This is a genomic window from Aliivibrio sp. 1S128, from assembly GCF_001691065.1.
Lineage (GTDB): Bacteria > Pseudomonadota > Gammaproteobacteria > Enterobacterales > Vibrionaceae > Aliivibrio.
On record NZ_MAJV01000091.1, the window covers coordinates 57672 to 221106 of the forward strand.

Annotated in this window: 151 protein-coding genes, 2 tRNA genes and 1 pseudogene (1 of these 154 running past the window's edge); 98 read left to right on the forward strand and 56 right to left on the reverse strand. The window is 39.1% G+C overall.

The features are described 5' to 3' along the window. Positions 1-626: the beginning of an insulinase family protein gene (locus A6E03_RS10485; protein WP_065600829.1), read on the reverse strand. Its footprint begins 2152 nt before the window's first position; the window shows 626 of its 2778 coding nt (coding positions 1-626); it begins with the start codon at positions 624-626; its stop codon lies off the left edge, out of view. A gap of 167 nt (positions 627-793) precedes the next feature. Here A6E03_RS10485 and sixA point away from each other — a divergent pair, with 167 nt between their 5' ends. Further along, positions 794-1264 (forward strand): phosphohistidine phosphatase SixA, encoded by a 471-nt coding sequence (gene sixA / locus A6E03_RS10490; RefSeq protein ID WP_065593757.1) that lies wholly within the window; start codon positions 794-796, stop codon positions 1262-1264. A gap of 76 nt (positions 1265-1340) precedes the next feature. On the opposite strand, the gene smrB is transcribed toward sixA, so the two are convergent. After that, positions 1341-1874 (reverse strand): endonuclease SmrB, encoded by a 534-nt coding sequence (gene smrB / locus A6E03_RS10495; protein WP_065593756.1) that lies wholly within the window; start codon positions 1872-1874, stop codon positions 1341-1343. A gap of 52 nt (positions 1875-1926) precedes the next feature. Here smrB and prmB point away from each other — a divergent pair, with 52 nt between their 5' ends. Both prmB and aroC read left to right on the forward strand, forming a co-directional pair. Continuing rightward, positions 1927-2859 (forward strand): 50S ribosomal protein L3 N(5)-glutamine methyltransferase, encoded by a 933-nt coding sequence (gene prmB / locus A6E03_RS10500; RefSeq protein WP_065593755.1) that lies wholly within the window; start codon positions 1927-1929, stop codon positions 2857-2859. A 568-nt stretch (positions 2860-3427) separates the two neighbouring features. Next, positions 3428-4513 (forward strand): chorismate synthase, encoded by a 1086-nt coding sequence (aroC, locus tag A6E03_RS10505; RefSeq protein ID WP_065593754.1) that lies wholly within the window; start codon positions 3428-3430, stop codon positions 4511-4513. A 184-nt stretch (positions 4514-4697) separates the two neighbouring features. Here the strand turns inward: aroC and A6E03_RS10510 are convergent, their stop codons facing one another. Next, positions 4698-5336 (reverse strand): trimeric intracellular cation channel family protein, encoded by a 639-nt coding sequence (locus A6E03_RS10510; protein ID WP_065593753.1) that lies wholly within the window; start codon positions 5334-5336, stop codon positions 4698-4700. A 268-nt stretch (positions 5337-5604) separates the two neighbouring features. On the opposite strand from A6E03_RS10510, the gene A6E03_RS10515 reads away from it, so the two are divergent. Together A6E03_RS10515 and A6E03_RS10520 are read left to right on the forward strand one after the other, a co-directional pair. Beyond that, positions 5605-6135: an elongation factor P hydroxylase gene (locus A6E03_RS10515; protein WP_065593752.1), complete on the forward strand. Its 531-nt coding sequence runs from the start codon at positions 5605-5607 to the stop codon at positions 6133-6135. A gap of 7 nt (positions 6136-6142) precedes the next feature. Next, the gene (locus A6E03_RS10520; RefSeq protein ID WP_065593751.1) at positions 6143-6403 is read left to right on the forward strand and encodes a YfcL family protein; all 261 of its coding nucleotides are present in this window, start codon (positions 6143-6145) and stop codon (positions 6401-6403) included. Positions 6404-6485: 82 nt separating this feature from the next. Here the strand turns inward: A6E03_RS10520 and A6E03_RS10525 are convergent, their stop codons facing one another. Further along, a complete protein-coding gene (locus A6E03_RS10525) occupies positions 6486-6911 on the reverse strand; it encodes an HIT domain-containing protein (RefSeq protein ID WP_065593750.1) in 426 nt (141 codons plus the stop codon). A gap of 78 nt (positions 6912-6989) precedes the next feature. Here A6E03_RS10525 and lpxM point away from each other — a divergent pair, with 78 nt between their 5' ends. Continuing rightward, positions 6990-7931: a lauroyl-Kdo(2)-lipid IV(A) myristoyltransferase gene (lpxM, locus tag A6E03_RS10530; RefSeq protein ID WP_065593749.1), complete on the forward strand. Its 942-nt coding sequence runs from the start codon at positions 6990-6992 to the stop codon at positions 7929-7931. Positions 7932-8170: 239 nt separating this feature from the next. After that, positions 8171-9607 (forward strand): H(+)/Cl(-) exchange transporter ClcA, encoded by a 1437-nt coding sequence (gene clcA / locus A6E03_RS10535; protein ID WP_065593748.1) that lies wholly within the window; start codon positions 8171-8173, stop codon positions 9605-9607. Positions 9608-9648: 41 nt separating this feature from the next. Here the strand turns inward: clcA and rlmA are convergent, their stop codons facing one another. Next, a complete protein-coding gene (gene rlmA / locus A6E03_RS10540) occupies positions 9649-10461 on the reverse strand; it encodes a 23S rRNA (guanine(745)-N(1))-methyltransferase (protein ID WP_065600830.1) in 813 nt (270 codons plus the stop codon). A gap of 498 nt (positions 10462-10959) precedes the next feature. On the opposite strand from rlmA, the gene A6E03_RS10545 reads away from it, so the two are divergent. Next, positions 10960-12021, forward strand: coding sequence for a porin (locus A6E03_RS10545; protein WP_065593746.1), 1062 nt, complete (start codon positions 10960-10962; stop codon positions 12019-12021). A 201-nt stretch (positions 12022-12222) separates the two neighbouring features. Here A6E03_RS10545 and A6E03_RS10550 read toward each other — a convergent pair whose 3' ends face one another. Both A6E03_RS10550 and A6E03_RS10555 read right to left on the reverse strand, forming a co-directional pair. Beyond that, positions 12223-12723, reverse strand: coding sequence for a YfbU family protein (locus tag A6E03_RS10550; RefSeq protein WP_065593745.1), 501 nt, complete (start codon positions 12721-12723; stop codon positions 12223-12225). Between the two features lie 103 nt (positions 12724-12826). After that, positions 12827-14581, reverse strand: coding sequence for a formate--tetrahydrofolate ligase (locus A6E03_RS10555; protein ID WP_065600831.1), 1755 nt, complete (start codon positions 14579-14581; stop codon positions 12827-12829). Between the two features lie 554 nt (positions 14582-15135). Between A6E03_RS10555 and A6E03_RS10560 the strand changes: the two are divergent. The 3 genes and pseudogenes from A6E03_RS10560 to A6E03_RS10570 all read left to right on the forward strand — a co-directional run. Next, positions 15136-15732: pseudogene (locus A6E03_RS10560) on the forward strand (response regulator); the annotation flags it as partial. A gap of 41 nt (positions 15733-15773) precedes the next feature. Beyond that, a complete protein-coding gene (gene ybaK, locus A6E03_RS10565; RefSeq protein ID WP_065593743.1) occupies positions 15774-16244 on the forward strand; it encodes a Cys-tRNA(Pro) deacylase in 471 nt (156 codons plus the stop codon). Positions 16245-16285: 41 nt separating this feature from the next. Next, positions 16286-17170, forward strand: coding sequence for a patatin-like phospholipase family protein (locus tag A6E03_RS10570; protein WP_065593742.1), 885 nt, complete (start codon positions 16286-16288; stop codon positions 17168-17170). Positions 17171-17262: 92 nt separating this feature from the next. On the opposite strand, the gene A6E03_RS10575 is transcribed toward A6E03_RS10570, so the two are convergent. Both A6E03_RS10575 and A6E03_RS10585 read right to left on the reverse strand, forming a co-directional pair. Then, entirely contained in the window at positions 17263-18459 is a 1197-nt protein-coding gene (locus tag A6E03_RS10575) for a DEAD/DEAH box helicase (RefSeq protein ID WP_065593741.1), read from the reverse strand. Between the two features lie 737 nt (positions 18460-19196). Further along, positions 19197-21290, reverse strand: coding sequence for a methyl-accepting chemotaxis protein (locus A6E03_RS10585; protein WP_065600833.1), 2094 nt, complete (start codon positions 21288-21290; stop codon positions 19197-19199). 234 nt (positions 21291-21524) lie between these two features. On the opposite strand from A6E03_RS10585, the gene A6E03_RS10590 reads away from it, so the two are divergent. Continuing rightward, positions 21525-21953 carry a hypothetical protein gene (locus tag A6E03_RS10590; RefSeq protein ID WP_065593739.1) on the forward strand — a complete coding sequence of 143 codons (429 nt, stop codon included), beginning with the start codon at positions 21525-21527 and terminating at the stop codon, positions 21951-21953. A 122-nt stretch (positions 21954-22075) separates the two neighbouring features. On the opposite strand, the gene purB is transcribed toward A6E03_RS10590, so the two are convergent. The 4 genes from purB to norR all read right to left on the reverse strand — a co-directional run bounded on the left by purB (position 22076) and on the right by norR (position 26927). Further along, on the reverse strand, positions 22076-23446 hold the full coding sequence (gene purB, locus A6E03_RS10595) for an adenylosuccinate lyase (RefSeq protein WP_065593738.1): 1371 nt from the start codon (positions 23444-23446) through the stop codon (positions 22076-22078). 70 nt (positions 23447-23516) lie between these two features. Then, positions 23517-24134, reverse strand: a complete 618-nt coding sequence (hflD, locus tag A6E03_RS10600; protein ID WP_065593737.1) for a high frequency lysogenization protein HflD — start codon at positions 24132-24134, stop codon at positions 23517-23519. Between the two features lie 12 nt (positions 24135-24146). Beyond that, on the reverse strand, positions 24147-25271 hold the full coding sequence (gene mnmA, locus A6E03_RS10605; protein ID WP_065593736.1) for a tRNA 2-thiouridine(34) synthase MnmA: 1125 nt from the start codon (positions 25269-25271) through the stop codon (positions 24147-24149). Between the two features lie 117 nt (positions 25272-25388). Then, positions 25389-26927, reverse strand: coding sequence for a nitric oxide reductase transcriptional regulator NorR (gene norR / locus A6E03_RS10610; RefSeq protein ID WP_065593735.1), 1539 nt, complete (start codon positions 26925-26927; stop codon positions 25389-25391). A gap of 186 nt (positions 26928-27113) precedes the next feature. Here norR and norV point away from each other — a divergent pair, with 186 nt between their 5' ends. The 5 genes from norV (at position 27114) to A6E03_RS10635 (ending at position 31247) form a co-directional block, all read left to right on the forward strand. After that, on the forward strand, positions 27114-28604 hold the full coding sequence (norV, locus tag A6E03_RS10615) for an anaerobic nitric oxide reductase flavorubredoxin (RefSeq protein ID WP_065593734.1): 1491 nt from the start codon (positions 27114-27116) through the stop codon (positions 28602-28604). An 11-nt stretch (positions 28605-28615) separates the two neighbouring features. Then, positions 28616-29761, forward strand: a complete 1146-nt coding sequence (gene norW, locus A6E03_RS10620; RefSeq protein ID WP_065600834.1) for an NADH:flavorubredoxin reductase NorW — start codon at positions 28616-28618, stop codon at positions 29759-29761. A 12-nt stretch (positions 29762-29773) separates the two neighbouring features. After that, positions 29774-30547: a ferredoxin--NADP reductase gene (locus A6E03_RS10625; protein WP_065600835.1), complete on the forward strand. Its 774-nt coding sequence runs from the start codon at positions 29774-29776 to the stop codon at positions 30545-30547. A gap of 27 nt (positions 30548-30574) precedes the next feature. Beyond that, positions 30575-30913, forward strand: coding sequence for a DUF1971 domain-containing protein (locus A6E03_RS10630; RefSeq protein ID WP_065600836.1), 339 nt, complete (start codon positions 30575-30577; stop codon positions 30911-30913). A 61-nt stretch (positions 30914-30974) separates the two neighbouring features. Then, positions 30975-31247 carry a hypothetical protein gene (locus A6E03_RS10635; protein ID WP_065593730.1) on the forward strand — a complete coding sequence of 91 codons (273 nt, stop codon included), beginning with the start codon at positions 30975-30977 and terminating at the stop codon, positions 31245-31247. 92 nt (positions 31248-31339) lie between these two features. Here A6E03_RS10635 and A6E03_RS20070 read toward each other — a convergent pair whose 3' ends face one another. Continuing rightward, positions 31340-31513, reverse strand: a complete 174-nt coding sequence (locus tag A6E03_RS20070) for a hypothetical protein (RefSeq protein WP_141676999.1) — start codon at positions 31511-31513, stop codon at positions 31340-31342. A 100-nt stretch (positions 31514-31613) separates the two neighbouring features. Next, on the reverse strand, positions 31614-32234 hold the full coding sequence (locus A6E03_RS10640; protein WP_065593729.1) for a pseudouridine synthase: 621 nt from the start codon (positions 32232-32234) through the stop codon (positions 31614-31616). Between the two features lie 170 nt (positions 32235-32404). Between A6E03_RS10640 and A6E03_RS10645 the strand changes: the two genes are divergently transcribed. After that, positions 32405-34633 carry an NADP-dependent isocitrate dehydrogenase gene (locus A6E03_RS10645; protein ID WP_065593728.1) on the forward strand — a complete coding sequence of 743 codons (2229 nt, stop codon included), beginning with the start codon at positions 32405-32407 and terminating at the stop codon, positions 34631-34633. 112 nt (positions 34634-34745) lie between these two features. On the opposite strand, the gene A6E03_RS10650 is transcribed toward A6E03_RS10645, so the two are convergent. The 4 genes from A6E03_RS10650 to folD form a co-directional block, all read right to left on the reverse strand. Then, positions 34746-36263 (reverse strand): SpoVR family protein, encoded by a 1518-nt coding sequence (locus A6E03_RS10650; protein ID WP_065593727.1) that lies wholly within the window; start codon positions 36261-36263, stop codon positions 34746-34748. Positions 36264-36271: 8 nt separating this feature from the next. Further along, complete coding sequence (locus A6E03_RS10655) at positions 36272-37540, reverse strand: YeaH/YhbH family protein (RefSeq protein WP_065600837.1); 1269 nt, start codon at positions 37538-37540, stop codon at positions 36272-36274. A 77-nt stretch (positions 37541-37617) separates the two neighbouring features. Further along, positions 37618-39552, reverse strand: coding sequence for a PrkA family serine protein kinase (locus A6E03_RS10660; protein ID WP_065593725.1), 1935 nt, complete (start codon positions 39550-39552; stop codon positions 37618-37620). A 188-nt stretch (positions 39553-39740) separates the two neighbouring features. Further along, the gene (gene folD, locus A6E03_RS10665) at positions 39741-40598 is read right to left on the reverse strand and encodes a bifunctional methylenetetrahydrofolate dehydrogenase/methenyltetrahydrofolate cyclohydrolase FolD (RefSeq protein WP_065593724.1); all 858 of its coding nucleotides are present in this window, start codon (positions 40596-40598) and stop codon (positions 39741-39743) included. A gap of 264 nt (positions 40599-40862) precedes the next feature. Here folD and A6E03_RS10670 point away from each other — a divergent pair. After that, a tRNA-Arg gene (locus A6E03_RS10670) sits at positions 40863-40939 on the forward strand. A gap of 110 nt (positions 40940-41049) precedes the next feature. After that, entirely contained in the window at positions 41050-42507 is a 1458-nt protein-coding gene (locus A6E03_RS10675) for a protein adenylyltransferase SelO (RefSeq protein ID WP_065600838.1), read from the forward strand. Between the two features lie 52 nt (positions 42508-42559). Here the strand turns inward: A6E03_RS10675 and A6E03_RS10680 are convergent, their stop codons facing one another. Together A6E03_RS10680 and cspD are read right to left on the reverse strand one after the other, a co-directional pair. Further along, entirely contained in the window at positions 42560-43096 is a 537-nt protein-coding gene (locus A6E03_RS10680; RefSeq protein ID WP_065593722.1) for a DUF4136 domain-containing protein, read from the reverse strand. A 116-nt stretch (positions 43097-43212) separates the two neighbouring features. Further along, on the reverse strand, positions 43213-43434 hold the full coding sequence (cspD, locus tag A6E03_RS10685) for a cold shock domain-containing protein CspD (protein WP_065593721.1): 222 nt from the start codon (positions 43432-43434) through the stop codon (positions 43213-43215). Positions 43435-43828: 394 nt separating this feature from the next. Between cspD and clpS the strand changes: the two genes are divergently transcribed. Further along, a complete protein-coding gene (gene clpS, locus A6E03_RS10690) occupies positions 43829-44149 on the forward strand; it encodes an ATP-dependent Clp protease adapter ClpS (RefSeq protein WP_065593720.1) in 321 nt (106 codons plus the stop codon). Positions 44150-44191: 42 nt separating this feature from the next. Next, a complete protein-coding gene (gene clpA, locus A6E03_RS10695) occupies positions 44192-46444 on the forward strand; it encodes an ATP-dependent Clp protease ATP-binding subunit ClpA (protein WP_065593719.1) in 2253 nt (750 codons plus the stop codon). 90 nt (positions 46445-46534) lie between these two features. On the opposite strand, the gene infA is transcribed toward clpA, so the two are convergent. From infA to aat, 3 genes are all read right to left on the reverse strand, one after another. After that, positions 46535-46753 (reverse strand): translation initiation factor IF-1, encoded by a 219-nt coding sequence (infA, locus tag A6E03_RS10700; protein WP_005420180.1) that lies wholly within the window; start codon positions 46751-46753, stop codon positions 46535-46537. A gap of 89 nt (positions 46754-46842) precedes the next feature. Beyond that, positions 46843-47535 carry an arginyltransferase gene (locus A6E03_RS10705; RefSeq protein ID WP_065593718.1) on the reverse strand — a complete coding sequence of 231 codons (693 nt, stop codon included), beginning with the start codon at positions 47533-47535 and terminating at the stop codon, positions 46843-46845. A 2-nt stretch (positions 47536-47537) separates the two neighbouring features. Further along, the gene (gene aat, locus A6E03_RS10710; RefSeq protein WP_065600839.1) at positions 47538-48251 is read right to left on the reverse strand and encodes a leucyl/phenylalanyl-tRNA--protein transferase; all 714 of its coding nucleotides are present in this window, start codon (positions 48249-48251) and stop codon (positions 47538-47540) included. A gap of 199 nt (positions 48252-48450) precedes the next feature. On the opposite strand from aat, the gene aroA reads away from it, so the two are divergent. From aroA to pyrF, 7 genes are all read left to right on the forward strand, one after another. Beyond that, entirely contained in the window at positions 48451-49731 is a 1281-nt protein-coding gene (gene aroA, locus A6E03_RS10715; RefSeq protein WP_065600840.1) for a 3-phosphoshikimate 1-carboxyvinyltransferase, read from the forward strand. Between the two features lie 155 nt (positions 49732-49886). Continuing rightward, positions 49887-50561, forward strand: coding sequence for a (d)CMP kinase (gene cmk / locus A6E03_RS10720; RefSeq protein WP_065593715.1), 675 nt, complete (start codon positions 49887-49889; stop codon positions 50559-50561). A 96-nt stretch (positions 50562-50657) separates the two neighbouring features. Beyond that, positions 50658-52331 (forward strand): 30S ribosomal protein S1, encoded by a 1674-nt coding sequence (gene rpsA / locus A6E03_RS10725; protein ID WP_065593714.1) that lies wholly within the window; start codon positions 50658-50660, stop codon positions 52329-52331. A gap of 57 nt (positions 52332-52388) precedes the next feature. After that, positions 52389-52670 carry an integration host factor subunit beta gene (ihfB, locus tag A6E03_RS10730; RefSeq protein ID WP_065593713.1) on the forward strand — a complete coding sequence of 94 codons (282 nt, stop codon included), beginning with the start codon at positions 52389-52391 and terminating at the stop codon, positions 52668-52670. 135 nt (positions 52671-52805) lie between these two features. Next, positions 52806-53090 (forward strand): LapA family protein, encoded by a 285-nt coding sequence (locus A6E03_RS10735; RefSeq protein ID WP_065593712.1) that lies wholly within the window; start codon positions 52806-52808, stop codon positions 53088-53090. Between the two features lie 7 nt (positions 53091-53097). After that, positions 53098-54267 carry a lipopolysaccharide assembly protein LapB gene (gene lapB, locus A6E03_RS10740; protein WP_065600841.1) on the forward strand — a complete coding sequence of 390 codons (1170 nt, stop codon included), beginning with the start codon at positions 53098-53100 and terminating at the stop codon, positions 54265-54267. 59 nt (positions 54268-54326) lie between these two features. Then, the gene (gene pyrF / locus A6E03_RS10745; RefSeq protein ID WP_065593710.1) at positions 54327-55031 is read left to right on the forward strand and encodes an orotidine-5'-phosphate decarboxylase; all 705 of its coding nucleotides are present in this window, start codon (positions 54327-54329) and stop codon (positions 55029-55031) included. A gap of 276 nt (positions 55032-55307) precedes the next feature. On the opposite strand, the gene metG is transcribed toward pyrF, so the two are convergent. Continuing rightward, positions 55308-57368 (reverse strand): methionine--tRNA ligase, encoded by a 2061-nt coding sequence (gene metG / locus A6E03_RS10750; RefSeq protein ID WP_065600842.1) that lies wholly within the window; start codon positions 57366-57368, stop codon positions 55308-55310. Between the two features lie 132 nt (positions 57369-57500). Here metG and apbC point away from each other — a divergent pair, with 132 nt between their 5' ends. From apbC to A6E03_RS10765, 3 genes are all read left to right on the forward strand, one after another. Then, positions 57501-58568 (forward strand): iron-sulfur cluster carrier protein ApbC, encoded by a 1068-nt coding sequence (apbC, locus tag A6E03_RS10755; protein ID WP_065593708.1) that lies wholly within the window; start codon positions 57501-57503, stop codon positions 58566-58568. Between the two features lie 104 nt (positions 58569-58672). Further along, complete coding sequence (udk, locus tag A6E03_RS10760) at positions 58673-59320, forward strand: uridine kinase (RefSeq protein ID WP_065593707.1); 648 nt, start codon at positions 58673-58675, stop codon at positions 59318-59320. A 175-nt stretch (positions 59321-59495) separates the two neighbouring features. Next, on the forward strand, positions 59496-61631 hold the full coding sequence (locus A6E03_RS10765; protein ID WP_065600843.1) for an AsmA family protein: 2136 nt from the start codon (positions 59496-59498) through the stop codon (positions 61629-61631). Positions 61632-61714: 83 nt separating this feature from the next. Here the strand turns inward: A6E03_RS10765 and cobO are convergent, their stop codons facing one another. The 3 genes from cobO to rne all read right to left on the reverse strand — a co-directional run bounded on the left by cobO (position 61715) and on the right by rne (position 67231). After that, on the reverse strand, positions 61715-62320 hold the full coding sequence (cobO, locus tag A6E03_RS10770; RefSeq protein WP_065593705.1) for a cob(I)yrinic acid a,c-diamide adenosyltransferase: 606 nt from the start codon (positions 62318-62320) through the stop codon (positions 61715-61717). A gap of 126 nt (positions 62321-62446) precedes the next feature. Beyond that, the gene (locus A6E03_RS10775; protein ID WP_065600882.1) at positions 62447-63994 is read right to left on the reverse strand and encodes a SulP family inorganic anion transporter; all 1548 of its coding nucleotides are present in this window, start codon (positions 63992-63994) and stop codon (positions 62447-62449) included. Between the two features lie 174 nt (positions 63995-64168). Further along, complete coding sequence (gene rne, locus A6E03_RS10780) at positions 64169-67231, reverse strand: ribonuclease E (protein ID WP_065600844.1); 3063 nt, start codon at positions 67229-67231, stop codon at positions 64169-64171. A 233-nt stretch (positions 67232-67464) separates the two neighbouring features. Between rne and A6E03_RS10785 the strand changes: the two genes are divergently transcribed. Together A6E03_RS10785 and rluC are read left to right on the forward strand one after the other, a co-directional pair. Then, positions 67465-67665, forward strand: a complete 201-nt coding sequence (locus A6E03_RS10785; RefSeq protein ID WP_065593702.1) for a hypothetical protein — start codon at positions 67465-67467, stop codon at positions 67663-67665. Positions 67666-67674: 9 nt separating this feature from the next. After that, entirely contained in the window at positions 67675-68622 is a 948-nt protein-coding gene (gene rluC / locus A6E03_RS10790) for a 23S rRNA pseudouridine(955/2504/2580) synthase RluC (RefSeq protein ID WP_065593701.1), read from the forward strand. A gap of 67 nt (positions 68623-68689) precedes the next feature. Here rluC and A6E03_RS10795 read toward each other — a convergent pair whose 3' ends face one another. Beyond that, positions 68690-69271 (reverse strand): nucleoside triphosphate pyrophosphatase, encoded by a 582-nt coding sequence (locus A6E03_RS10795; RefSeq protein ID WP_065593700.1) that lies wholly within the window; start codon positions 69269-69271, stop codon positions 68690-68692. Positions 69272-69404: 133 nt separating this feature from the next. Here A6E03_RS10795 and yceD point away from each other — a divergent pair, with 133 nt between their 5' ends. From yceD to ptsG, 14 genes are all read left to right on the forward strand, one after another. Beyond that, complete coding sequence (gene yceD, locus A6E03_RS10800) at positions 69405-69926, forward strand: 23S rRNA accumulation protein YceD (protein ID WP_065593699.1); 522 nt, start codon at positions 69405-69407, stop codon at positions 69924-69926. A 16-nt stretch (positions 69927-69942) separates the two neighbouring features. After that, complete coding sequence (gene rpmF, locus A6E03_RS10805) at positions 69943-70113, forward strand: 50S ribosomal protein L32 (protein ID WP_060991458.1); 171 nt, start codon at positions 69943-69945, stop codon at positions 70111-70113. A 10-nt stretch (positions 70114-70123) separates the two neighbouring features. Next, positions 70124-71149: a phosphate acyltransferase PlsX gene (gene plsX, locus A6E03_RS10810; protein WP_065593698.1), complete on the forward strand. Its 1026-nt coding sequence runs from the start codon at positions 70124-70126 to the stop codon at positions 71147-71149. Between the two features lie 5 nt (positions 71150-71154). After that, complete coding sequence (locus tag A6E03_RS10815; protein ID WP_065600845.1) at positions 71155-72108, forward strand: beta-ketoacyl-ACP synthase III; 954 nt, start codon at positions 71155-71157, stop codon at positions 72106-72108. 63 nt (positions 72109-72171) lie between these two features. Beyond that, a complete protein-coding gene (fabD, locus tag A6E03_RS10820; RefSeq protein ID WP_065593696.1) occupies positions 72172-73095 on the forward strand; it encodes an ACP S-malonyltransferase in 924 nt (307 codons plus the stop codon). 19 nt (positions 73096-73114) lie between these two features. After that, positions 73115-73849 (forward strand): 3-oxoacyl-ACP reductase FabG, encoded by a 735-nt coding sequence (gene fabG / locus A6E03_RS10825; protein ID WP_065594239.1) that lies wholly within the window; start codon positions 73115-73117, stop codon positions 73847-73849. Between the two features lie 168 nt (positions 73850-74017). Beyond that, complete coding sequence (gene acpP / locus A6E03_RS10830) at positions 74018-74251, forward strand: acyl carrier protein (RefSeq protein ID WP_017022099.1); 234 nt, start codon at positions 74018-74020, stop codon at positions 74249-74251. A 92-nt stretch (positions 74252-74343) separates the two neighbouring features. After that, on the forward strand, positions 74344-75585 hold the full coding sequence (gene fabF, locus A6E03_RS10835; protein WP_065600846.1) for a beta-ketoacyl-ACP synthase II: 1242 nt from the start codon (positions 74344-74346) through the stop codon (positions 75583-75585). 98 nt (positions 75586-75683) lie between these two features. After that, on the forward strand, positions 75684-76490 hold the full coding sequence (gene pabC / locus A6E03_RS10840; RefSeq protein WP_065600847.1) for an aminodeoxychorismate lyase: 807 nt from the start codon (positions 75684-75686) through the stop codon (positions 76488-76490). After that, positions 76484-77494 carry an endolytic transglycosylase MltG gene (gene mltG, locus A6E03_RS10845; RefSeq protein ID WP_065600848.1) on the forward strand — a complete coding sequence of 337 codons (1011 nt, stop codon included), beginning with the start codon at positions 76484-76486 and terminating at the stop codon, positions 77492-77494. Before pabC ends, mltG begins: the two co-directional genes overlap by 7 nt. 1 nt (position 77495) lies before the next feature. Further along, a complete protein-coding gene (gene tmk / locus A6E03_RS10850; RefSeq protein WP_065593693.1) occupies positions 77496-78128 on the forward strand; it encodes a dTMP kinase in 633 nt (210 codons plus the stop codon). Continuing rightward, positions 78118-79089: a DNA polymerase III subunit delta' gene (gene holB, locus A6E03_RS10855; protein WP_065600849.1), complete on the forward strand. Its 972-nt coding sequence runs from the start codon at positions 78118-78120 to the stop codon at positions 79087-79089. Before tmk ends, holB begins: the two co-directional genes overlap by 11 nt. Before the next feature lies 1 nt (position 79090). Continuing rightward, positions 79091-79861 carry a TatD family hydrolase gene (locus A6E03_RS10860; RefSeq protein WP_065593691.1) on the forward strand — a complete coding sequence of 257 codons (771 nt, stop codon included), beginning with the start codon at positions 79091-79093 and terminating at the stop codon, positions 79859-79861. Positions 79862-80312: 451 nt separating this feature from the next. Further along, a complete protein-coding gene (gene ptsG, locus A6E03_RS10865) occupies positions 80313-81743 on the forward strand; it encodes a PTS glucose transporter subunit IIBC (RefSeq protein ID WP_065600850.1) in 1431 nt (476 codons plus the stop codon). A gap of 76 nt (positions 81744-81819) precedes the next feature. Here the strand turns inward: ptsG and A6E03_RS10870 are convergent, their stop codons facing one another. The 4 genes from A6E03_RS10870 to A6E03_RS10880 form a co-directional block, all read right to left on the reverse strand. Continuing rightward, positions 81820-82464 (reverse strand): glutathione S-transferase, encoded by a 645-nt coding sequence (locus A6E03_RS10870; protein WP_065600851.1) that lies wholly within the window; start codon positions 82462-82464, stop codon positions 81820-81822. Positions 82465-82559: 95 nt separating this feature from the next. Beyond that, positions 82560-82655 (reverse strand): MetS family NSS transporter small subunit, encoded by a 96-nt coding sequence (locus A6E03_RS20075; RefSeq protein ID WP_099047736.1) that lies wholly within the window; start codon positions 82653-82655, stop codon positions 82560-82562. 1 nt (position 82656) lies between these two features. After that, positions 82657-84123 carry a sodium-dependent transporter gene (locus A6E03_RS10875; RefSeq protein ID WP_065593688.1) on the reverse strand — a complete coding sequence of 489 codons (1467 nt, stop codon included), beginning with the start codon at positions 84121-84123 and terminating at the stop codon, positions 82657-82659. 356 nt (positions 84124-84479) lie between these two features. Next, entirely contained in the window at positions 84480-85061 is a 582-nt protein-coding gene (locus tag A6E03_RS10880) for an outer membrane beta-barrel protein (RefSeq protein WP_065593687.1), read from the reverse strand. Between the two features lie 159 nt (positions 85062-85220). Here A6E03_RS10880 and A6E03_RS20080 point away from each other — a divergent pair, with 159 nt between their 5' ends. Beyond that, complete coding sequence (locus tag A6E03_RS20080; protein WP_141677001.1) at positions 85221-85310, forward strand: YnhF family membrane protein; 90 nt, start codon at positions 85221-85223, stop codon at positions 85308-85310. A gap of 57 nt (positions 85311-85367) precedes the next feature. Here A6E03_RS20080 and A6E03_RS10885 read toward each other — a convergent pair whose 3' ends face one another. Then, a complete protein-coding gene (locus A6E03_RS10885) occupies positions 85368-86138 on the reverse strand; it encodes a phosphoribosylglycinamide formyltransferase (protein ID WP_065593686.1) in 771 nt (256 codons plus the stop codon). 358 nt (positions 86139-86496) lie between these two features. On the opposite strand from A6E03_RS10885, the gene tyrS reads away from it, so the two are divergent. Continuing rightward, positions 86497-87777: a tyrosine--tRNA ligase gene (gene tyrS, locus A6E03_RS10890; protein ID WP_065593685.1), complete on the forward strand. Its 1281-nt coding sequence runs from the start codon at positions 86497-86499 to the stop codon at positions 87775-87777. A 151-nt stretch (positions 87778-87928) separates the two neighbouring features. On the opposite strand, the gene A6E03_RS10895 is transcribed toward tyrS, so the two are convergent. Together A6E03_RS10895 and dcuC are read right to left on the reverse strand one after the other, a co-directional pair. Continuing rightward, a complete protein-coding gene (locus tag A6E03_RS10895; protein WP_065600852.1) occupies positions 87929-90340 on the reverse strand; it encodes a YgiQ family radical SAM protein in 2412 nt (803 codons plus the stop codon). 343 nt (positions 90341-90683) lie between these two features. Next, a complete protein-coding gene (dcuC, locus tag A6E03_RS10900) occupies positions 90684-92051 on the reverse strand; it encodes an anaerobic C4-dicarboxylate transporter DcuC (RefSeq protein ID WP_065593683.1) in 1368 nt (455 codons plus the stop codon). A gap of 324 nt (positions 92052-92375) precedes the next feature. On the opposite strand from dcuC, the gene A6E03_RS10905 reads away from it, so the two are divergent. Both A6E03_RS10905 and A6E03_RS10910 read left to right on the forward strand, forming a co-directional pair. Continuing rightward, positions 92376-93083 (forward strand): hypothetical protein, encoded by a 708-nt coding sequence (locus A6E03_RS10905; RefSeq protein WP_065593682.1) that lies wholly within the window; start codon positions 92376-92378, stop codon positions 93081-93083. Positions 93084-93151: 68 nt separating this feature from the next. Next, positions 93152-93346, forward strand: a complete 195-nt coding sequence (locus A6E03_RS10910; RefSeq protein ID WP_060991439.1) for a DUF4250 domain-containing protein — start codon at positions 93152-93154, stop codon at positions 93344-93346. Between the two features lie 36 nt (positions 93347-93382). Here A6E03_RS10910 and A6E03_RS10915 read toward each other — a convergent pair whose 3' ends face one another. Beyond that, positions 93383-94294, reverse strand: coding sequence for a LysR substrate-binding domain-containing protein (locus tag A6E03_RS10915; protein ID WP_065593681.1), 912 nt, complete (start codon positions 94292-94294; stop codon positions 93383-93385). Between the two features lie 221 nt (positions 94295-94515). On the opposite strand from A6E03_RS10915, the gene metE reads away from it, so the two are divergent. Then, positions 94516-96840, forward strand: a complete 2325-nt coding sequence (metE, locus tag A6E03_RS10920; protein ID WP_065594238.1) for a 5-methyltetrahydropteroyltriglutamate--homocysteine S-methyltransferase — start codon at positions 94516-94518, stop codon at positions 96838-96840. A gap of 86 nt (positions 96841-96926) precedes the next feature. On the opposite strand, the gene A6E03_RS10925 is transcribed toward metE, so the two are convergent. Beyond that, entirely contained in the window at positions 96927-97085 is a 159-nt protein-coding gene (locus A6E03_RS10925) for a YqaE/Pmp3 family membrane protein (protein ID WP_065600853.1), read from the reverse strand. 352 nt (positions 97086-97437) lie between these two features. Here A6E03_RS10925 and A6E03_RS10930 point away from each other — a divergent pair, with 352 nt between their 5' ends. Further along, entirely contained in the window at positions 97438-98235 is a 798-nt protein-coding gene (locus A6E03_RS10930; RefSeq protein WP_065600854.1) for an alpha/beta fold hydrolase, read from the forward strand. A gap of 69 nt (positions 98236-98304) precedes the next feature. Here A6E03_RS10930 and purU read toward each other — a convergent pair whose 3' ends face one another. Next, complete coding sequence (purU, locus tag A6E03_RS10935; RefSeq protein WP_065593678.1) at positions 98305-99138, reverse strand: formyltetrahydrofolate deformylase; 834 nt, start codon at positions 99136-99138, stop codon at positions 98305-98307. 251 nt (positions 99139-99389) lie between these two features. Between purU and A6E03_RS10940 the strand changes: the two genes are divergently transcribed. The 7 genes from A6E03_RS10940 (at position 99390) to rnd (ending at position 107011) form a co-directional block, all read left to right on the forward strand. Continuing rightward, positions 99390-101351 (forward strand): ATP-dependent DNA helicase, encoded by a 1962-nt coding sequence (locus tag A6E03_RS10940; RefSeq protein WP_065593677.1) that lies wholly within the window; start codon positions 99390-99392, stop codon positions 101349-101351. Positions 101352-101358: 7 nt separating this feature from the next. After that, positions 101359-102060: a tRNA (adenosine(37)-N6)-threonylcarbamoyltransferase complex dimerization subunit type 1 TsaB gene (tsaB, locus tag A6E03_RS10945; protein ID WP_065593676.1), complete on the forward strand. Its 702-nt coding sequence runs from the start codon at positions 101359-101361 to the stop codon at positions 102058-102060. A 58-nt stretch (positions 102061-102118) separates the two neighbouring features. Beyond that, positions 102119-102433, forward strand: coding sequence for a chromosome partitioning protein ParA (locus A6E03_RS10950; RefSeq protein ID WP_065593675.1), 315 nt, complete (start codon positions 102119-102121; stop codon positions 102431-102433). Positions 102434-102459: 26 nt separating this feature from the next. Continuing rightward, positions 102460-103008, forward strand: a complete 549-nt coding sequence (locus A6E03_RS10955; RefSeq protein ID WP_065593674.1) for a Slp family lipoprotein — start codon at positions 102460-102462, stop codon at positions 103006-103008. A 6-nt stretch (positions 103009-103014) separates the two neighbouring features. Beyond that, positions 103015-103884, forward strand: coding sequence for an alpha/beta fold hydrolase (locus A6E03_RS10960; RefSeq protein ID WP_065600855.1), 870 nt, complete (start codon positions 103015-103017; stop codon positions 103882-103884). Between the two features lie 182 nt (positions 103885-104066). Beyond that, positions 104067-105749 carry a long-chain-fatty-acid--CoA ligase FadD gene (gene fadD, locus A6E03_RS10965; RefSeq protein WP_065600856.1) on the forward strand — a complete coding sequence of 561 codons (1683 nt, stop codon included), beginning with the start codon at positions 104067-104069 and terminating at the stop codon, positions 105747-105749. 140 nt (positions 105750-105889) lie between these two features. After that, on the forward strand, positions 105890-107011 hold the full coding sequence (gene rnd / locus A6E03_RS10970) for a ribonuclease D (protein ID WP_065593671.1): 1122 nt from the start codon (positions 105890-105892) through the stop codon (positions 107009-107011). A gap of 76 nt (positions 107012-107087) precedes the next feature. Here rnd and minE read toward each other — a convergent pair whose 3' ends face one another. Genes minE through minC form a run of 3 tightly spaced genes read right to left on the reverse strand, consistent with a single transcriptional unit; the run spans position 107088 to position 108853 of the window. Continuing rightward, on the reverse strand, positions 107088-107348 hold the full coding sequence (minE, locus tag A6E03_RS10975; RefSeq protein WP_060991419.1) for a cell division topological specificity factor MinE: 261 nt from the start codon (positions 107346-107348) through the stop codon (positions 107088-107090). Between the two features lie 2 nt (positions 107349-107350). Next, positions 107351-108163: a septum site-determining protein MinD gene (gene minD / locus A6E03_RS10980; protein WP_065593670.1), complete on the reverse strand. Its 813-nt coding sequence runs from the start codon at positions 108161-108163 to the stop codon at positions 107351-107353. A gap of 24 nt (positions 108164-108187) precedes the next feature. Then, positions 108188-108853, reverse strand: a complete 666-nt coding sequence (minC, locus tag A6E03_RS10985) for a septum site-determining protein MinC (RefSeq protein WP_065600857.1) — start codon at positions 108851-108853, stop codon at positions 108188-108190. 183 nt (positions 108854-109036) lie between these two features. On the opposite strand from minC, the gene A6E03_RS10990 reads away from it, so the two are divergent. Together A6E03_RS10990 and A6E03_RS10995 are read left to right on the forward strand one after the other, a co-directional pair. Further along, positions 109037-109324: a YcgL domain-containing protein gene (locus tag A6E03_RS10990; protein ID WP_065593668.1), complete on the forward strand. Its 288-nt coding sequence runs from the start codon at positions 109037-109039 to the stop codon at positions 109322-109324. 2 nt (positions 109325-109326) lie between these two features. Next, the gene (locus A6E03_RS10995; RefSeq protein WP_065600883.1) at positions 109327-110301 is read left to right on the forward strand and encodes a lytic transglycosylase domain-containing protein; all 975 of its coding nucleotides are present in this window, start codon (positions 109327-109329) and stop codon (positions 110299-110301) included. Between the two features lie 128 nt (positions 110302-110429). Here A6E03_RS10995 and mnmC read toward each other — a convergent pair whose 3' ends face one another. Beyond that, entirely contained in the window at positions 110430-112472 is a 2043-nt protein-coding gene (gene mnmC, locus A6E03_RS11000) for a bifunctional tRNA (5-methylaminomethyl-2-thiouridine)(34)-methyltransferase MnmD/FAD-dependent 5-carboxymethylaminomethyl-2-thiouridine(34) oxidoreductase MnmC (RefSeq protein WP_065600858.1), read from the reverse strand. A gap of 120 nt (positions 112473-112592) precedes the next feature. On the opposite strand from mnmC, the gene fabB reads away from it, so the two are divergent. The 10 genes from fabB to purF all read left to right on the forward strand — a co-directional run bounded on the left by fabB (position 112593) and on the right by purF (position 125604). Continuing rightward, positions 112593-113804, forward strand: coding sequence for a beta-ketoacyl-ACP synthase I (gene fabB / locus A6E03_RS11005; RefSeq protein WP_065593666.1), 1212 nt, complete (start codon positions 112593-112595; stop codon positions 113802-113804). Between the two features lie 145 nt (positions 113805-113949). Then, complete coding sequence (locus A6E03_RS11010) at positions 113950-115080, forward strand: 4-phosphoerythronate dehydrogenase (RefSeq protein ID WP_065593665.1); 1131 nt, start codon at positions 113950-113952, stop codon at positions 115078-115080. Next, positions 115080-116093, forward strand: coding sequence for an aspartate-semialdehyde dehydrogenase (locus A6E03_RS11015; RefSeq protein WP_065593664.1), 1014 nt, complete (start codon positions 115080-115082; stop codon positions 116091-116093). Before A6E03_RS11010 ends, A6E03_RS11015 begins: the two co-directional genes overlap by 1 nt. A 205-nt stretch (positions 116094-116298) precedes the next feature. Continuing rightward, positions 116299-119607 carry a FimV/HubP family polar landmark protein gene (locus tag A6E03_RS11020; protein WP_065600859.1) on the forward strand — a complete coding sequence of 1103 codons (3309 nt, stop codon included), beginning with the start codon at positions 116299-116301 and terminating at the stop codon, positions 119605-119607. An 88-nt stretch (positions 119608-119695) separates the two neighbouring features. Then, positions 119696-120484, forward strand: a complete 789-nt coding sequence (truA, locus tag A6E03_RS11025; protein WP_065593662.1) for a tRNA pseudouridine(38-40) synthase TruA — start codon at positions 119696-119698, stop codon at positions 120482-120484. A 178-nt stretch (positions 120485-120662) separates the two neighbouring features. Beyond that, positions 120663-121547 carry an acetyl-CoA carboxylase, carboxyltransferase subunit beta gene (accD, locus tag A6E03_RS11030; protein ID WP_065593661.1) on the forward strand — a complete coding sequence of 295 codons (885 nt, stop codon included), beginning with the start codon at positions 120663-120665 and terminating at the stop codon, positions 121545-121547. 101 nt (positions 121548-121648) lie between these two features. After that, positions 121649-122932 (forward strand): bifunctional tetrahydrofolate synthase/dihydrofolate synthase, encoded by a 1284-nt coding sequence (gene folC / locus A6E03_RS11035; protein WP_065600860.1) that lies wholly within the window; start codon positions 121649-121651, stop codon positions 122930-122932. A 9-nt stretch (positions 122933-122941) separates the two neighbouring features. Continuing rightward, positions 122942-123502 carry an SPOR domain-containing protein gene (locus tag A6E03_RS11040; RefSeq protein WP_065593659.1) on the forward strand — a complete coding sequence of 187 codons (561 nt, stop codon included), beginning with the start codon at positions 122942-122944 and terminating at the stop codon, positions 123500-123502. A gap of 61 nt (positions 123503-123563) precedes the next feature. Then, positions 123564-124055, forward strand: coding sequence for a CvpA family protein (locus A6E03_RS11045; RefSeq protein WP_065593658.1), 492 nt, complete (start codon positions 123564-123566; stop codon positions 124053-124055). 34 nt (positions 124056-124089) lie between these two features. Then, complete coding sequence (purF, locus tag A6E03_RS11050) at positions 124090-125604, forward strand: amidophosphoribosyltransferase (RefSeq protein WP_065593657.1); 1515 nt, start codon at positions 124090-124092, stop codon at positions 125602-125604. Positions 125605-125681: 77 nt separating this feature from the next. Here purF and A6E03_RS11055 read toward each other — a convergent pair whose 3' ends face one another. Next, complete coding sequence (locus A6E03_RS11055) at positions 125682-126557, reverse strand: LysR family transcriptional regulator (RefSeq protein ID WP_065593656.1); 876 nt, start codon at positions 126555-126557, stop codon at positions 125682-125684. A gap of 254 nt (positions 126558-126811) precedes the next feature. Between A6E03_RS11055 and A6E03_RS11060 the strand changes: the two genes are divergently transcribed. The 6 genes from A6E03_RS11060 (at position 126812) to recR (ending at position 132404) form a co-directional block, all read left to right on the forward strand. Beyond that, the gene (locus A6E03_RS11060; protein ID WP_065593655.1) at positions 126812-127912 is read left to right on the forward strand and encodes a response regulator; all 1101 of its coding nucleotides are present in this window, start codon (positions 126812-126814) and stop codon (positions 127910-127912) included. Between the two features lie 61 nt (positions 127913-127973). Next, positions 127974-128339, forward strand: coding sequence for a YbaN family protein (locus tag A6E03_RS11065; protein WP_065593654.1), 366 nt, complete (start codon positions 127974-127976; stop codon positions 128337-128339). Positions 128340-128468: 129 nt separating this feature from the next. Continuing rightward, positions 128469-129014 (forward strand): adenine phosphoribosyltransferase, encoded by a 546-nt coding sequence (apt, locus tag A6E03_RS11070; protein ID WP_065593653.1) that lies wholly within the window; start codon positions 128469-128471, stop codon positions 129012-129014. A gap of 103 nt (positions 129015-129117) precedes the next feature. Then, positions 129118-131253, forward strand: coding sequence for a DNA polymerase III subunit gamma/tau (dnaX, locus tag A6E03_RS11075; RefSeq protein WP_065600861.1), 2136 nt, complete (start codon positions 129118-129120; stop codon positions 131251-131253). Between the two features lie 109 nt (positions 131254-131362). Continuing rightward, positions 131363-131698, forward strand: coding sequence for a YbaB/EbfC family nucleoid-associated protein (locus A6E03_RS11080; protein ID WP_060991399.1), 336 nt, complete (start codon positions 131363-131365; stop codon positions 131696-131698). A 103-nt stretch (positions 131699-131801) separates the two neighbouring features. Further along, positions 131802-132404 carry a recombination mediator RecR gene (gene recR / locus A6E03_RS11085; protein WP_065593651.1) on the forward strand — a complete coding sequence of 201 codons (603 nt, stop codon included), beginning with the start codon at positions 131802-131804 and terminating at the stop codon, positions 132402-132404. On the opposite strand, the gene rrtA is transcribed toward recR, so the two are convergent. Then, positions 132376-132939 (reverse strand): rhombosortase, encoded by a 564-nt coding sequence (gene rrtA, locus A6E03_RS11090; RefSeq protein ID WP_065600862.1) that lies wholly within the window; start codon positions 132937-132939, stop codon positions 132376-132378. The genes recR and rrtA overlap by 29 nt on opposite strands. Before the next feature lie 14 nt (positions 132940-132953). On the opposite strand from rrtA, the gene A6E03_RS11095 reads away from it, so the two are divergent. Continuing rightward, positions 132954-133580, forward strand: coding sequence for a tRNA-uridine aminocarboxypropyltransferase (locus A6E03_RS11095; protein WP_065600863.1), 627 nt, complete (start codon positions 132954-132956; stop codon positions 133578-133580). A gap of 23 nt (positions 133581-133603) precedes the next feature. Here A6E03_RS11095 and A6E03_RS11100 read toward each other — a convergent pair whose 3' ends face one another. Further along, the gene (locus tag A6E03_RS11100) at positions 133604-134950 is read right to left on the reverse strand and encodes an anti-phage deoxyguanosine triphosphatase (RefSeq protein WP_065600864.1); all 1347 of its coding nucleotides are present in this window, start codon (positions 134948-134950) and stop codon (positions 133604-133606) included. A 171-nt stretch (positions 134951-135121) separates the two neighbouring features. Between A6E03_RS11100 and A6E03_RS11105 the strand changes: the two genes are divergently transcribed. Both A6E03_RS11105 and A6E03_RS11110 read left to right on the forward strand, forming a co-directional pair. Continuing rightward, positions 135122-136519: a coniferyl aldehyde dehydrogenase gene (locus tag A6E03_RS11105; protein ID WP_065600865.1), complete on the forward strand. Its 1398-nt coding sequence runs from the start codon at positions 135122-135124 to the stop codon at positions 136517-136519. A 103-nt stretch (positions 136520-136622) separates the two neighbouring features. Then, complete coding sequence (locus tag A6E03_RS11110) at positions 136623-137507, forward strand: DMT family transporter (protein WP_065600866.1); 885 nt, start codon at positions 136623-136625, stop codon at positions 137505-137507. 100 nt (positions 137508-137607) lie between these two features. On the opposite strand, the gene A6E03_RS11115 is transcribed toward A6E03_RS11110, so the two are convergent. Continuing rightward, positions 137608-138756, reverse strand: coding sequence for an iron-containing alcohol dehydrogenase (locus tag A6E03_RS11115; RefSeq protein ID WP_065600867.1), 1149 nt, complete (start codon positions 138754-138756; stop codon positions 137608-137610). Positions 138757-138951: 195 nt separating this feature from the next. On the opposite strand from A6E03_RS11115, the gene A6E03_RS11120 reads away from it, so the two are divergent. Together A6E03_RS11120 and A6E03_RS11125 are read left to right on the forward strand one after the other, a co-directional pair. Next, entirely contained in the window at positions 138952-139836 is an 885-nt protein-coding gene (locus tag A6E03_RS11120; RefSeq protein WP_065593645.1) for an AraC family transcriptional regulator, read from the forward strand. 25 nt (positions 139837-139861) lie between these two features. Then, positions 139862-140398 carry a dihydrofolate reductase family protein gene (locus A6E03_RS11125; RefSeq protein WP_065600868.1) on the forward strand — a complete coding sequence of 179 codons (537 nt, stop codon included), beginning with the start codon at positions 139862-139864 and terminating at the stop codon, positions 140396-140398. Positions 140399-140486: 88 nt separating this feature from the next. On the opposite strand, the gene A6E03_RS11130 is transcribed toward A6E03_RS11125, so the two are convergent. Both A6E03_RS11130 and A6E03_RS20265 read right to left on the reverse strand, forming a co-directional pair. After that, positions 140487-141701, reverse strand: coding sequence for a pyridoxal phosphate-dependent aminotransferase (locus A6E03_RS11130; RefSeq protein ID WP_065593643.1), 1215 nt, complete (start codon positions 141699-141701; stop codon positions 140487-140489). A gap of 196 nt (positions 141702-141897) precedes the next feature. Next, complete coding sequence (locus tag A6E03_RS20265; protein WP_176703470.1) at positions 141898-142035, reverse strand: hypothetical protein; 138 nt, start codon at positions 142033-142035, stop codon at positions 141898-141900. Between A6E03_RS20265 and A6E03_RS11135 the strand changes: the two genes are divergently transcribed. The 7 genes from A6E03_RS11135 to A6E03_RS11165 all read left to right on the forward strand — a co-directional run bounded on the left by A6E03_RS11135 (position 142028) and on the right by A6E03_RS11165 (position 150099). Continuing rightward, positions 142028-143350, forward strand: coding sequence for an isochorismate synthase MenF (locus tag A6E03_RS11135; protein WP_065600869.1), 1323 nt, complete (start codon positions 142028-142030; stop codon positions 143348-143350). The two genes, A6E03_RS20265 and A6E03_RS11135, sit on opposite strands and share 8 nt — an antisense overlap. Continuing rightward, positions 143347-145080 carry a 2-succinyl-5-enolpyruvyl-6-hydroxy-3-cyclohexene-1-carboxylic-acid synthase gene (gene menD / locus A6E03_RS11140; RefSeq protein ID WP_065600870.1) on the forward strand — a complete coding sequence of 578 codons (1734 nt, stop codon included), beginning with the start codon at positions 143347-143349 and terminating at the stop codon, positions 145078-145080. Before A6E03_RS11135 ends, menD begins: the two co-directional genes overlap by 4 nt. Continuing rightward, entirely contained in the window at positions 145064-145858 is a 795-nt protein-coding gene (gene menH, locus A6E03_RS11145) for a 2-succinyl-6-hydroxy-2,4-cyclohexadiene-1-carboxylate synthase (RefSeq protein ID WP_065600871.1), read from the forward strand. Before menD ends, menH begins: the two co-directional genes overlap by 17 nt. A 5-nt stretch (positions 145859-145863) precedes the next feature. After that, entirely contained in the window at positions 145864-146730 is an 867-nt protein-coding gene (menB, locus tag A6E03_RS11150; RefSeq protein ID WP_065593639.1) for a 1,4-dihydroxy-2-naphthoyl-CoA synthase, read from the forward strand. Positions 146731-146807: 77 nt separating this feature from the next. Then, the gene (gene menC, locus A6E03_RS11155) at positions 146808-147782 is read left to right on the forward strand and encodes an o-succinylbenzoate synthase (protein ID WP_065593638.1); all 975 of its coding nucleotides are present in this window, start codon (positions 146808-146810) and stop codon (positions 147780-147782) included. After that, positions 147770-149170, forward strand: coding sequence for an o-succinylbenzoate--CoA ligase (gene menE / locus A6E03_RS11160; RefSeq protein WP_065600872.1), 1401 nt, complete (start codon positions 147770-147772; stop codon positions 149168-149170). Before menC ends, menE begins: the two co-directional genes overlap by 13 nt. A 122-nt stretch (positions 149171-149292) precedes the next feature. Next, the gene (locus tag A6E03_RS11165) at positions 149293-150099 is read left to right on the forward strand and encodes a crotonase/enoyl-CoA hydratase family protein (protein ID WP_065600873.1); all 807 of its coding nucleotides are present in this window, start codon (positions 149293-149295) and stop codon (positions 150097-150099) included. Between the two features lie 40 nt (positions 150100-150139). On the opposite strand, the gene A6E03_RS11170 is transcribed toward A6E03_RS11165, so the two are convergent. Further along, on the reverse strand, positions 150140-152008 hold the full coding sequence (locus tag A6E03_RS11170; RefSeq protein ID WP_065600874.1) for an MFS transporter: 1869 nt from the start codon (positions 152006-152008) through the stop codon (positions 150140-150142). A gap of 23 nt (positions 152009-152031) precedes the next feature. Further along, positions 152032-152631 carry a TetR/AcrR family transcriptional regulator gene (locus A6E03_RS11175; RefSeq protein ID WP_065593634.1) on the reverse strand — a complete coding sequence of 200 codons (600 nt, stop codon included), beginning with the start codon at positions 152629-152631 and terminating at the stop codon, positions 152032-152034. A gap of 225 nt (positions 152632-152856) precedes the next feature. Here A6E03_RS11175 and A6E03_RS11180 point away from each other — a divergent pair, with 225 nt between their 5' ends. Both A6E03_RS11180 and A6E03_RS11185 read left to right on the forward strand, forming a co-directional pair. Then, positions 152857-153750, forward strand: a complete 894-nt coding sequence (locus A6E03_RS11180; RefSeq protein WP_065593633.1) for a Tim44 domain-containing protein — start codon at positions 152857-152859, stop codon at positions 153748-153750. Between the two features lie 148 nt (positions 153751-153898). Continuing rightward, a complete protein-coding gene (locus A6E03_RS11185) occupies positions 153899-154129 on the forward strand; it encodes a TIGR02647 family protein (protein ID WP_065593632.1) in 231 nt (76 codons plus the stop codon). Positions 154130-154148: 19 nt separating this feature from the next. On the opposite strand, the gene A6E03_RS11190 is transcribed toward A6E03_RS11185, so the two are convergent. Continuing rightward, complete coding sequence (locus tag A6E03_RS11190) at positions 154149-154400, reverse strand: YkgJ family cysteine cluster protein (protein WP_045102448.1); 252 nt, start codon at positions 154398-154400, stop codon at positions 154149-154151. Between the two features lie 160 nt (positions 154401-154560). Here A6E03_RS11190 and A6E03_RS11195 point away from each other — a divergent pair, with 160 nt between their 5' ends. The 3 genes from A6E03_RS11195 (at position 154561) to A6E03_RS11205 (ending at position 156420) form a co-directional block, all read left to right on the forward strand. After that, positions 154561-155001, forward strand: coding sequence for a YcgN family cysteine cluster protein (locus tag A6E03_RS11195; RefSeq protein WP_065600875.1), 441 nt, complete (start codon positions 154561-154563; stop codon positions 154999-155001). Further along, a complete protein-coding gene (locus A6E03_RS11200; RefSeq protein WP_065593624.1) occupies positions 155001-155300 on the forward strand; it encodes a hypothetical protein in 300 nt (99 codons plus the stop codon). Before A6E03_RS11195 ends, A6E03_RS11200 begins: the two co-directional genes overlap by 1 nt. A gap of 280 nt (positions 155301-155580) precedes the next feature. Further along, entirely contained in the window at positions 155581-156420 is an 840-nt protein-coding gene (locus tag A6E03_RS11205) for an isopenicillin N synthase family oxygenase (RefSeq protein WP_065600876.1), read from the forward strand. 72 nt (positions 156421-156492) lie between these two features. Here the strand turns inward: A6E03_RS11205 and A6E03_RS11210 are convergent, their stop codons facing one another. Then, positions 156493-157368 carry a mechanosensitive ion channel family protein gene (locus tag A6E03_RS11210; protein WP_065600877.1) on the reverse strand — a complete coding sequence of 292 codons (876 nt, stop codon included), beginning with the start codon at positions 157366-157368 and terminating at the stop codon, positions 156493-156495. Position 157369: 1 nt separating this feature from the next. After that, positions 157370-159724 (reverse strand): AAA family ATPase, encoded by a 2355-nt coding sequence (locus A6E03_RS11215; RefSeq protein ID WP_065600878.1) that lies wholly within the window; start codon positions 159722-159724, stop codon positions 157370-157372. A gap of 313 nt (positions 159725-160037) precedes the next feature. Here A6E03_RS11215 and A6E03_RS11220 point away from each other — a divergent pair, with 313 nt between their 5' ends. Both A6E03_RS11220 and mtnN read left to right on the forward strand, forming a co-directional pair. Further along, positions 160038-160529: a GNAT family N-acetyltransferase gene (locus A6E03_RS11220; protein ID WP_065600879.1), complete on the forward strand. Its 492-nt coding sequence runs from the start codon at positions 160038-160040 to the stop codon at positions 160527-160529. Positions 160530-160618: 89 nt separating this feature from the next. Continuing rightward, positions 160619-161434 (forward strand): 5'-methylthioadenosine/S-adenosylhomocysteine nucleosidase, encoded by an 816-nt coding sequence (mtnN, locus tag A6E03_RS11225; protein WP_065600880.1) that lies wholly within the window; start codon positions 160619-160621, stop codon positions 161432-161434. 47 nt (positions 161435-161481) lie between these two features. Here mtnN and A6E03_RS11230 read toward each other — a convergent pair. Both A6E03_RS11230 and A6E03_RS11235 read right to left on the reverse strand, forming a co-directional pair. Then, positions 161482-161572 (reverse strand) — tRNA-Ser (locus A6E03_RS11230). Between the two features lie 122 nt (positions 161573-161694). Then, positions 161695-162402, reverse strand: a complete 708-nt coding sequence (locus A6E03_RS11235; protein ID WP_065600881.1) for a carbonic anhydrase — start codon at positions 162400-162402, stop codon at positions 161695-161697. Between the last annotated feature and the right edge of the window lie 1033 nt (positions 162403-163435).

Sequence of the window (163435 nt, forward strand, 5' to 3'; positions counted from 1 at the left end):
CAAAGAGGGCGATTACCAAGAACAACAGCCGTCATTAAATCGGCTGAATAATGTTGTTGATAAAACGCGAGCATCTCATCTCGGATAGAAGAATGTTCTGTATCTGCAAGTGTATCAAGGCTGCCAACCGAAAATTTTGAAAAAGGATGGGCTTGATTGACGGTTTCTTTATGAACTTGATAAATTCGACGAACATCGTCTTTCAGTTTTAATTTATATTCTGAATCTACCGCTTTTCTTTCTTTATCTACGGCTTCTTCATTAAATAGAGAAGCGTAAAAAAATTGTCCAAATCGGTCTAAACCTTCCTCAAAAGCATGGTGAGAAATTTCAAAAAAGAAAGTGGTATTTTCGGTTCCAGTCCATGCGTTATTTGAACCGCCTTGTTGATTAATAAAAGAGTGAAATTCACCGATTTTTGGGTATTTTTCAGTACCAAGAAACAACATGTGTTCTAAGAAATGAGCAAGTCCTGGTCGATGTTCAGGATCATCAAAATGACCAACATTTACCGAAAGAGCAGCAGAAGAGCGAGGCGCTGCATCATCTTGAATAAGTAATATTGGCAGCTTGTTATCGAGTTCAATGAATCGATATTTTTTTTTATCATTTGGGCTGATATGCACAGGGTGCTCCTGTTTGAAGGCATAGAGGGGTGGTGTTTTCACCCTTATTTTTATATTTATTTTTTTAATTATGGCGCTGAACCCACAGAGTAGCAAACTCTCTCTTTCCTCTTTTTGGTTTTGCTTGCTACTATTGTGAGGTTAGTAATGATTTTGAGAATGAATAAATGAAAGTATTCATAATGCGTCACGGTGAAGCAGAAGCGTATGCCGCTTCTGATGAAGAACGTAATTTAACCCCACATGGTGAGAGTCAATCAGCAAAAATTGCTCAATGGTTGATGGCGGCGCATGGTGTTACGTTTGATTATGTTTTGGTGAGTCCCTATATTCGAGCTCAACAAACGTGGAATACAATCAAACCGATTTTGAATGTAGCAGATGCTAAGGTTGAGATTTCTGATGAAATAACCCCTTATGGTGATTCGGATGACGTTATCGAATATGTAAAGGCATTAGGCAGCGTAAAAGAGGTTGAGAATATTCTCATTGTTTCACACCTTCCGTTGGTTGGGTATTTAACGGCTGATTTTGTTCCGGGTATTATGCCTCCGATGTTTCCTACTTCAGCTATTTCTTGTGTTGAATTCTCTCATACTACAGGGAAAAGTAACTTTTTGTGGTTGCAGCAACCATAGGTAAAGCGATTGGAAAAGTAATACTCAATAAAAAAGATCCCCAAGTTTTGTGTACTTGTCGGGATCTTTTTTGTTTTTATCGATCGGGGATAGAAAGTAGAACTAAAATGGCTCCAGCACCACCAAACTCTAAAGGCGCTTGATGAAAAGCCATCACATCTGGATGTTGAGCTAACCAAAGAGGCACTTTCTTTTTAAGAATATGCTTTCCGATGCCATGCATTATACTGGCACAAGAGACGTTCTCTTTTAGGCAATAGGCGATCATGGAACCTAATTCTCGCTTTGCCTCATCTTGCTTCATACCATGCATATCTAAAAAGACATCAGGCACATATACACCACGTCTGAGACGTTTTACTTCATATTTTGATACGCCATCACGGGCATAACGAACAGGGCCTTCTTCATCTAAAAGAGGGACAAATTCGTCAGAAAAGAAAAACTCTTCATTTTTCCCTTCTTTTAATGATTTTCTTTGCTTTTGTTGTTCGCTAAAGTTCTTACTCGGTTGATGGATTATGGTATCCTGTTGCAACTTTTTAGAGCCTTGTACTGCTTCACGGAACAGCGAAAGTTCGTCATCTGATAGGTGGTCGTTTTTGCTCATTTTTAAATTCCAATAATTAACAGCAGTATTATAACTTGTTTTGGGGGCAATTTTGGATAAGATTTTTGTAGAAGAGGCCGTTTCTGAGCTTCATACGTTACAGGATATGTTGCGTTGGACGGTAAGTCGTTTTAATGCTGCGGGCCTTTTTTATGGTCACGGTACTGATAATGCATGGGATGAAGCTGTTCAATTAGTTCTTCCTACTCTTTATTTACCGATTGATGTTCCTGCACACGTACGTGAATCACGTTTAACATCAACAGAACGTTTACGTATTGTTGAGCGTGTGGTTCGTCGTATTAACGAACGTATACCAACCGCTTATTTAACAAATAAAGCATGGTTTTGTGGTCTTGAATTCTTTGTTGATGAACGCGTACTTGTCCCTCGTTCACCAATTGCGGAATTGATTGAAACACAGTTCGAACCGTGGTTAAAAGAAGAACCAACTCGCATTATGGATCTTTGTACGGGCAGTGGTTGTATCGCTATCGCGTGTGCACATGCATTCCCAAATGCAGAAGTTGATGCGATTGATATCTCGACTGACGCGTTGATGGTTGCAGAGCAGAATGTTCAAGATCACGGCATGGAGCAACAAGTGTTCCCTATGCGTTCAGATCTTTTACGTGATATTCCTAAAGATCAGTACAATTTCATTGTGTCTAACCCACCGTATGTGGATGAAGAAGACATGAACAGTTTACCAGAAGAGTTTGAGCACGAACCTGCATTAGGTTTAGCTGCTGGATCTGATGGCTTGAAATTGGTTCGTCGTATTCTTGCAAATGCGCCTGATTACTTAACAGATGAAGGCTTCTTGATCTGTGAAGTTGGGAACTCTATGGTTCATATGATGGAACAATACCCAGAAATTCCATTTACTTGGATTGAGTTTGCTGAAGGTGGACATGGTGTATTCATGTTAACTAAACAACAGCTTCTTGATTGTGCTGAAGAGTTTTCTCTTTACCGAGATTAATGATTAAGCGTTATCGAATAATAATGAGCCTGATAGTGATATCGGGCTTTTTTGTGCCTATATCTTAATATTCTTTTGTTTGTGACATGGCAAAATCTAATCTTTCACGCAACTTAGCTTGCTTTTTTTCACTGCTGTCTTGATTAAACATTCTTTTTATTAAATGAAATAATTTCACAAAATGGCTCCCTTTTTATTTGCTATAAACAAAGCAGGATTAGTGCCAACTTAACTGAGCCTTCCCCTTACTGATAGATTTATCGTGAGCGATACTAAATAAGTGGGAATATAATGATTTAAATTTTCCCCCTCAATATTTTTTAATCGGTCTCATTATTCGATTTATTGTTTTTAGTGTAATCCTTCACATTATTTATATTGTAAAGGTCACATATTGCCGCTTTTTATTATATGGAAGAAAAAGAGGTTAGCTGTAATCGAGAAAGAGTACAGATAAACACAGACTAGGGGTTTACTCTTAAAGCGATTCAAGACAATATGGATTTATTAAGAATTGATTATTAGTCTTGTTGTATATGACTAATCAACAACATTTACAGAGGAAGTAATGGCTGGAAACTCTATTGGACAACATTTTCGAGTAACAACGTTTGGTGAAAGTCATGGCTTAGCATTAGGCTGCATTGTTGATGGCTGTCCTCCTGGTTTGGAATTAACGGAAGCTGATCTGCAGATTGATTTAGATCGCCGTAAACCAGGGACATCAAAATATACGACTCAGCGCCGTGAAGCCGATGAAGTTAAAATTTTATCTGGGGTATTTGAAGGTAAAACAACAGGCACATCAATTGGCTTGTTGATTGAAAATACCGATCAACGCTCTAAAGACTATTCTGAAATTAAAGATAAGTTCCGTCCGGGACATGCAGACTATACCTACCATCAAAAGTATGGACAACGTGATTACCGTGGCGGTGGCCGTTCATCTGCTCGTGAAACCGCAATGCGTGTTGCGGCGGGTGCCGTGGCTAAAAAATACCTACAACAAGAATTTGGTATTGAGATCCGTGCTTATTTATCACAAATGGGGGACGTGTCGATTGATTCTGTGGATTGGAATGAAATCGAGAACAATGCCTTTTTCTGTCCAGATGCAAGCAAAGTTGATGCTTTTGATGAGCTTATCCGTAAGTTGAAAAAAGAAGGTGATTCAATTGGTGCGAAAATCACAGTGGTTGCTCAAGGTGTTCCTGTTGGTTTAGGTGAACCTGTATTTGATCGTTTAGATGCTGATATTGCTCATGCCCTAATGGGGATTAATGCCGTTAAAGGTGTTGAGATTGGTGATGGTTTCGAGGTTGTTCAACAACGTGGCTCTGAACATCGGGATCCATTAACGCCTGAAGGTTTTAGTTCTAATCATGCTGGTGGTGTTTTAGGTGGAATATCATCAGGGCAAGATATTATTGCTCATATTGCATTGAAACCAACATCAAGCATTACGGTTCCGGGTGAAACAATTACACGTAGCGGTGAAAAAACAGAATTAATTACGAAAGGTCGTCATGATCCATGTGTAGGTATTCGTGCCGTTCCTATTGCTGAGGCAATGCTTGCGATTGTTGTCATGGATCATTTAGTTCGTCATCGTGGACAGAACTTCGGTGTACAAACGGAAACGCCTAAGATTTAGTGGTAGGAGATAGGGACTAGTTTTTAGGGACGAGTTAAGAGCGGAAGAATCTTCCTCTACTATTAATAGACATAAATAAAAAGAGCCAGATTGAAGTTACATTCGATCTGGCTCTTTCTGTTTGTATTTGATGTTTAGCTCTTCCTAGCCCCTAAGATCTCGTCCCTAGTTCCTTTAACGTTCATCACTTCTTAATACTTTCTGGCTGATCTTCGGTAATATCCAAATGAAATACCGGTAAACACCAACCAAATTTCACGGCTGCCATACGAGCAGAAAAACCAATAACAATGGTGATTACGGTGGTTATTAACTCATCAACACCAAGGTGTAATAAACCTATGTATAACACAGCAGATAGGAGTGAAATTGACGCGTATAATTCTTTATGTAATACCATCGGCATTTGACGGCAGAAAAGATCACGCAATAAACCACCAAATACGCCAGTGACAATGGCAGAAACAACACAGATCAGCGGGTGAAGTCCCATATCTAATGCGACTTGAGAGCCGATAATACTAAATACAATTAAGCCGATAGCATCTAAAAAAACAAAGAATCGATGGTTTTTTGCAACCCATGGGCCAATCCATGTCGTCAACACACCAGCAATACAGGTAATGACAAGGAATTGTGGGTTTTTCACCCAACCAATAGGGTAATGACCTAATAAAATATCACGTACCGTACCGCCGCCAATAGCCGTTGCACTCGCTACTAGCATCACACCAAACCAATCCATTTTTTTCTTACCAGCAGCTAATGCGCCTGTCATTGCTTCTGCTGTGATCCCTATAATATAAAGAATTGTTAATAACATTTTCTAATACCGTTTCATGTCATGTTGGCGAAATAATAAGGCAAGGATTTTATGGGATTAAACCTATAATGACGAATGAAAAAAACTATTCCGATGTTTTTCGGATTAGATTTACTTATGTGATTTATCCAAGTGCTCTAGCGTGATTAAGTGAATTTACAGATAAAGGATAATTTTGAAACAGAAGATAAAAATAATTTATCTAGATAGGTCTTTATTGGTGCTTAAGGTAGAATAGGCCCCTCTTTATTATTGCTAAGCTTGTCGTATGTCTCATCAATACCAAGATTTAATGTCTATTTTCAACGCTACTTTTCAAGGTTCTTTTAATACACAACTTGTATTGGGTGGCGATGAACCTATTTATTTACCTGCCGATAGCGAATTTGATTATCATCGCATTATCTTTGCTCGTGGTTTTTATCAATCAGGAATGCATGAAATTGCACATTGGTGTGTCGCTGGACCAGAACGTCGATTATTAGAAGATTTTGGTTATTGGTATGAACCTGACGGTCGAACAGAGCAAGTTCAATCTGAGTTTGAAAAAGTTGAAATCCGCCCACAAGCGTATGAATGGATTTTATCATTAAGTGCAGGACTAAAATTTAATGTGAGTTGTGATAACTTAAATGGCGATTTTGAACCAGATCGTTTAGCATTCATGACTAAAGTACATAATGAGGTGATGGGAATTCTAGATACGGGGCTACCATTACGAGTTGAGATGCTCTCTACTGCATTACGTAATTTTTATCAGATTACACCATTAACTAAAGAACAATTTATTGTCCAATAGGAAAAAAATGATCATTGAATTTGAAGAAAAAATGCTTGAACTTATTGATGCTCGTATTGAAACAGCATCAGATGATGAGTTATTTGCGGGTGGTTACTTACGTGGGCATATTTCATTGTCAGTAGCTAAATGTGAAGAGCAAAGCATCAATGATGTTGAAGTATTGAAAGTACATATCAATGACAGTTTAGATGCGGCTAAGTCTGAATTATCTCCAGCAGACCGAATTGTTGTTGCTGATCTATGGGATGAGTTGCAAAACGCATAGTATTGATGATCATCAAAACTGCAAAAGGCAGGCCCATTGAGGTCTGCCTTTTTTATATAATATTTAAATATAGTGATGGAGGTTAGCGCTTAAAGCCTGATAGTGCGTCTAATTTATCTCGAAGTAAATAAACTAAAGAGGTTTGCTCTGATTGTTCTCTAATGACACCATTGGTATTTCCCCATACAGGCCCTGGCCATGCAATATCATGAGTAAAGCGAGCGATATGGTGAATATGTAATTGAGGGACTAAATTCCCTAATGCCCCAATATTAATTTTATCCGGTGTAAACGTATCTTCTAATAATTGAGCAACCGCACTTGATTCTTTAATAAACTGATGTTGTTGCTCTGCGTTCATGTGATGGATTTCTTTTAGATCTTCTAGACGAGGAACTAAAATTAACCAAGGCCCTATGTCTTCTTTAATTAATAAAACCTGGCATAAAGGTAGATTACCTAAAACAATGCAATCTTGTTGTAAACGTGAGTGTAATTGAAAAGCCATTATCATTTCCTTGGTTTCTATCAGCAATGCTTTGTTATATCATAATCAGCTTATAATGAAGAATAAGTGAATCTATTCATGAGTAAAAAAGTCGATAAAAACGTTTATAACCCAACTTTTCAATGGGCATTTCTACACCCAAGATATTGGCCTACGTGGTTAGGGATAGCTTTTGCTATTATTTTAGCGTTTGTTCCTTTTCGATTACGCGATAAGCTCGCGGCAAAAATTGTTAAATTAGTTCTTAAAAAACCAAGTGGCGGCATTAAACGAGCTAAGTTAAATATAGCCACTTGCTTTCCTGAAAAATCAGAGCAAGAACAACGGGAATTACTTGAAAAAACCTACATTACAGGTGCCCAGGTGATGCTTGGTTTTTCTGAGTTGATTGTTAGAAGTCGTAAACATAATGAAAATCGTGGTATTTTTGTTGGGGGAGAGAATCTTTTTCCATTACTTGAACAAAAAGAAAACATCATTATTTTAGCACCACATGCATGGGCTATTGATTTCCCTGCGATCTTATTAGCTTCTCGTGGCTATCATGTAACAACCATGATGAAACCACAAAAGAACCCAATCACTGATTGGTTGATGCACGTTCAACGTATGCAATATGGCGGTAAAATATACGCTCGAAGTGCAGGGATTAAGCCGTTAATCAAAGCGATTAGAGAAGGGTACTTAGCTTACTATTTACCAGATGAAGATCATGGACCTCAGAACAGTGTTTTTGTCCCGTTTTTTGCAACTCAGAAAGCGACTCTTAAAGGGTTTGGTAAGTTAGCTCGTTTGTCTAAGGCAAAAGTAGTTCCAATGTTACCGTCGTATAATGCGGAAACAGGGCAGTTTGAGATCATTACATTACCGGCCATTGCTGATTTTCCTTCTGGTGATGAAGAGCAGGATGCAAGAGCGATGAATATTGCGATTGAACAATTAGTAACAGAGCGTCCTGAGCAATATATGTGGGTTTTAAACTTATTACGTTCTCGTCCAGATGGTAGCCGTCTTTATTAAGTAAGCTTTGCCTTATCTATTCTTGATTAAGCCCATTGCATTAAATAAATGCAGTGGGCTTTTTTTATTCTAAGTTTAAATTATTTCTTTGATTTATATCAAAGGTCGATCTTGGTCATTTAATCAATCTAAGTTTTTACAAATGGTTAGGGTCTATTCAATTACGGAGCGTATAATTATTTGTGAGTTCCATCCGATTAATACTGATAATGCTCTTTAGTGCTAAGTTGATTTGATAAATGCCAAAATCGCCAAATTTTCGCTTCTTTCAAGGTGGGATGCTTAAGCATCGTACTACTCCTAAGTTTTTAACAACACAAACTGATTACTATGCATTGCTTTTTTTATCAGCGTTAGTTGGTGGCATTGCTGGTTCTGTCGTTGCATTATTTGAAGCATCAATTCGTTTAATTTCAGAACAACGATTACACTTCATACATACCTTCCCTTATTCTGAATATTTAGCGCCCGTAGCTGCCGTTCTTGCAGGTGCAGCAATGGCTGCCGCAGGGTTTTGGCTTACTTTTAGGTTTGCACCAGAAACCGCGGGTAGTGGTATTCCTCATATTGAAGGAGCATTAGACGGGACGCATGTTATTCGTTGGGCTAGAGTGTTACCGGTTAAGTTTATTGCAGGTACGTTAACCATTGGCTCAGGTATGGTACTTGGCCGCGAAGGACCATCAATTCAAATTGGTGGGGCTGTGGGGCAAATGATTGCAAGTAAAGGTAAGCGATTTAGTCATTCTTCTCATATATTAACAGCGGCAGGGGCTGCCGCTGGTTTGGCTGCGGCATTTAATGCACCGTTAGCGGGGATCCTTTTTGTCGTTGAAGAGATGCGCCCTCAATTTCGTTATAATATTACCTCTATTAAGTGTGTAACGTTAGCGACTGCTGTTGCAACTATTGTTATGCGATCTCTTCATGGTCAAGAAGCATTTCTTACGATACCAAGTTTTGATGTTCCACCCCTTCGTTCTCTACTTCTGTTTGCTATTTTAGGCATTTTATTTGGAATTATTGGTGTTAATTTCAATAAATGGATCTTAAAAGGGACAAGTAAAGTAAAGGCGTATCACCAAAATAAATTGGCTCGCATTGTGTTAATGGGGGCTGCGTTTGGCGGTACATTCGCCTTATTGCATTTGTACATACCAAATTTATCTGGCAGCGGCATGGAAATCATCACTGAGATGTTTTATAGCCCTATGGCATGGATGGTAATGGTTGGCTTCTTTGCACTACGAATTATAGTTACGGTAGCGTGTTTCTCGTCAGGAGCTCCCGGTGGGATCTTTGCGCCTATGCTAGCGTTAGGAACATTACTTGGTTTGTCTTTTGGTGTTGTGATGGCGGCATGGTTCCCTGAATGGGTTTCAGATCCAGGTGTTTATGCTATTGCGGGTATGGGGGCCTTATTTGCTGCGACAGTGAGAGCTCCAGTGACTGGCGTTATTCTTGTGGTAGAGATGACGAATAATTACCAACTAATATTACCTTTACTCGTCACAACGTTAGGTGCCACTTTTATTGCTCAAGCACTTGGTGGTCAGCCTTTGTACTCTGCACTATTGAAACAGTCTTTACTTAAAGATAAAGAATTGAGAGCAGAAGACAGTGGGTTACAAAAAGTTGATCAAGCTGTTGCTAACGCAAATACTGAAAACAAATAAACCATCTGAATCAACATTATTCAGATGGCCTTATTGTGGCGTTATATTTTCTTATAAACTCTGATCATGAAATCAGCTTTGCAATCAAAAAGGGCTTTCTCTTTTAGCTCTGATTTGTACTCTGCTGTTGCTTTCCAAGCAAAAGGCGTCATATCTAATAAATGTAACGCCTCAAGTCCGTTCAACTGCATATTGTAAGTTAATTTTTTCTCTTCAATAAGTTCAAAGCCAGTTATTTCTTCTGATGCTTCATCGTGTAAGCGAACATCGCCATAAACACCTTCACGTAGTTGGTATAAATGGTGGCTTGCTGGTGTGACTGTAAATAAATGCCCAGAATGTTTAATCGTACGACTCAGTTCTTCGGCTTTACATGGCGCATAAATTCTAACTATGCCATTTAAACTTTGATCTGAAAAAGGTAAACGGTGGCTAGAAGCAACACTGAATTGGCAATTGAGATAACGTTTAGCTGCGTACTTAATCGCTACTTTTGAAATGTCTAATCCAAAGACGGCTGTATTTTTATCGTTCAACTGCTCAGCAATCTTTGAGGTGTAATAACCTTCACCACAGCCTATATCTAACAGGCTTGAATTGTCCTCAGTGATATAACTTTCACATAAGTCAGCAACTTGTTGTTGCATTGGTTGGTAATGGCCTGCTTCAAGAAATGCACGTCTTGCTTGCATCATTTCTTTATTATCGCCCGGATTTTTAGAACGCTTATGATGAACTGGCATCAAGTTTACATAACCTTCTTTTGCGTTATCAAACTGATGGTTGTTTTCACAACGGTATTGGTTGTTGGCAAAGAACAATTCGTGTTGGCATAAAGGGCATTGATACGACATAACCAGACCTGAAATTAGATGAGGGAAGCAGTGTACTTCTTCATTTCTAGAATAAAAAGACCCTCTAATAAAAAATCTATCCGTCTATTAATTTTTCATCTCGAAATAAATAATGTGACACCCTTCAAATTTAGCCTCTAATAGAACATAACAAGACCTTTTTTGTTATCAAGCGATAGTGATCAATATCACTTTTATTGTTAATAATAGTCTAGAAAAATGTGATCTAACATGTTTCTATATGTGAAAAGGTAAATTTTAATATTGATATTTACATCTTAACCTTTTGAAAATTATGTATTTATATTTTTTTATAAAGGCTGTTTTTGAACTTGGTCAAACTATGAATACGCTTTATTTTTCAAAGCGAATTAATAGGGCATGATTTGTCTCAACGGATTCAGATAAACATGTATGGATTACAAGTATTCTTGAGTTTGGCGTCTAAACAGTAGAACAGCTAAACCAAAATAAGTTCAAAAATATAGGGCGTATAACATGAAAAAGACACTTTTAGCACTAGCAGTACCAGCACTTCTAATGGCCGGTTCAGCATCTGCAGCAACAGTACATACAGCAGAAGATGGTTCGACAATCGATGTATACAGCCGTTTAGGTTTTAATATTACAGACCGTGCTGGTATGGGTGAAGATGGCGATGCGGTAGGTAATTTCGATGCACGTATTGGTTTAGGTGGCTCTCAAGTCGTTAACGATAAAGTATCAGTTATTGGTTGGGCTGAGTATTCAGTAGGTGCAGCTGAACAACGTGGTACAGATAATAGCTTTACTCCTCGTTATGTATGGGCAGGTATCGATGGTTCTGAATACGGTAAAGTAACCTTTGGTCGTGTTGCTTCAGGCATCATTATGCTTTCTGATGTAGGTGATGTATTTGCGGCATCTGATGTTCTTATTGGTCGTCAACTTGAGCTTATTGATAATTCAGCAGCACAAACTTTCCGTCAAGATGGCACTGTTCAATATCAAAACAGCTTTGGTTCGTTTGATATGTCGGTTGCGTATATTTTAGGTAACTCAGATTCAGATCAAGATGGTTCTTATAATGCGGTAGGTCGTTATACCTTTGATATGGGTGATGCGGGTCAGTTAATTCCTATTGTTGCATATCAAGCAAACAGTACGGGTGAAAATGCGACTAATCCAGATGCAGATTACACTTTCTGGGGTGCAGGTCTTCAATATAAGTTAAATGCATTAACACTTGGAGCTATGTATAACCAAGATGAAATTGAAGGTGTTTATGCAGGTAAATCAACGGATAAGAGCTACGAATTAACAGCGGTATATAACATTAATGATGATTGGACAGCTCGTGCTGGTTACCGTGCTCTAGAAAACAGCGGTGGCGATGAAAGTGAATATAAAGATACAACATTAGAACTTCAGTATCACTTAACGGCTCGTTCTTCTATCTACACAAGTTATGTAATGCGTAATGGCGAAAATGGAAACGCAGCATTACCTAGCAACAATGTGATGAGCTGGAACGATGCAGAAGAAGATTACTACCACTTAGGTCTTCGTTATGAATTCTAATCTGACCAACAATGTTGATATTACTGTTAATCTATAAGGGTGGATTCTTAGTTAATTATCAATCAGGTTAGAAAACTAAAATCCTCACTGATCTGTCAGTGAGGATTTTTTCTATTTAATCATAATGAAAAAACATTGAATTGTAGGTATAAAAAATCCCCGCAAGTGCGAGGATTCAAATGATTATTTATGCCGTTTGGATTATGCGTTAAAAATTTGCGCCATTTCCGTTGAGCATAGGTGGTATTGACGTGGGCAGTTACGCCATGTTGTCAGCATACGACGGTATTTGTCCATCATAGGCATTTGGCTATTAAAGTGGTGGTCTGCTTTATCAAATTGAAGATATAAACCTTCAGAGCTTGTTAAGAAGCGAACGTAATGTACTTGTTGTGCTTCAGTTGCAATATCAAAACCTAAAAATTGAAGACGACGCGCATCTACTTTAGCTTGGCACTCAGGTATAAGCATGTTGTAAGATTCTTGCATTGCATGGTACATCTCCATGAAGTCGATAATTTCACGACATTCAGTTTCTGTAATGCTACCAAAATCTTTATCTAATTCACGAATTTGCAGTTCATAGCCACGTTCAACGATTAGTTGTTGGCGTTTGTATTTCTCTGCATTTTCAGGATCCATTTGCGACATTAAGTAGTACTGGTTTGAAAGGATTAGGCGTTGAGCATTAGTCATATCCATTAGGATAACCTCAAAATTATTATTTAAATTTATATAAAAAGTTGAAGCTAGATTAACAGTAAATGTAACACATAGAACATGATCTACATTAAGTAATGTGATCTTAGCTTAATCCTGTGATGTTACCCTCATTATCAATGTCTAAATTCATGAATGCGGGTTTTTCTGGTAAGCCTGGCATCGTCATAACATTGCCACATAAAGCGTAAATAAAGCCTGCCCCTGCGCATAATTTAAGTTCACGAATGGGTACAACAAAATCAGACGGTGCACCTTTAATATTGCCATCAGTAGAAATTGAGGCTGGCGTTTTAGCCATGCATACTGATAAGTTTTTATAGCCTAATTGCTCGAATTTTTCTAATTGTCGTTGTGCCTTTTTTGATAATTCAATGCATTCTGCACCATAACCTTCGATAGCGACTGCATTTAATTTATCAAATAGACTCATTTCAGACGTATATAAAGGTGTAAATTTTGTGGTTTTTTGACAGGCTAAGACCACTTTTTTAGCTAGGTCGATTGCACCTTTACCACCTTTAACAAACGCTTCGCTGATGGCGACATTAACATTTACATGGCTTGATAATGTTGAGACCCAATCTCTTAAGAAATCTAACTCTTCTTGAGTATCTTCAGGGAATCGATTTATAGCAACGACAACAGGTAAGCCATATTTAGCACAGTTAGCAATATGCCATTGTAAATTAGTTAATCCTGCATTTAATGCATCTTGATTTGGTACAAATAACTCTTTTGGTAACGCTTGCCCTGGTGATAATGGGAATAAGCCAGAGTTGGCTTTAATACCACGCAATGTCGCAACTAGGACGGCACAGTCTGGTGCTTTTTTAGAGACTGCTGCTTTTATATTACACGCTTTTTCTAACCCCATATCTGAACCAAATCCACCTTCAGTCACGGTGTAATCAGTCAGTTTTAAGGCAATATTATCAGCGATAATAGAAGAGTTACCGTGAGCGATGTTAGCAAAAGGACCTGAGTGAACAAAAGTCGGAACACCTTCTAATGTCTGCATTAAGGTTGGATTAATCGCAAACTTCATGGTGACCGTCATTGCGCCAGCCACTTGTAGATCTTCGGTTGTTACTGGTTCACCATCAAGATTATATGCGACAACAATGCGACCTATGCGTTGACGTAAATCTTGAAGATCGCTCGCCAAAGCCAGTATTGCCATTAATTCCGAAGCGGCAGTAATATCAAAACCGTCTTCACGTTCATAACCATTAATGGTTTTATCGTCTTCATTTTTACCAATCGTCACCATACGCAGTGCTCGATCGTTATGATCCATTACTCGCTTCCAAACCACTTGTGTTGGATCAATTCGTAATGCTGGGAGGTCATTTTTTTTAGCGAAGACTTCATAGCCTAGGCGTTGCTCATGGTAAATTCGAGCATCAATAGCTGCAGAGGCTAAGTTGTGAGCGGCAGTAATCGCATGAATGTCACCAGTTAGGTGCAAGTTTAACTCTTCCATTGGAGCTACTTGGCTATAACCACCACCCGCGGCACCGCCTTTTACTCCAAATACGGGGCCCATTGAAGGCTGACGAATACAAGCGCTGACCGATTCCCCTAATTTAGCTAAGCCTTGAGCAAGGCCAATGGTTGTTACCGTTTTTCCTTCACCAAGAGGGGTTGGAGTGATTGCGGTAACCAAAATCAGTTTTCCACTTGGTTTATCTTCAAGGTGTTTTAAGGCATCAATATTGACTTTCGCTTTATAGCGACCTTGTGGCGTAATGTCATCATCATGCAGGCCTAAGTTGGACGCAATCGTTTTCATTCTTATAAGTGTCGCAGTTTGGCAGATATCAATATCGCTTTTCATAATAACGGGAACCTTTAGGAAAGAGTTAAAACATCAGAAAAGAAGCGTTTGCTTTATACCACATAAATAGGTCTATATTGAATCAATTCCCCTAATTTACTATGGAATTGATGAAAATATTTATAAGGTGTGATCAAGAGTATGAACAAGGTTTAAGAATAGGTTAATGGCTTGTGATGGTTTTTATTTGTGGGCTTTATAAGAAAAATGAGGAATTTATGTCTTGGCGTGATTTAAGTTTTCGACGTCGATTGTTAGCAGTGATGACCATCTCTGGGATCGTAAAATTTCTCCTTTTATCTATCTGTGCGTTTTTATATGTTAAGTGCTGGGAGTCGCAAGACTGTGGGGATAAAGCATTAGGGATTGCTCGGTTTCTTGCTCAATCGCCAATAGTCATGGAAGCAGTAGAGAAAAACTCCCCACGTTTGATTAAAGATAAAATAGAACGATTACGCTCTTCCATTGGCGCCGCGTTTATCGTTGTGGGAAACAAAGAGGGCATTCGTATTACAGATCCCATCAAAGATCGCATTGTTATTGTAGAAGATGACATCGGAATTTCGGCGAGTAAAGAAGAGGCAATGATCTTATTTGATGTATTAAATCCTGATTTAGTGTTGTTAGATATTTATCTTCCTGATGGCAATGGCCTTGATATATTACGACAATTACGTCAAAAAGAATCATCACCCGATGTGATCTTAATTACGGCAGACAGAAATGTGAATACGCTGCAAGAAGCGATGCGTGGTGGTGTGATAGATTATTTATTGAAGCCTGTGATTTTTAGTCGATTAGAAGAATCAATAAATAAATACTTAAGTCAAAAACAACAATTTACAAATTGAGTTGATATTGATCAATCCATGGTAGATGCTATGTTGAATTCCACTAGCTCAGCAACCATATCAAGGTTACCGAAAGGCATTGATGGCGTAACTCTTGAAAAGGTGCGTCAGTTATTTGTTAATAAAAATCAGTTAACGGCGGATCAAGCAGGTGAGTTAATTGGCGCAAGTCGAACCACCGCTCGTCGTTATTTAGAATCTCTTATCAGCTCTGGAGAATTGAGTGCAGACTTGTCTTATGGCAGTGTTGGACGACCAGAGCGCACCTATTTTAAAACGCAGAATAGTATTAAAGTATAAAGCAGTTAAATGATAGGTTTGTTTTTAAAGGTAACACATTAATGACACCAGCAACGAAACTATTAAAAAAAGCAAAAATAGAACATCAGGTGCTTGAGTACCATCATGATCCGAAAGCGCAAGCGTATGGGTTAGAAGCGGCAGAAAAATTAGGTTTACCTCATGAAGAGGTATTTAAAACGTTAGTCGTTCAAGTTGATGAAAAAGAATTGGTCGTCGGGATTATTCCTGTCGCGGCTCATTTGAGTATGAAATTAATTGCTAAAGCTGCGGGTGGTAAAAAAGCCAAGATGGCGGATCCTACACTAGTACAAAAAACAACAGGGTATGTGATGGGCGGAGTTAGCCCTATAGGGCAAAAGAAACGCTTAAAAACGGTGATTGATATTAGTGCTGAATTGCATCAAACCATGTATGTCAGTGGTGGTAAAAGAGGTCTAGATATAGGTCTTGCCCCCAAAGAGTTACAACAAGTGTTAAACGCTCAATTTATGGATATTAAAGCGGAATAATATTTAGGACGTATGGATATTATTTGGCAGGGAGAGGGATTGTGAGTAAAAAGACAGTATCATTGGTTTTAGGCAGTGGTGGAGCAAGAGGGCTTGCTCATATTGGTGTCATTCGTTGGTTAGAAGAACATGATTTTGAGATTGTCTCTGTATCCAGTTGTTCAATTGGTACTGTTATTGGTGGGGTGTATGCGGCAGGAAAGCTAGATGAATTTGAAGCTTGGATGCGAACGGTAACTAAACTCGACATTGTCTCTTTAATGGATTTTAACTGGGGTAAAGGTGGATTAATTAAAGGTGAGAAAGTCATGAATCGTTTAGGACATATTCTAGGTGATTTAAACATTGAAGATCTTGCTATCCCTTACACTGCTGTCGCTGCTGATATCAGTAATGAGAAAGAAGTTTGGTTACAAAAAGGTCCCTTATTACAAGCGATACGAGCGTCTATTTCATTACCCTTATATTTAATGCCCATTGAATTGAATGGAAAAACATTAATTGATGGTGGAGTACTAAACCCAGTGCCTATTGCCCCAACTTTTGGAGACCATTCAGATATTACTTTAGCGGTAAATCTTGCGGGTGAACTTACTTATAAGCTCGATGGTTTTAACGAAGTTCAAACTTATATTTCAGATGATGAATCAGAAGAAGAAATGCCTTTTCATCGAAAAGTCAGTGATTATTTTGGTTCTTTAACCGCAAAAACATCAAGAATTGATTTAGGTATGTACGACATTGCAAATCAAGCATTTGATGCGATGCAGAGTACCATTGCAAGACAAAAGCTCGCAGCTTATCCGCCGGATATTACGGTTGAAATAGCAAGAGATGCGTGTGGAACCTTTGAGTTTGAACGTACTGCTGAGATGATCGACTTAGGGTACGAAAGAGCAGAGAAAGCATTAAAACATCTGTTATAAATCTTCTTAATCAACAGATAGATATAAAAACGCCCATACTTTTCACTTCTCTTTCTAGTAAAAGTATGGGCGTTTTTTAACGAAAGCTGTGGTTAGAACTTTGGTGCTGGCTTTCTTTCTGGCTTAAAGTTCAAAATTGAAATTGGCACGTCTTTCTTTGGTTCAAATCCTAGGATTTCTTTACGCACAATTAAGTGTCCAAGACGTTTTTCAATCATGCACAAGTTTTTAAAATCATCTCGAGAAACAAATGAGATCGCTTCACCTTTAGCTCCAGCACGACCAGTACGACCAATACGGTGAACATAATCGTCAGCAGGGAAAGGTAAATCGTAGTTTATAACACGGGTTAGATCATCAATATCAATACCACGAGCAGCAATGCCAGTGGCAACTAAATATTTTAGTTTGCCTTCTTTAAAGTCATTCAGTACCTTGGCGCGAGCGTCTTGGCTGCGACCACTGTGGAATGCTTCTGCTGTAATACCACGTTTTTCTAATTGGCCTACTAATTTAGCTGCACCGTGTTTAGTCTCAATAAAGATAAGCGCTTGGTCCCATTCATTATCTGTAATTAAGTGACTAAGCAGTGCCGATTTTTTATCTTTATCTACCGTAATTAACCATTGATCAATTTGTGGTGCAGATGTCGTTTTTGGTGAAATCGAAATCTCAATCGGATTATTTACCGCCGTTTTCGCTAAGAAACGAACTTGATCAGACAAGGTTGCTGAGAACAGCATGTTTTGACGATCTAATGGTAAACGCTCGATGATTTTATTGATGTCTTCAATGAAACCCATGTCTAGCATTCTATCTGCTTCATCTAAGACTAGGATTTCAATTTCATCAAAATGAATAGCACGTTGAGTGTACATATCCAAAAGACGACCAGGTGTAGCAACCAGAACATCAACGCCTTCGATTAGACGTTCTTTTTGGTTCTTGTAATCAACACCACCATACATAGCAAGAGAGCTGATATCGATATACTTGCTGTATTGTTGAATGTTTTCTTCAACTTGGATCGCTAATTCGCGAGTGGGTGTCAAAATAAGTGCGCGGATACGTTTTGCTCGCACTTTAGTTGGGTTTTCGCTGAGTATTTCTAAAATTGGTAATACAAAGCTGGCGGTTTTACCAGTACCAGTTTGCGCAGCAGCAATTAAGTTTTTTCCGGTAAGCGCAACGGGAATCGCTTTTTGTTGAATTGGCGTAGGCGCTTGGTAACCCAATTCGTCGATGGCTTTTAAAATTGGATCGCTTAACCCAAGTTTGGAAAATGGCATGTGAAATCTCAGATATATGAATAGAAGGGGATTGTAGCATGAAAAAAAGAAATGGCAGCAGGGGAAAAACACCAACGCCATTTCAGCATCGGTGTATGTTTATAACCGTTTGTTAATTGGTGTGTATTTATAGTGACTATGATTTTATTGCCATCCTAGGGCGTATCACCTTGTTGATGAAGGTAAGTACCATTGGGAGCAGGACAACGACAACGGCGATAACGGTGAAGGAAAAGGTGATGGACGTACCCATAAGAAACTCAGTTCACCATCACTGATCATCAAAGCTCTACGTAAGTTCTCTGGTTCTGTCGCATCTTGGTGCTCAATAAATAGCAATTCTTACCATTATCACCCGTTTTGACGAACTCCTTTATCTATTTTGAGATCCCCGATGTCCCTGAATTTCGCCAACAAACAGTTTCCTTCCGCCACTATTCTAATGGCGGTCCGTTGGTATTGAGCTATGGCAAATACTTCGCAAAGGTCAGATGAAAAATGCTGGAGATATGCCGATTTGGGAGCAATTTTACTCCCTAGCGGTCTAACACCTATCTGGGGATAGGTGTTTCTACATTCTAATTCCAAGATGTGACAGAACCACATAATGGGTATTTAGAACATAAAGTTTTTTTTGTTCATAAAGTTCATGGCAATATTCATAAGTCAAAAAAAAGCCATGCAATAAGATATTGCATGGCTTGAGGTTATTAGATGTTATGTCACTTCACTTTGGATTATTGAGTTTTAAATTCACTCAACTTTTTAGTTAATGAATGACTCTCTTGGGTAAGTGCCTCTGTGTCTTTTAATGAAATATGCATATCTGCAAGAACATCATTAGCCGCTTCATTTATGCTGGTTACGTTGCGATTAATCTCTTCTGAAACCGAGCTTTGTTCTTCTGCCGCAGAAGCGATTTGATTATTCATATCATTGGCAACCAAAATAGCAGAACTGATCTCTTTCAGGTTTTCTTGTGCAATTTCAGTCTCTTCTTTGGTTGATAATGCTTGTTTCTGGCTATTATCCATTACCGTCACAATACTTTGAGTATTTTGTTGCAGTATTACAAGCATGTTATTTATTTCTTGAGTTGAGCTTTGTGTTCGGCTTGCTAGGTTACGAACTTCATCGGCAACAACTGCAAAACCACGTCCTTGCTCACCAGCACGAGCCGCTTCAATTGCCGCGTTTAATGCTAATAAATTTGTTTGTTCTGCAATGCCACCAATTTCAGTCAGAATTTTTTGAATGTCATTACTTGATGCCGCTAGGTTCACCACTTGTTCTTGAGCTTCATTAATGAATTGCGCCAATTCTTCAACAGAAGCCGCCGCATTGTTCATTATTTTTTGACCTTCTTCACTGCTTACTTGAATTTGACTTGCAGCAGTTGCTGCTTGTAATGCAGAAGATGCAACCTCTTGAGCTGTTGCACTCATTTCATTAATAGCCGTCGCTAATTGAGTGACTTCATTTACTTGATTTTGTAGTTTAATTTGTGATTTCTCAGTTTCAGCCATGGTATTCATTGATGATTGAGAGACTAATTCTGCGGTATCTTTTGCATTATGAAGCGTATTTTGTACCTTTTCGATAAAGGTATTGAACCAGAAAGCCAGTTGACCAATTTCATCTTTAGAGGTGACTTCAATACGTTGAGTTAAGTCACCATCGCCTTGAGCGATATTTTCAAAACGAGACGTTAGATTGGTTAAAGAGGCGCCAATCTGTTTTGCTAAAATAAAGATAATAACAATCCCGATAATTGACGATATTAAGCCACTCAACAAGCCATTAGAAAGTGCGTTATCACTTAGCTGAGAGCTTAATGAATTAAAATCAGTAATTTCTTTTTGTAATGTTTCTGCGGGAATAGATACCATGACAATCCAAGGCTTTGAACCTGTATTAATGGTTGCGATAGCTGTTTTGAATCGACCAATGTCTTTTAAGAATGGCTTGTTTGTTTTTACTTCTTGTTGGATTTGAGTCCAGTTTTGAGCAAAATCATCGTTTACTTTTTGGCCGACGACACTTTCATCTTGACTGAAAGATAATAAGGTCCCGTTCCATGACGCGATAGAAACAACAGCATTAGGAACGCCAATGGCTTGAGCGGCTTGCTGGCTAATTTGTTGGAAGCTTTTGATTGACCAGTCATAGCCAAGAGAACCAATAATTTCTTTATTTGCTACTAATGGCAAACTAATCGTAGTAATCAGTTCTTGGTTACCTCTTACATTGTAATAGTAAGGTTCCATTACAAAGCTTTTACCAGACTCGAACGGTGCTAAGTGCCATTCATCAATACGTTCCCCATTATTGTTTAGAGCAGTATTACTGAAGCTGGCCATGCCTAACGCTTCAAAACTAGAGTCTGTTGGTGAAAAGAATGGAGATAAAATACCGTCTTTATTTAATGCTTTTTGAGTAAGCTCAGAATCATCTTTAATGAATTGGCCTTGTTCCCATACCATGTAGCCAGCAAACACACTTTCATTTTGAATTTTCAATGAAGACGTGAATTGTTCAATAAGAAGACTGGAATTTGCTTTATGTTGGTTTGATAGTTCTAATAATGATTTTAGTTGTTTTAAATTACTAATAACCGGAGAGAAAAGTCCGTTTAGCTCTGCACTTTGCTGGTTGGCAATAGACAATAGTTTGTAATCAATGTTATCGGCAAGCTGGTCTGATACATGTTGAGTTATCTCATCATTTACATTGTTATAAGAGATAGTGGTAAACAACATGGCCGTACTTAATGTAATAAATATGGCAAGGCCTGCACTAACTGCTATACGTGTTTTTATAGATTTAAACATAATGTCTCTGATTTGATGAACGTAATTTTATAGAATTACTTATCGACTGAAGTCAGCTAATCCTTAATTAAATATGGATATTAATCGTATTATTTAATCGCCTTGTTCACATTGGCTTCACAAGCGATGATTTATACTTGTACATTCATACTTAGATACATGCTAACTCTCTTATTTTATTAGTTTTCTGTTAGTCTGTTTTGGTGATATTTATAATTTTATAGTGAGAAAAAAATGAACAAAAAACTATTTGTGCCTTTGCTATTTACTGTTGCTTTGGTTGGTTGTGATGATGCAAGTGAAGCGATTGATAAAGCACAAGATGCGGCCAATAAAGCAGTAGATATGGCTCAATCGAAATTAGAATCAGTAGATCTGAGTGTGTTGAATATTGAACAATTTGGTGATGCCGCGGATTCGGCTTCTGAATTTGCAGAATCAATTGATGAAGCACTTAATGCTGATTATAGTAATCCTGAAGCTTTAGTTGAAATCAAAGAGCACATCTCTAATGCGTATAGTTGCTTAGTTGAAGCCTCATCTGAATCTACGGCAGACAAACTTTTAGATAAAGTATTATCAAGTATTTCAAATGAAGAAGCGCAATCTTTGATTGAGAAAGGCGTAGAACGTGCACAAGAAATGCAAGAGTGCGTAATGTAATTCTATCTATTTAATGAGTAGTAAATTACGCATAAAAAAGCCCTGTAATCTCACTGTTTATAAGTGTGATACAGGGCTTTTTAGTGCTTGTTAATCTATCTGGTTAACAATAACCGTGAAGATTACAGCTTGTCAGTTAACTCGATAGCTTGACCGATGTAGTTTGCTGGCGTCATCTCTTTTAGACGAACTTTCTCATCTGCAGGGATGTCTAAACCGTCGATGAATGCACGCATGCCTTCGCCGTCGATACGCTTACCACGAGTCAGTTCTTTTAGTTTCTCGTATGGCTTCTCGATACCGTAACGACGCATAACAGTTTGTACTGGTTCTGCAAGAACTTCCCAGTTTTTATCTAGTTCAGCTTCAAGTGCTGCACGGTTGATCTCTAATTTGCTAATGCCTTTTAGAGTCGACGTGTATGCAATGATAGCGTAGCCACAACCAACACCTAGGTTACGAAGAACCGTTGAGTCAGTTAGGTCACGCTGCCAGCGAGATACAGGCAGTTTTTGAGATAGGTGATTAAAGATTGCGTTAGCAAGACCTAGGTTACCTTCTGAGTTTTCAAAATCGATTGGGTTAACTTTATGCGGCATCGTTGAAGAGCCGATTTCACCCGCAATCGTTTTTTGTTTGAAGTGACCAAGAGCAATGTAGCCCCAAACGTCACGGTCAAAATCAAGAAGGATAGTATTGAAACGTGCAATCGCATCAAATAGTTCTGCAATGTAATCATGCGGTTCGATTTGAGTTGTGTACGGGTTCCAGTTAACGCCTAGAGATTCAGTGATGAACTCTTCGCTAAATGCATGCCAATCAACCTCAGGGTAAGCAGAAAGGTGAGCGTTATAGTTACCAACAGCACCATTGATTTTTGCTAGGATTTCAACGTTTTCGATTTGCTTGTATTGACGTTCCATACGGTACGCAACGTTCGCCATTTCTTTACCCATTGTTGATGGAGAAGCTGGTTGACCGTGTGTACGAGAAAGAAGAGGAATGTCACGGTATTCGTTCGCTAATGCTTTGATTGCATCGATAACGTTACGGATTTCAGGAAGAACGATAGTGTCACGTGCTTCTTTAAGCATAAGAGCGTGAGACGTATTGTTGATGTCTTCTGAAGTACAAGCAAAGTGAATAAATTCATTGATAGCGTGAAGCTCAGGAACATCAGCAACTTTTTCTTTTAAGAAGTATTCAACTGCTTTTACGTCGTGGTTTGTAGTGCGCTCAATGTCTTTGATGCGCATAGCGTCTTCTTCGCTGAAGTTTGCAGCGATGTTATCTAAGAATTGATTCGCTTCTGCGCTTAATGTAGCCACTTCCGCAATCGATTGCGTAGCTGCTAATTTTTGAAGCCAACGAACTTCAACAACAGTGCGGTACTTCAGTAAGCCGTACTCACTAAAGATGCTGCGTAAAGAAATTGTTTTACTTCCGTAGCGACCGTCTACAGGTGAAACAGCAGTTAATGCTGACAATTCCATGTGAATCTCCTAGATATGTGTAAAGGTTAAAGGATAAAGCCTACCTGTAAATCAAGTAGGCTTTAATTTTTTAAATTCGAGCTAAAATAATTTTTGCTTGCTCTACCATTTTCTTACGGCCAAAAATTAAGTGACGACGTTTGCCACCAGTTTGACGCCATAATACAGCAGAGCGAATACCTGAAAGCAACAAAGAACGCACTTTATGTTGTGTCATTGATTGCTGTAAGATTGCAGGTGTGCCAGTGACTTGAATGCGAGGTCCCATAGGACTGATTACATCTAAATAAATACTGGCAATGTTACTAAGCATTTGTTCGTCATGAATGTCAAAATGTTCAAGTTGGCGTTCAATCGTACTGATACGTTCACCAAGCTTACTCATGCCATCGCGATGGCCAGCAAGCTTGCGTTCTAACGCCATTAAACTGATTAAGTAACGAGTTAATTCACTGCCTGCCGGCGTGTTATCAAAATCTCGAACTAGACATTCTAAACCAATGCGCAAATTGGCTTCGCTGCCATAGACTGCAACGGTATTATTTGGATTGGTTTCTAAAATAGATTGAATCGCAGTATCAAACGCAGCTTGATCACAGTGTCCATCTTTCGCCATTTTTTGTACTAAGCTTGCCGCTTGGCAAATGCCAGCAAATGCAATGGTTCTGTCAAATAAAGTGTTAGCCACGCTTGTTTACTCCTAAATACGCTCTTCGATAATACCGCCACCTAGGCAAATTTCACCTAAATAGAATACTGCTGATTGACCAGGGGTCACTGCAATTTGTGCTTCATCAAAGATCACTTTAATGTTTTCATCATCGATAGGGATGATAGTACAAGGGATATCGGTTTGACGGTAACGTGTTTTTACTGTGCAACTCAATGGTGCTTTGATCGCAGTGCGATCAACCCAATCAAGTTGAGATGCTAATAAGCCTTGAGATTTCAGTAATGGGTGATCATGACCTTGAACAGCAATTAACACATTACGTTTTAAATCTTTCTCGCCAACAAACCATGGGTCTTCGTTACCGCCGCCGCCTTTAGAACCGCCGATATGTAACCCTTTACGTTGGCCTAGAGTGTGGTACATCAAGCCTTGATGCTGACCAATTACTTTGCCTTCAGGGGTTTCGATATTACCTGGTTGTGCTGGTAAATATTTGCCTAGGAATTCAGTGAATTTACGCTCACCGATAAAGCAAATACCAGTAGAATCTTTTTTCTTTGCTGTGATCAAATCTTGCTCTTCAGCAATGCGGCGTACTTCAGGTTTTTCTAAATCGCCAACAGGGAATAAGCTACGAGATACTTGATCCGAGCTTAATGTGTATAGGAAGTAGCTTTGATCTTTGTTTGAATCTAAACCACGAAGCATTTGAGGCTTAGCGCCATTTGCAATTTCTTCTGCCGTTGGGAATGTACGACGAACGTAATGGCCCATAGCGATGAAATCGGCATCTAGAACTTCATCTGCAAATTCTAAGAATGCTTTAAATTTGATTTCTTTATTACAAAGAATATCTGGATTTGGCGTACGGCCAGCTTTGTATTCCTCTAGGAAATACTCAAAAACGTTGTCCCAGTATTCAGCAGCAAAGTTAATGGTGTGAAGGTGAATACCTAATTTGTCACACACGGCTTGTGCATCGGCTAAATCTTCGGCAGCGGTACAATATTCCTCGTTGTCATCTTCTTCCCAGTTTTTCATGAAAAGACCTTCAACTTGGTATCCTTGTTGCTGAAGTAGATAGGCTGATACTGAAGAATCCACACCACCGGACATACCGACGATGACTTTCTTTTGGCTGTTGTCTGACATTCTTTAACACCACTAATAAAACTTGAAGCAGATTCTAACAGAAAGAATATGCGTGGGACAGATCCGAGAACAAAATCACATAATTATATCTGTGAAATTAAGGTTATTTATGTTGATTTAGCCTTTCAGATTTAAGCGTTTCGCTAAACGATGTAAATTTCCTGTATCAAGCTGCAAAGCTCTGGCGGTTGCTGCCCAGTTTTGTTGGTTTTCGTGATAGGTTTTTTTTATTAACATTGTTTGAAATTCATCAGTTGCAGAGCGTAAGTTTTTTGCATTCACCTTACTGATTGCATCTTCTTGTTGAGTTGGATTATTTTCAATTTGAGTGTCTTTTTTTATCGAAAAATGCAACGGATTTAGTGTTAAATCAGAGTCATTACTTTGGGCTCTAGAAAGAACAGCAGCTCGGCTAATTACATGTTCTAGCTCTCGAATATTTCCCGGCCATGAGTAACTATTTAATAAGGCGATAGCTTCTGGAGTGATACGAATGCTTGATGCATTTAATTTAATGCGGTTTTTTTCTGCAAAATAGCCCACAAGAAGCGTGATGTCATTTTCTCTGTCGCGCAGTGGAGGGACAAAAATAGGAAACACACTAAGACGGTGATATAAGTCTGCTCTAAAATCCCCCGTTTTTACTTCATCACTTAATATTTTATTGGTTGCTGCAATAATACGAGTATTCACTTTGATATGATTGTCGCTACCAATCCGCTGAATATCTCCATATTGTAACACGCGCAGTAATTTGGCTTGAAGAGCCAGAGACAGTTCGCCAATTTCATCTAAAAATAAGGTGCCATTATCAGCAGATTCAAACTTCCCCTTTCGATTACTGATAGCCCCAGTAAATGCGCCTTTTACGTGACCAAAGAGTTCACTTTCAGCAACAGATTCAGGCAAAGCCGCACAGTTTAAGTACACCAAAACGTGTTCTGAACGTGTAGATCTATGATGTAAAGCACTGGCAACGAGCTCTTTACCTACGCCCGTTTCACCGGTAATTAATACTGACAGTTCTGTATTAGCAACCGCATTAATGTTGGTTTGAAGTTCTTGTATAGCGGAAGATTCACCAATCATTTCAACCGTATTATTTTGTGAATTTTCAAATGATGAGGTTGTTAAGGTATGACTTGATTGGCTTTCCAGTTTTTCCATCAATAATGCAGTATTTAAGCTCGTTGCGGCGAGTGCACTAATTATCCGCAGTTCTTTATTGGTGAATTTGTCAAATTGTTCAGGATCAAACGCATCAATAGTGACGGCTCCGATTAAGCGTTCATTCACAATCAAAGGTAAGCCAATGCAAGAGTGCACGTGCAATTCACTTTTTATATTAGCAATGAGTCCATCATAAGGGTCAGGCAGATCGCTATTAGAAGGAAACCGAACTATATCCCCAGCTCTGGCAATGGCTTCTAGGCGAGGATGTTGTGAAATAGCAAAGCGACGGCCAATAACATCACTATCAAGACCATTTGTCGCTAAAGGAGAAAAGTATTGGTTTTTAAACAACAATAATGCAGAGGCATCACATTGCAATGCGTTTCTGATGGTTGATAACAAGCGTTCAAAACGGTCTTTATTTGATAGCCCAGAGGTTAAATCTAACGCAATTTGAACCCATTCTTCTTTGATGCTATTCATCGTTACCTCACATTACATTTACTGTTAATTTGACGATTGTACTGTCATTTTAACAAATGTAAATAATTGTCATTATGACACTTATTGTTTGTTGGTTATTTATTTTCTTTAAAAATCAACGACATGAAAGTTGGCACACTCAATGCAATATGTGTTGTAACGCTAATGATTAAATGAGAAAAAACAATGACTATTCATATTAAAAACAATGTTAACTGGGTTGGCCAACGTGATTGGGAAGTATCAGACTTCCATGGTACTGAATTTAAAATGACCAAAGGCACAAGCTATAACAGTTATCTTATTCAAGAAGAGAAAACGGTATTGATTGATACGGTTGATCATCGTTTTAGTCATCAATTTATTCAAAATTTGGAAATGGAAATTGACCTAGCGAGTATTGATTACATTGTGATTAATCACGCAGAAGAAGATCATGCCGGTGCGCTTGCAGCATTAATGGAGAAAATTCCAGGTACCCCAATTTATTGTACTGAAAACGCAATTGATTCAATTGTAGGTCATCATCACCATCCTGAATGGAATTTTAATCCAATTAAAACGGGTGACGCATTAGATATTGGTAATGGCAAACAATTGGTGTTTGTTGAAGCACCAATGTTGCATTGGCCAGACAGTATGATGACGTACTTAACAGGTGATGCAATTTTGTTTAGTAATGATGCATTTGGTCAGCACTATTGTGATGAACGCTTATTTAATGACGAAGTTGATCAAACTGAATTGATGGATCAATGTTTGCGTTATTACGCCAATATCCTTACGCCATTCAGTGCGTTAGTGACAGCAAAAATTAAAGAAGTATTAAGCTTTAATTTACCCGTAGACATGATTGCAACTTCTCATGGTTGTGTATGGAGAGACAATCCAACTCAAATCATTCATCAATATTTAGAGTGGGCTGACAACTACCAAGAAGATCGAATTACTATTTTTTATGATTCTATGTCAAACAACACTCGAATGATGGCGGATGCGATTGCTCAGGGTATTCACGATGTGGACCCAGCAGTGGCGGTAAAAGTATTTAATGTCTCTCGCCAAGATAAAAATGACATTTTAACCAGTGTGTTCCGCTCAAAAGGGATCCTTGTTGGCTCATCAACCATGAATAATGTGATGATGCCTAAAATTGCAGGCATGTTAGAAGAGATCACGGGTCTTCGATTCAGCGCAAAAAAGGCAGGGGCTTTTGGTAGCTACGGTTGGAATGGCGGTGCGGTAGACAGAATACATTCTCGTTTAACCGATGCTGGTTTTGAAACTGCGGTAGGCTTAAAAGCAAAATGGCGTCCAGATGGTAAAGCGATGCAATTGTGCCGCGAACACGGTCAATTTCTTGCTAAACAATGGGCATTAAAGCCATTAACCACTACGTTCAATACCATTAATGTCGAAAAAAAAGCAGAAGAGAAAAAAGAAGTAATAGCGATTGATCTTTCTACTGAATCCTCAGTAGAAAAAGAGGTGGCGTTAAGCTCTACAAATGACGTTAAACAATGCATGTTATGTACCGTGTGTAATTGGGTATATAACCCTGAAATAGGTGAGCCAAACCAAGGCGTAGAACCTAATACTGTATGGGCTGATGTACCTGACTATTTCTTATGTCCTGAATGTAATTTAGGCAAAGATGTTTTTGTTGAAGTTAAGTAAGGAGTTAAATAATGAGTTTACCAATCGTTATTATTGGCAGTGGTTTTGCTTCTTATCAGTTAATTAAAACAATTCGTCGAACGAACAGTGATTGCGTTATTCATGTCTTTACTAACGATGCAGGTGATGACTATAACAAGCCAGATTTAAGCCATGTGTTTTCAAAAAAACAGAACCTTGAAGATGTAATTACGTTATCCGCAGGGAACTTTGCGGAGCAATATAATGTGGTTTTACATTCGTATACCTTGGTGGAATCGATTGATCCAGAGAATCAAACAGTCACTGCAAATGGCGAAATATTGTTATATGAGAAATTAGTGTTAGCGACTGGCTCACAAACATTTATACCGCCTTTTCATGGGGATGGATGTGAAGATATTCTTACTTTGAATAGCTTAAGAGAATTTGAAGTTATTCAACAGAAAGTATTGGATGCACAGAAATTGCTTGTTGTTGGTGGTGGTTTAATAGGTACAGAGCTCGCAATGGATTTAGCTAGTGCTGGAAAGTCGGTAATACTGGTTGAGCCAAATACACATTTACTTGCCAATATGATCCCTGATTTTATTTCATTACCGCTTGAGAATACATGCAGAGAGGAAGGCGTTACGGTGAATTTATCTGATTGCGTACAATCGGTAAATAAACAAGATGATGGGTATAGAGTTACAACAACTAATGGTCAATCCTATCAAGTTGATTGTGTGATATCTGCGGCAGGGCTGAAGGCAAATACACGGTTAGCGACAAAAGCAGATATCGCGGTTAATCGTGGGATTATCGTTGACTCTACATTGCAAACATCCGCTAGAAATGTCTATGCATTAGGTGATTGTGCTGAAATTGAAGGTAAGGTTATGGCCTATCTTCAACCGATATTATTGAGTGCCAATGCGTTAGCTAAAACGTTATTGGGAATCGATACAGCATTAACCTTGCCTAATATGATGGTGAAGGTAAAAACACCCGCTTACCCAATTCAACTCGCGGGTAATACATCAGCCAATATACATCGTTGGTCTATTGATCTTGATGTACAAGGGATATGTGCTAAAGCTTATGATGTAGATAATAATCTGACAGGATTTGTTGTGACTAAAGATCATATGAAGAAAGCATTTCCTTTATTTAGAGAGATACATAATACGAATTAGTAGAGGTGGACAATGACAGACATTCCTCATGGCTTAATTAAAGGCGTTGTGCTTAGTCGTTATGATTGGACTGACCATTTATTTAGTTTATTTGTGGAAGCGCCAATTGAAACGTATCAGGCTGGGCAATTTACCAAATTAGCATTACCTGATGGGAATGGTGGTTGGGTGAGAAGGGCGTATTCGATTGTGAATAACCCAAAACAGGCTGAAGGGCATCAACAAATGGAATTTCTGATCATCGCTGATGACAATGGAGAATTATCTCCCCGGCTTCAATCGCTTAATTCTGGAGATGAAATTTTTGTTGGAAAAGAGGCTGCTGGCTTCATGACAATGAATGAAGTTCCAAAAAGTGTGGATGATTTATGGCTATTATCGACAGGAACCGCTATCGGGCCATTTATTTCAATACTAGAAACCCCGTTATTAGACATACGGTTTAAGAATATCGTGCTAGTTCATGCTGTGAGAACAGAGTCTGAATTAATTTATCAAGAACGTATTCAATTATTACTTAATCGATATGAGAAGAGGTTCCATTATGTCCCAATTATTTCTAGAGAACATGTCACCGGAACTTTATGTGGACGAATCCCGTCTTTATTACTCAATGGAGAGATCGAAAATTACGCTAAATGTCAGCTTAATAAAGCAGATAGTTTCTTATATCTCTGCGGTAATCCCAGCATGGTTAAAGACACCGCAAGCACATTGAATGAACTAGGGTTTGAAAAGCATCTTCGTAAGAAAGCAGGGCAGTTTAGCTCTGAGAATTATTGGTAATCACACATAGAAGTATTACATTTTTATTTGGAGAGTCATTTACGTATTCCCGCAAATTGGACGATTCAACGCTCAACGCCATTTTTTACTAAAGACAATGTCCCTGAGGCGTTGTTAACTCACCACAATACGGCTGCTGAAGTGTTTGGCCAACTATGTGTGATGGAAGGTGTTGTTACTTATTATGGTTTTGCCGATTCAGAGGCGACAGAGCCCGAGCTCAAAGTGGTTATTAATGCAGGGCAATTTGCCACGAGTCCTCCCCAGTACTGGCACCGTATTGAATTGAGCGATGATGCTCAATTCAACATTAATTTCTGGTCTGATCAAGACAAAAGCGGCAAGAAAATGTTTAACACGAAATAATTATGAACACTCTTTTTTTCATTTATGGCATAGTAGGCGAAATTATTGAGTGAGAAGTAAAATGACAGACCAACAAGACGATTTCATGACGGAAGAAACACTGATTGAAACCGTAAAAAATCAAATTGAAGATGGCAGCCCAGTTGCAGTAAAAGAGACACTAATGCGCTTGGTAATGACGGGTAACCCACGTGAAGATGCGATTGAAATGATGGCTTGCGCGTTGGCAATTGAAGTCGTTGATGTGATGAAGAATGGCGCTGAATTTAATCAAAAGCGTTATAAAGAAAATCTAGAATCATTACCAGACATGAGTTTCATGGGTGATGAATAATAGTAATAACGATTGTTTTTAATCGGTATTAAAGATAAATAAAAAGGGCTAATAGTATTGATACTATTAGCCCTTTTCCATATTGAGTACGTTTAATTTGCGCAGCCAATTTCACCAGTCAACATGCAGTTTTGTTGCTGTTTTTCTTGATTGTCATAGTGCTCATTAGTGAGTTCGGTAGAGTTAATGTCTTCTCTATCTGCTGGAGCACAAGCACTTAAAAATAATACGCTAGCAATCCCTGCTACCTTGATGATTATGTTCATTTTTATTCCTTTATTCTTATAGTGTTTTCTTAATGTTAAGTTAAAAAACCTCAAACGGGTAGTTGTTTTTAACTTATTTTTTACATTTGTAATTGTTGTTCTAAAGTGAGACTTCCTTCCATTCGCCATGAGGGACATCTTGAATAGTCCAATCGCCCATTGAGTAACGGATTAAACGCAAAGTTGGAAATCCAATATGAGCGGTCATACGGCGAACTTGTCGATTACGACCTTCAATAATAGTGAGAGCAATCCATGTTGTTGGAATGGCAGCTCGGAATCTGACAGGAGGGTTACGCTCCCATAAGTCAGGTTCTTCCAGAATTTCTACTTTCGCTGGTAAAGTCATGCCATCTTTCAGCTCAACACCTTGACGAAGCTTTTCTAAGTCTTCTTCTGTCGGTGCGCCTTCCACTTGTACCCAGTATGTTTTTGGTGATTTTGATTCAGGCTGAGTTAAACGGGCTTGCAATACACCATCATTGGTTAAAATTAATAAGCCTTCACTGTCACGGTCAAGACGACCTGCCGCATAAACGTCTTTAACTGTAATAAAATCTGCGAGCGTCTGGCGATGCTGATCATCGGTAAATTGACTCAATACATCAAAAGGTTTATTAAAGATAAGGACTTTACGATCTTCTGGTGCAGGGCGTGGCTTTTGTGTGGTTTTTTTCTTAAATGCCGGTTTTTTCCAATTTGGAGAACGCTTGAATGTCATGTTAACTACCTTGCAAAATTGTAAAGCTTTTGTGGTGTTTAGTTTTAAAGTTCGCCGCTTTTCGCTATAGTACGCGCGTGAAACTAAAGACTAATAAAAATAAAGTCGGTAAATTACAAAGCCTATTATACGTTTTGTTATTGGTTTTGTAGATTAAATAGGGAAATTAAATGACAACGCAAAAATCTAAGATTATCTATACCATCACTGATGAAGCGCCAGCATTGGCGACGCATTCACTTCTTCCAATTATTCAAGCATTTGCAGCATCATCTAACATTGATGTTGATACTCGCGATATCTCACTTGCGGGTCGTGTCATTGCAAATTTTTCTGAATACTTAACAGAAGACCAACGTATTAGTGATGCATTGGTAGAGCTTGGCGAACTCGCTAAAACGCCTGAAGCAAACATCATTAAACTTCCGAACATCAGTGCGTCAATTCCTCAGCTTCATGCGGTAATTAAAGAGCTTCAAGCAAAAGGCTATGCTCTACCTAATTACCCGGAAGAAGCAAAAACGGACGAAGAGAAAGCCGTTAAAGCGGTTTACGATAAAATCAAAGGTTCAGCAGTTAACCCTGTCCTTCGCGAAGGTAACTCTGATCGTCGTGCGCCGGGTGCAGTTAAGCAATACGCGCGTAATAATCCACACTCAATGGGGGCGTGGGCGAAGGATTCAAAATCACACGTTGCGAGCATGAGTGAAGGTGACTTTTACGCCAGCGAAAAATCAGTGACGATTGATGGTGCAACAAACGTTAATATTGAATTTGTTGCAACTAATGGCGATGTAACAGTACTGAAAGAAGGACTGGCACTGAAAGACAAAGAAATTATTGATGGTTCTTGTCTAAGCAAAAAAGCGTTGGTTGAATTCTTTGACGCTGAAATCAAAAAAGCAAAAGAAGAAGACGTGTTGCTTTCTTTACACATGAAAGCAACCATGATGAAAGTATCAGATCCTGTTATTTTTGGTCATGCCGTTAAAGTGTTCTATAAAGAAGTATTTGAAAAACACGCAGCAACTTTTGAAAAGCTAGGTGTCGATGCTAATAATGGCGTAGGTGATGTTTATACTAAAATAGTATCATTGCCAGACGCTGAAAAAGCGGCGATTGAAGCGGATCTTGCAGCGGTTTACGAATATCAACCAGAGCTTGCAATGGTCGATTCAGACCGTGGTATCACGAATCTTCATGTACCAAGTGATGTGATCATTGATGCGTCTATGCCTGCTGCATTACGTACCTCTGGTCGTATGTGGGGACCAGATGGTCAACTAAAAGATACAAAAGCGATGATCCCAGATCGTTGTTATGCAGGTGTGTACCAATCGGTGATTGAGTTCTGTAAAGTGAATGGCGCATTTGACCCAACCACAATGGGCTCAGTGCCTAACGTAGGCCTAATGGCTCAAAAAGCAGAAGAATATGGTTCTCATGATAAGACGTTTATTCTTCCTGAAGCCGGCACCGTACGAGTGATTGATGGCGCAGGAACTGCGCTAATTGAGCACGCAGTGGGTGAAGGCGATATCTGGCGTATGTGTCAGGCAAAAGACGCACCAATCCAAGATTGGGTTAAATTGGCCGTAAACCGTGCTCGTGCAACAGGCACTCCGGCTATTTTCTGGCTTGATAGTAATCGTCAACATGATGCTGAACTGATTAAGAAAGTGAATACCTACCTTGCTGATCATGATACGTCAGGTCTTGATATTCAAATTTTATCGCCAGTAGAAGCGACTGAATATACGTTAGCGCGCATTATCAAAGGTGAAGATACTATCTCTGTAACGGGTAATGTATTACGTGATTACCTAACGGATTTATTCCCAATTCTAGAGCTAGGTACATCAGCGAAGATGTTGTCTATTGTGCCTCTTATGAATGGTGGTGGTTTGTTTGAAACTGGAGCGGGTGGTTCTGCACCAAAACACGTTCAACAATTTGAAAAAGAAAACCATTTACGTTGGGATTCTTTAGGTGAGTTCTTAGCTTTAGCGGCATCGTTTGAACACTTAAGTGTAACGACGGGCAATGCAAAAGCACAAATACTTGCTGATACACTTGATGCAGCAACGTCTAAGTTCCTTGAAACCAACAAATCACCATCACGTCGTGTTGGTGAGTTAGATAACCGTGGTAGCCACTTCTATCTAGCAATGTACTGGGCACAAGAACTTGCGGCACAAACGAAAGATGCTGAACTTCAAGCTTACTTTGGTTCATTGGCTGAAACATTAACATCGAATGAAGAAAAAATTGTGGATGAGTTAAATGCGGCACAAGGTGCTGCAGGTAATGTTGGTGGTTATTTCCAACCCGTTGCTGAACTTGCTGCAAAAGAGATGCGTCCAAGTGCTACATTAAATGCAGCGCTAGCATCTATTTAATATTCAACAACTTTTTTATATAAAAAGCAGTTTAAATATATAAAAAGTGGTTAAAATGAAAAGCCTTGAGGTAGTGATACTTCAAGGCTTTTTTTTATCATTAAGATAACTATTAAATACTCGTATTGTAGTAATTACGTTTTGGGCAGGAAGAAATAATTTCTGCTCGGTTAAATGAAATGACCTCTTCAAGCACTACATCAAATCCCCATAAACGGTGTAAATGCTTCATTACCTCTGTATGGCTCTTATCAAGTGGGATCCTATTATGTGGTATATGTCTTAGGGTTAAAGAACGATCGCCCCTCACATCCACATTCCACACTTGAATATTAGGCTCTAAATTACTTAAATTATATTGAGCTGCTAACTTTTCTCTTATTTCTCGATAGCCTGTTTCATCGTGAATCGCATTGACCTCAATGTGTTTGTTTTTATCATTGTCTAGAATTGAAAATAATTTAAATTCACGGATAAGTTTTGGCGATAAATACTGACTAATGAAGCTTTCATCTTTGAAGTTATGCATTGCAAAATGAGCAGCATCAAGCCAATCCGTTCCGGCTAAATCAGGAAACCATTCTCTGTCTTCATCTGTTGGTTCTTCACAGATCCGACGGATATCTTGGAACATAGCAAACCCTAGGGCGTAAGGATTAATCCCACTAAAGTAAGGGCTATTGTAAGCAGGTTGTGCAACTACGTTAGTATGGCTATGTAGGAACTCTAATATGAATTTTTCTGAGACTAAGCCATCATCATAAAGATGATTCAAAATAGTGTAATGCCAGAAGGTGGCCCATCCTTCATTCATGACTTGAGTTTGTTTTTGAGGATAAAAATACTGGCTGATTTTTCTTATAATCCTAACTACTTCTCGTTGCCATGATTCAAGTAATGGGGCGTGCTTCTCAATGAAATAGAGAATGTTTTCTTGTGGCTCGGAAGGGAAGCGTATTTTTTCTTCGCTGCTTTCTTCTTTTGATTTTGGTACGGTTCGCCATAGATCATTTACTTGCGATTGAAGATACGCTTCTCTGTCTTCTTGGCGAATTTTTTCTTCTGCGATAGAAATTTTCTCAGGACGCTTATAGCGATCAACGCCATAGTTCATAAGAGCATGGCAAGAATCGAGAATTTTTTCTACCTCATCTGCCCCATATTTTTCTTCACATTGGGTTAAGTATTGTTGAGCAAATAATAGATAATCAACAATAGAACTGGCGTCTGTCCATGTTTGGAAAAGATAGTTGCCTTTAAAAAAAGAATTATGTCCATAACACGCATGAGCCATTACTAAGGCTTGCATTGTGATGGTGTTCTCTTCCATTAGATAGGCAATACACGGCGATGAATTAATAACAATCTCATACGCTAAGCCCATTTGACCGTGTTTATAATTTTGCTCTGTCTGGATAAATTTTTTACCAAAAGACCAATGATGATAGTTTATAGGCATACCTACGCTAGAGTAGGCATCCATCATTTGCTCAGCCGTGATTATTTCAATCTGATTAGGATAAGTATCAAGGCGATAGTGTTGCGCGACCTTTTTTATTTCCACATGATATTGTTCTAATATTTGAAAGGTCCAATCTGGCCCATCAGGTAGCATTGCTTTCCTTTTCATAGTGCCTCCTAAGCCAATTGTTTTTGAAATAACTCTCTGAAAATAGGATAAATATCTTCAACCGAACGAATGTTTTTTATCGCAAAATTATCAAATCCTTGAGTGAGTTTTTCATATTCTGTCCACAAGGTTTGATGGTGGCGTTTGGTTATTTCAATGTAAGAGTAATACTGACAATAAGGGAGAATCGATGCGGTAAGCAACTCTTTACATTTTGGTGAATCATCTGCCCAATTATCCCCATCAGACGCTTGTGCGGCATAGATATTCCATTCATTTACAGGGAATCGCTCAGCAATCACTTCTTTCATTAGCCTTAATGCACTGGATACCATCGTTCCCCCAGTTTCTTGGGAGTAGAAAAAATCGTGTTCATTAACTTCTTTCGCTTGAGTATGATGACGTATAAAGACCACTTCGACATTTTCATAGGTACGAGTAAGGAAAAGATAAAGCAGAACATAAAAACGTTTTGCGATGTCTTTCGTTGCTTGATCCATTGATCCTGAAACGTCCATTAAACAGAACATGACCGCCTGACTTGATGGGATAGGGGTTCGTTCATAATTTTTATAACGTAAATCAAAAGAATCAATATAGGGTACGTGTTTAATCTTTTCTCGTAATGTGTCGATTTCTTCTTTCATTTTTCGTACTGAGAGAGGTTGAGCAGGTTCGCTGTTTTTAATTTCTTCTAACTCTATTTCTAATTCAGCAAGCAGGCGTTTTTTACCTGCTGTCATAGCGGTTCTACGAGCAAGGGATTGTTGTAGTGAACGTACAATATCAATGTTAGAAGGAATGCCAGCAGTTTGGAACCCTGCGCGATGGGTTTCCCATTCAGTGATCTTTTGAACCTGATTTTTTTCTAAATTAGGCAGTTCAAGTTCTTCAAATAGAATATCTAAATATTCATCTTTTGAGATTTGAAAGCTAAATTCATCTTCGCCTTCACCGTCGGGACTCGCATCGCCATCTCCAGAACCCCCACCATTTCCTCCTTGTGGGCGTTCAATCTTATCTCCTCTTATGAATTGATCATTACCAGGAAGCACTCGTTCACGAATCCCTCCTTGGCCTTGATGAAAAACAGGTTCGGAAATATCTCCCTTAGGTATAGAGATACTTTCACCGTCGTCAATATTAGTGACAGAGCGTTGGTTAACGGCATCAGATACAGCTCGTTTAATCTGATCTTGATGACGGCGAATAAAGCGCTGTCTGTTAACGGTACTTTTCTTTTTCCCGTTTAATCTTCTATCAATAAATTGAGCCATCATTTACCCCTTATTTTGCTAGGGACAGCTCATTGAATAATGAGCTGCAACATAATCTTGAAAATAAAAGCATTTTATTATGAAGATTTACGAACTCGCAGATACCATTCTGCCAGCAGGCGAACTTGTTTTTTGGTGTACCCTTTTTCCATCATACGAGCGACAAAATCATCGTGTTTTTTCTGATCATCTGTTGATGTTTTTCCATTAAAAGAAATGACTGGCAGAAGGTCTTCGGTATTGGAGAACATTTTCTTCTCAATAACGACGCGTAGTTTTTCATAACTAGTCCACATTGGATTTTGGCCGTTATTATTGGCTTTAGCTCGAAGAACAAAGTTTACAATTTCGTTTCTAAAGTCTTTTGGATTGCTAATACCAGCCGTTTTTTCAATTTTTTCTAGTTCATCGTTAAGTGCAGAACGATCAAATAATTGGCCTGTATCTGGATCTCTATATTCTTGATCTTGAATCCAGAAGTCAGCATAAATAACATAACGGTCAAAAATGTTTTGACCATACTCAGAATAAGATTCTAGGTAGGCGGTTTGAATTTCTTTACCAATAAATTCTACGTATTTAGGTACCAAGAAACCTTTAACAAACTCGGTGTATTTATCGGCAACATCTTGGGCAAATTGTTCGCGCTCAATTTGTTGTTCAATGACATAGAAAAGGTGCACAGGGTTCGCAGCCACTTCTGTTTGGTCAAAGTTAAATACACGCGAAAGGATCTTAAAGGCAAATCGAGTTGATAAGCCTGACATTCCTTCATCAACCCCCGCGAAGTCTTTATATTCTTGATAGCTTTTTGCTTTTGGATCCGTATCTTTTAATGTTTCACCGTCATAAACACGCATTTTAGAAAAAAGAGATGAATTTTCAGGATCTTTAAGGCGAGACAGTATTGAAAACTGAGCCAAAATATCTAACGTGCTTGGAGAGCAAGGTGCGTGAGACAGTTCACTGTGCTCAAGTAGTTTTTGGTAAATTTTTACTTCTTCAGAAACACGTAAACAATAAGGAACTTTTACAATATAAACCCTATCTAAAAAGGCCTCATTATTTTTGTTATTTCTAAAGGTTTGCCATTCAGATTCATTAGAGTGAGCTAAAATCATTCCATCAAAAGGCAGAGCTGATAGACCTTCAGTACCATTAAAGTTACCTTCTTGAGTCGCAGTAAGAAGAGGGTGGAGAACTTTAATGGGTGCTTTAAACATTTCCACAAATTCCATTAAGCCTTGGTTCGCTTTACATAGGGATCCTGAATAGCTGTAGGCATCAGGGTCATCTTGTGCAAAATGTTCTAATTGACGAATATCAACCTTACCTACAAGAGTTGAGATATCTTGATTGTTTTCATCACCAGGTTCTGTTTTTGCTATACCGACTTGGTCAAGAATTGATGGATGTACTTTTATGACTTTAAATTGCGTAATGTCACCACCAAACTCATGCAATCTTTTTGCTGCCCAAGGAGACATTATGGATCTAAGGTTACGAGATTCAATACCATACTCTTTTCTTAAGAGCTCTCCGTCTTCTGCAATATCAAACAAACAGAAAGGATGGTCGTTAACAGGGCTTCGTACTCCATTCGCACTTAATATGTAAATAGGCATTTTTTGCATTAAGCTTTTTAATTTTTCGGCAAGTGATGATTTACCTCCGCCTACAGGACCTAGTAAATAAAGGATTTGTTTGCGTTCTTCAAGTCCTTGAGCTGCGTGTTTTAAGTAAGATACGATTTGCTCAATAGGTTCTTCCATACCATAAAAGTCTTTGAAGGTTTCATAGCGAGAGATCACTCTATTAGAAAAAATACGACTAAGCAGTGGATCAAGTGCAGTATCTATTACTTCTGGTTCACCAATTGCGATTAGAAGCCTTTCTGCTGCATTGGCATAAGCACTTTTGTCGTTACTACATAATGACAAGAAATCTTGCAGTGATAATTCTTCATCTTTTGCTGCTTCATAACGGGCTTGATAGTGGTCAAAAATACTCATATCCATTTCCTCTTGTCATCCATAGTTCTAAATCGTTCTTATCTAAGGTTAGTAACTAAACCCTTATTTTGTCCAAGAAAAAGCTGAAAATAGAATGAAAATTAATTGAGAAATGTGGCAGCGCGCAGGTATAAAAAAGGCGGAGCTTAAAAAAGTCCGCCTATTGATATTTTTGTTATTCGTTTGAATTATTTGCGGTGGTACTGTTCGCAAGCAAGTAATGTATTTTCGATTAGGCTTGCGACAGTCATAGGGCCGACACCACCAGGAACAGGCGTGATATAACTTGCTTTTGTTTTCGCTACATCGTATTCAACATCACCAATGAGCTTGCCGTTGTCTAATCGATTAATACCTACATCGACCACAACAGCCCCTTCTTTTATCCATTCGCCAGGAATGAAATTTGGTTTGCCTACAGCAACAACAACAAGATCTGCTTGGCGGATATGATGCTCAAGATCTTTTGTGAATCGATGACACGTTGTTGTTGTACAGCCAGCAAGAAGTAGTTCAAGCGTCATAGGTCGACCTACGATGTTTGATGCCCCAACAACGACAGCGTGCATACCACGAACTTCAATATTATAACGATCAAGAAGTGTGATAATGCCTTTGGGTGTGCATGAACGTAGTTTAGGAATACGTTGAGATAATCGACCTACGTTATATGGGTGAAAACCATCGACATCTTTTTCTGGGTCAATACGTTCTAGAATCTTGGTGCTATCCATACCTGCAGGAAGAGGAAGTTGAACCAAGATACCATCAATGTCAGAGTCTTGATTTAAGGTATCAATAATAGACAATAATTCTGCTTCGGTTGTCGTTGTTGGTAAATCGTAAGATTTTGAAATAAAACCAACTTCTTCGCAGGCACGACGTTTGCTACCAACATAAACTTGAGATGCAGGATCTTGTCCAACAAGTACTACTGCTAAGCCTGGAGCACGAAGTCCGGCTTCAACTCGAGCTTTAACGCGAGCGCCTACTTCTGAGCGAACAGTTTGAGAAATTAGTTTTCCATCGATAATTTGAGCGGTCATGGTCTTCCTTTAGCGGTCTAATACTGATTGACCTGTGCATTGTCGCAGAAACGCTAAGTAATTACCATAATGCAAACGTTTGCTTTTTTAGTGTTTAATATACTTATAATCGATATTGATATTTCTTTATGTTTAAAAAGTAGGTTTTATGCGCACTTTAGATCAAACAACGCACGATCTGCCTTTTTTTTCAGCATTCAGTAAGATAATGATAAGAAAAGGATTGATCTAGTTTCGTATATTCGTATAATCCTACCCCATAGAGCGCCCTTAGCTCAGCTGGATAGAGCACCTCCCTTCTAAGGAGGTGGTCGAAGGTTCGAATCCTTCAGGGCGTACCAAATTTGAAAAAGCCGCATTAACCTTATGGTTAGCGCGGCTTTTTTCATTTCTGTCATATCATTTATCAATATGCTAGCGTTACTCCATTGCTTGTTAATGGAATACACAAATGTCTTTTTGGAACGCTTTTTCGATTACTACTCGTTATGCTGAATTACCTCGTAGTCTTTTTACTCATGTAAATCCTAGTCCGTTAGATAATACACGTTGGGTTATGTGGAATAGTGAGCTAGCGGAGCAATTTGGTCTGCCTCTGATCCCTGAGAATGCACCTGAATTGTTGTCTGCATTTTCAGGTGATAATATTCCTTCTGTTTTTTCTCCTTTAGCAATGAAATATGCAGGGCACCAATTTGGTAGTTACAATCCAGATCTCGGAGATGGACGAGGACTTTTACTGGGTGAACTTGCTGATAAATCAGGAGTCAGTTTCGATCTTCATCTCAAAGGAGCGGGTCGAACTCCGTATTCACGAACTGGAGATGGTCGTGCTGTGCTGCGTTCAACTATCAGGGAATATTTGTGCAGTGAAGCGATGGAAGGGCTCAATATACCAACCACACGAGCTTTAGGTATGATGACGAGTGATACTGCTGTTTTTCGAGAAGGGTATGAAACGGGAGCGCTACTTATTAGAGCAACTGAAACTCATATTCGATTTGGGCATTTTGAACATTTGTTTTATTCGAACTTACTTATAGAACAAAAATTGTTAGCTGATAAGGTGATTGAATGGCATTTTCCAGATTGTGCGCATTCTGCTAAGCCTTACGCAGCTATGTTTAGTGAGATTGTTGATCGTACTGCCTATATGATTGCACAGTGGCAAGCGGTTGGTTTTGCTCATGGTGTTATGAATACGGATAACATGTCGATCATAGGGCAAACGTTTGATTATGGCCCGTTTGGTTTCCTTGATGATTATGAGCCTGGCTATATTTGTAATCATTCTGATTATCAAGGGCGCTATGCATTCAATCAGCAACCTAGAATCGGTTTATGGAATCTGTCAGCTCTAGCGCATTCCCTTTCTCCCCTCATTGATACTTCAGATTTAGAATCTTCTTTGGCTCAATATGAAACACAACTTCATGGCTATTTTAGCCAATTGATGAGAGATAAATTAGGGCTTTATTCTAAACAAGAAGGGGACAGTCGATTATTTGAATCTATGTTTGAACTGCTGTCGCAAAATGCGGTTGATTACACTCGATTTATGCGTTCACTTTCTTATCTGGATAATAAAGATAAACAAACTGTTGTCGATCTATTTGTTGATCGAGAAGCGGCGATATTATGGTTGGATTTGTATTTAACGCGTTGTGAGTTAGAAGACAATGGATCTGAATTTCGTTGTGAACGGATGAGAAGGGTTAACCCTAAATATATTCTCCGTAATTATTTGGCTCAACAAGCGATTGATAAAGCGCAAGAAGGCGACTTTAGTGAGGTAGAAGTACTGTCGACATTACTGAAAAGTCCGTTTGATGAGCATTTAGAGTTTGAACAATATGCTCAACTACCTCCTGAATGGGGTAAAAAAATGGAGATTAGTTGTTCTTCATAAAAGTAATAAAGCAGCCGATTTGGCTGCTTTATTAGGTTCATATTTTAGGTGTTTATTTTTTTAGGTTATGTAGCATAAACTCAGTCAATTCGTCTAAAGACATTTTATTATCAGAGTTGGTATAACCTTGTGCTAACACTGACCATTGTTGGTATGGTTCGTTTGGTAAAAAGATAGCGATGAAAATACTGGCCTTTTTTGAGTCGTCATTATTAACTCCAATTGGTTGGATCCCGGTTAATAGTCCCGTTTTATCGAGGATATCTTCATCTTGAATGTTTTCCTCTAATCCTAAACCATAGCCTACATAGAAATCAGCATCAGTCCCGTTATCAACAAATTGAAATCCTCTCTTTTCTAATGAAGATTTTAATGATTGAGAGAATCGTTCTTCTGTATCCCTATTGTTTAATTCTTTATTTAAATAATTAGCGCTGATAGTTGGGTGCCAAGAGAACGTACTCTTCCCTTGGAGCGTATTATTAATGTTACCAGTCGTAACTAAGTTTACCGTGCTTTTTTCTTGGTAGGTTTCGGACACGCAGCCCGATAGAGTAAATAATAGAATAAGTGAGATAATATATTTCAAATTAGCTACCTAGATAAATGAATGGAAGTGTTTAGAGCGTTTCTTAATCGATAGGTTCAAAAAAGGTGAGTGTAAATACTCACCTTTAATCTTATTTAGCAATAAGAGCTAAACTATTATTTTACAGCTTCACCTTCGAGTGGTTTTATTTCACTTGCATGAAATCCTTTTGGACCTTCATGGATTTCATAGGTGACAGCTTGTCCTGCCTTTAGTGTGCGGTAGCCATCCATCTCTATTGTGGAATAGTGAGCAAAAATATCCCCATCTTCTCCTTCTGGACAAATGAAGCCAAACCCTTTGGCGTTATTGAACCATTTAACTGTACCTGTTGCCATGCTATACATCCCTCTGCATTTTAATTACCTAGCATAATATCTATCGATTAAGAATGTGCTTAATTGATAACCACTACTAAGTACACTCTATTAAATCTCAAGAGGGAGTCAAGTACAATTTGTTTACCTTTGTAACATTTGTGTTTAATATCATATTTGAGCTTAACATTAATATCAATAATATCAAATTGATAAATAAAGTGGAGATAAGGAAAAAAAGCCCCTATCCTTTACTTTATATCGGCGTTTTTCTACTCAATTTAAATAAAATTAAGTGATAAAGACGTTAAAATAGCATCTTTTGTTTGCTGTCGTTCCCCGTCTAGATTAGGCTGAATAGTAGGGAGATACATTGAAGTATCAGATAATGTTATTTAACTAATTAGTTGCAGACATGAGTAAATTATATGAATGGATTTCTCCTGATTCAGATGTCTTGGAGCAAGAGAAAACAGAATTAAGACCACCATCAATGTATAAGGTGGTTTTAAATAATGATGATTACACTCCAATGGAGTTTGTTGTCGAAGTTTTAGATAAATTTTTTTCCATGGACTTGGAAAAAGCGACACAATTAATGCTAACAGTGCATTATGAAGGGAAAGCAGTTTGTGGGGTTTTTACTGCTGAAGTTGCTGAAACTAAAGTTGCGCAAGTTAATGCCTATTCGCGTGATAATGAGCACCCACTACTGTGTACAATGGAACAAGCGTAAGTTTGTTCGTTACACCATATTTTGGTGTTTTGGGAGGTTCCTATGCTAAATAAAGAATTAGAAGCGAGTTTAAATAGTGCGTTTGTTCGTGCACGAGAAAAGCGTCATGAATTTATGACAGTAGAGCATCTATTGTTTGCTCTCTTAGATAATCCATCCGCTAATGAAGCTCTTTTAGCTTGCCATGCTGATTTAGGTACTTTGGCAACTGAAATTGATGAATTCATTACACAAACCACACCGCTTATCCCTGCTGACGATGAAAGTCGTGAAACACAGCCAACATTAAGCTTTCAACGTGTCCTTCAACGTGCTGTTTTTCATGTTCAATCATCAGGACGTAATGAAGTCACAGGCGCTAATGTACTTGTTGCTATTTTTAGTGAGCAAGAATCACATGCTGCATACCTCCTTAAAAAGAATGACATTAGTCGATTAGATATTGTTAACTTTATTTCACATGGTGCGCCTGAGCACCGTAATGAAAACACTGAACAGAATAATGTTGAAGCTGCGGTTGAAGCTAATTCAGAAGATAAGCTAGAAAGCTTTGCTATCAACTTAAATCAAGTCGCTAAAAATGGTGGAATTGACCCATTAATTGGGCGTGATGAAGAGCTTGAACGTACGGTTCAAGTATTGTGCCGTCGACGCAAAAATAATCCGTTATTAGTGGGTGAGGCTGGAGTAGGTAAAACGGCGATTGCTGAAGGCCTTGCGTGGCGAATTGTTGAAGGTCAAGTTCCTGATGTTATTAAAGATTGTATTATTTACTCTTTAGACATTGGTTCATTACTTGCTGGAACCAAGTATCGTGGTGATTTTGAGAAGCGATTTAAAGCTATCTTAAAACAACTTGAAAAAGAAGAGCATGCGATTTTATTTATTGATGAAATCCACACAATTATTGGTGCAGGTGCCGCTTCTGGTGGGCAGGTTGATGCCGCTAATTTAATTAAACCTCTATTAAGTAGTGGTAAATTGCGTTGCATTGGCTCAACGACTTATCAAGAACACAGTACCATTTTTGAAAAAGAACGCGCCTTAGCTCGTCGTTTCCAAAAAATTGATGTTTTAGAACCATCAATTGATGACACAACTAAAATATTAATTGGTTTAAAAAGTAAGTACGAAGAGCATCATGATGTTCGATATACAAATAAAGCACTTCGTGCTGCGGTAGAGTTATCTGCAAAATACATTAACGAACGTCATTTACCAGATAAAGCGATCGATGTTATTGATGAAGCAGGGGCTCGCTGTCGCTTAACTCCTGTAAGCCGACGTAAAAAGACAATCAATGTCGCTGATATTGAAGCGATGGTTGCAAAAATGGCTCGTATCCCTGAGAAGTCAGTTTCTTCTAGCGATAAAGATGTATTGAAGAAATTAGACTCGAAACTAAAAATGTTGGTATTTGGTCAAGATCATAGTATCGATGCGCTATGTGAAGCTATCAAACTTAGCCGAGCAGGACTAGGTGCTGATAATAAACCCGTAGGTTCTTTCTTGTTTGCTGGCCCAACAGGCGTGGGTAAAACAGAAGTAACGGTTCAATTAGCTAAAGCTCTTGGTATTGAACTTCTTCGTTTTGATATGTCTGAATACGGTGAGCAACATACGGTTAGCCGATTGATTGGTGCACCTCCTGGCTATGTTGGTTATGAGCAAGGTGGATTATTAACAGACGCTGTAATTAAGCATCCTCATTCTGTTGTCTTGCTTGATGAGCTTGAAAAAGCACACCCTGATGTCTTTAATTTGCTTCTTCAAGTTATGGATAACGGGACATTAACAGATAACAATGGTCGTAAAGCTGATTTCCGTAATGTTATCTTCGTTATGACGACGAATGCTGGCGTTCATGAAACGGTGAAAAAATCGATTGGTTTAATTCAGCAAGATCATACAACCGATGCAATGGCTGCAATTAAGAAAGTCTTTACACCGGAGTTCAGAAACCGTTTAGATAATATCATTTGGTTTGAACATCTTAGCAAAGAGGTTATTTCACTTGTTGTTGAGAAATTCATTGTTGAATTGCAAGTACAATTGGATGCTCGCGGAGTATCAATGGAAGTCTCTCAAGAAGTAAAAGAATGGCTTGCTGATAAAGGGTATGACAAATCGATGGGTGCACGACCTATGGCTCGTGTTATTCAAGAGAATCTTAAGAAACCAATGGCAAATGAATTGTTATTTGGAGAACTAGTTGATGGCGGTACTGTTCGCGTTAAATTAACGAAAGGCGAATTGGTATTTGAATTTAGTAGTGAAACAGAAGCAGTGCATTAAATAGTACATAATAAAAAACCCAGTCAATGACTGGGTTTTTTTTTATTATTTTTTAAGCAAATTAAAATTTAACGTGCTAAAAATGACAAATTAACGAGCACGGAAGACGATACGGCCTTTAGATAAATCGTAAGGAGTCATTTCAACTGTTACTTTGTCACCAGTAAGAATACGGATGTAGTTTTTACGCATTTTACCTGAGATATGAGCAGTAACAACGTGACCGTTTTCTAATTCTACGCGAAACATAGTGTTTGGTAGTGTATCTAGAACGGTGCCTTGCAGCTCAATTGCGTCTTCTTTTGCCATTGAATCCTCTTTATATAGATAGCTTTGGCTGATCTTTAAGCGGCCAATAATGCCCTTAAAAATGATGTATGTAAAGTTTGGTGGGCATTTTAACCCTGCCAGACCATATTTACTAGCTTTTGGTTAGGTTTATATCGATCTTTATATTTCATGGCTGGGCAATCGTCTATTTGATAACCAGGGTAAAGCCAGTTTTTTTGCAATTGTTTACATAATTTTAGTTGAATTAGAATAGAAACGGTTCCTAGAGATAACAAATGCTCTGGTTCAAAGAAGGTATACATAGCACTAACAGAATCCATCAATATATCGGTGACTGCGATGGCAATTAACACGTTATTTTCATAAATATGAAGGAAGTGACTAGGCAACCATTCAGCCTGAGAAAATTCAAAAAACTGATCTTCTTTCGCTGGATACATACTTCCTGAACGATGACGAGCAGTGATATATCGTTCGTATAGTTCAAACCACTCTTCATCCATCTCTGTTTTTATTTCCCAAGTAAAAGAAGACAGTTTATTTAAGATCCGTTTCTGGCTTTTACTCGGGGTAAACTCGTTTGCATTAATCCTTAGGGGTTGGCAAGCATTACAATTTTCACACATTGGTTTATAAACGGTCCCACCGCTGCGTCTAAAGCCAAGGCGTATTAATGCTTGATAACCACGAGGAGTATGAAGCTCTTGATCCATCGCTACACCAAGGCGTTCCTTTTGTTCAGGTAAATAGCTACAAGGGCCTTCTGGGGTTAAACCAACTTGAAGAGAAAATTGACTCATAATTAGAAATTATTCCCTATTATTTGTGCGTGATAGCAATGTGGATTGACAGTATGGCTAGCGAACTGATTTAATTTTATTTTAAAATCAGATCGTTTCATTTCGATAGCGCCTAAACTTTCAAGGTGGGGGTTCATCATTTGGCAATCAATCAATTGGCCATCAGAAGTCACAAAATGCTCACAAAATTGCCATAATGCTATTTTAGATGCATTTGTTTTTAATGAGAACATAGACTCACCACAAAAAACTTGACCGATTTGAAGGCCGTATAACCCACCAACAAGCGCATTATCAGACCATACTTCGACCGAATGACAATGACCTAACTTTGCGAGCTGTTTATAAGCTTGGATCATTTCAGGCATAATCCACGTTTCATCAGCCCCTCGTGTGGAGGCGCATAATTCAATAACCTGCTCCGTTGATTTATTGATGGTGATTTTATAATTTGATTTACGGAAGAACTTTCGTAAGCTCTTTGATGGTAAGAATTGAGTAGGTAAAAAAACACCTCTAATACTTGGACTCCACCATAAAATAGGGTCACCAGCACTATACCAAGGAAAAATTCCTTGTTGATAAGCGTTTAATAATCTAACAGGGGTTAAATCTCCTCCCATCGCTAATAAACCATCAGGATCAGATAACGCACTGTCAATATTAGGAAAGTGGCTTGTTTCATTTGAATCAAGTTGTGGTAAATAAATAGTCATAAGTAAAAGAAATAAGGTTTCGTTATTTTTAGGTACAAAGAGGTAACATTGCCTCTGGTACAACGCTTTGGTTTTCGTTACTCTGAAAGTATGAAGAATAACAAAAAATAACAATGAAAGCTGAAACAGCTATGCAATAACTGAGTTAAATAGCAGGCATAGCATTATTATTTATTTGTATAGGAATTTTTACATAAACATGGAAAGCTTAACTCTTCAACCAATTTCAAAAATTGACGGTCAAATTAACCTACCTGGCTCAAAAAGCGTTTCTAACCGTGCGTTGTTATTAGCTGCGTTAGCGTCTGGAAAAACAACACTAACCAATTTACTTGATAGTGATGATATCCGCCATATGCTTAATGCGTTAAAAGCATTAGGCGTTGAATATACGTTATCTACAGATAAAACCGTCTGTGAAGTAACTGGTCTAGGTCGTGCTTTTGAACCCAAAGAAACGCTGGAATTATTTCTTGGGAATGCTGGCACCGCGATGCGACCATTAGCTGCAGCATTGTGTTTAGGTAAAGGTGAATTTGTTCTTACTGGTGAGCCTCGTATGAAAGAACGTCCAATTGGGCATCTTGTTACGGCATTAAAAGCCGCAGGTGCCGACGTTAATTATTTAGAGAATGACAATTACCCACCATTAAAGATAAAGGGAACGGGCCTTAAAGGAGGAACTGTTGAGATTGATGGTTCTATTTCAAGCCAGTTTTTAACGGCCTTTTTAATGGCTGCACCGCTATCAACACAAGAGACGACGATTAATATTGTTGGTGATTTGGTTTCAAAGCCTTATATCGATATTACGTTAGACATTATGTCTACGTTTGGTGTTGAGATTGAAAATCAAAATTATCAGACTTTTGTTGTACCTGCGAACCAAACTTATATTGCTCCAGGTGAATTCCTTGTTGAAGGCGACGCTTCTTCAGCGTCTTATTTTCTTGCCGCTGCCGCAATTAAAGGTGGTGAAGTGAAGGTTACGGGGATCGGTAAAAAGAGTATACAAGGAGATGTTCAATTTGCTGACGCATTAGCTGCAATGGGGGCAGATATTGAATGGGGTGATGACTACGTTATTGCCAGAAAAGGAAACTTAAAAGCGGTAGATATGGATTTTAATCATATTCCTGATGCAGCAATGACGATTGCTACAGCCGCACTTTTTGCAGAAGGAACGACTTCCATTCGTAATGTGTATAATTGGCGTGTAAAAGAAACGGATCGTTTAACGGCAATGGCGACTGAATTAAGAAAAGTGGGGGCAGAAGTAGAAGAGGGTGAGGATTATATTACGATTACTCCTCCTAAACAGTTACAACATGCTGAAATCGATACTTATGATGATCACCGTATGGCGATGTGTTTTTCGTTAGTCGCTCTTAGTGATACACCGGTAACGATTAATGACCCAGGTTGCACGTCTAAAACATTCCCTAATTATTTTAAAAAATTGAAAGAACTTAGCGTGTAATTTATTGTATTTAAGTCATTACTTTTAAGTAGATGTAAGCCCTGTGTAAAAAATACAGGGCTTTTTTAGTTTTTAAGAAACTAGAGTATATAAATAATCTGACTTGGGTATAATGCGGCGGTAGAAACCAATCATAATAATTAATGGAGAACTCCATGACTATTCATTCACCAGTTGTTACTGTTGATGGTCCAAGTGGAGCAGGTAAAGGCACTTTGTGCATGTTACTTGCCGAAAAGCTAGGTTATAATTTATTAGATTCTGGTGCGATTTATCGCGTATTAGCACTGGCTGCAATTCACCATGGTGTTGATTTAGATTCAGAAGAAGGACTTGTTCCTCTTGCGGCTAATCTAGACGTTCAATTTAAAGCTGAAGGTGACTTGGTTAAAGTCATCTTAGAAGGCGAAGACGTATCTTCGGAACTTCGTAAAGAAGAAACGGGTATGGCAGCATCAAAAGTAGCAGCGTTGCCTCAAGTGCGTGAAGCGTTATTGCGTCGCCAGAGAGCGTTTGCTACAGCCCCTGGACTTGTTGCTGATGGTCGAGATATGGGCACTGTTGTATTTATAGGTGCAGAAGTTAAGATATTTTTAGATGCAAGTGCCGAAGAACGTGCGAATCGCCGTATGAAGCAGTTGCAACAGAAGGGGTTAAATGTTAGATTTGACCGTCTTTTAAGCGAAATCCAAGAGCGTGATGATCGTGACCGCAATCGAGCTGTTGCTCCATTACGTCCTGCGGAAGACGCTTTGGTACTAGATTCAACGTCAATGAATATTGATGAAGTAGTTGCTCAGGCTCTTACTTTTATTGAATCTAAGCTATAATTGAAACTTAGTTAGTTGCAAGGATGATAACTAACCTTACTATCAACCCCATGCGGTAGGATACCCATGGACGTTTAATAATTGAAGATCAAATTAATGACTGAATCTTTTGCTCAACTCTTTGAAGAGTTTTTATCTGAAACTGAATTCCAACAAGGCAGCATCGTTAAAGGTGTTGTTGTTGCTATCGAGAACGGTTTCGTTCTTGTTGACGCAGGCCTTAAATCTGAAGCAGCAATCCCAGCTGAACAATTCAAGAACGCTGCTGGCGAACTTGAAGTTGAAGTTGGTTCTGAAGTAGACGTTGCTCTTGACGCTGTTGAAGATGGTTTCGGTGAAACTCAACTTTCTCGTGAGAAAGCGAAGCGTCACGAAGCTTGGATTCAACTTGAAAAAGCATACGAAGATGCTGAAACAGTTATGGGTGTTATTAACGGTAAAGTTAAAGGCGGCTTCACAGTTGAACTTAACGGTATCCGTGCATTCCTACCTGGTTCTCTTGTTGATGTGCGTCCAGTACGTGACACTCTGCACCTTGAAGGCAAAGAGCTAGAGTTCAAAGTAATCAAACTTGACCAAAAACGTAACAACGTTGTTGTTTCACGTCGTGCTGTTATCGAATCTGAAAACAGTGTTGAACGTGACGAGTTACTTGCTTCTCTACAAGAAGGCATGGAAGTTAAAGGTATCGTTAAGAACCTTACTGACTACGGTGCATTCGTTGATCTAGGTGGCGTTGACGGTCTACTACACATCACAGATATGGCTTGGAAGCGTGTTAAGCACCCATCTGAGATCGTAAATGTTGGTGACGAGATCAATGTTAAAGTTCTTAAGTTCGATCGTGAGCGCACTCGTGTTTCTCTAGGTCTTAAGCAACTTGGCGAAGATCCATGGGTAGCTATCGCTAAGCGTTACCCAGAAGGTCACAAACTTTCTGGTCGTGTTACCAACCTAACTGATTACGGCTGCTTCGTTGAAATCGAAGAAGGCGTTGAAGGTCTAGTACACGTTTCTGAAATGGATTGGACTAACAAGAACATCCACCCTTCTAAAGTTGTCAATGTAGGCGACGAAGTTGAGGTTATGGTTCTTGAGATTGACGAAGAACGTCGTCGTATCTCTCTAGGTCTGAAACAATGTAAAGCTAATCCTTGGCAGACATTTGCTGAAGCGCAAGCTAAAGGCGACCACGTTACTGGTAAGATCAAATCTATCACTGACTTTGGTATCTTCATCGGTCTTGACGGCGGCATCGACGGTCTAGTTCACCTATCTGACATTTCTTGGAATGCTACAGGTGAAGACGCGGTACGTGAGTACAAGAAAGGCGACGAAATCTCTGCTGTTGTTCTAGCTGTTGATGCTGAGCGTGAGCGTATTTCTCTAGGTGTTAAACAAATGGAAGAAGACCCATTTAACAACTACCTAGCAGACAACAAGAAAGGTACTCTAGTAAACGGTACTGTTTCAGCTGTTGACGCTAAAGGCGCTACAATTACTCTTGCAGATAGCGTAGAAGGTTACATCCGTACTTCTGAGCTTTCTCGTGACCGTATTGAAGATGCATCTCTAATCCTAAGCGTTGGCGATAGCGTTGAAGCGAAGTTCACTGGTGTAGACCGTAAGAACCGCGTAGTTAACCTATCTATCAAAGCTAAAGATGAAGCTGATGAGCAAGAAGCAATGGCAACACTGAATACTAAACCAGAAGATGGTGGTTTCGGTAGCGCAATGGCTGACGCTTTCAAAGCAGCTAAAGGCGAATAAGTAAATTTAAAGGGAGCGTAATGCTCCCTTTTCTTTCGATAACGTAGGAGGTCATTTATGACAAAATCTGAACTGATTGAACAACTGTGTAGTAAAAAGCCTCAACTTTCTGCTAAGCAGGTTGAAGATACAGTCAAGGAAATCCTTGAGCAGATGGCAACAACGCTAGAAGGCGGTGATCGTATAGAGATTCGTGGTTTTGGTAGTTTTTCTCTACACTATCGAGAGCCTCGTTTAGGTCGAAATCCGAAAACTGGTGATAAAGTTGAATTAGACGGTAAGTTTGTTCCTCATTTTAAACCAGGTAAAGAACTGCGTGAACGTGTGAATTTCAACTAATGTGAATTAGTATATAAAAGCGGCATACTTTTAAGTATGCCGTTTTTTTATGTTCATTTTCAGTGCATTTAGGTGTATCTTTAGAGCTGTAAAATAAGATCTTGGTAGATATTCATTTAACGGGAGGGAAGACCAGTGAAAATTATAATTGCAGTTTTACTAATTGCACTATTTCTGATTTCACTTGCTGTTGGCGCACAGAATCAGATTGTGGTTAATTTTAATTATTTATTAGCTCAAGGTGATTTCCAATTATCAACCTTACTTGGTATTTTCTTTGCTACGGGCTTTGGTTTGGGTTGGTTGATTTGTGGCAGTATGTATCTAAAAGCCAGTATGATGCAACGTCGTTTACGTAAACGTCTTGAAAAGAAAACCATCGAATTGGATAAATTACGCTTAGACTCAACAAAAGGGTAATGACTTAATGTTAGAGCTGCTATTCCTATTATTACCTATTGCTGCCGGATATGGCTGGTATATGGGTAACAGGAGTGCGAGACAACAACGTCAAAGAGATACAAATCACCTGTCACGCCAGTATGTGACGGGGTTAAATCTATTGCTTTCTGATCAGTCAGATAAAGCAGTAGATCACTTCATTGAACTACTTCAAGTTGATAGCGATACCATAGATACTCATTTAGCCTTAGGTAATCTTTTTAGAAGCCGAGGTGAGGTTGATCGTGCTATTAAAATTCATCAAAACCTCATTGCTCGTCCAAACCTAACGTTAGATCAGCGTAATATTGCTCTGCAGCAACTGGCGAAAGACTACATGGTTGCTGGTATTCTTGATCGAGCAGAAAAGATTTTTGAACAGCTTGTTGATGAACCCGATCACAGAGAGGCAGCATTACTGCAGCTTGTTGCAATTCATCAACAAACCCGTGAATGGGAACAAGCAATTAACTTTGCAAATAGCTTAGTTAAAATGGGAAAAAAGAAATTAAAGCCAGATATTGCCCATTATTATTGTGAATTGGCAATGCAAGAACTAGCAGATAGCCATATTAATAAAGCTAAGCAAAACCTGAAGAAAGCCTTATCTATTGATAATCAATGTGTCCGCGCCTCTATTATGATGGCAAAATTATTAATGGAAGAAGATAACTTCAAAGCCGCCGTTAGCCAATTAGAATCCGTTTTAGATCAAGATATTGAATTTATCAGCGAGGCATTGCCTTTACTTGCTGAATGTTATGAAAAGCTGGATCGAGAAGGTGCATTATTACATTTCTTGAAAGAAGCGATTTCAAAAGGAGCAGGTGCAAGTGCTGAGTTAATGTTATCAAATTTAATAGCGAAGCATGAAGGGACCGCATTAGCTCAAGGTTATATGACTAAACAACTGCTTAAAAATCCAACTATGAAAGGCTTTTATCGCTTAATGGGGTATCACGTGGATGAAGCTGAAGATGGCAGGGCAAAAGCCAGCCTATCAAGCTTACAACACCTGGTAGGAGAGCAGTTGAAAATGAAACCAAACTATCGATGCAGTAAATGTGGTTTTTCTGCGCATCGTTTATTTTGGCAATGTCCTTCTTGTAAAGGTTGGGGTGTTATTAAGCCGATTAGGGGCTTAGACGGTGAATAATTAAGAGGCGCATGAGTGCCTCTTTTTTTGATTAAAATAAATATAAATAAGGATAGAAAATGAAAGACCAAAAGGTAATCGTTGCGTTGGACTATGATAATCAATCAGATGCATTAGCATTTGTTGATAAAATTGATCCTAGTTCATGCCGATTAAAAGTGGGTAAAGAGATGTTTACTCTATTTGGCCCTGAGTTTGTAAAGGAACTTCATAAGCGTGGTTTTTCTGTTTTTCTAGATTTAAAATTTCATGATATTCCTAATACCTGTTCAAAAGCGGTAAGAGCGGCTGCTGAAATGGGAGTATGGATGGTCAATGTTCATGCGAGTGGTGGTGAACGTATGATGACAGCATCACGTGAAATCTTAGAACCGTATGGTAAAGATCGTCCATTACTTATTGGTGTTACTGTTTTAACTAGTATGGAGCAGCAAGATTTAGCGGGTATTGGATTAGATATTTCACCACAAGAACAAGTTAGACGTCTTGCGGCGTTGACTAAGAATAGTGGGTTAGATGGTGTTGTGTGTTCAGCTCAAGAAGCATCAATGCTAAAAGCTGACCTAGGCAAAGAGTTTACGTTAGTGACTCCTGGTATTCGTCCTGCAGGCTCTGCGGTGGGTGATCAAAAGCGTATTATGACGCCAGTAGATGCTATTACTTCAGGTTCTGATTATTTAGTGATTGGTCGTCCAATTACGCAAGCAGAAAATCCATCAGAAGTATTAAGCGAAATTAATCTTTCTTTAGCGTCAGTTTTATAAGTTTGTAATTTGATAGGTGAAAGATCCTAAATTTGTAATCACCGATAAATAGATAAAAAAATAGAGACCATTTGGTCTCTATTTTTGTTTGTAAGTTATACCAATCACAGTAAGTAAGTGGTCAGAAATAGCGCAGGAAAAATGATTGAGAACAAGGCGAAATGTTTCGATAAGTAGTTATTCTACAATCAAAAATTTCAACGCAGTTATCGAGCAGTTTAACTAGCTAGGATGAGCAGTTATTTACTACGATTGGTATTATCTTTTAAAAAAGAATTACATTACACGCATACCAGGTTGAGCACCTTCGTGTGGTTCAAGAATCCAAAGATCTTTACCACCAGGGCCTGCAGCTAGTATCATGCCTTCAGACATACCAAACTTCATCTTACGAGGTTTAAGGTTAGCAACCATAACAGTTAGCTTGCCCTCTAGTTCTTCAGGTTTGTATGCTGATTTAATTCCAGAGAATACTTGACGAGTTTCACCGCCAATGTCTAGCTGGAATTTAAGTAGTTTATTTGCCTTTGGAACTTCTTCACAAGAGATAATACGTGCAATACGCATATCAACAGCTTCGAACGCATCGAATTCAATCTCATCTGCGATTGGTTCTTTGTCTAGTTCAGTTTGGCTTGCTTTTTCTTTGTCCGCTTCTGCTTTTTCTTTTGCTGCCATTTCAACTGCAGCATCTTCTTTTGATTCTTCAACCATTGCTTCTACTTTCTTAGGATCAATACGGTTGAACAATGCTTTAAACTTCGTAATCTCATGAGATGTTAATGGTTGTGCAACGCCTTCCCATGTTAATGTTTCGTTTAAGAATGCTTCAGTACGTCCAGCAAGTTCTGGCATTACAGGTTTCAAGTAAGCCATTAGTACGCGGAATAAGTTAATACCGACAGAAGCGACTTCTTGTAACTCTTGTTCTTTGCCTTCTTCTTTCGCAAGAACCCAAGGTGCTTTTTCGTCAATGTATTGGTTTGCTTTATCAGCAAGCGCAGTAATTTCACGAATAGCGCGGCTAAACTCACGAGTTTCGTATAATTCAGCGATACGGTCTGCAGCAGCAACGAATTCGTTGTAAAGCTCTGGAGCCACAAAGTTATCAGCAAGTTTGCCATCAAAACGTTTAGTAATGAAACCAGCGTTACGAGAAGCTAGGTTAACAATCTTATTTACGACATCAGAGTTTACACGTTGAGTGAAATCTTCAAGATTTAAATCAAGATCATCAATACGGCTATTTAGTTTTGCTGCGTAGTAGTAACGTAAGCATTCTGGGTCTAAGTGATTTAAGTAAGTACCGGCTTTAATGAATGTGCCTTTCGACTTAGACATTTTCGCACCATTTACTGTCACGTAACCATGAACAAATACATTGTTTGGTTTACGGAAACCAGAACCTTCTAGCATTGCAGGCCAGAAAAGACTGTGGAAATAAACAATGTCTTTGCCTATGAAGTGGTAAAGCTCTGTTGTGCTGTCTTTTTTCCAATATTCATCAAAATCTAGGCCTTCTTTTTTGCTACATAGATTCTTGAAAGAAGCCATGTAACCAACAGGAGCGTCTAGCCAAACATAGAAGAATTTATTGGTTTCACCAGGGATCTCAAAACCAAAATAAGGCGCATCACGAGAGATGTCCCACTGTTGCAAACCAGATTCAAACCATTCTTGCATTTTGTTTGCTGTTTCAGTCTGAAGAGAGCCAGAACGAGTCCACTCTTTTAACATGCTTTCAAACTGAGGTAAGTCAAAGAAGAAATGCTCAGAATCTTTCATTACTGGAGTTGCACCAGAAACGGCTGATTTAGGGTTGATAAGATCTGTTGGGCTGTACGTTTCGCCACAGTTATCACAGTTGTCGCCGTATTGCTCTTCAGCTTTACATTTTGGACATGTGCCCTTTACGAAACGGTCAGGTAAGAACATTTCTTTTTCGGGGTCAAATAATTGAGAAATAGTACGGCTAGTAATAAAACCATTCTTTTTCAGTTCAAGATAAATGTTAGATGCTAATTCACGGTTCTCATCGCTATGAGTGCTGTGATAATTATCAAAGCTAATATCGAAGCCCGCAAAATCTTTTTGATGTTCTTCGCTAACAGCTGCGATCATTTCTTCAGGAGTGATACCCATCTGTTGAGATTTAAGCATTATCGGTGTGCCGTGAGCGTCATCTGCACAAATAAAGTTAATGTCGTTGCCGCGTAAGCGTTGGTAACGAACCCAGATATCCGCTTGGATATGCTCAAGCATATGGCCTAAGTGGATTGAACCGTTTGCATACGGTAGAGCACATGTAACCAGAATTTTTCTCGGATCTGTAGCCATATCTTCTCTTTCGCTTAATGTGATGGGTGAAAATTTTAAGAGATAAATAGTACCTGAAGCGAGCTTGAATGCATAGAGGATCAAGGGGGCAATTAGTGATAGGATGAGTAAAAATAACTGAGGAGTAGCAAGATGGCATTTACAACGATGGCAGAGATAAAAAATTGGCTCAATGATTTTTCCCATTCACAACTTTGTGAGCGTTGGGCGGAGATCCCTAATGTAGTCTCTATTGCTGCAACAGGTGTGATTACCGTGACATTGCCTTTTGTTTCTCACTCAGTGAAATCCAGTTTACTTTCTTGGGTTGATGAGCAAAAAGAACAATTGAATCTCTCATCTTTAGAGTTCTCTGTGATATCTAAAATAGCAACATTAAAAACAGACAAACAAGCGGTAAAAGGCGTTAAAAATATTATTGCTGTTAGCTCTGGTAAGGGAGGGGTTGGCAAATCAACCACTGCAGTTAATTTGGCCTTAGCTTTAGATCATTTAGGCGCAAGAGTGGGGATATTAGATGCGGATATCTACGGCCCATCCGTTCCATTAATGCTAGGCGTTGAAGATAAAAAGCCAAATATTATTGATAATAATCGAATGATGCCAGTAGAAGCTCACGGTTTACACAGTAATTCAATTGGTTATCTGGTTGATAAATCAGAAGCTGCTGTATGGCGAGGTCCAATGGCATCTAAAGCATTATCCCAGTTAATTAATGAAACGTTATGGCCAGATCTGGATTATTTGATTATTGATATGCCACCAGGTACTGGTGATATTCAACTTACTTTATCACAGCAAATTCCAACAACAGGGGCTCTGATTGTAACAACACCGCAAGACTTAGCATTAACGGATGCTATAAAAGGGGTGAATATGTTTAGTAAAGTAGATATTCCAGTTGTTGGTGTGGTAGAAAATATGAGTGTTCATATTTGTTCTAATTGTGGCCATGAAGAGGCCATCTTTGGTACTGGCGGTGCAGAGTTAATGGCGCAACGTTATTCAATTCCTCTATTAGGACAGCTTCCTTTACATATTGATATTCGTCGTGAGACTGATTCGGGCACCCCAAGCGTTGCGTCTGATGCCTCTAGTGCACACAGCCAACTCTATATTGAATTAGCGGAGCAGGTTTCAAGTCGTTTATATTGGCAGGGAGAGGTGGTTGCTGACCAAATAATGTTCAAGTCATTGTAGCTTCACACTTATGTGTAATTTTCGGTGGAAAGTATGGTGAGTAATCCTTATAATCAGGCGGTTTTATTTTAATAACCGTATCTCGCACACTTTAGGTATCTTTTATGTCAGAGAACAGTAATCATCACTGTATTATCGTAGGTATTGCAGGGGCATCAGCTTCAGGTAAGAGTTTGATCGCTTCGACTATTTATAATGAACTACGAGCAAAAGTTGGCGACCACCAAATTGGTGTAATAACTGAAGACAGTTACTACAAGGACCAAAGCCACCTGACCATGGAAGAAAGAGTCAAAACGAATTATGACCACCCAAATGCACTTGATCACCAATTATTGAGTGAGCATCTTGAGCAATTAATGCGTGGTGAAGCGGTTAACATTCCGACTTACAGTTATACGGAACACACACGTACAGCAGACGTTGAAGTAATGACGCCAAAGAAAGTAATTATTCTTGAAGGTATTTTATTATTAACGGATCCACGCTTACGTAATTTAATGCACGCAAGTGTGTTCATGGATACGCCTTTAGATATTTGTTTATTACGTCGTGCTAAGCGTGATGTAGAAGAACGCGGTCGTTCAATGGAATCGGTATTTGAACAATATCAGAAGACTGTTCGTCCAATGTTCATGCAATTTATTGATCCATCTAAACAACATGCCGATATTATCGTTCCTCGTGGCGGTAAAAACCGTATCGCAATTGATGTATTAAAAGCACATATATCGCGTTTATTAAAAGCATAATCAGATGATATAAAATAAAAAGGCCAACATTTATGTTGGCTTTTTTTTTGTCTGATTTCTGTAATTTATCATTATTTAGGTATATAACTATAGGTAACCCTATGTTTATTAGGCCTAAGTGATGGCATAATTAACACTATCTTTACGATTTCAATACATTAGATGGATTTTTGCCGTGAAAAAAATTGCCCTACTAATTAGCATACCGCTTATCGCTATCATTGCCGCATTATTGATGTTGGTATTACTTGTTAACCCTAACGATTTTAAACCTTTGATAAAAGAGCAAGTTGAGGCTCAAACGGGTCGTCAATTAACCATTGATGGCGATATTGAATGGCGATTTTTCCCATCCATTGGTTTCTCTATTGGAAAGACAGCACTAAGCAATCCTGAAGGTTTTGCGACTCCAAATTTAGTTAAGTTTGATAATGCAATTTTGGATCTTAATGTGCGTCCATTGTTTCACCACGAAATAAACATAGGGTTAGTTACTTTAGATGGAGCTTCCTTTACGTTACATACCTTAAGAGACGGTTCGACTAACCTTGATAATTTAACGCCTAAAAAAACGCAGGTTGGAACCGAAGCGCCAGTATCAGAAGATACAAATGTGGCAACTAATGCTAGTGAGGTTTCTCAGCCAAGCACAAATATAAATGATTGGAAAATAACATTAGAGGGCATCGCTTTAACGAATGCAAAAGTGCTTATTCAAGATGATAGAGCAGGGTCAAAGACAAAGCTCAATGATATCAATTTATCATTGTCTCAATTTAGTCCGGGAGAATGGGCACACTTAACGTTTGATCTTAAAGGCGATTTAGGTCAACAGAAAATATCTCTTGCTGGTAAAACCGATTTAAATATTGCAACTACGCTAGATACAGCATCGTTAAAGCAAACTGAATTTACAGCATCGTATTCAGATGCCACGAATACATTTGATAATATTACGTTCACTATTGATCAATTTTATTTTGATGAATGGGCCAATATTCAGCTAATAGCAAAAGGCAAAGCGAACGATTTACTGGTTAATTCAGAATCATCTTTTGCTGTTAACGTCCCTAAATCATTAGATCTTATTCGTATTAAGTCGTTTAAAAGTACCAATAATGTAAAAGGTAAAGGGTTACCAAATGAAGATGTTACCGCCGTTATTGGTTTTGATAGTTCATTTGATGTAAACAAATCTTTTTTAAAGGTAGAGAAACTTACCTTATCTGCTGTCGATACTGACGTTACTGGTAAGGTCAGTGTTGAGCTAAGAGATATCCCTAAAGTACGCTTTTCTTTACGTAGTCCGAATATTGATGTTGATGCACTATTAGCGACATTACCAAAAAGTGATACGCAAGTTACAGATGAGAAAGCGAAAACAAACTCATCAAGTAGCACATCAACACCAGTTAAAGAAGTTGAACCTGACTTAAGTGCGTTAAAAACATTGGATGTCGCGGGTACGATTATCATTGATAAGTTTAAAGCGAATAATGCAAAAATGCAGAATGTTGAATCTGTATTTTCAATTAATCGAGGTGTATTAAAGCTAAGTAAATTTCATTCGAATTTATACGGCGGGGCTATAGATATGACCGCTAGCTTAGATGCCCGTAAAGCAACCCCAAGCTATACAGCTAACAACGTTATTAAGGGCGTTCAAATTGCGCCATTATTAATCGATGTAATGGGAGAAAGTTTAGTTGAAGGAACTGGGAGTATTAATCTTAATATTTCTGGGAAAAGTTTAAAACCAACGGAATTAAAACAAAACTTAAAAGGGAAGGCATCGATTAACTTTGCTGACGGAGCCGTTAATGGGGTAAACATCCCATTACTGATACGTACGACTTATGCTCAAATTAAAGGCGAAAAAATAAAAGGCAGTGAAGAAGCTGAAAAGACAGATTTTAGTGCGTTATCTGCAGACTTTTATTTATCTAAAGGGAATGCGACAACGAAGAATATTAAGATGGTCTCTCCACTGCTAAGGATCCATGGTGAAGGCTCTGCACATTACATCAATGAAACAACGAATATGTTAATTAAAACATCAATCGTTGGTTCATTAAAAGGGCAGGGCGGTAAAGACATCAATGATCTTAAAGACGTCACTATTCCGATCCGTATCACGGGCTCTTGGGCTAAACCAAAATACAAACTTGAACTTGATGATGTGATGCAGCAGAAAGCGAAAAAAGAAATTGACCGCGGTATTGAGAAATTAGAAGAAAAATACGGCGACAAAATTAAAGATGAAAAAATAAAAGATGCTGCAAATAAATTGTTAAAAGGACTATTTAATTAATAGAACTTAACAATCATGGAATAGAAAATGGCCTGTAATCTTAATGATATAGGCCATTTTTATATTATTGGAATTAATCTTATTTACCAATCGATGCCTTTCAGCGCTTTTACTCCAGAATCAAACGCATGCTTAACGCTACGAACTTCAGAAACGGTATCAGCCATTTCGATTAATTCACGGTGTGCTGCTCGACCAGTGATGACGACCGATTGCATTTTTGGTCGATTTTCTAATGCTGTTTTTAATTCATCTAATTCTATATAGCCGTAAGTGACCATGTAAGTCATCTCATCCAATAAAACTAAGTCAACCGACTCATCAGATAGACTTTTTTTACATTCCTGCCACACTCGTTGTGCTGCTTCTGTATCTGTTGTTTTATCCTGCGTATTCCAAGTGAAGCCAGTTTTCATTACATGAAAAGGAACGCCGTGACCTTCTAATAGATTTCTTTCACCACAATCCCATGTCCCTTTAATAAATTGAGCTACGACACAATTTAATCCATGGCCGACAGCTCTCGCTACTGTCCCAAAACCTGAGGTTGTTTTTCCCTTTCCATTACCAGTAACAACAATTAATAAGCCTTTTTCTATTTGTGCTTTTTCTACACGCTTATCTACGTTCTCTTTGATTTTTGATTGACGTTGTTTATAGCGCTCGTCTTTCTGATCTAGATCAGCCATTTTTTATTCCATTAAATAAGAAGGGGAAGTAGTTAGTATTTTTGTAGGGTGTTAGATACAAAAATCCCGATAGGAGAACCATATCGGGATTTTTATTATCAATCAATTATAAAAGTGAAAGAGCAACTATTGGCTAACCACTTTATAGATTGGATCTTCTTGCACGTTAATCTCTACCAGGCTACCAGCCTTATTTAGAAGTGCATGACAATCTTGGCTTAAGTGGCGAAGATGTACCTTTTTGCCTGCTTTAGAGTAGCGTTCAGCGATAGTATCAACCGCTTCAATGGCCGAGTGATCCACCACTCGTGATGCAGCAAAGTCAATCACGATGTCTTTTGGATCACTTTCAACATCAAATAACTCTAAGAAATTAGCAGCAGAACCAAAGAAGATTGGGCCGTTAATTTCATAAACCTTAGAACCTTCGTCATTCACTGTATTTGTCGAGTAAATGTGTTTCGCGTGTTGCCATGCAAACATTAGCGCAGAAGCGACAACACCAACACCAACAGCAACAGCAAGGTCAGTCAGTACAGTAACAACGGTTACTAACACAATAACAAAGAAGTCTTGTTTTGGTACGCGACGAGCCAGTTTGAATGTAGCCCATTCAAATGTACCAATAACAACCATGAACATAACACCAACTAATGCTGCTAATGGGATCATTTCAATTAAACCAGAAGCGAAAAGGATGAAACCAAGTAGGGCAAGTGCGGCTGTAATACCTGATAAACGACCACGACCACCTGAGTTTACGTTGATCATTGATTGACCAATCATAGCACAACCACCCATCGCACCAAATACAGAACAAGTTACGTTTGCCACGCCTTGACCAACACATTCACGGTTAGATTGGCCACGAGTCCCCGTCATTTCATCAATGACAGTTAGGGTTAATAATGACTCGATTAGACCGATTGCCGCTAAAATTAATGCATACGGGAAGATGATGTATAACGTTTCTAAAGAAAGAGGAACGTTAGGTACAGAGAAAGTAGGCAGTGAACCAGCAAGTGTTGCCGCTTCGTCTCCGCTCATCGTACGTAAGAAATCAACAACAGTACGTGTGTCTAAATCTAATCCTTGAACTAAACCTGTGACTACAATGATAGCAACTAAAGACGAAGGAATAGCCGTTGTTAGTTTTGGTAAAAAGTGAATGATAGCCATTGTTAGTGCAACAAGACCAAGCATTAACATCATTTCAGGACCTTGAAGCCAATCCAAGTTGCCTAAAGCGTCAGGTGCTTTAAATTGACCAAGTTGAGCAAGGAAAATAACAATAGCTAGACCGTTTACAAAACCGATCATCACAGGATGCGGAACGATACGAATAAATTTACCTAGTTTAAATAAACCAGCAGTAATTTGCAGAAGACCGGCGAGTAAAATTGCTGCAAAAAGGTATTGAACGCCGTGCATTGCGACTAAGCTGACCATTACAACGGCCATGGCACCGGTTGCACCAGAAATCATTCCAGGGCGACCACCAATTATTGATGTAATTAAACCAACAATAAATGCAGCATAAAGGCCAACCATAGGGTCAACACCAGCAACAAAGGCAAAGGCTACGGCTTCAGGAACAAGAGCTAACGCAACGGTAAGCCCTGAAAGAACATCATTCTTTACTGAATGATTAGAAAATTTTGGGAATTCAAACATGTTTTTTAGGTATCTTCTTGGTTGTTTTTCAGGCATGTGTGGCGCGAATCGTACAGAAAAGCGTGATGAAGTTCAATGTTTATTCAGGATATCAATATAAAAAAAGCAAGTTACGTCGAAACGTAACTTGCTTAATTACAATGGTTTTATTATTCAAAGGCGAAGCCTAAGAAATTATAAACCTGCTGTTTTTGCCATTGCAGCACTTGCGTGCCCGGTTGCTGTTAAGCTACCGGCTTGTTTAGGCACGAAGCGTTCAGTTCTGAATGCAGCAGCGGTTACAGTGATTTCTTTAATCTCTGTAGGGCCAGTTGCTTTTGTCATACCTGAAGATGCTTGACCTTTATATTGTGGTTTAGCAGTAACAATTTCAGTTTTAGGTTGAGCTTCTACTGTTGCTTGAACAGTAGGTACCTGTTCAATCACAGGTTCGACTTCAACAATAACTGGTGCTACTTCTTCAGCAACAATGGGTGCAACTTCAACAAGAGCTACTTTATCTTCAACAATAACGTCTACTGTTTCAATCGCAACTGGTGCATCTACTTTAGTTGGTTTTTCTGTTATTGCTGTAGGAGCTTCAGCAGCAGGAGCTTCGATAATCGTTTCTGTCACAATTGCTTTTTCAACAATCGGAGTTGCAACGTAAGGAAGTAATACTTTACCCATCGCCATTTCAGGGAAAGCAACACCACCAACGAGATTTTTCACTACGTTAGCTTGATTTGCTTTGTCTTGTGCGTTTTGAGTATCGTTATCAACAAATTTCTCTTGTTGTTGTTTAGCCAGTTTTTGCTTCAAGATGTGAGCATAATCAGGATAAACTTTGCCCATCGCCATTTCAGGAGAGGCTACACCAGAGAATAAACGAGCAGGGTTTACAGGGCGACGATCACGACGGCGACGACGTTGACCGCTTGCACGTAAATGGCGAGGAGAACGACGATTACGACGCTGTCCTTCTTTACGCTCTGTATTTACTTCTGTATTCGTTTCTTTTGCTACTTCAGGTTGTGGTGCTGGAGTTTCAATTTCAGGAGTTACAACTTCAGGAGTTACAACCACTTTGCTTTCAACTTCAGCAGCTTGACCCGTACGGATTTTCTTCTGCAGTTGACGACGTTGACGACGTTGTTTAACTTGAACCGTTTTTTCACGTTTTTCAGCTGGTTGCTCTGATACTTGAACTGGAGCTTGTTGAGCTTCAGCAGCCAGTTGAATACCTTGCTCTGCAATTTCTTTACGAACTTTAGGCTGTCTAGTTGGCTTGTTATCAGCTGCTTTTACTGGTTTAGTAGCGGCAACTTCAACATCTTCAACTTTCTTATCACGACGGTTTTCGTTGTTATTGCGGTTATCATTACCGTTACGACGATTATTACGATTGTTACGATTATTTTCGTTACGACGACGATCGTTGTTACGGTTTTGATTATGACGTTGTACTGGTTTTTCTTCTTTCTCTTCTTTTTTCTCAGTTTCAGCTGGTGCTGCTTCTGGTGCAGAGAAGAAATTAGCAATAGTAGAGAAGATGCGGCTAATTAAACCCGGCTTATCTTCTGTTGTTACTGCTGTTTTTGTCTCTGTTGTTTTAGCTTCTGGAGCTTTAGCCATTGGAGCTGCTTGAGTTGGTGCACTGAAACCTTGAAGAGCCGGCTCTTCACGTTTCTTCGGTGCAGAATACATTGCAGGCGTTTCTTTGGCTTCAGCTTCACGTAATGCTTCTAAATTCTTAGGAAGAAGATAAGACAGCATTTCTTGTTCTTCACCTTCACGGATACGGACCACTTCAAAGTGTGGTGTTTCCATGTCAGAGTTAGGAACAATAATAACGCGAACATTATGGAATTTTTCAATGTGTTGAACTGAGCGGCGTTTCTCATTCAATAAATAAGAAGCGATAGCGACAGGGACAACAGCAAGAACTTGAGTTGTATTGTCTTTTAAAGACTCTTCTTCGATTAAACGAAGTACTGAAAGTGCTAGAGATTCATTATCACGAACCACACCAGTACCCGTACAACGAGGACAGATATGGTGACTTGCTTCTGCTAAAGACGGGCTTAAGCGTTGGCGAGACATTTCTAATAAACCAAAGCGAGAAATACGACCGATTTGAACACGAGCACGATCCATACGAACCGCTTCACGCATACGGTTTTCTACTTCACGTTGATGACGAACTGGCGTCATATCAATGAAATCGATAACCACTAAACCACCTAAATCACGTAGACGTAATTGACGAGCAATTTCATCGGCTGCTTCTAGGTTAGTATTTAATGCAGTTTCTTCGATATCGCCGCCTTTAGTAGCACGAGCAGAGTTGATATCAATAGAAGTAAGCGCTTCAGTTGGGTCGATTACGATTGAACCACCAGAAGGTAAGCGCACTTCACGTTCAAAAGCCGATTCAATTTGGCTTTCAATTTGGTAGTGGCTAAATAGTGGGACTTCGCCTTCATACAATTTAACGCGAGATAAGAAATCAGGACGAATAAGTTGAATGTGTTGACGAGCACGATCGAAAATCGTAGGGCTATCAATTAAGATTTCACCAATATCACGGCGTAAGTAATCACGAATTGCGCGAACAATCACATTACTTTCTTGGTGAATTAGGAAAGGTGCTTGATTTGATTCAGAGGCGTGTTTAACCGCTTCCCAATGATTTAGGAGTACGTTTAGATCCCATTCAAGCTCTTCTGCTGATTTACCAACACCAGCAGTACGAACAATCAGACCCATACCTTGAGGTAGTTCTAATGTGCTTAATGCTGCTTTTAATTGAGTTCGCTCGTCACCTTCGATACGACGAGAAATACCGCCAGCACGAGGGTTATTAGGCATAAGAACAAGGTAGCTACCAGCCAGAGATATGAACGTTGTTAAAGCCGCGCCTTTGTTACCACGCTCTTCTTTCTCAACTTGAACAATAACTTCTTGGCCTTCTTTCAATACGTCCTTGATATTTGGACGTCCTTGATAAGTGTAACCTTGTGGGAAATATTCTTTAGCGATTTCCTTAAGGGGAAGGAAACCGTGGCGATCAGCGCCGTAATCAACGAAAGCTGCTTCCAAGCTTGGTTCGATACGGGTGATTTTACCTTTATAAATATTAGCTTTCTTAGATTCGTGACCTGGGCTTTCGATATCTAGATCAAAAAGGCGCTGGCCATCAACTAATGCGACGCGCAACTCTTCCTTCTGGGTTGCGTTAATCAACATTCTTTTCATTAGGGAATACTCATTACAAATTGTCGAGCTTGTCTATCATAATCCATTTTAAATGGTGCCAGATCCCAAGGCTGATTACATGTGCAGCCTCACGGCTGGAACTCAGGGATGCTCTAGGGCACAATCCACATCAACACTATCGATAAAATAGTGCTGATCCGCAATTATTCGCGGTCGTTAAAACATAAAAAATGGTTTAGGCATAACAAGCAAAAAAACTCAAAGCAGTATAGATGTCTTACGCCAATTGCTGCATCACCGCATTCGAGCAGTATATTTTTAGTTCTTTTGGTGCTTTTATGCTCACCAAGGTGAAGAAATGGCCATCTGGGCCGATTTCAGATGCTAACTATAACAGTCAGATCAAGCCTCAGCAATCTTCATTATTTGAAACTGAGCTAAAAAAGGTTCATCAATTAGAATTAAGACAGTAGAATAAGGAAATGAATGAAGATAAACCTAAAGTGCAATTCGTTGAGATCGATGACGACTTTGCAGGGCAACGAATCGATAATTTTCTTCTTGCCCGCTTAAAAAATGTTCCAAAAAGTATGATTTACCGAATAGTGCGTAAAGGCGAAGTTCGTGTAAATAAAAAACGTATTAAACCAGAATACAAACTTCAAGAAGGGGATTTAGTCAGAATTCCTCCCGTGAAGCTTCCTGAGTCAACGGCTCCAGAATTACCTAGTGTTAAATTATCTAGAGTCTCTGAACTTGAAAGTTGTATTATTTATGAAGATGATCACCTTCTGATTCTAAATAAGCCTTCAGGTACTGCTGTTCATGGCGGGAGTGGTTTGAAGTTTGGTGCTATTGAAGCATTACGAGCTTTACGACCTGATGCTCGTTTTTTAGAGTTGGTGCACAGAATTGACAGAGATACGTCAGGAATTCTTTTAATCGCTAAAAAACGTTCTGCATTACGCAGACTGCAAGAACAATTTAGAAATAAAACGGTTCAGAAATACTATTTTGCTTTAGTTATGGGCCAATGGAAGAGTACGTGCAAAGTTGTGAATGTTCCTTTACTTAAAAATGAAGTGAACAGCATTGTTCGTGTTAACCCTAACGGTAAACCGTCAGAAACGCGTTTTAAAATTTTAGAAAAGTTTGAGCAGGCAACATTAATTCAAGCAAGTCCAATTACGGGACGTACTCACCAAATACGTGTACATGCACAACATGCAGGTCACCCAATAGGTTGGGATGACCGTTATGGTGACAGACGATTTGATGCGTATTCAGGCCAATTTGGTTTAGATCGACTTTTCTTGCATGCGGCAAATATTAAATTTACGCATCCAAGCACTGAAGAGTTAATGGATATTAGTGCTCCAATGGAAACTAGATTAGAACGTGTCTTGAAAGGATTACGAGCTAAAAACTAATTTTATTTTTTGTTATTTTCTAGCGATAAGTATTATTTCATACTTATCGCTTTTTTGTGATTGCGATTCAGAGTACTGAAAAAGATTGACGATCTAACATATCAATTAAAGAGATTAGTGGAAGGCCAATAAGAGCGTTTGGATCTTTTCCTTCTAATCTATCAAATAATGCAATGCCTAACCCTTCACATTTAAAACTACCAGCACAATACAATGGCATCTCTTTATCAACATAGTTTTCAATTTGTTGTGAGGTCAATTGACGAAAATGAACATGAAATTCTTCACAAAGAGTTTCTGCTGTCATTGTGGTCGTATTGAGTAGTGATAAGCCTGTGTAAAAAGTGATGATTTGACCACTGGCTTTTTGAAGTTGGATAATTGCTTTTTCTCGTGTCAGTGGCTTACCAATAATCTGTCCGTTAATTACGCAAACCTGATCGGATCCTATGATCAAATGGTTGGGATCCTGGACATGACAAGATCGTGCTTTTTGTTCCGCTAATCGAGTGACTAACGCAGTAGGTGATTCATTTTCTTGTGGGGTTTCGTCGCAGTTGGGTGAAATTGCATCAAAAGGAACTTGGATCTTCTCTAAGATCGTTCGGCGAAAAGGCGATGTTGAAGCTAGAATCAGTTTTGGTTGCATAATGGGTTCTTCTTCTTTAATTTTTCGTTTATTATTAGCAACTCTGCTGAAATAGCAACTGGGAAGAAAAAAAGCATAATTTTTGCCATTTTTCTTTGACTCGAAGGCTTTAGAAAGATAAGATGCGCGCCCTATGCAAAAGGTAAAATTACCACGAACAGTTGATGCAATCCAAAACGCTCAACGAAGATTAGACTACGATGGAATCATCCAATCTGATATTTTAAAGCGTTTGGCTGAATCTACTGTAGATGTGAAAAGTGATGCTGAAGTCACGATGTCGTTTAAAGTTGACGAACAACGATTAGCCGTTATCTCTGGTAAAGCTAACGTCGATGTATTGTTGGAATGTCAACGCTGTAATGAAAATTTTGAACATCACCTAAATGTATCATTTAAGTGTACGCCTTTTTTAAGCGAAGAGAAGGCAGCTCTAGTTCCTGAGGAATATGAGTTTGTAGATTTAAATGAAGTAGGTGAAGTTGATCTCGTTGAGTTGGTAACTGATGAGTTCATTCTAGCGTTGCCGCAAGTCGCTATGCATGACATTAAAGATTGTCAGGTCAAATCTAACAATTTGGTATTTGGTGAAATTCCTGAAGAGGAAGAGAAACCGAATCCGTTTGATGTTTTAAAATCTTTAAAACAACAGTAATTGAGGAGTAGGGTCCATGGCCGTACAAAAGAGCAAGAAATCACGTTCAATGCGTGGCATGCGTCGTTCACACGATGCACTAACTACAAGTGCATTATCTGTAGACGCAACTAGTGGCGAAACTCACCTTCGTCACAACGTTACAGCTGACGGTTACTACCGTGGCCGCAAGGTAATCAACAAGTAAGGTTGACGCTTTGCAGCAGCTAACCATTGCAATTGATGCGATGGGTGGGGACTTCGGTCCCCAAGTTACAGTGCCTGCCATCGTGCAGGCATTGTCGCAATTCCCAGAGCTAAAAATTATTGTTGTTGGAGATCGTCATGCGATTTCTACACAGCTAACACATCTAAATTATATCCCCAATCAACGATTCTCTATTGCTCATAGCGACAGCGTTATAGGCAATAACACAGTACCTTCAAAAGCATTACGACACAGTCGTGGTAGCTCAATGAGAATGGCCATTGATTTAGTTGCTAGTAAAGAAGCTGACGCGTGTATTAGCGCAGGCAATACTGGTGCATTAATGGGACTCTCCCGTTTTACATTAAAACTTCTTCCGGGTGTTGAACGCCCTGCATTAATTAGTCCTTTACCTACTAAAAACAATCAACGTACTTGGATGCTTGATCTTGGCGCGAATGTATCATGCGATGCTGAAACCTTATTCCAATTTGCAGTAATGGGCTCTGAATTAGCTGAGCAGTCATTAGGGCGTAAAGCCAAAGTGGCATTGTTGAATATTGGCGAAGAAGAAATTAAAGGCAACGATCAAATAAAACGATGCGCAGAAATGCTACACCAGTGCAAAGATATTGAGTTTATCGGTTATATTGAAGGTGATAAACTTTATCAAGGCAATGCTGATGTAGTAGTGTGTGATGGTTTTGTTGGTAATGTATGCTTAAAAACCAGTGAAGGTGTTGCACATTTATTTTTAGATCAACTAAAATCACATCTGGTTACATCAAAATTCAAACAAATTTTAGCGAAATGGCTCTTCGGTGATGTCATTTCTAGCTTAAAAGAGCTGAACCCCGACCAGTATAATGGCGCAAGTCTGATAGGATTGCGTGGCATTGTTGTTAAGAGTCATGGAAGTGCAGATATATTTGCCTTTAACAATGCCATCAAGGAAGCGGTTCATGAGGTCAAGCGACAAATACCTAACCGTATTAGTGATCGCTTGGAGGCAGTTTTACTCGAGAGGCATTATTAGTCTTCATGTATAGCAAAATTTTAGGTACTGGTAGCTATTTACCAGCACAAATTCGCTCAAATGCGGATTTAGAAAAAATGGTCGATACTAGTGATGAGTGGATCTTAGCTCGTACAGGTATTAGTGAACGCCGCATTGCTGGTGAAAATGAGTCTGTGGCCACTATGGGTCACCTTGCTTCCGTTAATGCAATTGAAATGGCTGGTATAGATAAGAATGATATTGATCTGATTATCTTAGCAACAAGTACGCAAACGTACTCGTTTCCATCAGCTGCATGTGAAGTTCAAGGGTTATTAGGTATACAAGGGTGTCCTGCGTTTGATTTATCAGCGGCTTGTTCAGGTTTTGTTTATGCATTGAGTGTTGCCGATCAACACATCAAAACAGGCATGGCAAAAAATGTATTGGTTATTGGTTCTGATGCCATTTCTCATACTTGTGATCCTACTGATCGTTCTACTGTTATTTTATTTGGTGATGGAGCTGGCGCAGTAGTTATTGGCCAAAGCGAAGAGCCTGGGATTATCTCGACTCACTTGCATGCTGATGGCAAATTTGGTGAATTACTTTCTTTACCTGTTCCTTCGCGTAAAAACGAAGAAGCAGATAAATGGTTGTACATGGCGGGTAATGAAGTCTTTAAAGTTGCCGTGACTCAGTTATCGAATTTGGTGAAAGAAACACTTCATAAAAACCAAATGGATAAGTCAGAGCTAGATTGGCTAGTCCCACATCAAGCGAATTTACGAATTATTAAAGCAACGGCAAAAAAACTGTCGATGTCGATGGATCAAGTTGTTGTGACTCTAGATCGTCACGGTAATACTTCAGCTGCTACAGTGCCTACAGCATTGGATGAAGCGGTACGTGATGGTCGAATTCAACGTGGCCAAACCTTATTGCTTGAAGCATTTGGTGGTGGTTTTACATGGGGTTCGGCACTCGTTAAGTTTTAGTTAGAAATAGGCCATTTCTTTGGCCTAGTTTCTTTATGCGCTTATTTAAAGGAAATAATGTACATGAGCAATTTTGCTATCGTTTTCCCAGGTCAGGGCTCTCAAGCCGTTGGCATGCTTGCTGAATTAGGTGAGAAACACGACGTTATAACGCAAACTTTTGCAGAAGCATCAGAAGCGCTAGGTTATGACTTATGGTCACTGGTTCAAAATGGTCCGGCGGAAGATTTAAACCAAACGTTTCGTACTCAGCCAGCATTATTAGCAACCTCAGTTGCATTATGGCGTGTATGGCAAGAGCAAGGTTTAGCACAACCAACCGTTTTAGCTGGACACAGCCTTGGTGAGTACTCAGCGCTTGTATGTGCAGGTGTTATTGACTTTAAAGAAGCAATTAAATTGGTTGAGCTACGTGGCCAATTAATGCAAGAAGCAGTTCCAGCTGGTGTTGGTGCTATGTTCGCTATTATCGGTTTAGATAATGATTCTATCGCTAAAGCGTGTGAAGCAGCAGCACAAGGCGAAGTTGTTTCTCCTGTAAACTTCAATTCTCCAGGCCAAGTTGTTATCGCTGGTAATAAAGATGCGGTTGAGCGTGCTGGTGTATTATGTAAAGAAGCGGGTGCAAAACGTGCGCTTCCTTTACCAGTATCGGTTCCATCTCATTGTGCATTAATGAAACCTGCGGCTGATAAATTAGCGATTGCGTTAGAAAGCATTGAATTTTCAGCACCCGCATTGCCTGTTATTAATAACGTTGATGTTATTGCTGAAACTGATCCTGCAAAAATTAAAGACGCACTTGTTCGTCAATTATACTGCCCAGTACGTTGGACTGAAGTTGTTGAAATGATGGCTGAACAAGGTGTTGAAACATTATATGAAGTTGGTCCAGGTAAGGTTCTTACTGGTTTAACTAAACGAATCGTTAAATCACTTAGCGCAGCAGCGGTAAATGATGCTGCTTCTCTTGAAGCTGCTAAGTAATTAAAGGGAATAGTAAATGATGAATTTAGAAGGCAAAATTGCCTTAGTTACTGGCGCTAGCCGTGGTATTGGTCGTGCGATTGCTGAGCAATTAGTGTCTCGCGGTGCAACCGTTATTGGTACCGCAACTTCTGAAAATGGTGCGGCGGCAATTGGTGAATATTTAGGTGAGAACGGTAAAGGTCTTGCATTAAATGTAACTGATGCAGAATCTATTGCAGCGGTACTTAAAACTATTAATGATGAGTTTGGTGCGATTGATATTTTAGTTAATAACGCAGGTATTACTCGTGATAACTTACTTATGCGCATGAAAGATGATGAATGGATGGATATCTTAGATACTAACCTAACGTCTATTTTCCGTTTATCTAAAGCGGTTCTTCGTGGCATGATGAAAAAACGTAATGGCCGTATTATTAACGTAGGTTCTGTTGTTGGTACAATGGGCAATGCGGGTCAAACAAACTATGCAGCAGCAAAAGCTGGTGTCATTGGTTTTACTAAATCAATGGCACGTGAAGTCGCTTCTCGTGGTATTACCGTGAATACTGTTGCTCCAGGTTTTATCGAAACTGATATGACAAAAGCCTTGAATGATGAGCAACGAGCTGCAACACTATCATCTGTACCTGCGGGTCGTTTAGGTGACCCTAAAGAAATCGCTGCTGCGGTTGTCTTTTTAGCGTCTCCAGAAGCCGCTTATATCACGGGCGAAACTTTGCACGTGAATGGCGGCATGTACATGGTTTAATTTAGAAAGTTGGCTTGAGAGTGACTTAAGTCAATTTTGGGTTAAAATTGCACTAAAAATCACGAATTTCGTGGTTTGACCAGCAATCTTGGCCTTGCAACTTTCTTATTAATGAATAAAATACAGCAAGTATCGCAAATCAGCGAAATCTGTAATTAGGAAAATAAAATGAGCAATCTTGAAGAACGCGTAAAGAAAATCATCATTGAGCAACTAGGTGTTGATGAAGCTGAAGTTAAAAACGAATCATCATTTGTTGACGACCTAGGCGCAGATTCACTAGATACAGTTGAACTAGTTATGGCTCTAGAAGAAGAGTTTGACACTGAGATTCCAGATGAAGAAGCTGAGAAAATCACTACTGTTCAAGCTGCTATCGACTACGTAACTAGCGCACAGTAAGAAATACCCTCCAGGCGGTCACTCTTGACCGCCTGAGTTTTTTTATACGCTACAATCCCTATCTAATTCAATTAATTCCGGAGAAATATATCGTGTCCAAACGTCGTGTAGTAGTTACAGGCATGGGTATGCTAACACCGGTGGGTAACACTGTTGAAGCAGCCTGGAAAGCGCTGTTAGCAGGCCAAAGTGGTATCGTTAATATCGAGCACTTTGATACCACTGAGTTTACGACTCGTTTTGCAGGTCTCGTTAAAGACTTTAATGCTGAAGAGTACATGTCTAAGAAAGACGCTCGTAAAATGGATTTATTCATCCAATACGGTGTGGCTGCTGGCATTCAGGCATTAGATGACTCGGGTTTTAAAGTTACTGAAGAAAATGCACACCGCATTGGTGCTGCTATTGGTTCAGGTATTGGTGGTCTTGGTTTAATTGAAGCCGGTCACAAAGCCTTTACTGCAAAAGGTCCTCGTAAGATCAGTCCGTTTTTCGTGCCTTCAACTATCGTAAATATGATTTCTGGTCATATGTCGATCATGCGCGGTCTACGTGGTCCTAATATCGCAATTTCAACAGCTTGTACGACAGGTCTTCATAATATTGGTCATGCTGCACGTATGATCGCTTATGGTGATGCTGACGCAATGCTAGCGGGTGGTGCTGAAAAAGCATCAACAGAGCTAGGTATGGGCGGTTTCGGTGCAGCTAAAGCACTGTCTACAAATAATGAGAATCCACAAGCGGCTTCACGCCCATGGGATAAGAACCGTGATGGTTTTGTTCTCGGTGATGGCGCAGGCATGATGGTTCTTGAAGAATATGAACACGCCAAAGCGCGTGGTGCTAAAATCTACGCTGAATTAGTGGGTTTTGGTATGAGCGGCGATGCTTACCATATGACTTCTCCTACTCCAGATGGTTCTGGTGGTGCGTTAGCGATGGAAGCAGCAATGCGTGATGCAAATGTAACGGGTGAACAAATCGGTTATGTTAACGCGCATGGTACATCAACACCTGCGGGTGATGTTGCTGAAATTAAAGGCATCAAACGTGCTTTAGGTGAAGAAGGCTCTAAGAAAGTATTAGTGTCATCAACAAAATCAATGACAGGTCACCTATTGGGTGCTGCGGGTTCTGTTGAAGCGATTATTACGGTTATGTCTTTGATTGATCAAATAGCGCCACCAACGATTAATCTTGATGATCCTGAAGAAGGTTTAGAAATCGATCTTGTTCCGCATACTGCTCGTAAAGTTGAGATGGAATACGCTATTTGTAATTCATTTGGCTTTGGTGGTACAAACGGTACATTAATCTTTAAGAAAATGTAATAACTTGTTTGTGAGGCTTAATTAGTTTCACTCAGTTAGTTATACTAGAAAGCGGCTTGATATTATATCAAGCCGCTTTTTTCTGTTTGGAGTACGGTATGTATTGGGTTAACGGGGTAGTTACGGATTCATTACCACTCACTGATCGTAGTATTCAATATGGTGATGGTTCTTTTACGACCATGAAAGTTGAGCGGGGAGAAGTGCGGTTATGGGACTTGCACTTAGCTCGTTTGAAAGATGCGTCAAAACGGTTAGACATTGAGATTGAAGATTGGCACCTTCTTGAAGCGCAAATTGAATCTTGCGCTCATGAGCTTAAGAATGGTGGTATTAAGATACTGATCAGTCGAGGTAGTGGTGGACGAGGTTATTCTCCTGAGGGCTGCCATGATACACAAATTATCGTGTCGACATTTTCTTATCCAACGTATTATCAGAGTTGGAAAGAAGGCGGTATTAGTTTGATGCTTTGCGAAACCCAGTTAGGACTGTCACCATTACTTGCAGGTATGAAGCATACAAATAGATTAGAACAAGTTTTGATTAAGAAAGAAATCGCAAAAACAACGTATCTTGATGGCGTGGTTCTTGATCTTAATAGCAAAGTTATAGAGACTTCAATAGGCAATATTTTTTGGGTGGAGAATGATAATATTTACACCCCTAATTTATCAAACTCTGGTGTTGAAGGTGTGATGAAAGCACACATTAATGCATTGGCAAATTCACATGGACTCACGTTGATCGAAACATCAATTAATGTAGATGAACTATGTATGGCCGATGAAGTTTTTATTAGTAATTCATTATTTGAAATAGTGCCAATTAACGCAATTGGCAATACGACTTTTGACAGTCATAAGTTGTCACATTGGTTTCAGGAGAAATTGTACTCGTGCTAAAGAAATTTTTATTCCTTATTTTAATTATCATCATTGGATCTGTAGGTTTCGGATTTTGGAGCTATCAGCAAGCAATTAAATTTACAGAGCAACCAGTTTTATTAGAAAAAGCCCAACTAATTGAAGTGAAACCAGGGACAAGCTACCGTAAGTTGATTCGTGAATTTGAAGAGAATAAATGGGTATCGAATACTAAATGGGCTCGTTTTACTCATAAAATATCACCAGAATTGACTGAAATTAAAGCGGGTACCTATTGGGTTGAACCTAATCAATCTTTAGCGGCGGTATTAACTCAATTAAAAACAGGTAAAGAGCATCAATTTTCAATTACCTTTGTTGAAGGTAGCCGTTTTTCTGAGTGGCAACAACAATTAGAAAAAGCACCTTATCTAAAGCATGAATTAAGTGAACTTTCTGAAAACGAAATTGCAAAAAAACTAGGAATTGATCGCTCAAACTTAGAAGGGTTATTCTTAGCTGAAACGTACCACTATACGGCAGGAATGAGCGACTTTGATATATTGGAACGCTCTCATGATGCCTTAGTGTCAGTATTAGACGCAGAGTGGGAAACTAAATCAGCAAACTTACCTTTAAAATCATCTTATGAAGCGTTGATCTTAGCCTCTATTATTGAAAAAGAAACCGCGATTGATTCGGAAAGAGAGCGTGTTTCTTCGGTGTTTGTTAATCGTCTAAAACGCGGTATGCGTTTACAAACAGACCCTACTGTAATTTATGGTATGGGTGATAATTACGATGGCAATATTCGTAAAAAAGACTTACGTACACCAACTGCTTATAATACGTACACAATAAATGGATTGCCGCCAACACCGATAGCAATGGCGGGACCTGCATCGATAAAAGCAGCTCTTCATCCAGAAACGAGTCGCTATCTTTATTTTGTTGCAGATGGTACTGGCGGTCATAAATTCACTAAATCACTAGTTGAGCATAACAAAGCAGTTAGAGCTTACCTAAGAACCTTAAGAAATTAATATGTCTAAATTTATTGTAATTGAAGGCCTAGAAGGCGCAGGTAAAAGCACGGCAATTAAAAATGTATTAGCGACTCTCGCTAAACATGGCATTGATAATCCTGTGACGACAAGGGAGCCTGGCGGGACGCCATTAGCTGAAAAAATGCGTGAGTTAGTTAAACAAGGTCATCCTGATGAACCATTAACGGATATGGCCGAGTTATTACTATTGTATGCAGCACGAGCTCAGTTAGTTGGTAATGTGATTAAGCCAGCATTAGCGAGAGGTGAGTGGGTTGTTGGTGATCGACATGACCTCTCTTCACAAGCCTATCAAGGTGGTGGACGTGGTTTTGATCGTGATTTAATGGCAACAATGCGAAATACCGTTCTTGGTGATTTCAAACCAGACTTCACTATCTATATGGACATTGATCCTAAATTAGGCCTTCAACGCGCATCAGCTCGTGGAGAGTTGGATCGAATTGAGCAGATGAAACTGGATTTTTTTGAACGCAGTCGTGAACGTTACTTAGAGTTCGCCAATAGTGATGAGACGATTATAACTATTGATGCAGGCCAAGATCTAGAGACAGTAACTCAATCCATTGTTAACGCATTAGAAACGTGGTTAGTGGCTAATGGTAACTAAACTGTATCCTTGGCAGAAAAATGTTTGGCAACAATGGCAACAATTGATTGTTAACGATAGGCTGCCACACGCCATTCTATGTGCAATGCCCGATGGAACGGGGCGAGATGCTCTGGTTCAATATTTGTCTAATACCTTATTATGTTTAACACAAGGCATTGAGCCTTGTGGTTTTTGTCATAGCTGTGATTTAGTTGAATCAGGTAATCATCCTGATTTACACTGGATTCGACCTGAAATTGAAGGGAAATCTATTTCAGTTGACCAGATCAGACAATGCAACTCATGGGCATTAGAGTCATCACAGTTCAATGCTAAGCGTATGATCGTGATTGAACCTGCCGAAAAAATGACAGAATCGGCGGCTAATGCGCTATTAAAGACATTAGAAGCGCCACCTAAAAACTGTCAGTTTGTATTATTGGCAGAGTCTCCACATCATTTACTACCCACTATTCGAAGCCGTTGCCAAGTCTGGTATCAACCAGAAATTAGTGGTGAAGTGATAGAGCAATGGTTAGGTGAGACAGAAAAGCTAAAAGTTAGTAAGCAATCTATTACTTTGAATGGGTACTTACCGTTAGCGGTCAAAAGTTTTTATCAAGATAAAAAACAATCGGCTCATCAATTATTATTATCTTCTTTTGATAACTGTGTTAAGTCTTCTTTTTGTTATACATCAGATGTGGTTAAAAGTTTGATTAAGCTAGAAGACGAAGGCTTGTGTTGGTTAAGCTATTTATTGTCGGATATCCACAAGCGACAATTAGGAATAATGACCACATGGGTGCATTGCGATGAAAAAGAGACTATTGAACGATTAGCAGTCAGTATCTCTGTTGATACCGTTTATAAGCAATATTTGAGCTTAAATACCTTACGACAGCAAATCAATGTCCATTCAGGATTAAATAAAGAATTACTATTAACTCAATGGCTATTTGAGTTTATTGGAGAATAATGTGCTAATTGATTCACACTGCCATTTAGACAAGTTAAATTACAATGACTTGCATACAAATGTTGCGGATGTACTTAAAAAGGCAAAGTTACGTGGGGTAGAGCAGTTTTTGACTGTTGGCGTTACGCTTGATGCTTTTCCAAATATGATGGATCTTATTAAAGATCACCCAGAGGTTCATGCTTCTTGTGGTATTCATCCATTAGATGTTGATTCGGATTTTGATTTGTCTATTTTTCGTCAATATGCTGCACATGAACGTGTTATTGCGATTGGTGAAACTGGATTAGATTATTTTTATCAACCAGAAAGCGCACCCCGTCAACGTGAATTATTTGAGCAACAAGTGGCCGTTGCCGTTGACTATAATAAGCCACTTATTATACATACACGACAAGCTCGAGAAGATACTTTAGCGATTCTAAAAAATGGTCAAGCAGCTAAATGTGGTGGTGTTATCCATTGCTTTACTGAGGATTGGGAGTTTGCAGAAGCTGCAATAGATCTGGGTTTTTACATTTCTATCTCAGGAATTGTAACGTTTAATAAAGCTGCTGAATTGAAAGATGTCGTTCGTCGTTTACCATTAGAGCGCCTTTTAATAGAAACGGATTCTCCTTATTTAGCCCCTGTTCCTTTTCGAGGCAAAGAAAATCAACCTGCTTATGTGAGAGAAGTTGCTGAGTATATAGGTTTATTAAAAGGAAAATCGTTTGATGAAGTGGCTAAAATTACGACAGATAATTTCAAAAATCTTTTTTTGAACAAATAATTTTAGTTAGATTGAAAATTAAACAAAAAGAGAGGTTTTAGCCTCTCTTTTTTTTATTAATTGATTTTAAGCATGTTTATACTTGAATGTTAAGCGGCAAACGATTGCATTTGTGGTTTATTTGACCTATCTATTTTTGTTGCTAAAAATAACATTTCATCCTTTTGTTTTAATTAAGAATTTCTTTTAAAATCAATCCCTTACTTGTGACTTGTGTTTTTCTTACCACTTTTTCTACGCCTTGCTTTTGTGATCGCTGCAGGGTTTTAAAACATTAAATGAAAACATGCTAGAAAGTGTTTTTACATAGGTCTATATTTAGCGACAGTTTGATTAGATACATAATTACTTACAAAGTTACTGATTACACTAAGGCAAGGGGGATATTGCCGTAATGAGTCAGTAAGTATTGACTGTGTCCAATTGTATTTATAAATATTAGGAGCAAAACATGTTTAAACACCTTTTTGCCAATCTACAGAAAGTTGGTAAGGCACTTATGTTGCCTGTATCAGTACTTCCTGTAGCTGGTATTCTTTTAGGAGTTGGCGCAGCCAACTTTAGTTTCCTTCCAGAAGTTGTTTCTCATTTAATGGAACAAGCTGGTGGTTCAGTATTCGGTCAAATGGCTCTGCTATTTGCTGTAGGTACTGCACTTGGTTTTACAAACAATGATGGTGTTGCTGGTCTAGCAGCGGTTGTTGGTTACGGCATCATGGTTGCTACACTTAAAGTGATGGCAACAGTAATGGGTGTTGATGGTATCGAGACTGGTGTTCTTGGTGGTATCCTTGCTGGTGGTGTTGCTGGTTGGGCTTTCAACAAGTTCTACCGTATTCAACTTCCAGAATACTTAGGCTTCTTCGCTGGTAAGCGTGCAGTGCCAATCGTTACTGGTTTTGTATCTATCGCTCTAGGTTTAGTTCTTTCTGTAATTTGGCCTCCAATCGGTGGCGCAATTGCGGCATTCTCTGATTGGGCTGCAAACCAAAACCCAGTAATGGCATTTGGTATTTACGGTGTTGTTGAACGTTCTCTTATTCCTTTTGGTCTTCACCATATCTGGAACGTACCATTCTTCTACGAAGCGGGTTCTTGTGTGAACAGCGCTGGTGAGCAAGTAAATGGTATTATGACTTGTTTCCTTACTGCTGATGACGCATCTCGCGCTGCAGGTAATGGTTTCGGTCAACTTGCTGGTGGTTACTTATTCAAAATGTTCGGTCTTCCTGCTGCTGCAATCGCCATTGCACATTCAGCAAAACCTGAAAACCGCGCTAAAGTAATGGGTATCATGGCATCTGCTGCGTTAACTTCATTCCTTACTGGTATCACAGAACCGATTGAATTCGCATTCCTATTTGTTGCTCCAGTTCTTTATGCTATCCACGCAGTACTTGCTGGTGTTGCATACATGCTAACTAACGCATTAGGTATTGTTCACGGTCACACATTCTCGAATGGTTTCATTGACTTTGTAGTTCAATCTCCACGTGCAGAGAACCTGCTTCTTCTTGTTGGTCTTGGTATTGTTTATGCGGTTGTTTACTACATCGTATTCCGCTTTGTAATTAAAGCGATGAACCTTAAGACTCCAGGTCGTGAAGATGAAGACGATAATGCAGGTCCGGTTGTAACTGGTTCTGAATTAGCGGGTGAACTAGTTGCTGCATTTGGTGGTAAAGAGAACATCACAAACCTTGATGCTTGTATTACTCGCCTACGTGTTTCTGTAGCAAGTGTTGAAGCGGTTAATCAAGACAAACTGAAACAACTTGGCGCTGCTGGTGTTGTTGTTGCAGGTTCTGGTGTTCAAGCTATCTTCGGTACTAAGTCTGATAACTTGAAAACAGATATGAATGAGTGGATTACTCATAACTAATTATCGATTATATCGATGAAAAAAAGGAGACTTTCGAGTCTCCTTTTTTGTTTTCTAGAGTTGGGTAATAGATCTGTTAATTGGTTATATTGGTATTATTTTCAGGAAACGAAACTTCTTGATTCGATTCTAGCCAGGTAGGGTATTTCTTCATAATTGAAAGGAATAGTTCTGAATCAATGAAATTTGTAAGCCAATCACGTACGCGTTGATATTTACTTTGGTTAAACCAATGAATGTCCACAAACGCAAACTGGCGAATAAAAGGAAGAATGGCTAAATCAGCAAAACTGAATTCATCACTAAATAGCCTATTTGAATTAATTAACTGTTGTTCTAATTTCTCTAAAAATATCTCACCTTGCTCACGGTAGTAAATTTCTGAATGTTCAGGGTAGCGATCAGCGTATTTGTATTTATCTAACCATCCTTTAAATGCGTCATCATTTTCTTTTATTAATAAATGCATGGAACTCGTTGCTGAACTTAACAGTTGAGAGCCTTCTAAAGCCCATTTCATGATATCTAAGCTTTCATCTATAACATGTCCATCTTTTTCAATTAAGACAGGGACAGTGCCTTTAGGGGACGCCTGTAGCATTGCTTCGGGTTTATGTTTCAATATAATTTCACGAAGTTGTACCGATTTATTTGAAAGAACAAGACTAAGGCGTGCTCGCATAGCATAAGGGCATCGACGAAATGAGTAGAGAATGGTCATTTTTACCTTCTAAATTAATTTAAAATGTAACGGCGAAAAACAAAAAGCAGATCCGAAGATCTGCTTTAAGACTAACATTTTCTAGAAAGTAGTTTCTAGTTACTGTTCATTGCTTTACGGATACAGAAGGCTGCGCCTCCCCAAGTGATCCCTAAGCCAAGAACCATCATAATGATTGCACCAGTTGTCATATTAAGCCTCCTTGCTTGATTTATTAATTACGATACCAACCACTAACATCGCGGCAATAAGACCCCAACCAAGTAGCAGTAAATCAGATTGAGCGTATCCGCCGTAGCCATCAGTTAAGGTGTTAACAATATTTGTACCCAATATAACGACTAGGAATACCGGACTTACGAAACGTAAGCAGATTTCAAACCATTTGCCGACAGTAAATTCAGATATCTTATTTACGTGTGAGCGAATGTCTGCAAGTTTCACTAACCAACCCATGATAAACAGTTCAATTAGACAGCTAGCAAGTAGAGCAATGTTATTAATGAAGTAGTCCACTAAATCAAGCAGCAATAGACCGCCATTGGTTGCGAACGCCATTGAAACCACTAAACCAACACTACAAACAACAGACGCTGCTTTTTTACGTGACCAATTTAACTTATCAATGAAGGCTGAGGTTACCGCTTCAATAATTGAAATGTGAGAACTTAATCCCGCAACAACTAAAGCAAAGAAAAATAAAGGGCCAAGAATATAAGGGGCTGGTAGTAAGTTAATTGCCGCCGGAATAGTAACAAAAGCAAGGCCAACACCAGCGCTCACGACTTCAGTTAATGGCTTACTTTGTTCATGTGCCATGTTACCTAAGATAGAAAAGATAAGAATACCAGCGATAATTGAGAAACCACAGTTAATCAGTACCGTCATAAAGGCATTATTATTTATGTCTGATTTTTCAGGCAGGTAGCTTGAGTAAGCTAGCATGATTGCGAAACCCACACTTAACGTAAAGAAGATTTGCCCATAAGCAGCAGACCATACTTTTGGATCTGTGATTTTGCTAAAATCTGGTTGGAATAGGTAGTTAAGGCCGTCTAATGCGCCAGGTAAGAAAATCATTCGACCAATAAGAGCGATAACCATGATGAATAGTAAAGGCATCATTATTTTACTTGCACGTTCGATACCACGTTTCACGCCACCAAAAATAGCGGCAAAAGTAATAGCCCAAGCAATAACCATTGGAATTGCGATATGCCATTGAATACTACCTAGTTTTGTTGGTGAGTTGTCACCCAACTTTAGATATTCGCTAAAGAAATACGCGTTAGTATCCTGGCCCCAACTTTGAGAAAAAGACATACTGAAGTAAGAGATAGCCCAACCAATAACGGCAACGTAATAGACTGCAATCACTGCGGCGATTAATACTTGAAACCAACCAAGCCATTCGTATTTTTGATTTAGTTTCGCAAATGTTCGTGGCGCAGAGCCTCTGAACTTATGACCCATGCCAAATTCCATGATCATAAATGGAATACCAGCAGTTAACATTGCGAAAAGATAAGGAATGAAAAAGGCACCGCCACCATTTTCATACGCCATGTATGGAAAGCGCCATATATTACCTAGACCGATAGCAGATCCTACTGCTGCAAGAATAAATCCCGCACGAGATCCCCATTGTTCACGCTTCATAAAATACTCCTTTAAAAAACTTTTCCCTGAGAATTGAAGTTTGTTTAGTATCATTCTCTATTTAAATTGAAATTAATTTGCTCAAACTAGAGGTATTAGCTAAGCATTACAGCCAGATTACCTATTTATAACTGTTAAGGCAATATTACAAAAAAGGTAGTTAAATGTAGCGTTGTTAGGGTTTTATTCTGTTTTTTTGTTTTAACTAGGGGGGAGGTATTGATAGGATTGGCTTATTAGGTGGATAGCTTTGTTGGAATAAGGTTAATTAAATGATTGTGTTTTTTATAAATAATTCCAATTGATGAGAAAATAAACACTTCAATTGGAATTATTTGAATATAAAAGAAGGGGAGTTAAAAGCTAAAGCGTAATCCAAGATTGGCTTGAACTTGATTTACCCAACTACTTTCATAGCGGATAACACAACGATTTTGCGTTGGATTCGACACACAAGAACTATCTATATCACTATCAACAGCGGTTCCTAGCCAACGAGCTTCAAACTGTAAGGCTAAGTTATCGGTAAAGTGATATTGAAGACCAGTAAAAGCACCTGCTGAAAAATTGATATTTTCATCACTCCAGTCTACGTCGGTATAGGTTGCACCAATACTTAGACCAAAGAAAGAACTAAGACGTGTCGTTAGTGGGTAATCTAGAGCACTTTGAAAGTGCAAATAATCAAAGCGAGACTTGTTACCCAATGTTTTCACTTCACTACTTTGAGTACTGTAAAATAAACCAATGCGACCAGCATCAAAATCTGTTTCTAGGGCAATAGATAATGCGCTGTTGTTTTTTATTTTAAAAGTATCTCCATTTTGGTCTTCAACTTCACCACCAGCGGCAATGCCTATAACTGGGGTTATATGAAATTGAGCAAGAGCTGGGAATGAGGCTGTTGCTATTAGGGCGAGTAGTGCTATCCGTTTCATCTGAACTCCTAATTTTTGTGGTGTTATTTTGTACTCACGTAAACATATTATGTAGACATTGTGATGTTAATACCAACTTGATAGGTTAGTTAACCTGATAACTTGAAGACACTTCAAATTACTGTTAAATTTTTGTTAATGATAAAACAAGGAGTCGTTATGGATAGTGATTTTAAGTTTGCGTTAATCACAACAATCGTTGTGTTTTCAGGACTGGCTTTTTTCGGAGTTTTAGTTCTAATGGCATGAAATCAGGATGATAGATATGAAAAGAGCAATCAAATTATTTTGATTGCTCTTTTTTGTTTAGGCTTGTGCTTTAGTGGGTAGATAACTTTCCCATGCATCTGAATATAGAGATTGAGATAAGCTTCTTAGCTTATTCATTCGTGCATTTTCAAACTGAGTTGATTCTCGATTATCAACTAAAGCTAAACGTTCAATACTTTGAATTTCTTCATAAAGTTTATGTTCAGCGCCATTTTTAACCATCGCGATGTCTTTCAAGTGCAGTTGTATTTCGGCAACTAACTTTGTTTTTGGTAATTCAACCAATAATTTAATATCTCGATAGCCTGATTTTGCTGGCTGAGCGAAACGGTTGGTAACGCTAAGTACCGTCGTTTCTCTATTTATAGATTCGTAAGCAGTAATTAAATCAGGAATAGAATCGGCAACAACGGTTGCTCTTGCTATATCTGTTAATTTATTTACTTGACCATTGAGTTCTTGCTCAATTTTCAATAATGCACGTTCTGAGCTTTTTACACCCGCAAATTGAGGTTGAGCATTTGAAATTAATGCGGTCTCTTTGCAGATATTTTCTAATTCTCTTTGAGCCTGGTGGGCTTTGGAGTTCAAAATGTCAAAATCATCATAAGGCTGGTGTGAGAAGTGGTTCCAACTTTGAATTGAAAGTAGGCCATTTAGACTATGAAGGACATGTTGGTGATCGATTTCTGATTGGTTTGCTTCTTGATAATCAGGTTCAATAAACTCAATTAATGAGGAAGCTTGTGCTTGAGGTCGTCCAAAAACAAGGACCATTAAGACGGCGGCACGGGCAAACTTTTTCATTCTTTTTCCTTAGCAAGATAGAAAGAAATAGCAACTAAGTAGACTGTATCTTAGCAACACCTACTACATAAATATGGGCACACTTAGCAGATTCAAGAGGTGAAAATTATCATTGTTTTGGTTTGAGTTAAGCATCACATAATTACAATTCTTGACGTTAAGTTAAGGTCAATTTTTGAACTTTTTCTCTTTGAAATTGAAAGCAATTGTAACAAGAAAAATTTTAATTAAATGAAGAGATGAAATAGATAATAGTTCACAGTGCCTTTTTACTCACAAAGCCTGTTATTTAGCGGGTAAATGTGTAAAATCGAATCTTCTTTTTTATACCGAAATTTAGAGTACAAGTAGGTTATCTATGACAGCAACAAATGAATTATTGCAGGATTTAAAAGCTCGTGGGCTTATTGCACAGTGCACAGCAGACGAAGAATTAGCTGAGCACCTTTCAACTGACTGTCGTACTCTCTATTGCGGTTTCGATCCGACAGCAGACAGCCTACACATTGGTAGCCTTGTACCTCTATTGGTACTTAAGCGTTTTCAACAAGCGGGTCACAAGCCATTAGCGCTTGTTGGTGGAGCAACGGGCCTGATTGGTGATCCAAGCTTTAAAGCCGCTGAGCGTCAATTAAATACATCTGATGTTGTTGGTGATTGGGTTAATAAAATCCGCACTCAAGTTTCTGCTTTTGTTGAGTTTACAGAAGAGAAAAATGGCGCAGAAGTTGTGAACAACTTAGATTGGATTGGTGAAATCAATGTCATCGAATTCATGCGTGATATCGGTAAACATTTCAGCGTAAATGCGATGATCCAAAAAGAATCAGTAAAACAGCGTATCGACCGTGAAGGTTCTGGTATTTCATTTACTGAATTCAGCTACATGCTACTTCAATCGTATGACTTTGCTGCGCTAAATAAAGCAAAAGAATGTACGCTTCAAATCGGTGGTTCTGATCAGTGGGGCAATATCACTGGCGGTATCGATCTGACTCGTCGTATGAATCGTAATAAAGTATTTGGCCTAACGTTACCGTTAGTAACTAAATCTGATGGTACTAAATTTGGTAAAACTGAATCAGGTACGATTTGGTTAGACCCAAGCAAAACATCTCCATACGCATTCTACCAATTCTGGTTGGGCACTGCGGATGCGGACGTATATGACTTCCTACGTTTCTTCACTTTCTTATCTGTTGATGAGATTGCTGCAATTGAAGAGAGCGATAAGAGTGTTCAAGGTCGTCCTGCTGGCCAAGGTATTCTTGCTAAAGAAGTGACTCGCTTAGTTCATGGTGAAGAGGGCTTAGCGTCTTCTGAGCGTATTACTGACGCATTGTTCTCTGGTGATTTAGCTTCTCTAACAGAAACTGACTTAGCACAATTAGCACAAGATGGTCTACCAACGACTGAGCTTGACGCTTCTGAGCAAACTATCGTAGAAGTACTTACTCAATCTGAATTAGCAAAATCAAACAAGATGGCGCGTGAATTTATTGGTAATGGTGCAGTTTCAGTGAATGGCGAAAAAATCGCTGATGCTGAAGTGATTCTGAAAAAAGAAGACGCATTATTTGGTAAATACAGTGTAATTAAACGTGGTAAAAAACTGTTTAACTTATACATCTGGAAATAATATTCGCTTCTGTTGATGAGGGATTTGTCTCTCATTAATGGGGTATAAATTATTTATTGTTCAGATAATAAAAAAGCGAACCTTACGGTTCGCTTTTTTTATGCTTGTTAATTTTTCTATTTAAGAAAACGTCTTTAATTAAGAAAAGTCATTAACGATGTTTTGGTTTATTACGTTTTGGTGCTGAACCGCTTGGTTTATTACCCGCCGGTTTATTTGCGCCAGGCTTTCCATTATTGCTTGGTTTGCCAGTACCGTTGCCACTTGGTTTATTATTCGAATAACCATTACGAACGCCATTCTTCTGTCCGCTTGATGCCGGTTTATCTGCCCCCGTATTTCCGGTAGGCTTTCCACCATTACCACTACGGCTTTGACCTTGAGAGTTAGGCTTTCCGTTGCGATTATTTTTATTTTGACCGTCACGGTTATTACTCGTGCGTGGATCTCCGTCAAACTGTGCTTGTGTGTGCTTAGTTGCAAAGCGTTTAGCACCGTGACGACCGGTTTGGCGGCGTTCAGCCGGTGTTTGTGCATCAATGTCATGCTCAGGTACTAAACAGTGTGGTTTATCACCAATAAGGTGTTTTTTGCCCATATCTGTTAGTGCTTCACGGATCATTTTCCAGTTTTTAGGATCGTGATAACGCAATAAGCCTTTATGCAAGCGACGTTGGCGATCACCTTTCGCAACGGTCACATCTTCACGCTTTTTATATTTCACGCGTTTCAGTGGGTTTGTTTCTGAGTAATACATTGAGGTTGCATTACACATTGGAGATGGGTAGAAGTTCTGAACCTGATCACACTCAAGGTTGTTCTTCTTCAGCCACATCGCTAAGTTCAGCATATCTTCATCTTCTGTGCCCGGATGAGCAGAGATAAAGTAAGGGATAAGGTATTGTTTTTTACCAGCTTCTTGGCTGTACTTTTCAAACATAGATTTGAAGCGATCGTACGTTCCCATACCCGGCTTCATCATTAAATCTAATGGGCTTTTTTCGGTATGCTCAGGTGCAATCTTCAAATAGCCGCCAACGTGGTGGGTGACTAACTCACGTACGTATTCTGGAGACTCAATTGCTAAATCGTAACGAACACCAGAAGCAATTAATACTTTCTTCACGCCTTTTACTTTGCGCGCTTCACGGTACAAATCAATCGTATGTACGTGATCGGTATTTAACTTGTCACAGATCTTAGGGAAGACACAAGAAGGTCGACGACAGGTTGCTTCCGCTTTAGGAATAGAACAGCCTAAGCGATACATGTTTGCTGTTGGGCCACCAAGATCTGAGATTGTGCCAGTAAAACCAGGAACTTTGTCACGAATTTCTTCTAATTCATTAAGAATTGATTTTTTAGAACGGTTTTGAATAATACGACCTTCGTGTTCTGTAATACTACAGAATGAACAACCACCAAAACAACCACGCATAATGTTGACTGATGTTTTAATCATTTCATACGCAGGGATTTTTGCTTTTCCATACATAGGGTGTGGTACGCGTGCGTAAGGCAGGTCAAACACAAAATCCATCTCTTCTGTTGTGAGAGGGATTGGTGCTTGATTTACCCATAGCTCACGATCACCGTGACGTTGAATTAATGCACGACCAGAATAAGGGTTGGTTTCTAAATGCATAATACGGCTAGCGTGAGCATAAAGAATACGGTCGCTATTTAGTTTTTCAAACGGTGGAATGCGAATTGCTGTTGTTTTTGAATCATGACGAGAAGCCGTTACTGTAATAACTTGCGGTTGTTCTTCTTTTGCTTCTGTTTTATTCGTTTCGCACTGTTCTTCTGTTGCGTATGGATTGATAGGCACAAAAGCAGCTTTACCTGGTTTCTCAATACGAGAAGAATCAATGATTTTAAAGCCTTCTGGTTCAGCGGGTAGATTTACCGCCGTACCACGAATATTGGTCATTGTTTTAACATCTTCGCCACTAGCAAGGCGATGAGCCACCTCAACTAAAGCACGTTCAGCATTACCAAACAGAAGAATATCACCTTTGGCATCAAACAATACTGAGCGACGAACTTTATCAGACCAGTAATCGTAATGAGCTAAACGGCGTAGACTTGCTTCAATGCCACCTAAAACAATAGGCGTATCTTTAAACGCTTCACGACAGCGTTGAGAATATACCAGTACTGCACGGTCAGGACGCTTACCACCCTCATTATTTGGGGTATAAGCATCATCATGACGAAGTTTTCTATCTGAGGTATAACGGTTGATCATTGAATCCATGTTACCCGCAGTGATACCAAAGAATAAATTTGGTTGACCAAGAGCCATGAACTCGTCTTTGTTGTCCCATTTTGGTTGAGCAATGATACCAACGCGGAAGCCTTGTGCTTCTAGCAAACGTCCGATGATCGCCATACCAAAACTTGGGTGATCCACGTACGCATCCCCAGTTACAATGATAATGTCGCAGCTATCCCAACCAAGTTGGTCCATTTCTTTACGAGAAGTAGGAAAGAAAGGGGCTGTTCCATAGCATTCTGCCCAGAATTTCGGGTATTCGTTTATTGGAGTTACGTTGTGCATTAGTTCACCTCAGAATTTGGAGGCCGAATTATACCGATTTGAGAGAAGATTAACCAGAAAAGAAAGGCCCTACTCTGAGTAGGATAAATAATGACTGTTTTAGGTTATAAAAATAGGCGATATAAATAAGCAATTGAGGTGGCAGAAAGGAAGAGTAAAAAAATTATGGTTGTTTGCTTAATCATTATAAAACTAGGCCTGTTTATTTAATATTTATTGATTCGATAAATATATATTTTTATTAACAAGATTAAGTGAGCAGATTGTAAATTCTTTGCAAGTAACTTGCCTATTTAAATAAAAACGCCAACGGTTTATGCCGTTGGCGTTTGCATACTAGTAATTAGGAATACATTGGAACTAATACCATCGTCCCCACAATTACTGTGATTAGGCCACAGATAACAGGAACAGACGTACGTTTAACAACTTCAAATGGACTGATTTTAGCCATACCAGATGTCGCAACGATAACACCAGATACTGGAGAAATTGTACGACCAAGGTTAGATGCTTGAAGCATTGGAATGATTAAGAATGCAGGGCTTAAACCCATTTTTTCAGCAAGTTGCGGAGCAAGCTCAACAAATGCATAGAAAGGCGCATTACCAGAACCTGTTGCAATCGCTGCGGCTACTGTTAGACCTGTAAGAAGAAGCATTAAGGCAACACCACCAGCCCCCGCTTTATCAGCTAGGTGTAAAAGGTTATCTATTGCACCAACAGACATTAGACCTTGTGCGAATACACCAGCAGCAACCAATAGCATGACTACGCCTTTAAACGCATCAGCCATACCTTCGTAGCACGATTCTAAATCTTCCAGTGTTGCTCTGCCGTCTAGTTTATTAGTAATAAAGTTAATTACCGCACCAATGAAGATTGAAGCAACAACGATAGTATAGATATCTAAAGATAAGCCGGGGATAGTTTCGCCATTAAAGACAAAAACGCCGACGATTGGTAAGAAAGGTAAAATCGCATAGTAAGAAGGTGCGTTAACTTCCATTGCTGAAATATCAACTTTTTCCATTGGCGTATTTTCTTTCTTATCTAGATATTTATTCCAGAAGAAAGCGGCAGCAGCCATAACAATGATTGCACAGATAGAAACAGGTAATACCGTTTCAACAGCAAAACTGTGTAGAGGCATACCCGATTTTTCAGCGGCAACAATAACGTCACCAGAAGTAGGCGAAAGAATGATGGCTGCTGGAGATGCACAAACGGCAACTGCTGCAGGACGAGAGATGCCCATCGCTGTCATCATTGGGAAAAGGGTAGCCATTAGCAGCACACCTAGGCCAGTAGCAGAGCTAACAGCAAGTGACATTAAACAAGCTACGATATAAGCCGCTACAAGTAAAACGTAAGGTGATTTAATAAATGCTAGTGGTTTAGAAAATTGTTTAACAACCACATTGTTTGCGCCAATGTGAGTCATGTAAGAAGCAAAACCACAAAGTAGCATGATTTGCATCCCTAAGCCGCCCCCACGATATTGCAGCATGTATTTCACGTATTCTAGTGCATCTGTTAATAAGTTACCTGTTGCAGAAACTTTTGCAGGTAAAACAGTGTGACCTAATAAGCCAGCAATAATAAGTAGTGCTAAACCAGCAGTTAGTAGTACACCAGCTGCCTTGTATCCTTTTACGATAAAGTAACCAACCAAAACGGTGATTACCAAACCAATCATTAACTCCAACATGGAATTTTCCCCTATAAGATTTCAAAATACAAAAATTGTGTAACTTACATACATATTCTTACACATTTCGTAATAGAAACTTACCTAATTTTTACCTGTAGCACATCTGTTACTTAACCTCATTATGATCTAAAACAAATAAAAATTAATTCTGTTAATAAGATGATAACCAGCTGTTGCTCTTGTTGCGGGAAAAGGATAATAGGTTGAAAGGTGTCATATGTTTTTTTGAGACACTGAGAGGTGTTGATTGCTTTTTAACCGCCACTAGACGAAGTGAAAATTGAGTTTATACTAGCGTAATTCTAATTAGGTGGCGTAGCTATGTTTTTTCAAACCTTACAATATATTCTTATCCCAGCGCTGTTAGGTGCTCAAATATTATTAACCATCATTTTACACAAAGGGGATATTTGCCCTGGGCAACGAGGACGCATTCATAAATGGCTGCCAGTATTAATCCTTGGGTGGTGTGTCATTGCTGGGATAGGTATGACTTATGCGTCTATCTTTGCCATTAATTTTATTCCTGCTATTGCGATGGCCGGTTTTTATTTTAGCGTTAAAACAGGTAAGACTCGTGATAAAGGGCCATTAATAGTGATGGCGCTGGCAAATGGTTTTGCTGCGGCAAGTTTTGTTAATTTGGCTCTAGGGTCAGGTTCATTTACGCAGTTGTTTTTTGCTATCACAGCCCCGTTTTTATTTGGATCTCTGCTGACTCACCTTCTTTTAACATTGGCACGAACTCGTTTACAAGCATTCCATAAACTATTGCCAATCAGTGGTGTAGTGAGTGGGATAGTTATGGCTGTTATTTTGTTATGCCAAACATTAAGTATTCATGAAATATTTTTAGATAAGATGGCGGTTAAACTCGGCATTGCACTTGGTCTGATGTTACTCAGTATTGGTTTGTGGAGTTTCCACTTATTCAAACAACAAGCGGTGAAGTGGCAAATGCTAGCCGTAGCAAGCGTAGTTATGGCTATTTCTGGTTATTATCAATTTCAGTTGTTTTTTGTGATGTAGGGCACGCATTGCTTTCAAAAACTGATCTAATCTAAGTATGTCTCTTACAGCAACATGGAGGGTGAAGATTGGATTTAAGTAATGCTCACGGACTAGAAAGTGGAATTCTACTCGGCATCATTAATGAAAAATTGCGATTGGAATGTCACAGCCTAGAAGAATTGTCCAGCGTGTATGAGCTTGATACACAAGGAGTTCAAGACAAGCTCAGTGGCTTGGGTTATCAATATGACCCATTAACGAATCAATTTAAGAATACGTAATTTTTAACCAATATTTAAATAGTTACATACCTCGATTTAAGTCATTTTAATACCATCTAAATGACTCTGGCTCTGCTGTTTCGCAGTAGAGAAAAATGCTTGTAAATATTTTTTATCATGTTCGCTGTCTCTAACGGCAGCGAACAATCTTCGCCACAACCCTTTCCCTAATGGTTTACTCTCAATTAACCCTTGTCTTGAAAATTCACTGATTGCCCAATTAGGTAGTGCTGCCACACCTAAACCAGCCGACACCATTTGTATCAACATTAATGTATTTTCTGCTTGTTTCCACTTAGCAGGTTCAATGTTATTGGGTGATAGAAAGTGTTTTACGATATCTAATCGCTGTTTTTGTACGGGATAGGTTAGCATGGTTTGATCGCGCAAATCTTTTGGTTCAATATATTCTTTACCTGCAAGAGGATGGTTAGTCGCCATGACCAATCTCATTTCAAAATCAAATAATGGTTCATAATGTACCTCTCCACGAGGTTGAATATCTGATGTGATAACCAGGTCTAAATCACCATTGACCAAAGCAGGTAAAGGCTCAAAACCAAAACCAGATGAAAAATCCAATTCAACTTCTGGCCAACTCACTTGATACTCTTTAATTGCAGGCATTAGCCACTGAAAACATGAGTGACATTCAATCGCCATATGTAGCCTGCCGTGTAAATCTTCTTTCAAACTTGCAATGTCATATTCTGCTCGAGTCATTTTCGGTAAAACATCATCAGCCAGTTTTAATAAGATCTCACCTTCAGAGGTGAATTTTACTGGACGAGTTTTACGTAAAAAAACATGACTACCAAGACGGGTTTCAAAATCTTTTAACTGATGAGAGAGGGCTGATTGAGTAAGATGAAGCGCATTCGCTGTTGCTGTTAATGAGCCTGTATCACGCAGTGTGACTAAGGTTTTTAGGTGTTTTAATTCAATCATTATTATTCCTCAAGTTCCGTTTGAGTAAGTTTAATTACCTTCACAGTAAAGAGATTAAACCATAAAGTAAACATCTAGACGGCTAAATAATGTTAATTATTTTGATTGTAAATCTAACCGTATTGAAAAAAATTCATAATCAAAGTGAATATTTATCCGTTGTAGGACAAAAGAAAACGCGTCATTGTTTAGCCATCCAAACGTCTAAGGGAATTAGTGCAATGACAACAGAATTGAATAAAAAAACAGTAACTCACATTTTAGGTTACCCACGAGTAGGTGCTCAACGAGAGTTGAAATTTGCACAAGAAAAATACTGGCGTGGCGAGATTGAACAAAAAGAATTATTGGCAGTAGGCGGTGAGCTTCGTCAACGTCACTGGAAAGACCAATCTGCATCAGGGTTAGATTTTGTTACTGCGGGTGATTTCGCTTGGTACGATCATGTATTAACAACAAGCCTTCTTTTGGGCCATATACCTGCTCGTCATAATAAAGGCTTTCCTGATTTAGATACTTTATTTAGAGTTGGCCGTGGTCAATCACAAAACAGTTGTGGTTGTGGTGAAGCGGCATCAGATATGACGAAGTGGTTTAATACCAATTATCACTATATCGTTCCTGAATTTTCTAAAGACGATAAATTTACGGTCAGTTGGTCACAGTTGTTTGATGAAATTGCAGAAGCACAAAAGCAAGGTCACACTGTTAAACCAGTACTTCTTGGTCCATTAAGTTATTTGTGGTTGGGTAAGGAAGTGAATGATGATGAAGTGGAGCAAGGGTTTGATCGTTTAGCGTTACTTCCTCGCTTATTAACTGCTTATCAGGCTATTTTCTCAAAACTCTCAGCATTAGGAGTGGAGTGGGTACAAATTGATGAACCAATACTCGCGCTTGAATTACCAAAAGCATGGGCAGATTCATTCAAACTTGCTTACCAAGTGATTCAAAGTGATGTGAAATTACTATTAACGACGTATTTTGATGGCGTAGAGCATCATTTAGATAAGATCATTGAGTTAGCGGTAAATGGTTTACACATTGATATCTCTGCTGATCCTAAACAACTAGAAACAGTCGTGAATGCATTGCCAAAAGAATGGGTGCTGTCTGTTGGTGCAGTAAATGGTCGTAACGTCTGGCGTGCAGATTTAGAGCGTTTGCATGAAAAATTACAGCCAGTGAAAGCAAAACTAGGTGACAAATTATGGATTGCAAGTTCATGTTCGTTATTGCATAGCCCTGTAGATTTAGAGCAAGAAACGGAATTATCACAAGAAACAACTCAATGGTTTGCCTTTGCAAAACAAAAGCTAAAAGAAGTGACTTTGTTGGGGGACGCTCTAGATGGTAATCAAAACGCAATCTTAGCCTGTCATCAATACAGTCAACCACTGCGTGAGCGTGAGACGGCAGAGCACATTAATAAGCCAACGGTACAGCAACGTTTAGAGGCGATCACTCCGGCATTAGCAGAGCGAGCAGAAGGGTATTCAATTCGTGCGCAGCACCAAGCTGAAAAATTAGGTTTACCATTACTGCCAACAACAACGATTGGTTCATTCCCGCAAACGACTGATATTCGTCAGCAACGTAGTGCGTATCGTGCAGGTAAATTGAACGAACAAGATTATGTTGCAGCAATGAAAGGTCATATTGCCGATGCTGTTGAGCGTCAAGAGCGTTTAGATTTGGATGTGTTGGTGCATGGTGAAGCAGAGCGTAATGACATGGTTGAATACTTTGCGGAGAATCTAAATGGCTTCCAAGCAACACGATTTGGTTGGGTTCAAAGCTATGGCTCTCGCTGTGTTAAGCCGGCTATCGTGGTGGCAGATATTGAGCGTGAAGCTCCAATTACAGTCAATTGGACTCAATATGCACAGTCTCTAACAACCAAACAAATGAAAGGCATGCTAACAGGCCCTGTAACTATTCTTGGTTGGACGTTCCCACGTGAAGACATTACTCGTAAAGAAATTGCACAACAATTAGCATTGGTATTGCGTGATGAGGTCTCTGATCTGCAGCAAGCAGGCATTAATATTATTCAAATTGATGAGCCAGCGATTCGCGAAGGATTGCCGATTAAAAAGAGCGATCAGAAAGCGTATTTAGAGTGGGCAGTAGAAGCGTTTAAGATCTCAGCGGCAAGTGCGAAATCAGAAACTCAAATTCATACTCACATGTGTTACAGCGAGTTTAATGAGATTATAGAATCAGTAGCGGCGCTTGATGCAGATGTCATTACTATTGAAACCTCTCGTTCAAATATGGAATTGCTTAAAGCGTTTGAAGATTTCAATTATCCAAACGAAATTGGTCCTGGTGTTTATGACATTCACTCACCAAATATTCCAAGTGAAGAGTGGATTATTGATTTAATTGAAACCGCAGCAGCAAAAGTGCCAGTTGAGCGTTTATGGGTGAACCCAGATTGTGGCTTGAAAACACGTAATTGGAAAGAAACGGAAGCCGCATTAGAAAACATGGTAAAGGCAGCGAAAGCATTACGTAAAAAATTACAGGTAAATGCCGCTTAAGTTGATCTTGTATTAGTGTTCATTCACGCTAAACGAATAAAGCGAAACCTTTTCATTTAAGGGTTTCGCTTTTTTATTTATTAGAATTAACGAGTTGTGATCCAAAGTGCATGGATCATGCCTGGGAACCAGAAGAGAATAGTAAGAACGATATTTATTAAGAAATCTTTCCCTGCACCTTTTGCGAAAAAAACACCAATAGGGGGGAGTAAAACACAAAGAATAATGAGAACGAGTTTGTTCATAAGTGGGTCCTTTTACTTGTTAATAAAATGTAGATATTTATCTATTATGAATCGGAATATTTATATATCAACAAGCTATTTGTTTTTTGACAAAAAGTATCTTAAATCAGACGATATAAAAAATAGAGACTGCGTTTGATCGCAAATTTATATTAATCATGTCTAGTTTAGAAATGAACGTGGGTTTTATGGTGTAGAGTAATTACTCTTACTATCATCTATTCAATCAATGATTTAGTCACATTTTGTTACTGCATGTCAGGTTTCTGTCCGACTACTTCTTTGTGAGTATTCATTGGTGATGTAGGATGGTATAGTCTGAATCAATGTCTTTTCTAATTAAGTAGAGTGAATGTCTAATTCTTTGTTATTTCATAGAACCTATGAACATGAATCAAGCGCCAAATGGGTTGTGTTTGTTCATGGTGCAGGGGGAAGTTCAACAACCTGGTTTAAACAGATCGCCGCTTTTAGAAAGAACTTTAACGTCTTACTTATTGATTTACGTGGGCATGGTCGTTCAAACCATTTCTCTCAGATTAAAGAGTTCATTAATAAGCAATACTCTTTTAAAGTCGTAAGCCAAGATATTATTGATGTACTTGATCACTTAAATATCAAATCAGCCCACTTCGTTGGAATGTCACTTGGTACGATCATCATTCGCAACTTAGCTGAATTGGCTCAAGATAGAGTAAGCTCTATGGTCTTGGCTGGCGCGATTACTCGTTTTAATTTTCGTTCTCAGTTTTTAATTAAAATGGGTGACATGACGAAAAACATCATGCCTTACATGTGGCTGTATAAATTGTTTTCTTATGTCGTAATGCCACAAAAAAGTCAGAAAGAATCACGTCATATTTTCACAAGAGAAGCAAAAAAATTATGCCAGAAAGAGTTTAAACGTTGGTTTAAATTGGCGGCTGATGTGAACCCATTGATGCGATATTTTAAAGATAAAGAATTAGCGATCCCAACATTGTATGTGATGGGAGCAAATGACTATTTATTTATGAAGCCAGTAGAAGAAATGGTCGCAGTACATAAATACAGTCAATTGTTACAGATCCCAGAATGCGGGCATGTGTGTAATATTGATAGGCCAAAAGAGTTTAATAAATACGCGATTGATTTTATTTCGGCTCAATAGAATAATCAGAATTGAATATAAAAACGGCGATCATCATGATCGCCGTTTTTGTTTCTTTTTTCTGTAAAATTAAAGGATCACGGTTTTGTTACCATAGACAAAAACATGGTCATTTAATACTTTCGTTAATGCTTTACTTAGTACCGATTTCTCTACATCACGACCAGCCATTGCCATGTCTTCAGCGCTGAAGTTATGATCAATAGGGATAACATCTTGTTTTATGATCGGACCTTCGTCTAAATTATTGGTTACAAAGTGCGCAGTTGCGCCTATGATCTTTACACCGCGATCATAGGCTTGCTGATAAGGTTTTGCTCCAATGAATGCAGGCAAGAAGCTGTGGTGGATGTTGATGATTCTTTTTGGAAATTGCTCGACAAATTCAGGCGTCAGTACTCTCATATATTTTGCTAATACAATATATTCCGGTTCATATGAATGAATAATGTTAAGCATCTTGTCTTCATGTTCACCACGCGATAAGCCTTGGTGACAAACATGATGAAATGGAATATCGAACTTTTCTATTAATCCACCTAGTGTGTCATGGTTACCAATGACTGCTGCAATCTCAATATTCATCGCACCTGAGTAGGCTTTAATTAGAATATCACCAATACAGTGCGCTTCTTTAGTGACGAGAATAACGACTTTCTTTTTTGGTTCTAATACTAATTTTCGTTGGCTGCCTTCTGGCAACGCTTGGTCTATATCAAGTAAGAATGTTTCGTCATTAAAGATCCCTTCAAGTTCAGTTCTCATGAAAAACTGGCCAGTCACGTTATCAACGTATTCATTATTATGAATAATATTCAGTTGATGTTTGTAACAAATGTTCGTTATTTTGGCGATTAGCCCACGAGAATCAGGGCAATCCGTTAGTAATATTTTCTTTTCCATTTTATCTCTCGTGTTTACAAAGTATGTTAAAAAATGTGGTCTACTTATGGTTGTACCGAGAAAAGAAGAGTACGTAAAGTATTTTTCGTGCTGTAAAATCAAAAATATAAATAACTTAGCGTTTGAATTTAAAGCTTAAGTTTAATTCGGCGGCATAATAAAAATTTAGGAAGAAACTTAACGTTTAGTTTCTTCTTAAATCTTGGCATAATCCCATCTTATTTTAATAATTACGATGAATGTAGGTTGATATGATTGCCAAGATTTTTTCTTCTTCAGGCGCGTTAGGTAAAGCTATTCCTGGTTTCCAACCTCGTCAACCTCAACTCGATATGGCTCATGCAGTTCATGACGCGATTAAAAACAGCACTCAACTTGTTGTTGAGGCAGGTACGGGTACAGGTAAAACTTTTGCTTATCTTGTTCCAGCCCTGATTAGTGGTAAAAAAACCATTATTAGTACTGGTTCAAAAAACTTACAAGAGCAGCTTTTTCATCGTGATTTACCTTTAATGACATCCTCGCTTGGTTTTTATGGGCAAGTTGCTTTGTTAAAAGGGCGTTCCAATTACCTTTGTCCTGAGCGTTTAAATCAACAACTAATTGAAAGCCATACTCCTCAGGCTAACCCAGAATTATTGACGCAATTAGTTAAGGTTCGTTCTTGGTCATCAGAAACTAAAACGGGTGATCTTGGTGACTGCACAGCGATCGCGGAAGACAGTCCAATTATTCCTTCAATAACGTCTACTAATGACAATTGTTTAGGTAAAGATTGCCCAAGTTTTGATGAATGTTTTGTGGTTAAAGCGCGTAAAAAAGCGATGGATGCAGATATCGTAGTTGTTAACCACCATCTATTTCTGGCTGATTTAGCGATTAAAGAAACGGGCTTTGGTGAGTTAATTCCTGAGGCTGATATTTTCATTTTCGATGAAGCACATCAATTGCCTGATATTGCGAGCCAATATTTTGGTCAGAACCTTTCTAGTCGTCAATTGACGGAGTTAGCCAAAGATATTGAAATTGGTTATCGCACGGAAGCTAAAGATATGCGTCAACTACAAAAAGTAGCGGAACGTTTGGCTGGTGCCGCGATGGATCTTCGCATTATTTTAGGTGATACCAGTTTTCGTGGTAATTGGCGTGAAGCAATTAAATCACAAGCAGTTCAACGTGAAATCGTACGAATTAATGATGCGTTTGAATTAGCTCATGATGTATTGAAGTTAGCATTAGGTCGCAGCCAGTTATTAGACGCTGCTTTTGACCGTTGTGCATTATTAAAAAATCGTTTAGAACGAGTATGTGATACGACAATTAGTGGCTACTCATATTGGTATGAATGTACTCCTCGTCATTTTAGTTTGAACATTACGCCATTATCAGTGGCTGATAAATTTAAAGAACATTTGGCTGATAAAAAGGGCGCTTGGATATTTACGTCAGCGACCTTAGCTGTAAATGATGATTTTTCACATTTTACCCAACGTTTAGGGTTATCTCCTAAGAAACAGTTTACGTTACCCAGTCCATTTGATTATCAAACTCAAGCGTTATTGTGTGTGCCTAGATTTTTGCCTGAACCAAACAGTTACGGAATTGCAGATAAGCTCGTTGAATTACTACAACCTGTAATTAAACAGAATAATGGGCGTTGTTTTTTCTTGTGTACGTCACATCAAATGATGCGTGATTTGGCAGAGAAATTTAGAGAAACACTTGATTTACCTATTTTGGTACAAGGAGAAACCACAAAACAACAATTGTTGTCTGAGTTTATGGAATTAGGTAATGCATTATTAGTTGCAACCGGCGCTTTTTGGGAAGGTATCGATGTTAGAGGTGATACGCTAAGCTGTGTTATCATTGATAAACTTCCTTTTACCGCACCTGATGATCCGCTGTTAAAGGCGCGTATAGAAGATTGCCAGCTGAATGGTGGTGATGCTTTTTCACAAGTGCAAATTCCGGATGCTGTGATTACCTTAAAACAAGGTGTCGGTCGACTTATCCGAGATACAAAAGATAAAGGGGTATTGGTGATTTGTGATAATCGTTTGGTAACAAGACCTTATGGTTCGATATTTTTACAAAGTTTACCACCAATACCACGAACACGAGATTTACGTAATGTGTCTGAATTTTTAGCGAAAACCAATCAGACCAATGAAAATGAATCAGAAAAACAAGAAGCAATTTTAGAAGATTGAGGCATTAATGAGCGTAAAAATTTTAGCGGTAGATACCGCCACTGAAAACTGTTCTGTTACATTGATTGTTGATGGAAAAGTCTATTCTCGACGTGCAGTGGCACCGCGTGAGCATACTATTAAAGTACTTCCTTTTGTTGATGAAGTATTAAAAGAAGCCGGTGTGCGCTTACAAGAGTTAGATGCATTAGCATTTGGTCAAGGCCCAGGTAGCTTTACAGGGGTTCGTATCGGTATTGGTATCGTTCAAGGTTTGGCGTTTGGTGCCGATTTACCTATGATAGGTATTTCCACATTAGAAGCAATGGCACAAGCGGGTTACCGAGTACATGGTGCAACACAAGTCGTAGCCGCGATTGATGCACGTATGAGTGAAGTATACTTTGGTATGTACCAACGTAATGATGATGGTACTTGGGCTTATAATGTCGCTGAAACGGTGTCTGCTCCTGAAGGGCTTGCAACGTATTTACCTGAACAGTCCGGTGAATGGTTAACGGTCGGAACGGGTTGGGATGCTTACACTGAGGCATTGGCTGAATTACCACTAATTCGTAAAGCATCGGATGTGCTTTATCCTGATGCAGAAGATATGGCGTTACTTGCACAGCAAAAGTTTGAACAAGGCTTGGCACTGCCAGCAGAAGAATCTGCACCTGTTTACGTTCGTGATACCGTGACATGGAAAAAACTTCCAGGTCGTGAATAATAGATAAAATGAATGGGGATATTGTTCCCCATTTTTTAATGAATAAAGAAAGGTCACTATGGTCTCAATTCATGGGCTACCACCGGCATTAGTACCGAATAAAAAGGTAAAAAAGCAGCAAGCCGTTGGAAATAAAAATCAGGTTAATAAAGCCAGTGGCAGTAAAGCCATGGTTGCTCAACCATCCAAAGTGACGACTGCGATAACCAATCAAGTAAAGCAGCTTAATGCATCTGAATACGTTAATTCTCGTATTCATTATGATTTACCAGAAGGTGGAAATCGTAAAGCGATGGAAGAGTACATGGACATTATGTTGCAAAAACGCAAAGAGGAACTTGCACAGCTCGTTGGTGTCGATCTGTATATCTAAAAATTAAATTTAAATTAAGGATATTTATGAAATCTTCATTATTATTTCTTTGTGTTTTATTTCTTGCTGGTTGCAGCTCCCTTCCTAAAGAATTAGCTTCGTCTCAGACTACTACGCTAATTGAATATGATGCTTTTGTTACTGCAGCCAAAAAGGATGAAACTGCCGAAGTTCGCTTAGGTGGTGTTATTGCTCGCATTGATAACCTAAAAGACACAACTCGCATTGAAATTGTTAATCTCCCTATTTCTTCATCGGGTAAACCGGACCTCTCTCAAAAGCCAAATGGGCGTTTTGTTGTCTATCTCAATGGTTTTGTCGATCCTGTTACTTATTCTGTCGGTCGATTAGTGACGGTGTTAGGTCTGTCAACGGGTATTGAGGAGGCAAATGTTGGAGAGTTTCTGTATCCATTTCCTGTGATAAAAGCCTCAGCCTTGCACTTATGGCAAATTCAAGAGTATGTGATTAGTAATGACATAAACATGAGTTACATGCCTTGTACTGGTGCTCGTTGTCTTCACCAACGCAGTATTGAAAGCCGACGTGGTAAAGTCGTACAAGAAGTGAAATAAGCTAAGATGCCTTTATTTCAAGAATCTACGTTTACGCTCCACCATGGCACGATTGCTGTGATGGAGATTAAACCAAACGACATTGAGCAAACATTAGTGCTTCTACATGGTTGGCAAGATAATGCAGCGACGTTTAAAACTACAATGGAAGCGTATGCAAAACACCACCCTCACCACCACTTAATTGCTGTTGATTGGTTTGGGCATGGGTTATCAGATCATAAAGGAAATGATAACTTTTATCATTTTTTTGATTATGTTGACGATCTTCATCAAATCATATTGCACATTAAATTAGAAAAAGTGGTTTTAATCGGACACTCTTTAGGGGCTTTAATTGCCAGCGCTTACTGTGCAGTTTTTCCTGAAAAAGTATCTGCATTGATGATGATTGAAGCATTAGGTCCATTGAGTGAAGAAGAGGATGAGATTACCAATAGGCTTCGTCAAGGGATTTTAAGTCGTCAGCGCTATCGTAATAAGCCTCAACGGACATTAAAAGATAGCCAGTCGGCAGTTGAATTACGTTCTAAAGTGAATCAACTTCCTGAGTCTTTGATTGAGCCGATGGTACTTCGTTCGCTCGTATCAAAAGATAATCATGTGCAATGGACTACGGATGCTAAAGTAAAATGCGACTCCTTGTATCGAATGAGTGAGAACCATGCTTTATCATTACTTTCTAAAATAGAATGCCCTGTAATCGCAGTTATCGGTAATGATGGTTATGATCATTTAAAGCAAAAATCTCATCGTTATGGTTATATTTCAGGTTTTCAATGTTATCAAGTTGATGGTGGTCATCATTGTCATTTAGAGCAGCCAGAGAAAATTAGTACTTACATCGGCGTTCTTGTTAACAGAATTTACACATAACTGCTTCACATATTTAAAAAAAGACCTTGTTTGTGGTCAAATAACGAACGAATAGATAATAGGTAATAAAATTAGTTGACTATACTTGTAGAGTAAATAGTCTACTCGTTAAAAGTGATAACGATCACTGTTTTGATTATTGCTAACAGAGTAATAAATCGTATATAGAATAGGAGAAAAGCGTGGATAAAGTTTGGCTTTCACGTTACCCAGAAGACGTACCAGCAGAAATTAACCCAGATCAATACAGCTCATTAGTTGATATGTTTGAGCAATCGGTTCATAAATATGCCGATCAACCTGCATTTATTAACATGGGTTCAGTCATGACATTTCGTAAGTTAGAAGAGCGCAGTCGTGCTTTTGCTGCTTACTTGCAAAATGAACTGAAACTGAAAAAAGGCGACCGAGTTGCTTTAATGATGCCAAACCTACTGCAATACCCAATTGCATTATTTGGTGTGCTGCGTGCAGGTATGGTAGCGGTAAATGTTAACCCACTTTATACTCCGCGTGAGTTAGAGCATCAATTAACAGACTCAGGTGCTGCGGCAATTGTTATTGTGTCGAACTTCGCTAGTACGCTAGAAGAGATTGTAGATAATACGCCAGTAAAACATGTAATTTTAACTAACTTAGGTGAACAACTTCCTCGTGCAAAAGGCACAATTGTTAACTTCGTTGTTAAGTACGTGAAAAAAATGGTGCCAAAATACGACCTGCCTGATGCAACATCAATGCGTAATGCATTACGTAGAGGTCGTAGAATGCAGTACATCAAGCCATTTATTGATAGTCAAGACTTAGCCTTCCTTCAATATACCGGCGGTACTACAGGCGTAGCAAAAGGCGCAATGCTGACTCATCGTAATATGATTGCTAACGTAATGCAGGCGAAAGGCGCTTATGGTCCAGTTTTAACTGAAGGCCGTGAGCTGATTGTTACCGCATTACCGCTTTATCATGTATTTGCGTTAACCGTAAACTGCTTATTGTTTATAGAAATGGGCGGAAGAAATTTATTAATCACGAACCCTCGTGATATTCCTGGTTTTATTAAAGAGCTACAGAAATACCCATTTACGGCTATTACTGGTGTAAATACGTTATTTAATGCACTCGTGAATAACGAAGATTTCCATGAATTAGATTTCAGCAATCTTCGCTTATCTGTGGGTGGTGGTATGGCTGTGCAGCGTGTAGTTGCCGAAAAATGGCAACAGCACACGGGTTGTTATTTATTAGAAGGCTACGGTTTAACAGAGTGCTCACCACTGGTTGCTGCCTATCCCCATAATCTAACGTCATACAATGGTTCTATTGGCTTACCGGTTCCATCAACTGAAGTTCGAATGGTTGATGATGAAGGAAATGTCGTCGCAAATGATCAAGTGGGAGAACTTCAAGTTCGTGGCCCTCAAGTCATGAAAGGCTACTGGAATCGTTCTGAAGCAACAAAAGATATGATCACAGAAGATGGTTGGGTAAGCACCGGCGACATCGTTAAATTTGATGATGAAGGCTTCCTACATATCGTCGATCGTAAAAAAGACATGATTCTGGTATCAGGCTTTAACGTATACCCAAATGAGATTGAAGATGTTGTTGCTCTGCACGGTAAAGTGTTAGAAGTTGCTGCAGTCGGTAAACCACACCCAACGTCTGGTGAAGTGGTTCGAATTTGTGTCGTTAAGCGCGATCCAAGCCTTACTAAAGATGAGCTTATCGCTCACTGCCGTAAACATCTAACAGGGTATAAAATCCCACGCATTGTTGAGTTCAGAGATGATCTTCCAAAAACAAACGTAGGTAAAATTTTACGTCGTGAGCTGCGTGATGAATATAAAGCAGAAGAAAACGCGTAATTTGGTTACAATGTAAAAACACGATAAATGCCAGCTTAATCGCTGGCATTATTTTTATAATAAGTAAAAATAATAGAGACAAGATAGCTTAGTTTTTCGAGGTTAAGCTATCTTGCCTTATCAGTTATTAAGGAAGAATAGTGGAATTTGAAATAGTGACGCACAGCCAGCGTTTAGCTGAGATCTGTCAGCAAGCAAGTCATAAACCTTTTCTAATGTTAGATACTGAGTTTGTACGTACGAGAACCTTGTATGCACGCTTAGGCCTGATCCAAATGTTTGATGGTGAAACGTTAGCACTGGTTGACCCTGTTGAGATAGATGACTTAACACCACTTTGGGACATACTGAAGGATGAAAGCGTAACTAAAGTGCTTCATGCTTGTGGTGAAGATTTAGAAGTATTTCAACATTACGCGGGCTGTATGCCAACACCAATGATTGATACTCAAATCATGGCCGCATTTTTAGGTTACGGCCTATCAACGGGTTTTGCGAAATTAGTATCAGATTATTTAGGGGTAGACCTTGATAAAGGAGAATCTCGAACTGATTGGATGGCTCGTCCTTTGTCGGATAAACAACTTAATTATGCAGCAGCAGACGTACATTACTTGTTGCCGTTATTTGAAAAGCTACAAGCAGAATTAGCTCAGACAGAGTGGACTGACGCAGCATACCAAGAGTCGACTCTTGCGGTAAGAAAACGTGAAAAGCAACCTGATGCAGAGCAAGCGTATCGAGATATAAAGAATGCGTGGCAACTGAATCCTAAGCAATTAGCAATCTTAAAAATGGCAGCTAAATGGCGTTTAGAAGAAGCAAGAAAGCGTGACTTAGCTGTAAACTTCGTGGTTCAAGAATTAAACCTATGGAAATTAGCCCGTTTTGGACTTCGCAGTAAAGAGCAAATGCTAAAAGAAGAGTTCGATTCAAGAGAAGTACAACGTCATGGTGGGAAGTTACTACGTTTTACTTATTTAGCTGATGATCTTTCTGCTGATGAGTATCCAGAAGTGATTACACGCCTAATGGATTACCCTGGTTACAAACAAATATTTAAGTTGTTAAAAGATGAAGTGAAAGAGGCTTCAGAAGAATCGGGTCTAATGCCTGAGTTTTTAGCGTCTAAAAAACAATTAAATCAGTTGTTATCTTGGAAATGGAAAAAAGGGTGTGCACCAGAATGCAGACCAGACGTTGTTCAAGGCTGGCGTGGTAAATTATTAGAAGATCGTTTTATGTCAGTTCTCGATAAATAGAACGAGTATCTGTTTTGATCAAAAAAGGGTGACTACGATAGTCACCCTTTTTTATATGAGATATCAATCATGGAGATTAATGGTCATCTTCTGGTAGAGTCACATTCAGTTCTAGTACTGATAAGTCTTCTTCTTTTTGTTCAAGAGACACTGTCACCATATCAGGACTTACGTTTACATATTTACTGATCACTTTAAGAATATCTTCTTTTAGCTGTGGTAAATATGATGGAGCAGGTCCGCCATTACGACGTTCTGCAACGATGATCTGTAGCCTTTCCTTCGCTATGTTAGCAGTGGCTTTTTTTTGTGGTCTGAAAAACTCTAGCAGTGCCATGCTTAACCTCCAAATAGTCGTTTAAAGATACCTTTCTTCTCTTCTTCTAAGAAGCGGAACGAAACTTCCTTGCCTAACAGACGGTCAACTGCATCTTGGTATGCAGAGCCTGCGTTTGATTCTTCGTCAAAAATTACTGGTACACCTTTGTTTGATGCATTCAATACTGATTGGCTTTCTGGAATAACACCCAATAGAGGGATATTTAGAATCTCTTCAACATCACCCACACTTAACATTTCGCCCTGATTTACACGTATTGGGCAATAGCGAGTTAATAATAGGTGTTGTTTTACTGGCTCTAAAGCTTCTTCTGAACGGTGAGATTTAGAGTCTAAAATACCTAATATACGGTCAGAATCTCGAACTGAAGATACTTCGGGATTGGTTGTGATAATCGCTTCATCCGCAAAATATAATGCCATTAATGCGCCAGCTTCAATACCCGCTGGAGAATCACAAATAATGAAATCAAAATTCATTGCGATAAGTTCGTCAAGAACACGACGTACACCTTCTTTCGTTAGTGCATCTTTATCACGAGTTTGAGAAGCGGGAAGGATAAATAAATTACCTACACGCTTATCTTTAATAAGAGCTTGGTTTAATGTTGCTTCGCCATTGATTACGTTTACAAAATCATAAACAACGCGGCGTTCACAACCCATGATTAAATCAAGGTTACGTAAACCAATATCAAAATCGATTACAGCGGTTTTATTGCCAGCCAGCGCAAGACCGGATGCAATAGCAGAACTAGAAGTAGTTTTACCTACGCCGCCCTTGCCTGAAGTCACAACGACAATACGTGCCATTTTTATTATTCCTTTTATGTTGTGCTATAACGTGAGGGTATCGATCTGAATACGGTCGTCAACCATAGTGATCATGACATTTTGATGCCAATACTCTTTGTCAATTTGGTCGCTTAACCAATAATTACCCGCAATGGAAATTAGTTCAGCTTGTAAGTTTTTACAGAAGACTTTTGCTTCCGTTTGTCCACTTGCACCAGCAATTGCTCTGCCACGCAAGGTTCCATGTATATGTATACTACCATCAGCAATAACTTCAGCCCCAGGACTGACATGGTTTAAAACCACAAGATCTGCATCTTTTGCATATACTTGTTGCCCTGAACGAATTGGTGTTTTAATTACCATCGTTGGTCGCATACTGGCTTTTTGTGTTACCTGCTGGGGCGTAAAAGAAGTCATTACAGCAAAACCAGCGGCTGTTGCTTGAGCCTGTTTTTTTTTGTCTTTGCAGCCTGTGATCCCTACAGGGATCATTCCAGTGCGCTCGACACCAGATTTCAGTTCAACAAAGTTAATTTCATTTGATACATTTTCAATATTGACGACAACCGGAGCAGAAGCAAAAAATGAAGGGGCTTGAGCCACTTTTTCTTCCAGCATACTGAGTGCTTTTTCGATGTCATCATTAGGTAAATGTAATACTGAAAGGGTGAAATTACTGCCCTTTAAATCGGCTGTTTTTGTCATGCTATACTGTATCTTGATAAATTTAATACCACAAATCTGATACCATGTTATAGTCAGTTTGACCGCACAGCAAGTTATCTTATTGTCTTAAGTCTACTTTTTAGCAAGGCTCTCATCAAATAGACATTGATTGAATGTGTTAAGTTGAGAGTAAGTTCAATCCTTTCAAAAATAGGTTATAAAATGTTCTGTTCAATTTATAAAAGTACCAAAAAGCAAGGTGCTTATCTTTATATTGAGAAAAAAGATGACTTTTCTCCAGTACCTAAAGAATTAATGGGTATGTTCGGTACTCCAACTATGGTTATGGTGGTAAATTTAGCTGGTAGGACATTAGCTTCTGTTGATGTCGAAAAAGTTAAAGCTTCAATAAAACAAGAAGGTTTCTTTTTACAACTTCCACCACCGCCAGAAAATTTACTTGAAAAATATAAACAAGATAAAGCGGCACGAAAAAAAGAGAGTCAATGATAATGAAGAAAAAATTACTGCTAGGGATAGTCAGTTTGCTCATGGCAACATCAGCTACAGCAAATACTCCGGAAGGGGAGTTTCAGGATTATATTGTAGAATTAAAAAATGAAGCGAGAGAGTTAGGAATTTCAGAACCAATTCTTGAGCGTGCATTTAAAGATATTGCATTCAAAGAAAAAGCGGTCAAGTCAGATCGAAACCAACCAGAAAAAAAATTAACGCTAGATGAGTACATTCCACGAGCTGTGCCGAAATGGAAAATCAAACAAGCGAACGATTTATATCAAAAACACCATGAAGAATTAGAACGTATTGGAAAAGAATACGGTGTTCAGCCTCGTTTTATTGTTGCGTTATGGGGCGTTGAAAGTAACTTCGGTAAGTTGACTGGTGGTTATAATGTGATCGAAGCATTGACGACGTTAGCTTATGACGGCCGTCGTGAAGAATTCTTCAAAAAACAAACCATGGCAGCATTAACTATTTTAGAGCAAGGGCATATCATGCCTGAAAATATGAAAGGTTCTTGGGCTGGAGCGATGGGCCAATGTCAGTTTATGCCAACCTCGTTTTTAGCTTATGCGGTTGATGGTAATGACGATGGACGTAAAGATATTTGGACGACTGAGGCTGATGTATTTGCTTCTGCTGCTAACTACTTAAAACAGGTTGGTTGGGATGATACTTATACCTGGGGTCGTCAAGTTCAGCTTCCTGAATCATTGGATGCAGAGAGCCTAAAAGGACTATCTGAAGAAAAAGGTAAGACATTAGCACAGTGGCAAGAACTTGGTGTTCGTCGCCTGACTGGTAAAGCGTTACCTGATGTAGATATCGAAGCATGGTTAGTGCAACCAGATGATAAAGATGGTCGTGCGTATCTTGTTTACAATAACTACCAAGTATTAATGGACTGGAACCGTTCGCATTACTTTGCATTAGCGGTGAGTCATTTAGCTGATTCTATTAAGTAACAGAGCAGGGTTCAGATCGCTTCGCTCAAAGGATTCAGGGGAGTTTGTTGTGAGTTTATCGCTTACAAAGAACCCCTGAAACCTGAAAAGGAGCTGGCGACCGACCTAGTCCCTGCTCTTACTTTCTCTTAAATATCCAACGGCTTTCCTTTCAACAACCTTCTCACCCACAATCTTCCTGGGTGCAATCCTTCAAGTACTGAATTTGGTAGCGGAATTGGATCGCCCATGATCTGTGATGCTAAGGTTTCTGCCAATAGTGGCGCAGAGCTTAATCCCCTTGAACCTAATGTCAGCATACAGAATAGGCCTTTATAGACAGGAATGTCTTTAGCTTCACGTAACCAGTGGCGTTTTTTATAGATATATTTGTACTCTTCTTGCATATCCTCAAAACGAACCACATTGCCAAGAAATGGCAGATGATCACGACTGGCGCAGCGAATACCGACACGAGCGTGATTGTCAGACGTATTAGCCTCTTTCACCCAAGCTTCATTAGGAATACATTTCTGTAATCGTTCACCATTTTCAATTTGATCTGATTTTTTAAACGCTAAATCTAAATCACGACGATCGTAACTTGCGCCAATGCAATGGCTTTGATTTTTGCTGTTTTCAGGCGTTAAATAACCGTCATAACACAACACTGTGTTTAGTTTTTTTAGTGATGCCGTAGTAGGGATGTGACTCACTTGGCCTCGAACCGGTGTGGCTGGAATATCTTTTGTCTGTTCGAAATCAGTAAATTTATGGCCATTAGCAACCACAACTGCTTGATGTCGATTTATTTTCTCACCAAGAATAACGGTCCATTGCTTATCGTCAGTTTGAATTAATTGCGTCACTTCAGCATTATTATGCAGCGTAAACAGTGGGTTTTCTGATAAATGAGTAAAGAGCCCACGAGTTAACTGTTTTGGACATAACCAGCCCCCAAGAGGGTAATGAACGCTCTCCATATTGATGGGTAGGCCAACGTGGTGGTTTGTTTCTTCTTTGCTAAATGCGGTGACGAGTTCATTGGGAAACTGAGCAGTTAGCATTTTATTTAATTTATTTTCTGATTTTTCATCCCATTTAAGTTGGGTTACGCCGCACCAATCGTGATCAAATTCCACGTCTTTGGCTGCTTGGTCGATGAATTGACGAGCAAAAATAAAGCCGGGAGCAAAGAATCGTGATAATGAATTAAACTTCTCATTAAGTAATGGATATACAGCCCCTTGCTGATTGCCAGAAGCCCCTTGTGCTGCTTTATTATCTTTACAATAAACGGTTACATTCACACCACGGCGAAGTAATGTTGTCGCCAATGCTGCACTCGCAACACCGCCGCCTACAATGGCCACATCTGTGATATTTTCTGGTGTCGAGCGGGCATACCAAACTGCGTGATTCGCCTTGGTTTTGCGCTCCGCTAATGTACCTGCAATCATGTCTCTTTTATGAGCAAATCCTTTGACTTTTTTCATATCAAAGCCTGCTTCAATCAAGCCTCGACGAACAAAACCCGCGGCAGTGAAAGTAGCACAAGTACAGCCTTCTTTAGCAAGGCTTGCCATATTATTAAAAAGATTTTGATTCCACATCTCAGGGTTTTTACTTGGTGCAAAACCATCTAAAAACCAAGCGTCGATGACACCAGAATCACCCATCCAAATTTGTGGCATACAGTCTTTGATGTCACCAAACCAAAGATCGAGTGTTATCAGGCCATCTTCTAATACTAATCGATGACAATCTGGAACGGCAGCAGGATAATGTTCTTGCAGTTGCTCGGCTAGCTCGGCTAATTCAGGCCATGATTGGTGAGCCTTAATGAGATCGGCTTTAGTGACGGGAAACTTTTCAAAACTGACAAAATGAAGTTCTTTAAGTGCAGCGTCTGGATTTTGTTCTCTAAATGTTTTAAACCATTGCCACACGGCAAGGAAATTTAACCCAGTACCAAATCCCGTTTCACCAATCACAAAGCGACGTTGGTCATATTCTTGCCATCTTTGAGGTAGATGATTTTGCTGTAAGAAGACGTATCGTGTCTCTTCTAATCCATTATCATTAGAAAAATAGACATCATCAAAGTCATTTGAGACGGGGGTTCCAGACTCATTCCAATCAAGGATTGCATTAGTGATGCTGTTTTGTGGTAAAATGTAATTTCGTGACATAAATTAGTACCATTAAAGATAATCTACGTCGGATTTTAACGACTTATAGGAAAGCTGACCACTTTGTTGTGCTATCTTCGCTATTATCTACCAAGATTTATGACTTATTAGGAAAGAATCATGAAAAGAGCCGTAATTACAGGCATGGGCATTGTATCAAGTATCGGTAACAATGCAGAAGAAGTATTAGAGTCTCTGAAAGCTGGTAAATCAGGCATTAACTTCTCTGAGCAGTTCGCTGAAAAGGGTCTGCGCAGTAATGTTTGGGGCGATTTGAAAATGAACCCGGCTGACCACATCGATCGCAAAAAAATGCGTTTCATGGGTGATGCGGCTGCATTTGCTTACATCTCAATGGAGCAAGCAGTAGCAGATTCTGGCTTAACAGAAGATCAAGTTTCAAATGACCGTACAGGTATTGTTGCAGGTTCTGGTGGTGCATCATCACTTAACCAAGTTAATGCAGTGGATATCTTGCGTGAAAAAGGCGTTAAGCGTGTTGGTCCATACATGGTTCCACGTACAATGGCGTCAACGGTTTCTGCATGTCTTGCAACGCCGTTTAAAATTCGTGGTGTTAACTACTCAATGAGTTCTGCATGTGCAACTTCTGCACACTGTATTGGTCACGCGGTAGAGCTTATTCAACTAGGCAAACAAGACGTAATGTTTGCTGGTGGTGGTGAAGAGCTAGATTGGTCATTAACGATGATGTTTGATGCAATGGGCGCACTATCATCAAAATACAATGACACACCAGAAAAAGCATCTCGTACTTACGATGCAGACCGTGACGGTTTCGTTATCTCTGGTGGCGGCGGTATGGTTGTTATCGAAGAACTTGAACATGCACTTGCTCGTGGCGCTAAAATTTACGGTGAAATCGTAGGTTACGGTGCAACATCTGATGGCTACGACATGGTAGCACCATCAGGCGAAGGCGCAGTTCGTTGTATGAAAATGGCAATGCAAAACGTAGACAGCGTAGATTACGTGAACACTCACGGTACATCTACTCCTGTTGGTGATGCAAAAGAGTTAGGCGCTATCCAAGAAGTATTTGGAGCGAACAGCCCAGCAATTTCTGCAACTAAAGCAATGACTGGTCACGCACTAGGTGCGGCTGGCGTTCATGAAGCTATTTACTCAACATTAATGCTAGAGCACGGTTTTATCGCGCCAAGCATCAATATTGAAACCTTAGATCCAGCAGCTGAAGGTCTTGATATCGTTACTGAAAAACGAGATCAAAAACTAACAACAGTTATGTCTAACAGTTTTGGCTTTGGTGGCACAAATGCGACGCTAGTAATTAAGAAATACGAAGCGTAATATTTGCGTAAAGCATAAGTAATAAAAACCCAGTTAATTCAATTGACTGGGTTTTTTTATATCTATTTTTTATGACGATACTGATGTTGCTTAATAGATCGCAGTGATACACTGAATTTACAAACCTAAAAGACAGATATTAAAAATGAAAATATTGATTGATGAAAATATGCCTTATGCGATTGAATTATTCAGTGAATTAGGTGAGGTCATTGCAAAATCGGGTAGGACCTTAACCGCAGATGATTTAATTGATGTTGATGCGTTAATGATCCGCTCCGTTACTAAAGTAAATGCTGAACTAATATCTAAAGCAAATAAATTAAAATTTGTTGGTACAGCAACCGCAGGCATGGATCATGTTGACCAAGTATTACTCAAGAAAAGAGGAATATTTTTTACTGCTGCGCCTGGTTGTAACAAAGTTGGCGTTGCGGAGTATGTATTAAGCTGCATTATGGTATTAGCCCAACAACATGGTTTTTCTATCTTTGATAAAACGTTTGGGATTGTAGGAGCAGGACAGGTTGGTTCTTATCTTGCTAAATGTTTAGATGCATTAAATATTTCTTACTTGCTAAATGATCCTATTAAAGAGCAAGAAGGTGATACGCGTTCATTTGTACCTTTAGGTGAATTATTAGAAAAATCAGACGTTATTACACTTCATACGCCAATCACCCGAGATGGTGAATTTCCAACTTATCACCTAATTGATCAACATAGATTATCAACGTTGCGTGATGACCAAATATTAATTAATGCAGCACGAGGCCCAGTGGTCGATAACCACGAATTAAAGCAGCGTTTATTGAAACAAGATAACTTTAAAGCAGTATTAGATGTTTTTGAGTTTGAACCGCAAGTTGATATGGATTTATTGCCATTACTCTCTTTTGCAACGCCGCACATTGCAGGTTATGGTTTAGAAGGCAAAGCACGTGGAACGACGATGATTTTTAACTCTTATAGTGAGTTTTTAAATCGCAAAGAACGAGCCGATCCACAGAGTTTACTGCCTATTGCGCCAATTCCTAATGTGACACTAAATCAGCAATGGGATCATTCAACACTGCACAATTTGATTCAGTTAGTCTATGATGTGCGAAAAGATGATGCCGTATTTAGAAAAGAGATCTCAACCGTCGGTGCATTTGATAAAATGCGTAAAGATTATTGGGATAGAAGAGAATACAGTGCTATCACGATCACCGGTGATAAATACAGTGGTCTTATCCCGTTAAAACAACTTGGATTTACAATCGAGGAAGTCTAATGACTCAAGAATTTGATGTTGCCATTCTAGGCGCAACTGGTGCCGTTGGCGAAGCAATGATAGATGTATTACAAGAACGTAAGTTTCCTGTGCGTAATTTATACCTTTTAGCTTCTGAACGCAGTGAAGGCAAAACAGTTCGTTTTAATGGTAAAACATTAACCGTTGAAAACGTAGAAGAGTTCGATTGGGGCCAAGTGCAAATCGGTCTATTTTCGGCAGGCAGTGAACTTTCAGCTAAGTGGGCTCCAATTGCAGCGGAAACTGGTGTTGTTGTTATCGATAACACATCCCATTTCCGTTACGATCAAGATATTCCTTTAGTTATCCCTGAAGTAAACCCAGAAGCTTTAGCTGATTTCCGTAACCGTAATATTATCGCGAACCCTAACTGTTCAACGATTCAAATGTTAGTGGCGTTAAAACCAATTCATGATGCAGTAGGGATTGATCGTATCAACGTATCAACGTACCAATCAGTATCTGGTTCAGGTAAAGCGGGTGTTGATGAACTTGCTGGTCAAACAGCGCGACTATTAAATGGTTTACCAGCAGAAAATAAAGCATACGATAAGCAAATTGCATTTAACTGTTTGCCGCACATTGATGAGTTCATGGATAACGGCTACACCAAAGAAGAAATGAAAATGGTGTGGGAAACGCAAAAAATATTTGCAGATGAAAGCATCACAGTAAATGCAACGTGTGTGCGTGTTCCTGTTTTTTACGGCCATGCTGAATCTGTTCATGTTGAAACTCGTGCACCGATTGATGCAGCAGAAGCAACTCGTTTACTTGAAGAAACTGATGGAATTGAAGTCTTCCACGGTAATGATTACCCAACTCAAGTAAGTGATGCTACAGGTAAAGACCACGTAATGGTTGCACGTATCCGTGAAGATATTAGCCATTCTATGGGACTTAATATGTGGGTTGTTGCAGATAACGTACGTAAAGGCGCGGCAACAAACGCCGTTCAAATTGCAGAAATATTAATTCGCGATTATTACTAATCAGACTTATTGATTTTGTGATTAAGAGTTATGTATTTATTAAAATAATTAATATATAACCTCTGAAATTTAAAGCCTTAGTGAAAACTAAGGCTTTTTTCTTCCATAAACCACACAGTTTTTGCTTAAGAGCTACAGTTTTCTTATTATTATCCGATATAGTGATACAGATTTTAATTTTTCATTTTATTAAGAGGCATCTCTAGTGTCTGACGTATCCAACAAATTGTTAAAAACGCTAACTCCTTTAGCCTTATTCGTCGCATCACAATGTTCTGTTGCCAATGCAGCAGGTACAATTCAAATCGTAGGCCCAGAAGGAAAGGATCAAACCGTCAGTTCACAGGTTGTGGCACAATCACAACCAGCGAGAACCGTAACTACAGCCGTCGTTCAAGAAAGAAAGGTCTCACCAGCAAAGATTTATGGACCAACCAAGGAAAATGAAACCTTATGGTCTATTGCAAGTGACATTAACCCATCAAATACCACATCGGTACAACAAACCTTATTGGCTATTTATCGTTTAAATCCACACGCTTTTGAAAATAACAATATTCATGGATTAGAGCCAAATAGCCGTTTACGGTTACCAACGTTAGAACAAGTCCGTCGTGAAAATACAGATGATGCGAAACAACTGCTTTTAGCGCATAAAAAGAAACTCGCTACTCAAAGCACATCCACATCAAAAGCAGTAGAAAAAACACCAGTTCAGGTAAAAAAAGAAACGCCTACGTCACTAAATAAAGTAAAACCAGACATAGTTGAAGCGAAATCAGAAAAAGCGTTAAGCAAAGCGGCAACCCCAACTGACGTTGGAGCATTAAAATCTGAACTAGAAACAACAGAGCAAGAGTTCTCTGCATTACAAGAGAATAACCATCAACTACGAGTTCGATTAGCTGAAGTTCAAAATGAAGTCGATAATTTAAAAAATTCGTTAGGGGATGAAGACCGAATTCGAAATGAAGTCGAAAAATTCATTAATGAACAAAAACAACTTGCGGCTGCTGAGAAAAAAACAGAACCAAGTGCAATGGATAATCTTGCATCTAGCCCAGGTCTAATTGCATTACTTGCTTTAATTCCAGGCGCCTTAATTGCGGGCCTAATTGGTTTCTTCTTATTCCGTCGTAAGAAAGAAGAAGACGAAAGTAGTGCAGAAAACACCAACACTGAACAACCTTCAGCATTAATCATGCCGGATGATCATTTCAATTTAGACGATGATATCCCTGAAATTAGTTTAGATGACGATGATGATATTCTAGCGGATCTGAACGACGATGAATTCTTATTTGGTAATGATGATTCTGATTTAAATGATGACTTATTTGCTGAGTTTGAGACTGAAAATAAAGAATTAGATGATGAGGACCCATTTGCTTTATTAGATGGGGAAGACAATGATGATTTAAATTCAATGTTATCAGATAAAGAACTAGATGACTTAGATGCTATTGATATGTCTTCAAGTGCACTTACTGTTGATTCAGAAGAGAAAGCTCTGGGTCTTGAAGAGATGGAAAAAGCACTGAATGATTTTGACAGTGATTTATTCTCAACTAGCGATTTAGAAGAAGAAGATGACGATTTTGATTTATCACTTATTGATGATTCAGAATTATCAGCGTTAGATAAACCAGCGCCAGAACTAGATGACAATGAAGATCTTGAAGGTGGTGAACTCGATCAATCAATGTTAGATGATCTATTCTCATCAATGGACATGGAAGATGACTCAGAGCTAGACCAAGGTTGGGATCTTGATGAAAAAGAAGAAACCAAACTGGCTCCAGAATCAGCGTCAAAATCAGTAGAAGATGAGTTAGACTTTGATACGTTGTTATCAGGAATAGAAGATAATAAAGATGTTGAAGAATCTGATAAAGAAGAAAGCATTGATTTAGATGTCGATGAAGACAACGTCACGTTATTAGATGAATTACTTGATGAGTCAGACGATGAAGATAGTTTTGATTTAGACATTAAAGATGATAGTACCGCTCTATTAGATGACCTACTGGATGATGATGCCGAGATAGACTTAGATATTGATGATGATAGTACGGCATTACTTGATGAACTACTTAGCGATGATGAAGAGCTGATTGAAGATGATGACGATATTGAAATTGATGAAGATAGCACTGCGCTTTTAGACGAGTTTTTATTAGATAAAGACGAAGATGATACTCCTGAACTGGATGAAGACAGTACAGTACTTCTAGATGAATTGCTTGGTGATGATTTTGAAGAGGAAGAGAAGACTCTGGGAAAGAGTGGCGATGATACTGAAGTAGAAGGTGTTGCAGTATCAGATCTACTTTCAGAAGACACCCCTCGTGATGAAGATTGGTTAGTTGAAGCAGATGACGATGAAGATGATGATATTCCATTGTTTGAATCTGAATCTGAATCTGAATCTGAAGCTAAAGATGAACCGGCAACAGAAGAAGACGATTCGTTATTCGATATTGATGAACTTCTAGATTCAGAAATAGCGCAAGAAGAAACCTCTCCTGAGCTTGATGAATTAGAACTATTAGAAGCAACAAGCCTTGAAACACCTGAGCAAATAGACGTTCAAGATGCAGATGAAAATGAAGCATTAGAGGAAGCCGTTGTTGAAGCCGAAGGATCTGAAGTTAAAGATGAACCAACAACAGAAGAAGACGATTCGTTATTCGATATTGATGAACTTTTAAATTCAGAAACAGAGGAAGAAAAAGACCCTCTTGAGCATACTAAAGATGATGAGAATGACTTTTTATTAGATGATTTCTTAGAGGACAGTGCTGTAGATTTCTCGAAAGAGAATACTGAGGATGATCTTCAATCTGATGAAACTGAAGATAATAATTTTGATGGATTATCTATTGAAGATGCTTTAGCAGCATTGGAAGATGATTCAGAAGTTGCAAACGAGATTGCTACAGAAACATCATTGGATGAAGATAGTTTAACGAAATTAGATGTTGATGAAACCTCTACACCAGACCCTGTTGATTTTCAATCTCGGGTATCTGATGAAGAAAAAGAAGCCTTAACTTATCTTGATAGTTCAGGTTTAGATCTTGATAGCATGTTAGATGATGGTGGTAGTGATTGGAGTGGATTCAATTTAGATAATGCGACAAACACCGAGTCAGAATTAGAAGATGAAGATTGGTCAGAGCAGCCAAGTGTTGAGAGTGATCCTCATGGTGCCGACCGTTTTTTAAGCATTGAAGCGCTGATTGCTGAAAGCGAAAATGGTGATAAGTCGGAGTTTGAAGAAGAGGAATTCAACCTTGATGTCGGTTTAAATGAATTCCCTGATATGCTAAATAACCGAGAACTTCATGATGTTGATGTTAATAATGATGTTCAAAGTAAACTTGATTTAGCGAGAGCATATATTGAAATGTCAGATAAAAAAGGCGCTCTAGAGTTATTAAAAGACGTTTTACATTGTGATGACGTTGCTCTAAGGGCTGAAGCTGAGAAGTTAATGAAACAAATTGATTAGTTCTTTTGAATAATCTCAAAAAGGCGGTGGCAGTGTGCCCCGCCTTTTTTATATAATGACGTATAACTGAATAAAAAGAATTGAAATCATGCGAATAGCTTTATGTATTGAATACGATGGTGCCAGTTACCACGGCTGGCAATCACAAAAAGACGTAACAAGTGTTCAAGAAGAATTAGAAAAAGCCTTAATGATCGTCGCTAATGAACCGATTGAAGTGATGTGTGCAGGCCGAACAGATGCTGGTGTACATGGTACGGGTCAAGTCGTTCATTTTGATACAAATAGCACCCGTAAATTACCCGTATGGATGGTTGGGGTAAACGCAAATTTACCAAAAAACATCGCGGTTCGTTGGGTGAAAGAGGTAAATGAAGATTTTCACGCTCGCTTTACCGCTACAGCACGACGCTACCGTTATATCATTTTTAATAATCGTCAGCGTCCTGCTATCTTTAGTCATGGAGTAAGTCATTACCATGAAGCCCTTGATGCTGATTTAATGCATGAAGCCGGACAGTATTTATTAGGCGAAAATGATTTTACTTCATTTCGAGCTGTTCGCTGTCAGTCTCGTACTCCTTGGCGTAATCTAATCCACTTGAAAGTAACTCGTCATGGGGATTTTATCGTGATTGATATTAAAGCCAATGCCTTTGTTCATCATATGGTGCGTAATATTACTGGTAGCTTAATTGAAGTTGGCAGAGGTAAGCAAAAGCCAGAGTGGATACAATGGTTATTAGAAGCAAAAGATCGTAAATTAGCGGGAGCAACAGCTAAAGCTGAAGGTTTATATCTTATTGATGTTGATTACCCTAAAGAATGGGATTTACCTAGAGTACCGTTAGGACCTTTGTTTTTACCAGATAATTGATCAAATTAATGATAAAGATTACAACTTAAAATAGCCTAAAAAACAGACGTGGATTCAACCTTGAAAATAGGTACAACCAGTTTTTTATCTACACTGGCTATTATTTATGGTTTAATCTATTTAATTGATTTTATTTCTCTTGCGATGGTGCGGGAGATCACTAATAGAAAGGTCGTCCATGAGTTGGCTTGAAAAGATTTTTAATACAAGCAATATTGTTAGTTCACGTAAAGCATCGATCCCTGAAGGGGTTTGGACGAAATGTACGTCATGTGAACAAGTACTTTATTCTGCAGAGCTAGAACGTAATCTAGAAGTGTGTCCAAAATGTGACCACCATATGCGAATGAAAGCACGCAAGCGTCTTGAAACATTTCTAGATGCAGAAGGCCGTGTGGAAATTGGTCAAGAACTAGAGCCAAAAGATCTTTTAAAATTTAAAGATTCAAAGCGTTATAAAGATCGTATTTCAGCAGCTCAGAAATCAAGTAATGAAACTGATGCACTTATCGTAATGAAAGGGACTTTGTTAGAGTTGCCTGTCGTTGCTTGTGCGTTTGAATTCTCATTCATGGGTGGTTCAATGGGTTCTGTTGTTGGTGCTCGCTTTGTGAAAGCGGTTGATGCAGCAATTGAAAACAACTGTCCTCTTGTGTGTTTCTCTGCAAGTGGTGGCGCACGTATGCAAGAGGCGCTTATGTCTCTAATGCAAATGGCAAAAACAAGTGCAGCACTAGCGCGTTTATCTCGTAAAGGCCTACCATTTTTCTCAGTATTAACTGACCCTACTATGGGCGGTGTATCTGCAAGTTTAGCAATGCTAGGTGATATTAATATTGGCGAACCAAAAGCATTGATCGGTTTTGCTGGTCGTCGTGTTATTGAACAAACAGTACGTGAAGACTTACCTGAAGGTTTCCAGCGTAGTGAGTTCTTACTTGAGCATGGTGCAATCGATATGATTGTTGACCGTCGTGAAATGCGTCAACGTATTGGTGGGTTAATGGCGAAAATGACTAACCAAGCATCTCCATTAGTTGTTCCCGTTGACGGTTCAAAGTAAAAATCAAATTAAATGCGAACAAGGTTGCGAGTTCTTACTTTAAAACAGCAACCTAAGTCATATATACTGTCACTATATTCCGTCAGTGAAGTAGTTGAATTATGACACCATTTGATTCTCCGAAAGCCACATCTGATTTATCGGTGTGGCTTCGTTATTTAGAAAGCATTCATACAAGTGCAATAGATTTAGGCCTTGAACGCGTTCAGCGTGTAGCACAACGAGCTAAATTAATTAAACCAGCACCAACCGTTATCACGGTTGCAGGGACTAACGGCAAGGGGTCTACTTGTGCGTTAATGGAATCCATTTTAATTAATGCTGGTTATCGTGTTGGCGTTTATAGCTCTCCTCATCTTATTCGTTACAACGAACGTATCCGTATCAATGGTAACGATTTATCTGATTCTCTTATCACTCAATCTTTTGCAGCAATTGAAGCGTGGCGCAAAGAAACGTCGTTAAGCCTTTTCGAATTTGGAACACTTTCTGCTTTATGGGCATTTAAAGCACATCAAGTTGATGTTGTACTCTTAGAAGTGGGTCTTGGTGGGCGTTTAGATGCGACAAATGTAGTCGATCATGATGTTTCTATCATTACGAGCCTCGCGGTTGACCATGTTGATTGGTTAGGTGACGATATCGAAGTGATTGGTTTTGAGAAAGCTGGGATTTATCGCTCTGAAAAACCAGCGATTTGTGGTCAACCGAATCCACCATCAAGTGTTGCTGCTCATGCTGACGATATTAAGGCTGATCTATACCAAGTTGGTTATCAATTTGATTATCAAGTAAATGCAGATAATCAAACATGGTCTTGGAAAAGCGGGGCTTTTGATTTAGATAATTTGCCACTACCAAATTTACCATTAGCAAATGCTGCAACGGCGATAATGGCGTTAGGTACATCAGGATTGGAGTTAACGGATGTTAATATTGTTGCTGGGTTAAAGTCAGCAAGTTTGCCTGGACGAATGCAGCGTTTAACACGTAATAGTGGAGAGAGTGACGCAACAATTATTCTTGATGTAGCGCATAATCCTCATTCAGCTAACTATCTTGTACAACAAGTAAGACAGCGTTTCCCAAATAAGAAAATTCATGCAGTAGTTGGTATGTTGCATGATAAAGATATTAAATCTACCTTAGCTGAGTTCACGGGATGTGTGGATGTTTGGTATCCTGCGTCACTTTCTGGCCCAAGAGCGGCAAACGCTTGTGAATTAACGGCAGTAATAGAGGCAGAAGCAATAGAGTATTCATCTCCTGTAGAGGCGTTTAAAGTCGCATTGATGCAGGCAAAGAATGACGATTTAATTTTAGTCTTCGGATCTTTTCATACGGTTGGTGAAGTATGGGATTATTGGAAACAAGAACAAGCATAAGGATCATAAGTGTCTAGTCCATTTCAACGACGTTTAGTCGGAACCATTATATTAGTCGCTATTGGGGTGATTGTATTACCCGATTTATTTGATGGTAAGAAAAAACATTATCAAGAAGAGTTTGCGAGCATTCCAATCAAACCTGAGTTATCGAAAGATGTTGAGCAATTTGAGATCCAAGAACCAATAGACTTTGATGCTGAGCTTCCAGAAGAGCCGGTAGAGGTGACTATTGAGTCATCAGAAACGGAACCAAAAAAAGAAATACTTTCGATTGTTGAGAAAAAACAGCCAGAGAAAGTAGAAAAAATAGATTACGCAAAGAGTGCTTGGATTATCCAACTTGGCGTATTTAGAAATGCAGATAACGCGATGAATTTAGCTCTTAAACTACGTAAGCAAGGCTTTCAAGCTCATACTTTTCCTAAAGAACCTAAAAAAGGGGATTTAGTTAGGGTGGCGGTAGGCCCAGATGTTTCTAAATCGGATCTTGAAAAACAGTTACCGAAATTAAAAGAAATAACTGGCTTAAATGGTCAATTGCTTAAATTTTCACCATTAAACCCATAAGAAAACGTTTGCGTCGCGGATTTTTCTGTTAAAATGCGCAGCAACAGAGAAAAGATAAATTATGATTTGGATCGATTTTGTCATTTTAGGTGTTATTAGCCTATCAGCTTTAATCAGTTTGGTTAGAGGTTTTGTTAAAGAAGCGTTGTCGTTAGTGATTTGGTTTGGCGCCTTTTTTGTTGCCAGTAACTTTTATCCTAAGTTGGCCGCTTATTTCACAAATATACATGATGAAATGATAAGAAATGGCAGTGCTATTGCTGCCTTGTTTGTAGCAACTCTTGTTGTTGGTGCGGTTGTGAACTATGTCGTTGCACAATTAGTACAGAAAACGGGGTTGTCAGGAACAGATAGGGTATTGGGTATTGTCTTTGGGGGATTGAGAGGCGTGCTAATTATCGCAGCAGTTCTTTTCTTTATTGATGCCTTTACCTCATTATCGGATTCTGAGTGGTGGAAGCAATCTCAATTAATACCGCAATTTTCGGTAGTGGTTGAATGGTTCTTTGATTACTTAAAGGATACATCAAGTTTTCTTCCTGGCGCTAACTAGCGCCAGTTTTTTAGCAAATTAAGGACTCTAGGACATGTGCGGTATTGTTGGAATCGTAGGCGTAACACCTGTAAACCAGTCGATCTATGACGCTTTGACTGTGTTACAACATCGTGGCCAAGACGCTGCTGGTATTATTACCGTAGAAAGCAATCGTTTCCGTCTAAGGAAGGCGAATGGCTTGGTTAAGGATGTATTTGAAACAAAACATATGCAACGCCTACAAGGTAATGTAGGTATTGGTCATGTTCGTTACCCAACTGCGGGTAGTTCAAGTGCTTCTGAAGCTCAACCTTTCTATGTGAATTCACCTTTCGGGATCACATTAGCGCACAATGGTAACCTAACCAATGCGAATGAAATCCGTGAGACCTTATTTAAACAAGAGCGTCGTCATGTTAATACAACTTCTGATTCTGAAGTCCTATTAAACATCTTTGCTCACCATCTTGATGCAACAACTCATTATCCTCTTACTGCTGACGATATTTTTAAAACGGTAGCTAACGTACATGAGCAAATCAGGGGTGCATACGCAGTTGCCGCTATGATCATTGGTCATGGTATGGTTGCTTTTCGTGATCCAAACGGTATTCGTCCTTTATGCCTAGGTAAACGTGAAGTTGAAGGACATACTGAATACATGGTTGCTTCTGAATCCGTTGCTTTGGACGCGGTAGGATTTGATTTTGTGCGTGATGTCGCACCTGGTGAGGCAATTTACGCACCATTTGAAGGGGGTCTATACACACAACAGTGTGCACATGATCCAAAACTGAATCCATGTATTTTTGAATTTGTTTATTTTGCTCGTCCAGATTCATTTATTGATAAGATCTCTGTTTACAGTGCTCGTGTTGAAATGGGTAAACGTTTAGGTGAAAAAATCAAACGTGAATGGGATCATCTGGACATTGATGTAGTATTGCCAATTCCTGAAACATCATGTGATATTGCACTTGAGATTGCTCAGATCATTAATAAACCGTATCGCCAAGGTTTCGTGAAAAACCGTTATGTTGGTCGTACCTTTATTATGCCAGGTCAACAAGAGCGTAAGAAATCAGTACGCCGAAAATTGAATGCAATTCGTTCTGAATTTAAAGATAAAAATGTTCTGTTAGTTGATGATTCAATTGTTCGAGGAACAACCTCAGAGCAGATCATTGAAATGGCTCGCGACTCAGGCGCAAAAAACGTTTACATGGTATCTGCTGCACCTGAAATTCGCTTCCCAAATGTATATGGCATTGATATGCCAAGCGCAAATGAGCTGATTGCTCATGGTCGTGAAGTTGACGAGATTTGTAAGGCTATCGGTGCAGATGCCCTGATTTTCCAAGACTTACCCGATTTAGTTGATGCGGTAGGATGTGGAAATCGTGAAATTGAACGTTTTGAAACATCAGTATTTAATGCTCATTATGTTACTGGTGATGTTGACCAAAATTACCTTGAATACCTAGAAGGGTTACGCGGTGATGACGCGAAACAAGAAAGCGAAGCTCAAGATGTTGCAAGCTTAGATATTTATAACGAAGGCGTGTAACTATCAGCGAATAATAATGAAAAAGCCTGTGAGAAATCACAGGCTTTTTTTGTTTTACTGTGTCATCAAAAAATGTATTAATCAGAAATGTAATTACTTACAAAATCAATAAAAAGGCGTACTTTCTCAGGCTGATGATTCTTATAGTTGTAAACCATATAAATGTCTCTAGGGTTTGCAGACCAGTTTTTAAGAACACGAACCAATGAACCATCTTCAATATATCGGCTAATCATAATATCCGGCATGAGAGTTATTCCCAAACCATCAGAGCAAGCCATTCGGATTACATTCAATTCACTGGCTTCAAATCGACCAGCATCTGTAATTGTAACCGATTCGCCTTCACTATTAGTTAAACGCCAGCGCATCAAAGGGTGTCCTTTTAATAAGCTGTGAGTGTGTAACTCTTGTGCGTGTGTTGGCTCTGAGTTTTTTTCTAGATAGCTAGGGCTGGCGACTAATATATCTTCTAAGGATCCAATCTGACGAGCAATAAGAGAGGAGTCTCGTTGCTTTCCAACTCTGAAAATAATATCCCAATCGGTAGGATCTAATTGTTCAGGTTGATTGCTCATCATTAAATTGATGCTAATATTAGGGTAGAGCAACATGAACTTATTCAAAATAGGCTGGATCATGCGTTTGGTTAGATTAGATGGTGCGGATATTTTTAACTTACCAGCAGCACCACGGCACTCTTCACCTAAACATTCGCTCGTATTTACTAAAGTAGCTAAAATAGGGGCGCATTCATCATAAAACTTTTGCCCAGCTTCAGTTAAGGATAACTTTCGAGCGTGGCGATTGAGTAAACGAATATCTAAGGAATCTTCTAAGGCTTGAATACGACGAGTAATTGTCGCAACAGGTATAAGTGTTTTTCTTGAGGCGGCAGTATAGCTGCCATTATCAACCACCTGTCGAAACAGATTTAAATCATCTAACTTCATTATATTAAGATACTCTCTGTTTTTTTCGAACGCCGAATTGTAACTAAAACCCTAAAGTAGGTGTTGTTATAAGTCAACTAAAGTGAAATTTTATAAATAAAAGTCCGGATTTTCCTCTAACGTAACAGTTATTAACAATCTTATCTAAAAATATTTGTACTCAGCGAAATATCGAACTAAATTAATTTAGTGAGATAATTAAAATATGAAAGGAAATTTCATTATTTGCTAAAAAACGTGCAGAAGGTGGTCGTATGTCGGTAGAGCAATGTCAAAAAAAAAGGGATGTAATTAAAGCGCCAGTGGAAGACCTATTATTTAATAAAGACATCCTAATTGTTGATGATGACCCCATTTTTCGCTCTATGATTAAAGCAGTTTTAGAGACTTACTCTTGTAACGTGAAAGAAGCGGGTAATGGTTTAGAGGGCTTACAAATACTGAAGCATTCATTGCCAGATGTGTTGCTGTGCGATCTGTCTATGCCAATATTGAATGGTATCGAGTTTGTTGAAGAGGCTGTGTTGGAATACCCAATGTTACCTATTATCGTCATATCGGGTAGTGGGGATATGCGAGATGTCGCTAAAGTTTTACGATTGGGAGCGAAAGATTTTCTAGTTAAGCCCATTAATGATATTTCCATTCTTATTAAATCATTAATATCCGCTCTTAAGTTGAGCGAAGAAAGCACCCTTAGAATGCAAGACTTTTCAAGTCAGTGGTTTAGAACGTCTGATTTAGATAAAAGTTGTAATGATGAATTACATTGGCATCTAGAGCACTTACAGAATGAACCAAATATTGGTAGGGAGTTATTGTTCGAACTTTTACCAGAAAGTGATGCTCAGCATGGTCATTGGAAATTGGGTTATCGACTTTTGCAATCAACAGATGGAATGCCTTTAGTTTTTGATTATGAATGGTTATTGGATGGTCGTTTATTTTTCTATCTTGTTGATTCTGATTCAGGTGGAGATAATGGAGTTATTTCTTGTTTATTAATTAGAGCATTTTTTAATGACTTTATTAGAGAACAAAATATCTCTTTAGATACTATTCCCAAGATGGTTACATCAATAGAAAAGGGGATGGAAACGATGGACCATTCTCAGCCGATGTCGGCGATTTTTGGTTATATTGATTTTTCAGAGCAAGCTCTATTTATACTCTCTGCTGGCCTTAATGCAGTATGGGAAAATAAAAATGAGCGTCATGTTCTTCATGCTGATGGTCAGTTAACAGTGAATGCAGCTAAAAACCAAGTACATCGCTTTCCTATCTCTGATCATAATAGTTTGTCACTAAATAACTTAGGCTGTAGCAGTTTTAAATTAGAACTGAATGCATTCTAGATTGATTCTTTGACTAAGAAAGGATCATAATAAAGCCCCTTATCTACATAGAGATGTTAATTTGCATTTTACTCGCAGAGTGCTTTGGTTTGTTCTTGGGGCCACTGCGCTTATTCTTGGTTTTGTTGGGATATTTTTGCCTTTACTACCAACAACACCTTTTTTACTGCTAGCGAGTGTGTGCTTTATGCGAGTCTCTCCGCGTATTCATACTTGGCTTATTACTCACCCTAAATTAGGCCCTTCAATTGTTGAATGGCAGGAACGTAAAACAATAAAAACATCGATAAAAAAGAAAGCGTATATCATGATAATTTTGAGTTTTGCATTCTCAATAATCCTTGCGCCTCTTTTATGGATAAAAGTAATGCTTTTTTTATTTTCTCTTGCACTTCTTTATTGGTTTTCTACTATTCCTACGTCGTAATTATTCCTTAGTTTTGGTTTGATCAACAGCTCATATCAGTTGGTATAGCTTGCTCATAGCCAAGAAAGTGAATAACATAAGTCGGCTAATTTATTTTAATGCCAAATTTAGGCAAAGTAGGTCATAACCATGTCGACAGAAACAGTAGAACTGATTAAAAACAGCATTAAATCAATCCCTGATTATCCAAAAGCAGGCATCGTTTTTCGTGATGTAACTAGCTTAATGGAAGACCCAAAAGCATACCAAGCGACTATTCAACTACTTGTTGAAAAATACAAACAAGGTGGATTCACTAAAATCGTTGGTACAGAAGCTCGTGGTTTCTTATTTGGTGCGCCGTTGGCATTAGAATTAGGTGTTGGTTTTATTCCAGTTCGCAAGCCTGGTAAATTACCTCGTCCAACGATAGCTCAAACGTATGACCTTGAATACGGTACAGATACGTTAGAAATTCATACTGATGCGATTGTTGCTGGCGATAAAGTTCTTGTTGTTGATGACCTGTTGGCGACTGGTGGCACTATAGAAGCGACAGTAAAACTTATCCGTCAACTTGGTGGTGAAGTAGAGCAAGCGGCTTTTGTTATCAACCTACCAGAAATTGGTGGTCAAACACGTTTAGAGGGCCTAGGGCTAAACGTATACAGCATCTGTGAGTTTGCTGGTCACTAATTCTTCATATACACAATAAATTGAGTGAGATCTCTCTATCAAGGGAGATCTCATTTTTTTGCTGTGCTACGATTTAGATCTATTTTATTTTGGGCTGTATTCTATGAGCTATCAAGTTCTGGCACGTAAGTGGCGTCCGCATCATTTTAAAGATGTTGTAGGGCAACCTCATGTGCTTACTGCGTTGGAAAACGCGCTTGACCATAATCGACTTCATCACGCTTATCTATTTAGTGGAACTCGTGGCGTAGGTAAAACTACCATCGCACGTTTGTTTGCTAAAGGCTTAAACTGCGAAGAAGGGATCACCTCAACACCTTGTGGTGTGTGTTCTACTTGTAAAGAAATTGACGAAGGGCGTTTTGTTGATTTACTTGAAATCGATGCTGCTTCTAGAACCAAAGTAGAAGATACTCGTGAGCTACTGGATAACGTTCAATATAAGCCTGCGCGTGGCCGCTTTAAGGTTTATCTGATCGATGAAGTTCATATGCTGTCGCGTCACAGTTTCAATGCATTATTAAAAACACTGGAAGAGCCGCCAGAATACGTCAAATTTTTATTAGCAACGACCGATCCACAGAAATTACCTGTGACGATTTTATCTCGTTGTTTACAGTTTCATCTAAAGCACATCAATGTTGACCAAATTCACGAACAGCTTGATTTTGTTTTAGACCAAGAAGAAGTGACTAAAGATGCGAGAGCATTAGGGCTTATCGCTCATGCTGCTGATGGCAGTATGCGTGATGCATTGAGTTTAACAGACCAAGCAATAGCACTTGGTAATGGCTCAGTGACGACAGATATCGTTTCTGCGATGTTGGGCACCTTAGATACTGATCAAGCCGTTCGGATCTTAGAAGCCATTAGCACGAAAAATATGCAGACATTAATGAGCTGTGTAAATGATCTTGCTGACATGGGTATTGCGTGGGATGGTTTAGCCAAAGAAATAGCGAATCAATTACATAAATTAGCGATGTATCAAGCATTGCCTGCAACGTTAGACAAATCTCAACCAGATGCTGAACGTATAGAGCTATTGAGTAGCCAATTATCGCCTCAAGAAGTTCAATTGTTTTATCAAATTGCATTACAAAGCCGTAAAGACTTGCCATTAGCGCCAAGTGAAAAAACGGGTGTTGAAATGATGCTATTAAGAATGGTCGCTTTTCGTCCTGTGCACGCTCAGGTATTAGAGACACAATCTATAGTTGTTCCTGCATTAGAACCACAAACGGCCGTACAGGCTGCGCCAGTGCAAGCTAGGCCATCACAAATGGCCCCAACGGTTCAAGCAACAGAAAGAACTCAAGAGCCAATGGCTCGTTCAAGCGTGACTCCGGCTCCACAGGCTCAGCAACAAAATTATGTTCCGGCACAAAATGTACCGCCAGTGCAACCAGAACAACCACCAAGATATGATGCACCACCAATGGGTGAGGCACAGCAATCTATGCAACAGCAACCGTATTCTGTGCCTCCACAGCCACAAGAGCCAGTAGCGGCACCAACAAATAGTTTGCTTGGCGTTCGTAATCAGTTACGTAGTGCCAAAAACAATTTAACAAATACAACGAATGGTACTAGCCCAAAAAAGGCTAGTGCGGCATCCGATAAGAAAAAAACGAGTTCAGTGCTTGAACGTATTGCTGAAAAGCAACATTTAGCTCCTCGTGCTCAGGTGTCGCAAATTGGAAACTCAGCAACACAAGAGAAAAAACCAGAAGAACCATATCGTTGGAAATCGACTCAACCAGAAGCCAAAAGAGTGGTTAGTGATATTACACCAACTAAGCTTAAGCAAGCGTTAGAGCATGAAAAATCACCAGAGATGATGCAACAATTAGTCAATGAATCATCGTTACAAGATCCGTGGTCAGGTTTAGTCATGTCTTTAACGTTACCAAAACTGGTTCAACAATTGTTACTGAATTCTGCTTTTGTCGAGCAGGATGACCAAGTATCATTGCATTTGAGAGCAGAGCAAGCTCACTTAGACAGAGATAAAGCCAACGAGCTTATCACTCAAGAATTAAGTAAAGCGCTAAATAAAAATGTAACAGTATCTATCGATATTAGTTCTGAAGGCGTAAGTCCTTTAGAGTTACGTGAGCAAATGTATCAAGCGAAGTTGCAGGCTGCATATCAGAGTTTGCAGCAAGATCCGCACGTAAATTTCTTTATGCAGAGATTTGGTGCAGAAATAGACCAAGAAAGTGTTAGACCAATATAAAACAATGGTTTGTTTATATCTCAAGTAAAATATTCAATGTGGGTTGAAATTGGTATTTTTTACCCCCATTTTCTTAATATTAAAGAAGTAAACTTAAGAGAGAATAATTATGTTCGGTGGAAAAGGCGGCATGGGCAACTTAATGAAGCAAGCCCAGCAAATGCAAGATCGCATGCAAAAAGTACAAGAAGAAATCGCAAATACGGAAGTTACAGGTGAATCAGGTGCTGGTCTTGTTAAAGTGACCATCACTGGCTCTCACAGTGTTCGCCGTGTTGAGATTGATCCAAGCTTAATGGAAGAAGACGAAAAAGAAATGCTAGAAGATTTGATCGCAGCTGCGTTCAATGATGCATCTCGTCGTATTGAAGAAACACAAAAAGAAAAAATGGCTGGTGTAACAGGCGGAATGCAAATGCCACCTGGCTTTAAAATGCCATTCTAATTTATCTTAAATGATAAAAATCAAGACAGATTATTCGTATTCATCTTGGTAAAATTAGGCGGCTAAGTGGCTGCCTTTTTCTTTTCTGGAATATAAAAAAACTATGCGTACAAGTGGTTTATTAGAACAATTAATGGAATCGTTACGATGCCTTCCTGGTGTTGGTCCAAAGTCAGCTCAACGCATGGCATTTCACCTTTTACAGCGTAACCGTCAGGGTGGAATGCGATTAGCTGATTCGCTTTCGCGCGCGATGTCTGAAATAGGCCATTGCTCTGAATGTCGAACATTTACAGAGGAAGAGACGTGTGCAATTTGTCTTAACCCTAAACGTCAAATGAACGGTGAATTGTGTATCGTTGAAAGCCCTGCAGACATCGTTGCGGTTGAAGCAACGGGACAATTTTCGGGACGTTATTTTGTATTAATGGGGCACTTATCTCCATTAGATGGCATTGGCCCAAGTGACATCGGATTGGACTTACTTGACTATCGTTTAGGGCGTGGGGACATTAAAGAAGTGATTCTTGCTACAAACCCAACCGTCGAAGGTGAAGCAACCGCACACTATATTGCTGAAATATGTCAAGAACATACCGTATCTGCAAGTCGAATTGCTCACGGTGTACCGATGGGAGGAGAGTTAGAGTTAGTCGATGGCACAACGCTATCTCACTCTATTTTGGGTCGCCAGAAACTTTACTAAGCGTTATTAAGCGTGTAGCTAATTGGAGTGTTCCACCACTGAATGCTCCAATAAGATGGGCCTCTGTTGCGACTTTTGCATTGATAAGAGAAATGGTTGAGGCACTCGCTCCAAAGTATTGTTCCCAGCAAATCTTAGCGGTCACACCAATTAATAATAACCAGCCGGTATTGCGTTTTTGCTTTATGTCTTCAATAGCAGCCCAAACAAATAAGCCATGTAACACACCGGATAATCCAACATAGGATTGTATTGGGGACAGGAATAAAAGTCCCCCAGTCATTAAGCTTATAAAAAACAATAGACCCCATAGTTTTTTGGGATTTAATATATCCTTAAAGATAAAACAAAATACGGTTAGAGCGGCAGCATTCATTACTAAGTGAGGGAGGTTAGTGTGGGTAAAATTACCTGTGATTAATCGCCAGATCTCGCCTTGTAAAATTAAGCGTCTATCCCAAACAAAAAAATCTGATACCGGAGTTAGTTGTGCGAGACCAAGCACGACTAAAATGGGAAAGAGTAATTTCAACAAAACAAAGGTTCCTTGTGATTCGATTTTGTCTTCAATGCCTAAAAACAAAAAAAGCCTGTATCTGTGAGTGGATAAAGCCAATCTCAACAGAGGTTGAACTCATCATACTACAGCATCCAACAGAAGCTAAGCGACCATTAGGAACGGCTAAAATTTTATCGTTAAGTTTAACGAATTGCCGTACTTTTATTGGTGAAAACTTTACCGAACATACGGAGCTAAACCAATTATTAACGGATAATAACTATCAACACCAAGTTCTATTCTTAGATGGAACTAGCCAGGCAATTTCATCGTCGTTAAATCATATTGAAAAAAAACAGCGTGTGATTTTATTAGATGGTACATGGAAAAAAGCGTATAAAATGTGGCAGCTTTCAACCAATCTACATACGCTGCCTAAAGTGCATCTTGATACCGAATTATCTGGTAACTATCGAGTTCGTAAAGCACCAAAAGACAATGCCTTATCAACAGCAGAAGCGGGTTATCATGTTTTAAGCCAATTAGATGCAGACGTAATTAACGTTATTGATACGGATAAGTTTGGTTCGATATTAACGGCATTTGATAACATGATTGAGTTTCATATTAGCCAAATGCCTGAAGGGGTATATCAAAAGAACTACCGTTCAGAGTAGTCCTTTCATTATTCGGTATTCGATCAAATAGGAACAAATAGTTGATTATATAAACGCTGAGCATAGCCATCGGTCATGCCTGCGATATAATCTGCAATCACTCGGTGGGCGTTTCCACCAGAAGCCATTATCTCTTGCCATTCACGTTTATCATTTTCTGGTAGCAAGCGTTCGGGATCTGAATTTAGGGCATCAAATATTTCCATTACAATTTGTTGTCCTTTGTATTCAATGCGCTGCATTTCAGAGTTATGAATGACGTATTTACCGACAAACTTTTTAAGTACCTCTAGAGCATACGTCATTGGCGGGCTTAAATAGGCATTCCAGCGGAGTAATTCCGATTCAAATGCTGGTTCTTCTTCAAAAGTCGTTTGTTTAATCGTTATTGAAGTAAGTAGAGCATTCACAATGCTACCAATACCATCTTTACGCTTGTATTGAAGGCCTGAAAATAACTTGTCACTGATGGTTTCGATGTTGGCTTCAAACCATTCGTCACCACATTCTGCAAGTTTACTTGCGACAGACTCTTGCCACTGATTTCTTGTGACAATTCCCATCACAATCGCATCTTCTAAATCATGAACGCCATAAGCTATATCGTCAGCCAGTTCCATAATAGAGCAATCAATAGATTTAAAGCGTGTTTTTCTATGACTCACGTCATCTTCTTTTTGGAATCGAAGTGTCGATAGTAGTGTTTTATCGTGATCGGATAATGGCGCTAAAATCCAATTAAGAATTTGCTCGTCATCACGATAGATCCCTTTAGGTGGGTGCCATTCAATCGATTTTAGATGACGCAGATTAGTGACATCTTCAGGACGGTGCTTAGAATGCACTTGGTCAAGAAATGCAGGGTATTTTAGTACACCCAATAAGGTTCTTCTTGCTAGGTTCATTCCAAAATGTTCAGTGTAAGGTTCTAACTTACTTAATATGCGTAAAGTCTGCCCGTTACCTTCAAAGCCACCATGGTTACGCATCATATAGTTAAGCGCAATTTCACCGCCATGACCAAAAGGAGGATGACCGATATCATGAGCTAAACAAATACTCTCCATTAAGCTTGTTGAGGTTAATAGATTGCGGAATTCTGGTTGTCTTAGTTTGAGTTGTGCTACTACTCCAGTACCAATTTGTGATACTTCTAAAGAGTGCGTTAAGCGAGTGCGGTAAAAGTCATTTACGCTGCCAGGTCCATGAACTTGAGTTTTTGCTTGCAGGCGACGAAAAGCAGCAGAGTGGAGAATACGAGCACGGTCTCGTTGAAAAACGCTGCGCTGATCATTACGACGTAACTTTTGTTCATTACTGATGCGATCTTCCCAATGTTGGGATAGAGTAATATCGATTGTTTTATTCATTATTATTGTTCTCGAAGTTATTGCTACACCTCTATCATTACAGGCTTGTCACAAAAAGATCAACGACTTATTTGAAAAATAGAGCCAGAACACATTGTGAAATTATCATTATTTAGTTCATTAAAATGGGTTGCTATAATGAAGTTCACTTTGTTATATGGAATATAGAGCATGAGCAGTGTCGTTAATTTATCGTATGAATTTGAACAGCTTCAACAGGCATATCAAGCGTCGCCATACCCTTCAAAAGAAGAGCGACTCTCTTTACTTAATGAACTGAAAGTGTCGTTATTATCAGAAAAGAAAAACACGGTTGAAGCCTTAGAAAAAGATTATGGCTATCGCAGTCAGTTTGACTCAACGATTTGTGATTTAATGCCATCAATACAACACATTAACTACACCATTAAACGCTTATCTAAATGGCTTAAACCTCAAAAACGTCATGCAGGCTTATTGCTCTCACCCTCTAAATTACATATTAAATATCAGCCTCTTGGGGTTGTTGGGGTCATTGTGCCGTGGAATTTCCCAATTTACTTGAGTGTCGCTCCGATAGTCACTGCCATTGCCGCGGGTAATCGTGTGATGGTAAAGCTAAGTGAATACACTCCAGAGACCAATCAAGTACTTCGCCGTGTATTTACCTCAATTTCTGAGCATATTTGTGTTGTAGAGGGTGAAGGTGAGGTGGCAGCTGCGTTTTCTCAGCTTCCTTTTAATCATCTTTTATTTACGGGATCTACTCAGGTTGGCAAATTAGTAGCCAGTGCAGCAGCTAAAAATCTTACCCCCGTAACGCTTGAGTTGGGAGGGAAGTCCCCAGTTATTGTTGCTGAAGATGCGGACCTAACCTCAGCGGTTGATGCCATTATGCTAGGGAAATCAATGAATGCAGGGCAAATATGTGTCGCGCCCGATTATGTGTTTGTTCCAAAGGATAAGGTTGATAAATTTATTTCACTTTATTCACGCCGTTTTTTACACGCTTTTCCCGAGAAAAAGGGACATCGAGAATACAGCCATATCATCAATCAAGCTCAATATGACCGTTTAGCTCGCTATCTAGAAGATGCAGAAGGTAAAGGGGCAAAAATTACGTCAATTGGTGAGCCAGAAAAAGTTCAAGGACGATCATTCTTACCGCATATTGTGACCAATGTGAGTGATGAGATGTTGATAATGCAAGAAGAAATTTTTGGTCCTATCTTGCCTATTATCGCTTACCAACATATTGAAGAAGCCATCAGTTATATTCAAAATCGTCCTCGTCCTTTAGCGCTTTATATTATGTCGTTAGATAAAGCGATGATTCAAAATATTTGCCAAAATACTCACAGTGGTGGAGTGGCTATCAATGATACGACCATGCATGTTGCTGCCGATGATGCGCCTTTTGGTGGTATTGGGGATTCCGGAATGGGGAGCTACCACGGTATTGAAGGCTTTAAAACCTTCTCTCATGCAAAAACAATCCTTACTACACCTAAGTGGTTGCCAAGGGCTAGATTGTTATTAAAACATAAGAAATTGATGCTGAAATTACTAAGTCGACAGTTTATGAAGTAATAGTTCTAATTTAGACGCTATTGGTACGGCTTAACAGTTGGCAAATGAGGGGAACAGTCGTATGATCTGTTTCCCTTTTTTAATGTGAATGATGACCCTTTTTATGTCTCAGCATCAACCAGTCCAAGGCGCTTCTTGGATGTTAACCGCAGGCCTTGCCTTTGCGATTGTTAACAGTATTGCTCAATACGTCAGTATGAATTTTGGCCTTCCTTCAACGATGGTGGCTTTAGTTCAATATGGGATTGCGTTGATCGTCATCTTGCCTTATTTACGCACATTAGGGCTGCGTAATTCACTTCGAACTCAACATTTTGGAATGCATGCGTTGCGTGTATTTTTGTCGGTAATTGGCATCCAACTTTGGCTATGGGCTCTCGCTTATCCTGTGCCAATCTGGCAGGGGATAGCATTGCTAATGACGTCTCCTTTATTTGCAACCATAGGGTCGGGTTTATTCTTAAAAGAGAAGGTGGGTGCCGCTCGTTGGTGTGCCACGTTAGCGGGGTTTGTGGGTGCAATGATCATTCTCGAACCATGGGCTGATACGTTTACATGGGCAACATTATTGCCAGTAGGAGCTGCTTTCTTTTGGGCGTGTTATTCGTTAATGGTTAAGAAAATGTCGGCAAATGACTCACCATCAACCATGGTGGTTTATCTTCTGGTTCTTATTACTCCTTTTAATATTTTACTCGCATTACCTGATTGGCATACACCAACAGGAATGAACGTATGGCTATTATTGTTTGGTGCTGGTGTAATGACCGCGTTAGCTCAATGGGCTATTGTAAAAGCATATGCAGTCGCTGATGCGTCATTTGTGCAACCGTTTGATCATGCTAAATTACCATTGAATGTATTAGCGGGTTGGATGGTATTTGGGTGGGCACCTCCGGGACGCTTATGGTTAGGTGCTGCAATTATTATTGCTTCTGTTGCTTTTATTACGCAGTGGGAACGCAAGAAAAAAACGATTATTAAATAGCGTGACTCTATATTAATAACGAGAAAAGCCGATTCAATTAACATTAATGTTAGATTGAATCGGCTTTTTTATTTAGTCGTATTCTTAAATTAGGTTAAGTTTACTTCACTGCATCTTCAAGAATTTGACGAGATACTTCAAGAGTGATCGCTTGGCTTTCACCTAGGGCAACCATTCCATGAGCTTCTAGTTGTTTGATGATCGCATCAATTGCCGATTCTTTATCGTCACCATGTTCAGTCAATTCTGTTGGTGAGTTTAGGCTATGGTAGAACGTTTCGATCTCAATGATAGTGCGCTCTGCTAAATCATCAGAAGCGTCTAAGCCAAATACGTTTTTACCCATTTGCTCTAGTTTCGCACGTTTTGCTTCGATTTGATTACGAAGTAAAGACGGTTGAATGATAGACAAAGAACGAGCATGGTCTACATGGTAAAGAGCGGTAAGCTCATGACCAATCATATGAGTCGCCCAATCATGAGGAACACCAGTACCAATTAAGCCGTTTAGTGCTTGGTTCGCTGTCCACATTAGATTTGAACGCCATTCATTGTTGTCACGGTTTTCGTATTGCTCACCAAGAACTAATAGATTACGAAGTAGAGTTTCAGCGTAGCCATCTTGAACCATTGCACCAACAGGCATAGTTAGGTACTGCTCACAGGTATGAACCCAAGCATCAACTAAACCATTTGTTAGTTGGCGCTCTGGTAGTGTTTTCATTGAATCAGGATCAAGCACTGCGAATTTTGGTTGTACTGCTGCCGCCATGAAAGGCAGTTTCGTTTGTGTTGATTTTTGAGTAATAACCGCGCCTGAGTTCGATTCAGATCCTGTCGCAGGTAGCGTTAAAATAGCACCTAAAGCAACCGCTTCTGTCACCGTGTGCTTACCAATTAAGATATCCCAACCGTTACCATCGTATTTTGTTGCAGCAGCAACGTATTTTGAACCATCAATAACTGAACCGCCACCTACTGCAAGAATATAATCAACGTTCTCAGCTTTAGCGATAGCTACGGCTTTATCTAAGGTTTCAACTGTTGGGTTTGGCTCAACACCTGAAAACTCAATCCAAGAATGGTTAGCCAATGCTGTAACCACTTGGTCATAAACACCGTTGTTCTTGATAGAACCACCGCCATAAATGACTAATACTTTTTGATCTTGTGGAATAGATGTAGCGATTGCTGCGATTTGACCTTGGCCAAAATGAATTTGTGTCGGGTTAACATAAGAGAATTTCATTGCTGTACCTCATTGGTTCCAAAAGGTGAATATTCTGTTTGCGACAGAATTTATTATTTCAATAAGTGCATATTAGTACTCAATTGTGGCTTTAGAAAGGCAGATTACTGTATTTTTATTGCCTATTTCTACAATTTTCGGTATTTTAAAAAAATAAAATGATAGATGTGATCTTGATTAGATAAAGGAACAGCGATGAAATCCCTTGGTGAATTAATGCAAAGCTATGCCGATCGATACGGTTTTAATGATCTGGAGGGTATCAGAGAAACCGCGATCCCTGGCGTGTGGTTTTATCGCAGTAGCAAAGGAAACCAACGTCAGCCATTTGTTTATCAATCAGGCATTATTGTCATGGGTAAAGGACACAAACACATTCATATTGGTAATCAGCCGGTACATTATGGGCCTGATGATTATCTGGTTGTCGGTGTGCCAATGCCACTAGAATGTGAAGCCTTTCCTGAAGATGATAGTCCATTACTTGGTTTAACGATCAATGTTGATTCAACGTTACTTCATCGTCTAGTTAATGAGCTTGAAGCTGCTAATTTTCAAGCGCCAACAAAATCAAATCAAGATGGCTTTGGCCTCACATCAGTTAAAATGGCTGATGACATGCTTGAAAGTTGTAAGCGCTTGATGTTGGCATTACATAGTGATCTCGATACGAAATTATTAGGTGAGTCTTTATTAAATGAAATTGTCTATCGAGTACTGACTGGAACAGAAGGGCAGGTATTATTTAACTTAGCGCATCATGATGGTCAATATGCGAGAGTCGCGAAGGCCATGAATAAAATGCATCAATCTTATGCCGATGGTTTAACGGTTCAACATTTAGCTGAAGAAGCGAACATGAGTATTTCTGCGTTTCATTCGGCATTCAGAAAAGTGACACTAGAATCGCCATTGCAGTATTTGAAAAAAGTACGGTTAAATAAAGCAAAAGAGCTGATTCAGTTAGAAGGACGAAGAGTGAATGATGCAGCTCACTCTGTAGGTTATACCAGTACGTCACAATTTAGCCGAGAGTTTAAGCGCCACTTTAATATGACGCCAAAAGGGTGTGTCGCTTAGTTTAAATAGAATAGATAATTCAAATATGTCAAATGTCGTATTTATAGCAACAAGCCTAGACGGATATATCGCGGATAAAAATGGGGGTATAGATTGGTTACATGCGATCCCTAATCCAGAAGGTAATGACATGGGTGATGCTAAACATGTAGCTAGTATTGATGCGTTAGTGATGGGGCGTAATACGTTAGATATAGTATTGAGCTTTGGTATCGATTGGCCTTACTCAAAACCTGTTTTTGTATTGAGCAATACGATGACTTCAGTACCTGATGGCTATGAAGATAAAATCTTTTTAGTAAAAGGCCCATTGAAAGAAGTATTAGATCAAATCCATGCAAAAGGATTTATGAATTTGTATATTGATGGTGGTGTAACCATTCAGAATTTCTTAAAAGAAGATCTGATTGATGAGATGATTATTACCACGATTCCAGTACTTTTAGGTGGAGGATCGTCACTGTTTGGTGATTTAGATACATCAATAGACTTTCAATGCATAAAAAGTGAGATATTTTTGGATTCAATTGTTCAAAATCAATTTGTACGTCAGCGTTCATAGTGTTCACTGTTTTTTGAATATAAAAAAGCCTGCAAATTAAGCAGGCTCTATTTTTCATTTTATATTCGCGAGATTGATATTAGATCAATTACTGCTTATAAGTATGTAAGAAGCGCTCTAGACGACCAATTGCCGTTTCTAAATCGTCAACACGAGGCAGTGTTACGATGCGGAAGTGATCGGGTTTTGGCCAGTTAAAGCCAGTGCCTTGAACTAACAGCACTTTTTCTTTGATTAAGAAATCTAGAACAAACTTCTGATCATCTTTAATCTTGTACATCTTAGGATCAAGTTTAGGGAATAAGTACATTGCCCCCTTTGGTTTGACACAACTTACGCCTGGGATTTGAGTAATTAAGTCATACGCTTTGTCACGTTGCTCTAATAAACGACCACCCGGAAGCAAAAGCTCATTGATGCTTTGATAGCCACCTAGTGCCGTCTGAATTGCGTGTTGCATTGGTACGTTTGCACACAAACGCATAGAGGCAAGCATATCCAAACCAGCGATATAACCTTGAGCATGATCTTTAGGTCCATTTAAGAACATCCAACCACCACGGAAGCCACACACGCGGTAAGCTTTAGATAAACCGTTAAATGTCACGGTTAATATATCAGGCGCCAGTGTTGCTAATGTCGTATGAACGGCACCGTCATATAGTACTTTATCGTAAATCTCATCAGCAAAAATAATCAGATTATTTTGACGCGCAATCTCGACCACTTGTAATAAGAAGTCACGACTGTACACCGCACCCGTTGGGTTATTCGGGTTAATTAACACGATACCTTTTGTGTTTGGTGTGATCTTTTTCTTAATGTCGTCTAAATCTGGATACCAGTCAGAGCTTTCGTCACACATATAATGAACAGCTTTACCGCCAGAAAGAGCGACAGATGCGGTCCATAGTGGGTAATCAGGTGCAGGCACCAACATCTCATCGCCATTATTTAATAGCGCTTGCATTGCCATTACGATTAATTCAGAAGCGCCGTTACCGATGTATACATCTTCCACATCTAAATCTAATAGACCACGACGTTGATAATGTTGTACAACCGCTTTACGTGCAGAATAAATACCTTTTGAATCACAATAACCTTGTGATGTTGGTAGGTTTTTTATGACATCAACAAGGATTTCATCAGGGGCGTCAAAACCAAATGAGGCCGGGTTCCCAATGTTTAGTTTAAGAATTTTCTGGCCTTCTTCTTCCATTCTTTTAGCATGTTTAAGAACAGGACCGCGAATGTCGTAGCATACACTGCTAAGTTTTGATGACATTGCAACATTTTGCATGGTTTAACCTTGTTGATATAAAAAACGATATAAGTCCAAATTACACTATTTTTAATGGACTTAGAAACAATTTTTAGAAAAAAAGAGTGTAAAAATGGCTCCTACAATATTTATGTCTGAAAGATGAGGCTTATTTAGATTGATTTAGCCTTCATAAAGCGACACATTTTGATATCAGTTTTATTTTTTAGACATACTATTGATGTGAATTATTTTTTATTTGCTGCACTTTTGCTAGAATCACCACATCTAACAAGGAAATAGCAAGCAATTCGGCTTGTGTATCACGGTGCCATGATGGCTGAAAACGATCAGGAGAGGTTAATTTGTCCACTTTTCAAGATGCCATTGAATCGATTCGTCATCAAATAGCACAAGCAGTATCATCTCAGACCATTTGTATTCACTTAGATTGGTCGGTAGGCGATCAGCTTATTGATTGGCTTGAAGCACAGCCTATATATCCTAAGTTTTATTGGCAATCTCGTGATGGTGAAGAAGAAGTCGCGGTATTAGGTCAAGTAAAAACGTTCTCTGACCCAAAGGTTGCTCAACAAATATTAGCGCCTCAACAGCGAGTTTGGGGTGGGAGATCGTTTGATGGACGCACTGAACGCAATCGTCGTTGTATGCAATCATTCTTCTTTTTGCCACAAGTTGAAATCTCTCGTTTAGCATCATCATGGCAGATCATGGTGAATTTATCCGAAGATAACTCACGCCTTTTGTTAACGTTGAATAAATTAGTTGAAAATTTTGCCTCTTTATCTGAGTTACATTGTCGGGTAACACAGCGTATTAATACGCCAGAAAAAGGGGATTGGACTAATATGGTTAATAAGGCACTTACGGCCATTTCAAACAAACAATTTGAGAAAGTAGTATTAGCACGAAAAACCACCTTAACATTGGATCAAAATTTATCTTCTTCACAATTTTTAAAAGCAAGTCGCAAAGCCAATAGCCATAGTTTTCATTTTATGATGGCGCTGGATAGTGAACATTGTTTTATTGGTTCTACACCTGAGCGTTTATATGAACGTAATGGCTACGCATTAAAAACAGAAGCTCTTGCTGGAACGATCGGTCGTGGCCATGACGAAGAAGAAGATAATCAATTAGCATCATGGTTAATTTCAGATAAGAAAAACCAGTATGAAAATCGACTTGTGGTAGATGACATAGTTAATCGATTATCTAAGTTCAGCTTATCTATGAATGTCGCTGAAACGTCTGAGCTAGTGAAACTTCGTAAAGTTCAACATTTAAAACGTCCAATCTCTGCTGAAATCAATAATGATTGCAGTGATTCACAATTGCTTGATAATTTGCAACCTACAGCGGCTATTGCAGGATTACCTCGAATGTCTGCATTGGATTTTATCATTGATAATGAACCTTTTGCCCGTGGGTGGTACAGCGGTGCTGTTGGTTTTTTAAGTCAGCAACGTAGTGAGTTTTGTGTTGCGATTAGAAGCGCATTAGTGATGGGTAATAAATTGCATTTATTTGCGGGAGCGGGCATTGTTCCTGGTTCAGAGCCAAGCTGTGAATGGGAAGAGCTAGACAGAAAAACATCTACGTTATGTTCTTTATTAGAATCTGATATTTCTATAAATTCAGATATCACGGAGTCGCAAGTCGCATGATGCAACCAGAGCAGCAAATAATGCTAAATCAAGTTTGGGCTGAATTGATTATTGAGGAGTTAGTTAGAAATGGAGTGAAGCATGTTTGTATTGCTCCAGGTTCTCGTTCAACCCCGTTAACTCTTGCTGCTTCAGAGCACGCACATTTATCTCTTCATACTCATTTTGATGAACGCGGATTGGGTTTTTTAGCGTTGGGTATTGCGAAAGCGTCAAATGAAGCGGTTGCTGTTATTGTTACTTCAGGGACGGCGGTTGCGAATTTATTGCCTTCAGTAGCAGAGTCCGGCCTGACTAAAGAAAAATTGGTATTGCTAACGGCAGATCGACCTGTTGAATTGATAAATGCTGGTGCTAATCAAGCGATTAATCAGCAAAATATATTTTCATCTCACGTTTGCCATTCATTACAATTACCATCGCCAAGTATTAATGTGCCAGCTCAATGGTTATTAAGTCGTTTAGATCAAGCGTGTTTTGCTCAACAACAACAGGGCGGATCCATTCATATCAACTGTCCTTTTCCTGAACCTTTCTATGGTAAAAAAGAGAAACCCCTTTTAATTGATTACCTTGCTCCGATCCAAGCGTGGAAGGCTGCATTTTCTCCTTATATTGAACAACCTACGTATTCTTTAAATGTGACAGTATCTCCTCAATGGATGAAAGTGGCACAAAAGAAAGGATTGGTTATTATCGGTAAGGTGACGTTAGAAGAAGCTCAATCTGCAGTTAAATTAGCGAAAGAGTTAGGATGGCCAGTACTTGCTGACCCGCAATCTGGGTATTATTCGCCATGGGCACATTATGATTTATGGCTGCAAAATGTCGCCTGTAATGAGATCCTTGCCGACGTTGAATGTGTATTACAGTTTGGGGCTCGTTTAGTCTCTAAACGTTTATCTTCATGGTTAGATAAATATCAACAAGACTTTTACTTGATCGACCCGCACGTCGAATTGTTGGATGACAGCTATCATTCCCATGTTCGTTATCGTGCAGATATCATGAAATGGTGTCAGGTTCATGCTCAGAGCTTAGAAGGGCGAGATTGTTTCTTTGATCATACTCCATCACTTGAGTGGAGTGAATCACTTAAAGTGGCTTCACAAAATGCATTAGCGTTAGCGCGCTCAATGGCATGCCATAGTGAAACCTTATCAGAGTTAAGTTTTGCGCTAACCATAGGTCAAAAAACGGAAGCGTGCGATTGGTTTATTGGCAATAGTTTGATTGTTCGTTTACTTGATATGGTTGGAGAGCTCAATCTACAGCATACGTATACTAACCGCGGAGCATCAGGCATTGATGGGTTAGTAGCTACCGCAGTAGGTGTTCAATTAGCAAATCAACAGCCGTTACTCGCTTTAGTTGGTGATACTTCTTTGCTTTATGATTTAAATTCATTAGCCTTGTTGAAGCAAGCAACAGCACCCGTAGTACTTATTGTTTTGAATAATGATGGTGGTGGTATTTTTGATTTATTGCCAGTCGATGAGAAGAAAAGAGATGACTTCTATCGTATGCCACATCAGTTAGAATTTAGCCACGCGGCAGCGATGTTTGGTTTGAACTACCATAAGCCCGAAACGTTGACTTGTGCTATGTCTATGATAAATGATGGCCTTAAAGAAGGACTTCATTTAGTTGAAATCAATACGCCATCGGGTCAAGCTGGCGAAGAGTTAACTCGTTTATTCCAAATGATCCAGCATGCGACTTTATTCTAAATTACGTGTACTCAAAGAGAATACGGCGCAACCTTGTGTCGTATTTTTACATGGATTATTAGGTTCAATTCAAGATTGGGATAAAATAGCGTCTGTTATTGCTCAATCTCATTCTGTGTTATTGATTGATTTACCCGGGCATGGGCAAAGTCAATCGACAGTATTAGATGAATCTATGGGCTTTGATCAAACATGTCAGCTTATTGTTGATGTGTTACAGGCAACCCCATATAAATCATTTATTTTTGTTGGTTATTCCTTAGGTGGTCGACTGGCAATGTATTTAAGTTCGGTTTTTCCATTACCATCATCAATCAATATTTATGGTTTATGTATTGAAGGTGGGAATTTTGGTTTGGTTTCAGAGAAAGAAAAACAATTACGCTTGCAAAATGACATTGTCTGGGCTGAACGATTTGAGCAACAACCCATTGCTGATGTTTTAAACACTTGGTATAAACAAAAGGTATTTTCTTCACTAAACACTGAGCAAAGACAAGTATTAGTGAGGAAAAGAAGTGATAATCTGGGTCATTCTATTGGAATGATGTTGAGAGCAACATCACTGGCCAAGCAACCGTATTTGCTTGATGCTTTACATCGTAGCACCATTCCGATGCTCTATATTTGCGGCGAAGCAGATAACAAATTTCAACACTTGGCTGAGCAAAGTCAATTAACGTATCAAATCATTGCTCAGGCAGGTCATAACGCTCATGTGGAACAGCCAGAACGCTTTACACATGTACTTAATACATTCTTACAACAATGGAAATAAAACCCATGGCAAGAACTGTTGGCATTTCAGAACAAGAACTTTACGCTCCAGTAAATTGGACAGACTGTACGGCTCAATACGAAGATATTCAATATCACAAATCGGCTGATGGCATCGCGAAAATTACTATCGCACGTCCACAAGTACGTAACGCTTTCCGTCCTGGTACGGTTAAAGAGATGATGGATGCATTAGCCGATGCTCGTTATGACGAGAAAGTTGGCGTAATTATCCTAACCGGTTTAGGCGAAGACGCGTTCTGTTCAGGTGGTGATCAGAAGATCCGTGGCGATTACGGCGGTTACCGTGACGACAGCGGCACACACCACTTAAACGTATTGGATTTCCAACGTCAAATTCGTACGTGTCCAAAACCAGTTATCGCTGCTGTTGCAGGCTATGCGGTTGGTGGTGGTCACGTTCTTCACATGATGTGTGATTTAACGATTGCAGCTGAAAATGCGCAATTTGGTCAAACAGGCCCTAAAGTGGGTTCTTTTGATGGCGGTTGGGGTGCTTCTTACATGGCTCGTATCGTTGGTCAGAAAAAAGCGCGTGAAATTTGGTTCCTTTGTCGTTTCTACGATGCACAAGAAGCATTGGACATGGGCCTAGTAAACACGGTTGTCCCTGTTGCTGATTTAGAAAAAGAAACGGTTCGCTGGTGTCGTGAGACGCTACAACATAGCCCAATGGCATTACGTTGTCTAAAAGCAGCGTTAAATGCGGATTGTGATGGTCAAGCGGGCCTTCAAGAATTAGCAGGTAATGCAACAATGATGTTCTACATGACTGAAGAAGGTCAAGAAGGTCGTAATGCATTCAATGAGAAACGTCGTCCTGATTTCGATAAATTCCCTCGTAATCCGTAAACGATACGATCACTTATCTTCATAAGTTTGAGAGGCTCACTGGAGTCTCTTTTTTCTTTTATTGGTTGGAGTAAAAAATGAAAACAGCCAAGATATATCAGTACCAGCTCCCTATGGACAGTGGAGTTATTCTTCGAGAGCAACGTCTTCAACAACGAGATGGATTGGTTATTGAATTAAGTGATGGAACACGTTTAGGTAAAGGTGAAATTGCGCCTTTACCTGAATTTAATCAAGAAACATTAGAGCAAGCACGTGAAGATTTACTTGCATTAACTCAAGCATGGTTAAACGGTGAAGAGTTAGATCTTGATGCAAATTGCCCATCGGTAGCGTTTGGTTTTAGTATGGCTTTGTTAGAACTTGAAGGCGGTTTGCCGCAAGAAGGTAATTACCAAGCGGCGCCTTTGTGTTCTGGTGACCCTGATGATTTAGTGGTTAAGCTGAATGAAATGAGTGGCAAAAAAATCGCCAAGATCAAAGTCGGTATGTATGAAGCGATTCGTGATGGAATGGTTGCGAACATGTTCTTAGAATTGATCCCTGATCTTTCTCTGCGCCTTGATGCAAACCGTGGCTGGACACCAAAGAAAGCAGAGCAATTTGCAAACTATGTGAATCCGCAATTTCGATCTCGTATTGAGTTCTTAGAAGAGCCTTGTCACACACCAGAACAAAGCCTTGAATTTACTAAAGCTACCGGTATTGCCATTGCTTGGGATGAAACAGTACGTGATGACGGCTTTGAAGTAACAGCACAAGAAGGTGTAAAAGCCATCGTAATCAAGCCTACTATGGTTGGTTCTGTCACTAAATGTATTGAACTTATCGAGCAAACTCATCTATTGGGAATGCAAGCGGTGATCAGTTCAAGCATTGAATCAAGCCTAGCATTAACACAGCTTGCCCGACTTGCTGCTTGGAAAACACCTAATACGATCCCAGGATTAGATACGATCGATCTGTTTAAGGCACAATTAGATACGGCATGGCCTAATTGTACATTACCAATGATGACATTATCTGAGCTTAACGTTGTATGGGAAAACTGATCACACCACTCTTCACTACATGGCCTTGGATTAAATGGGGTGAAGAGCGTGAATTGGAAATAGCACTTCGTGATGGCAATAACGTATGGACATGGTCTGAAGTATTAACACAGATTAACCGTTATGCTAATGGCTTATTACTGCAAGGTGTAAAACGTGATGATGTCGTTGTCGGCATTGGTAAAAACAGCATCGAACTGATTTGGCTTCAATTAGCCACTCTTCGTATTGGTGCGCATTTTTCAGTGATTAACCCGAAAACACCGACAACCCAATTACACCAACTTGTCACTAATATTGCAGCGAAACATATTTGGTTTGGTGAAGGGCAAGAAACCATCTCTGGTACTTGGCATCATTTACAGTTAATTAATGCCGAATACGGGGTTATTGCAACCATGTGGCAGCCAACGCGATTGGCTACGTTGACTTTTACTTCTGGTTCAACTGGTCTGCCAAAAACGGTCGCGCACAGTGCAAGTAATCACTTACATTCCGCGGCAGGCTTATTAAGTTGGATGGCGTTTGATAGTTCTGATTCTTGGTTACTATCGTTGCCATTATTCCATATATCAGGCTTAGCGATTGTATGGCGTTGGTTACTTTCTGGTGCAACATTAGTGATGCCAACGGAAGAAGGCCTGTTGAGTGATTTATCTGGGGTTACTCATGCCTCATTAGTTCCAACTCAATTGCAGCGTATACTTGCGAGTGGTAATGCATCTAGCCTTGCACTAAAGCGCGTTTTACTTGGTGGTTCTGTTATTCCTACTAAACTAACGGATGAAGCTAAAGAAAATGGCATTGAATGTTGGTTAGGTTATGGCATGACAGAAATGTCTTCCACAGTGACGGCAAAGTTGGCCGATGGCCTATCTGGAGTAGGGCATGTACTTCCTTATCGTGAATTGCGCATTGAAAAAGGGGAAGTTCTAGTTCGAGGCGAAAGTTTAGCTTTAGGTTATTATCGCTCATCTGGAGTCATGAGTATGACCAATGACGATGGGTGGTATTTTAGTGGTGATCTTGGCCATGTAGAAGGGGCTGAACTTTATATTCAAGGCAGAGCTGATAATATGTTTATTTCTGGTGGTGAAAATATTCATCCAGAAAAAATAGAGCAAGCTTTGTTAACTCATCCTGATATTGAACACGTTATTGTGATTGATATTGCCGATGAAGAATTTGGTCAGCGACCTGTTGCGGTAGTTAATAGTACTAAGAGCATTGATTTTTCAACGTTCCTTGATTTTCTGAAAGGTAAGCTAAGCTCATTTGAACATCCTGTTCGGTATGAAAAGATGCCTGAATATTTACTTGGCACGGGTATTAAGATCTCGCGTCAGAAGGTGAAAGAGTGGGTTCATTCCTCATCTCTAAGTAAATAAACAGCCTATTTTTAATTAAAAGCAGTAATTACGGTTACTGCTTTTTTTTGCTTTTTAATTCATATAGCCCGCTTTTTTTTAACTATACTGCTTACAAGGATAGCTAGAGTTAAAGGATTACTATGAATTACCACCACATTAAAATCGAACAAAAAGACACTATAATGATTGTTCGTTTACATCGACCTGAAAAATTAAATGCAATAAATTACCCTATGTTTGATGAGCTGATCCACATTAGCCATCGTATAAAAAACGATCGAACCATTAGGGCGGTTATTCTAACGGGAAGTGGTGATAATTTTAGTTCAGGGCTTGATTTTAATTCCATAGTGAAACAAAAATCTCATGCAATTAAGCTGCTTTTTAAATTTTGGCCTGGTAATGCGAATAAAGCACAACAAGTGAGTGCTAATTGGCGCACGCTTTCGGTTCCTGTTATTGCTGCTATTGAAGGGTACTGTTGGGGAGCAGGATTACAAATTGTGCTTGGCGCTGATTTTCGTATTGCATCACCTAGCGCGAACTTATCCATTATGGAGTCGAAAATGGGCTTAACCTCAGATATGGCGGGTTCGCTAACGCTTAGAGAAATTATGCCGAAAGACAAGGCAATGAAAATTAGTATGTGTGCGAGCCAATTAGACGCATCAACAGCGTTAGACTATGGATTAATTACTGAGATACAGGCTCAGCCATTAGAGGCCGCTATTCAGTTAGCTCAACAAATATCCCACACTTCGCCAGATGCCATTGCAGCCACTAAACACATTTATAATCGTTATTGGAATGCACCAAAATGGAAACTATTAGCTTACGAAAGTTACAGTCAAATCCGCATTCTAGTTGGTAAGAATTTTAGACAGGCTCAATATGCGTTAAAGAAAAAAACGCTACCGATGTTTAAAAATAGGCAGCGTTTTTGGTAGATTCACTTTATTGGGCGGTGTATTTGAGTCGATCTGATCATTATTTTTTTTCACCGCGTAATTGAGCTACTTTTTCTCGCATTAGTTTTGATGTCGCTTCTTGTGGTAGTACGGGCTCTCCTGCGACCACCTCGATCTTTGACCAGCAGCGACGTGGTCGTTTTAATATTGCTTTCCCACCATGTCGACTAAACAAACTCCCCCATAAACCACGCAGTGCCATTGGGAATACTGGAACTGACGAACGTTTCAAAATGATATCTATTCCACGCAAGAATGGACCCATCTCACCGTCTGAAGTTAATACGCCTTCTGGGAAAATTAATACAATTTCACCATTAGCTAAGGCTTCTTCAACATCAAAAAAAGCACGTCGGATAGAGCTGCTTTTAGTGGCAGTAATCGGGATGACTTTGGTTATGCGGAAAAAATATTTTACTAAGGGCAATTCAGCGTATTCTTCTTCCATGACAAATCGAATAGGACGAGGGCAAGCACCACTGAGGATAAATGCATCCATATAAGTGATGTGGTTACAGACTAATAAAGCGCCGCCTTCTTCAGGTAAGTTCTGCAACCCTTGGTGTTTCACTCGATATAAAGAATGTGTTAATGCCCATAATAAAAAACGAATGACAAAAACAGGCACTTTACAAAACAAGAAGAGAGCGACAACAGCATTTAACCCAGCGAGCAAGATAAAAAATTGTGGAATCGAAAGGTTTAAAATAGACAAACACACAATACCAAGAATTGCGCTAGCAACCATGAATAACGCATTATAGATATTATTAGCAGCAATGATTTGTGAGCGATGTTTCGGTTCCGGACGTTTTTGAATCAACGTGTATAAGGGAACAATGAACAAGCCGCCAGATACCCCTAAAAAGAATAAATTAATAAAAACAGCTAATAAATCAGGGTGTAATAGAATGGTGGCGAAGCCAGTAACATCAACCGGTGATGCTGGTGTATATAACGCAAGGTTTAAGCCGAAGATAGTAATGCCTAAGCAGCCTAAAGGAATAATCCCAAGCTCGACTCTGTGTTTTGATAATACATCGCATCCAAGTGATCCTATTGCAATACCAATCGAAAACAAAGCCAATAAGACGGTTACCGTAATGGCGTTATCATTGAGATGTAAATGTGTAAAGTTAGGGAATTGAGTTAGGTAGCTTGCACCAAGAAACCAAAACCAGCTGATCCCCATAATAGAAAGAAAAACGGCAGGGTCTTTTTGGGCGATACGGAAGGTTTGCTTTGTTTGTTTAATCGGTTGCCATTTAAAACGTAAATCGGGTGCAACGGCTTCTGCGTAAGGGATCGAGCGACTAGCTATATAACCTAATACGGCAAATACAACGACGGTGCCTGCTGCAATGTATTCTGAGTGTTCTTGTGAGGTAATAAACCCAGCGGCAATAGTACCGAATAAAATAGCGAGAAAAGTCCCCGTTTCAACTAAAGCATTACCAGAAACGAGTTCTTCATCTTTTAATTGTTGAGGTAAAAGGGCGTATTTAACAGGGCCAAAAAAAGCCGATTGTGTTCCCATTAAAAATAATAGAATCAGTAATAAAGTGTAATCTTTAAGAATAAAAGCGAGTGCACCAAACAACATAATTATGATTTCAGCGATCTTTACTTTTCTAATGAATGCCGATTTTTCATATTTATCAGCAAGGATCCCAGCTGGCGCAGAAAAAAGAAAGAAGGGGAGAATAAAGAGACCAGCAGCAAGGTTAATAAATAAATTAGAAGAAATGGGTAAACTATCTACACTTGCAAAAGCAACAAATAAGAGCAACGTATTCTTATAGATATTGTCGTTAAATGCACCTAAAGATTGGGTCAAGAAGTAAGGTAAAAATCGACGTTGAGTTAAGAGCTTGGCTTGCTTCGCCATGAAAAATCCCTTTAATTACAAAGCTAATGTTGCTTCCATTGGTTGATATAGTTCAATAGTAGATTATCAATCAGCAGATGACCATCAATAGGTGTCGATGAAAACAGTAAATCGTCTAAACTTAATAGCGTAATTCCGTGAACACTGGCCCAAATAACACGGCTACTCTGTTCTATTTCACTTTGGGCCTTAGTTGGATTAATGGCTTGAATGATCTCTTCAAGCACCTTCATTATTTGGCTAATACGGTTTTCTTGCCAATCAGGTAAGGCTTCACCATTCATGTTATGTTGAAACACTAAGCGCCAGCGATTGGGGTGTTGCTGGGCAAAGTCATAATAACAATAGGCAATGGCTTTTAATGCTTCTTCAGGCCTTGCATTATTTTCCAATCCTTGATCAACCTGCAACATAATTTCATCTAAAGTTTGAGCAATAGCACGCAGTAGCAATAAGTTATAGCTACCAAAAATATTAACTAACGTACTCGGTACGTAACCAATGCTTTTTGCTAGTTTTCTTAAGCTAAGTTCGTGGTGACTATGATCACCAAGAAATACCTTTACATTCTCTAAGGCCATGTGGCGTATTTCATGATGGGTATGGTCGTTTCTGCGAGCCATGTAAACCTAATTTAGATAATTGTGAACAATGTTCTTAATTTTAAATATATCTGTGCATTCTTCAAGTAAGAGTTTTATCAATTAGGGCGCAAAGCACAATGTTGAGAATAAAATAGAGGGTTTTTTAACACTCTGAAACATACTCATGTATTTTAATGCTCCCAATATGAAGCGAGGCAGGCTATTATCAGGTCAAATTATTTTAATATAGTAAAGGAACAGACAATGAAACGTCTTTTATCTATTGCTGCCCTAATGTTTGTTTTTGTTCTTTCTGCACCTCATGCAGAAGCAAAGAAATTTGGTGGTGGTAAATCATTTGGCAAGAGCTTTAAAACAGCGCCTGCGCCAAAACAAAAACAACAAAATACAAATACGATTGGCAAACAAGATACAGCTAAAGGCGCATCAAGCAAAAAAGGCTTAATGGGCGGATTACTTGGTGGTCTTCTTGTTGGTGGTCTTTTAGCATCAGTTTTTGGTGGCGGCGGCTTTGAAGGTATTCAGTTCATGGATATCATCATCATGGCAGGTGTTGCATTTGTTCTGTTCAAACTTTTCCGTATGTTTATGGCATCGAAAGCGGGCAGTATCAATCAGAGGCAAGGGACCGCATATGCTGGTCCGCAAACTTCTAATAACGAGCAACCAAGTTTCCGTGATAACCAGCAGTACTTCCAAGGTGAGCAAGCACAAACACAACCTACAGGTGGTTTTGGTGCTCCAGCTGCTGATGAGGTTCCGCACAATTACCCACCAGGTTTTGATCTGCAAGGCTTCATCAATGGTTCTCGCGAGCATTACCGTATTTTACAGGGTGCATGGAACCATAACCAACTTGAAACGATTCAAGAATACGTATCAATCAGTCTATACAATGACTTGGTTCAAGAACGTGCAAATCTTGAAGGAGATCAGCACACAGATGTAATGTTTGTTGATGCAGAAGTTGTTCGTGCTGATCATAATGCAAGCAGCGCACAATTAAGCCTACAGTTCTCTGGTCGCTACCGTGACTCAGTGGAAGGTGCTGAAGAAGAAATTACAGACATCTGGCATTTAGAACGTGACCTTACACAGCCTAATGCACCATGGTTGATTATTGGTATTCAAGCTTAATTGTTTAAATACTTAATAAGTTGATTAAAAAATATCCTCATAGAGAGTAATCCTATGGGGATTTTTTATAGGTGTGATCTAGCTCTGTTTTAATCTGCTAAAGACAGTCTATGCTGAATCCAGTTAACAAAATAAGAGAGATAAAATTATGCCATTTAATAAAGATGTTATCGAAGAAATGAACCTTCTCAAGCAATTTCCACTAGAAAGCACTCAAGCGGGTTTAAAAGTTCATTCAGACGCAGCACCCGAAGCAATCGAAGCAATGAAGCGTCTTTTCAGTAAAGGATTGGTTTCACAAGAAGACGGTGGTTATTTAACAAGCCACGGTGCTGAGATTTCAGAGCAAGTACAAAACGTAGTTCGCGTATTATCGTAATATCCATCTAATGTAAATATTATAACGTCATTGACTCTAGTTCAGTGATGGTTTGAATTGCTTGTTCTGGTGTTGACCCACATACATCAGGACAGGCTTTAAATTGATGACACACCTTTGGGCGTTCAGCCTTACCAAATAGCTTACACAGATTCTCATCGTTCAATTGAACACAGCGTACACCTGCAGGTTTTCCATCAGGCATTCCCGGAATAAATGAAGTAATACTTGGTGCTATGCAGCACGCACCGCAATATAATCTACATTCCATACATCATCTCATTGCATCAATTAAAGGATGCGCAAAATAGCACTCTTCCCCTTTCAGGTCAAAGTAACTCAGGATTATCTCTTTACTGAACAGTAAACCACTTGCACTTTTATCTCAAGATGGGTATAAAACCGCCTCTTCCCATAACGAGTGTAAAGCAATGACTGAGCAATTTTGGCAACAAAAAAAATTAGAAGAAATGACAGAGCAAGAGTGGGAATCTCTTTGTGACGGCTGTGGGAAGTGCTGTTTACACAAATTAATGGATGAAGATACCGATGAAGTTTACTACACCAACGTCGCGTGTAGTTGGTTGAACAGTAAAACGTGTTCATGTAAAGACTATCCTAAACGTTTTACTTCTGGTGAAAACTGTTTAAAACTGAGCCGTGAAAACATCGCCGAATTTAACTGGTTACCAGTAACTTGTGCATACCGTTTATTGGCAGAAGGCAAAGATATCCCGGTATGGCACCCATTGATCACCGGCTCTAAATCAGCAATGCACGCCGCTGGCGAAAGCGTAAGAAACAAGGTTGTTTACGCGATTGATGTGAAGAACTGGGAAGACCATATTACGAACCATCCTCATAGAAGTTAATGACCAATAAACCAAAAACACAAAAGCCTGATCGTAAAACCGCGATGCTAAATATCATCGAATTAGTGAAAGCGGATTTTCCATTTGATGCGCCTGAAGCTCAGATATGCGGTGATACGTGCGTTGGTTGTCCACGTAAGTTGATTGAATTGGTGGAGGGTGAATTACTGTATTGGGAGTCTTACGTTCAACGTGGCGAAACGCCCAATTTTTCAGAGATAGCAAGCTTTGCCAAGCTGTGTAAAAATGTTCGCCGTGGTTTAGTTAGAAATGGAATATTAGAGCCACTACCAAGGTAGTTTCGTCCCATCAAAATTTAAATATTGCCCGCTATTGTTAATCGATAGATGGGCAATTATTTCCGTTAACCCTTTCTTTTTTTAATCATAACTTAAGCTTTTTACGACTGAATTTTCCTTGGTGTTGTCACACGGAATACTTGTGTTTCTTGCTGTGAACAAATTGTTATCTGTTTTTAGACATTAACGCTTGAGGCTCTCTGTGCATCTTAATACAATTTACTTGCTCATTATAAGAAACATATTATAAAACCAGTCAGCCAACGATAAGATAATAATTATGAAATTAGAAGCAATTGATTACACTGCTGAGAATGCAGCAGAGCTGTTTGTTAAATCACTGCGTGAAACAGGGTTTGGCGTATTAAAAAATCACCCAATTCAACAAGAGCTTGTACAAAGCATTTATGACAATTGGTATGAATTCTTTAACAGCGAAGAAAAAGAGAACTTCCAGTTTAATGTAGAAACGCAAGATGGATTTTTCCCTTCGTCGGTATCAGAAGTCGCAAAAGGGCACACTAAAAAAGACATTAAAGAGTACTACCATTTTTACCCAACAGGTCAATGTCCTGCTCAATTGAAAGCGCAAATACAAGAGTACTACGATAACGCGAATGTACTTGCTGCTGAGCTATTGTCTTGGGTTGAAGCGCATTCACCAGAAGACGTATCGGCATTGTACTCTCAATCACTGTCTAGCATGGTAGAGCAAAGTGATAAGACATTACTTCGTATTCTTCATTACCCACCGTTAGAAGGTGATGAGGAGCTTGGTGCTATCCGTGCTGGTGCACATGAAGACATTAACTTATTAACCGTGCTCCCAGCAGCTAATGAGCCGGGTTTGCAAGTTAAGACTAAAGAAGGTGATTGGTTAGATGTGCCTTGTGATTTTGGAAACTTAATCATTAACATTGGAGACATGCTACAAGAAGCATCTGGTGGTTATTACCCATCAACAACGCATCGAGTGATTAACCCTGAAGGCTCGGATAAAACGAAATCTCGTATCTCATTGCCTTTGTTTTTACATCCAAAACCAGAAGTTGTGTTATCTGAGCGTCACACAGCAAACAGCTATCTAATGGAACGTTTGCGTGAGTTAGGGGTGATTTAGTCATTCGCTTATAGGAAGCAAATAGGTAGAGACAGGTTCTCTACCTATTTTTTTGAGTAAGACAAAGGCGTATTATTTACTTTGAATTGAAATCGTTGGTGGATATATCGATTCTTTTCTAAATTCTTGCATTACTCGTAAGGTAATATCTGTTTCAAATAACTTCTCAAGTTTAATATCAACAACATACGCTTTACAGGTTAATTGAATCGATAAATAATTATCTGTAATCGTTTGTTTTACTAATACCACTACCGGTTTAGGTAAATGGATATAGCGACTTGAAGATGCGGCTTCTTGAATGATATCTCGCGCTTTATTGATGTCTTGATCCATGCCGATATAGAAAGGGATCACGACCTGCATATCAAGCCCACCATAGTTACCACTTACAACGACTTCATTTAGAAATTTATTGTTCGGTATAGTAATAATATCATCATTAAGAGTTTGCATTCGGACAGATCGTAAACCAATGGTGATGATATCGCCATAATGCCCTTCAAATGTGACTCGGTCTCCGACTTGGAATGGTCGGTCGATCATGACGGTTAACCCTGCGATAAAAGAGGCGGTAAGATCTTTTAATGCAAAACCGACGGAAACTGCAATCGTACCGCCAATCAATGCAAGCACACGTTCATCAACTCGAAAGCTGAGCATGAATATGGCAACAGCCGTTGACATGTAAATGAAAAATTGAAAGAAGGATTGTAGCTTTTGCATCAACATTCGGCGTTGTGCAAACTGACTACTTACGCCATCGACAATAGATTGAATAAATCGTAAGAAAAGCCATGCGCCTAAAATAATAAAAAAGGAGAAAACAACACCACTCCAACGGATTAGGCTAGTAAATTGTTGTAAGTTATCGATAGATTGAGGATCTTCTGCAAATGCAGAGCTCCCTGAAAACAGAGATAAACAAAGTATTAATAAACGGATCATATTATTTTACCAATAAATGTTGACGGTGAAGAGCGTTAGTAATATGACGATACCAATGGTCTGATATACGTGCTTTTTCATCATTCCACTCAATATAACCACGACTTTGGAAGTAGCGTAATGTACTGATTACTTCAGCAATGCTGAGTCGACTACAATCACAAAGATCGACAGGTGAAGCCACTTCAAGCTGTACGATCGAGCGTAATACAGCAAGCATAGGCTTTGGCATCGTTTCTAGATCATCAGATTGAGGAGCCTTAAATAAACGAACTAATACCGTATCGGTTTCTTTATCTTTGTATAAAGAAAGTCTAAAGAAGCGTAAGGCAACAGTAGGGTTACCATCAGAATAGTCCCACAAAATACGATAGAATCCATTTTTAGCGCGTTCTTCATCAGTTAAGGTATCTTCATCCCACTGTCTTGGTAGGATCAATCCATCAAATGAAATTGAGCTATTACCATTATTTTCAATGATACGAGAATCCAAGAGGTGACCAATTTGTTTTTCATTCCACTTAGGCATAAAAGTAACAAGATCGAATAGTAGTCGTTCCCCACGGGCACGATCTATAAAACGCCAACTTGATTTATCAATAGACAATACGACACGATGGCTTTTTCTCGCACGTCTAAGTAAATTTGTTAATTTCATTAAATCGACTAATCCATTCACTTTTGGTTTGACTAAGCGTTGCGTATTATCAAAAGCAATCAGGTAGCATTCATTACTGTTTCTTAGATGTTGTAGGATATCTCTCTCTGTTGCATCTTCCTCTAATCCTAATAATGTTGAAAACTCAGGCAATAGCGCACTGTAGCCACCATAAGGGCAGTTGATATAGAGTGGGATTACGTTTTTTGCTTTGCTTAAAATACGGTTTAACACGGTTGTTGTACCAATACCTCGCTCGCCAGAGAGTACACATACCGCTGGACTGTCTGTGAGTAAGTAGCGAGATAATGACGTAATTTCTTCTTCCGCATATTCTTCAAGTAATTCAGATTGTTCTGAGCCAGGAGCAATATAATCAAATGCATTATCTCCCTTTATGCGGACTAGGTTTGATTGTTCACGTAAGACCTCTGTTTGTTTCGCTACTTCTATTCTAAAGAGATAAGCGAGTACATGACTAAAGGCCGCGTATTGAGAAAGCATCGAAATTACTTGATGCTGAATGGTTCTACCAAGCAGCCATACAGAACCGCACGCGGTAGCAGCAATAGACATTAAGAAGGTGTTTTTATTTCTAATTGCCCATTGAACGGATAATGGATGAGTTTCTAACTGTTCTATACGAATAAAAATGGTGTGATTCCATCGTTTGAGCGTAATGACGGTCAATAAGACAAAAAATAGATAAACAACAGAGTTAATCCAAGCATAAATAGTCCCTTGGCCTAAAGTTCTTGATGAAATCTGTAAAATTACGCCCGCAACAATGATCCCCCAAATGTATCGACGAATGGTTGAAAGTCTTAGAGCGATGGTTTCTTTTTTATTATGTTTGCTGTTTCTATAAGTAAATTCCAAAATGAAACTGACCGCAATAGAGCCACCGAGTATCCACCAGGTAAATATTTCTAGAAAAATTAAATGCTGCAAGCTTGGTAATGTTGAAATAATACGTAATGTTGCAGTAATTAATAATAAATAGGCGATGGCTTTATGTGCGCGGGTGCAGTACCAAATAGTACGGATTAATAGACTAGGGCTCGAAGTACTCTTTAGTTTTGATGTTTTAAAATCATGGATCAGTCGGTCACTGTTTCGCATCCACCAATTAAATACAAAGAAGATACCTAATACCTTGAGTATGACACTGATCACGGGCACTGGTGATATGGCGAGGTCATTGAGTAATTTTTTAAAGCTGCGAATTTGATAATAGAGATAATATCTAATATTAAGTTTAGTGATTGTTAATTCAGAATAAAATTGAGTAACGCCTTGAGGTCCAAATCCTGTTAATTGGTCTCGATTTCTTGTTTCTGTTAGATGCAGAAGTGACTCTTTACTCGTATTTAAAGAGGTTAATGAACGATGATTTTTTTCAACATTAGCCCATTCGTTATTTGTCGTATTATCTTGATAATTTGATAAAGAATCTTCTAATGCTTGAGCTTGCTTCTTTTGTTCCAGCAAAGTAAGAGACAATAGTCTTTTGACTTGCCTATAATCTTGATGTGAAAAGAAATGCTGCTCTGGGAGCTGCGTTATATCTGTTGCAATATCTTGAGCTGATTTAGAGATAGAAACTGAATCATAAGTATTCGCTCCCCATTCAGCCAATAAAGAGGGTGAGTAGAATAGAGCCAACATAAAAAGAAAACGATTAACGATATTATTCATAGGTAACAGTAAGGTCTCAATAAATAAAATGTAAAATGAGTATTTGTAAGTGAAAATTCTTTGATTGATTAGAAATGTGATATTGATAGCAATTTATAGTTTTTTTCTAGAAAAAAATCAATTTGGAAGTAAATGTCGTAAATATGTGCCTTTTAACAGAAATAACTTGCACACTTTAGTCAATCTATTGGTATTAAAAATATTTGGCTATGTGATCAAGATTTGTATTAAGTGCTCACTCTGTAATATCTACAATATTTTGTTGAATTTGTTTTTCTATAATGAATGAGAAGATATAAATGGAGATTAAGGTATGGAGTATCGAATTGTTGGTATTACTAGCGAGCACGATAACGATATTTGCTACATCATAAACAATGTCGGAGTTGAGTTTGGTGCTGCTGGTGAAGGGTTTGCTCCCGGAGATGATGAAGTATTAGATATGAGCCGTCATTATAATCCACAAAAAAGAAGCAAATACCTTATTTTGTTACTCAATGACAGGGTTGTTGGCGGGTGTGGCTTAGCTCCGTTTAACGGTAGTGAGACGGTGTGTGAGTTACGTAAACTATTTCTATTACCTGAAGCTCGAGGCAGGGGGTTTGGAAAGACGATTGCTCAGAAAGTATTAAAGAATGCCAAAGAATTTGGTTATACCCAATGTTATTTAGATACGTTATCTAGTATGAAATCGGCAATTCACTTGTATGAAGACCTTGGATTTAAGCGTTTATCTAAACCCATTGACAATACAATACACAATGGTTGCGATGTGTGGATGCTAAAAAACTTTTCTGAGGAGTAAGATAGGAAGGCAATCGTTTGCTTTTTTTGTTCGTTCCTGTATTATCCGCCAAAATTTTTAATCATAAAAATGTTAATTAGGATATATACATGTCATACCTTCGCTATTTACTTACTAGTTTATTTGTATTGCTATCATTTTCTGTATCAGCGACACCAAAACCTATTGTTTTACAGGGCGCAATGGATATTGAAGTAAATTACATGATAGAGCAGTTAAACAATAAACAAGAAGTTACCTTTGGTTCGTGGACTTTCTGGACTGGTACTATTGATAACTACCCTGTGATTGTATCTAGAACAGAAGTCGGGATCGCAAATGCGTCGGCATCAACTACACTGGCGATTGAAAAGTTCTCTCCGAGTATGATCATTAACCAAGGTACTTCGGGTGGTCATGATCCTGAACTTTATCGTGGTGATATTGTATTGGCGACTAAAAGTTTCAATATGGGGGCTAATCGCTCTGAGTTTTCAACTGTGGATGCCGGAATTCAGCCAGAGAAATGGAAAAACTTCACAGTAACTATGCGTTTAAGAGAAGATAATAAATTAATAGAACATGATGCATTTTATTCAACGCCTGAGCTTGTTAATTTTGCGTATGAAAACGTGAAGCATCCAGCGAAAGGAAAAGTAGTAAAAGGCGTGATTGGTACTGCGGATGAGTGGAATAGAGAGGTTGCTAGAATTAACTGGCTGCACAAAACCTATCAAACTGCGGCAGAAGAAATGGAAAGTTCATCAGCAGCTCTAGTGGCTGAAGCATACAAAGTACCATTCATTGGGATTAGAATCTTGTCGAACACGGATTTGCATAATCAAGATTTTGATCCTGAGACTGCGGTAACTAACCAAAAGTACGTTATTGATTTTGTGAAGCAGTGGATTGCAGTACAGGAATAATAAGCAGATACAAAAAAGCCCCAGCATTTCTGCTAGGGCTTTGAATGTGGTGGAGGGATAGGGATTTGAACCCTAGAACCGCTATTAACGGTTGCCGGTTTTCAAGACCGGTGCTTTCGACCACTCAGCCATCCCTCCGATGCGGTGAATAATAGGCGTAACCCTTCTTCTTGTAAAGCACTCTTTTAAAAATAAAAACTGTTCGCTTTAAATTTACCCATATCGATGTAATTTAAAGCGAAATGTGGCTTCTTCTATTTTTATTGCAGTACAGGTCGAGCATTAATCGCTTGTATTGGGCGGTTATTACCATCATATAAAGCTTTAAATTGGGTTAACTGTTGTGATGAAATCGTCATTGGATTCCTCATTACAAACCAAGTTACTCCCTCATTGCATGGTGGCGTCGTTAATGAACCATTAAAACGATAATAAGCTTGATCGGATGGAAGTAAATTCACAAGGTTTAATTTGTTTGTTAGAACTACCTCACCAGATTTTGGCATTTCTTGCCATACCTTAGCTAATTCCGTATTTGCTTTTCCTTCTGTAAACATTACTCCAACAACGGCGAGATTTCCGTTTTTGTCAGAATGAACCAAATGCATCTCTAGTGGAAAAGAATGACCAGCAATGAGGTTTTCACTTGGGGCATGGAAATGTAACTGAAGAAGGTTAAATGTTTTCTCTTCTATTTGTACTGATTGCTTGCCATCAAAATTGACTTGCACTGTATGCCCATTGTTTACGATGCTTTGTCCCGCTTGGTTATAATTAAAGGCAATTGGTTTTAATGTGCTTTCAATTGCATCTGTAATATCGATTGGGGATTGGTTAACACCTGATTGACATGTTCCATGCCAGTGAGCGGGAGCCGTTTCACCAGAGTAACTCCATTCGGAAGCGGCAACAAGGCAGCTAGCAGATAGAGCAGTTAAAGCCGTTAACGTTGTCATTATTTTTTTCATGGAACTTGGGTCCTTATTATTTTATTAATGAAGAGACAGGCTAGTACAGATGATCATGAGATTAAAACGCTTTGAATTAAATTTAGACAGCTACTTCCATTTATATGAAACGGTTTGAAATTTTGTTTTATTTCTAAGGCACTATTGATAGGAATAGGGAATTTATCGAGTTGATTCAGAGACTAATTAGACTCTACCTGAATTTTGAAAAGGGATAGAGGGGTAAGGTTTGAATTCTAGAGTTATTATCTTAATGAAATTTATTGGGATCTCATATTCGACAGATACAAAAAAGCCTCGTCATTTCTGACAAGGCTTCGTGATGTTGGTGGAGCGGACGGGACTTTCTATCTCACCTTGAGAGCAACACGTCCCCCGGCGTGTCAGGCTGCTAAGCTCTTCAATAGAAAGCCTAACCAATTGAACTACCGATCCAATTTTTAAAACCCAGATTCTATCTGAATTTTGAAATGTGGTGGAGGGATTGAATACTAGAGTTATTATGTATGAAATTTAGGGGGATCTCATATTCGACAGATACAAAAAAGCCTCGTCATGTCTGACAAGGCTTCGTGATGTTGGTGGAGCGGACGGGACTTTCTATCTCACCTTGAGAGCAACACGTCCCCCGGCGTGTCAGGCCGCTAAGCTCTTCAATAGAAAGTCTAACCAACTGAACTACCTATCCAATTTTTAAAACCCAGATTCTATCTGAATTTTGAAATGTGGTGGAGGGTTTGAATTCTAGAGTTATTATCTTAATGAAATTTATTGGGATCTCATATTCGACAGATACAAAAAAGCCTCGTCATTTCTGACAAGGCTTCGTGATGTTGGTGGAGCGGACGGGACTTTCTATACTACCGATCCAATTTTTAAAACCCAGATTCTATCTGAATTTTGAAATGTGGTGGAGGGATTGAATACTAGAGTTATTATGTATGAAATTTAGGGGGATCTCATATTCGACAGATACAAAAAAGCCTCGTCATTTCTGACAAGGCTTCGTTGTATTGGCGGAGCGGACGGGACT

What these genes read in the sequence shown, in the direction of transcription:
- minC (WP_065600857.1), bottom strand. Translation starts at nt 108,853, where the DNA reads ATGACAAAAACAGCCGATTTAAAGGGCAGTAATTTCACCCTTTCAGTA.
- menD (WP_065600870.1), top strand. Translation starts at nt 143,347, where the DNA reads ATGATGCAACCAGAGCAGCAAATAATGCTAAATCAAGTTTGGGCTGAA.
- A6E03_RS11235 (WP_065600881.1), bottom strand. Translation starts at nt 162,402, where the DNA reads ATGAAAAAAATAATGACAACGTTAACGGCTTTAACTGCTCTATCTGCT.
- mtnN (WP_065600880.1), top strand. Translation starts at nt 160,619, where the DNA reads ATGTCATACCTTCGCTATTTACTTACTAGTTTATTTGTATTGCTATCA.
- A6E03_RS10955 (WP_065593674.1), top strand. Translation starts at nt 102,460, where the DNA reads ATGAAATCTTCATTATTATTTCTTTGTGTTTTATTTCTTGCTGGTTGC.
- A6E03_RS10650 (WP_065593727.1), bottom strand. Translation starts at nt 36,263, where the DNA reads ATGAAAAGGAAAGCAATGCTACCTGATGGGCCAGATTGGACCTTTCAA.
- A6E03_RS10785 (WP_065593702.1), top strand. Translation starts at nt 67,465, where the DNA reads ATGTCTTACGCCAATTGCTGCATCACCGCATTCGAGCAGTATATTTTT.
- tsaB (WP_065593676.1), top strand. Translation starts at nt 101,359, where the DNA reads ATGAGCGTAAAAATTTTAGCGGTAGATACCGCCACTGAAAACTGTTCT.
- A6E03_RS10555 (WP_065600831.1), bottom strand. Translation starts at nt 14,581, where the DNA reads ATGAAAAGCGATATTGATATCTGCCAAACTGCGACACTTATAAGAATG.
- folD (WP_065593724.1), bottom strand. Translation starts at nt 40,598, where the DNA reads ATGACCGCTCAAATTATCGATGGAAAACTAATTTCTCAAACTGTTCGC.
- A6E03_RS10635 (WP_065593730.1), top strand. Translation starts at nt 30,975, where the DNA reads ATGACAGACCAACAAGACGATTTCATGACGGAAGAAACACTGATTGAA.
- menB (WP_065593639.1), top strand. Translation starts at nt 145,864, where the DNA reads ATGGCAAGAACTGTTGGCATTTCAGAACAAGAACTTTACGCTCCAGTA.
- A6E03_RS11205 (WP_065600876.1), top strand. Translation starts at nt 155,581, where the DNA reads ATGAAATTAGAAGCAATTGATTACACTGCTGAGAATGCAGCAGAGCTG.
- apt (WP_065593653.1), top strand. Translation starts at nt 128,469, where the DNA reads ATGTCGACAGAAACAGTAGAACTGATTAAAAACAGCATTAAATCAATC.
- norW (WP_065600834.1), top strand. Translation starts at nt 28,616, where the DNA reads ATGAGTTTACCAATCGTTATTATTGGCAGTGGTTTTGCTTCTTATCAG.
- A6E03_RS11200 (WP_065593624.1), top strand. Translation starts at nt 155,001, where the DNA reads ATGACCAATAAACCAAAAACACAAAAGCCTGATCGTAAAACCGCGATG.
- A6E03_RS10645 (WP_065593728.1), top strand. Translation starts at nt 32,405, where the DNA reads ATGACAACGCAAAAATCTAAGATTATCTATACCATCACTGATGAAGCG.
- A6E03_RS11080 (WP_060991399.1), top strand. Translation starts at nt 131,363, where the DNA reads ATGTTCGGTGGAAAAGGCGGCATGGGCAACTTAATGAAGCAAGCCCAG.
- A6E03_RS11210 (WP_065600877.1), bottom strand. Translation starts at nt 157,368, where the DNA reads ATGATCCGTTTATTAATACTTTGTTTATCTCTGTTTTCAGGGAGCTCT.
- rlmA (WP_065600830.1), bottom strand. Translation starts at nt 10,461, where the DNA reads ATGTCGTATCAATGCCCTTTATGCCAACACGAATTGTTCTTTGCCAAC.
- A6E03_RS20075 (WP_099047736.1), bottom strand. Translation starts at nt 82,655, where the DNA reads ATGACAACTGGTGCAATCATTATGATGGTTCTTGGCTTAGGGATCACT.
- A6E03_RS11180 (WP_065593633.1), top strand. Translation starts at nt 152,857, where the DNA reads ATGAAACGTCTTTTATCTATTGCTGCCCTAATGTTTGTTTTTGTTCTT.
- aat (WP_065600839.1), bottom strand. Translation starts at nt 48,251, where the DNA reads ATGACTATTTATTTACCACAACTTGATTCAAATGAAACAAGCCACTTT.
- A6E03_RS10995 (WP_065600883.1), top strand. Translation starts at nt 109,327, where the DNA reads ATGAAGAAAAAATTACTGCTAGGGATAGTCAGTTTGCTCATGGCAACA.
- cobO (WP_065593705.1), bottom strand. Translation starts at nt 62,320, where the DNA reads ATGGCTGATCTAGATCAGAAAGACGAGCGCTATAAACAACGTCAATCA.
- cmk (WP_065593715.1), top strand. Translation starts at nt 49,887, where the DNA reads ATGACTATTCATTCACCAGTTGTTACTGTTGATGGTCCAAGTGGAGCA.
- A6E03_RS11100 (WP_065600864.1), bottom strand. Translation starts at nt 134,950, where the DNA reads ATGAATAAAACAATCGATATTACTCTATCCCAACATTGGGAAGATCGC.
- A6E03_RS11195 (WP_065600875.1), top strand. Translation starts at nt 154,561, where the DNA reads ATGACTGAGCAATTTTGGCAACAAAAAAAATTAGAAGAAATGACAGAG.
- tyrS (WP_065593685.1), top strand. Translation starts at nt 86,497, where the DNA reads ATGACAGCAACAAATGAATTATTGCAGGATTTAAAAGCTCGTGGGCTT.
- menE (WP_065600872.1), top strand. Translation starts at nt 147,770, where the DNA reads ATGGGAAAACTGATCACACCACTCTTCACTACATGGCCTTGGATTAAA.
- A6E03_RS10905 (WP_065593682.1), top strand. Translation starts at nt 92,376, where the DNA reads ATGTTTTTTCAAACCTTACAATATATTCTTATCCCAGCGCTGTTAGGT.
- lapB (WP_065600841.1), top strand. Translation starts at nt 53,098, where the DNA reads ATGTTAGAGCTGCTATTCCTATTATTACCTATTGCTGCCGGATATGGC.
- A6E03_RS20070 (WP_141676999.1), bottom strand. Translation starts at nt 31,513, where the DNA reads ATGAACATAATCATCAAGGTAGCAGGGATTGCTAGCGTATTATTTTTA.
- A6E03_RS11215 (WP_065600878.1), bottom strand. Translation starts at nt 159,724, where the DNA reads ATGAATAATATCGTTAATCGTTTTCTTTTTATGTTGGCTCTATTCTAC.
- dcuC (WP_065593683.1), bottom strand. Translation starts at nt 92,051, where the DNA reads ATGTTGGAGTTAATGATTGGTTTGGTAATCACCGTTTTGGTTGGTTAC.
- sixA (WP_065593757.1), top strand. Translation starts at nt 794, where the DNA reads ATGAAAGTATTCATAATGCGTCACGGTGAAGCAGAAGCGTATGCCGCT.
- metE (WP_065594238.1), top strand. Translation starts at nt 94,516, where the DNA reads ATGACAACAGAATTGAATAAAAAAACAGTAACTCACATTTTAGGTTAC.
- ptsG (WP_065600850.1), top strand. Translation starts at nt 80,313, where the DNA reads ATGTTTAAACACCTTTTTGCCAATCTACAGAAAGTTGGTAAGGCACTT.
- A6E03_RS10880 (WP_065593687.1), bottom strand. Translation starts at nt 85,061, where the DNA reads ATGAAACGGATAGCACTACTCGCCCTAATAGCAACAGCCTCATTCCCA.
- acpP (WP_017022099.1), top strand. Translation starts at nt 74,018, where the DNA reads ATGAGCAATCTTGAAGAACGCGTAAAGAAAATCATCATTGAGCAACTA.
- minE (WP_060991419.1), bottom strand. Translation starts at nt 107,348, where the DNA reads ATGGCACTGCTAGAGTTTTTCAGACCACAAAAAAAAGCCACTGCTAAC.
- A6E03_RS11125 (WP_065600868.1), top strand. Translation starts at nt 139,862, where the DNA reads ATGTCAAATGTCGTATTTATAGCAACAAGCCTAGACGGATATATCGCG.
- A6E03_RS11130 (WP_065593643.1), bottom strand. Translation starts at nt 141,701, where the DNA reads ATGCAAAATGTTGCAATGTCATCAAAACTTAGCAGTGTATGCTACGAC.
- clpS (WP_065593720.1), top strand. Translation starts at nt 43,829, where the DNA reads ATGAGTAAATTATATGAATGGATTTCTCCTGATTCAGATGTCTTGGAG.
- A6E03_RS10525 (WP_065593750.1), bottom strand. Translation starts at nt 6,911, where the DNA reads ATGGCTTTTCAATTACACTCACGTTTACAACAAGATTGCATTGTTTTA.
- A6E03_RS11055 (WP_065593656.1), bottom strand. Translation starts at nt 126,557, where the DNA reads ATGAAGTTAGATGATTTAAATCTGTTTCGACAGGTGGTTGATAATGGC.
- menH (WP_065600871.1), top strand. Translation starts at nt 145,064, where the DNA reads ATGCGACTTTATTCTAAATTACGTGTACTCAAAGAGAATACGGCGCAA.
- folC (WP_065600860.1), top strand. Translation starts at nt 121,649, where the DNA reads ATGACACCATTTGATTCTCCGAAAGCCACATCTGATTTATCGGTGTGG.
- mnmC (WP_065600858.1), bottom strand. Translation starts at nt 112,472, where the DNA reads ATGTCACGAAATTACATTTTACCACAAAACAGCATCACTAATGCAATC.
- A6E03_RS10660 (WP_065593725.1), bottom strand. Translation starts at nt 39,552, where the DNA reads ATGAGTATTTTTGACCACTATCAAGCCCGTTATGAAGCAGCAAAAGAT.
- purB (WP_065593738.1), bottom strand. Translation starts at nt 23,446, where the DNA reads ATGGAATTGTCAGCATTAACTGCTGTTTCACCTGTAGACGGTCGCTAC.
- cspD (WP_065593721.1), bottom strand. Translation starts at nt 43,434, where the DNA reads ATGGCAACAGGTACAGTTAAATGGTTCAATAACGCCAAAGGGTTTGGC.
- clcA (WP_065593748.1), top strand. Translation starts at nt 8,171, where the DNA reads ATGCCAAAATCGCCAAATTTTCGCTTCTTTCAAGGTGGGATGCTTAAG.
- menC (WP_065593638.1), top strand. Translation starts at nt 146,808, where the DNA reads ATGAAAACAGCCAAGATATATCAGTACCAGCTCCCTATGGACAGTGGA.
- A6E03_RS11010 (WP_065593665.1), top strand. Translation starts at nt 113,950, where the DNA reads ATGAAAATATTGATTGATGAAAATATGCCTTATGCGATTGAATTATTC.
- A6E03_RS10990 (WP_065593668.1), top strand. Translation starts at nt 109,037, where the DNA reads ATGTTCTGTTCAATTTATAAAAGTACCAAAAAGCAAGGTGCTTATCTT.
- A6E03_RS10590 (WP_065593739.1), top strand. Translation starts at nt 21,525, where the DNA reads ATGAACAAAAAACTATTTGTGCCTTTGCTATTTACTGTTGCTTTGGTT.
- udk (WP_065593707.1), top strand. Translation starts at nt 58,673, where the DNA reads ATGTCAGAGAACAGTAATCATCACTGTATTATCGTAGGTATTGCAGGG.
- rpmF (WP_060991458.1), top strand. Translation starts at nt 69,943, where the DNA reads ATGGCCGTACAAAAGAGCAAGAAATCACGTTCAATGCGTGGCATGCGT.
- A6E03_RS10510 (WP_065593753.1), bottom strand. Translation starts at nt 5,336, where the DNA reads ATGTTATTAACAATTCTTTATATTATAGGGATCACAGCAGAAGCAATG.
- rpsA (WP_065593714.1), top strand. Translation starts at nt 50,658, where the DNA reads ATGACTGAATCTTTTGCTCAACTCTTTGAAGAGTTTTTATCTGAAACT.
- aroC (WP_065593754.1), top strand. Translation starts at nt 3,428, where the DNA reads ATGGCTGGAAACTCTATTGGACAACATTTTCGAGTAACAACGTTTGGT.
- A6E03_RS10960 (WP_065600855.1), top strand. Translation starts at nt 103,015, where the DNA reads ATGCCTTTATTTCAAGAATCTACGTTTACGCTCCACCATGGCACGATT.
- A6E03_RS10640 (WP_065593729.1), bottom strand. Translation starts at nt 32,234, where the DNA reads ATGACATTCAAGCGTTCTCCAAATTGGAAAAAACCGGCATTTAAGAAA.
- A6E03_RS10940 (WP_065593677.1), top strand. Translation starts at nt 99,390, where the DNA reads ATGATTGCCAAGATTTTTTCTTCTTCAGGCGCGTTAGGTAAAGCTATT.
- fabD (WP_065593696.1), top strand. Translation starts at nt 72,172, where the DNA reads ATGAGCAATTTTGCTATCGTTTTCCCAGGTCAGGGCTCTCAAGCCGTT.
- A6E03_RS20080 (WP_141677001.1), top strand. Translation starts at nt 85,221, where the DNA reads ATGGATAGTGATTTTAAGTTTGCGTTAATCACAACAATCGTTGTGTTT.
- rne (WP_065600844.1), bottom strand. Translation starts at nt 67,231, where the DNA reads ATGAAAAGAATGTTGATTAACGCAACCCAGAAGGAAGAGTTGCGCGTC.
- smrB (WP_065593756.1), bottom strand. Translation starts at nt 1,874, where the DNA reads ATGAGCAAAAACGACCACCTATCAGATGACGAACTTTCGCTGTTCCGT.
- fabG (WP_065594239.1), top strand. Translation starts at nt 73,115, where the DNA reads ATGAATTTAGAAGGCAAAATTGCCTTAGTTACTGGCGCTAGCCGTGGT.
- truA (WP_065593662.1), top strand. Translation starts at nt 119,696, where the DNA reads ATGCGAATAGCTTTATGTATTGAATACGATGGTGCCAGTTACCACGGC.
- A6E03_RS11015 (WP_065593664.1), top strand. Translation starts at nt 115,080, where the DNA reads ATGACTCAAGAATTTGATGTTGCCATTCTAGGCGCAACTGGTGCCGTT.
- lpxM (WP_065593749.1), top strand. Translation starts at nt 6,990, where the DNA reads ATGAGTAAAAAAGTCGATAAAAACGTTTATAACCCAACTTTTCAATGG.
- A6E03_RS10585 (WP_065600833.1), bottom strand. Translation starts at nt 21,290, where the DNA reads ATGTTTAAATCTATAAAAACACGTATAGCAGTTAGTGCAGGCCTTGCC.
- rluC (WP_065593701.1), top strand. Translation starts at nt 67,675, where the DNA reads ATGAATGAAGATAAACCTAAAGTGCAATTCGTTGAGATCGATGACGAC.
- A6E03_RS11175 (WP_065593634.1), bottom strand. Translation starts at nt 152,631, where the DNA reads ATGGCTCGCAGAAACGACCATACCCATCATGAAATACGCCACATGGCC.
- infA (WP_005420180.1), bottom strand. Translation starts at nt 46,753, where the DNA reads ATGGCAAAAGAAGACGCAATTGAGCTGCAAGGCACCGTTCTAGATACA.
- A6E03_RS10870 (WP_065600851.1), bottom strand. Translation starts at nt 82,464, where the DNA reads ATGACCATTCTCTACTCATTTCGTCGATGCCCTTATGCTATGCGAGCA.
- minD (WP_065593670.1), bottom strand. Translation starts at nt 108,163, where the DNA reads ATGGCACGTATTGTCGTTGTGACTTCAGGCAAGGGCGGCGTAGGTAAA.
- A6E03_RS10815 (WP_065600845.1), top strand. Translation starts at nt 71,155, where the DNA reads ATGTATAGCAAAATTTTAGGTACTGGTAGCTATTTACCAGCACAAATT.
- A6E03_RS10575 (WP_065593741.1), bottom strand. Translation starts at nt 18,459, where the DNA reads ATGCCATTTTCCAAACTTGGGTTAAGCGATCCAATTTTAAAAGCCATC.
- metG (WP_065600842.1), bottom strand. Translation starts at nt 57,368, where the DNA reads ATGGCTACAGATCCGAGAAAAATTCTGGTTACATGTGCTCTACCGTAT.
- A6E03_RS11165 (WP_065600873.1), top strand. Translation starts at nt 149,293, where the DNA reads ATGAATTACCACCACATTAAAATCGAACAAAAAGACACTATAATGATT.
- pabC (WP_065600847.1), top strand. Translation starts at nt 75,684, where the DNA reads ATGTATTGGGTTAACGGGGTAGTTACGGATTCATTACCACTCACTGAT.
- A6E03_RS11105 (WP_065600865.1), top strand. Translation starts at nt 135,122, where the DNA reads ATGAGCAGTGTCGTTAATTTATCGTATGAATTTGAACAGCTTCAACAG.
- yceD (WP_065593699.1), top strand. Translation starts at nt 69,405, where the DNA reads ATGCAAAAGGTAAAATTACCACGAACAGTTGATGCAATCCAAAACGCT.
- ihfB (WP_065593713.1), top strand. Translation starts at nt 52,389, where the DNA reads ATGACAAAATCTGAACTGATTGAACAACTGTGTAGTAAAAAGCCTCAA.
- norR (WP_065593735.1), bottom strand. Translation starts at nt 26,927, where the DNA reads ATGAATAGCATCAAAGAAGAATGGGTTCAAATTGCGTTAGATTTAACC.
- accD (WP_065593661.1), top strand. Translation starts at nt 120,663, where the DNA reads ATGAGTTGGCTTGAAAAGATTTTTAATACAAGCAATATTGTTAGTTCA.
- A6E03_RS11185 (WP_065593632.1), top strand. Translation starts at nt 153,899, where the DNA reads ATGCCATTTAATAAAGATGTTATCGAAGAAATGAACCTTCTCAAGCAA.
- A6E03_RS11115 (WP_065600867.1), bottom strand. Translation starts at nt 138,756, where the DNA reads ATGAAATTCTCTTATGTTAACCCGACACAAATTCATTTTGGCCAAGGT.
- A6E03_RS11220 (WP_065600879.1), top strand. Translation starts at nt 160,038, where the DNA reads ATGGAGTATCGAATTGTTGGTATTACTAGCGAGCACGATAACGATATT.
- fabB (WP_065593666.1), top strand. Translation starts at nt 112,593, where the DNA reads ATGAAAAGAGCCGTAATTACAGGCATGGGCATTGTATCAAGTATCGGT.
- A6E03_RS10515 (WP_065593752.1), top strand. Translation starts at nt 5,605, where the DNA reads ATGTCTCATCAATACCAAGATTTAATGTCTATTTTCAACGCTACTTTT.
- A6E03_RS11190 (WP_045102448.1), bottom strand. Translation starts at nt 154,400, where the DNA reads ATGGAATGTAGATTATATTGCGGTGCGTGCTGCATAGCACCAAGTATT.
- norV (WP_065593734.1), top strand. Translation starts at nt 27,114, where the DNA reads ATGACTATTCATATTAAAAACAATGTTAACTGGGTTGGCCAACGTGAT.
- A6E03_RS10795 (WP_065593700.1), bottom strand. Translation starts at nt 69,271, where the DNA reads ATGCAACCAAAACTGATTCTAGCTTCAACATCGCCTTTTCGCCGAACG.
- A6E03_RS10545 (WP_065593746.1), top strand. Translation starts at nt 10,960, where the DNA reads ATGAAAAAGACACTTTTAGCACTAGCAGTACCAGCACTTCTAATGGCC.
- aroA (WP_065600840.1), top strand. Translation starts at nt 48,451, where the DNA reads ATGGAAAGCTTAACTCTTCAACCAATTTCAAAAATTGACGGTCAAATT.
- A6E03_RS11170 (WP_065600874.1), bottom strand. Translation starts at nt 152,008, where the DNA reads ATGGCGAAGCAAGCCAAGCTCTTAACTCAACGTCGATTTTTACCTTAC.
- A6E03_RS10885 (WP_065593686.1), bottom strand. Translation starts at nt 86,138, where the DNA reads ATGAAAAAGTTTGCCCGTGCCGCCGTCTTAATGGTCCTTGTTTTTGGA.
- A6E03_RS11120 (WP_065593645.1), top strand. Translation starts at nt 138,952, where the DNA reads ATGAAATCCCTTGGTGAATTAATGCAAAGCTATGCCGATCGATACGGT.
- A6E03_RS10895 (WP_065600852.1), bottom strand. Translation starts at nt 90,340, where the DNA reads ATGCACAACGTAACTCCAATAAACGAATACCCGAAATTCTGGGCAGAA.
- clpA (WP_065593719.1), top strand. Translation starts at nt 44,192, where the DNA reads ATGCTAAATAAAGAATTAGAAGCGAGTTTAAATAGTGCGTTTGTTCGT.
- A6E03_RS10775 (WP_065600882.1), bottom strand. Translation starts at nt 63,994, where the DNA reads ATGTTTGAATTCCCAAAATTTTCTAATCATTCAGTAAAGAATGATGTT.
- A6E03_RS10925 (WP_065600853.1), bottom strand. Translation starts at nt 97,085, where the DNA reads ATGAACAAACTCGTTCTCATTATTCTTTGTGTTTTACTCCCCCCTATT.
- tmk (WP_065593693.1), top strand. Translation starts at nt 77,496, where the DNA reads ATGTCTAAATTTATTGTAATTGAAGGCCTAGAAGGCGCAGGTAAAAGC.
- A6E03_RS10655 (WP_065600837.1), bottom strand. Translation starts at nt 37,540, where the DNA reads ATGGCTCAATTTATTGATAGAAGATTAAACGGGAAAAAGAAAAGTACC.
- A6E03_RS10705 (WP_065593718.1), bottom strand. Translation starts at nt 47,535, where the DNA reads ATGAGTCAATTTTCTCTTCAAGTTGGTTTAACCCCAGAAGGCCCTTGT.
- dnaX (WP_065600861.1), top strand. Translation starts at nt 129,118, where the DNA reads ATGAGCTATCAAGTTCTGGCACGTAAGTGGCGTCCGCATCATTTTAAA.
- A6E03_RS10930 (WP_065600854.1), top strand. Translation starts at nt 97,438, where the DNA reads ATGTCTAATTCTTTGTTATTTCATAGAACCTATGAACATGAATCAAGC.
- purU (WP_065593678.1), bottom strand. Translation starts at nt 99,138, where the DNA reads ATGGAAAAGAAAATATTACTAACGGATTGCCCTGATTCTCGTGGGCTA.
- A6E03_RS10675 (WP_065600838.1), top strand. Translation starts at nt 41,050, where the DNA reads ATGTCTTTTTGGAACGCTTTTTCGATTACTACTCGTTATGCTGAATTA.
- pyrF (WP_065593710.1), top strand. Translation starts at nt 54,327, where the DNA reads ATGAAAGACCAAAAGGTAATCGTTGCGTTGGACTATGATAATCAATCA.
- mnmA (WP_065593736.1), bottom strand. Translation starts at nt 25,271, where the DNA reads ATGTCAGACAACAGCCAAAAGAAAGTCATCGTCGGTATGTCCGGTGGT.
- ybaK (WP_065593743.1), top strand. Translation starts at nt 15,774, where the DNA reads ATGACACCAGCAACGAAACTATTAAAAAAAGCAAAAATAGAACATCAG.
- A6E03_RS10915 (WP_065593681.1), bottom strand. Translation starts at nt 94,294, where the DNA reads ATGATTGAATTAAAACACCTAAAAACCTTAGTCACACTGCGTGATACA.
- A6E03_RS11045 (WP_065593658.1), top strand. Translation starts at nt 123,564, where the DNA reads ATGATTTGGATCGATTTTGTCATTTTAGGTGTTATTAGCCTATCAGCT.
- A6E03_RS10550 (WP_065593745.1), bottom strand. Translation starts at nt 12,723, where the DNA reads ATGGATATGACTAATGCTCAACGCCTAATCCTTTCAAACCAGTACTAC.
- recR (WP_065593651.1), top strand. Translation starts at nt 131,802, where the DNA reads ATGCGTACAAGTGGTTTATTAGAACAATTAATGGAATCGTTACGATGC.
- A6E03_RS10875 (WP_065593688.1), bottom strand. Translation starts at nt 84,123, where the DNA reads ATGAAGCGTGAACAATGGGGATCTCGTGCGGGATTTATTCTTGCAGCA.
- A6E03_RS10950 (WP_065593675.1), top strand. Translation starts at nt 102,119, where the DNA reads ATGGTCTCAATTCATGGGCTACCACCGGCATTAGTACCGAATAAAAAG.
- apbC (WP_065593708.1), top strand. Translation starts at nt 57,501, where the DNA reads ATGGCATTTACAACGATGGCAGAGATAAAAAATTGGCTCAATGATTTT.
- purF (WP_065593657.1), top strand. Translation starts at nt 124,090, where the DNA reads ATGTGCGGTATTGTTGGAATCGTAGGCGTAACACCTGTAAACCAGTCG.
- A6E03_RS11060 (WP_065593655.1), top strand. Translation starts at nt 126,812, where the DNA reads ATGTCGGTAGAGCAATGTCAAAAAAAAAGGGATGTAATTAAAGCGCCA.
- A6E03_RS10520 (WP_065593751.1), top strand. Translation starts at nt 6,143, where the DNA reads ATGATCATTGAATTTGAAGAAAAAATGCTTGAACTTATTGATGCTCGT.
- holB (WP_065600849.1), top strand. Translation starts at nt 78,118, where the DNA reads ATGGTAACTAAACTGTATCCTTGGCAGAAAAATGTTTGGCAACAATGG.
- A6E03_RS10625 (WP_065600835.1), top strand. Translation starts at nt 29,774, where the DNA reads ATGACAGACATTCCTCATGGCTTAATTAAAGGCGTTGTGCTTAGTCGT.
- A6E03_RS11110 (WP_065600866.1), top strand. Translation starts at nt 136,623, where the DNA reads ATGTCTCAGCATCAACCAGTCCAAGGCGCTTCTTGGATGTTAACCGCA.